Source organism: Bradyrhizobium sp. Unk1 (assembly GCF_059512345.1).
In genome coordinates this window covers 1-198,889 of sequence record NZ_JCAMOP010000016.1, presented here as the reverse complement: position 1 = coordinate 198,889, position 198,889 = coordinate 1, and the positions used below count along the sequence as shown (strand labels likewise).

The window sequence follows — 198,889 nt, the reverse complement described above, 5'->3', positions numbered from 1 at the left end:
CGTCAGCTACCAGATCAATCGACAACTCTCTGGGTGGATCCTTCCTCCACTGGTAATACGCGCCGTCGGGGCGCACCGTAGGGCTTCACATAGGCCGGAGGCATCAATCGCACTGTATGCCCCAACGCCTGCAGTTCGCGGGACCAATAATGGGATGACGCGCAAGCCTCGATCCCCACCAGGCACGGCGGCAACTTCTCAAAGAAGGACAGCACGAAACGGCGCTTGAGCTGGCGGCGGTTCACCACCTGACCGGCTGCATCGACGCCATGCACTTGAAAGACCGACTTCGCGATATCCAGACCAATCGTTGAAATTGCCTGCATAGGCTGCTCCTCCGAATCGTGGGAGCCCCAAACGGCGCCCACTCCTTGGCACTATCGTGCCCGTGGAGGAGCCGTCCACAGCATCAAAAGCGGCCGTCACCGCCGCCTCCAGCCTACGGCGCCTTCGGGGTTTGCGCGACAAGATCGCGCTCGACGAATTGCCGCCTGAGCCCCGAACTTGCCCCGCGGTCATCCGACCTAACTGTCTCAGCGGCCACGGGAGCAGTCTGGTTTTGCCGATCCTCATGGCAGCGCGGTTGCAGGAACGGACAGGAACCAACGGTGATGCCGTTCGTTCTTGGGGCACCGCAGCGCCGTTGTCGCTCCGGTCTGTCGGAGTTCGTCCGTGTTCCTCTCTGGTTGCAGCTGGGTTGGGAGAAAACAGCTGTATCAGCCAGCGCTCCACCCGCTTCATGCTTTTCTGCTCGGAGGCGCCGCGTGCTTCCTGGTCAGCGGCTTCCTCAGTGACGGGCCCTGTTACGCGAGCTACGAAATCCAATGGAAGAACCTCGCCTCCTGGCTCATTATCGGTGGCTTGGTGTTCGCCAGCTTTGCGCTGTTGTGGGCCTTGATCGGCCTGATCGGCCCTGACAGGGGCCTTGGACGAAGCATCCTCTACTGTCTCCTGCTGTCGCGGGCATCGATTGGCTGTGCGGAGTTCCGCCGGAAGCACCATGGCTGAGGTTCAGGCCACTCATCACATCAGGACGAATGTCGTACTGTATACCGCGCTCGCTGCGAACCTCGGCATCGCTGTCGCCAAGTTCGTCGCCGCCACCATCAGTGGCTCGTCGTCCATGCTGTCGGAAGGTATCCATTCGCTAGTCGACAGCGGGAACCAGGTTTTGCTGCTCTACGGACAGGCGCGAGCGAAACGGCCGGCGGATGCCCATCATCCCTTCGGCTATGGGCGCGAACTCTACTTCTGGGCATTCGTCGTCGCGCTTCTGATCTTCGCCGTAGGTGCCGGCTTTTCCATTTACGTAGGTTGGCTTCACATCCTGGACCCCGAGGAGTTGCGCAATCCCACCCTCAACTACATCGTCCTGGCCACCGCCTTCCTGCTCGATGGCACATCTTGGATCGTCGCGGTGCGCGCCTTCAACACAGGTCGGTCCGGCGCGAGCTGGTGGTCGGCCGTCCGCCGTTCAAAGGATCCGGCCGGGTTCATCGTGCTATTCGAGGACAGTGCCGCCCTGCTTGGCCTGATCATCGCCGCCATCGGCATTTGGACCAGTCAGCGGCTCGGCGATCCACGGATCGACGGCGTTGCCTCGATTGCGATCGGCCTCGTCCTTGCCGCCGTCGCCATCCTGCTGGCGCGGGAAGCGAAAGACCTGCTGATCGGCGAGAGCGCCGATCGCAATCTGATAGCGACGATGTGGGACATCCTCGCACGCCGCCGCGAGATCGTCGCCATCAATCACGTTCGCACGATCCACACCGCGCCGGATGCGATCTTCGTCGCGATCAGCGCTGACTTTGACGATGGCCTGATGATGGGCCAGGCAGAAGCGCTAATCGAAACGATAGAGGTCGAACTGAAGCAGGCGCTGCCCGAGATCAGCTCAATTTATATCCGACCTGAGAAGCATGCCGACGCCGTCAGGCAGGAACGCCCGCGGCACACGGGGGACACAGGAGCCGATCAATCTCGAGCGTCCAAAGTGGCTGCTGACGGCAACTAACGCAGCGCGCAACAGATGAGCGGCGCACAAGTCCCTTCTCGACGCGCGGGAGCCACTAACGAGCGTCACTTCGGGTCAGATGTCCGCTGCGGGTCAAAATGCGAAGAACTCAGGGTGAGCAAATCTAGTCCGCTATGCCCGAATAACCGGACCCCCATCAGACTGGGCGTTACTTCGCTGATGGGCCATCAACGGAAATGAACGCACTCATTCGATCACCTCGTCGGCTGTGGCGAGGAGTGTTTTTTCGCGGTCGTGTCGTGCTTGGTGGTGTAGGTGCGTTCGGCGGCGGCAACGCCCTCGCCCGCATTAGCGCTTTCACCTGCCGCCAGCGCCTGTGGGAATCATGGGCCCATAGTAGGCGCCCCAGCGGCCCCACACATCGCGGCTCCCGTACCCACTGAAATTGCTGTTCGGATTGCCATATTTCGGATGCGAGACGACTGACGGCGTAGCATCGCTATGCATGGGATGGGTCCTGACGTTTGACTTGTAACGAACTGCGTGGGCAAATGCACAGGTGCTGGAGAGCGCGAACGCAGAGGCTAGTGCCATTGCCGCAAGCTTCATGGTTGTCTCCTTTGTTGTCTAGATAAGAGACAACCGCACCATCACCAGTAAAACTTTTGTCAGCTGTCGATGTGGCCGAGGGTGCCATAGCGCTTCAAAGCGGAGCTGACCGCGCGGCATTCGGTTGCAAATTGGGGGACGGGCTGCAGACTACTTTAGTGAGGAGTTGGCTGCGTAGCTGGCTTCCAGGCGCGTGCGAGCTTCTGCGCTTCGTTTATCTGAGCCGGGGTCATCCTCCGTTCGGCCATTTCTAGAGTCTTGGCCGCTCTTTGCTCACCCTGCGCCGCCGCTAAACTGAACCACATGTGGGCACGGACATAGTCCTGCGCCACGCCTCGGCCTTCGGCATACATGACCCCAAGAAAGAGCTTGGCGACGGGATGGCCTTGCTCGGCAGCCCTCCGAAACCAGATCATCGCCTCACTATAGTCCTGCGGTACGCCTTTGCCGTTTGCGTATTGGTTCCCGAGTAGAAACTCGGCAATGGCGTCACCTTGGTCCGCAGCCTTCCGAAACCACGCTACTGCTTCGGTATCGTCCTGCGTCACGCCTCGGCCGTAGAGATACACGGTCCCGAGGTTGGATTGGGCAGGGGCGTAGCCTTGCTCTGCAGCTTTCCGAAACCATAATGCTGCGACAGAATCGTCCTGCTGTACGCCCTGGCCGGTCGCATACATTAACCCGAGATTGAACTGGGCAACGGCGTTGCCATCATTGGCCAGTGGACGAATAAGCCGCAGGGCCTTTTGGTAGTCGCCTCTGCTATGCGCCTCGACCGCATCCTCGAACGGGCCAGCGGTCACGGGCGCAGCAAGGTACAGCACTAGAACGATGGCGGTGAGCGTGTGCTTCATAGTCGGCAACTTCGCTCTCATTGGCCACTATGACAACGGAACCGGCGCCAGGAAAGATCATCCACGGCGATATCCCTGCTAAAGCGCCTGTGGCTCTTTGGTCGCAATATTGATCTTTTCTCTGGCAAATTCAATCCTGGCCGAATTCGCATAGCGAGTCCGCCATCTCCAGGCGTAAGATTTCTTACACGCTGAAGTTTATTGGAAGGCGACGCATTTGCCGCCCAATTTGCTAGCTAGGGGGCACAATATGACAGCGAGCATTGCACTGACCGCGAAAAGCGGGCGGCTTATCTTAGCACGTCGACGCAGATTTGGCTTTGCTGCAATTGTTTTGGCGCCCGCGATCATGTTTTTTTCCCATAGTGCGATGGCCGATGAAGGCGGTGTCAGCTTCTGGGTCCCCGGTTTCTTTGGAAGCCTCGCAGCCGCTCCCCAGCAACCGGGTTGGTCACTGGCTAACGTCTATTATCATACCTCATTGTCAGCAGGTGGCGACGTTGCGCGCGCCCGTGAATTCACGCTCAACCGTGTTCCCGCCAACGTTACGGTAAACGCAAATCTGAATTTGCGTCTCAACGCCACTGGCGATCTTGGCTTTGTGATCCCGAGCTATGTATTCGCGACGCCGGTACTCGGCGGCCAGGCGGCGGTGTCTCTCGTGTCAGCCTATGGTGTCGTAAGCACTACTCTGGCAGGCCAGTTGGCGGGGAGCATAACAGGACCGGGCGGCGGTAGCCTCCCATTCATGCGATCTGATAGCCTCAACAGTACGACCTGGGGCTTTGGTGATTTGATTCCACAATTCTCTCTGCGTTGGAACGCGGGCGTCCACAACTACATGACCTACATCACCGGCGATATACCGGTCGGCGCTTACGACTCCAACCGCCTGTCGAATGTAGGTATCGGGCACGGCGCAATCGACGCAGGCGGTGGCTACACTTATTTTAATCCGGCGACCGGCCATGAGTTCTCAGGTGTGCTTGGCTTTACCTATAATTTGAAAAATACTGCAACACAGTATCAGAATGGCGTCGACCTGCACTTCGATTGGGGTGCATCGCAATTCCTGACCAAGCAGGTTCAGGTGGGTCTGGTGGGCTATGCCTACAAAGAAATCGGCTGCGACAGCGGCACAGGCGACCGCGTCGGATGCTTCCAATCGCAGGTGTTCGGCATCGGGCCACAGTTCGGTTACGTGTTTCCGCTCAGTCAAGACCTCCAAGGTTACATCAACGTCAAAGGTTACGGAGAATTTGGTAACTCGGCTCGCCCGGCTGGCTGGAATACCTGGCTGACATTTGTCATCTCACCCGCGGCGGCGCCTCCGCCAACGCCGAGGCGGATGATTACTAAATAGCAGCGGAGCGAACCATCGCTAACTCGATGTCCGAATTGGGTCAAACGCGGCGTTTGAGGCAAGGGTGGCGCCGCGTCAGGTTCGCCGCCGATAGCCGACTTCCGAATTGGCTCGGCGTCGTTCAGCTAAGGGCCGATAGTGTTGCAAAAGTCGAAAGTTGCAGCGCTCCAATTTTTTTGGCGAAAACCTCAAGCGCAAAGAGGTCGATGATGCGCATAGCCTCAGTCGCGCTACCGAAGTCCCCCATGAATTTTACGCAAGTCGACGAGGTCCCTCGGATCATTATATGAAGAACGCGCCAGCGGCCCTTAGAAACATCTCCTGCAAAACGACTTTTGCAACACAATCGGCCAGAAGCAGCTCTTCCAGCGCCTAGCCCAGCGTTCAGTCAGATTCGACGAGATCGCGAACCTCAAAGGGCTTCGGCGCGGGTGTTGCCGCCTTTGCGGCGGTGCCCGGCAAAACCTCAAAGTCCGGCGTGAACCGAACAAGGATGGAGCGAAGGCGATCGAATCCACTCCGATCGCCCTCGAACCGAGCCTTGCCGGACGCGAGCAAATCATCGAATGACGCTTGCCCCATCATCACCTGATTGAGATCGGCGCGATTCACGGTCACCGTCAAGTCCGGGTTCTTCGCCGAGAAGCCCTTGATATTGGTGAGCGTCGCATTGCTGAGTTCGACTCCGTATTGCTCGCCGTTGTCCGGCGTCACAAGATTGAAGGTCAATCGCATCCCCTCTGCCTTCTTCGGATCCATGCTAATGCCAATGAAGTCGAGCCATTGCTCAGTCGACATCGCCCGCACGACGTCCGGGCCGGTGCTTTTCGGCGGGACGCCTCCCGGCAAGCCGTTGCGCAATTCGAACGCACCCTGGAGGAAGCTGTTGCGTACGCTTGTGCTCTCCGCCCGGTAGCCAAGCTGCTCGTAGGCATCGGCGAGCAGCCGTCGCGCCGGCTGGTTCTGCGGTTCGGCAAAGATCAGCTTGTTCAGGATCTCGGTGGCGAGCAGGTACTTGCCTTGCCCCATCAGTTCTTCACCCTTGGCGACGATCTTCTCCGAGCCTCCCATCATCTCCACATAGAGCGGCGCGGAATCCTTCGGCGACAGTGGAATCAGGTTAACCGGATTGCCGTCGTAGTGACCGAGGAAGCGGTTGATCACCGCACGCGCGTTATTCTGCACATCGCCGTGGTAACTGCGAGCAGGCCACTGATCGCGCAGGCTCTTCGGTACCTCGTACACGTTTTGGATCTCGTTGATCGTCACGCCCTGGTTGGCATAGTGGAGCACCTGGTTATTCAGGTTCGCGTAGGTATCGCGTTGCGCGCGGAGCACTTCTTGAATGCGCGCATTACCCCAGCGCGGCCAGCTGTGCGACGCAAACATCACTTCGGCCTCCTGCCCGAACCTGTACAGCGCCTCGTTGATCTCCTTCGACCAGTTCAGCGCGTTGCGCACCTGTGCACCACGCAGCGTGTAGATGTTGTGGATCGTGCCGGTAACAATTTCTGAGGTCCAGAGCGCCTTGAACTGCGGGAAGTAGGTGTTCATCTCGACTGGCGCCTCGGTGTCGGGCGCGTTCTGGAACACCATGTTCACACCGTCGAGCGTTATCTCCTCGATCTCCTTCTTGACCAGTCGGTTCGGCGCGATCAGGCCCGTATTGCCGTTGGCCACATTCTTGCCGATCGCCTGGTCGACATGGCCGAACGGACTGCGCTGCAGCAACGTCGCGTACTGCCATTGCGAGCGGCGCGACATCGCGTTGCCGGCGAGGACATTCTCGGCGATCGCCTCCTGCAAAAAACCATCTGGCGCGATGACCATCACCTTGCCGCTGGCGACATCGGCCTCGTCGGCTACGCCGCGCACCCCACCAAAGTGGTCGACGTGGGAGTGCGAGTATACGACCCCGACGACCGGGCGCTTGCCCAGCTTTTCATTGATGAACTCGAGCGCCGCGCGCGCGGTCTCCTGCGCAGTCAGCGGATCAAAGACGATCCAGCCCGTATCGCCCTTGATGAAGCTAATATTGGCAAGGTCGTAGCCGCGCACCTGGTAAACACGGCCGGGGACAACCTCGTACAGGCCGTAAGCCATGTTCAGGATGGCCTGCCGCTGCAGCGAGGGATGGATGCTCTCGAAGTCCTTGCCGGTAAGGAGCCAGCCGTAGCTCGCCATGTCCCACGCGACGTGACCGGCATCGGCCATGATCTTTGTGTATGGAGGCTCGGCAATGAACCCTCGTTTCGCCTCGTCGAAATCGCGCTTGTCGGCAAACGGAAGCTCGGCCTTCTGGCCGTTGCGCAGCTCGATCGTGAACTTCGACGGCGGCTTTCCGAGCGGGTCAAAGTGCGCGGCCACACTCGCTCCGCCGTCCGAGGGAAGCAATGAAGCGCCCGGGGTTTGGCATTGCGCGCCAACGCCAACTGACAGCAAACCGGCAAACACGATCGGCCCGCGCAACCATTGAACAATTCTTGTCATTTGACCCCGCTGATGCTGAAACGGTGGCGACTACATTCTCAGACGTGCATTCAGCCATGGCGCGGTATTGTTCAGCCACGCGCCGACGCCTTTTCGCTTCCGCAGCATAATCCACGACACCCCCGCCGGAGCCCCTGAGGAAGCGTGCAGCCGATGCTACTCGGTCTCTGTTGATCTACATCAAACGTCCGTGAGTTTTAGCTCCCGAAAGCAGATCCTCAAATGTCATCTTTGGGTCTTGGCTGTGTGAAAACGCCAAGACGCGTGATGGCGATAGAAGAAGTTATTCGTCCAAGACCGTCCTAGCCCTCCAACTCGCAAGCGCACTCAGCTTAAAGAACGAACTGAAGAATGTAATTCTCGCCGCGTTTCGATCTTTCGCGTTTTTACACAGCCAGGGTCAAAATGCGAAGCACTCAGGTTGAGCAAATCTGGTCCGCTCTGGCGCAGTGAGCGGACCTCCATCAGACGCGGCGCAACTTCCATGATGGACCACTTCCGGACTCATGTATCGCAGCAACGAGCTTAATAATTTTCCAATCGCTCGGTCAGCGCGACCGAACCAAAAGGCCTCTCCGTGGCAGGGTCACATTGAGCTGAGGCAAAAGACCTACGTCCGGATCATCACGCGATAGACTTGCGCGACGCCCTCTACTCCGCGTAGCGGTGCGGCGAACTCCTCGACATCGCGTCCTGTGAGCAGTTCGCGAACGCCCGGTGCCGTGTAAAGGGCCTCTGTTAGGCAAATTTCGCTGGCATCCGCGAAAGACTGCACACGCGCCGCAATATTAACGGTCTGACCGAAGTAGTCGAGATTCTCGTTGAGGGTCACGGCGATGGATGGCCCACAATGCGCACCCATCTTCAAGATAATGGCGGGCTGGCCATGCTCCCGGTTGAACTGGCCAATCACTTTGAGGATATAAAGCGCCGCAGCTACACAATCAGCCGGTCGGGAAAATGCGGCCATCACCGCGTCGCCGATGGTTTTCACGATTGATCCTGCATACTGATGCGCCGCCGCATCCAGCAGGGCGAAATGTTCTCGCACCAAAGCGTAGGCATTGAGATCCCCGAGTTGCTCATAGAGAGCGGTCGAGCCTTTCAAATCGGTGAACAGGAAGGTCACCTGGCGTATGCCAAGCGCTTCCGCCTCGTCCACTCGCTCCGAGCGGAAGAGCTTTCGAAACGTCTGGCGCGCGAGCAGCATGCCACCCGAGACGTAAGGATCGAATTCGAGCGTTGGCTTCTCCGGCATCGCCGCAATCTCGGGTGGCCAGTTGATAAGAAGCAAGGAGCCGCGCTTGGAGCCGGTGTTCGTAATCTCCAGGACGGCAGGACCAGGCGGCAACGCCGAAATGGCGGGCATGAAACGCTGGCCGTCATACATGATACGAACAATGGTCGGACTATCAGGAGGCCGTTTGGCAGCCGCAGAGCAGTCCATAACCGGTAGCATGAAGCCCGCCTGTGTCTGTACGTTGACACCTGAAAGGGCCCCGAGTCCAATCTCTGCTTGCAATGTCGTCGTCACGCCGGACGGCAGATATGTCATGCCGCGTACAAGGCCGCGCAGAACATCAATAAACCGTAGCTGCCCGCCGGGTAGCCGTCCGGTATTCGCAAACTTCACTTTCCAGTGCAAATCTTCGATCGAAAGGTTGTCGAGATCGTGCACTGGGAGGCGTCGTACTTGCGGAGAGACCGTAAAAGAAACTTCAATGAAATCGTCAAGGTCGGTGTGGCCATCAATATCGCACAGACCACAAACAAAATGGCTTCGCAAGGACTGCAGCTTGCCGAAGCTTTCCAGCACTAATCCTGAATGGGGACAGAGAATGTCCCAGTGCATATCGAAAAGCCCAGCGCGAGCAGCGTGGAGGAAGAGATCGATCGACTCGGGCTCAGTCACGCTCCGGTCGCGTGCAAACGCTAGCGGGTTGGCGCGATAAACATCAGCCTCATCACCGCTGCGGATCAGCGTTTCGAATTTTGAGATGACGCGCGGGCTCCAAGTGCGGGCCTGCTCGATCTCGGTCATTCTGCTTTCGAGAAGCCGTTCGTCAATAGATGTCATCGCCTGCTCCCCCAAGGATGGCGGAGACGCCAGTCTATCGAAGACCGCCGATGTCGCCTAGCTACTCAAGCGAGCCGTCAGGCAGCACCAGTAGTCTTAAATGTCCACTTTGGGTCTTGGCTGTGTGAAAACGCCAAGGCGCGTGATGGCGATAGAAGAAGTTATTCGTCCAAGACCGTCCTAGCCCTCCAACTCGCAAGCGCACTCAACTTAAAGAAACGAACTGAAGAATGTAATTCTCGCCTCGTTTCGATCTTTCGCGTTTTTACACAGCCAGGGTCACAAGCTGACGAAGCGTCGGACGGCGCCGCAGGTCGTCTACGGGCCAGACTCGGACCTTGGTTGCGAGATGGTGCTGTGATATCCTCTGATTGCAATCCGCTGATAGTCGGAGCTTCCTTGAACAACATGGATCATCTTGTCATGACGGAAAGTGGAATTACTCGCCGTCGCATCCTTCGCAATGCTGCAGTTAGCGGTCTCGTGGCAGCAGCGGCCTACGGCGCGATGGGCGCCGCCCGCGCCCAATCGCCGCGAAAGACCTTCGTCTTTGTCAGCGGAGCTTTTTGCGGCGGCTGGATATGGCGCCGGGTCACTGACCGGCTCGAACAAGACGGGCATAAAGTGTTCGCTCCGTCACTCACGGGTTTAGCCGATCGCTCGCATTTGCTGAGCAAGGACATCAATCTGGACACCCACATCGCCGACGTCGTCAACCTGATCAAATGGGAAAATCTCGAGAACGTCTGTCTCGTCGCGTGGTCCTATGCAGGCTTCGTAGGCTCGGGCGCACTCGAGAGCATTGGCGACAGAGTCTCATCGGTTGTATGGCTCGATGCTTTCATTCCGGCCGACGGACAAAGGGTGGCAGACTTCGCAGCCGAGGGGGTTCGCAAATCCGTACAAGCGGCCGTCGACACGGGCGAGGCAGGCGTTCGTGGATTAACGAAGATATCGACCGCCGCTATCGTTGCCGAACCCGATCGGGCATTCGCTGAATCCAAAGCCACTCCCCATCCGGTCGGTACCTATCTCCAGCAGATCAAGGTTTCCGGGGGGCTCCAGAAGGTGTCGAAGAAGACGTACATCCGCCTTCCTAAATTTCCGCAGCCGGCCTTTGATAAGGCACTGGCAGACTGCAAGAACGACAAGTCCTGGACCACATTCGAACTGCCGGACGTTGGGCACATGGCTATGCTCGATGCACCAGACCGCGTGAGTGAGCTGATACTGCAAGCCGCGTGAGATCGATCCCCCTCAAAGTGAGACGTCACACTGAAACATGCGTTATGCCCGCTGGCCATGAGCCTCTGATGGTGACTATCTTCGCATCGTCTTCTCTACCTCCAACAACAGACGTGCCGACGGCCATTATGATCTTCAGCTACGGGCCACAAGCTGACGATACTATCGTCTCCAATCTCCGCTCCAGCTGTGACCGCGACTTCCGGTTTAACCCAATGAGCAGACATTATTGACGCTCGTCGGCATGTCGCAAACGGGCCGATATTGTTGCAAAAGTCGAAAGTTGCAGCAAATTCTTGGCGAAAACCTGAAGCGCAAAGAGGTCGATGATTCGCATAGCCTCAATCGGGCTACCGAAGTCGCCCGTGGATTTGGCGCAAGGCGATGAGGTCCCTCGAACATTACACGAAGAACGCGCCAGCGGCCCTCAGAATTTTGACATCTCCTGCAAAACGACTTTTGCAACACAATCGGCCACGAGCTGAAGTCGCTGCGCCTGAGAAACGTTGAGGCCGTTCTTACCAGCTGTAGCGGATCATACCGGTGCCGGCGTAGGTCGATGAGTGCGCGGCGAAGTCGCCATCAAACTTGGCGAGCAGAGTGATGCCGTTGGCGAACCGAAGCTCTGCACCGACCGAGGCGAGCGCGCTGTCTTTCGCCGGGACCGCCCCGTTGACGATGAAGCTCGCGCCCGGCAGCGCCTGGAACACCGGCATGAGCGTGGGATCACTCACCCAGTCATGCGCCCACGCAAGCCGTCCACGCAGCGTCAGCGCGGTGTTGGGATCGAGAAGCAGCGCCCGGTCGAAGCGCGCACCAAGCTCGCTCCTGGTATCGGTCGCGTCGCGCGAACCGAACGCGAGGGCAAAACCTCCGGGAACGGTGCCAATTTCGTTGTAGCTCGGCGTGTGGAAGCTCTGCGCCTGCACCGCCGCATAGGGCGCAACTCCGAAATACGGCGTCTCGAATCGATAGCCGCCTTCGAGCCGCCCGCCGTAGCTCTGCGCGTTGAAGTCGGCCGTTAGATGGTCGCCGCCAAAAGCGAAGCGGTCGGTTGACATCCAGTGATTGGTGAAGGCGAAGTCTGCGGCAAGATAGGCCGCGCCCCAGCGGGTCGCTCCATAAACGCCAGCCTGGACGGCGTCGCTTCTGCCGCCGCCAAGCCCTTGCGAGAGGCTCCAATTGGTGCCGCCCCCGGCGATTGCAAAGCCCACCACGGAATTGGGCGCAAGGCGGTAGTCGAAGCCGCCCGCGAAGCCTGCCGTGCGTGCCGACAGATCATGGCTGCCGATCACCACGGGGTCGCCGCTGGTGTGGTTGCCAGCGCCATAACCGCTACCCCACACCGTCCAGCGCGGCTCGTAGATCGGCGCGGGTGCCGGGGGTGCCTTGGTGTACATCGAGGCGTAGGCGAGAGCCGGTCCCGACAGCCGGGGTTCACATTCGGGCCCGACGCCGAGCATCGGTTGGTCATTGCGGCCAACGCCGCAACGGCCATCGACGAAGGGGTCGAGCATCAGGTTGAGAAACTGGCTGCCGAGTTGGAACGCTGCGGTCTGTGCGCCAGTCGCGGGCTCGCCGGAAATCTGATCGAGGGCATTGTTGAGATTGTTACCAGTGAGGCCAAAGAGCGGCACGAAGGCCGGCGGCAGCGCACCGCCGTTGTTGAAGAAGTTGTCGATTGCGCGGCCGACGTTGAGCTGGTTGCCCGTGAAAAACCGCTGATCGGGCGGAGACGGTTGCTCGGATGGCGGCAGCCCCGGCACGGTCGGAATTGTCGGCGGCGGCTCCGTCGGCGGCGTACCGCCACCGGAACCCGGGGGTTCGGGAACGAGGCGCGCGCGCAGGCGCAGGACTGCTGTGTTGTCGAAGTAATCCACTCTCGCTCCGAAGCCGGCCGGCAAACCGCGCGTCTCGAAGGCCTCGAACGTACCCACGAGCCCGCCGTTAGCCGTCAAAATGGGGTAGTTGTTCGTGATATAGGCGCCCGGCGCGAAGACAGCCGCTACCGTGCCGGCGAGCGTGGCGGTACCGCTCACAATGGTATTCGAGGCCGTCGTGGGATTGACCTGCACGATGTAGAACGCGCCCGACTGGAACGCCAGACTGCCGGCGACGTTCAGCGTGCCGATCGTTCCGACCGCACCCGGAGCTAAAAACCCGCCGGAATTGATGGCGGTTGAGCCCACCGTGCCGCTGCCAAGCAGCGCCGCACCGCTGTTTACCGTCGTCAGGATGGATGGCGCGATCGAGCCGTTCACGATCAGCGCGCCGGCGTTCACGGTCGTTGTCCCGGTGTAGGTATTGAGGCCGGACAGCGTCAACGTGCCACTGCCCGTCTTAGCCAGCGAGCCGCCGGCGCCGACGATCAGACCGCCGACGGTGGTCGATAGATTGTTGCTGCCAACTGTCAGTGTTTTGCTGGGAATTACGTAAGTGCCTGCGCCCTCGATCGATCCGGCTGTGATCTGATTGTCGCCGAGCGGCCCCGACGTGAACTCAAAAAGGACGTTCGCCCCAGCATTGGTGATCAATCGAGCGTTGCCGGCGGTGCTGTTGTCCGTAAACTGCGTCACACCATTCGTGGTGATGGTGGCGTTGCCAGCCGTGCTGTTGTTCGTGAAAACTAAATTAAAGTTGTTCGCGATCGTAGCGTCGCCCGCCGAGCTGCTGCCAGCAAAAGTTATGGTGCCGCTGTTGGTGATTGTGGTGTGTGTGCCAGTGCCCGCAGTGCTGGCGTTAGTGAACACCAAATTGCTTAGGGGCGAAGTGGTAATTTGCACGCCGTTCGGAGCAACGAAGATGCCCTCGCCAGTAAATGTCAGGCTGCTAAAGGGAGCAAGACTGAAAGAATAGGTCGGCGCAACATTATCGAAGATAAATGTGCCGACGCTGTTTGCGGCACCCGGACTGAACGCCAGGTTGAAGATCGTGGACCTTCCGAAGAACGCATTGAGGGTCGGCACCGTGGCAGGGTTCCAGTTGCCGGCGGTATTGAAATCTCCCGAGCCGGGATTGAGCCGCCAGTCCGCAACCTGAGCATGAGCCGGAATCGCCGCGAAAAACGTGGCGATTGTCGCCGTATACAGCACACGCATTTCACGGACCCCGGCAAGGGCCCCCGCCCATGACGAATTACATTTCCGTGATAAAACGGTGGAGACGCGGAGCGCCATAAGTGTGGCATACGACCAGCGCAATTGCAGTTTGTGGCTTGGTGTTGCGAGCTTGCCACAATGTAGGCCGGGTTGCTTACCAATTCTAAAAACGACCGGTGTGGGTCATTCGTGACCGGGTCGCGCCAGTAGCGCGTCCGGCCAAGTCCGAGATGCCACCGAAAGCGGAAGTAATCTAACTCGTCTGTGCGCGCCAATGAGTCCGTGCCAACTCGCCAGCTACCGTCTTCGCGAGGGAGCTTTCTTTGTTTGCCACCGCCCTCGAAGATTTGCCTGTGTAACCGGTACCGGTACCATCTCGCTTTCGATCCCGGCTAGCGCCCCCGGGGATCCCCCACCCTCAATCAGCGACAGCTGTCCACCATCTCGGCCTGATCGAGATCGAGCCTAGCCCGCGCCTCATCACCGTATTCCGGTTCTCAACCCGCTGGCGCAGGTCGAGGCCAAGCGATTAATGGAGGTGGCACGCGAGGTGAATCCGCAGTGACCGATACCGGTACTTGGTCGCTTCAATCCCAGCTGAACGCCCCGGGGGTCACCCTCCCCGTCAGCAACTGCTGTCCACCGCAGGGCCGCCAGAGGCGTTGGACAGATGCGTGTGGTGGTCTGCCTATTCATTGATGCGCCTGCGGTTCATACCACGCAGCGCGCTCTCCAGCGCCTCTAATGCGCACGGAAACTCGAGTGTGGGAAATACCGCCATCAAGAAAAGACGTGCAGTAACATCGGACCAGAGCCTACGAGATCACCGGCACTCGTGACCGGGCATCAGTCTGCAAGACTAAGCACTCGCTGATACAGCAAAAATGAATCGCTGCGATTCCGAAAACGCGGATCGTGCAAATTCTAAACGGTGGTATAGCTAAATACATCGATTTTCATAGAGGTATTCCGTGACTCCCGAACGACCGCTTGTGACCTACATGCGTGTTTCCACGTCAAAGCAAGGTCGCTCAGGTCTTGGTCTCGACGCGCAACGTGCGGCGTTGGTCCACTTTGCCCAAGCCGAGCGCTTCCACATCGTTCACGAGTTTGTCGAGGTCGACTCGGGCAAGGGCCACGATGCCCTGGAGCGCCGTCCGCAGCTTAGGGCCGCGCTGGCGCTCGCCAAGAAGCACAAGTGCCACCTCGGTGTCGCCAAGCTGGATCGCCTCAGCCGCGACGTACACTTCATCAGCGGGCTGATGGTGCATCGGGTGCCGTTCCTGGTTGCCGAGCTCGGGGCTGATGTCGACCCGTTTGTCCTGCACCTCTTCGCCGCACTCGCGGAAAAGGAACGCACGTTGATCGGATCGCGCACACGCGCGGCCCTCGCTGCGGCGAAGGTGCGCGGCGTCAAGCTTGGTAATCCGGGCCTTCGGGACGCGCGTGAGCGAGCCGTCCAGCAAATTCGGCGAGCTGCCGATGCCCGCGCGCTCGAGGTGATCCCCCTCATTCAGCAAATTCAGCAGACCGGGGCCACCTCGCTGCGCAAGATCGCCGATCGGCTGAACGCTCAAGGAGTACTGGGACCCCGTGGTGGCACGTGGCACGCGACCAGTGTCAGAAACGTCTTATCTCGCGGGCCCTAAGATTTCTCTGGCCCCGCGGCGCCACGATCCTGGCTCTCGTCAGCCAGTTCATCATCGAAGACAAAGTCAAAGATCACGACATCCGCGTCCCGATCCTCGGGGTGGACGGCATAGTGACGATCGCGCGCCACATCGGGGTCTTCGTGAATGCCTCGACGAATCTGCACGACCTTCCATGGACGCGCGTGGCTCTGGCTCTCGATTCGGTCAACTGCTTGGGACAATCGGTTGATGAAGGATGCGGTGACCATTTTGGTTGTCCATGTTTCGCGTCAGCAAGGCTAGTCGCTGTTGAACGTCGGTCAGCATCTCCGCCTCAAGGCAGGCGCGGATTTCCTTCAAAGCATAGATAAATCGGGTCATTTCGTCGGACGGGATCTTCCCGTTCAATCCAAGCCGATAGAGCCTCGCCATCTCCCCGCGCACCGCACCAAGCGTGTCCAGCGCCATCGCATTGCGCGGGGATAGCACTTCGGCTTTTGGTTTTTCGGTCAATGACATCCGACCTGTTCGTTGGGGTTGAACCCAGCATATAATCCATCGCAATCGTGGATGTTACGGCAACGTTCCGGTCAATTCAGGTAACAGTGAAATAACGATTGCTCCACCGGTCTTAGGGCGTTGATAGGTTTGAATCGTGTTCGACACCCTTTGTATTGTCGCCGTCTGGCTCGTAAGTGCGAGAACCTCGGCACCGTTCAGGATTGGGATTAATCCCATCACGTCAAATCGCGCGGCCGGCGCGATCGGATGGACTCCGAACAGATCAAGCGAAGTCCACCCAAGCAAGTGCGCTGCACCGCCCCAGCGCGTCAGGAAGTTCTCGGCGTCGGAGAGCAAGGCACGCCACTGCTCGTGCGAGAGCCAGTCAGCCGGACCGCGCCGATCGAGCCGTTCCAAAATTGCATGCCATTCGGCAAGGATACTTCCCTCAATTTCCACCGGTCGGTCGATCCGAAAATGGGTGGGGACAGTGGGGACACTGGGGGCACCTTCCGCAACTGTCTTTAAATGTGAAGTTTTGTTGTTCCGTGTCGCTGAAACGTCGTGCCCCCAGTCCAATGCCAGTGGGGACATCGCTGCTTGCCTAGTGGGGACATAGAAATAGCCGTGCGGCCGAGGCTCCTTTGATTTGTCCCGACTGCCACCAGTGTCCCCACTCATTTTGATCAGGCTCACAATCTCGCGGGAGAACGCTTCCAAGTCATGCTTCATTCGCATCCTCCAGAAAGGTTGCGCGAATATGGTAGAGCCGTCGTTTCCCGTTTCCGGGAACACGAACGCTTTCAGCAAGATGCGCGCCTTCGCGTCCGACGAGATAACCTTTCTGCTCTAACATCGTCGCTGTACGCCGCGGGTCTAACCCAGCACAAACTTCTTTCCAGGCGGCTGTCGTGATGTAGTAATCCCACCCCTCGGCCACCAGTTTCCGGAAGCCAGCCACGTCGCGAGTTGGGATAGACTGTCCCACTTCCCAAGCCGGGATGAAGCGTGACATGCCATGGGCGAACAGGAACGACCGTACCTGTTCTATGCCGTCACGAACCTCCGCCGCATCGTGACCACCCCGCGCGAGCAGCCAGTCATTGAAGCATTGACCGGCCGCAGCAACTGCCTCGCCGGGCTGCCACGGCACAATTCCATACTGTTGAGCAAGCTCGCCGCCGACAGCGATCAGAGCAAAACGCTGTGCCACCCGTTCCACCTGACCGTCCGCGCCAGCAGGCACAACCTGTTCAGTAAATGCCTCCATAATTGGAACGATCTGTTTCTTTACCTCATCAATGTCGGGCACGATAGCTTTGAGAAGCTCTCTGGCCGCAACACCATAGTGCTGCCTAGTTGCATCTCGCAGATACCGCGCAAACGCTTCGCCGGACGGAAAGCCGTGAAGGTTTTCGAACATCCCAATTCCGACACCAGGATCGGCGGGGACGTCAACGACCCGCACTTGTTGGCCAGCGGTTAGCCGCCGCCCCCGACCGTCTTCAGCGACCTTATCGGCTAATCCGATCTCACCCGACGACAAGAAGATCGTTCGCCATTTGGCCGCGCGGCGCATTGAGCCGTCGCGCGCACTGCGCATTTTTCCGGAACCGTTCGCCAGCATGTAGGCGACTTCACCTGCGTCCTTGGGCGCAAGCTGCGAAATCTCATCAAGGCAGAGCAGCGTATCGCAATGCAATGCGGCCACACCCTCGATTCCGTTGGCTGTCGCGCGCCATGATCGAATATAGCCATTGGCGTCACCGCCACCCCATACGCTGCCAGCAACATGCAAAGCGGTGCTTTTGCCGATGGAGGATGGCCCTTTAAAATGAACGCCGCCGCCTTCTGCCGAGCAAGGCCCGATCAATGGTCCGGCGAATGCCGCCGAGATCGCCAAGACTAACCGACTATTACCAGTTGCGTACCTCGCGATTTCTTGCTGCCACCTTTCAAGGCGGCCCGACTGCCGAAAGCAGTGTCCGAGGACGGAGGCGTTCTGCAGCAGCAAAGTTTCGCGTTCGCCAGCACCGAAACAGGCCTCGGGCAACACGAACGAGTTGCCGTGCCAGCCGACGTGCGGCGTCGCCTGACATCGGCATGACGATCGAACTTGGAGCAAGAAGCTATTTAGCAAATCTCGGGCCTTTCGATTGGGCGCAATATACAGTCCGCCATCCAACAGTATGCGGCGGGCCTCTGCGCCATCACCAGCTAAGCTGGCGCGCGGCAATGCATATTGATGATCCCGGCCGTCGTGATCCTTCCAATGCAAGAGCACACCCCACGACGTCCCGTCCCCATCACGAGTCTCTGCAACGACATCGAACCTGGACGCGACGAACATAGGGAGCGTCTCAGACCCCTCTTGGGGGTCCGACCAAAACAGCCCTTGGTCGGTCAAACTGTATCCGAGCGGTATTGTGGGGCTAATACCATCGCTTGGCTCGACCGGCGCCACGCAGGCGGATGTGGAACGTAGCTTTTGCTTGCGCTCCTCCTTCTCGGCATCCTTTAGTAAGACGTGGGTCATGCCGCCACCGTGGGTTTCGGAACCAGAATGTGCGGCGGCTGCACACGGAGGAGTTGTTGGAGCTTCCGGCCATGTTCAGGCGATGAGGCGATAAGCGTTCCGACCTGCCGCAACATGGGTGCGGCGCGCTGACGGTCGAGAACTACAACTCCCTGTCTTTTTGCGCGGAACCAATCCAAGGTGTCACGGTGGACTTGGAGTCCGCCGTCCAATTGAGGTGCATTGACGTTGTCCTCGCCCAGCAGAGCAGCGCGGCCAAACCAAGTCGCGGTCTTGCCAGTCGCGGGTTGCCAGGCACAGACATCCTGTGGGTCACCGAAGGCATCCCAACAGACGAACGTCAGAGCGGATTCTGCAGGATAGTCTTTTTTGTATCGGCCGAACTCGAATGTGCCGCGCGGGAGGAAGACGACAGCGTCCAGCCGGACGTAGTCAGACCAGCCGACCCATGTCTGGAAAAGGTTAATCGGGCTGACGTCCCGGTCTCTAAACCAGTCCAGGGTGGCCATGTCTATAAAACGACCCTTCCCCTGCTCAGCAAGGATGCCGAGAGGATCGTCGATATCGAAGTTCTGATACGGGTACGTGGTCATTGGGAACCCATCGGGCGTGCGGGTTGTGGGCCCAGGGCCGAGACGTCGTCGCGCTAAAACGGAAGATCGTCGTCGCAGGAGATCGAGCCGCCGGATTCCCAATCCAAAACAACAAACTGTGGTTCTCGACTTAGAACGCCGGATGGAACAGTGTATTTTTTGGCCGTAAGCCGGACGAGAGGGGATCCGTTGCGCGCACGTCGTGCACACAAGTTGCATAGGGCTCCGAGAGCGGCTTTTCCTTCCGCCGTATCGGCCACGTAGTTAGCCTTAGCTCCAGAGTCATAGTGTTCGAGGCCGACAATGACTACCGACTCGGTGTCGGCACTCAATATTGCCTGTGCCTCAGTAACAACCTGCAAGAATGAGGTCAGGGTTTCAGCAGGCGGCATAGGCTTGTAAGAAAAACAACTCCGCAACGGCCGCCCCTCTCGCACGGCAACGATTCTGTTTCCAGCGCGGGCGATTTGGCCGAACTTGAGATGTTGGAGATCAACAATGAATTTTTCGCCCGTTACCTCGTGATCGCCCAAATAGAAGTCGCCGTCTCGAAAGTGAATCCAGCGCGTTGCGCATTCCATTTCCAGATATTGCGCGATGATCGAGAGTTCTGCGGAGCTATACATCTTGGACCTCGTGCTTTTCAGAGCGGTCGAGGAAAAGAATGCAAAGGTGAACGGGAGGACAACCCCGCTTCTTCTGGCGGCGATCTAGCAATGAGGGCGGGCAATTTCGTTTCCTCGCTGCATGAGCGGGGCGCTCAAAATCGTTCCTGGTCCGCGTTAGGCGATAATTTCCTCGCGCTGACCGCGGGCGGATTTCGCAGGCTTCGCTTTGCCTTCGGGGTGAGCGAGGTTCTCGGCCTTCACCCGGTCGGCCTTGTTGGCGGCTTCGCACTCGGCGGCGGCCTTCGCGGCCTCGGCTGCGCTGGCGAGTTCGCGCTCGCGACGCCACTCAGCGGCGCTTTCAAACGTGACCAGAGTCCGCTTGCCCAGCCGCATCTCGCGCGGACCTTTGCGTTGCTTCTTCAACTTATAATAGAATCCCGCGGAGATCCCGTGTGCATCGCAGAACTCCAAAATGGAGAGCGCCAGGCGCGGCGGCGGGATCGGTTCGTCGACTACCGGCTGGCTTTTTCCAGTTATTTTTTTGCGGCGCATCGATATCACCTCCACTTCGGAGACTCACGTTCAACATGATGGGCCATAATTCGTCAACGCGAATCCTATGTAGGAGATTGGATAAACCATTGATATTACTATCTAATTGTCGTAGTAATTGCGAAGCCCTCCAGCTAACCGCGTGATTTGTCGGAAGGATTTTCGGGCTTATTTGTGTTCAACCGAAAACAAGGTTAGCCGAATTTCCGCCGGCGGGCTCTTGCCATTGGGCCGATTTCGTCCCACGACCGGCAACACCAACGAGCATCACGCGGATCGCGTTGATCTATCGCGAGAATTTCTGCGCGATTTGTCTCCCGTCCGATCGATCAACCCTAGATTGTCGATGCGGGAGCGCATCGGCATCGAGCGCCGCCAATCGCCGGAATTCAATTTGAGAGCCGGAATTCTGGCAGCTCATCGCCCCGCGATCGACACGACGTTGTCAACGGCAGCCGCGGGCTCGGGCAGCAGCCCGGCACGTGCGATGTCGTCGACCGAGTACTCGGTGATGTACCTCGAATAATGCTTTTCGATCATCGCTACGCCGGTGTTGTGCAGCGACGCCACCAGCCTGATCGGTACATTTCGCAGCAGCATGCGGACGATGCTGGAGTGGCGCAGGCAGTACATCGTCACCTCGGCAGGATCGAGCCCGATGGCGGTAACGACCTTATCGACCTGGCGATGATAGTTCTCCCGCGGATTGCTATTCCAGGGACTGCCATTGCTTTGCAACAGCAGCGGAGCATCGACGGCACGCCCCTTAGCCGCCAGCTTCAGCCGTACAGCCAATTGCACCGTAATCGGCACGCTGTAGCGCTCGGCCTTTTTCGCACTGCGATTTCTGCCGCCGCCCTTGGCAGACTTCGGCATCATCAATTTCGGCCGCACCGGACGATCCTGCAGATCCTCGACGCGAAGCCGGACCGCCTGACTGGGGCGCGCGCCAGTGTTCGCCAGCGTGTCGGTCAGCAGTCCGAATTGATGATCGACTCCGTAAGCCGCGGCGACGAATTCGTGCACCTTGTCGTCCGGCAGGATCACGTTTCTCGCCTCCTGCGCGTCAGGCAGATTAGCGAGACCAACTTCCCATGCCTCCCGGTTCTTGACTCGCTGATCATGCTGCGCCGCCAGCCCCAGCGCAGCGCAAACGCAGCGGCACAGCCGATTGATCGTGGCTGGCGCCATCGTGCCTAGCAGGCCGTCGCGCCACTTCTTCAGTTCGGTCGCTGCGAGCAGCGCCACCGGCCTTGACAGCAGCGCAGGCGTGAGATGCAGGCGCGGATGCTGTGCGTTGTAAGGATTGGCTCCGCGGGCCTCCAGATCGCGCCCGTAGTCCTTCAGCGCACCATCAACAGTGATCGGCGCATTGTTCGCGCTGCCGTCATCGCTGCGCGCAAGCTTCTTCGCCGCATCCTGCGCCTCGTGGAACGTCAACACGTTCTTAGCGTCGGCATCCTCGAAGTCGTCGGCCAGCGCGAAGCCCTTGGTCCAGTAAGCGCCATGGCCGTCGCTGACCTTAAGCACCCATGTGCCGTTGGTCTTGTTTCTCCGGTACATCAGCGCGATCCCGCGCGCGAGCGACGGTCCGCTGTAGGGCCTGCGGCGAATCTTCAATCGTAGCCGCGCGCTGCGGCTTTCAAGCGCACTGAAGCTGACCTTGCGTGCCATGTAATTCGTGTCCCCGTTCTCGCGAAGTGTCGCGATCGTGTCTGTAAAGGCCCATGAAGGCCTATGACACCTTATGGGGATATTGCGCGCGTGATCAATGGGATGCGAACTGCACGCGGCTCTACAGAACTTCATGCGCCTGTTTATTTTCCCTGCGCAGTGGTTGGAACGGCTTATGTCGCGCTCTCCCCGGGGAGCGATGCACTATTGCTCCCGTCGCCTCGCGGATGACTGATGTGCGCGCCCGGTCGGGCAGCCCACATCACCGCAAGACTTGACGCACAGACCCCGGACGTCAGGACGACACGATTTGGCCGTACGCGAGCTACACCGGTCGTGCGTGCGACGTCATCGCTCACGGCTCTCCGCCCTGCAATCACCTTCGCACCGATGTGGCCCACGTCCACCGCCGCCCGGCCCGCGTTCGTGACGATCGCGATACGCCCCTCTTCCTTGGGCCGGGTTGCGCGCAATATCCGCCAACTCCGAATTTCGGTAAAGTAGAATATTTTTGCGGGTGCCGATTGACCGATAGTTTTGGGTGTTTTGCCCGACGGGCAACGCAAGGTGTTGTAGCCCAGAGATCTTGTAGCCCGGATGGAGCGAAGCGTAATCCGGGGTTTGCGCCCCCGGACACAGCGGCCCCGGATTTCGCTTCGCTCCATCCGGGCTACGAAGCCGATTTGGCCTACGAAGCAAGCGCAGCAACAAAGAGCGCACACCCCACCACCGACGCAACCGTCCGCACGTGGTTCCAGAACGTCCAGTCCTTCAGATACGCCGCCCACACCGCGCCTGCCTCCGGCGCAGACGGCTGCAACGCGGCGAGCGCGTTGTTCATCGGGACGTTGAACACCATCGTCACCACGAACATGCCGATGACGTAGAGGCCGCCGCCGGCGATCATGCTCACTGCCCCCGGCTCGCTGACGCGCAACGTCCCCATCACCACCAGCGCCGCACCTGCTACCGTCGTGCCGAGAAACAGCGGCATGAACAGCGAGCGCACGATGTCGACATTGATCGCGTTCATCACGGCGATGCCGGCCGCCTGGTCGAGCCGGCCGAGCGCGGCCATGATGAAGGTCGAGAAGGTGAAATAGATTCCGGCCATGAGGCCGCAGCCGATCGCCGAAAACCAGAGCAGTCCGGTCGTGAAACCCTGCCGCATGCCGCAGCTCCCTCAAATACGATAACCTCTCGCATTTGATAAATGCGATAAACTCTCTTATTTATAACGTCAAGCGCGGATGGCGGGAATCGGGATGCCGGAACGGAAAAACAGGACGGACAAGACGACGCACGCGGCCGCGCGACGCACGCCGCTGGTGCCGACGCAGGAGCGAAGCCGGGAACGCTTCGACCGCATCCTGACGGCCGCGGCCGAGATCCTCACCGAGAAAGGCAGCGACGCGTTCCGGATGAGCGACATCGTCGAGCGCACCGGCATCGCCTTCGGCTCGCTCTATCAATATTTTCCGGACAAGAGCACGGTGATCGGGACGCTCGCCGAGCGCTGCAATGTCATCGGCCGCGAATGCGTCCAGCGCGACCTCGCCGAGATGAAGAAGCTATCCGACCTGCATGCTGCGCTGTGCCGCATCACCGACGGCTATGACCAGATGTTCCGCGAGCATCCCGTGATGCATCACATCTGGCAAGCCACGCAGGCCGACCGAAGCCTGCAGAAGATCGACGAGGAGGATGTGGCCTTTCTCGCCGGCCTCCTGCGCGAGGCACTCAAGCGTGTCGCGCCGAAACAGCCCGCGGCCGCCCTCACCTCCTTTTCGCAACTGGCGATGATCCAGATCGCAGCCGCGGTTCGTCACGTCATCGCCTTGCCGCCGGCGGAGGCGCGGCGTACGCTCGACCTGTTCAAGCGAATGCTGCCGAAAGATCTCTCCGCGCTCGGCTGAGGTTCGGCGAAAGCACCCTTGGCGATCGCGATTTGCCCGAACCGCCACTCCGTTGGTATGTTTCGTGCAAGCGACGAAGCCATCCTCCATCTCATGAACGAGACAATGCCCAACCCGATTTTCCCGAGTTCACGACCCGATCGCATTCGCAACCTCCTCGCCGACCTCGTCGGCTTCGATACCGTCAGCGACCGCACCAATCTGCCCTTGATCGCCCATATCGAGAGCTATCTCGCTTTCCTCGGCGTCAAGGGTGAGCGCATCACCGACGAGACCGGGCAGAAGGCCTCGCTCTGGGTCACGATCGGACCGGAGGACCGGCCAGGCCTCGTGCTATCGGGACACACCGACGTCGTGCCAGTCGTGGGCCAGGACTGGAGCCACGACCCGTTCAAGCTGGTCGAGCGCGACGGCAAGCTCTACGGCCGCGGCACCACCGATATGAAGGGTTTTGTCGCGGTGTGCCTCGCCATGGTGCCGGAGATGCTGGAGGCGAAGCTGACGACGCCGATCCATCTCGCCATCTCCTATGACGAGGAGATCGGCTGCGTCGGCGTGCGGCCGATGTTGCGCGAGGTCGCGAAGAAACGGATAAAACCGCTCGGCGCCTTCATCGGCGAGCCGACCGAGATGAAGGTCATCATCGGCCATAAGGGCAAGCACGGCGTGCGCGCGACGTTCAGGGGGCTCGCCCGCCACTCCTCGATCGCGCCCGACGGCGTCAACGCGATCGAATACGCGGCCGAGCTGATCACCGAAATCCGCCGCCGTGCCGTGAAGCTTGCGGCCGCGCGATCAAGCGACAGCCTCTACGACGTTCCGCATTCGACGCTGCTCACCAGCATCGTGCATGGCGGCGCCGCGCTGAACATCGTGCCTGACACCTGCACGGTGGATTTCGAATGTCGCGGCATCGGCATCACCGAGTCCAGGGAGGTGACCGATGCGATCGTCGCCTGGGCCAAGGCCGAGATCGAGCCCGCGATGAAGGCGAGGCACCCGGAGTGCGGCATCGATTTCGAGGAGATCCTCGATTATCCCGCGCTCGACACCGACGCCGATGCCGCGATCGTCACGCTCGCCAAGAGCCTTGCGGGTCGCAACGACCACGCCAAGGTCGCTTTCGGCACCGAGGCGAGCCTTTTCGCCAGCATGGCCGACATCCCCTCGGTCGTGATCGGGCCCGGCGCGATCGCGCAGGCACACACGCCGGATGAGTTCGTGGAGATGGCGGAGCTGGAGAAGTGCGCGGGGTTTGTCGAAAGGCTGATCGCGCATTGCGCGAAGGGGTAAGGCTTCTCCTCGTCGTTGCGAGCGAAGCGAAGCAATCCAGAATCGTTCCGCCGGGGCGGTCTGGATTGCTTCGTCGCAAGAGCTCCTCGCAATGACGGGAGTGCGTGGGAGCAGTGCGTAACCCGCATGAGCGAAGCGACTGGCGGGACCACCTGCCCCGGATATCGCTTCGCTCATCCGGGCTACGGGAGCTCACCGCGCCTCATCGCTCCTGCAAGGCCAGCCGCACACCAACGGCGCAATAGATGGTCCCGACCACTTTGCCCTGCCACTTCACGACGGCTGGATGGCGGCGCAGCAGGGTGCCGAGGCGACCGGCCCCGACGGCGAATACCACGGTGCTGAGCAGGCCAAGCAGCACGAAGACGATGCCGAGGATCGCAAGCTGAAGTGCGATCGAACCGTGCTCCGGCCTCACGAATTGCGGCAGGAAGGCGAGAAAGAACAGCGCGGTCTTGGGATTGAGCACTTCGGTCAATACGGCCTGCCGGAAAGCGCGACCCGCGCCGATCGCGGGCGCGCCGCCGTTCAGCTCGATCGGCGCCTTGTCGAGCATCGCGCGAATGCCGAGATAGATCAGGAACGCTGCACCCGCATATTTGACGATGCTGAACAGCAGCGCAGAGGTCGCGATGATCGCCGAGAGGCCAACGATCGCCATCGAAGTGTGGATCAAGTCACCGGCCGCAATCCCAGCGCCGGTCGCGATGCCGACCTTCGTTCCCGAGCTGACGGCCCGTGCCATGGTGAGCAGCGTCGCGGGGCCCGGAATGAAGACAAAACCGAGCACGATGAGGATATAGGCGATGAGGGTGGCGTGATCGATCATGTGGCGGGCTCTTTTCGCGCTAGGGTCAGTCCAACATCGCTGTCATGCCCCGCGAAGGCGGGGCATCCAGTACGCCGCGGCTTCTCCGTATCATCGCACTGCCTCTGGAATACTGGATTGCCCGCTTTCGCGGGCAATGACGCGGAGTGTGTGCGAGCAGCGAGGACCACAACGAAAAAGGGCGCGGCCATCGGCCGCGCCTTCGTCGTCCCTAAACCGCGCCCGCCTTCTGCGCGTATTCCCATGACGCCTTCGACAGCGGCACGGTGCGCTTGGCTGACTCCAGCGCCTTGGCATTGGCGGCGGTGCCGTCGCGGACGCGGCCGGCGATGCCTTGGGTGATGCCGGCGAGGCGGAACAGGTTGTAGGCAAAATACCAGTTGAGATCGGGCACCGTCATCTTGGTGACGTTGCAATAGATCTGCGCGGCCTCGTCGACGCTCGGGATGTTGAGCGCCTCGAGGTCGGCGCCCTCCAGGCCCGGCATGATCCACTGCATCAGGAGATAGGTGAAGTCGGCCATGGGATCGCCGAGCGTCGACAGCTCCCAATCGAGCACGGCCTGCACGCGTGGTTCCGTCGCGTGGAAAATCATGTTGTCGAGGCGATAGTCGCCGTGGACGATCGAGACGCGCGCCTGCTCCGGCACGGTTTTGGGCAGCCATTCGGCGACCTTCTCGAACTCCGGAATGTGCTGGGTCTCGGACGCCCGATACTGCTTGGTCCAGCGGTCGATCTGACGCGCGAAATAATTGCCGGGCTTGCCGAACTCGCCGAGGCCGATCGCGACGGGATCGAACATGTGGAGTTTTGCCAGCGTTTCGATTTTGCTGGTGAAGATTTTTCGGCGATCTTCCGGCGTCTGGCTCGGCAGCGTCGGATCCCAGAACACCCGGCCGTCCTCCATCGACATGATGTAGAAGGCGGCGCCGATGATGCTGTCGTCCTGGCACAGCGCATAAGCCCGCGCGACCGGAAAACCCTGCTTTCCGAGGGCTGCGATGACGCGATATTCGCGATCGACCGCGTGCGCCGACGGCAGCAATTTGCCGAACGGCTTGCGACGCATCACGTAAGAGCGGTTCGGCGTGTTGAGCCGGTAGGTCGGATTGGACTGGCCGCCCTTGAACTGGAGGACGACCAGCGGGCCTTCATAGCCTTCGACGTTGTCGCGCATCCAGGCCTCGAGCCGCATCTCGTCGAAGCGATGACGCTCCTCGACCGGCTTGGTGCCCGAGAACTCTTCGTCTTTCCTGACGCCGTCAGCCACGATGACGCTCCCTCTTCAGTCCGAACATGATCCTAATCGGTAACCGCTGACGCACTTGCGTCAAGCGGTCACCGAATGCGGATCAGCCCTGTCGTCTTTTTCAAGTCGGGAGCGCCGCAGGGCTCTCCCTCTTAATGCTTGGGAGAGTTGGCATACTTCCGAACTTCGAGCCTGGCAATGGCGCGATTGTGCACCTCGTCCGGACCGTCGGCGAGCCGCAGCGTGCGGATGCCGGCGTAGTCCTTGGCAAGACCCGCTTCGTCCGAAACGCCTGCGCCACCAAAGGCCTGGATCGCCTCGTCGATGATCTTCAGCGCCATGTTGGGTGCTGCAACCTTGATCATGGCGATCTCGGCCTGCGCGGTCTTGTTGCCGACCTTGTCCATCATGTCGGCGGCCTTGAGGCAGAGCAGACGCGTCATCTCGATGTTGGTGCGGGCTTCGCCAATGCGCTGCTCCCACACGCTGTGCTCGACGATCTTCTTGCCGAAGGCGGTGCGCGACATCAGACGCTTCACCATCTTCTCCAGCGCCTCCTCGGCCTTGCCGATGGTGCGCATGCAGTGGTGGATACGGCCGGGACCGAGGCGGCCCTGCGCGATCTCGAAGCCGCGGCCTTCGCCCAGCAGGATGTTCTCCTTGGGCACGCGCACGTTCTCGAGCAGCACCTGGGCGTGGCCGTGCGGCGCATCGTCGAAGCCGAACACCGGCAGCATCTTCTCGACCTTGATGCCTGATGTGTCGAGCGGAACCAGGATCTGCGACTGCTGCTGGTGCTTGGCCGCCTTGAAATCGGTCTTGCCCATCAGGATCGCGATCTTGCAGCGGGGATCGCCGACGCCGGACGACCACCATTTGCGGCCGTTGATGACGTAGTGATCGCCATCCTTCTCGATGCGGGTCTCGATGTTGGTGGCGTCGGACGAAGCGACCGCCGGTTCCGTCATCAGGAACGCCGAGCGGATCTCGCCGTCCATCAGCGGACGCAGCCATTTACGCTTCTGCTCCTTGGAGCCGTAGCGCATGAACACTTCCATGTTGCCGGTGTCGGGCGCCGAGCAATTGAACACTTCCGAAGCCCAGGAGATGTGGCCCATCTGCTCCGACAGCAGCGCGTATTCGAGATTGGTCAATCCCGCGCCACGGAATTCGTCGTCCTCATGCTCGTTCGGCGGCATGAACATGTTCCAGAGGCCTTCGGCCTTCGCCTTCTTCTTGAGGTCCTCCAGAACCGGGATGACCTTCCAGCGCTCGCCGCTGTGATCCTGCTCGTTATAGATCGGCACCGCCGGACGCACGTGCTTGGTCATGAACGACTGCACGCGGTCGAGCCATTCCTTCTGCTTGGGGGACAGATCGAAATCCATGGGACGCTCCTAGGTCTCTCTTTGCAAAGCTGTTTTGCGCCGGACTGTCCTCCCGCCGCACGCTGCCCGCAAGCACGAATGCCTGCGGACGCCTCGGAACCGGTTCGCGTGCTGCGAACGAGTCTCGATTTGCGGATTGACTTTCTCCGGCCTTCAAACGATAGTTTCATACAAGTGTTTGAATTGCAACTCCCTGCCTGAGGGGCATCCATGGCCAGCGATCATACGAGGTCTGCCATTCTCGCCGCCGCCGAACGGCTCTATGCCGATCGCGGCTTTGGCGACGTGACGCTGCGCGACATCGTCGCGGAGGCCAACGTCAACCTCGCGGCGGTGAATTATCATTTCGGCTCGAAGGACGAATTGATCGCAGAGCTGTTCGTCTCGCGCTCGATCGCCACCAACCGCGAACGCCTGCGCGAATTGAAGGCCGCGGAAGAGCAAGGCGGTGGTCGCGCGCCAATCGAGGTGATCTTGCGCGCCCTCGTCGGCCCGACCTTGCGCGGCTGCCTGGGTCCGGAAAACCAGCGCTCCACCGCCGCGCGCTTCATGATCCGCGCCTCGATCGAATCCGTGCCGCCGATCCGCCGCATCAAGAACCGCGAGATCGACCATTTGCGGAAATTCGCCGGCGCCATGCGACGGTCCCTGCCCGACCGCAGCGACGTCGATATCTATTGGGGCCTGAACTTCGCGCTGGCCATGGCGCACCACACCATCCGCGAGAGCGAGCGGTTGACGAAGCTGTCGGAAGGCAAATGCGATCTCGACGACGTCGAGGACGTCGTCGCGCGCGTCGTCAGCGTCGCGACGACGGCGCTGACGGCGGGGCGGACCGAGACGAAGGCGCCGTCACGGGTTGTAGCGCGTTAGCGCTCACATCATCGCGATGCAGTCGATCTCGACGTCGAAGGGGCCGAACCATTCCGGGGTGCAGACGAAGATGCGCGCCGGCGGATCAATCGGGAAATAGCGCGCATAGACCGCGTTGAAGGCGGCGAAGTGTTTTGTCGAGGTGCAGTAGACGTTGCACTTCATGACGTTGTCGAGGGAGGCGCCGGCCGTCTGAAGGCAGAGCTTCATCTGCTCCATGATGAGTTCGCTCTCGCGCTCGATCGGTACTTCCGCGATCTCGCCCGTCTCGGGGTCGAATGGCGGCAGGCCGGCAACGAAGATCATGTTGCCGGCGCGCGTCACCGGCGAGGTCGGCGCCTTCCAGCGGTCGAGGAATGTCGAAATCGGTTCGACGCGGAGCGCTTCGCGTTTCATCGGCGGCCACCTTCGGTTCGAGCGAGACTGGCGCCTTGCTACATCATTCTGCAGCCGGCATGCTTCGCTAAAGCTCGAAGTGTGGCCGTGGGGCCTAAAGCGCGATGCGATCGCGCTTTAGTTTTTTGTTTGAGCATGATCTCCGCGCAAACGCGTTCCGCGTTTGTCGCGAGGGAAAACCGCTGCGCAGTTTTCCGGATCGTGCTCTACACCCGCTGCGGGATCTCCTCGGCCTCTTCCTTGGCGAGCAGCAGCAGCATCTCGATACCCATCTCGCCTTCCTGGGGCGAGCGGATGAACTTGATCTCGTCGGCGCTTTGCCGCAGCGCGGCAATGATGGCGACGGCCTGATTGGCCGTTGCTGCCTCGGTCGCCAGAATTGCCTTCTGGTCCTTAGCCTGAAACCCGATCGTGTAGGACATTCGTTCCCTCCCGGATTTGCGTCGGGAGCATCGCACCAGAGTCGGGCGCAAAGCGGAAGCCTGTGCGAGTACGGACCGGGTTTATCTGGGGATTGCGCGCAAGCCTCGGGCAAGGCCGAGCATGGCGCGCGCATCGGCGGCGCTCGCAACGGTCGCGCCGAGATCCGTCAGGCTCCCTGCCGCATGCGCGACCAGTGGTGCGCAAGCCTATCTTGCCCACGCCGGGAGGATCAGGAAGCGAAGCTAGATGATCCCCTGCTGCTTCAGCTGTTCGATCTTGCCGGCATCATAGCCGAGCGTGCCGCCGAGCACCTCCTGGGTGTGCTCGCCCAGCAGCGGCGGGGCGCGGTAATTCTCGATCGGCGTCTCCGAGAGGGTCAGCGCGTTGCGGATCAGCGCGAGATCGGGCTGGAAGGGATGATCGACCTTCACCCGCATGCCGCGCGACTGGACGTGCGGATCGGAAAACACCTGCTCGAAATTGTTGATCGGCCCCGACGGCACGCCGGCCTCCTCCAGCTTTTCGAGCCAATAGGCCACCGGCTGCTTCAGGAACAAGCCGGCGAAGATCGCCATGATCTCCTTGCCGTGCACGACGCGGTCGTTGTTCTTGATGAAGCGCTTGTCGTTCGCAAGCTCGGGCTCGCCGAGCACGGCGCAGGTGCGCTGGAACTGGCCGTCATTGCCGACCACCAGCATCAGCTCGCCGTCGGTGCAGCGGAACACGCCGGCCGGCATGCCGCCATTGCCCCAGGTGCCGCGGCGCGGCGGCATCTTGCCGTTGACGAGGTAGATCTGGAGCCAGTGCGACAGCGATGCGATGACGGTGTCGAACAGGCAGACGTCGATATGCTGTCCCTGCCCGTCATTGGCGTCGCGATGGTAGAGCGCCGAGAGAATCCCGATCGAGGTGTTCATGCCGGTCATGTAGTCGACGATCGACGGGCCGACCTTCATCGGACCCTCGCCGGGCTCGCCGTCGATATGGCCGGTCACGCTCATCAGGCCGCCCATCGCCTGCAGGATCGCGTCATAGCCGGCGCGCGGCGCGTACGGGCCGGTCTGGCCGAAGCCGGTCACCGAGCAATAGATGATGCCGGGGTTGATCGCCTTGATCGTCTCGTAGTCGAGGCCGTAGCGCTTGAGATCGCCGACCTTGTAGTTCTCCATGAAGACGTCGACATCCTTGGCGAGCGCGCGGATGATCGCCTGCCCCTCGGGTTTGGCGATGTTGACCGTGACCGACTTCTTGTTGCGGTTGGCGCAGAGGTAGAACGAGTTGTTGTTGTTGGCCTTGCCCTCGGGATCGGTCAGGTAAGGCGGGCCGAAGGCGCGCGCGTCGTCGCCCGTGCCCGGCCGCTCGATCTTGATCACCTCCGCGCCGAGATCGCCCAGCATCTGGGCCGACAGGGGCCCGGCCAGCACGCGGGTGAGGTCAAGGATCTTGATGCCTGAGAGCGGCAGAGCCGACATGTCGATTTCCTCCGGGAACTGGATCTTGGCGGGGCGCTCGAAGCGGGCCTGCGCTTCCTGCGGATACACTATTTTCGGGCGCTGAGCACTGCACGCTGGGCATACGGCCATCCCCTGCCCCGCAGCTGAGGCAGCCCGCGGCGGCGAATTTCCGTTCTGCGAATATTTGTCAGGTCGTGGCAACCGCGGCCGCCTGCGGCCGCCGGCGGCCAAGCAGGACCAGGATCAGCACTGTGGCGCAGGAGAAGACAAAGGTGAGACCGAGCGCACCGCGGCTGCCGAACTGGGTGAGCAGGCCGACAAGGAGCGGCGGCGAGATCGCGGATGCCAGATTGAGCGGCAGCGCGATCATCGACATCGCCTTGGCGAACTCGGCCTGGTCGTAGAACACCAGCGGGATCGTCGCCCGCGCCACCGCCATCGCACCGCTGCCGGCGCCATAGAGCAGGATGAAGACCGCAACCGCCCAGGTCGCGCCCTCGCTCGTCATCAGCAGCAGCATTGCCACCGGCAACGCCGTGCCCGCAACGAGCCCGGTCGTGATCCCGTCCCATCGCCCGCCGCCGAGGAAATCCAGCCCGCGGGCGCTGACCTGGATCACGCCCAGCATCGAACCGAATGCGAGCGCCTGCGCGGGCGCCAGCCCTTCCGCCCGCAGCAATTCGATCATGATGGCGCCGATGCCGAAATTGACGAAGGCGTTCATCGTGATCACGCAGACGACGAGACCGAAGGTGCTTCTCGGAATCGCAGGCGGCGTCGCGGCCTTGATCGGGCCACCGCCGTCGTCAGTCGCAATTTTCCGGCGCGGAGCCAGGAACGCGTAGAGCGGAAGGTTGATGAGGAGCATCATCGCCGCGTAGACGAGACAGGTCCCGCGCCAGCCGAAATGCCCGCTCAGGAACGACGTGGTCGGCCAGAAGATGCTGCTGGAGAGGCCCGTCACCAGCATGAGCCCGCCGATGGCATTCTTGGCGCCCCGCCCGGCCACTTCGTTGAGCATGATATAGGCGCCGGTCGAGAGCGTGGCGCTGCCGCCCATGCCGAGAATGACCCAACCGATAAAATAGAGCATCGGCTCGTGGGCAAAGGACATGACGACGAAGCCCGGCAGGGTCACGACCGTGCCCACCATCATCACCTTGCGCGCACCGTGCCGTGCAAACGCCCTGGCGAGCCAGGGCGCGCACAGCCCCATGGTGACGTAAAGGACCGAGCTGCCCGCGAACACCGCCGACAGGCTCATGCCGAGATCGGCCGCAAGGTCGCGGCCGATGACGGCCGGAAGACCGATCGTGCCCCATCCAACGAGCTGGGTGATTGCAAGCACCAGCAGGACCCCAACGAGCCTGCTGTCAGATTTCAAGAACCGCATTCCACTCGTCGCCTGCCCGGCAGGCGCCGATCACGCCTGTGACACCCGTCTTACCCGGAGACTCAGCGCAGCGGAACGCCGGCCGCCGAATGGCAGAAGGCGGCCGGGAGCATGTCAGCAGGAGGCAGTAGCCCCTACCCCGCGAGCCCGAGCAAGGATCGCGCCTCCGCCGCGGTCGCGACGCGCCGGCCGTGGCGTGCGACGGCCTCGCAGGCGACGGTCACGAGCTCTGCATTGCTGGCGGCGAGGCGCGCCTTGTCGATCCTGATATTGTCCTCGAGCCCGGTACGAACCGCGTCGGCGCCGCGCGCAAGCGCCCAGCCCATGACCTCGGCCTGATGCCGTCCGATCCCGGCCGCCGTCCACGTCGCTGTCGGGATCAGCCGCTTCAGCTCTCCGAGGAGGATGTCGAGGACATGCTCGTCGGCCGGCATCGCATTCTTGACGCCCATGACGAATTGCACGTGCGGGCGCGCGTCGATCAGCCCCGCCTCGATCAGGCGACGGGCGCCATGCAGATGCGACAGATCGAAGATCTCGATTTCCGGCCGGATGCCACCCGCCTTCATGCCGGTGGCGAGGGTGTCGACCAGGGCGGCGCTGTTCTCGTAGACGATGGTCGGAAAGTTCACCGACCCTGTCGACAGCGAGGCCATGTCCGGCTTCAGATAAAGCGATGATCCCCGCGCCGACGGATCGCGGCCCCGCCCGCCGGTCGAGAACTGAACGATCATCCCCGGACAATGCTTTTTGATCCCCTCCTGCACCTGCGCGAAACGCGCGGGGTCGGAAGACGGCGTCTCGTCATCGTTTCGAACATGGATATGGGCAAGCGTGGCGCCGGCCTCGAAGGCCTCCTGCGTCGACTCGATCTGCTCGGACGGCAAGATCGGCACCGCGGGATTGTCCTTCTTGCGCGGAACGGAGCCGGTGATGGCGACAGCAACAACAACGGGGTTCATCCTGCAACCTCATGATGATCGCGCTCGCGCGCACAAAATTCGAATCGGCAATCTCGTAACGCATCAAGCCCTGCCGCTGCAAACATCATCGATCGCAGCGGCAGGCTCCTTGCGTGCCCTTCAGGTCGGAATTGCGGCCGCACCGCTCGCCGCCTCCGCACGCTGCCGCTCATAGTCGGCCCGCGGCATCGGAACGGCCTTGGGATTGCCGAGATCGTCGATACTGACCCGATAGGTCTCCCGGGCCGTGACGGCTGCCAGCGCCGCGATGACAGTGATACCGAAGGCGATCGCCCCCACCGTCAAGGGGATATTGTCCGAGCCGGGAGGCGCCACGGTCGCAAACAGGGCCGGAAGCAACGCGGTGATGGTCGTTCCGATGTTCTGCGAGATCGCCATCGCCGACACCCGGGTGCGGGTCGGAAACAGCTCCGGGTAGAAGCTCGGGAAGATGGCGTTGTAGCCCTGGTAGACCACACCCCACATCAGGAGCGACAGCAGGATCGCGAGCGGCACATTCCTGATGCTGATGGCATAGAGATAGCCGAAGGCGAGCAAGCCGGAGAGAAGCGCGCCCACGATGATCGGAGGCCTGCGGCCGACCTTGTCGGAGAGATTGCCGACGAAGGGAATGACGAACACGGCCAGCATGTTTCCAAGCACCGGGATCCACAGATAGACGTCCTTGGCAAAACCGATGCCATAGGCCGGCTGGACCGCGTAGGCCGCACCGAAGATGGTCGCAACAACCGGAATGACGTTCATCAGGGCCATGCAGATGACCCTGAGCATGTCGCGCCAGCTCAGCTTGATGGCCTGGACGATTGGCGCCCGCGGCGTCTCTCCCCGCTCGCCCTCGCGGGCGAACGCAGGGGTCTCGTCGACTTCGCGACGAATGATGTAGCCTGCTACGATGACGAAGAAGCTGAGCAGGAATGGAATCCGCCATCCCCAGCTGTTGAATGCGTCGGTCGGCATATAGGCCGCCAGCGGCAGGAAGACGGCTGCCGCGAGGATCTGTCCGGCCTGCACGCCCTGAAGGGCGAAGCTCGCATAGAAGCCGCGCCGGCCGAACGGCGCATGCTCCAGGATCATCGAGCTCGCGCCGGAGATTTCACCGGCGACGGCAAATCCCTGCACGAGGCGCAGGATGACGAGCAGGATCGGCGCCAGGATGCCGACCTGCTGATAGGTCGGCAGGATACCCACCGCCATCGTCGAGATGCCCATCAGGAACATGCAGACGATGAGAACGGTCTTGCGGCCATGGGTGTCGCCCCAATGTCCGAGGACGAAGGCACCGATCGGCCGGGCCACATATCCCACGCCATAGGTCGCCAGCGATGCGACGATGGCGACGGTGGGATTTTCCGACGGGAAGAAGATTTGCGGGAAGATCAGCGACGCGGCGGTCGCGTAGATGAAGAAGTCATAATATTCGAGAGCCGAACCGATCCAGCCGCTCGCAGCAGCCTTCCTGGACTGACTCATGTGATGGATCGCGGTCATTTCAAAATTCCTCCACTGGGTTTTTTTGACGTCCCGTTGTCGGGCTTCGCTGGAAATTGGGCAGCATTCTCCGGGCGCTCTGCCGACTTCCGCGAGCGCTTGTCACTGCCGATGGGTATCCGATTGGTCGCGACAATAGGCTTTCGCCGGGCTAACACAATTACCCAGTTATGCGATAAACCTAACATGATGTTATTTTCGCGCCGGGCGCTCGCCTCCGCCCGGCAGTCACGCGCGCGGACCTGGTCGACATGCCGTCACGGGAAATCAACCACGCGGATTGAAGGGTCGCGCAAATAGCGCGTGTCGTCGATCGCCCGCGGGCGCAGGCGGCTGAGTGACGAAGTTGGCCGAAGTTAGCTTCCCAGCGCGGTCTCTCCTGGCTCGCGCCCGGGGACGCTGACGTGAACCTCATGTCCCTGGCGAAGCGCCAGCGAGGCCGCGGCCACCGCAGATTCGAACGCGGCTTCCTTGGTCGCGTATTTGCTTTTGACGTCGCCGTCGTGCAGCACGCCCCATTCGTCCTCGACCGGCACGATCGCGTATTGAGCAAGGCCCATGGTGCAACTCCTCGATATCTAGCGTTGCGTGAGCTGCGGATGGGCTGCCGTCACCCGCCACACGGTGTTGCCGCTGTCGTCGGCGACCAGCAGTGCGCCGGTCTTGTCGATGGCGACACCGACGGGACGGCCGCGTGCCTGATTGTCATTGTTGAGGAAGCCGGTGACGACGTCCTGCGCAGGGCCACTCGGCTTGCCGTCCGCAAACGGCACGAACACGACCTTGTAGCCGTTCAACACCTGCCGGTTCCAGCTGCCGTGCTCGCCGAGGAAGGCGCCGCCGCGGTAAGTGGCCGGCAGATTCGTGCTGGTGTTGAAAGCCATCCCGAGCGGCGCGACATGCGAACTCAGCGCGTAGTCCGGCACGATGGCCTTGGCGACGAGGTCGGGCCGCTGCGGCTTGACGCGGGGATCGAGGTGCTGGCCGTAATAGCTGTAGGGCCAGCCGTAGAAGCCGCCGTCCTTCACCGACGTCATGTAATCGGGGACGAGATCGGGACCGAGTTCGTCACGCTCGTTCACCACCGTCCACAACGCGCCGGTCTGCGGCTCGAAGCTCAGGCCGTTCGGATTGCGCAGGCCGCTCGCAAAGATGCGCCAGCGGCCGCTGGCGCGATCGACTTCGAGAATGTTGGCGCGATTGTGCTCGGCCTCCATGCCGTTCTCGGTGATGTTGCTGTTGGAGCCGACGCCGACAAAGAGTTTCGAGCCATCGGGGCTCGCGACCAGGCTCTTGGTCCAGTGATGGTCGATCGGGCCGCCTGGTAGCGGCGTCAGCACGGTGCCCGGCGCGGTGATTTTCGTATCGCCCTCCGTGTAGGGATATTTGACGATCGCGTCGGTGTTGGCGACATAGAGGTCGTTGCCGACCAGCGCGACGCCGAACGGCGAGTTGAGATGGTCGAGGAAGACGCTTTGCGTGTCCGGCACGCCATCGCCGTTGGTGTCGCCCAGCAACGTGATGCGGTTGCTCGGGCCCGTATCGCCGCCGGAGGTCGCCCAGGACTCGACATAGCCCATCACGATCTCCTTGGGTCGCTTGATCGCGGCGCCCTTCGGCGCCTTGGATTCCACGACCAGCACATCGCCGTTGGGGAGGACGTAGAGGAAGCGCGGATGCTGCAGGCCCGTCGCAAAGGCCTTGGCCTGCAACCCCTGCGCAACCGTCGGCGTCTCGTCCTTCTTCCAGCCGACGATGCGCGCGATGTGCATCGGCGGCAGCAGATATTGCTGAATTTCAGGTAGCTTTGGATTGGCGCCGATCTGCGCTTTGGGATCACCGCTGCCGTCATCGCAACCGGCGAGACACAGAAGCGAGGAGCACAGCAATGTGCGGACAAGCAAGGACGTCATCGTGCAACTCCCACGCCGTGGCGGTACACCATCGCCCAGCCGAGCCAGCCGGTGACCGGCAGGATCAGGACGGTGATCACCGAAAGAATGAGCCCGGTCGGCCACACCGAGGTCCACGCATCGCGCGTGTGGATCAGCACATTGACGGTCGCCAGGATCAGCGCCACGGCGTTGCCGATCAGATGCGGCCAGGCCGGAGCCTGCGCCCGCACCAGGCGATTGCCGAGAAAATCAGTCAGGCCGGCGATCGCCGCCAGCACGCCGAAGATGACGCCGACCACCAGGAGCCAGGCGGAGAAATCCGCCCACATGATCTCTGCGCTGACGACATAGGCAATGTCGGTCAGCAATGCCCCGATGAAGCACGCGATCGGTATCGGCACCAGCATCGGATGAATTGGATGACCCGCGATTTGCGCGGTGGAGCGCACGCGCACGGCTTCTTGCACGGTCGGCCTCATGTGGCTTTTCGCCCTGCCCGACCGGCCAACTCTTGCTTGCAGTGAAGGTTCCTACTCTCGCACCGCCACCGGCGAGGCGTGATACGCCGCATAGGCGCGCCTCAAGCCATCGTGAAGCGACGTCGTGGCACGCCAGCCGAGCTTGTCGAGACGGCTGACGTCGAGCAGCTTGCGCGGTGTTCCATCGGGACGCGAGCTATCGAAATTGATCTCGCCGCAGTCACCGACGATGTCGGCCACGACCCGCGTGAACTCGGCGATGGTGTTTCTCATAGCTGGCTCGTATCGCTTTTGTTGGCACTCCTGTGTTGAGTGCAGCACCGTTGCTGTTCCTCCGCTCCCTGTCGATGCCGGAATGGGCGCGCTGGCCCAAATCGAAAAGTGATCACGGTCGCAGCGGCTGCATTGCGCTCGCAGTTTTGGCCGCGCGCACCAACTGAAGGAATTCGGAGCGATAGCCGTAAGGATCGTCGCCGCGCGCGGCCGAGGCGATACGGAGCACGTCGTCATAGCCGAACCGGCCAGTGTGCTTTCCGCCACGTAGAATCTCGCCGAACGCGGCTACACTGGTTGCAAAGCGGGCATCGAGTGGCGCATCCTCGAAGCGGCCATGTTCCGATGCGCGATCGACGGCAGTGCTCACCAGCACGCTTTGATCGGATCGCGGCAGCTTGTAGCGGATCTTGACGAAGGCATATTCGGCTGGCGACGGTGAGTCGCTCGCCGGGGCTTGCGCACCGTATCGAAGATCGTCGACCACGCGAGGCCCGCCGACAGGCACGATGTCGTAGAGCGCCGTCACGGTTTGCCCCGAGCCGACGTCGCCGGCATCGACTTTGTCATTTGAGAAATCGTCGCGATTGAGAAGTCGCGTCTCGTAGCCGATGAGCCGATATTCGGCGACGGTTGCCGGATTGAACTCGACCTGGATCTTCACATCCTTGCCGATCGGAAACAGCGTCGAACTTGCCTCTTCGACCAGCACCTTGCGTGCCTCGTTGATCGTATCAATGTAGGCGGCGACGCCGTTGCCGTTCTGCGCCAGCGTCTGCGCCAGCGCGTCGTTGTAATTGCCGGCACCAACGCCGAGCACGGACAGGAAAATGCCTTTTTCGCGTTGACGCTCGACGAAACCTTTCAATTCATCCTTGTTCGTAATTCCGACATTGAAGTCGCCGTCGGTGGCGAGGATGACACGATTGACGCCGCTGGCGTCAAAGTTCTGCTCTGCAAGCACATAGGCTTGCCTGATGCCTTCGGCACCCGCCGTACTGCCGCCCGCATCGAGCCGATCGATCGTCGCCAGGATTTTCGCTTTCTCGGACACGGAAGTGGGCTCGAGCGCCGTGCCGGCATTTCCGGCATAGGTCACGATCGCGATGCGGTCCTCGGGTTTCAGCTGGGTAACGAGCATGGCGAGCGACTGCTTCACGAGCGGCAACCGGTTCTGCGGCTCCATCGAGCCCGATGTATCGATCAGGAAAACGAGATTCGCGCGCGGTCGGCTCGTCTGTTGCAGCGCATAACCTTTGACGCCAATGCGAATGAGCTTGCGGCCTTCCGCCCAGGGGTTTGGAAACACGGCAACATTGGCCCGGAACGGTTCGCTCGCCGATGCGGGGGCTTCATAGGCATAGGGAAAGTAATTGATCAGCTCCTCGGTCCGAACGGACGCGGCCGGCGGCAGGACATTGCGGTTGAGCTGTGCGCGGACGAACGCATACGACGCCGTATCGACATCGATGGAGAATGTCGAGACGGGTGCATCGCGCGCAACCTTGAAGGCGTTTTCCGGCGCATTCGCAAACTTGTCACGGCCGACAGGCTCGGACGCAGCAGGAGCGTGTTCGCGCTGGTCCCGAAAGACTTCGGCCTGCGCCAGCAGTTGCACAGACGGCGCGCGCGCGTGCATTTGATCGTTCTGGCCTCTAAGAGCGTACATTTCTGAGGGTGCCCCCGGCATGAGACCCTGCACCCGGCCGGGCGCCGCCGTGGAAGATGCCTGAGGAGCGAACCGGCCGGCGATCTGATCTTCCACGTGCGGCTTGGCGGGAGGCGGCGGCGCGGCAACCGAAGGCGCGGCGGCTTCCTGGCTGGGCTTTCCGGCCTGCGTGGCGGTTTGGATTTGCGGTTGCGGCTGGGCCTGGCTTTCGCTTTCCTTCTTGGCTTGCACTGTCGAAGGAGCTTGAGCGACGTCGTTGCTAGCCACCTTTTGTTCGACGGGCGCAGCGACGTCCTGCGATTGCGGCGACCGCATGAGATGGAGATAGGCGCCCGATCCGGCAACAATGCAGGCCAGGCTGGCGGCCAGGAGATAACGCGTACGCTTCATGACAAACCTCTCGCGCGACGGCCGCAAGGACGCGGCGGTTCGCTCGATGAGACGGATGTCGGTCGGCATTCCTTGGCTGTCGTCGGCGTTTTTTTCCTCGGCGCTTTTTTGATCGAAGCGCAGCAGCGCCTCTTGCACAGCCGAGGCACGCGCGTCCGGCGCAGGCGGCGGAGGGTCGGGCAAACGCATGATGTCGTGATCAGTACTCATCGCCAATGTCCTTCGCGAGACCCGCCTGTCGCCTCACCTCGTGCATGCGGCCGGAGATGGTCGACTCGGAGACGCCCAGGGCTGTGGCCGCCTCCGCGTGCGTCATGCCTTCGCCGACCACAAGCACGACCGTCTCGCGCAGCAACGGCGAAAGCCGCGCCAGCTCGCTCGCGAGCCAGCTGCGACGAAACAGATCCCGGCCATCCGGCGGCGCCGCCATTTCGGCAAGAACGGCGAGATGGCCTTTCAGCCGCGTCAACGTCGAATGGCGCCGATGGTGGTCATGGCAGGCGTTGCGCACGATACCGACCAGCCAGGTTGTGAACTTCGCCTCACCCCTGAAAGAAGCGATCCGTTCCACCAGCGCGCAGCAGACATCCTGGCAGATGTCCTGCGCGTCTGTCCGGGAGCCGGTCATGCGCCACGCGACGCGGTGCATGAGGTCGTAGTGACGCCGCAACAAGGCTTCGAATGCGGCACGGTTGCCCTGCGTGGCCAGACTGACGAGGTCGTCATCCGTGGCGCCGCCATCCGGCGGCTCAGTCGCCTCTGCGGTCATAAGCTGAATGGCGCCCCCCATGCCCTTTCCTCAAGGCCGACAGGATTGAGCAAGATAATTGGGACCGTTACCTGGTCCCTCGGCCAGTCCCGTCCAGGACCGCGATCGGATGCGCTTTACCATAGTAGTTCCACCCATAGGCCGGGGCGCCGGGAGGAGATTTTCCGGGCATTCATGAATTGAGACGAACGAGACGCCGGAATCCTTGGGCCAGGTTTGAAAAAATTCCCGGGCGGCGCAACATCATGGCCTTACAGCGCTCTGTCGCGGTAGCAACGCAAGCATCGTGGCGGCGAACACGATCCGGGCGACCATGCCCAGGATTTCAGGCGTTCGGCGTGGCGCGGTCCAATTTGCCTCGCTTCAGCCGGTCGCATACAGCGAAGGCCAGGAGGGGGCGCCAACTGGGATTCTAACTGGTTGCCTTTCGCGGTTCTTATCCAGCGCGGGAATACGAAAGCTATCAAGAGAGTCGCGAAACAGTCGATCGGAAAGCGAGCATCGGAACGCGCAAAGCAGCCGATTTGTCAGAATGAAATCTGACCCCTCTCGCTAAATCTTCGAAAAATTTGGAGCGGGTGAAGGGAATCGAACCCTCGTATTCAGCTTGGAAGGCTGCTGCTCTACCATTGAGCTACACCCGCATCACTGGCTCCCTAACACGACCGGGCGGCAGTCTCAACTGCTCCGGACCGGTCTTTCCCGCCTCGCGGACAGGCTAGTTCCCGCCCCCGGGGCGCCCCTTAACGGCGGCGGGATTTCGTCCTATATTCAGAGTCCCGAAACCAACGAAAGGAGGTGATCCAGTGTCTTATCTCAAGCGCTGTCACCTCGCTGGGATCGCCCGCTAGGCTTTGACGAAAGGCCTGGCATCGGGGCGCTCTCAGCCCTGGACCAGCGAGCAAGAAATCGGGCGCGACGGGGTCTCCCCGCCGCGCCTTTTTCGTGGGTGGCGCCCGCATGGATGAGCTCCGCTCAGGCCGGCGGCTCGCCTGCAAGCACCTCGCGGATCTTCTCCGACAGCTCCGATTTCCGGTACGGCTTCCTGAGCAGCGCCAGGCCGGGATCGAGATGTCCTTCGTGGACGATGGTGTCGTCGGTATAGCCGGAGGTGTAGAGCACGTTCGCCCCCGGCCGGCGGAGCCGGACGGCTTCGGCCAATTCCCGTCCGTTCATGCCGCCGGGCATGATGATGTCCGTGAACAGGAGATCGAATTTGACGCCCTGGTCGACCAGCGCAAGCGCGGCTGCGCCGTCGCTGGCGGCAAGCGTGCGATAGCCGAGGGTGCCGAGCTGGGCGATGACATAGCCCTGCACCAGCGGATCGTCCTCGACCACGAGGATCGTCTCCTGCCCTCGTGCCGCCGCGGGCGGCTGAACCGACGCCGTCTTGGCCGGCGTCTCGCCCTTCGACCGCGGCAGGAACAGCCGCATCACCGTGCCGCGCCCCTCCTCGCTCTCGATGACGACGGTGCCGCCGGTCTGGCGGGCAAAGCCGTAGACCATGCTGAGCCCAAGTCCGGTGCCACGGCCGACGCCCTTGGTGGTGAAGAACGGCTCGAACACGCGCTCGCGGATGTCGGCCGGAATGCCGTGACCAGTGTCGGCCACCGCGATCATCACGAAGGCGCCGCGCATGACATCGCCGTCGCCGGCACCGCTGGCGCCGTCGAGCTCGCGGTTCGCGGTCTCCAGCGTGAGCCGGCCGCCGCCCGGCATCGCGTCACGCGCATTGACGGCGAGATTGACGATCGCCGACGAGAGCTGCGACGGATCTGCCATCGCGGACCAGGCGTCGTCCGCGAGCCGGGTCACGATCTCGATATGCTCGCCGAGGATCGGCTTGAGCAGCTTCGCCGTTTCGACCACGAGTGCGTTGACGTCGATGTCGCGGGGCTCCAGCGGCTGGCGGCGCGCGAAGGTCAGGAGCTGCGAGGTGATCTCGGCGCCGCGCGCCGCCGCATCGTCGATCAGCTGTGCGATCGCGGCGAACTCGGGCTTGTCGGCAAGCCCTTCCTGGATGATCTCGATGGTGCCGGTGATGACCGTGAGCACGTTGTTGAAGTCGTGAGCGACGCCGCCGGTGAGCTGACCGATCGCGTCCATCTTCTGGGATTGGCGCAGCCGCTCCTCGGCCTCGTGCTGCGCCGTGAGGTCGGTGGCCGACCCGCGATAACCCATGAAGCGTCCGTCCGCCGCGAAGATCGGCTGGCCGTTGACGTTGAAATGATGCATGCGGCCGGCCACGTCGCGCCCGCGATATTCGAACTTCCGGAACGGCTCGTGGCGGTCCAGCGCCGCCACGTGCGCCCGCCATTTCTCGGGCTCGGCGTCGCGGTCGGAGGCGGCATCTGTGCGGTGCTTGCCGACCAGCGCCTTGTTGTCCATGCCGAAGGCGCCGGCCCGCTCGGATACGTAGGTGAACCGATGATCCGGTCCGGTCTCCCAGAACCAGTCGGACGCGGTCTCGGCATAGTCGCGGAAACGCTCTTCACTGGCACGCGCGTCCTCTTCGGCGCGCCGGCGAATATTCAGGTCGCGCTCGAGATTTGCGTTGGCCTCGCGCAGCTCGCCATAGGCGCGCTCGAGGTTCGCGCACATCGCGTTGAAGGCGTCGATCACCTTGTCCAGCTCGTCGGGATCGCGGGGCGGCCGGCGCTCGAGGCGCAAAGGCGGCGGCGGCCGCGACAGGCTGTATTGGCCGACGTACTCGGCGATGGCGGCCAGATGCCGCGTCACCAGCAGATGGAACATGTAGATGATGAACAGCGAGACGATAAAGGTCTTCGCTGCCTGGCTTGCCAGGATGATGAGGGCCCGGTTCAGCAATTGCTGATAGACCTCGGCCAGCGTCGCCTCGACATGAAGCACGCCGATCGGGCGTACCGTCCCCTGGACACTGTAATTCAGCGGATAGTCGCGTGTCACGGCTGAGCGGGTGCTCGGCTCGCCGACAGCAACACGGATCGGATTGGGACGATCGGCGATCTCGCGCACCTCGGCGGCGCGGATGTCGGGCAGCCGCAGGATGCCGTCGAGCTGGAGCTTGAGCTGGTTCTGGTCGAGATTCCACAGGCTCTCGCCGAGGCTGCCGGTCGTGCTGCGGCCGATCTCGTCGAGCCGCGTCTCGATGACGCCGACCTCGCGGTCGTAGTCGAGATAGAGCTGAAGGGCGGTCAGCATCAGCGTGACGATCGAGGAGAACAGCAGCACGGCGGCCAGCAGGCGCGGCCCGACGCCGCTGCGCGACCAGTTGAAGATCCGCGACAGCAGCGCTCCGATCATCCCTGGCGCAAATGCAGGGCCGATCCCGCTCAAATCCTGCTTCGCGGCCGCCGGGGCACCGGCGCGGCTGCTGCGCTTGGAGTCCTCGTCGCCTGCGTTGCCCATGCACCACCTCCCCGGAATGGCGGCACCCTGCTCCGGACGGCGGGTCGCAGCCGCGAGCAATTCGACAGTTGAAATTCTCTCATCACGCGACTTGCATGGCGATCCTGCCGGCCCATGGGCGGCTTGGCGGGGTCTGATCTTGCACCCAGCAGCAGGATTCTCGCGCAAACTATCACTTCGCGTACTGGAATGACATTGGTTAAAGTCCGCAGTCACCTGCAAGACGGGCGAGCGGTGCGGCCGCCACACGGGCGCCACGTCGGTGGCTCGCGGCCATCCGAATCCAATGGTAGCCATGCAGGGCAAAGGAGACGCGTCATGTGGCGGATCATCGTCGCCTGCCTGTCATTGCTCGCCGCCGGTCCGTCGCACGCGCAGGAGCTGATCCGGCTGGCGCGGATCGCCGATATCCCCGATCAATATGTCGGCGGCGAGATGCTGCGGGCCGTCTACGCCAAGCTGAATATCAAGCTGGCGTTCGAGGACGTCCCCGGCAAGCGCGCGCTGGCGCTGTCGAGCGCGGGCGAGGTCGATGGCGAGATCCAGCGGATCGGAACGCTCTCCAGCGAGTACCCGACGCTGATTCAGGTCACGCCGGCGATCAACTACATCGAGCCGGCGGTCTTCGCGACGAAACTCCGTTTCGACGTCGCCGGCTGGAATTCGATCAGGGAGTACAGCATCGGAATCGTCCGCGGCGTCGGCTCCTCAGAGGCCGGGACGCGCGGCATGGCCCGCGTCACCGCGACCACCAGCCTCGAGAACATGATCAGGATGCTCGACGCCGACCGTTTCGAGCTGATGGTCACCGACCTCTTCAGCGGGCTCGTCGCGGTGAAGAAACTCAATCTGCAGGCCAGGATTGTTCCGCTCTCGCCACCGCTGGAGCGCATCAACATCTACCACTATTTGCACGAACGCCATCGCGATCTGGTGCCGGAGGTCGGCAAGGTGATCGCGCAGATGGAAGCGAGCGGCGAGCTGGCAACGCTGCGCGAGGCGCTGGTCAAACAGGTCCTGAGCGCGCCGTGACGGCGCCGGGTCAGCTCGCGCGAAGCCGCTCACGCAGGGCAACGGCGCCAATCAGCACGCCGACGCACCAGGCCATGACCGTCCGATGAGGCTCGTCGCCGAGCAGCACCGTGATGATGCTCGTCAGCAGGCACGGCGCGATTGCCTTCGCCGTCCGGCTCATCAGCGCAAGCAGGAACGGCATCGTCGCGATCGATATTTGCAGGACGTCCATGTTGAAAGACGGTGTCGCCGAAGGCTTCAGAAGCCACACACATTGAGCCCGCGCGGGCGTTTTCCGCGGCGGCTCTCGACGATCCGCTCGCCGCCGTTCTCGGCCGAGCTGCCGTAATAGCGGTGGTGGCCGGACTGGTCGTGCAAATCCGCGGCTTCCGATTTTCCCGCCCGACGCGCGTCGCAGATGATCTTTATGGTCGACATGGCCGCCTCCGAAGTGTTCTTGGTGGCCATCAGTCGCCTCGGCTTTGGACAGCGTTCACCTCCGAGGGCGGCAATCGGGTTTCAGGACGGTTTCGTCGCAACTTGCGCGACGCAATATGTTAGGGATTGTCGGTATCGGCGGCGCTCATACATCCTTCCGACTGCGAGCTTGAAAAACAAACGAGGTGACGATGCTTTACGCCATCCTGGCCTACCACGTGGAAGACGAGATTTTGTCCTGGGCGCCGGAGCAGGACGCCGCGGTCGTGGCCAAAGTGATCGAGGTTCAGGCGCCCTTGAGGGCAAGCGGACACCTTGGGCCGGCCGCCCGTCTGGATGAGACCCGAAAGGCACACACCTTGCGCGGCCCCGGCGCGGGCATGGTGCTGGACGGCCCGTTTGCCGAGACCAAGGAGCAGCTTCTCGGCTTCCATCTCGTCGACTACGATACCGATGAGGAAGCGATCGCGGCGGCGCGGAAGCTGCGCGAGGTCAACCCGTCGGCGGTCTACGAAATCCGCCCGGTCAAGCTTTACGTGCCGGCCGACGGGTTCGGCGCGACAAAAGGGTGAGCCGCCGCCTCACGCACCTGGCCCGGTCGGTGCGGCATAGAAGCGCTGGATCAACAGCCCGCCAAAGGCGATGAACCACACGAAGGGCGCGACGTGCGGCGCGAAGGCCGCAACGATCGTGCCCGGAATGAACACCAGCAGCGGAAACATCGAGGCCATGATCTCGTGGCGCCAGCCGCCCAAAATCGTCCACCACAGCCAGGCATTGAGGCCGGCGATCGCAGTCAGATGCAGGCCGTAGAGCACGGCCACCGCGCTGCTCATGCTGTAATTGGTGTAGAGGCCGTTGGTCACCGGCAGCAGCACGATCGACAGCAGGAAGAACAGGTTGAGGATCACCATGCCGCGGCTGCCCACGGGCTGGCGCGCGAGCCGGCGGTGGTGGCTGATCCAGAACACGCCGGCAATGATGAAGCTGAGCGCGAGACCGGCGAGCTTGCCGGAATAGACATGGGCGAGATCGCTCCAGCTCGGGGCACTGGTAAACACCGCGGCCTTGGGCAGGTCGTAGGCGAGCAGCGTCATGGCGACACCAAAGATGGTATTGCTGAGCGACTCCAGCCGCCGCATCTCGAACTGGTCGGGCTTGAGGTCGGTCATGCCGGTTGCGCACTTCTCAGGCTGGAACTTCGGGCCGTGTTGTCCCTAGGTCTTAACATTGGTTCCGTCCAGCCGCATTGCGATTCGCGCCGGGATCGCCGACTCTCACCCTTTCACCGGGGCGATTCGTGGCGACATATCTGGACACGCTCAATGCGGAGCAGCGCCGTGCCGTGGAGCATGGCGTCGCCGATGGCGCGACCGTGGGCGCCCCCCTGCTCGTCATTGCCGGCGCAGGCTCCGGCAAGACCAATACGCTCGCCCATCGCGTCGCGCACCTGATCGTCGCAGGCGCCGATCCACGACGCATCCTCCTGATGACGTTCTCCCGCCGCGCCGCGGCCGAGATGGCCGGCCGGGTCGAGCGCATCGCCCGCAAGGTGCTGGGCGAGAACAATGCCGCGATCATGCGCGACGCCCTCACCTGGGCCGGCACGTTCCATGGCATCGGCGCGCGGCTCCTGCGCGAATATGCCGAGCGGATCGGCGTCGATCCGGCCTTCACCATCCACGACCGCGAGGATTCCGCCGACCTGATGAACCTGGTCCGGCACGAGCGCGGCCTGTCGAGGACCGAGAGTCGCTTTCCGGCCAAGGGCACGTGCCTGTCGATCTACTCGCGCTGCGTCAATGCCGAGATGGAGATCGAAAAAGTGCTCGGCCAGCACTATCCCTGGTGCGCGGGCTGGGCCGCCGAGCTGAAGGGCCTGTTCGCGGCCTATGTCGAGGCCAAGCAGACCCAGCACGTGCTGGATTACGACGACCTCCTGCTCTACTGGTCGCAGATGATGAGCGATGCGCTGATCGCCGACGAGATCGGCGGCCGCTTCGATCACGTGCTGGTCGACGAATATCAGGACACCAACCGCCTGCAATCCTCGATCCTGCTGGCGCTGAAGCCGGATGGACGCGGGCTCACCGTGGTCGGCGACGACGCGCAGTCGATCTATTCGTTCCGCGCCGCCACTGTCCGCAACATCCTAGATTTTCCGCAAAGCTTCTCCCCCCGCGCCGAGATGATCACGCTCGACCGCAACTACCGCTCGACGCAACCCGTGCTGGCGGCGGCGAACGGCGTCATTGGCCTGGCGCGCGAACGCTTCACCAAGAATCTGTGGACCGACCGCACCTCGTCGCAGAAGCCGCAGCTCGTCACCGTCCACGACGAGGCCGACCAGGCGCGCTACATCGTCGAGCAGGTGCTGGCCAACCGCGAGCAAGGCGCGCTGCTCAAGCACCAGGCGGTGCTGTTCCGGACGTCCTCGCATTCCGGGCCGCTGGAGATCGAGCTGACCCGCCGCAACATCCCCTTCGTCAAATTCGGCGGCCTGAAATTTCTCGATGCTGCGCACGTCAAGGACGTGCTGGCGCTGCTGCGCTTTGCCGAAAATCCGCGCGACCGCGTCGCCGGTTTCCGCATCCTGCACCTGTTGCCGGGCATCGGCCCCGCCACCGCGCAGCGCGTGCTCGACCAGATGGCGGAGAGCACCGATCCGCTCACCGCGCTCGGCCAGCTTGCGGTGCCGCCACGCAGCGGCGCCGAGTGGACCGACTTCGTCCGCACGGTCGGAAATCTGCGCTACTCGGAATGGCCAGCCGATCTCGAACGCGTGCGGCTCTGGTATGAGCCGCATCTCGATCGCGTCCACGAGGATTCCGAGACGCGCCGCGCCGATCTCATGCAGCTCGAGCAGATCGCGAGCGGCTATGCCTCGCGCGAAAAATTCCTGACCGAGCTCACGCTCGACCCGCCGGATGCGACCAGCGACAAATCAGGCCCTCCGCTCCGCGACGAGGACTATCTGATCCTCTCCACCGTCCATTCGGCCAAGGGCCAGGAATGGAAGTCGGTGTTCGTGCTCAACGTCGTCGACGGCTGCATGCCGTCGGATCTCGGCGCTGGCACTACGGCCGAGCTCGAGGAGGAGCGCCGGCTGCTCTATGTCGCGATGACGCGCGCCAAGGACGATCTGCACCTCGTCGTGCCGCAGCGCTTCTTCACCCACGGCCAGCAAGCCAAGGGCGACCGCCACGTCTACGCCTCGCGCACCCGCTTCATCCCGGAATCCCTCGTCTATCTGTTCGAGCGCACCGCCTGGCCGAAGGCCGCCGCCGGCGCGGCCCGCACCGCGGCCCAAGGCCCGAAGATCGACATCGGCGCGCGGATGCGCGGGATGTGGCGGTAGTTAGGCGTTCAGCCGGTCGAACTGGACCTTGCCCGCCTTCATCACCATCGGGATGTGCTCACCCTGGCCGAGCAGGCAGGCGACATCGCGCAGCGGGTTGCCGTCGACCACGAGCAGGTCCGCAATAGCGTCGGGCGCAATCCGGCCGAGCTTGCCCTCCATGCCAAGCACTTCGGCACCGATCAATGTCGCGCTGGCGATGACGGCATGCGGCCCGAGAATTTCGGCGCGAATCCGGAATTCCTCGCTCTGGAGGCGTTGAGAGGCTCCAAGCAGGTCGCTGCCAAATCCCATCTTCACCCCGGCGTCGCGATAGATCGCGAGCGAACGCAGACCGGCGTCGCGGACATCGGCGATCTTGGCCACGCTCTCCGGCGGCAGGCCGTATTGGGCGCCCTCATTGGCCAGCGCCTCGTAGGTGACGAGGGTCGGCACCACATAGGCGCCCTTTTCGGCCATCAGGCGCGCGGTCGGAGGATCGACCAGATTGCCATGCTCGATGGTGCGCACGCCGCAGCGAACCGCGCGTTCGATGGCGGCCGCGGTGTAGGCGTGGGCGAGCACGTAGGTCTGGCGCCCGCGCGCCTCCTCGACGATGGCGCGGATCTCGTCCTCGGAATAGCCGAAGGCGCCGACCGGATCGGTCGGTGAAGCGACGCCGCCGGACGCCATGATCTTGATCTGGTCGGCGCCCATCTGGAGCTCCTCGCGTGCCGCCCTACGCACCCCATCGACGCCATCGGCAACGCGCGCCAGCGCGCCGACCCGCACGCAGCAGGGACATGGCGCATCGCTCGCGAGGTAATCCGAGCGTGCCCGCATGTCGCCGTGGCCGCCGGTCTGGCTGAGCGCGCGGCCGGAGACGAACAGCCGCGGGCCGTCGGTCAGGCCGGTCTCGATCGCCTGCTTCAGCGCATGGCCGGCGCCGCCGGCGTCGCGGACGGTGGTAAAGCCACGTCGCAGCATGCCGCGCAGCAGCAGCGTCGAGCGCAGCGTCACCAGCACGTTCGGCATGTGGACCTGCTGCGCCAGGTTGAGCTCCACGGCGATCGCGTGCACATGCAGGTCGATCAGGCCGGGCATCAGCGTCTTGCCCTTGAGATCGATGGTGCGATCGGCGGTGGCCTGGATCGGCCGGTCCGAGACCTCCTTGATCAGGCTGTCTTCGACCAGCACATCATGGCCTGCCAGCAATTCCGCCTGGAGCGGATCGAGCAGCGCGGCGTTCTTGAAGAGGATGCTGGGCATCGCGGAATCCTGTCAGAAGTCGGCCGGCGCAAGCAGCGCCGGCAAGGTGAGCTGGGCAAAGGGAAGGCACGCGGCGACATCGTCCTCGCCGTACCAGCCCGCCTCGTGAAGCAGATTGAGCGAGCCGAGTGTACGGCCGCGCCAGCGCACGGGCATGTTGAGCACGCTCGCGCAGCCGAGCGAGGCGATCAGCTCGTGGTCGGAGAACACCTTGCGCAGATCATCCGGCGTTCGGCCGATATAGGCCTCGCCGCGGTCGAGCACGGCCTCGGTCCACGGGCCCGGCGCGAGGCGCTTGCGTCCGCCGGTCGGATACGGACCGGGAAGATTGGAATAGACTCGCGCGGCTTCGCCGCTGTCGCCGTCGTAGGTCAGGATCGTGAACAGCTTGTGCCCGATCGCCGACTTCACGGCTTCGTCGAGTGCCGCGAACAGCGCATCCGGCTGATCCGCCCTGCCCTGCGCCGCCGCCACGGCGCAGAGCAAGGGATCAGCGGTAACCTTCGTCCGCGTCATGCAACTTCACCCGCCGCGATCTCTTCCAGCGAGCGGCCGCGCGTCGGCACGCCCATCAGCACGACGGTGACTGCCCCGAGCAGCAGGACAGTGGTGGTGACCCCGAATACGCCGGCAAAGCCGAAATTCGGATAGAGATAGCCGACCAGGATCGGCGAGACGATCGCGCCGATGCGACCGATTGCGGAGGCGAGCCCGGCACCCGTGGTCCTGACGGGCGTCGGGAATACTTCGGCGGTATAGGCATAGACGCCCGCATAGGTGCCGTTCATGAACAGGGACAGGAAGATTCCCGCCGCCATGATCTGCTGGTCGCTTTGCGCGAAGGCGAGCCCGAGCGCGCTGGCGCCGCCGAGCACCATGTAGGTCGCGATCGTCGCCTGCCGGCCGATGCGCTCGTTGAAATACGCGGCGCTGAAATAGCCGGGGATCTGCGCGCAATAGATCGCGATCGAATAGGCGAAGCTCTTGGTAATGCTCATCCCATTCTGGACCAGCAGGCCGGGGATCCAGACGAAGAAGGAATAATAGCTGAAGGTGATCGCCAGCCACATGATCCAGGTCATGATGGTGATGCGCGCCTGGCGGCCGGCGAGCAGCGCCGCGAAATTGGCGAGCAGCGTTCCGGTAGCTCCGGCCGGCGCCGTCGCTTCGACGACCGGCTGCGGCAGGACATGGCCCGCGCGTGCAAAGCCTGCCTCGATCCTGTCGAGGACGGCTTCGGCTTCCTTCTCCCGTCCCCGGCTTTCGAGCCAGCGCGGCGATTCCGGCAGCGCCCGGCGCCACCACAGCAGCATGACGACCGGCACCGCTGTGATCACCAGCACGATGCGCCAGCCGTTCTCGTAGGCGGGAACGATGAAGTAGCCGAGCAAGGCTGCGGCGACGAAGCCGAAGGAGAAGAAGCCGGCGAGTGCGCCGGTAAAGCTGCCGCGATAACGCCGCGCGACGAACTCCGCGAGATAGGGCGCGATGATCGCGCTCTCCGCGCCGGTCCCCATGCCCGCGACAACGCGGGCGGCAAAGAAGGACGGCCAGGTATCGACCATCGCACTCACGATCGATGCCGCGCAGTAAAGCGCCAGCGCCGACATCATCACCGCGCGGCGCCCGATCAGGTCACCGAGCGTACCGGCGAACAACGCGCCGAACAGGAAGCCGATATAGGTGCTGCTGCCGAGCACGCCGATCTGGACGCTCGACAGATTCCACGCCGTGCGCAGCACCGGCAGGATGAAGGCCAGCACCGCCGCGTCCATCGCGTCGAATGCGTAGCCGAGCCCGCCCATCAACAGCAGATGCGTGTGGAAACGCGCGAATGGAAGGCGCTCGATGCGCGCCGAGATCATCGACATGAAAGTCCCTCAGTCTAGGCGGCCCGGCGCTCCGCGTGTCCCTTGGGGAACCATAGACAAAGTGAGATTATCGTCATAATTTATAATCATGATCTAATATATCACCATGGTGAATGTTCGTGTCGTTCCGCGCGCTCGACCTCAACCTCCTGAAAGTCTTCGAGGCGCTGATGACCGAAGGCAGCGTTACCCGCGCGGCGAGCGCGCTGACGATGACGCAGCCCGCGGTCAGCAACGCGCTCGCGCGCCTGCGCGACGCGCTCGGCGACCCCCTGTTCGTCCGATCAGGCACCGGGATTCATCCGACCCAGCGCGCCGTGGTGCTGTGGGAGCCGATCGGCGAGGCGCTGGAAAGCGTCCGTGGCGCGCTCGACGAGCAGGTGTTCGATCCCGCCCGCGCGCAGACCGAGTTCAGCCTGTCGATGTCGGACTACGTCGCCTCGCTGGTGATGCCGAACCTCCTCGGTCATCTCGGCAAGGTCGCACCCAAGGCGCGCATCCACACCGTGCCCAACACCATTTTGGAGATCGCCGATCAGCTCGAGGACAACAGGGTCGATTGCGTGCTGAGCGTCTATGTCAACGAGGCGCAACAGCCGGCCGCCATTCGCTCGCGCTCGCTGTGGACCGTCGACTACGCCTGCTTCATGCGGCGCGGCCATCCGCTCGCGGCGATGAAGCGGCTGAGCACGCGCAGCTTCCTCAACGCGGGGCACGTGGACGTGAGCCTCGCCGGCAAGACCTTGCCGTCCTACGATCTTTTCCTCGCCTCGCGCGGGCTGTCGCGCAATCTGGTCGCGACCGTCAATCATTACAGCGCCGCCTACGAGGTCGTGCGCCAGTCCGACCTGATCGCCGTGCTGCCGAGCGATCTGCGCTCGCAATCCCGGCACGCGCCGTTCCTGCACGCCATGCCGCTGCCACTCAAGGCACCGCCGCGCATCGTCAGCCTGTTCTGGCACCAGCGCAACGACACCGTGCCGGCGCAGCGCTGGCTGCGCGAGACCCTGGTCGAGATGTTCGCCAGCTCCGATTGATCCGCCGGTGCGGTGAAAAACCGGAAACCCAGCCTTTCCCGGAGCAGCATTGTCGAAGCGGCCTCCGCGCCCTAGCTGCACAGCAAACAATTTCCCACATGCGGGCGCCGCTCGCGCCCCCCCCTCAGAGACCTGATCGATGACCTCACCGCTTCAATTCGGACTGGATACTTTTGGCGACGTCACCAAGGACGGCACAGGCAAGATGCTCGCGCACGCGCAGGTGATCCGCAATGTCGTCGACGAAGCCGTGCTGGCCGACGAGCTCGGCATCGACTTCATCGGCCTCGGCGAGCATCACCGATCTGATTTTGCGATCTCCTCGCCCGAGACCGTGCTCGCCGCGATCGCGTCGCGCACCAGGCGCATCCATCTCGGCTCGGCCGTGACGGTGCTGAGCTCGGACGATCCGATCCGCGTGTTCCAGCGCTTTGCCACGCTCGATGCGCTCTCCAACGGCCGCGCCGAGGTCATCCTCGGCCGCGGCTCCTTCACCGAATCCTTTCCGCTGTTCGGCTTCGACCTGCGCGCTTACGAGGCGCTGTTCGAGGAGAAGCTCGATCTGTTCACGGCACTCTTGTCGCAGCAGCCGGTGACCTGGGAGGGCAAGCTGCGGCCGCCGCTGAAGGAGCAGCTGGTCTATCCGCCGGTCGAAAATGGCCGGCTTAAGACCTGGATCGGCGTCGGCGGCAGCCCGCAATCGGTGGTGCGCGCCGCACACTACGACCTGCCCCTGATGCTCGCGATCATCGGCGGCGATCCCGCGCGCTTTGCGCCTTACGTCGATCTCTATCACCGCGCCTTCAAGGAGTTCGGCCGCCCGGCACAGCCGATCGGCGTGCACTCGCCTGGCTACATCGCCGAGACGGACGAACAGGCGCGCGAAGAACTGTGGCCCGACTACAAGGCGATGCGCGACCGCATCGGCAAGGAGCGCGGCTGGCCGCCGATGGGCCGCGACGAGTTCGTCAGCGAAGCCGAGCACGGCTCGCTCTATGTCGGCTCGCCGGAAACCGTCGCGCGCAAGATCGCCAAGACCGCAAAGGCGCTCGGCATTTCGCGCTTCCAGCTGAAATATTCGGCGGGGCCTTTGCCGCACGAGAAGCTGATGAAGAGCATCGAGCTTTACGGGCGGAAAGTGGTGCCGATGGTCAGGGAGATGATGGGGTGATGCGATAGTCCGTTTTCGCTTTCGCTCACCAGAATCTCTTCTTCGCGAAGGCGTGGCCCGAACCCGACTTCAAATAGCCTTCGAAGGCTCTCGCCTTCTCGATATCTGAGAAGGCCACATAGGTAACCAGCCTCCAAGGCATGTATTTGGAGGTATGCGGAGACTTGCCCGCGTTATGATCCGCTAGCCGTTTCTTGAGGTTCGCCGTCAGGCCAATATAGCGCTGACCGCCGAAAGCGTCGCTCTCCAGAAGATAGACGTAGTGCATGGAGCCGCCCTCCTTCGCCGAGGCTTCGGAGGGCATCCTGCTTCGCGCAGTGAAGGGCCGCAAATCCTGCGAAGCGCGTCAGCGCGAAGCAGGATGGTGGGGGAGGCAGGACTCGAACCTGCGAAGCCATGAGGCGGCTGATTTACAGTCAGCTCCCTTTGCCACTCGGGACACTCCCCCGCTCGACGGCAGCACAATCGGGCCGGACCTTGCCGGCGACCGAAGACGGCCATGGAACGTGAAGGCCGCGACAGCCCGGATGGGGGCGCGACCGGGCGCGTTTATGGGCGATGCGGTGGGGCAAAGTCAACCGAGGCGAACAGCTAAATCGCCCCCGAAGCCACCCAAATTGCCATATTCCGGGACCCGTGACACAAGCGAGCCCATGAAGGATCGAAAATTCACCCCAAGGGGCCCCCGCGCCGGAGCTAAGCCCTTCAACAGGCCCGGAAAATCAGCCGGTCGGCCGGCCTGGCGCGACCGCGATTCGCAGTCCGACGGACCGGTCATCCTCTACGGCTGGCACACCGTGACCATGGCGCTCGCCAACCCTCAGCGGCAGATCCGCAAGCTGACGCTGACCGAGAACGCCGCAAAGCGGCTTGCGGACGAAAACATCGCGACCCGCGTCACGCCCGAGATCGTCCGGCCCCAGGAGATCGACCGCCTGCTGTCGCCCGACGCCGTGCACCAGGGCCTGCTCGCCGAGGCCGACGCCCTGCCCTCGCCCGACATTGAGACCCTGGAGCAGGAAGGCATGGTGCTGGTGCTCGACCAGATCACCGATCCGCACAACGTCGGCGCCATCCTGCGCTCCGCCGCGGCGTTCGCGGTGAAGGCGATCGTCACCACGGCGCGCCACAGCCCCGAGGCAACCGGCGTGCTGGCCAAGGCCGCCTCCGGTGCTCTCGAGCTGGTGCCAATGGTGACCGTGCAGAACCTCGCCCGAGCGCTGACCGCGTTGAATGAGCGCGGCTTCCAGACCGTTGGACTGGACAGCGAAGGCAGCGAGGACCTCTCGAACGTCACGCTGCGCGAGCCGCTCGCGCTGGTGCTTGGTGCCGAAGGCAAGGGCCTGCGGCAATTGACCCGCGAGACATGCAGCGTCGTGGCGCGGCTCGACATGCCCGGCGAGATCAAGAGCCTCAACGTCTCCAACGCCGCCGTGCTCTCGCTCTACGTCGGCGCGAGCCGTCTCGGGCTGATGAAGCGGTAGCTGCTGACGCAACGGCGTTCTGCTCCCTCGCCCCGTTCTTACGGGGAGAGGGTTGGGGTGAGGGGTCGCCTCCGCAATCACGGTGACAGTTGGACTCGCGGAGAGTCCCCCTCACCCGGATTGCTGCGCAATCCGACCTCTCCCCGCAAGCGGGGCGAGGTGAAGAAAACAAAACGCCCGTCCGCATCACACGGACGGGCGTTTCGTTGGCTCAACCGATCAGAGATCAGTAATAGCGGCGCAGTACGCGATGGCCGCCGTAATAGTACGGCGCCGGTGCGCGGCGATGGGCGTAGCCGTAGCGCTGAGCGTAGCCGTAGTGCGTACGCGGGAGATAGCCGTAGCGCGGGCCATAGCCGTAGCGATACGGACGGTAGTACGGGCGGCGATAGGGATAGGCCGCCGGCGCTTCGACGGCGGCAGCACGGTAGCCATAGCCGTAGCCGTAATTGGCGGGCGCAACGACCGCGTCCTCACGATAGGTCGGATACGGCGCGAAGGCGCCCGGGCCGGTATAGGTCGGGCCCTGGTTGACGTAATAATACTGCGTGGTCGGCTCGGCGAGACGCTCATAGGCGCCGTAGCCGTACCCATAGCCGCCGCAACCGGTGTTGCAGCCGGAGTAAACCGGCGCAACCGGTGCGCACGTGCTGAAGCCGCAAGCCGCGGCGGGCGCGGTGGCGACGAACATCACGGCAGCCGCCGCAACCAGTCCCGAAATCATTTGACGCATTACTCTCTCCTGTTGATTTTCGTATCTTGGATTTTTGATCTTGGATTTTTTCTTGGATTTTGACGTTTCTTAAGTCGGCGGCCTTCCGGGCGCCTCTGCATGCGGCCGCGGCCGAGGACGCCGCGGACGGTCATTGATCTCAGGCGCAAAGATCACCGGCGGCGGATTGACGGGCACGTCCATCTGCGGCGGCAGCGGCGCCGATTCCACACCCCAGCTCTGGTGATAGCTCTCGGCGGGCTTTGGCAATTTGCGGTTGGCGGGCGGCTCGACCTCGAGCCGGCCGTAGCCGGGCCGCAGGCCCATGGTCGGATAATAATGGCCGACATCCTCGGGCTGCCGCTCGGCGATATAGCGCCCGCCATAGATCGTCGGCTGCACCTGGACGTTCTTGCCGAGGCCCCAGACACCCTCGACCACGCTGTAGGACGCGTCGATGTTGTCGATGATGATGGGCACGCCCGGGCGGCCGGGCACGACGATGTCGAAGCCGCCGCCGGCAAACGCCGTCGCGGGCAATCCGATCAGAATGGCGGCGAGCGCGAGAGCGCGCATGGAAGGATCCCGGTTTATCCGACGCTCAACCTATCCGATCGCCACGCGGAGAGGGTTAAGGCCCCCTCACCAATTTCCGGTAAGCCTAACGTGCGAGGGTCGACAGCGGCTCAAATGCCGCAAGCTGCGCTAGCGAAGCGTTAACGGGACGCAAACCCGCCGCACATGGCGGATCGCACGAGGTTGCGTGGCGCAAGCTGCACATCCTGGGCGGGCTCACGTCGATGTGACCCCACGTGCGAGAATCCGCGGAACGACTGTAGGATGGCGCGCTTAGCACAGGTCTCAACAACATGGAGAAAATGCCATGACGAGCCTGAAGCTTCTTGGCCTAGCCGCGATCGTCGCGTCCACGCTGGCAACACCGGCCTTCGCGCAAACGACCCTCGACAATTCGGGCCGCTGCACGGGGCTCTTCCAGGATCCCAATTGCCAGAATCTCGGCCCCGCAAATCCCACCACCGATCGCGCCTATCGGCGCCGGCACATGGCCCGCGGCCAAGTGAATCCGAATGACGGAACTCGATCGGGCTTCTGGCCGGTCGACACTGCAGGCGCAGTTGCTGGCGCGGCCGTCGGGACCGCGGCAGCTGTCGCATCCGCGCCATTCGGCGGCTGGGACAATTCCTACGCCTATGACAATTCCGGCGGATATAACGGCGGCCGCGGCGAAATGGGCTGGTACGGCAATTGGGATACCTACGCGGCCCGCAACGGCATCGTTTGCCGGCCCGGGACCTGGTACAAGGGCGCGGACGGCCTCCAGCACATCTGCCAATAAGGCCTTCTTCCATCGGGTTGAATGGTTTCAGGCCGCCCTACGGGCCGCCTGTTTCATGCCGGCGAAACGCAACCCTCTGGTTCTGGCACTTTCCAACCAAGTCTGATATTGCGGCGCCCACGGGCGGACGGCTCCAGCACATGCCGGTCCCCGCCCAGCTTCATGAGCGTGGCCGGCTTAGCTCAGCGGTAGAGCAGCGGTTTTGTAAACCGAAGGTCGGGGGTTCAATCCCCTCAGCCGGCACCAGCGCTTGAGGCGGAAGCTTCAGCTTGCATTCTTCGGCGCACTGCTTTGCTGGAAGTGCTCCGCACCATTGATTTCGACCCAGGCATGTTTCGACTGCTCGAAAACCGATCTTAGCGGAGCCGGGAAATTCGGGTCCGCCATCGCGCCGACGGCAACGCCAATCATCCCTGGCAGGTTGTCCGCCTTCCAGCAGACTGTCGAACCGCAATTGGTGCAAAAATAGCTGCGGACGTTGCCGCCGCTCGCGGCCTTGCGAACGTATTCGCTTGGGGTCCCCGAGATCGTGACGGCCTCAGCCGCGTAGAAGGCACCGACGCCGAACGGCGCACCGGTTCGGCGCTGGCAGTCCATGCAGTGACAAGCAACGACCGCGCGGGATGGCCCCGCGAGCGACAATGCAACGGCGCCGCAACGGCATCTGGCATCGATCATCGCGCCTCCCTGCCTCGCGCTCAGTCCGTCCCCACCTCGAACGCCAGCAGCACGTTGCCGGCGACGCCGCTCCATTGGCCGTAGCCGGAATTGGTGTAGAGCATGCCGCCGGCGATGACCGGTCCGGGACCATCGATCGCGCCGCCATGGGCGGGGACGCCGTTGACGGCCTTGTAATCCTGCGCGGTGTCGAACTCCCAGATCAGCTTGCCGTCGCTGGCATAGGCACGCAGGAAGCCGCTGACGCTGCCGGAGAACACGACGCCGGGGATCAGGCTCACCGCCGCCGACAGCGCGGGGCTGCATTGAAGACGATCGCCACAGGCGACCGGAGGCACCTCCATCACGACAGTCCCGCTGGCGAGATCGAGCCCGAACAAGCCACCGCCTTGCGTGGAGTCGAGACGTCTGGTGCCGTCACGCAGGAAACGCACATCGGAGTTCGCGACATAGATGCGGTCCTGATCGGCCGCCGAGCCCCATTCGCTGCCGCCCAGCGCACCGCCCTTCCCGATCCGCGTCTGCCACAGGATCTTGCCGCCGTCGTCGGGATCGAGCGCGTGCACGACGCCGGATTTCTGTGCGATGGCAAGAACGCGCCTGCCGTCGCGCAGGGTCACCAGGATCGGAGACTGACCGAAATCGTGGTCGGGTCCGTGATCCTCGGGACAATTGGTCTTGTCCGCACCGTAGCACGCCACGACATAAGCGTCCTTCGGCGTGGCCTGCTGGCTCCAGAGCAGCTTTCCCGTCGCAAGATCGAAGGCGAGAATCGCGTCACTCGTTGCGGATGGCGGATTCGAATAGGAATTGCTGGTCGCGACATAGATCGCGCCGCGCTTCACATCGATCGTCGGCGCCGACCAGATCGCGGCACCGGACGGGCCGAACAGCTGCACGCCCTTCGCGTTCTTGTCGGTCGGATGCGGCACTTCCGGGATCGTATAGGCTTGCCAGACCGGCTTGCCGGTCGCGGCGTCCAACGCCACCACGCTGCCGCGGAAGGTGCAACATTCGTAAGAGGCTTGCGAGCCGGCGGCTTCCTCGAGCGAGGACACCGGCACGTAGAGAACGCCGGAATGCAGCACCGGTGCGCCGGTGATGCGCGCGGCCGGATGCTCCTCCACCTTCGCCTTCCAGATCAACGCCCCCGTTAGCGCGTTCACGGCATAGGCGTTGGCACGCAAATCACCGAAGAAGATCGCGAACTGATCGGAACCGGGAAGCGGTGCGACCGTGATCGCAGCGCGCACCGCCGCATCGATCGCGAACGTCCACAGCGTGCAGCCGGTTCGCGCGTCGAGCGCATGCACCTTGCGGTCGGTGCCGCCGATGAACAGCAGGCCGCCCATGATCGTCGGCGGCGCAAAGGACACCGAGGCGCCGGGAAACGCGTAGGCCCATTTCAGCCGCAGGCGCGGCACCTGCGCCGCGGTCAGGCCCGCCATGTCGGCCGGCTGGAAGCGGCTGTTGTTGAGGTCGACGCCCCACCCGTTCCAGCGCGGGCCGTCGAGCGGTTGCGGAAAGCCGCTGAGTTGCTGCGTGCAGCCGCCCTGCCCGTCAGACGCGCTGCTGATCGCGGCCTTGCCGGTGACGAAAGCAGCAATCGCGCGACGCTCGTCGTCGCTGCGCTCCTTCGCCATCGCGGCCATGCTGCCGGAGGTCAGCGTCCCCAGCACGTGATCGAACGACATCGCCCGCATGGCGCCGCGCGCGGGCGCGCGGCTCTGGGCATCACCGGCATCGTGACATTGCGCGCAGTGGGTTGCGTAGAGCGCGGCGCCGTTCTGCTGCGCCAGTGCGGGCGCGGAGCACCAGATCAACAGAGCGGCTACGACAAAACTCGGCCTCATGGCGTCCTCCGGTATCGTCGTGAAAAGATCGCATCACACAACCTGAAGTGTATCGCCAGTGCGATCGCGGACGCAATGGAGTTCCGCCTGCGTCTGTCACATCGCCGTGGCCATGCGTACACGATCGGGCAATTCATCCAGACGCCATAGGGCGAGGCTCTTGTCGCGCCAGCCGCCACCGCCCTCCTCGCAACGCTCGTTGATCAGCGCGCGCGGCGAGGGCCAGTTGAATGGCGCCTTCGCCATGTTCAGCGCGCGCCAATCGCCATCCTCGCAATCGCGATTTGCATCCCATTCGGGAAATGTTGTCACCAGCAGGAAGCCAGCGCCACTGTCGGCAAAGCGGGCAACGGCGCGGGCGATATTGTCGAAGCTCAAATGAACCAGGCAGTCTCGGCACAGGATGACATCCGCGCGCGGCAGCGCATCGCGCGTGATGTCGGCAACGAGAAACCGGCCGGACAATTCGCCGCCGGCCACACGCCGGCGATTGGTCTCGATCAGCGACGGCACTACGTCGATGCCGGTATAGTCGAGGTCGAACTTGATGCGGCCGATCCAGCCGGCATCGCCGCAGGGCGCATCGAGCAGCGAGCGCGCCCCGAGCCGTCGCAGCAGGGGAGGAAGCTCCTCCCGGATCGCGGCGGTCGCCGGGTCCTCCGAGCCGAGGCCCGAGACGGATGTGGCGGCGCCCCACAGGTTGGTCCGCTCGATCCGCTCGAACCGCGCGGCGAGATCGAGGCCGTCAAAGTTCTCGCGGTCCGCAACGAAGCGCTCATGGGCGAGGACGGGTGCACGATTGGTGATCATCGGGCGAGGCTCACATGAAAATTCCGTCGCGGGCCCACTATACAGCCGCAGCGTCGCCTGCGAAATCGCCAGCCGCTTCCCTCAGGCCGGCTTCTGCCACTCCATGATGTGGAAATAGGGTACGCGGCGATGAACGGCATTCCTCTCGGGATCGCCGCCTGCGGGCTCCGGCTCGACGAACAGACGCAGCTGAAGGCCGTGATCGAGCAACAGCGTCATGTAGGTGCTGAGCGGACGATGCCAGTTCTGGATCCGGATGCCGCACCAGCTCACCCAGATCGGCCGCTCCTCCATGTAGTGGTCGATCGAGAAGCGCGGGATACCCTCGCCGTCCCGCGTCCAGCCGTCGGGCTGGCCCGCGGTGTTGAAGCTGGTCAGGTTGGCGATCAGCAGCGTGCCGCCCGGCCGCAGCGCCGCCACCATCTTCGTGATGGCCGCGCCGAGGTCGGGCATGTCGATCAGGCTGAGATAGCTGACGACCAGGTCGAATTCCGCACTGAGCTCCATCGTCTCGGCGCGGCCGAGCCGATAGTTGCCGGTCGGGTCCAGCTCCCTGGCGCGCGCAAGCAACGCTTCGGTCGGATCGAGGCCGGTGGTGCGGATGCCGACGCACTGCATGATACGGCAGAAGCGCCCCTCCCCGCAGCCGACGTCGAGCGCATTGCGAAAGCCGCGCCCTTCGATCCGCGCCCGCATCGGCGCGTCCAGGACGAAGCGGCGACCGTAGTCGCCGTCTTCCCCCTGCTCGACGATCCAAGCGGCCGCGGACGCGGTCCAGCCGTCGCTGACGTCCTCGTTCATTGGGCGACCTTCGGGAATGGATGTTGGCCACGCGCATCGCGCCTGCGCGGCTACTGACCACGGATTGGATCAGAGTTCAACATCAGGTAGCTTGCGCATCCGATGCGCTCGACCACCAGCAAAGAGAAGGCCAAAATCGTTGCCGGCGCCGTGACGGCCGTCGTCATGACGGCCATGCTCTTGGTGTTCGCGCTCGGCCTTTTGCTTCCGCATTAGGCACGGTGAGCGCGGCGGACGAGTGCCGCCGCGCAAACTTACGCCGCGCGCACGGTCCGCAAGAATTTTCCGACCTCGTCCTTCAGCCGGTTGCTGTCGGTAGCCAGCATCTTGGCGGTCGAAAGCACCTGCGAGGACGCCGAGCCGGTCTCGGCCGCACCGCGCTGCACGTCCGTGATGTTGGTGGAGACCTGCTGGGTGCCGTGAGCGGCCTGCTGCACGTTGCGCGAGATCTCCTGGGTCGCCGCGCCCTGCTCCTCGACCGCCGCGGCAATGGTCGACGACACCTCCGACAGCCGCTCGATCGTCGCGGAGATGTCGCGGATAGCGTTGACGGATTCCTGGGTCGCGGTCTGGATTCCGGAAATCTGCTGGCTGATCTCGCCGGTCGCCTTCGCCGTTTGCTCGGCCAGCGTCTTCACCTCGGAGGCGACGACCGCGAAGCCGCGGCCGGCCTCGCCGGCACGTGCCGCCTCGATCGTGGCGTTCAGCGCCAGCAGGTTGGTCTGGCCGGCAATGGTGTTGATCAGCTCGACGACATCGCCGATCCGCGTCGCCGCGATCGAGAGCTCGCTGACCCGCTCGGTCGTGGTGCGCGCCTGGGTGACGGCCTCGCCCGCCATCCGCGCGGACTCCTGCACCTGCCGGCTGATCTCGTTGACCGAGGACGACAGCTCCTCCGTGGCGGTCGCAACCGACTGCACGTTGCCCGTGGCTTCACCCGAAGCGACAGCGACCACCGAGGTCAGCTCCTGCGCGCGGTGCGCGGTGGTGGCCAGCGTCGAGGACGACGCTTCGAGCTCGGTGGACGCCGAGCCCACCGTCTCGATGATCTCGCCGACCGCACGTTCGAAGCCGTCGGCCAGGTTGACCATGTCACGGCGGCGCTGCTCGGCGGCCTGCTTCTCGGTTTCGAGCTGCGCAGCCTTGAGGTGTTCGACCTCGAGCGCGTTGGTCTTGAACACTTCGACGGTCCTGGCCATGTCGCCGATTTCGTCGCTACGGTCCTTCTCGGGCACCTCGGTCTTGAGATCGTTGCGGGCGAGACCCTCCATGGCGAGCTTGAGGCGGGCGATCGGCCGGGACATCGCATTGAGGCCGATGAAGAGCGCGATCGCGATGCCGACGATCAGGCCACCGGCGCTGACCCCGATCACGGTCCAGCTCGCGGATCTGGCGTCGCGGTTGATGGCCTCCTTACGCTTGCTGACAGCCTGCGCGGTCTCGGTCACGAATTGAGCGATGCGTGCGAAGGCCGCATCCATCACCGGATCGCACTCCTTGTGGGCACGTTCGGCCGCCTTGGCATTCTCTTCCACGCTGCTTGCCTGTGCGCCGGCCTGAAGCACCGGATCACAGCTGGCGAACACAGCTTTCAACTGGTCCCCGATGCTCTTGATCTGGCTCGTACGCGACGGATCGTCCTGCTCCGCCGCCTCCAGGAATTGACGAATTTCGTTGCGGTTCTGGTTTGCCGTCTTGAGGCGGCCGGCATTGCCCGCCTCGGTCGTCTCGGTGAAGGTCGCGTAGAGCGCCGCATGATAGGTCTCGGCGCGGCGCTGGGCGCGCGTGAGGTTGAGAGCCGAGGATTGGGCGGCGGAGAGTTCGGCAAACCCGTCGACGGTCGCCGAAAGTTCGCGCGTGCTGAAGGCGGCGACGGCGACCATCGCGCATCCCATCACCGCCACGATCAGCGCGACCTTCCACACGATTTTCAGATTGTTCAAAAAGCTCATCACAGCCGCCTCAATGCTTCTGCCGACGCATAATCCCAGCAACGGGCATTGGAACCGGCGGACGTTAAAATTTGATGCCAAATCCACCGAGTAGTCTTACGGAAAAATAACTATTCGAGGTGTCGACGTAAGCTTCGCGTAAGCTTCCGCCCGTTTCGAGGGCGCGACCCGGACATGACCGGCCGGAACCGGTCGCCCGCGACAGCCGTTATCGGCCCATGCGGATCAAGGAAGAAAACCGAAACATGTTTCTGCTGGCGACTGTGACGCTGTGCTGTGTCGCTGTGGCCGGCACCGTTGCGCTGTTCGAGCTGGCACCAGGGCCGGCTCCGGCAACGCAGGTCGCCGAACGCGCGGCGATCGACGTTACGGCTCCGACACCGGTCCGGGTGGTCGGGGCGCCGTTCGAGCCCAACATCAACCCGCGCGAGCGATAGCGCTCACGTCGGCGATGCCTCTGCGCCCGCCTCGGGTCGGTCTTGGGCCCGCGCCAATTCCTCCACGAACGCGATCACCTCCGCCCGCTTGTTGGGCGGCAGCGACAAGAACGCACGGACGAGCCTCAGGCCCTGCGCTTCGTCCGACTGGTCTAAATTGACGTCCATTCCCCACTGTCGGGCGGGCGGGAAAAATATGCAATCCCCAGCCGAACACCTTCTTGATTCGGCCGGCCAGCTTTGCTGGAATAGCTCCAGCAGAGGTGGACCATGAAGTGGATCAGGGAGCGCGACGCACTGATCGCGCAGACATTGGCTTTCGTTCAATCGGTAACCGGCAAAAGGGATGACTTCCATCCGCCGGAGACACCGACGGCTGCACCGGACGTGCCGGAGGGGGCCACCGTCACGGTCGAGACCGTGGCGGTCGAGACCTTCACGGTCGAGATCAAGCCGCAGCAAGTCGTCCCGCACGCCCCGCCCGTCATGATCCCGCCAGCACGGACAAGCGGCGACTTCCGCTCCGAGATGCAGGCCCGCATCGCCAGTTTCCGCAAGCATCAGGAGCGATTCGAGCGCGAGCGGGAGGAGTATTGCGCGGCGACCCTGACCAGGCTCCGCGCGGCCATTCGTGACCCCTCTCTCCGCCCGCCAGCCGAAAACTAAGGCCGGCGGTCGATCAGCCACCTACAGCCAGGACCAGACCAACCAGAGATTGGCCGCACAGGCGCTGAGCAATCCCAGCGTCAGTGGCAGCAGCATGTGCCCGCAGCAGGTCTTGAGGTCGGTCGTCATGGCGGAAAACATCCGCTGATTCCGGCAAATGAGTCCCAGGGATTCTTTTTTTTGGGATTCAGGACTCGTTAAAGACTCAGGGCCACCGCTCCGATCACGCCCCCGTGATCGCCCCGGAACCCCTTGCCCCGTGCAGCCGTTAACGCGCTTTCCGGGAGCGGGAAGAATGCCCTACGCCCTGTTCTGCAACGACGCCCAGATCAGCAAGGCCTATCCCAGCGAGGCCGACGTCTGGCAGCTCGCGCAGCAAAGCGGTCTCGTCGTGGATGTCAGCACCGACGACGAGCGCCACGGACCGCGCCGGGTCCTGGACAACGACTACGAGATCAAGCCCTGCCGGGCCGCCCAAGGCGAGGACCCCGCCAGGAACAAGGCCGAGGCCGAGCAGCAGTCGAGGATGGAGCTTGAGCTGAATTCCTGAGGTTCGGCGGCAAGCCCAAGGTATCTGGACCCAGGGGTATCTCAGGAAGTCTCTCAGGGGGTCGCGGTCGCCAGCGAGGCCTGCTCGCCCGCCAGCACCACGCAGGCCTTGCGGCGGTGCAGGCCGCGGATCGCGCCTGTTACCTTCAGCACCTTGCCGGATGGGCAGGATGCGTCCTTGACGAAGGCCACCTCATAGGGTGCCAGCATCAGAGGCTCGGATTTGAGGATTGTCTGTGCAGCGCACGGCAGGGAGATGAAGCACGAGAGCACTACTGCCGACACCAAGATACGCATGACCGTCGTCCCACCAGCCCGGTAATTCTCATATAACGCCTTCCGGAGCGCGAGTTCCGTAGGCGGCAAAAATTATTTTTGCTTTACGCCCGTCCCATGACGCGCGTGAGAACGTGCGCGCCAGCCCGTTTACTTGCAAATGACGCGCCAGATGGTTCACGCAAAGCAAACAACAGCTAGGCAAACAAGGACCCGGCAAACGAAAGGCCGGCGTGAGCCGGCCCTTGTCAGATCGTGGTCGCTGTCGGGCGTCAGTAGCGCGAGGCTGCCGGTCCGCCCCAGCCAAAGCGGTAATTCACACCGACCTTGACGGTATGCTCGTCCTCCCGGCCCCGAACGCCGACGACGTCGGCCGGACCGGAGGTGAAGGTCGTGCTGCCAAAGTTGTAGTACTGGTACTCGGCCTTGGCCGACCAGCTCGGTGCGAACATGTATTCGAGGCCGGCACCGACAGTATAGCCGTCCTTGTTATTGCCGGTGGCGGTGAAGGGCTGCGCCACGCCGGCGACGTTGACGCCGAGGCCGCCATTGCGCCAAGCGTAACCGCCCTTGGCATAGACCAGCGCCGGTCCCCAAGTGTAGCCGATGCGGCCGGTCACCGACCCGAGCTGGTCGGTGTTCGACGTCACCTGCGTCCCCAGCGGGAACGTGACACCGTTGTTGTTGGTCGGCAGCCAAGAATACTGGGCCTCGATACCCACCACCCAATTGGGCGCGAACTGGTAGTCGAAGCCGCCCTGCACGCCGCCCAGGAAGCGGGCGTCGCTCGACTGGAAGCTGCTGTCACCGGCGAACGCACCGCCGACATGGCCGCCGATGTAGAAACCGGTCCAGTTGTAGATGACCTGCGGCGGCGTATAGACGGGCGCCTTGGTATAGGGGCGTTGCTGCATGTCGGCCGCGGCGGCCGGTGCGGCCAGCGCAAGCAGAGCGGCTGCTGCGCCCAGCAAAATCGTCTTCATGATCATCCCCGTTCTTTCAAATTCGACACTCAGGAAACAACGTGGCGTGAATTAGGTTGCTTCGCGGCGATGCCGGAACGTTGATCGTTCGTCACTGTGACGGAGTGGCAACAACGCGATTTTGTTCCGTCACACCTGCCTGCACCGACAGTTTTCGTCGTCTGCGCAAGGCGGGCTGTAACGATCTGTCGCAAGGCAAACCGGCCCCGTTCAAAGCTCGCCAAATTGTGATCCAGCGGCTCCGGCGGCCCCTGTCCTAGCACCTGCCGATGAAGGCGGGCTTTGCGCTACCGCGCCATCTTTTCCAGTTCCGGAAAGGGTGCGTAAACCGCACCGGCGCAGAGTTCGCCGGCGCGATCGACGATGCGGTCGCCCCGCCCGTTGACGAAGACGGCGGCCCGTTCGCGCACGCCCTTGTAGCTGCCGTCGGTCTCGCGTGGCGTGAAGTGCAGGCAGGCGACGTAGAACTGCCGTCCGCCGATCTCGCGCAGCACCGGATCGGCCATGGCGGCCTCGCGCACGCCGACGGGATTGTTGAGGTAAGCGCGCATCAAGGCCAGCGTGTCACTGCGAAAATTGTCGGGAAACGGCTGCGGCCCTCCCGCCTGGGTCCCCTCCATCAGGGATGGGCGATCACCGTCGCTGCCGAAACATGCCGCGAGCGCCAGCGGCAAGACCAGAACCAACGCCAGGATCACCGCACGCTTCGCCAATCGCCCCACAGGCCACGCTCTCCGCTCGATCAGACTCGGAGGATGTTCTAGCTCCAAGGTTGCACGAAGGGAATTCGGTCCTGCTCGCAGGCTGCGCAAATAACGCACCGCCCCGCCGCCGGCGCCTGCGCTTTCGCGCTGACGCCGAGACGACGGGCCGGGCCTGAATTCCGCACGCGGCGGCGGGCAATGCCAGGGATGCCGCCGCGCCGGATCAGTCGTTAGCTGCGCTTGTCGACGGCCGCCGGCTTGGTCACGTCAGGCTGCGCCTTCAGCGACTTCTTGGCCGACAGATGCTTGTGGTGGTGGCGATGCGTGCGCACGGCCTTGTGCTCGTCGGGCGTGACCGCGGCATTGGCGTTCATCGCCTTCGACTTGGTATCCGCCTTGGCGTCCGCCTTGACGTTGGCGGCCTTCGTGTCGGCCTTGACGCCGGCCTCGGGTTTCGCGGCGGTGGTCGACACCTTGGTCTGGCTCTGGTCCGCCTTGATCACCGGCGCGGTCGTGGTGGTCTTGCCGGCTTCAGCGGCGAAGGCCGGGGCTGCGATTACGGAAGCGGCGAGCAAGGCTGCGGAAATGGTCTTCAACATGGTTGGTCTCCTCTTGGAAGGATCTTGAGGCGGCGCCCTCTCGCCTACTCTTCGATCGTAGGTGGGAGCCTAGGCGGCGCGCGCTGAACCCAATCTGAAGCCCGTCGCAGGCTTCTGTTCATCTCGATGACAAGTTTGTCATCTGCGAAGGGGCGAATAGATCGTGCGAAGCGGGAATGTTTTTGCCCGATGGGTGTTCCGGTCTTTGGGCAATCGTGTAGGATCGCCACGTTCCATACGGGAGAAGATAGATGCGCAAACTTTCCATGCTTCTGGTGCCGGGGCTTGTCTCGATGGCGTTGGCCGCCGGACCGATGCTGACCAGCGCCTACGCCGCGGGCAGCGATGAGCCCTCGCCGCCGCCGAAGTCGGACAGCTCGGCCAAGAAGGGGAAGAAGAAGAGCTCCTCCATCAGCGATCCCAAATTCCTCGCGGCCTATCGCACCGCCTACACCACGATCTACGACGGTCACGACTACACGAGCGCGATCGACCAGCTGAAGTCGCTCAAGCGCGACGACGTCGCCGACGTCGCCAATCTGATCGGCTACTCCTATCGCAAGCTCGGCGACTACCAGTCGTCCAAGGCCTATTACGAGCTGGCGCTGAAGGACGATCCGAACCACGTCCGCACCTGGCAGTATTACGGCCTCTGGCAGCTCGAGCAGGGCAACCGCGAACAGGCGCAGTACCACCTGAACAAGATCGCCTCGCTCGCCGGCACCGACAGCTCCGAATATCGCTCGCTTGCCGCGGCGCTCGACAAGCCGACCGGCGCGACGCTCGTCTACTGAGACATCGCGTCTTTGAACTGAGCGAACGGGCACAACCTCGGGGTTGTGCCCGTTCCGCTTTCTCGGTTAGCCTCGCGTACCGATCCCCCTCGCAAATTGGTGCGCAATGGACACGTGGCTGCGATCCGCGATCGACTACATCGGCTCCTGGATCGAATTCCAACAGACGACATTCCAACAGCCCGGCGTCATCGTCGCATTCGCCCATCGCGGCGAGGTCGCGGCCGAACATGCGTTCGGCCTTGCCAATCTCGACACCGGCGAGAAACTCACCCCGCGCCACCGCTTCCGCATCGCCTCGCATTCGAAGAGCTTTACCTCCGCGGGCATCATGAAGCTGCGCGAGCAGCGCAAGCTCCGGCTCGATGACACGATCGGCCAATATGTCGGCGGCCTGCATCCAGGCGTCGCGGAAACGACGATTGCGCAGGTGCTCTCGCACAGCGCGGGGCTGACGCGCGATGGCGCCGATTCCGGGCAGTTCATCGACAACCGCCCCTATCTCAACGCCAGCGAGTTGCTCGCGGAATTGAAGCTGCCGACCGCGATCGAGCCGGGGACACGCTTCAAATACTCCAACCACGGCTTTGGCCTGCTCGGCCTCGTCATCGAAGCCGTGTCGAAGGAGCCCTACTCCGCCTGGATCAAGCGCGAGATCATCGAGCCCGCAGGCCTGCGCGAGACCGAACCGAATGCGCCGCTTCCCAAGGGCGCGCTGTTCGCGCGCGGTCATACGCGAAAGCTGCCGCTGGGCGAGCGATGCGTGATCCCCGGCGATAATCCGGCCCATGCGATGGCATCGGCCGCGGGCTTCGTCGCTACGGCCGCCGACACGGCCCGCTTCTTCGCCCAGCTCGCGCCTAATGCAAGAAAGAGCGTGCTGTCGGTCGCGAGCCGCCGCGAGATGACGCGAAACCATTGGCGTGTCCCGCAGAGTTTCGAGGGCTATTACGGTCTCGGCGTCAACGCCGGCAAGACCGACGGCTGGGACTGGTTCGGCCATGGCGGCGGATTCCAGGGCTACATCTCCCGGACCTGCTCCATCCCCGCTTGCGAGCTCGCGATCAGCATCCTCAGCAACTCGATCGACGGCGCGGCGCCGTTCTGGATGGATGGCGCGATGCAGATCCTGCGTGTCTTCAAGACCCGCGGCGCGCCCGATCGCCGCGTGCGCGACTGGACCGGCCGCTGGTGGACGATCTGGGGCGCGACCGATTTCGTGCCTGTGGGCAACCGTGTGCTGATCGCCAATCCGCAGTTCAACAACCCGTTCATGGATTCCGCCGAGATCGAGGTCACCGGCCGGGACACCGGCAAGCTCGCTTGGGCCGCGGGCTATTCGAGCCATGGCGAGCCGGTGCGCCGCGTCCGCGACAAGCGCGGCAAGGTCAGCGACATCTGGATCGCCGGCGCCAATATCAAGCCGGAGCGCGTCGTCGCGCGCGAAATCGCGCGGCGATATCCGCCGCGCAAGCGGCGGCCTACTCTCGGATAAGAGCCTCGACCTCGCTCCGAAACGCCTGCCGTGAGCCGTCGCGCGAATAGAACATGTGGCCGCCGGGATAGACGACGAACTTGACCCGCTGCGTCGCGAACGCCGGGAGCTGGTCGAGCACCCGCTTCGATCCGAAATAGGGCGTGGCGAGATCGAACAGGCCGTGCGCGACCAGCACGTTCAGCTTTCCGTCGGTGGCGAGGATCTGGCGCAGCTCCGACACCGACTGCGGCGGGTTGATGCCGCGACCGAAATCCCAATTGCCCTCGACGGCGCCGTTGAGGACTTCATAGGAGCCATCCGGCCGCCAGTTGAGCTTGCGCGTGAGAACATCGACCGCCGCACTCGTCAGCGGCGCCTGGAGCGCATCGCCCGAGGGATCGCCGAACCGGGAGCTGCTCGAATCCGGATAGGGATCATAGCCTCGCACCGAGGCGTCGTAGCGCCCCGTCACCTTGCCGTTCTTGCGGTCGAACTCGCGGCGGAATTCGCCGACGTCGAAACGGCCGGCGAGCCGACGGCTCACGGCCTGGTCGATCCCGGTGAGCTCGGCGACCTTGTCGGCAAGGCGATTGGTGGCCTCCTTGTCCGCCTCGCCCTTGACGAGGTCGGCCAGGAACTCGCCCCGCGCGTAAGCCTCGACGTCGGCGAGATCGGCGCGCTTGACCGGCCCCTTGGCTTCGCGCGCCACCGCGACATAGCTCGGCAGCGTCGCGACATATTGCAGGAGGCTGGTGCCGGTGAACTCGCGGAAGTCCAGGAGCGGCGACACCAGGATCAATCCCCTGACGCCGACGCCATGCTGGAGCTGCAACTGGCGAACGACCTTCGGCCCGCGAATGCCGCCATAGCTTTCGCCGGCGACATATTTCGGCGAGGTCAGCCGGTCGTGCTTCTCCAGCCAGCGGCGGATCACAAGCGCGATCGAATTGACGTCGCCGTCGACGGAGTAGAAGGACTTGCGCGCGTCCTCGCCGCTGGCAACGAAGCGACTGTAACCGGTGCTGACGGGATCGATGAAGACGAGATCGGTGAAGTCGAGCCACGTCTCCGCATTCGGCTTCACCTCGGGTGAGGCGGACGGCGACAGGGCTTCGCCATCGAGCGGCAGCCGCCACGGACCCGCAGCGCCGAACTGGAGCCATGCCGAGGACGCGCCGGGACCACCGTTGAACAGGAACGTCACGGGGCGCGTCGCGCGGTCGGCACCATCGAGCTCATAGGACGTATAGGCGATGTCGGCGAGCGGCTCACCCTTGCCGTCGAACACGCGGGCCGAGCCGGCCGTCGCAGTGAAGTCAAGTGCACGGCCCGGCAGATCGAGCGTCTGCTTCGTGGTCGAATCCGACGGAAGGCGATGCGGCTCGGCGGCGGACGATGAACCCTGTGACGCGCCTGGCGTGTTGCCGCCGCGCCCACCCTTCTGTCCCGCCGGGGCCGTCGTCTCGGCGCGCGGCTGCGGCGGATCGTCCGCGCGGGCAAATCCCGCGAGCGCGAAAGTCGACACCGCCAGTACCAGGGCCGCGCGGCGGAGCGCCGGCAAACGCATGACCATGATCGTTCTCCTTGTCCGGCTGCGAGAGCCGGCGAGCATCGAAAGGCTAGCGAGAAATTGCGACGGTTTGGGGGATAACCGGCCCAGTGGCGCCTGAAGAAGCCGCGCGGGCACAAACCGACCCGGATTTGCCCTGAATCGGGACGGACGCTGTTTGCCTTGAAGAGCGGTCCTTCTCGACAATGGAGGCCCAGGTCGTATAGACGAGCCCGGCGGAACTTTCTCCAGCCAGCGGCCCTGCCCGGAAGCCATGACCAAGCCAGCGCGATACAACCGGATCGCCTTTGTCGCAAGCCCAAGCAGCGAGGCGCAAACCGCCTTCGGCCAGCTCACCCGGGACTATGGCAATTGCGCCCCGAAGGACGCCGATGTCGTGGTCGCGCTCGGCGGCGACGGACTGATGCTCCAGACGCTGCACCAGAACATGCACTCGGGCAAACCGATCTACGGCATGCACCGCGGCACCGTCGGCTTCCTGATGAACGAATACTCGACGGTCGACCTTCGCGCCCGTCTCGAGGCGGCGCAGGAATCCGAGATCAACCCGCTCCTGATGCGCGCGACCGACGTCAATGACCGCGTCCACCTGCATCACGCCATCAACGAGGTCGCCCTGTTCCGGCAGACCTACCAGGCCGCGCGCCTCCGGATCCTGATCGACGAGCGCGAGCGCATGCCCGAGTTGATCGCCGACGGCATCATGGTCGCGACGCCCGCCGGCTCAACCGCCTACAATCTGTCCGCGCAGGGACCGATCCTGCCGATCAACGCCGCGCTGCTGGCGCTGACGCCGATCAGCGCCTTCCGCCCGCGCCGCTGGCGCGGCGCGCTCCTGCCCAACACGGCTTACGTCGTGATCGAGGTGCTGGAGGGCGACAAGCGCCCGGTGGCTGCTGTGGCCGACCATGACGAGGTGCGCGACGTCCGCCGCGTCGAGGTCCTGTCCGACAAGACTATCTCGATGCGCATGCTGTTCGACCCCGGCCACAGCCTGGAAGAACGCATCCTGCGCGAGCAGTTCGGCTCCTGAGCGCCGGCGCGGATCACTGGCCGCAAGACTGAATCGATTCCAGGCCGTCCGCCATGGCGGGATCACCGAGCAGATCAAAATCCCTGACGACGGGAACGAAGCTCTTCGTCTCCGATGTCATCAGATAGATCGTGACAGCCAGCGATGCCTGCGGCGCCGCGTTGGCGCGACAGAATTCCTTGGCTGCCACGCCGAGTCCCATCGACCCGCGTTTGCCTTGCTTCCCCTGCTCGACCATCGACGCACGCAGCGCCTCGAAGCGCGCAGCATCGCCCGGCGACAAGCGATAGGCGTAGGTTGAGGAGCCCTGCGGCGGCGCAGGCAGGCCGGCGCGATCTCGCGGGTCGCTCATCTCCATCATGGCGAAGCTCGTCTTGGTCTCGGCCTCGCCGGCTACTTTGGTGACGACGTCGAGCTTGACGCCGCCCGAACGTGGCCGCAGCACGTCGGGCAACTGCACGGCGACGCGCAGCACCGACAGATCCGTCGTCCTGGCATCGATGCGGGCAAGCGGCGGGATCGATGTCAGCGGCACCGAGCTGCAACCGGCAAGCATGAGCGCAGCCGCGCTCGCAAGAACGCGCGCAGGGCGGTTCATCGCAGGCATCTCCAATCTGGACTTGAAGGATTGGCTAAGCCGATTTCCGGCCGGCCCCGCGCGGCTCCAGCGCGTCGTCCGCGCTGTCGGGGACATATTCCAGGATATCGCCGGGCTGGCAGTCGAGCACGGCGCAGATCCGCTCCAGCGTGTCGAAGCGGATGCCGCGCACCTTGCCTGACTTCAGCAGGGAGACGTTCGCCTCCGTGAGCTCGATGCGCGCGGCAAGCTCGCGCGACCTGATCTTGCGCCTGGCGAGCATGACGTCGAGGTTGACGATGATCGGCATGGTCAGATGATCTCGCTGTTCTCGTGCCACATGCGAACGGCATCGGCCATCACGGTTGCGAACGCGACGAGCGCGAGGCCGCTCAGCACCGACAGCACATGCGACTGCTCGATGCCGAACATGACCACGAGCTGGCCGGGCTGGTTGGCGCGCGTCAGGTTGATCGTGGTGAGCATCTGCACCAGCGGCGACATCAGCGCGTTGACGATCAGCGCGAGGCCCATCCGGCGGATGCGCCAGGCGTTGTCGGTCACGAAGACCTCGCCGCGCGCGAAACGGGAGAACAGCATCGAGAGCTGCAACAAGGCGTAGAGGACAGGCGCAAGTCCGATCAGGCTGATCAGGGCGCCGGCGAGGCGCGTGCCGAAATTGAGCGTGAAGGGCCGCGCCCCCAGCGGAGACTGGGTCGCGATCCAGTGCCGGAGCATCTCGTCGCTCGACCAGAGCAGCGGCACCGCAAGCACAGCGCCGGCGACGCACAGGAGCGCGCCGACGGCCACGATCCGTCCGATGCGCCGCAACCGCGGCTCGACCGGCGCAGGAAAAGGAAACGCGACGACGCTCATCGGATTAGCTCCCATTCAATTGCATATTTTTATCGTTTTACAATAAAAAATGGCGGAATTACGATATTTACTTCTTCCCTCGTCGCGTACTCCGCGAAATGCCGGCGGCAACCCTTCCTTAACCCCCGCTGCGATATGGTTAACGAAAGTTGACCGCTCCGGCCCAGGCGTCATGTTCCGCATCGATTTCAACAAGCTGCGCTTCCTCGTCTGCGACGACAATCCGCACATGCGCCGCATCCTGCGGACGCTGCTGCACTCCTTCGGCGCGCGCGAGGTTTACGAGGCCGAAGACGGCGCCACCGCGCTGGAAATGTACAGCCATTACGTGCCCGACATCGTCATCACCGACTGGGCGATGCCGATCTTCGACGGGCTCGAGCTTGCGCAGATGATCCGGCAGCCAGAATCCAAGGGCAATCCCTACGCGCCGATCATCATGCTGACCGGTCATTCCGAGAAGCGCCGCGTCACGGTCGCGCGCGATGCCGGCGTCACCGAATTCCTGGCCAAGCCGATCTCCGCAAAGGGCCTCTACCAGCGCATCCTCAACGTCGTCGCCAATCCCCGGCCCTTCATCAAGACCAAGACCTATTTCGGTCCGGACCGGCGCCGCAACACCAACTCCGCCTATATGGGCCCCGAGCGCCGCGTCGGCGAAAAGCACGAGGTGCTCCAGCAACCCTCGCTGCTCGACAAGGCTCGTTCCTCCATCTAGCGCAACGTCTCACACGATCGGGGCAGACATCATGGCGAAGAACGGCGCAAAGGACATCGAGGTCACGGCCTTCGCCACGCACCAAGTGATCACGCAGCCCAATCCGCTGCGCAAGGTTCTGCGCCGGGTCGAAGAAAAGGATTTGGACGATCCGGTCGCCCGCGCCGAGCAGGCGCTCGCGGGCCTCTCCAGTGAGTTCAAGGACTGGATGACCACCGAGGTCAATCGTCTGTCGGCCGCTTATGTTGCTATCCGCCATGAGGGCTTCACGAAGGAGCGGCGCGACGAGCTGTTCCGCGCCGCGCACGACATCAAGGGCGACGCTGCGACGTTCGGCTATCCGGCGGCGGCGGGAGTTGCGGAGAGCCTGTGCCGCGTCATCGAGCACGCGCCCGATCTCGACAAGGTGCCGGCCGAGCTGTTCACGCACCACATCAACGCCATCCTCGCCATCGTGCATGAAAACACCAAGCTCGACAGCATCAGCGTCTCGGCCGAGCTCAGCCGCCGCCTGCGCAAGGTCGCCGACGACTATCTCGCCGACGTCAACCGCGACCGCCCCGAGCATCTCGAGGTGATTTTGGCACCGAGCATCGCGCCGGCGGAGTAGCGCCCCGGCTCTCTTCTCTCGTCATTGCGAGCGTAGCGACGCAATGACGGAGTGTGGGGGTGCTCTATCGCCACAATCAGCATCGTAGGGTGGGCAAAGCGGAGCGTGCCCACCACCTGTCGCTATCATTGATGGATGGTGGGCACGGCGCTTTGCGCCTTTGCCCACCCTACGGCATCTCGTTATGCCGCAATCAGATCGTCATACACCGGATCAAGCGCGTCATCCGCGGCGAGCTCGTCGCAGAACAGCCTTGCCTCTTCGCGCGCGGATTCCGTGGCAAAGCGGCGGAGCAGGACCATCAGCGGTTCGGTGGCGCCGCGGTCGGTTTCGCAATGGGTGAGCACGCGCTCGACCATGCGCCGGCGCAGCCGCGCCGCGCCGTCGTCGGTATCGACAAAACCTTGCTCGTGGCAGGCATCGAGCGCGACCTGGAACGCCGCAAAGGTCGCCTCGGGAAGTCCGGCGCGGCGGAGCAGCGCGTGCAGGCTGTTGCCGCCACGGTCGTGCAGCAGCGCGCAGACGCGTGCCAGCGGCAGGTCGGCGAGTTCGGCGATTGCCGCATCGAACAGATCGAGATTGCTCGACAGCAGCGCGCGCAGGATCAGGCCCGCGGTGAGCTGGCCCGTGACGCGCAAATGATGCACCAGGCCCTGCATGTCTTCGCCGCGCGTGCGCGCCGCGATGTTGATGGTGGAGCGGTCGCGCGCCTCGATCGTCACGCGCTCGGCACGGTCGGCGCTCAGCCAGTTCCGCGCGACGACGAATTGCGCCAGGGTTTCGGAAAGTTTGGCCACCAGCGCGGCACGCGTGGCCGACGGCAGATCCTCCAGCACCAGCATCGCCTCGCGGATCGCGGCGAGATGGCCGTGACGCTCGACGATGCGATTCCAGGAGAACGGTGCAAGCTCCGCGTGCGGATTTTCGATCAGCTCGAGGGCTGCCGCAGCACAGCCGACTTCGGCGATGGCGGCGCAGACCGACACCGGCAACGCGATGCGGCGGGCGACCGCGCATTGCACCTCGTCATTGCCGGTTGCGACGATGTCGACGAGATCGGCGTCGATCAGCAGCGGCGAATGTTCGAGCACGGGCAGCGCGACGGTCGGCTGGTCCGCCGACAGCGCCCGCACGATCGACGCCGGCGCATCCGTGCTGCGCGCAAAGGCCTCGGCCATCGCCTGCCGCACCAGCGGCGAGGGATCGTCGAGCAGCATCAGGAGCGCGCCTTCGGCCGCGATACGGTCGTCATGGGAAAGGTCTGAGATCAGCCAGGCCCGGGCCAATGCCCGCGTCGCCTCGGCCCGCTCGCCGGCGGGCGCCGTCCTGATCCAATTGATAAACTGCCGAACGATCATGGTGCTTCCGGCTTACGCAACGAAGACGAAGCGGTGACGGCTTGTCACCTGCAACACAAAATAAACCACGACGCTTAACAAAGCGTTCACCATAACCGGCTGGTTTTATTGACGTTTTGTTAAGGGAACAAAGCCGCCCGCCACGCGTCCGGGACACGAGAGCGGGTTATTCGCGCGACGACATCAGCTCGAGAACGTCCCGCTGCGATCGCTGAAGAGATCGAGCGGTTGCGGCGGACGCACGTCGGGCGTCGCCGATGCGATCGAGGCAAGCGAGGCGTTGTTGCCCCACAATTTCTGCACCGTGGTCGAAACCGGCTGCGTGGTATCGCCGGGCTGATAGATCGAGCGGAATGCGGGTGTGATCGGCGTGTTGTCCGCAACCGTTGACGACGACATCGCACTCACCGGCGTCACGCCGCGCGCTTCTGGAAATGTCTGCAGGTAAGCGGCGTTGTCGATGACAGGCGCGGTGGGCTGCACGCCATTGGCACTTGCGACCTGCGTCGTAGATGGCGTGCCGCCATACATCGCCATTGCGCTGCGGGTCGTCTTCGAATTCGCCGCGCTGGCGTAGCGCGCGTCGAGCACCGAATAGACCTCGGAGACGCTGCGTGCGCGGCCGTCCCTGGCGTAGAAGATCGAGCGGTTGGCGGAGGCCGCGTTCGGAAACAGCCGCGCACCGACCCCTTGCGGATTGTCTTCGGCATTGGCGATCAGCTTTGCGGCGCCGCCGACACCCATGAAATGGGCCATGTAGAGTTCGCTGTCAGACGGCCTGCGGCCGAGCAGTCCGGTGAGCTTGAAACTGTTCGACTGCGTCAGCGCTGCCGCCATGGTGGAGGCGGCTTCCGGATCGTCGCGCAGCTTCATGATCGACCGCTTCATGGCGGGATCATCGACCGCGTAGCTGCCCGACGACGTCCTGGTGATGGCGTCGGAATAATTGCCATAGCCGAGCTGGGTGCCCGCCTCCTTCACCGTACCCAGCCAGGTCTGGTCGATGAACTGGTAGAGCCCGTGCGCGGACGACGTGGTGGCTTCCGCCGTCGGATCGAAATCCGATTCCATCTTGGCGGTCGTCAGCATGTACTGGAAGCTGACGCCCGTCCGGTTGGAGACCTGCTTGATCGCGCCGGCGACGCGTGCCCGCGACGGATCGAGACCCGTCGTCTGAGAGGCACTGGAATTGTCGACCGACATGATGGAGTGCCCGCCCCGTGCGGCGTTGAGCGACGCCGGCAATTCGGCGCCTATCGTCTCACCGTGGGACAGGTATGGTTAATGCGGGGTTAATCTGGCCCCTCGCCGTCATTCCGGCCCGCCCCGCGTATAACGACGGGCTATTTCTTGTAGACGGCGTCCGGATCGAACAACCTGTCAGCATCGACAAAGACGAGCTTGGCGCCGCCGCCCTCGGCCTCGACCTTGCGGTAAAAGCAGGACCGGCGGCCGGTGTGGCAGGCCGCGCCAATCTGCTCGACACGGATCCAGACCGCGTCCTGGTCGCAATCGGTGCGGATCTCGACCACGCGCTGGGTCTGACCCGACGTCTCACCTTTTCGCCACAAGGCATTGCGCGAGCGGCTGAAGTACCAGGCCTCGCCGGTCGCAATCGTCTTGCGCAGCGCCTCGTCGTTCATGTGCGCGACCATCAGCACGTCGCCGGTGGCGACGTCGGTCGCGACGACTGTCACGAGGCCGGCAGTGTCGAACCTGGGCAGGAAGGCGAGACCTTCCTCGATCTCATGGGAGTGAGCGGACACGGGCGTCCTCGCTTGGAGCATGACGCGGAAACAGACCTTCGCGAGGTCAGCGCGTCGTGCCTCGCACCAGGGACAGGAAACGGGCTTGCTCCGCCGGATTGTCGCGGAACATGCCGGTGAAGCGGCTGGTGAAGGTCGAGGCACCATGCTTGGCAACGCCGCGCACCGACATGCAGGTATGCTCGGCCTCGATCAGCACGGCAACGCCGCGGGGCTTGAGGATCTCATCGATGGCCGCCGCGATCTGCGCCGTCATGTGCTCCTGGGTCTGGAGCCTGCGGGCGAAGATGTCGGTCAGGCGCGCAAGCTTCGACAGGCCGACGACGCGTTCCACCGGCGTATAGGCGATGTGCGCCTTGCCGTAGAACGGCATCATGTGATGCTCGCACTGCGAGGTGAACTCGATGTCGCGCACCAGCACGAAGTCGTCATAGCCGGCCGTCTCGCCGAAGGTTCGGTCGAGCACCTCGGCCGGGCACTGGTGGTAGCCCTGATAGAGCTCGTCGAAGGCCTCGACCACACGGCGCGGCGTGTCGAGCAAACCTTCGCGCGCGGTGTTCTCGCCAATATAGGCGAGCAGCGTCTTCACCGCCGCTTCCGCCTCTGCGCGCGCGGGGCGCGGCTGGTCGGCGCGGACGGCGGCCGCGAGGAATTCGGCAGGGTCGAGCTCAGCCGGGCGGCTCTCGGGCTGGCGGTCGGAGGGCTTGCCCGGGCGGATGGATTTGATCGTAGCGTCCATGTCTACTCCGTTCGACGGCCTCGCGGCCGGAGTGTCACCGGCAGACGGGGCGGCAAGCCGCCGGACGCCTGAAGAGAACAGTTTTGACGAAAAAAGGCCCTTTGGGTCATCACGCTGGCAGCGCGGATCTGGACCGCTGCCGCCGCACCGCTGGACTGTTTTTCCGCCAGTTCCGCCCCTATATAGGACCCTGGACGGCGCCCGCCAAGGCCGATCCGGTGCGGAAGTGTTGGACTCCATCACATGCTGAACGACATCTATAACAAGCGGATCATCGAACTGGCCGGGAATATTCCACGCCTCGGACGGCTGCCGGACCCCGACGCCACCGCCACCGCCCACTCCAAACTGTGCGGCTCGACCGTGAAGATCGACCTCAAGATGGAGGGCGAAAAGGTCACCGACTTCGCCCATGACGTGAAGGCCTGTGCCCTCGGACAAGCCTCTTCATCCATCATGGCAAGTCGCATCGTCGGCTCGACCGCAAGCGAACTCCGCGAGTTACGCGAAACCGTTCGCAAGATGCTCAAGGAGAACGGCGCGCCTCCTGAAGGCAAATGGGAAGAGATCAAATTCCTCGAGCCGGTCCGCGACTACAAGGCGCGCCACGCCTCGACCCTCCTGACCTTCGATGCCGTGGTCGATGCCATCGGCCAGATCGAGGCGAAAGCCAAGCAGCCGGCCGCGGCGCAGGGCTGATTTGGTCGAGGTCATTCCGGCGCGAACCCGGATTCTCGCGCTGCGACATCTGAATTCCGGCGTCGTCACCTTGCGACGCGCCGGGGATGGCGATCAGGGAAATCTTACTTCTGCGAACCCGCGCTTGGCGCCGCGCCGGTCGGCACCATGGCTTCCGCCGTCTTGGTCGACTTGACGGGTTGCTGTTCCGCTTCCGCGCCGAACCTCGCCTGCGTCTTCGGCGCGAGTTCCGCCACCGCGGGCGCCGCGACGTCCACATGCGGCAGCACGTCGGCCACCAGGTTCGTGGTCACGAGATTGGTGAGCTTCAGCTCGCCAGTATCCAGCTCGTGCAGATCTTCCCACGGCGGCACGCTGAGCGCGAGCGAGAGCAGGTCGCCGGCCCCGCCCATATCGAACGTGTATTTGGCGAGCCGGCCGATGTCGCGCTCCACGATCATCAGGTCCTGCGCGCTGTAGCTCGCCGCCTTGGCATCGTCGGCACGATCGCCCATCCAGATCTGGTGGACCCGGACATGAGCAGCTTCCGGCACGTAGCGCTTCTTGCCGGCCAGCAGCAGGAACACGCACATGGATTCGCAATAGGCTTCGGGCGCAACCGCCGGACGGGCCGACTGCCCGCCGCGGTTCTGAACGCTGATGCCGACGGTGGTCGAAAGTCCGAGATTGCGGAAGCGCCGGCCGAGCGTGATCGCGTCGTTGACGGAACCGCCGCTGGAATCGAGCACCACGGTCGCGCCGCCAAGCTGTCGTCCGCGCGAAAACTCCTCGAAATCCCTCGGCGTATCAGCGGTGATGATGCCGACCGCGCTGACCCAGCCGCGGCAGTTCGGGTCGCAGGCGACCCAGTTGAACTTCATCGGCAGCTTGCGCTCTTCGAGGGCGGCACCGGCATGAGCCGTTGTGCCGGTCGTGGCGACAGCTCCGAAGAGCGTGACGCCAAGTGCGGCGGCCCCAAGCAACAACCAACCGCGTCGATCAAGGGAGTTCAGAAGTCTCAATCTGGTTCCTTCCCCAAGCCCCAAAGGTCCCCCAACAATCCTCGGCAGCGCCCTCTGAGTCCATCATACGGGCGTATGTTTCTACACACGGACGTCATAAAAATGGTATCCGGGGGAATACAGATCGTCCACAGGTACTTGCTGCACTGCTCCCAAAAAGCACGATAAATATGGCGCAGAAACAACAACTTGCAGTTCCCTGCGCCGGAACCGCGCAATACCTCGCTCACGATCGCAGCACAGCGCCCATGAAGCATTCAGCCTGCGAGCACTGTTCCACTCCCATCGAGGGCGCTCTCCGGCTCCCGCGCCGATTCGGCCGCGCACTGATCTGGCTGTACCGCCACACGCTCTCGCCGCTGGTCGGCTACAATTGCCGGCACCTGCCGACCTGCTCCGTCTATGGCGACGAGGCGATCGAACGGTTCGGGCTGTGGGCCGGCGGCTGGATGACGCTCGCGCGACTGCTTCGCTGCAATCCTTTCGGCACCTCGGGCATCGACAACGTCCCCCCCGCCGCACCGCAAGGGGCGCGCTGGTATCTGCCCTGGCGCTATGGCCGCTGGCGCGGCGTCAACGCATCCTGAATATGACCAGGAACGCCGCGGTGCTTTGCGCAACGCTGCCTTGAATGGAACCGGAACTTCCCTCTCGCGTTGTTGTGATGCTCCCACGGGAGGAAACAAGAATGCGCTGGAAAATCAGCCCTCATTTTCACTTCAAGTTTGGGCCAAATCTTGGTCACCGCGGGCGTCATCATGATCCCAGAACCCTCGACATGATTGCCATCATCGCGCTGCTGGTGCTCGTGGTCGGCTCCGGCTGGTATCTGGCGACGAGCCTTGCCACGGCGCCGAGCACCACGGCCTTCATCGTGCCGAGCCAGAGCGTGCACTGGTAGACTGGACGTTAGAGATCGAGCACCGGCCGACCCGCATCGGGTTTGGCGACATACCATCAGATGGCGTTCGCATTCGTACGGGTGGTTGTCATCGCCCGGAGCCCCTGACACCCGCCTCAACAGGCAACCTAACGAAACCAGAAAAAGCGCCCGGGCGGCGGCGGGATCGACTCGGGCGGACGTAGCCGCTTCGGACGCGGCGGCCTTGGCGACGGCTCGGCGGACGAGGTGTTCTCCGCAGCCGGCGCGGTCTCGCTTCCCGGCACCCTCACCGACAGCAGCAAGTTCGATTCATGCGTCCGCCAGCGATAGCCGACGCCGAAATCGATCGGCTGGGCGCGCGTGAACAGTTCGGCGTAGCGCGCCTGGTGGCGGCCGGGGAATTCGTCGATCGGTCCGAGATAGCGGCCGAACGGGAAGAACCGCCACTGTTGCGCATTGTAGTTCGCGAGCGGAATGCCGGAATCGTCCTGGATGATGGTCGCGCTGTTGGCAAGCAGCCAATTGCGAGCGACGGTGAAGTCGCCCTTGTGGAGGAGATAGGACGCGCTCTTGAGCAGGCTGTTGCCGGGGCCGAGCGTCTCGCAGAACTTCAGGAAGCCTGCGGCCCGCGCGCCGGCATTGGAGAGATCGGTCGAGAAATAGTACAGCGTGCGCGCCTCGCCGTCGCTTCCGGCAAAGGTGATGCGGACACCGCGCGTCGCGTTCCGTCCCGGATTGTCGCCTCCCGTATGCACCCCACCCTTGTCGTCTAGCGCAATCATCTCGACATTTCGGATGGTCTTGCCGGAGCGCGCGAGGAAGACATAGAGGATCGGCAAGGTGCCGTTGACCTGGTTGGCGTGCAGGTCGACCTTCATGTGCTTGGTGATGAAGAAGGAGAAGCTCAGAATCGAGCCGAGCGAACGCTCGACATTGTAGAGCGCGGCACCGACCGAGCCGCGCGGCAGCCGTGTCAGGTCAGGCACCGCGCCGACCGGCTCCAGCGCACCGAGCACGTAAGTGCTGGCCTTGGAATAGAACGCGTTGGCGTAGAGGAAGTCGGGGCCGCTGAACAAGTAGAACATGGTCGGCCGGGGCGCGGCCAGATTGACGTCGGCCCAATCGCGGATCTTCGAGAGCTGCCGCTGCTCGAGCTGGGCGAAGGCGCCGTCGAAGAATTTTGCGTGGCGCTGCCAGCCCGGGTCCTTGGTGAGCGCCACCAGCGGCGAGTCCGGCGAAGGCTGCATGCCCGCGAGAAAGCGCGCGGTATCATCGAAGGTGACGTCGGCGGCGCGTGCAGACGAGACGGCCGCGGCCAGCAGGGCAAGAGCGACGGCCGCAATTCTCATGGGTCGAAACATGTCTATTCGCGGTGTGATGAATTGCCAGCGGCGACCGGCCGCCTGCGGAAAACAGCGTAGATCAACAGACCCGAGAGCATGAGGAGCATCCCCGCCAGCGACTGCACCGGCCGCTCGGTGAACAGGTAGTACATCATGAACGCGGTCACGAGCAGGAAAACCAGCGGCGTGAACGGGTATCCCCAGGCGCGATAGGGCCGCGGCAGGTCGGGATCGGTGATGCGCAGCTTGATGACGCCGGCGACCGTGAAGAACGAACAGAACAGCAGCGCGAACTGGATGAAGTCGAGCACCGCCTCGAAGCTGCGCGTAAACAGCAGCAGATTGGCGACGGCAAGCTGAAACAGGATGGCATAGGCCGGCGCGCCGCTCACCGATCGCTTCGAGAACACGCGCAGGGCCGGAATGTCCTCGCCCATCGTCATCATCACGCGCGGGCCGATCCACATCATCGCGCTGATCGAGGAGACCAGGCCGACGCAGATCATCGCACCGACGATCCGGCCGCCGAGGCTGCCGAAGATCGCGCTGCCGGCGACGCTGGCAACATGGAGCTGGCCGGCGAGCGCACTGACCGGCGTGGAATAGAGGAACACCGCATTCAGCGCCACGTACAGAACCAGCACGATCAGCGTACCCGCAAGCAGCGCGCGCGGCAGATCGCGCTGCGGCATGTTCATCTCGCCGATGATGTAGGTCGCGGCATTCCAGCCCGAGAACGAGTACATCACGAAGACGAGCCCGATCGCGAAGGGCGCACTGACGATATACGCGAGATCACCCGGCTGCGGCGTGAAGACAATCGGCTGCGGCGTGCCGATGACGAAGCCGGCGAGCAGGAAGGCGACGATCAGCAGGACCTTGAGGATGGTCGAGATCAGCTGGAAGGTCGAGGAGTGCCTGACGCCGGTCAATTGCACGATCGAGACCAGCCACACCACGCCGATGGCAAGCGGGATCGGCGGCAGATCGGGGACGACCGATTTCGCGTATTCACCGAACGCCATCGCCGCAAGCGCGACGGGCGCTGCGAAGCCAACCGTCGCCGAGACCCAGCCGGCGAGAAAGCCGAAGGCGGGATGATAGGCGCGGCCGAGGAAATTGTACTCGCCGCTCGAGCGCGGAAACATGGCGCCGAGCTCGCTGTAGGAGAACACTCCGCACAGCGCGACGATGCCGCCGATGGTCCAGAGCAACAGGATCGAGAAGCCGGAGGGGATGTCCTTGACCTGGAAGCCGAGGCTGGTGAAGACGCCGACCCCGATCATGTCGGCAACAACGATGGCGGTTGCGACCAGAACGGAGACCCCCGGCCCGCTCCTCGTCAGCCGGCCAGTCCAGGGCGCGGGTCCCGCATCTGATGCCGTCATCGGGGTCCTCAACCTCAGGCGTCACGTCTCGTGAGGAGCATCGTGCAGTCTGGTCCAGTCAATTCAAGCAGGGTTAACAAGGGTTAAATGAGGCGTACGCAATCGGTATTGCGGCACCTCTTGTGCACGATCCTGGGTAATAAGGCCCCGTGAACACCGGAGAATCCCGTTTCGCACCCCCACAATCAGGACACGATTGCATGGTCCTTTTGAGCATTCCGGATGTGGGGAAGTTTCTCCGGACACTTAACGTCGCCTAAACGCCAGTCGGCTCAATTAGCTTGAATATCGCCGCTGGGCTTGTGGACATGACTTGGGGTCATGGGTGGATGGTCGGGGCCGCTCCGAAATTGAGAGCTGACATTCGTGCTGATCGGACGCTGTCCGGCGCGCGCAGTGGCGCGCTCCGGATCGCGCTGATCTCAGCCTTGGTGCCGCTGTCGCTCACGCTGGTTCAATGCGGCAAGGCCTCCAACCCGGCGGCGCTCGCGGCGAACTCGCAGGCCAACGTCGAAATCGTAGCGAAGACCAATCCTCAGGTCGCAAGCAGCGACACATTCGAGGATCGCTTCCCCGCCCCGCAATTCAAGGAGCGCTTCCCGTCGGCGAGCGAGAGTCTTCTGCAGCGGCAGATGTCGGACTTCTCGCCCAAACGCGCCGTCCAGCAGCAGCCTCAGCCGGAGCAGGCGCCGTACAAGGTCGCCTCACTCGCACCGCACGTCCCCTACCATCGTCCGGCACGTGAAGACCTGACGACGCTCGTCAGCTTGAAATCGTCGGCCTTCCCCTATTTCGGCAACAACCCCGCCTCCGACGCACCGTTCCTCAACATCTCCAAGGGCGATCGCCGCGGCCACCGCAGTTATTCCGGGCGCGTCTACTGGCAGGATGAGACCTACAGCGACAGCCGCGTGCTGATGCACGTGCCCGAGCATTTCGACGTGCGCAAGCCGGGCGTGATCGTGGTGTTCTTCCACGGCAACGGCGCAACGCTGGAGCGCGACGTGCGCGACCGCCAACTCGTACCGCAGCAGGTCACCGATTCCGGCGCCAACGCCATCCTGCTGGCGCCGCAGATGGCGGTCGATGCCGCCGATTCCAGCGCCGGCAAGTTCTGGCAGGCGGGCGGCCTCAAGCGCTTCATGGAAGAGTCGGCGACCCATCTGGCCCGGCTCACCGGCGATCCCAACAACGCCCGCGCCTTCGCCAACATGCCGATCGTGATCGTCGGCTACAGCGGCGGCTTCCTGCCGACGGCCTGGAGCCTCGAGGTCGGCGGCATCAGCGACCGCGTCCGCGGCGTCGTCCTGCTCGATGCCGTCTACGGCGAAATGGACAAGTTCGCCTCCTGGATCGAGAGCCACCGCTCCGGCTTCTTCGTCAGCTCCTACACCCGCTACACCGCGCGGCGCGACCGCGAGCTGATGAGCATGCTGCGGCAAAAGGGCATCAGCGTCTCCGAGGACATGGACGGCCCGCTCCGGCCCGGCAGCGTGGTGTTCGTCGAAACCGGCGACGGCATCACACATCGTGATTATGTGACGCGCGCCTGGACCCGGGACCCGCTCAAGGACGTGCTGGTGAAGATGTCGGCGACGCCGGCGCTGGCGCTGACGCGCGTTGCATCAACCAATCCAGCCGCATCGAGCCGCTAACCGATATTGCGCGCGCCGGCATTTGAGCGCGCTGCCCGCAATTGCCGCAGGCTTTGATCAAAATGTGATGTTGATGGCCGACATCCCCGGGACCGACCGGATTGCTTCCGCCGGCAACGATCATAATTTGCCGGCCAAGTTGTTTTGAATTCTTCGGGGACAAGTCGTGCGTCAGGGACTGTACAAGGTCGACTTCCACACGCTTCACGGAACCGGCTGCGGCGTCGTCTATGTGACTGAGGGCAAGATGCGCGGCGGCAATTCCGCTTTCGCGTTCATCGGCACCTACACGGGCGAAGGCGACAGCATCAAGGTCAAGATCTCGACCGAGCGCTACAACGACGATCCGTCGTTCAAGCCGCTGTTCGGGCACGACCGCATCACGCTGACGCTCGCCGGCCGGGAAGACGGCGACACAGCGGAATTCGAAGGCACCGCGCTGCAAGTGCCGGGCGTTGCCTTCAGGGCCGTACTGAGCCGGATCAGCGACTAGCCGTCCGGCTTCCAGATCTCGGCTCTTGATCTTCAGGTCTTGATGGTCAGGTCTTGACGTTCAGGTTTTGGGCAGCTTCGGAATGCTCTCGGCAAAACCGTTGAAGCAGGCCAGACGCTCGTCCTCTTCCTTGAAGAACCGGCAATCGGCGTATCCCTTGGCCTTCGCCGGCTTCGGCTTCGGCGCCGGCGCGATCACCGCATCGTAGCAGTTGAGCCGGTCCTTGGTGCCGTCATCGAGGTCGAGGCAGGCCTGGAGCCGTGCCGCGATCGACTGCGGCTTGCCCTTCGGCGCCGCAGCCGGCTTGGCCGCGGCCTCCTTGGTCCCTTTCGGCTTGACCTGCACCAACTGCTTGTCCCCCACCATCGGTGGCTTGTCGGTTTGTGCAAACGCGGAGGCTGAATAGAGCACCGCGGCAACCGCCAGAATCATCCTCATGTCAGTCAACTCTCTTTGGTCCCCATGCCTCGCCTTCTAGCGCTCCCGCGCGCGGTTTGCCAAGCACCTTGCGCACACGAAAACGCACTTCAGGCCGTGGCGGCGGCGGCCGGCCTGGGCCGGGTCAGGACCACGAGGATCAGCGCCAGGACGACGAAGCCGACCGCGACGAAACCAAGCGGATGCAGCAGTTCGCGGGCGAACAGCAGCCCGCCGATGGCGGAGCCGACAGCCTGGCCGACATAGAGGACGGAGGTGTTGAGCGCGACGGTCGCCGATGCGAGCGGCGGCGCAGCCGCGACCAGCCGCACCTGCTGCATCGAATTGGTCGAGGCAAAGCCGAGGCCCCAGATCGCGACCGCGAGCGCCATCAACACCAGGCTCCCCGCGCCGAGCGCCCAGCCGGTGATGCCTGCAAGCAGCAGGGAGGTGAACAGCAACGACGTCCGATAGGGTCCCCAGGTGTCGACGATGCGGGTCGCGATGACGACGCCGAGGAAACCGCAAACGCCGTAGATGCCGAACACCATGCCGATTGCATCCGGGCTCGCCTCGGTCAGCTTCTTGAGCAGCGGACCCATGAAGGTGAACACCACGAATTGCCCGGACATTTGCAGCATCGTGATCGCAAGCAGCAGCAGGATCGTCCTGCTGCGGCCGACCGCACTCCAGGTCTTCAGGTCAACAGGCGTGCCCTTCAGGCCCGCCGGCAGGCGCAGCAGCAACAACAGGAAGCTGATGCAACCGAGCGCGCCGATCCCGCCATGGGCCGCGCGCCAGCCATAGCGGCTGGCGATGAAAGTGATCAGCGGAAGACCGACGGCCGCAGCTAACGACCAGCCGAGAAAGATGTAGGCGATGGTGCTGCCGCGCCGCTTCACCGGCACGATCAGCGCCGCCGTGCCCGCAGCCTGCGGCGTGTAGAGTGCGCCGACCGCCAGCATCAGCAGGCGAATGATGAGCAGGCTCGTGTAGTCAGGGGCAAATGCCGAGGCGAGATTGCCAAGGGCGAGCACCGCAAGCGTGGTCACAAGCAGCGTCCGCCGCTCGATGCGGCTGGTCAGCCACGCCGTCAGCGGCGAGCCGATGCACAGAATAATCGCGCCGAAGGTGATCAGGAGCCCCGCGGCATGGATGGTGATGCCGAGCCCGGTCGACAATTCCGGCAGCATGCCCGCCGGCGCCAGCACCGAGCAACCGGTGACGAGATTGCCGAGCATCAGGGCGGTCGGCGTGAAACGGCCGGCGACGGGCGGATTTTCCATGCAAGTGCATGTAGAGCAGGCCTGCGACCAGTTAAAGGGCGCGGTGCGAAATAGTTGGAGCATCGCCCAAGCTTTTGCGCGCCACTTTCTTGGAAATGCCGGATTGCACAGGCCGAATCGCCTGATATATCGCTCGTTCCCGCTTACCTGCGCTCGTTCGCAGGAGTGAGCCTCAGGAGAAAAGCATGACCGACCAGCCCAAATCCGAATCCGGCTTTCAATATAGCCTCAGCAATCTGAGACCCGTGACCCCGCCGGAAAAGATCACCCTCACCTTCCCCGACGGCGCCCGGCGCGAATACGCCAAGAGCATCACCGGCCTCGAGATCGCAAAGGGCATTTCGCCGTCGCTGGCCAAGCGCACGGTCGCGATGGCGCTCGACGGTGTGGTCGCCGACCTCGACGATCCCATCGAAGCCGATGCCAAGATCGAGCTGATCAACCGCGACGATCCGCGCGCGCTCGAGCTGATCCGCCACGACTGCGCGCACGTGCTCGCCGAAGCCGTGCAGACGCTGTGGCCAGGCACGCAAGTCACCATCGGTCCCGTGATCGAGAACGGCTTCTACTACGATTTCTTCCGCAACGAGCCGTTCACGCCGGAAGACTTTGCCGCGATCGAGAAGAAGATGCGCGAGATCATCGCGCGCGACAAACCCTTCACCAAGGAAGTCTGGGACCGCGAAAAGACCAAGCAGGTGTTCCGCGACAAGGGCGAGGCGTTCAAGGTCGAGCTGGTCGACGCCATTCCCGGCAACGAGCCGATCAAGATCTACTACCAGGGCGACTGGTTCGATCTCTGCCGCGGCCCGCACATGACCTCGACCGGCAAGGTCGGCAACGCCTTCAAATTGATGAAGGTGGCCGGCGCCTATTGGCGCGGCGACAGCAACAACCCGATGCTGACCCGCATCTACGGCACGGCGTTCGCGAAGCAGGAGGACCTCGACGCTTATCTGAAGCAGATCGAGGAGGCCGAAAAGCGCGACCATCGCAAGCTCGGGCGCGAGCTCGACCTCTTCCACTTCCAGGAAGAAGGTCCGGGCGTCGTGTTCTGGCACGCCAAGGGCTGGACCATCTTCCAGCAGCTGATCGCCTATATGCGCCGGCGCCTCGCCGGCGACTATAGCGAGGTCAATGCGCCGCAGATCCTCGACAAGTCCTTGTGGGAGACCTCGGGCCATTGGGGCTGGTATCGCGAGAACATGTTCGCAGCGCAGTCGGCAGGCGACGAGGCCGAGGACAAGCGCTGGTTTGCGCTGAAACCGATGAACTGCCCCGGCCACGTGCAGATCTTCAAGCACGGCCTGAAGAGCTACCGCGACCTGCCGCTCCGCCTCGCCGAGTTCGGCGTGGTGCATCGCTATGAGCCCTCCGGCGCCATGCATGGCCTGATGCGCGTGCGCGGCTTCACCCAGGACGACGCGCACGTCTTCTGCATGGAAGACCAGCTCGCCGACGAGTGCCTCAAGATCAACGATCTCATTCTGTCGACCTACGCCGACTTCGGCTTCACCGGCGATCTCACGGTGAAGCTCTCGACCCGGCCCGAGAAGCGCGTCGGCACCGATGCGATGTGGGATCACGCCGAGCGCGTGATGGCGACGGTGCTGCGCGAGATCCAGTCGCAGAACAATCACATCAAGACCGAGATCAATCCGGGCGAAGGCGCCTTCTACGGGCCGAAGTTCGAATATGTGCTGCGCGACGCCATCGGCCGCGACTGGCAGTGCGGTACCACGCAGGTCGACTTCAACCTGCCGGAGCGGTTCGGCGCGTTCTATATCGACCATGACAGCGGCAAAAAGGCGCCGGTGATGGTGCACCGCGCGATCTGCGGCTCGATGGAGCGCTTCATCGGCATCCTGATCGAGCACTATGCCGGCAATTTCCCGCTCTGGCTGTCGCCGGTGCAGGTGGTGGTCACCACCATCACCTCGGAGGCCGACGAGTATGCCAAGCAGGTGCTGGAACAGGTCCGGCGCGCGGGGCTTCGGGCCGAGATCGACCTGCGCAACGAAAAGATCAACTACAAGGTCCGCGAGCACTCGCTGGCCAAGATTCCGGCGCTGCTCGTGTGCGGGAAGAAGGAGGCCGAGACGCAGTCGGTCTCGGTCCGCCGGCTCGGCAGCGACGGCCAGAAGGTGATGACGACCGCGGAGGCGATCGCCGCGCTGGTGGACGAGGCGACCCCGCCGGATGTCCGGCGGGCGCGGGCGACCGCTTAGCGGTCGCTCGCCGCGACGCTTTGGGACTCGATCTCGCAACCTGAAGGTGTAGTATCCCATCGCTGCCGTCACGGAGGGATGAGGATGAAAATCGAGTCCGCGCGTGCATTGAAGCTGGAGATTGCCAGCGAGGTCGTGCCCCCAGCGGTGTCTGCCATCAGCGCCGAGGGGGGCTTTTCGGTAACGACCTTTTCGTTGCGCAAGCTGACAAAGGCAGAGCCGCTGGTCGCTCTGGGCGTCGCACCGGGAAAGACCGAGGGGGACGTCAGGCTTGCGGTGAGATTGCAACGCCACTCGTTGCAGCGCTCGACCGCACTGCTCGACAACATCCGCAAGCGCGCCAAGGACGAGGTGGAGGTCCGCTTCGTCGGCCGGATCGCCAAGCACGCCCTGCCGTGGTATCGCCAGCGCCAGCGGCCGCTGCAAACCGGCAGCTCCGTCGGACATTTCAAGATTACAGCGGGGACGATCGGCGCGATCGCCAGGCAACGCAAGACTGGCCACGACGTCATCTTGAGCAACAACCACGTTTTGGCGAACGAGAACGACGCCAAAGCCGGCGATGCTATTCTGCAAGCCGGGGCCCTCGACAAAGGCAAGATGCCGAAGGACGTGGTGGCGAAGCTTACGAAATGGGTGAGCCTGCGACCCAACGGGGCCAATCTGCTCGACGCGGGCATCGCAACTTTGTCCCGGGGGATCGACGCCGATCCCCTTGACTATAGGGGCATCGGCAAGCTCGCGGGTGCGCGTACCGAGCCCCTGTCGCTCGGAATGGCGGTGTCCAAGGTCGGCCGGACCACCGGCGTGACCCACGGCCGGATCAGCGCCATCGAGCTCGACAGCGTCGTGATCCAGTACGACCTCGGAATGCTGTCGTTCGACGATCAGGTGGAGATCGAGTCGACCGGCGCCACGTCGTTCAGCGCGGGCGGCGATTCCGGTTCGCTGATTCTGGATCAGGACAATCGCGGCTGCGCCCTGCTGTTCGCCGGCAGCGAAACCGGCGGCTCGAACGGACGCGGTCTCACCTATGCCAACCCGATCGCAATCGTGCTCAAGAGGCTGGCAATCGACCTGCACGGCGATTAGATTGTGATCATGGACGAGACCAAGATGGCGGCGGCTCGCCGCGCCAAGGCACGCTTCAGCTCGTTGATGCCGAAGGGGCTCAACGTGGTAGGGGTGGGCATCGGCTTGAAGGGAACGGACCCGGCCCTGAAGGTCAATCTTGGAACCGCGCCGGAGGACGACAGTGTGCTGCCGAAGACGATCGAGGGGGTACCTGTCCTTTACGATTATGTCGGCAAGATCACCAAGCGCTAGTCGAACCTCCGCCGCGGGCCGGCAGGCCGTTTCCTTACAATCTGTCAAAACGGCCTTTCAGCTGCTTCGCCGCGCCCCTATTTCGGTGCTAGCGATCGCCAACTCCATCTGACGAAAGAGATCTTCGTGCCCGACGCCATCGAACTCCTGAAGACCCGTCGCTCGGTCAAGCCGCGCGAGATGACCGGGCCCGGCCCCTCCCCCGCCGAGCTCGAAACCATCCTCACCATCGGTGCGCGCGTGCCCGACCACGGCAAGCTCGCGCCCTGGCGCTTCATCATTTTCGAGGGTGACGCGCGCGAGCGGGCCGGCGAGGTCATCGCGAGGGTCTTTGCCCGCAAGAATCCGGACGCGCCGGCGGCGAACGTCGAGACCGAGCGCAAACGCCTCACCGACGCGCCGCTGGTGATCGGTATCGTCAGCTTCACCAAGCCGCATCCGAAGGTCCCGGCGTTCGAGCAGGAATTGTCGGCCGGCGCCAGCGTCATGAACATTGTCACGGCCGCGACCGCGCTCGGCTACGGCGCCTGCTGGCTGACCGGCTGGTTCGCCTTCGATCGCGACGTGCTGGACGGCCTCGGCCTCAAGCCGGACGAAAAGCTCGCCGGCCTCGTCCATATCGGCACGCCGACCAAGCCCAGCGAAGACCGTCCGCGACCGTTCCTTTCGGAAATCGTGACGCGTTTTTAATCGATGTCTTGTTGACGCCTCCAACGTCTTGCGGCTTTGATCCCGGCGAGGGAGGAAGCCCGGATGAAGCGTCGTGAATTTCTGGTCGGGGCCGCGCTGCTGGCCGGCACGATGGGGCGAGGCAGCGCCGCCGACATCCCTGCCCCGTCGGCTGACGGGCTCGACCGCATCACCGCCTATTTTGACAACGAGGTGACGCTTGGCCGCCTGCCGGGCGCGGTGGTCCTGGTGCAGCAGCACGGCAAGCCGGTCTACCTCAAGACCTTCGGCGTGCGCGACACGCGCACCGGCCTCGCCATGACGCCGGATACGATCTTCGCCATTCACTCGATGACCAAGCCGATCACTTGCCTGGGCGCAATGATGCTAATTGACGAGGGCAGGCTCGCGCTCACAGACCCCGTGTCGAAATACGTCCCGCTCTTCGCCGACACCAAGGTGGGCTTGGAGCCGGAGGGCACCTCGAAGGTCGAACTCGAGCCGCCGATCCGTCCTGTCAACATCGAGGATCTGCTGCGGCAAACCTCGGGCATCAGCTACGACTATATCGGCGCCCCATGGGTGATGCAGGTTTACCAGGCCGCCAATATTTTCGAAGGCCCCTTCAACAACAGGCAATTCGCCGACCGCGTCGCCAAGCTGCCGCTCACGCGCCAGCCCGGAACGCTGTGGCGCTACGGCCATTCCACCGACGTGCTCGGCGCCGTGATCGAGATCATCTCGGGCCAGACGCTGTATGAATTCCTCAAGCAGCGCATTCTCGATCCGCTCGGAATGAACAGCACCAAATTCGTATTGAAAACGCCGGAGGAGCGCGCCCGGATGGCGCGGCCGCTGCCGAGCGATCCGGTCCTGCTCGCCGGTGAGCGCGACCGCCTCGCCCATCCCGAATGGGAGTCCGGCGGCGGCGGGCTGCTCTCGACCATCGCCGACTATCAGCGCTTCTCGCAGATGGTGCTCAATGGCGGCGAGTTCGAGGGCAAGCGTTACCTCAGCCCCGCCGTGTTCAAGGCGATGACCACCGATCACGTCGGGCCCGGCTCGGGTGTGGGGCGCGACTATTTCTATTTCCCGGGCGACGGTTTTGGCTATGGCTACGGTATCGGTGTGCGCACCGATCCCGGCAATGCGAAGCCGCCGCCGGCCGGATCGATCGGCGAATTGAAATGGGACTCAGGGAGCGGCACCTATTTCGGCGTCGATCCAAAGCTCGACATGGTCTACCTCTTGATGCAGCAGACCCAGAACGAGCGCAGCCGCATCACGCCCGCTTTCAAGGAACTGGTCTACGGCTGCTATCCCGAAGGGCTACGCCGCCCGTGAGGCGCGCTGGCCGAAATCGGCGAGCAGCTTTGCGATCTCGGCGGCGGGCCGCGCCGCGCTGAACAGAAACCCCTGCACCTCGTTGCAGCCTTCGGCGCGCAGCCAGTCGAGCTGATCCTCGGTCTCGACGCCTTCAGCGGTCGTGGTGATGTTGAGGCTACGGCCGAGTCCGGAGATCGCGCGCACGATCGCGCCGCAATCGGGCCGCTGCGCCAGATCCTTCACAAACGAACGGTCGATCTTGATCTTGTCGAACGGGAAGCTACGGAGATAGCTGAGGCTGGAATAGCCGGTGCCGAAATCATCCATGGAGATGCTGACGCCGAGCTCGCGCAATTGATGCAGGATCGCAAGATTGGCATCGGTCTCCGCCAGGAAGATCGACTCGGTGATCTCGAGCTCGAGTCGTTTCGGCGACAGGCCCGATTGCGCAAGCGCGGAAATCACGACCTGGACCAGGTTGCGGCTGCGGAATTGCGCCGGCGACAAATTGACCGCGACCTTGACGTCGACAGGCCATTTCACCGCCTCGGCGCAGGCCTCGCGCAGCACCCACTCGCCGAGCTGGGTGATGAGGCCGATGTCCTCGGCGACCGGAATGAATTCCGCCGGCGAGATCATGCCCTTGTCGGGATGACGCCAGCGCAACAGCGACTCGAAGCCGGAGATGCGGTCGGACGCGATCGACACCAGCGGCTGGTAGTGCAGCTCGAACTCGCCATTGGCGAAGGCGCGGCGCAGATCGAGCTCCATGTCGCGGCGCTTCTGCGCCTGGAGGTCCATCTCGCGCTCGAAGAAATGATGCACGCCGCCGCCGTCGGATTTCGCCCGGTACAGCGCCATGTCGGCATTGCGCATCAGCTCCTCCGACGTCGTGCCGTCACCGGGCGACAGCGCGATGCCGATGCTGGCGCCGATCACCATCTCCTGGCCGTCGAGGTCGTAGGGCGCCTTCAGCATGTCGATCAGCAAAGTCGCGCAGGCGCTGGCTTCGTTCGGCGAGACGTCGGCCGCCAGGATCACGGCGAACTCGTCGCCGCCAAGCCGGGCCGCGAGATTGCCGCCGCGGACCGCGGTGGTGAGGCGTTCGGCAACTTGCTTCAGCAGGCGATCCCCCACCGGATGCCCGAAGGAATCATTGATGTTCTTGAACAGGTCGAGATCGATATAGAGCACGCCGACCCGTTTTCCGCCGGCCTGGTCGAGCGCCTGCTTCAAGCATTGTTGAAAATGTTCGCGGTTCGGCAGATCGGTGAGCCCGTCATGGTGCGCCATGTGGGCGATCCGCGCCTCGGCCTTGCGCCGCTCCGTGATGTCGACCACCGCGACCAGATAGCCGTCGCGATCGTCGAAGGCGACGCGGCGACCGAAAGTGAGCACCTCGATCTCGCTGCCGTCGGCACACAAATGGCGCCAGTTGCGCGAGGAATGATAGGTGTCGCCGATGCGTTCGAGCGCCTCGGCGTGGCTGTCCCACTCGTCCTCGGGCCAGATCTCGTGCAGCTTCATCCGCAGGAAGGTGGCGCGGCTGTAGCCGTAGTGCTGGACCGCGGCATCGTTGACGCTGAGAAATTCCTTGGTCTGTGCCTCGAACACCCACATCGGCATCGGGTTGTTGTCGAACAGCAGACGAAACGAGGCGTCGCGCCGCTTCAACGCGGTGACGTCCGAGATCGTCAACGAGACCAGATCGGCAAAGGCGGTGGCACTGAGCCGAAGGTAACGTCCGTCGTCTTCGATCTCCAGCTGCTCGCCGCGGCCGCCGGAGACGACCTTGAGCAGGAAGTCCATGATTTCGGGCGAGGCCAATAGCGTATTCCCCTCGCCGATCCGCCGCCACAACAGGCCCGCGCTCGCGGCTTTCAGCAGCGCTCCGGCGCTCTTGTTGTGGTGCACGATCTGGAGATCGAACGGCTTGCCCGCGGCATCGCGCAGCGTCGCCAGAGAAACCACGGCGTCATCGGTCGACGAGAAGATCGCGTCCAAAAGATTGTATTGCGCACCGCGCTCGTTGATATAGGCGCCAACCAGCGTAGCGCCCCAGCGCGAGGCGGTCGGCAGCGCCAGCACATCGTAGGTCCGGACCATGCCGTCGCGCACGCAATGGGCGCTTGCCTGGTGCGGCCGTCCGTTCTCGAGCGCGCTCGCCACAGCTTCCGACAGCGCCGTGGCGCAATCGGGCGAGAGCTCCGCAACGGGGATATCCCAGCGCTCCTCGCCGAGCCATTCCTGCACGTAACGGCCGCTTCGCGACAATTCGAGCGCGCCATCGTTCTTCAGCAGCGCGATGTGGTCGGCGAGCCGTCCGAGGCTCCCAAGCATCACGTCCTCATAGCGCGGCAGCCGTTCGCCCGGCTTCAACGCGGCACGCCATTTGCGTTGAAGCACCGGGATGTCGTCAAACATTTCGGCGGCCGGTTTTCCCGGCATCTTCTTCGCGGCAGTCATTGCAGTCCCCAACGCACTTTCCCTGGGGCATCCAATGCAGCCGCGCTTAATGCCGTGTAAAAAGGACGCAGCCGCGGGTTCCATTCGGCGATTATGACAGTTTTAAGTCAGGTGTTGGTTAGTGCGCGTTAGAGACTATGACGGTTGCCTAAAATGCGATGCGTGCGCGCGAGAGTGAAGTTATGGCGCACAGCCGCGCATTCTCGCGGCGCATTTCGCCCGAGCTTTGTCTGATCGCCTCACCCTCGAATGAAAGAGGGCGCAGGGAAGACCGGGAGCCGGCTGGCACCCGCGGTCCACTGTGCGAAACTGTGGTGAGAAATCTGCACAGCGGCATACAGGTGTAGCCAGGACATCCCGGCCTTCCCTGCGCAGTAGTTGGAACGGCTTATGTCGCGCTCTCCCCGGGGAGCGATGCACTATTGCCCCCGTCGCCTTGCAGATGGCTGATGCGCGCGCCCGGTTGGGCAACACGCACCACCACAAGACTTGGCGCACAGACCCCGGGCGCCAGGACGACACGATTTGGCCGTACGTGGATCACGCCGGTCGTGCGTGCGACGTGCTTCGCTCACGGCTGCCCGCCCTGCGATCACCTTCGCACCAGTGTGGCCCACGTCCACCGCCGCCCGGCCCGCATTCGTGACGATCGCGATACGCCCCTCTTCCTTGGGCCGGGTTGATGCGATGGATACGCCCTTTCCGAATTTCGGTAAAGTGGAATATTTTCAACCTTGCGGATTGACCGACCGCCTGGGTGTTTTGTCCGAAGCCCGGATGGAGCGAAGCGTAATCCGGGGTTCTCGCCCGCAGATGCAGCGGCCCCGGATTGCGCTTCGCTCCATCCGGGCTACGAAGGCACCGCCAACCTTTCAATTACCAGATCGAGCAGCGCGCGCAGGCGCGCCATGCGCCTGAGATCGCGGTGATAGCCGACATAGGTGTCGCGGCCGGGCGGCGTCGCACCGATGTCGAGCGCGACGAGCCGGCGGTCGCGGTCGCCGAGGGGACGCGGCAGCACCGCAAGTCCGCCGCCATTTGCGCAAAGCTCAGCCTGCGCCTGCCGGTTGTTGCTGCGCGAGGCAATCTCCGCATTCGGCAGCGTGCGCTTCAGCCAGACCGCGTCGGGCATGTCGGCGAATTCGGCATTCATGGTGACGACACGGGCGCCGCTTCCGTCGCCGGCATGCGGCAGCTTGCTGCCCTTCTTGCCATACAGCGCATAGGGAATGTGGAGCAGCTTTCTCGAGATCACCTCGGGCTCGCTGAACGGCTTGATGCGGAAGACGAGCTCGGCTTCGCGCCGCGGCAGGCTATAGAGGCGCGCATCGGTCAGGAGCTCGACAGTCACCTTGGGACGACGCTTGCCGAAGGCGGCGATCACCGGCGACAGCATCACCGCGCCGAACCAGTCCGACGACGACAGGCGTAGCAAGCCGTCGAGCTGCGTCTCCGCACCGGTGGCGTGGCGCTGAAGCGCGAGCGCCTCCTCCTCGATCCGCTCGGCGTGGCGCAGCACGGCGGCGCCCTCGTCGGTCAGCACGAAACCATCGGCGGTGCGCTGGAACAGCGTTTGTCCCAGCGCGGTTTCGAGCGCGCGAAGCCGCCGCCCCATCGTCGGCTGGGTCTGGCCGATCTTGCGCGCGGCAGCGCCGAGCGTGCCTTCGCGCGCAATCGCCAGGAAGATGCGCAGGTCACTCCAGTCCATCGGAGTCCCTCATACATAAATGCACGATCATTGTACGCTCTTATTCCTACCCATGCAAAATTTCATGAGCATATTGGAGGCCGACAACGGAGCAAGACGATCATGACGAGACAATCGACGATGCGGGCTGCGATCCTGGAGACCCACAACGCGCCGCTGCGCCTCTCAACCGTCTCCACGCCCGAGGTCGGCCCGCACGAGGTGTTGGTGCGGGTCCGCGCGAGCGGGGTCAATCCGCTCGACACCAAGATCCATGCCGGCGCGGCGGCGCATGCGCGCCATCCGCTGCCCGCCATTCTCGGAATCGATCTCGCCGGCGTGGTCGAGCAGATCGGGCGCAAGGTCGCGCGGTTCAAGCCTGGCGACGAAGTCTATGGCATGACCGGAGGCGTCGGCGGCGTGCCGGGATCGCTCGCTGAATTCGCCGCGGTCGACGCCGACCTGCTGGCGTTCAAGCCCGCTAATCTGAGCATGCGGGAAGCGGCTGCCCTGCCCCTGATCGTCATCACGGCCTGGGAAGGCCTGATCGACCGCGCGGCGTTGAAGGCCGGCCAGAAGGTTTTGATTCATGGCGGTGCGGGCGGCGTCGGCCATGTCGCAATCCAGATCGCGCGCGCCTTCGGAGCAGACGTGTTCGCGACCGGCTCCACGGCACAACGTGCCATCATCGGAGGCTTCGGCGCGACGTTCATCGAACGCGACACCGCGGTTGAGACTTACGTCGCGGCACACACCGGAGGCCGCGGTTTCGACATCGTCTACGACACCGTCGGCGGCAAGGTGCTCGATGCCTCCTTCGAATCCGTGCGCCGTTTTGGCCATGTGGTGAGCGCGCTAGGCTGGGGCGCGCATGCGCTTGCGCCGCTGTCGTTCCGCGCCGCCAGCTATTCCGGTGTGTTCACACTGCTGCCGCTGCTATCCGGCGAAGGCCGCGCGCATCACGGTGAGATCATGGCGGAGGCGACGCGCCTGGTTGAAGCCGGCAAGCTCGCGCCGCTGGTCGATGCAAGCCGCTTCACGCTGGAGAGTGTAGGCGATGCCTACGCTCTGATCCAGGATCACGCCGCCAAGGGCAAGCTGGTCGTCGACATCTGAGGTGGGGCTCGTAGCCCGGACGGAGCGCAGCGCAATCCGGGGTTCTCGGCCAAGACACGCGAAGGTCCCGGATTACGCTTCGCTCCATCCGGGCTATGGCGCTGCGGCGCTTCGCGCAACTAGTCCTCGCTGGCTGCCGCGGAGCGCTTGCGCAAGTAAGCCTGCGACAACAGGAAGAACAGTGCGCGCTCGCCATGATACTTGGCGGACGGCCGGGTGCGCTCGAAGCCATCGGCAAATATCTTGCCGGACTGGCACACCTGCCATCGCCAGCCAAACCGCTTACGCCTGGTGATGATCACTTCAAACATGCCGACGGGCTTGGTCCCCTGCTTCTGCCGGTCTCGCAAGACATGCGCCTGCTCCGGCCTCCCCCGTTAGACGGATGCCCGACATATAACGCAGCAGGACGGAAAGAGAATAAAATTGATTATCGGAAATCCGTATCTTCCACCGGCTATGACGAAGTCGCGACGCTCGCGGAATAAGCCTGTGCTGGCGGTGTTTATCGATTCCTTCAACGCTGCTTGGTAGCCTGACAAAGGTATTCAAGTCGGAACACAAGACGCGTATGCCCGGTAAGCGAACGCTCACCGGGCATTCACGCCGCAGCTCAGCGGCCGACTCGCGCCTGAAGATGCGCAGGATAGCGATCGCCCTGCACGGCTACCTTGGACAGCACCCCTGCAATTGCAGCGAGATCCGCGTCCGACAGCGTCACCGCGGCCGCGCCGAGATTTTCCTCGAGCCGGTGCAGCTTTGTTGTGCCGGGGATCGGCACGATCCACGGCTTCTGCGCGAGCAGCCAGGCCAACGCGATCTGCGCCGGCGTCACCTTCTTCACTGCGGCGATCTCGCCGAGCAGATCGACGAGGGTCTGATTGGATTTGCGTGCGCTGGATGAGAAGCGTGGCACGATGTTGCGGAAGTCGCTCGCATCGAACGTCGTGCTCTCGGTGATCGCGCCGGTCAGAAAGCCCTTGCCGAGCGGGCTGAACGGAACGAAGCCGATGCCGAGCTCTTCCAGCGTCGGCAGTATCTCCTGCTCCGGCTCGCGCCACCACAGCGAATATTCGCTTTGCAATGCGGTCACGGGCTGCACCGCATGGGCGCGGCGAATGGTCTGCGCGCCCGCCTCCGACATGCCGAAATGCAGCACCTTGCCGGCCTGGATCAGGTCCTTGACCGCGCCCGCGGTCTCCTCGACCGGCACGTCGGGATCGACGCGGTGCTGGTAGAACAGATCGATGCGATCGGTCTTCAGCCGCTTCAGCGCAGCCTCCGCCACCGCCTTGACGTTGGCGGGCCGGCTGTCGAGGCCGGCCTCGACCTTGCCGCCCTTGAAGCCGAACTTGGTGGCGATCACGACCTTGTCGCGGAATGGCTGAAGCGCCTCGCCGAGCAGCTCCTCGTTGGCGAACGGGCCGTAGGCCTCGGCGGTGTCGAAGAAGGTCACACCGCGCGCGACGGCGGTCCTGATCAGCGCGATCGCCTGCGACGTCTCGGTCGCCGGGCCATAGCCGTAGCTCAGGCCCATGCAGCCGAGGCCGAGGGCCGAGACCTCGAGGCCGCTCTTGCCCAGTTTTCGCATCTGCATCGTCAGCTCTCCCTAGAGTTCATGTTCAGCGGCGAATTTAGGCCACACGCCGGTCTGCGATTAGATGATAAAATCGGTATGTACTGATGAGATGGATTCATGAATGACCCGCACCAACGTCAATGACCTCCTGGCCTTCCTTGCGGTTGCGCGCGAGCGCAGCTTTACCCGCGCGGCAGCCCAGCTCGGTGTGTCGCAGTCGGCGCTCAGCCACACTGTGCGCGGCCTGGAGGAACGGCTCGGCCTGCGGCTGCTCACCCGCACCACCCGCAGCGTCGCACCAACGGAAGCGGGCGAACGTCTGCTCCGCAATGTCGGGCCGCGCTTTGTGGAGATCGACGCAGAGCTGTCGGCGCTGACTGCGCTCCGCGAGACGCCGGCGGGCACCGTCCGCATCACCACCGGCGAGCACGCCGCACAGACGGTGCTGTGGCCGGCGCTCGCAAAGCTGCTGCCGCGCTACCCCGATCTCAAGGTCGAGCTCGTCGTCGACTACGGCCTGACCGACATCGTCGCCGAGCGCTACGACGCCGGCGTACGCCTCGGCGAGCAGGTCGCCAGGGACATGATCGCGGTGCGGATCGGACCGGAGATGCGCATGGCCGTGGTCGGCGCGCCCGCCTATTTCGCCGCGCGGGGCAAGCCGAAGCTGCCGCAGGATCTCACCGAGCACAATTGCATCAACCTCCGCCTGCCGACCTATGGCGGGATCTATGCCTGGGAGTTCGAGAAGCGCGGCCGCGCGATGAAGGTGCGGGTCGACGGCCAGCTGGTGTTCAACACCGGCCTGCTCAGGATGAATGCCGTGCTGGCGGGGCTTGGTCTCGCCTATATCCCCGACGATCTCGTCAAGCGCGAGATCGCCGACGGCCGGCTGATCCGCGTGCTCGCCGACTGGTGCGCACCGTTTGCGGGCTATCACCTGTATTATCCGAGCCGTCGGCAGCCGACGCCGGCGTTCGCCGTGCTGGTGGAGGCGCTGCGGTATCGGAAGTGAGGGGCGCGGCCCTCCTCCTCGTCATCGCGAGCGCAGCGAAGCAATCCAGAATCTTTCCGCGGAGGGACTCTGGATTGCTTCGCTGCGCTCGCAATGACGATGGGGGAGACCCGACGCTATATCGGCCAGATCAGCGCGCGACGACTTCCACTTCGCCGTCGACGCCGTTGACGACGTTGAAGCCGCGCTCGTAGACCTTGCCCTCGTTCTTGGCGATGGCGCGGTATTCGCCTTCGGAGAGCACGACGCGCGGGAAGGCGCCGATCGATTCCTTGATGACGTCGCCGCCGGGCGTCAGCACCGACCAGGCGGTGTTGGCGAGCGCCTCGCCGCCCCTGTCGCTGACGAGCTTGAGCGTGATCACGGCGGCGCGGTGGGTGATGGTGACGTCGGTGAGCTTGCCGGCCTGGACGCGGATGTCCGAGCGCACCACCGAATTGGCGTCGCCGTAGTTGGAGATGATGTAGTAGGTGCCCTCCGGGATCAGCACGACGTCGCCGGCGGCGACGTTCGGCACCAGCGAGGCGCGCTCGCCAGACTCGAACTGGCTACCCTTGTAGATCGCGAACGAGATCTGGTTCTGCGGAATGCGGCTGGTGCCGACGCGCCCCTCGATGCGCAGGCCGCCGGCCGGCAGCACGAAGGATTCGCGGTCGGTCTCGGCCTTCAGGCTGACGGTGCGCACCGCACTGACGAGACCAAAGGCGACGTGCACGACGTAATTGCCCGGCGGCAACACGATGTTCGGCGTGGCGTTCCGATCCTCGCGGATCAGCTTGAAGGTGCCGTTCTCGTCAGGACGGTCGGCAAACACGCGCCAGACCAGGCCGCTGGTGATCGCGGGCGTGTCCTTGCCGTATTTCGCGGTCAGCGACAGAACGCCCTGGCCGGGCACGGCCGCGTTGAGCGGCGGGGCCGCCGGCACGGTGCTGACCGCGGGCGGCGGCATGCTGGGCGTGTTCGGCTGGAGCAGGGTCGGCGGCAAGCTCGGCGGCGCAGCGCCCGGGCCGGAGGGGGGCGCGAGGCTGACAGCGCCGCCGGGGTCGGGCACCGAGGCGGGCGGCACCGGGGGCGGACGATCGGAGAAAAGCTGCGCCTGGGCAGCATTTTGACCAAGGGTATAGAGGCAGGCAGCAAGGATCAGCGTCGGCAGCAGCAATGTGCTGCGCCGCCATCCGATGATGCCGTCACCCCCGAGAGTCATGCCACCTGCTTTTCACCGAAAACGCGGCAAATTCAAGCCTCCGAATCCCCAGGGAATACGGCCGGATACAGTTCTTTGGAACCCGGTTGACGCCTGCGTGATTAAACGGGAGGCAGCCGGTCCTCGCCACACTCCTGCCCCCTGCTTCCCGAACGGTATAAACCATGCTTTGCCCTCGTTCTGGCGGAGCGGAAGTACGGCGCCTACTCTGGTGTGAGGGCTGGCCCGGGGTAGGAGGGTTTCGGTGCTTGATATCTTGAAGGGTCGGGGCGTGAACGGCTCCAATGGAGAGAAGGTCGGTCTTGGCAGCGTGCGACGGCCGGTCATTGGCCTGGCGCTCGGCGGCGGCGCGGCGCGCGGCTTTGCCCATATCGGCATCCTCAGAACCCTGGCCGCCAATGGCATCGTGCCTGACGTCGTGGTCGGCACCTCGATCGGCGCCGTGGTTGGCGGCCTCTATGCGGCCGGCCGGCTCGATACGCTGCAGGAGTGGGGACGCAGCCTACAGGGGATGCGCAACATCCTCGGCTATCTCGACATCCGACTGAGCGGCTCCGGCCTGATCGGCGGTGAGAAGCTGGCAACCCGGCTCGAGGATGCGGTTGGCCAGACCCTGATCGAGGATCTTCCGATCAAGTTCGCCGCCGTCGCAACCGAGGTCCGTACCGGCCACGAGATCTGGCTGACGCGCGGCCGCGTGGTCGACGCCATGCGCGCCTCCTACGCCCTGCCCGGCATCTTCTCGCCCGTCCTGATCGGTGACCGCTGGCTGGTCGACGGCGCACTGGTGAATCCGGTGCCGGTCTCGGCCGCCCGCGCGCTTGGCGCCGAAATCGTCATCGCCGCAAATCTTTCCAGCGACATCTTCACCCATTCCACGACGATCTATTCGCACGGCGCGGTGCCCGAGACGGTCCCGCCGGCGGCCGAGGCGACCACGGCGAAGCGACGCTTCCCGCGATTGTTCTCGCCCGAGAAAACCATGAAGCGCGAGTTCTTCGGCAGCGCCGGACGGCCCGGCATCTCCTCGGTGATGGTCGACGCCTTCAACATCATGCAGGACCGCATTACCCGCGCGCGCCTCGCCGGCGATCCGCCCGATCTCCTGATCACGCCGCGGGTCGGTCATTTCGGCTGGTTCGACTTCCACCGCGGCGAGGATCTGATCGCGCACGGCACCCGTGCCGCCGAGCGCGCGCTGGAGTCGATCCAGGAGGCGATCGAGGTGCTCGCACCAGCGCCCGCGGGCCACGCGCCCAAAGCGGGCGAGTCCAAGGCAGACGAGTGAGCCAGACGAGTGAGGCCGCTCAGGCCGTCTTGATATAGTCGCGCAGGGCTTCCTGCTCGGCCTCGTATTCCTGGACGCGGCGCTTGACGATGTCGCCGATCGAGATCAGGCCCACCACCTTGCCGCCGTCGACGACGGGCAGATGGCGGAACTTGCCGGTGGTCATCGTCTCCATGAGCTCGGCCACCGTGTCGGTCTCCTTGCAGGTCACGACCTTGCGGGTCATGACCTGGGAGACCGGCTCCTCCAGCGCGCCGGCGCCGCGCTCGCCGATCACGCGCACGATGTCGCGCTCGGACAGGATGCCTTCGAGCCGGCTCTGGTTCATCACCAGCACCGCGCCGATCTTCTTCTCACCGAGCAGCTTGACCGCGGCAGCCAGCTTGGCGTCGGGCTCGACGCTCATGATCTGGTGGCCCTTGGTGTTGAGAATGGAACGTACCGTCATTGTCGGCCTCCCTGAATCGGATCCGTCCGCATTTCGCGGCCGGACTTGTTCGTCGAGTCTTCAACTAACAGTTTAGGCGCCGGTTGCACGCTGAGGCGCTTTGCGAAGCATCGCCGCTAGCGGCTTGTCGCTTCGGAACATTCTTCTCGGGAATGATGGATGAATTCGGGCGGCGCCGCAAGCGCCGCTTCAAATGCGGTTTGAAATGTCCTGTGATGACGCATCCGCAGCATCGTTTCGCACGCGCGGCACGGGATCGAACAGCGCGAACAGCAGAAGGCCCGCGAAGAAGCCGCCGATATGCGCCTGCCAGGCGACGCTCGTGGTTTCGGAATCGACCCCGATCGCGCCGACGCCGAAGATGATGTTGACGCCGAACCAGACGGCGAGGAAGCCGACCACCCGCCCGTCGCGCAGTGCGCGCGACAGCGGCAGTGCCGGAACCCTTGCGGCGGTATCGGCGTCTGATCGGCTGAACGACAGGAAGCTGCCGCGGACAAAGGCAAAGCGGATCGCCGCCGCCATCGCGCCGGACACCGAGGCCGAGGCGCCGATCATCGGCGCCACCGCGTGCTCATGGGTGACGAGATGGGCGAGCGCGCCGGCCGCTGCCGTCACAGCGAGAAACAGGAAGAACCTGATCGCGCCAAAGCGCCGCGCCAGCGCGCTGCCGAACGGCAGCAGCCACAGCACGTTGAAGCCGAGATGGGTCAGATTGGCGTGCAGCAGCGAATAGGTGACGAAGGTCCAGACCTTGGCGCCGGCGCCGCCGGGGATCTGCAGATTGAGCAGCGAGGAATCGTAGCGCTTCGGGATGAAGCCGAAGACGTCGATGGTCCAGTTCTCGAGCTCCGGCGGCAGCAGCACCCGCAGATGAATCACCGCCAAAAGGAGGATATAGGCGGTCAGCGCGACCGGCAGCGTTAGGATCGGCTCGCGCGGAGCTTCCTCGACAACGGCCGGTAGCTCCGGCGGAGAATCTTGCGGGGAATCCAAGGCAGTTTCGCTTTCAGGCGCGATCGGAGCGACAGGCTTAACGACAGGCCTTGGAGATAGTCGCCTTTGCCGGCCTTGCGCAAGTGCACAAAAGGAAAAGGCAGGGCCCTGGGAAAGCCCTGCCTGTCCGTGTCGGTCTTCCGGTACCCAGAGGAATAAGGTGTATCCCCACCCCTCCCCGCGGCCCGTGACCAAACTGTTTGACGCCCGTGTACAGGCCCCGCCGAAAACCTGGATGAAAGCGGCGAGGCTTGCGACCGCGGTCACCATAGCAGGCGGGCGCCGGACGGAAAGCGCATAGTTAATTTAACGTTAACGACGCAAAGACCGCCTCCGGGGGCCCGAAAACGCCTCCACGGCATGGACGCTGCAAATCCCCTCCTGCACAACAATGAAAGGGATCGCGGGTGCACTGAAGCGGGACAGGTTTGTCCCGCGAGCTAGCGCCCCGGGGTAAGCGTTCAGTCATGAAACATCCGTCGAGCCGCGCGTTCTTCGCGTATTGGGACAAGAAGCGCGGCACTGCGCGGGCCCCTGATCGGGCCGATATCGACCCGGCCGCGGTCCGCGGCCTGCTCGGCGATATCTTCGTGCTGTCCTGCGAGCAAAACCTCGGCTTCCCGTTCCGCGTCGCCGGCACGCGCGTCTGCGCGCTCGCGGGGCTCGACCTCAAGGACCAGAGCTTTGCGGCGCTGTTCACCGAGACCAGCCGCAGCGAGATCGAGGAGATCACCACGATCGTCGCCGACGAGACGTTAGGTGCGATTGCCGGCGTCACCGCTGCGCGCGAGGACGGCAGCAAGGCGCATCTCGAGCTGCTGCTGCTGCCCTTCAACGCCCGCCCGCATACACCGGTGAGTGTCACAGGCGTGCTCGCACCGTTCAACGACGAATGCGGCGCGTTGTCCGCATTCGCCCTCACCTCCTGGCGCTATCTGCATCAGCCGGAGAAGCTGCTGCCGCGCGCGATCCGCAAATTGCAGATCGCACGCGGGCTGATGGTGTATGAGGGGCTGAGGTAATTTTCGCTTCGATGTGGGCGAACGACGCGACTTCGATGCAGCCTCTCACCGGATGACACAGCCATGTCCGACATGATCGATTTCGGTACGCTTCAGCTCCGCTTCCTGCACAGCAAGGATGACACCGGCGGCAGCGTCGACATCTTCGAGATGACGTTGCAGCCGAATGCGCGGATGCCGATCCCGCATTATCACGACCGCTGGGACGAAACCATCTACGGGCTGTCCGGCGTATCGACCTGGACGATCGACGGCAAGCAGAACGATCTCGGCCCTGGAGAATCGGTCTTCATCAAGCGCGGCATCGTACACGGCTTCACCAACCGTTCGACGGGCCCGGCGACGTGCCTGTGCATCCTGAGCCCCGGGGTGCTGGGCCCGCAATATTTCACGGAGATGAGCGCACTCCTGTCGGCCGGCGCACCACCCGATCCCGCGAAGATGAAAGAGACGATGCTGCGCTACGGACTGGTGCCGGCGCCGGCGGCGTGAGCCGGGCTCGCGATCCATCATTGGAACCTTACCTGCGCCAGTACGTTTTTCAGTGTGTCGGGCAAGTGTCTGCACGGCAACGCGGCTCGGCCGGAGACGATGCGTTTGCTCACCGCCGAGCCTCCGTCGAGGGACGGTTACCCGTGATGGAGCACGCGACCAGAGTTGGTAATCGCCTGTTAGCTGCTTTACCGCCGGCCGACTTCGCCTTGCTTGCACCGCATCTTCGGAAAGTACCGCTCCAGCACGACGCAGTCCTGATTCGATCGGGCGACCGGATCGAACACCTTTGCTTCCCGTGCAGCGGCGCGATCGCTCTCATCATGGAGTTGCCGAACGGACAGTCGGCCGCGACCGCCGTGATCGGCAACGACGGCGTCGTCGGCCTCATGACGGCGCTCGGCCCCGTACGATCTCCCCTGACAGCGGTTGTCCGCGTGGCCGGGACTGCACTGCAGATCTCGCCCGCGCGATTTCACGCGACACTCGCACGCAGTCCGGCCCTCGCAAGCGCGGTTCAAATCGCCGCCAGGGCGATGATGACGCAATTCCTGCACGTCGCGGCCTGCAATGCGCTGCACTCCGTCGAAGCGCGCCTCGCCCGCTGGCTGCTGCACATTCACGATCGGACGGATGGCGGCGGTGACGTCCTGCCCTTGACGCAAGAGACGTTGTCGGAATTGCTCGGCGTCCGGCGTACCACGGTCACGCACGTCGTCAGCGCACTTCGCGCGTCAAGGGCGATCAAATCCAATCGACGCGGCCAACTCGAGATCGACAGGCACCGGCTCGAGGTCGTCGCATGCGAATGCTACAAGGTGATGAGCCGCAGGATCGATCGGATCGTCTCGCAGGATGCCGTCAGGCTGCTTCACGCCGCGCCCGCGCGGAACGGCTGCCCGCCCCCGGCCTTCCCGTTCGCCAAGACCGATTCATAGACCCAGGCCTCTCTGGCGAACCATTCGTGCGTCGCCGCGCACATCCCGCAATATGTGCGCGAAAAGAACACTGTACTGCATCGAAATCTCTCGCGATCCATCTCGATGCCCGTCGAAATGGCGCGGCCCGTTTCCGGGCATTTGATCATCACCATACCCATCCTGATTTCCTCCAGCTCGGCATCACCTCACGGCAAGGCACCCGCCGCCATCGGCCGGACGGCGTCTCTTCTGACGAAGACGCTCGTCCAGCCGATCCACGCGGCCGGTCGCCTCGATTCAAGCAGCCCTATGCAGAACCCGGTTGAAGCTCTTCTTGATCGGCTCGGCCGTCTCGGTTGCGACCTTCTGGGCGAGGTCCCAAAGCTCCCGGTTTTGGCGAGAAGCCGCTTCAAAGGTCCTGCGGCTGTGGGTGGTGGAGAGGCTCACGACATCCGCAAACGACCTCGCATCCGCAAGCTGGGACAGGAATTCCAGCGCGGAGCTGGTATTGAGGTTGGATATTTCGATGACCTTGGTGCCGTAATCGGCGGCACGCGTGGCATTGGTCGAACAGGCTTCGCGGAGAGCTTCGGTGATCTCCTCGGAAGCCGCCTTCATCCGCTCTAGATTTGCCTTGGCCCGCACGGCGCCTTGCTCGGCGAGATCGCCGAAGATCGCCTGGAAGTTGAAGAGTGGCTTGTCGAAACTGGGCATTGCACCACCATTAGCCGTCCCATTCGGCGCAGTGGCGTTCGTCTCGGCTTTCAGATTGGCATCATTCATGGTCATTCATCCCCTCACGCGAAACCAGATAATGGATTGAAGACTCCCAGAAGCTCCCGGGTGCGGACCGCACCGGGAAACCAGTGCCCCTACTCTCAAATGGAGGGATGCTGCTGCCGATATGCCGCTTTCGCCCCCTGCCGGAACCAACTATGACCAACCAAAATCGGGTCTTCGGTTCGCTTTCGGACTCTCGACTTGAATAAATTCGATTCAAGCGACGACGCGCCGCGGGCGGCGTTTTTGCTTCCTCGAAGTTGTCGCGATTCCGTCCGCCAACTTGAGATCAGTCCGGCAAGCGGTTCGGAGACGCCGGCGCCAGTGGCCTTCCTCGGGGTGCGTGGCGAGGATTCGGCCGTTTCCAGATGGCGCCCTGTCATTGCTTGATTGCGAGTTGATCGGGCCGCTCCGCAGCGCACCGCATTGAACGATACGTCGCATCGCCAATACGGCGCTGCGCTGCGTCCGAGGCAAAAGACCGGTGGCATCTCGTCAATGTCAGACGCCACCTCGCATTCCCGCGGCGGATTGTCAGCTCACGGCATCGCCAGATGCCAGGCGCCGTTCAGAAAGCCGTCGCCGGTGATGTCGCCGGGCTTCTGGTCCTTGGCGAAGGTGTAGAGCGGCTTGCCTTTGTAAGCCCACTGCCTGGAACCGTCGTCGCGGGTGATGACGGTGTAGCCGTCGCCCGCGGCATCGCTCGCCTCCGCCTTCAGCACCGGCCAGTTTGTCGCACACGGTCCGTTGCAGGCCGACTTGCCGTCCGCATCCTTGTCGAAGGTGTAGAGCGTCATGCCCTTGGCGTCGGTGAGCACGTTGCCCTTGTCGGACTTGCCGGTCTTGGTCGGCGGCGCGGCGAAGGCCGCGGGGATGATGGCGAGCGATACGGCGAGCGTGAGCGCGAGGCGGATCGAGGACGTCATGGTATCTCCTGTCATGCAATTGGCTTGCATGGGGTAGGACGCCGCGCAACGCTTCGTATTCCTGGGATCGCGGCAAAGATATTTTTCGCTGCGCGCATCGTCGCGACGGAATAAACTGGAATGGGTGAGACCGACCAACGGACCGACATGAGCAAGCCGCACTGGCGTCCCGCGCGCGCCTCCGACCTGGTCGCGATCAGCGCGATCGCAGCGCGGATCCATCCCGATCTTCCCGAGAGTCCCGAGGTGTTCGCGGAGAAGATGCGGCTCTATCCCGATGGCTGCCGTCTGCTCATCGCCGGCGAAGAGATTGCCGGCTACGGACTCGCGCATCCATGGAAGCAGCACCGCATTCCGCCGCTCAACGGCTTCCTGCAACAATTGCCCGATGATGCGGATTGTCTCTACGTGCATGACGTTGCCGTTCTGCCCGATTTCCGCGGTGGCATCGCGCGCGATTATATTGCCGCGATCGAGAAGCTGGCGCGCGCATCACACATCACAACGCTCGCACTGGTCTCGGTCTACGCCACACGGCCGTTGTGGGAGCGTCTCGGCTTTCGGCCCGTCGCGGCGGATGCGGAAGCGCGCGCAAAGCTCGCCTCCTACGGCGAAGGCGCGACCTACATGCTCCGCGACCTCGCTGCGACATAACGTCCCCTGCCCGACCGCCCCGGCTCACGCGGGCGTGAAGCCGCCCCCTCGAACCGGCTTCGATCAGCGCCCGTCGAAGGTGTGCGCGGGCCGTTTCCGGTCTCGCCGAAACGAGACTGGAAAATTTCCATGAAACTCACATTGTCGAAAGTTGCTTTGATTGCATTCGCTGCGGCGGCCGCGTTCAGCGCGACCAGTGCCAACGCGGCGCAGGTCCGGACCTATGGCTGCGATTCCGCCTTCTTCGAGGGCTGCGGTATCCTGGCCGAGACGCCGACCCCGGGCGGCAGAAGCCGCGTCAACCTCACTCACGACACCTCGCCCATCTACATGAAGCAGACCGACCCCCGCTACAGCTCGGCGATGCGTGATGCCGGTGGTGGTGGTGGTGGTGGCGGCGGCGGAGGTGGTGGCGGCGGTGGCCGCTGAGTTCGCAGCTGGCGTTTCAGATGATGTCGCCGGCGCAATCCGGCGGCAACATTGCCGTCTGCACGGTCAGGCGCAGTTCAGCCCCGATGCTTTTTCTTCGCCTTCTTTTTTCCAGGCGCGCCCTTCAACGGCCACGGCGTGACCGCCGGCTCGGCATGGCCGGGCTTGTTCTTGTGCTTCTTTTTCTTTCCGAACGAAGGGGCATCGTCGAATTTCGGCCTGCGCTCGCCGTGGGCCTTGTCGCGGGGCTTGAATCCAGCCGCATCGCGCGGGCGCTCGTCGCGACGTTCGCGATGATCGCTGTCGCCGCTCTCGCGCCGCGGCGGCTTTGACCGCTCTTCCGAAGGCGCCTGCCGCGGCGGCGCAGCCGTCATCGGTTCGAGGCGGATATTGTCTTCCTTGTCCGGACGCTTGATCTTGGCAGCGAAGGACTCCGCGACCCGCTCGGAAATTTCGAACTCGGTCGTCGTGTCCATGATCTTGATGGCGCCGATGTCGCCCTTGTCGATGCCGCCGCGGCGGCAAATCATCGGCAAGAGCCAGCGTGCTTCCGCATTCTTTCTTCGTCCGATGTTGGCCCGGAACCAGACGCTGCCGTCCGCCATGCCGTGTTTCGACGACGATTTCCCTGATTTGGGTCGAGGCCTTTCGGGGCGATCATCGCCGCGCGAAGTGCGGGCATCGTCGCGCGGTGCGCGGACATTGTCGCGCTCGCGATCGTCGCGCGGCCGGCCAGCTCGCTCGCCGGGATCGATGATGTCTTCGGGCGACGGCAGCCGCGCGCGATAGAGCCGCGCGAGTGCGGCTGCGATATCTTCGGCCGACCGCTCGGCCAGCAGCGCCTGCGCCAGCACCAGATCGTCCGCGGTCGTCTCCTCGGTGAACAACACGTCCTTCATGCGCTCGTGATCGAGCTTGCGGATTTCCTCTGCTTGCGGCGCGGTGCCCCAGACCGCCTCGATCCCCGAGAGATTGAGCAGCAGTTCCGCGCGCCGCCGCCGCGCGGGCGGCACCAAGAGGACGCTTGTCCCCTTGCGACCCGCACGACCGGTGCGGCCCGAGCGATGCTGCATGACCTCGGCATCGTTGGGCAGGTCGGCATGGACGACGAGGTCGAGGCTCGGCAGGTCGATGCCGCGGGCGGCAACGTCGGTTGCCACGCAGACGCGGGCGCGTCCGTCCCGGAGCGACTGGAGTGCCGTGGTACGCTCGTTCTGCGTCAATTCGCCTGATAGCGCGACCACGGAGAAGCTGCGCTCCAGCAGCGCCGCCTGCAAATGCCTGACGTGATCGCGCGTGCTGCAGAACACGAGAGCGCTCGGCGCCTCGTAGAAGCGCAGCACGTTGACGACGGCATGTTCGACATCACCGGGGGCGACCCGGATGGCGCGGTACTCGATGTCGGCATGACCGCCCTCGTCGCCGGCGACCTCGATCCGAAACGCCTGCTGCTGATATTGCTTGGCCAGCGCCACGATGCCGCGCGGAAACGTCGCCGAGAACAGCAAAGTGCGGCGTGTCTCCGGCGTGGTCTTGAGGATGAATTCCATGTCCTCGCGAAAGCCGAGATTGAGCATCTCGTCGGCCTCGTCGAGGACGACCACCTTCAATCCCGAGATGTCGAGACGGCCGCGCCGCAAATGATCGCACAGCCGGCCGGGCGTGCCGACGACGATGTGAGCGCCCGCCGCAAGCTCGCGCTGCTCGCGCCGCGGATCCATGCCGCCGACGCAGGAGACGACCCGCGCGCCCGCATGTTCATACAGCCACGCAAGTTCGCGCTGAACCTGCAAGGCGAGCTCGCGGGTCGGCGCCACGATCAGGGCGAGCGGCGCCCCGGCCTGCTCGAACCGCTCGGTATCGCCAAACAGATCCCTGGCCATGGCGAGGCCATAAGCGAGGGTCTTGCCGGAGCCGGTCTGGGCCGAAACCAGGAGGTCGCGGTCGGCGGCTTCGTCCGCGAGCACGGCGAGCTGGACGGGGGTGGGTGAATCATAGTTCCGCTCGGCCAAAGCGTGGGCGAGCGGCGGGGTCAGGGCCGGAAAAGACACGGGATGGAGAACCTTGGTTAATGTCAGGCGCGGAACGGTGAACCGGCGGACCTGAGTTGCGTGCGCGGCAAACGGCCCGGCCGCACGCTGGATGTGATCAGGGCGCTCTTTACGCCAAGTGCTCTGAAATCACCATGCCTATGATGCATGGCTTGACGGAAAGAACCGCGCCTGAAGGTTGCAGCGGACTTTCGCGGCCACCTCGATTAGCCTTGGCACAATCAGGCGAGGCTCAGGACGAGCTGTATTGGGAGAATAGCGATGCGATTGGCAGTCATTTCCGATATCCACGGCAACCTTGCTGCGTTGGAAGCGGTGCTGGCCGACATCAAGGCGCGCGGCGTCGATCGTACGGTCAACCTCGGCGATTGCGTCACCAGCCCGCTGTGGCCAAAGGAAACTTTCGAGGCTCTCCAGTCTCTGTCGTTGCCGACGGTGCGCGGTAATCATGATCGCTGGATTGAGGAGTTTCCAGACGACAAGCTCTCGCCGGCAGGTCTGTTTGCGTGTAGTGCATTGACCGCGGAGCAGCGCCGCGCACTTCACAGCCTGCCCTCCCAAATACGGCTGGACGACGGGATCCTGGCCTGCCACGGCACACCCGACGACGATACGACGTGCCTGCTCGAAGAAGCGCTCGAGGACGGCCGCTTCGTGCCCGCGCGTCGCGACGTGCTGACCGCGCGCCTTTCGAGCGCGCCAACGGCGCGTGTCGTGCTGTGTGGTCACAGCCACCGCCAGGCGGCTGTTCAGGGCCCGGGCGACCGCCTGGTCCTCAATCCCGGCAGCGTTGGTTGCCCGGTGTTCGCGGACATTCCTTTTGCCGCAAACCTGGAGCACCGCTCGCCTCACGCCCGCTACGCGATCCTCACGAAACGAACAAGAGGCTGGCAAGTCGAACTGCTGGCCCTGGAATACGACTGGGACGCCGCGTCCGCGCAGGCGCTCGCCAACGGCCGCCCGGAATGGGCGGAGGCCATGTTATCAGGACATGTCAAATAGCTGCCCTTGCCACGTCGGTCATTCGATCCCAAATCGTGCCTCACGAGAGAACAACGGGATGAAACATGGCCGACAAGATATCGCTTGCCGACAAACTCGCGACCTTTGGGGATTTCTGGTCGCCGCGCACGGTTACGACCTTCAACGATTGCGACGTGATGGTGGTGAAGGTGAAAGGCGAGTTCACCTGGCACAAGCATGACGACACCGACGATTTCTTTCTCGTCCTGAAAGGCAGTCTGGACATCGAATTGCGGGATCGCACGGTGACGCTCGGCCCGGGCGAACTCTATGTCGTGCCCAAAGGGGTCGAGCATCGCCCGGTGGCACGTGAGGAGGTTCACCTCATGCTCATCGAGCCGACCGGCACGCCGAACACGGGCGACAAGGCCACCGCCGCAGCACGCAAGCTCGCATAGAGGACAACGCTTGGCGCGGGTCTAATCCCTGGAGGTCGCCAGCTTGCTGAAGCGGCCGACCAGCCTCGCCCTTACCCGTGCGACTGTGTCCCTCGCCGCGCGGCTCAGGGCGCGGATGGCGCGCCAGGCGTCGGTTGCCTGCAGCCACGCCTTCACCTCGGAGAACTTGCCGTACGCCCAGGCGAACGCGGGAATCCGCATCAGCTTGTCGCGCGTGAGATGGAACAGGCGCTCGACCAGCACGAGCTTGAGCAGTTCGCCGATGATGAAGGTCACGGCGGCGCTCACGATCTGACCCGTTGCGGCGAGGTAGGCCGCCACCGGCTTGATCGGCTCCAGAATGATCACGGGCACGGAAAACAGGGCGAGCGAGGGATAAGGGGGCAGCGACCTGATCCAGGCGCGCAACCGCTTGAATTCGAAATGCCGGCCGATCCAGCGCGCGATTGGCCTCGCAACGGCCATGAAGACGGCATCCACCAGGAAGTAGATGGCCGCCAGGATGTAAGTAACGGGTTTCAGAATTCGCTTCACGATACCTCTCCCGTGAAGTGAAAGCCGGAACTTGGGCCTAAGTTTCACCTTAACATGGATAGATCGGGAATTCCCGATGGAACTTTTTGGGCGCCTTAGATCTCGGCATAGACCTCCAGCAAATTGCCGTCGGGATCGCGAAAGAACAGCGTCCGATGTCCGAACGACTGGTTCGTCGGCGGTGACAGCAGCGCCACGCCCTGCCGCACCAGTTCATCGGCACATTGATCGACCTCGGTCGCGGACACCTTGAAGGCCAGTTGCAGCGAGGCGCTGCCCGCCGGTGTCGGCGCGTCGGCCGCGGTCCGGCTCGGTCGCGCCAGCGCCAGCGTGTTGCCGCCCAGGCCGTACTCGATCCAGTTCGGCGAGAGCTCGCGCAGCAGGGTTAAGGCAAGAACGTCCTCGTAGAACCGGCGCATCGCCGCCATGTCGCGCACGAAGATGACTGTGTAGTCGATCGCGCGAATGGCGTGGAAGGGGGAGCGCCAGTTTGTTTCGGGTGTCTGTTTGTCTGTCATCTCGTCGTTCATTCCAAACTCTGGCTCGTAGCCCGTATGAAGCGTAGCGGAATACGGGGAGCCACGGGCGAGAACCCGGATTGCGCTGCGCTCCATCCGGGCTACAAGGTTCAAGAATTATCGCAACAAACCACCGCTGTAGCGCAGCTCGTACAGCGGTGCGCCATCATGCCGCGCGATCGTCTCGATGCCGTGGAAGCGATCGAGGGAGCCTTCAACCCCGTTGCGGTAAGTCATGCCTGCCTGCTCGAACAGGCGCGGTCCCCGATAAGGCTCCACGACGCTTACGCCCAACAGCGCCCGGCGCAGGAATTTGTAGATCTCGAGCAGCGTGGACCGATCCGTGATGTCCGCGCGGACGCCGCCGCTGTAGCTCATCGACCAGATGACAACGTCATCCCGTGACACGGTCTCTTGGCCAACGAAAAACCCCATCCCGAAATAGATATCGCGATAGGCATAAGGTGGCGCGCGATGCTCGAGCTGCTTGGAGCCGGCGAGCAGCGGCGCGGCCACGGTCGCGTCATCGTCCAGCCCCGCATAGGTGCGCCGCTTGGCCTCGACCAGGAACGTTGCGAGATCGTCCGGGATCGACGGCATCGCTCACTCCACCAGTTCCGGCCACGGCACGATGGTCGATTTCACCGTCTTCATCGCCATCGCATCCCTCACCGCCTGCGCGACGCCCTCTTCCGTGAACGGATAGATCGTCTGCATCTTCAGCCAGGGATACTTGTCACGGGTGCGGTAGAGCATGTCGACGCCAAGCGGCAGATCGTTGCCGGTAAAACCCCAGGATCCCAGGACGTTGAGGTCTTTGGTGCAGATGCGATGCCAGGAGGTCTCGATCGAACCGGCGTCAGTGAACTGACCCATCTCGACATAAGTGCCGCCGTCGCGCAGCATCTCGATGCCTTCGGGGCCGGCGGTCGGATGTCCCGAGCAATCCATCACGAGATCGGCGCCGAAATGGCCTACGATCTCACGCACGCGCGCGATGCGATCTTGCGGCGATTTGATCTCCTCGATGTTCACCGTCGCCTCCGCGCCGAACTCGCGCGCGAGCTTGAGCCGCGGCTCTTCCGGCGCACCGACGCAGATCACGCGCCCTGCTCCCATCTCCTTGGCGGCCGCGACCGCGAGAATGCCGATCGGACCCGAGCCCTGGATCACCACCGTGTCGCCCCAGGAAAAACCGCTGGCGCGGCTGGCACGGTTGAAGGCGCGGATGCAGGAGGTCAGCGGCTCCGACAGCGCGCCCAGCCGCAGCGACATGTCGTCGGGCAGCTTGTAGATCTTGGTGCCCGGCAGCATGTCGAGATCGACATAGACATATTCGGCCCAGCCGCCCCACATATGCGGCGCCTTGTCGAAGCCGAGATAGCGGCCGTAATAGACCGGCGTCAGGCATTTGTTGGCGGTCTGCGGATAGTGGATGCAGTAATAGCAGTGACCGCAGGGCATCAGCGGCGGGATCATCACTTTTGATCCGACCTTGAGCGGCTTGCTCATGAAGTCCTCGGTGAATTGGTCGCCGCATTCGACGATGATTCCGCCGAGCTCGTGGCCGAGCGTGAACGGCCAAGGCAGCGGCTTCGGCCAATGCCCTTTCAGGATGTGCAGATCAGTCCCGCAGACGCCGCAGGCGCCGACCTTGATCAGCGCAGCTTTCCGGCCGACCTTCGGCCATGGCACGGTGCGGATCACGGGCTCCGAGCCCGGCCCTGCGTGAGTGCAGACGCGGATCTGGTCCATGGCTGTTTCCTCGCTGCCCGTCTGTTATGATTGATGGTGCGGGCGTGAGGCAAAGCGTATGTGAGATGCACGGTCGTGCCAAGCGTGAGTCTCGCAGCCCGCACGGAGCGAAGCGACATGCGGGACCGGCGGCCCCGGATTGCGCTTCGCTCCATCCGGGCGACAAGGACAACGTCGATGCTACGTGACTATCAGCCAGCAGATGCGGAAGCGATCGTGCGCGTCGCTCTCGCGGCGTTCGCGCAATTCGAGCGGCACTATTCCGACTGGCCGTTGTTTGCCATCCATGTCGCGAAGATGCCGGAGCTTGCCAAAACCGGCGAGATCATCGTCGCCGAAGATGGCGGCCAGATCGTCGGCGCCGTCGCCTATGTCGGACCGCAAGCCCCGAAGCCGGCCTTCTTCGATCCGGCCTGGCCGGTCATCCGCATGCTGGTGGTCGATCCGGCCGCACGCGGCAAGGGCATCGGCCGGCAATTGACCGAAGAATGCCTGCGCCGCGCCGAGCGCGACCAGTCTCCGGCCATTGCCCTGCACACGACGCCGATCATGACGGTCGCATTGCCGATGTATCAGCGGATGGGATTTACCAGGGTTCGCGAGGCGCCGGATATTCTGGGCGTGCCCTATGCGGTTTACGTCAAGGCGCTGGGGTAAGATAACGTCGGCGTTGATTCTTTGACAGTCGTTGCGAATGACAAGCTGGACGAGCCGAACCTGCGCGGCAAATGCCATCGACATCCATTATTTACGGACCGGGGACGACAAGCCTGCGCTGATTGCGCTGCATGGTCTGACCGGAAGCGGTGCCTGCTGGACACCGTTGGCGCGTGCGCTCGAAGATCGGTACGACGTGATCATGCCTGATGCGAGAGGACATGGCGCGTCGAGCGCGCCGTCCGGCGGGTATCTGTACCGCGATCTCGCAGGCGACGTCATCGGCCTCATTGACGCGCTCGGGCTGACTGCCCCGATCCTGCTCGGCCATTCCATGGGCGGCATGACCGCCGCCGTGGTTGCGAGCGAGATGGGTACGGGCATTCGCAGCGTTATCCTCGCCGATCCGACTTTCCTGCCACCGGAGCGCCAGCGCGAGGTTTACCGGAGCGACGTCGCCGAGCAGCATCGCCGGCTTCTGGGGCAGGACAAGGATGAGGTACTGGCCGAGGCCCGGCGGCGGCATCCGCACCGCTCATCCGGGCTGCTTGACCTGATCGTTGATGCGAGGCTGCGGACCGAGATCAGTGCCTTCGAGGTTCTCACGCCGCCAAACCCGGATTATCGCGAGCTTGTCAAAGCCATTGCTGTCCCGAGCCTGCTTGTCGTCGGAGACAATGGCGTTGTCTCGGTCGATACGGCGCGCGAGCTGCAGGCGCTCAATCCACACCTTCGCCATGAGGTGATCGCGAACGCGGGCCAGGGCTACCGTATGACCGGCCGGATGAGTTTGCGGCGGCGGTCGGGTCATTTCTGGAGACGGTGGATGCGCCATACACCCAATTGTCTTGAGCACTCGCCGACGAACGTGTAAGGCCGCAACGTCCCACCCAGGTGATCGCTTGAACCCCCTGCCCCAAAATCCCGTGGCCGCGTCCGGATCGTTCGCGGCGATGAAGTCGGTGCCGTACCGGCTCCAGTTCATCGCCTACGTGCTGGCGATGATGGCGGACAATATCGAGCATGTGATCAGCTATTGGGTGGTGTTCCAGAAATTCCATTCGCCGACGCTGGGGGGCTTTGCCGTGCTGTCGCACTGGCTGCCGTTCCTGCTGTTCTCGGTCGCGGTCGGCGGGCTCGCCGACCGGTTCGATCCGCGGCGCATCATCCAATGCGGCATGCTGCTGTTCATCGTGGCCTCGGCCGGATGGGGCTTCTTCTTCATCACCGACACCATCCAGATGTGGCACGCGATGCTGCTGCTGGTGATCCATGGCTGCGCCGGCGTGCTGTGGCAGACGCCGAACCAGCTTCTGCTCTACGACCTCGTCGGTCCCGCGGATCTTCCGAGCGCGGTGCGCCTGAATGCGATGGCACGCTATCTCGGCATCCTGGTCGGCCCCGCCGTCGGCGGCGTCATCATGCTCACGCTGGGCACCTCGCACGGCATCATCTTCAACACGCTGTTCTACCTGCCGATGCTGCTGTGGCTGTTCTGGGCCCCGGTGCGCGACAAGAGCGTCGCGGTGCGGCGCTTCGCCATGCGCGGGCTTGCCGACATCGTGCTGACGATGCGCGCCATCGGCACGCAGCCGGTGCTATCAGCGATGACGTGGCTCGCCGGCCTCACCTCCTTCATGATCGGCAACGCCTATCACGCCCAGATGCCGGGCTTTGCCGGCGATCTCGGCCACGGCGATCCCGGCGTCTCCTACAGCGTTCTGCTCGCGGCAGACGCAGCCGGTGCGCTGCTCGCCGGCATCGCGCTGGAATCGTGGGGGCGGTTGAAGGGCACGCCGCACACCGCGATCACGCTGGCGATGCTGTGGAGCGTGGCGCTGCTCGGCTTCGCCGCGGTGCGGATCTATCCGGTCGCGATCGTGCTGCTGTTCTTTGCCGGCTTCTTCGAGCTGTCCTTCAACACCATGGCGCAGGCGCTGGTACAGTTGAACGCACCGCACGACATCCGCGGTCGCGTCGTCGGGCTCTACAACATGGCCGGGCTCGGGATGCGGGCCTTCAGCGGCATCACCGTCGGGCTATCAGGCGCGGCGATCGGCATTCACTGGTCGCTCGGGCTCTCGGCCGCGGTGCTGCTGGCGCTGCTGTGTCTTCTCTATGGGCGCGCGACGAGGAAGACAGCCGGTTGACTCTCGTCTCTCCCCACCGCACCCTCGAGATGGGCCTGAGGAGATGAGGCGTTGCGCAATCGCTGGGGCATTCTTGCGATCCTGTTCGTCGTGCGCCTCACCATCGCGTTCCAGTTCCAGAGCGTGGCCGCGGTCGCCCCGTTGCTGCAGCAGACCTTTGGCGTCGGGCTCGCCGATATCGGCATCCTGATCGGACTCTATTTCACCCCCGGCATCGTGCTGGCGCTGCCGGGCGGCGCGATCGGCCGGACCCTCGGTGACAAGCCGACGACGATCGCAGCGCTGCTGCTGATGACCGCGGGCAGCCTGGTCATGGCAACCACCGACATCTGGGGCTGGCAGATGGCGGGCCGGCTCGTCTCCGGCGCCGGCGGCGTGCTGCTGACGGTGCAACTCACCAAGATGGGCACCGACTGGTTCGCCGGGAAGGAGATCGCGACCGCGATGGCGATCTTCGTCAACTCCTGGCCGGCCGGCGTCGCGATCTCGCTGCTGGTGCTGCCGGCGATCGGCACGGCCTATGGTGCGGGCGCGGTGTTCCTGACGGCGGGCGCACTCACGGCAATCGGTATTGTGCTGATCACGCTGTATCAGTCGCCGCCGGAAGCCACAGTCAGCGCGGCCGGCCCAGGCCGGCTCGATCCCCTCGCGCTGCTGGCTGTGATCGTCGCGGGCCTGATCTGGGGATTCTTTAATGTCGGCTTCGCCATGATCTTCTCGTTCGGCCCCTCCCTGCTCGCCGAGCGTGGCTGGAGCATTGCGGCGGCAGGCTCCGCGATCAGCCTCGTGATGTGGCTGTCGGTGATCTCGGTGCCAGCTGGCGGCTATCTCGCCGACCGCTTCAAGCGGCCGCTCACGCTCGCGATCGCGGCGGGCCTCATGGTGGCCCTGCTGCTGGCCTGGCTGCCCCGGACCGATGCGGTGATCGCGATCCTCGTCCTGATCGGCCTGATCGGCGGCGTTCCGGCGGGCCCGATCATGAGCCTGGCGGCCCGCGTGCTGTCGCCGGAGACAAGGTCGATCGGCATGGGCGTGTTCTACACCCTGTTTTATGCCGCGATGATGGTCGGTCCGGCCGCGGCGGGCCGGCTCGCCAAATCGGCCGGGAGCGCCGCGGTCGCCTTCGACCTCGGGGCGCTGACGGTGCTGGCCTGCCCGCCCATGATGTGGCTTTTCGAGCGCATTGTGTCTGTCCGTAATCGACGCGCCCAATCCTAACGCGGCGTTAACCCTGTGCACCTTAGGGTCGTCCCGGACTCCGCCAGGCGGGGGGTCGGGTTGTGAAAATGGCGTTGGCGAACAAAAAATTTCTTCCGGCCGCCGAGGAACGTCGGCGTTTCCAGCGGGTGAAGGTTCACCTGCTCGGCCGCTACATGCTGCCTGATCGCCGTGAATTCCCCTGCCAGGTCATCAACATGTCGCCGGGCGGGCTCGCGCTTCTGGCGCCCGGCATCGGCAATGTCGGCGACCGCGTGGTCGCCTATCTCGACCATATCGGCCGGGTCGAGGGCAAGATCACCCGCATCATCGACAACGGTTTCGCGATGACGGTCGGGGCGACGCCCAGGAAGCGCGACAAGCTGGCGGCACAGCTCACCTGGCTTGCCAACCGCGACATCCTCAATCTGCCGGAGGATCGCCGCCACGACCGTATCGTGCCGCGCAACCCGATCGCGGTGCTGACGCTCGAGGACGGCACCAAGATGACCTGCCGCATCATCGACCTCTCGCTGTCCGGTGCCGCCATTGCCGCGGAGAACCGCCCGCCGCTGAAATCGATCGTGCTGCTCGGCCGGGTCCAGGGCCGCGTGGTCCGAAACCTCGAGGACGGCTTCGCGCTGGAGTTCATGCACGAGCAGCCGTTGGAGACTCTCGAAGAGAGCGTTACCGCGCGGTAAAGCGCGACGACGCTAAAACGCCTGTATTTCCAGCCCTGAAGGCGGCCTCCGCGATGCGGACGCCGCCTTTTTCGTGCCCGGCGGCCGTCTCGCGCGGGTTAACGCGAGGGCTGCATGCGCGCGCAAACAACAGTTCCGTCAGCGTTTCCGCGTTAATAGATAAAATTTGAATCAATTGAAGTAATTTCAAGTTTTAGTCGAATTCGATTCAAGTATAGATCGAATTCATCGCGCCTTTTACTTGCATTCGTCTCGACTTGACTTGGCCGACTTAGCGGCAACTCAAAAGCTCCGTGCCAAATGTGGTCCCAACAAGAAACGGGGGCCGCAATGTTGGACTTCAGGGGACAGGGGAAAGGGCTGGCACTGGCTGCCATGCTCTTCGGGATCAGCGCGGCAGCGCAGGCCGGCGAAGGCCGTCTGCTCTACGCGAGCCTCGGCGACACCACGCGTGCGCCGATCGGCTGGGTCGAGTTCTGCGCGGATAATGCCGCTCAGTGCCAGGGCGCGCCGACGCAACCGCGCGACATCGTGATGTCGCAGGCCGCATGGCGCGACCTCGTCAAGGTCAATCGCTGGGTCAACGAGACCGTCAAGCCTTTGACCGACCAGGAGCACTGGGGCGTGATCGAGAAGTGGTCGCTGCCGACCGACGGTTACGGCGACTGTGAAGACTACGTGCTGCTGAAGCGCAAGATGCTGATCGATGCCGGATGGCCGCGCGAGGCCCTGCTCATCACCGTCGTGCGGGACAAGAAGGGCGAAGGACACGCGGTGCTGACGGTGAAGACCGACAAGGGCGAGTTCGTTCTCGACAATCAGAACGAGAACGTCGTTGCCTGGACGGAGACCGGCTACCGCTTCGTCAAGCGCCAGTCACAGAGCGATCCCAATGTCTGGGTCTCGCTCGGCGACACCAAGCCGGCGGTCTCCACCGCCAGCGCCAAGAACTAGCAATCAAGAACTAGCAGTCAGGAAAACGAGTTACGCGGCCCGGTCACATCCCCACCCCTCCCCGTCCCAGACCGGTTCGCGCGCGGCCAGCCATCCCCCAATGGCTGGCCGCAACTTTTTTTGGGGAGAGCAATCAGCCCTGCGACGACCAGGGCACGCGCGCCGCGGTGAAATCGCGCCACGTGCGTTGCAAAGCGGGCTGCACGCCGATCGATGCACGTGCCTGCCAGCCGGCGATCGCCGCGGCCGCGACGGCGCTGTCGGGTTCAGTACCGAGCCCATCGAGCAGCGATGCCGTGACCGCCATATCGTTGAAAGCGCCAAGCTCCTCCTGCAAACCGGCGAGCGTGCGCGAGAATTTTCTCGCCGACTTGCGATCCTCGTACAGCGGCAGCAGGAACTCGCTGAGATAGCGCAGCCGCTTGGTCGCGAGCCGCACCCGGTGCAGCTCTTCGGCGGGAAGCGACTTGAAGCGGCGGCCGCGCTTGAGCACCTTGGCGTATTGCTCCGACAAGATGCGCCGCGCGAAGTCGACGGCGGGTTCGGCGAGCTGACCGAGATCTTCGGCGGCAACGTCGTTGCGCCAGCCCCGCGTCTCGATCCAGTTTCCGAGGCCGATCAGAAACACGGCGCAGCGGCGATCGTCGAGCGCGTCATGCGCCTTGCGGTAGGCGTCCGACTGGCGCTCGGCCGCAGCCCGGCCCAACGCATCGAAGCCGGCGACCAACGGACAGGCATGTGCGATCGTCGGCAAGGTCTCGAGCTGGAACACGTCCCAATCACGGGCGGCGGACAGGTCTTGCGCCAGCCATTTGACCTCCGATCGCAGCGCGTCGAGATTGCTGAGCGCACCGACCGATCGCATCAGGTCGAGCGCCGATCGCAGCCGGCGCAGCGAGACGCGGAGTTGATGCACGCCTTCCGGGTTGCGCCCGTCCTCGGCGGCCGGCAGCGACTGAAGCAGATGGAGGAAGCAGGAGCGCAGGATCGTCGCGAAGGCCTCGTCGAGCGTGACCGACGCATCGAGGCGAAGTTTTCGCGGGCGACGTGCCGGGGGGGGCTTGTCGGCGGCAAGATCAAAGCCGCGCGCCGACTTGGTACGGATGGACGGCTTCGCCGCGCCCTGCTCCGCGAGCCGCAGCGCAACCTCGTAGATCGTGCTGGCGCTGCCGCTCTTCAGCTCAAGCTCGATCTCGCTCACCGGCATCGTGCGATCGCCAGCCGTCAGCTCGCCTTGATCGAAGGCGATTTCGACCGTGCCGGACGGCAAGTCGATCATCCTCGCATGACGACGGATGTCGGCGGTGAAGACGGCTTCGAGCGGCTGCGTCACGAGGTGGCTACGAAGCTTCTCCGGAATGAAGGGCATCGCCAGCGCGAGATCGGGCGCAAGCGACGACACGCTCGCCTCCCACTCGCCACGGCGCAACGGATCGTCCGCGGCGTCCGTCTTCACGGTCTGCACGAAGCGCCCGCCGCCCTGGCGAACGCGGAGGCTCAGGCCATTGCGCCGAAGCAGGCGCTCGGCCGTGTCGTAATAGACCGACTTGAGATGCTTGCGCGTGCCCTTGTTGCGCGCGTGGGCCGTGATGACCGGCGCGGCGTTGAAATGCGCCATGCGATCGGCATCGACGAGAAGCTTGAGTTCGATCTCACCGGCGGGACGCGCAGCAGTGCCGGACTGGGCTGGCTCCGGTGCAGGCGTCGTGTCTTGCGATGGCGTCTGATCAATCACAGCGCCCTTGACGATCGCATGTTCCGCGCCGGGCTCGGCTGCGTCACGTTGCCTGAGGAAGCCGGCGACGACTTGCGTTCTCTTGTCCCTGTCCTTGGAGACAGGATTCCCATCCGGCGCGCTCATGGTTTTGCGAGCCGACGTAGTGTCTGATTTCAACATTTCCGGTGACATGACAGTTTGATGACAGAGAGCAGCATATAGCTCGTCAGGCCCGCAAGGAATAGCAACGTTACGTCGCAACGCATCATCGTCCACATGCGCCATGCTCGAGGCTAAAGATCGGGCAGGACTGTCATAATTCGTCTGGCGTGACGAATTAAATTGCCGCCGCGTACAGTAAGTGATCGAATTGATAGCGAATCTCGTCGTTCTCGAAATCAAGATGAACGCGTCAGCGAGCTTGACTCATGCTAGCAGAAAAATTCTTTCTGGTTTTGGAGACGCTCAGAAGTCACGCCTCCGATGGTGACAGGCCGGAGATTGTGACAAGCCCCGCGCGGCCTCCTGCGCCCCCGGCGATCGCAAACGGCTCCCGACCAGGAAAGCCGGTTCCTGACCAGCGAGACTAGAAGCGATCGAATTTCGCGGGCTCCACCTGCCATGCGCGCGTCAGTGCGCGAGCCCGTTCTTGTAGATCCTGCCGTCCTTCATGATCACCACAAAATTCTTCGCGGGATCTTCGACGAGCTTGATGTCGTCGAGCGGATTGCCGTCGACCAGCAGGAGATCGGCGAGCGCGCCCTCCTCGACCACGCCGAGCTTGCCGGGATAGGGATTGCGCAGGCCCGACAAGCTCAGGAGTTCGGCATTGGTCGACGTCGCCATGGCCAGCGCTTCGGCCGGCGTGTACCAGCGCGTCAGTGCGGCCAGCATCGAGCCCTGCTTGTCCGCCAATGCCTTCGAGAACAGGACGTCAGTGCCGAACGCGGTCTTGATCTTGTACTTCTTCGCCAGCGCGTAGACGCGGTCGGTGCCGGCAACCACCTGCCGCATCTTGTCCTGCTCCGAAGGCCCGAGCCCGGCAGCCATGGACATATCCAGGAACGGCTGGGTGCTGAGCCAGACCCCCTTCTCCGCGATCAGCTTGGCGCTCGCCTCGTCCATGAGATGACCGTGCTCGATGCATCTGACACCGGCTGCGATCGAGCGCTGGATCGCGACCGGCGTATAGGCGTGCGTGGCGACATAGGTGCCCCAGTTGTCAGCGGCTTCGACGGCTGCGCGCAATTCGGGCTCGGTGAAGGTCGAAACGTCGAGCGGACTGAACGGCGATGCGACTCCGCCGCCCGCCGTGAGCTTGACCTGCGAGGCGCCCTGCATGAGCTGCTCGCGCGCGCGCACGCGCACCTCGTCCGGGCTGTCGGCGACCAGGCTGCCGCCGATCAGCTCCATGCGGCTGAGCATGCCGCCGATGGTTCGCGGCAGATCGGTGAGCTGCCGGAAATCGCCATGACCGCCGGTGATGGTGATGATGGCGCCGGACGGATAGATGCGCGGACCGGCGACGAGACCCTCGTCGATGGCCCGCTTGAGGCCGAAACTCGGCCCGCCCATGTCGCGTATGGTGGTGAAGCCGCGCATCAGCGTCGCTGTCGCCTCGCTGGCGGCGAGCAGATTGTTGTAGCCGACATCGCCGAGGGCCGCGGCCGGCGTCGGACGCACCAGCATCGCATGCCAATGCGCATCGATCAGCCCCGGCATCAGCACGCGGCCACCGCCGTCGATCACCTGGCCGGTGGCCGCGATGTCGGTGGTCGAAATCTTCTCGATCGTCTTGTTCCTAATCAGGACGTTGGACGCGGCCGAGAGCGCGGCGTTTTTTCCATCGAATATCCGGACGTTGCGGAACAGGACGGCGGTGTCTTGCTGGGCTTGTGCGGAGGACGGACTGTCGAGGCCTATCCCAATCGAGATAAGCAACGCGGTGGCTCTGAAGAGTCCGGCCGGCGTGGTCAAACCCCACATGTCCAATCTCCACGCAGATCCGGGCGAACGCCAGGCAGCCGACGCCGCGCGATGCAGCCATGGATTGATGCCTGCAAACCGCATCGAGTCAATTTGCAACCACGGGGAGTTTTTGCAAATCAGCCATACGGACGCGAAGAGAAGCGTCCCATCAAGTTGGATAGGCGAATGGGTAAGTGCACCTGTCGCACTCGCGTCGAACTCAAATTAAAACGCACTATCGATTTCGACCCGCCAGCAACGGTAGATTGCAACTTTCTCGCTCGGGAGTACGATCCTGCGCGGTCTATGCGACTTGAGCCGCTGGGCAGGAGGGCTTGCGGTCGTCTGTAGAATTCAAATGACGAGGCGTAACATGGTGGCGCAAACGAGTGACGGACGCATCCTGCTGGCGAAGAAGCTCGGCGGGCTCATCGCAATCATCTTGGGATGCCTGCTGACGGCCGTCGGCGTGACGTTCGAATACAGCGGCATGACTTTCGTCGGCGTGTTGTTGCTGGTCCTCGGAGCCGTCCTGCTGGTGCTCAAGATCATGAGGCGAAATCAGGAACGTCCGTTTTGACAGACGGCAGGCGGTCACACGCCCAGCACGTCGGCGAGCCGCAACTCGTCGGCGGCGGGATCCTTCAAGAACAGCTCGGCCTCGATCTCGTCCAGATGCGACAGCATCTGCACGCGCGCAGCCTGCTTGTCGCGCTTGCGGATCGCGGCGACGATGCCGGCGTGATGATCGGTGCCGCAGGCCGGCGTGTCGTGGCGGCGGTAGAGCAGGATGATGAGCGAGGAGCGCGCGATCAGCTCTTTCAGGAAGCCGAGATAGATGCTGTGCCCGCTCATCTCGGCGACGAGACGATGAAACTCGCCGGAGAGCCGGACCGAGGCGCGCGCGTCACCGCGCAGTTCCGCCTCGCGCTCCTCGGCGAGATGCTGCTGGAGGCGATCGATCCAGACCGGTGACACCGCATCGATCGCGTGATCGACGATGGTCGGCTCGATCAGGCGGCGCGCCTCGAACACTTCACGGGCGTCACCCGGCGTCGGCCGCGCGACGAAGGCGCCGCGGTTCTTCTCGATGTTGACGATGCCTTCATGCGCAAGCTGCTGCAGCGCCGTGCGGACCAGCGTGCGGCTCGCGCCGTAGATCTCGCCGATCTCGTCCTCGCCGAGCTTCGTGCCGGGCAGCAGGCGATGCTCGAGGATCGCGGCGGTCACCCCCTCCCTGATACGGCTGACGCGATCGCTCGCATCTGGCGCGTCGGATTTCGTGCGAGTCTTGGCGGCCATCAGTTCGAAGGGTTGGGTGTGAGGGCTCGATCGGCGACGTTCGGCCTTGAATGTTAGTCGACGAGCTGTATCCAATCACAGGCGAAAGATTATACAATCTGCGCCCGTTTTGTGTGCAGCGAGGCAGATGGGTGCTGGGACAGCCGAAGGCGGCGGATTCGATCTAACGATCTGACTCTGCTGCACAGTTCTGGAATTCAGCCGGCCAAGGGCGGTTGGCACGGACCTTGCGGAGAGACGGGAGCATCGCCCCTCCCCTGGACACGCCATGGCCACTCCCGCCGCTCTCGAACTGGTCGCCGTCACCAAGCGCTACGACACGACACTGGCGGTCGACACCGTCAATTTGAAGATCCCGGCCGGGACCTATTGCTGCCTGCTCGGCCCCTCCGGCTGCGGCAAGACCTCGACCTTGCGCATGATCGCGGGCCATGAGGCTGTCAGCAAAGGCGACATCATTCTCGGTGCGCAGAACGTGACCGACCTCGAGCCGGCCAAGCGCGGCACGGCGATGATGTTCCAGTCCTACGCGCTGTTTCCGCATCTGACCGTGCTCGACAACGTGGCGTTTGCCCTCAAAATGCGCGGCGTCGACCGCGCGACCAGGCATAAGCGCGCCGGCGAATTGCTGGAGCTGGTGGCGATGACACCCTATGCAGGCCGGCTCCCGGCCCAACTCTCCGGCGGCCAGCAGCAGCGCGTGGCGCTGGCTCGCGCTTTGATCACCGAGCCGCAGATCCTGCTGCTCGACGAGCCGCTCTCCGCGCTCGATCCGTTCCTGCGGGTCAGGATGCGCGGCGAGTTGAAGCGCCTTCAGCGCGAGCTCGGCATCAGCTTCATCCAGGTCACCCACGGCCAGGAAGAAGCGATGGCCCTCGCCGACCACATCGTGGTGATGAACCACGGGCGGATCGAGCAGCAGGGCACCGCGCGCGACATCTTCCACCGCCCCCGCACCGAATTCGTGGCGCGCTTCATCGGCGGCCACAACGTCCTCAGCGATGCCGGAAACCTCATCGCCGTGCGCGCCGATCAGCTCGGCATCGCGCCGTTCGCTGAAGGCGCGTTCGGCGCGCCGGCACTGCTGACCCAGACCGAGTACCAGGGCTCCTACATCGCCGTCTCGCTCACGCTCGACGACGGCACCGCCCTGTTCTCCCACCTTCCCGAGGCCGCCTTCGACGTCCACCCGTTCCGTCCGGGCGATCGCGTGCTGGCCACCTGGGATCCCGCCAAGGCGCAACGCCTGCAATAGCGCCGATTGACCACTGGAATGCGCAACAGAGGAGTGACTGATATGACCGAGACCACCAGGACGAAGGGCGTCAGCCGCCGCACGCTGCTCAAGGGCACCGCGGGTCTCGCGGGCCTCGCCGCCGGCTCCGGCGCCATCACCGGCTTTCCCTATGTGAAGTCGGCCGAGACCAAGGTGCTGCGCTATCTCGGCACCGCCGTGAACGAAGGCGACGACATCTCCAAGCAGTGCCTCAAGGACACCGGCATCAAGATCGAATACATCACCGCGACCACCGACGACGTCACCAAGCGCGTGATGACCCAGCCGAACTCCTTCGACGTGCTGGACACCGAATATTTCTCGCTGAAGAAGATCGTGCCGTCGGGCAACATCCTTGCCCTCGATGCCAGGAAGATCAAGGAATTCGACAACATCACGCCGGTCTTCACCAAGGGCGAGACGCCCGGCGGCAAGAAGATCGGCGGCCAGGGCACGGCGCCCTGGAAGGTGCTCTATCTCGAAGGCAAGGACTCCAAGAAGTTCGCGACGTCGGCGACCGAGTTCGTCACGCTGATCCCGACCGTCTACAACGCCGACACGCTCGGCATCCGTCCCGACCTGATCAAGCGGCCGATCAGCTCATGGTCCGAGCTGCTCAACCCCGAATTCAAGGGCAAGGCCTCGATCCTCAACATCCCCTCGATCGGCATCATGGATGCCGCGATGGTCGTGGAAGCCACCGGCAAGTACAAATATGCCGACAAGGGCAACATGACCAAGGAAGAGATCGATCTCACCATGAAAGTGATGACCGAAGCCAAGAAGGCGGGCCAGTTCCGCGCCTTCTGGAAAGATTTCAACGAAAGCGTCAACCTGATGGCCTCGGGCGAAACGGTGATCCAGTCGATGTGGTCGCCGGCGGTGACGAAAGTGCGCTCGATGGGCATCGCCTGCACCTTCCAGCCGCTCAAGGAAGGCTATCGCTCCTGGGCCTCGGGCTTCTGCGTCTCCAAGGGCGTGTCGGGTGCGAAGCTCGAATGGGCCTATGAGTTCGTGAACTGGTTCCTGTCCGGCTATGCCGGTGCCTATCTCAACCGCCAGGGCTACTACTCCGCCGTGCTCTCCACCGCGAAGGCGCACATGGAGCCGTACGAGTGGGCGTACTGGATGGAAGGCAAGCCGGCCGAGAAGGACATCAAGGCGCCCGACGGCTCGCTGCTTGAGAAGGCAGGCTCCGTGCGCGACGGCGGCTCCTACGAGGACCGCATGGGCGGCGTCGCCTGCTGGAACGCCGTGATGGACGAGAACGACTACATGGTCCGCAAGTGGAACGAGTTCATCGCGGCCTAACGTGATGGACACGTCAGAGGACATCCTGCAGCAGGCGTCCCCGGGCTTGATCCCGGGGTCGGGCACGGCGCGCGCCGCGAAAGTGACGCGCCTGTCGCCCTCCTTCATCTCCTGGCTCCAGGCCGGGCCGATGATGCTGGTGTTTCTCGCCTTCTTCCTGATCCCTCTGGTCTTCGTCGTCATCGTCTCGTTCTGGGACTACAACGAATACCAGCTGCTGCCGGCGTTCTCCGGCCGCGGCTATACCGATACGTTCGAGGGCTGCATCGCGCAGCTCCCCGATCTCTGCACCATCGCCAAGACCTATCTGAAGACGCTGAAGCTGTGCTTCCTGGTCTGGGTCATCACGCTCTTCATCGGCTTCTGGGTCGCCTACTTCCTCGCCTTCCACGTCAAGTCCAAGACCTGGCAGATGGGATTGTCGCTGCTCTGCACGATCCCGTTCTGGACCTCCAACGTGATCCGCATGATCGCCTGGATCCCGCTGCTCGGACGCAACGGCCTGGTGAACTCCGGACTGGTCAAGAGCGGATTGATCAACCATCCGCTGGAATGGCTGCTGTTCTCCGAATTCTCCGTGGTGCTGGCGCTGGTCCACCTCTTCACCTTCTTCATGGTGGTGCCGATCTTCAATTCGATGATCCGCATCGACAAGTCGCTGATCGAGGCGGCCTATGACGCCGGCGCCACCGGTTTCCAGACGCTGGTCAACGTCATCATTCCGCTCGCCAAGCCAGGCATCGTGATCGGCTCGATCTTCGTCATCACCATCGTGATGGGCGATTTCATCACCATCGGCGTGATGGGCGGCCAGCAGATCGCGGCTGCCGGGAAGATCATCGAGACGCGGGTCAACGCGCTGCAATTCCCGGCTGCGGCAGCGAACGCCGTGATCCTGCTCATCATCACCTTTCTGATCATCACCATGATGTCGCGCATCGTCGACATCAAGAAGGAGCTCTAGAGCATGAAGGAGGGACGCCCGCGCTCGTTCTACGTGCTCGCGATCTTCTTCGCGGCCTATGTGCTGTTTCTCTACGGCCCGATGATCGCGATCTACGTCCTCTCGTTCCAGGGGCCGCAGGGCGGCCTCACCTTCCCGATGAACGGCGTGTCGACCTTCTGGATCGCAAAACTGTTCCAGGGCACCGGCATCGTCGATCTCGGCGCGGCCTTCCGCCGCTCGCTGCTGCTTGGCGTCATCGTGATGATCGTCACCGTCGTGCTGTCGGTCGCCGCCGGCATGGCCTTCCGCCGCAAGTTCAAAGCGCAGGGCATTCTGTTTTACTCGGCGATCGCGAGCCTGATCGTGCCCTCGATCATCACCTCGCTCGGCATCTCGCTTGAATTCCGCATCATCGACGATTTGATCAAGGCGCACTGGAACGAGAATTTCGAGACCTCGATGGGCCTGCTGACCTCGGGCTTAGGTGCGCACCTGACCTGGACGCTGCCGTTCGGCCTTTTGATCATGTTCGCGATCTTCAACCGCTTTGATCCCAGGCTCGAGGAAGCCGCGCGCGATCTCGGCGCGACGCCGTGGCAGGCCTTCCGTCATGTCGTGCTGCCGATCATCCTGCCCTCCGTCATCGGCATCGGCCTGTTCGGCTTCACGCTGTCCTGGGACGAGCTCGCCCGCTCCAGCCAGGCGATCGGGGCGGTCAATACCTTGCCGCTCGATCTCCAGGGCCTCACCACCACCGTGACGAATCCCGACATCTACGCGCTCGGCACCGTGATCTCGGCGGTGTCGTTCACCGTGATCGCCCTTGCACTCGGCACCATCCACATGCTCAACAAGCGGCAGGCGGCCAAGGGCTCGGATGCCGGCCAAGGGCTTGTCTGATAGAGTGCTTGTCTGACAAGGGACTAGTCTGATCTGATGCGACTGCACGTCGTCAATCCCAACACCACCGCGTCGATGACGGCGAAGATCGCCGCTGCAGCGCGCAGCGTCGCCCTGCCCGACACATTGATCGATGCGCGCCAGCCCGCGATGGGCCCGGTCTCGATCGAGGGCTTTTACGACGAAGCCTTCGCCGTGCCCGGCATGCTCGGCTGCATCCGGGAGGCCGACGGCGCGGATGCGCACATCATCGCCTGCTTCGACGACACCGGCCTCGACGCCGCGCGTGCCGCCGCGAAAGCGCCGGTGATCGGCATCGGGGAAGCCGGCTTCCATATGGCGAGCCTGATCGCGGCGCGCTTTGCCGTGGTGACGACGCTCGGTGTCTCGATCGTGCCGATCGAGCATAATTTGCGGAAATACGGTCTCGCCGAGCGCTGCGCGCGCGTCCGCGCCGCCGAGGTCCCGGTGCTCGCGCTCGAGGAGCGCAATACTGATGCGCTCGGCAAGATCTCCGCGGAGATCACCGCCGCGGTCCGCGACGATCGAGCGGAGGCCATCGTGCTCGGCTGCGCCGGCATGGCTGACCTCGCCGCCGAGCTCGCCGCCACACATGGCCTGCCCGTGGTCGACGGCGTCGCCGCGGCGGTCACGCTGGCAGAATCACTGGTGCGGGTGGGACTAAAGACCTCGCGGCTCGGGCCCTACGCGCCGCCGCGCCCGAAGACCTATTCAGGACCGTTTTCGCCGTTCCAGCCGGAAGGCTGAACACGCAACCACTTCGGGCAGGCGGCCGTCATCGGCAGTCTTCTCGAGCGAAGACTGCCGATCACAACATCGATCCTATTCCGTTTGCTCGACCGCAGCTGGCATCTTGGCGACCGACATCAGGGAGCGAGCGACCTGGTTGAGCAACTGATCCGCATTTTCCTCTTCCGCCAGCGACTTCGACAGCAGGCTGACGATGGCGCTATGACGTAGCTGTTGAGCGAGGTTGCGCGCCGTGCCGTAGCCGGCAATCTCGTAGTGTTCGACCCTCTGCGCCGCGCCGATCAATGCGAGGTCGGCGGCGGCGTCTTCCTTGTCCTCGCCTTCGGCCATGATTTCCTGGCCTTCCTCGACCAGACCCATCATCCCCTTGCACGGCTTGGCCCGGGCGGATTTGCCGAGCAGCTCGAAGCATTCATTGATGCGCTCGATCTGGGTCTCGGTTTCTTCAAGATGCAGCTCGAACAATTCGCGCAATTGATCGAAGCGCGCCGCTTCCGCCATTTTTGGAAGCGCCTTAGTCAATTGTTTCTCGGCGTGCAGGATATCGCGGAGCTCGTTGAGCAGCAGATCGCCGAGGCCTGCCTCGTCAGCCGGTGGCGAGCTTTCGGTCACGATGGCCGTTGCCGGACCGGGTTCTCCGGCCTGAATGGCGGGCGATTCCGTGAAGACCCAGTCGCCGCCCTCGTTCCAGGGCCCGCGGGTGTCGATCTCGCCGTGATCGCCGGCCCCCGTGGAGTCGTTGAAGAACTGATCCACGAGACCCGGCGTCGGCGCGACACGGCCAATACTGAAGGCCGGCTTGCCCATGCTCTCCAGCGCCAGCGAGAAGGCCTTCATATGGGTGATCTCGCGCGTCATCAGGAATTGCAGCGCGTCCTTGGTGCCGGCGTCGTCACAGAAGTTGATCAGCCGCTCGTAGACGATCTTGGCGCGCGCTTCCGCCGCGATGTTGCTGCGCAGGTCGACATCCAGCTCGCCCGTGATCTTCAGGTAGTCGGCGGTCCAGGCGTTGCCCTGGGAATTGAACAGATTGACGCCACCGCCGCCCGCGATTGCGATCAGCGGGTCGGCCTCGGCCGCCTGCCGGTCGAATTTCGAAGGCTTGAGGTGCATTCGCGCCAAGGTGCCGACGATTTCCAGATGACTCAGCTCTTCGGTGCCGATGTCCATCAGAAGGTCCTTGCGATCCGGATCTTCGCAGTTGAGACCCTGAATCGAATATTGCAGGGCGGCTGCGAGTTCGCCGTTCGCGCCACCGAATTGCTCGAGCAGCATATTGCCGAACCGGGGATCCGGCTCGTCGACGCGAACGGTGAACATCAGCTTCTTGACGTGGTGATACATGGATGCCTCGGGCTTGAAGGAAGATGACTTCCGAACGAGCCCGCATTGCGCTTGTTCCTAATGCTGCAGAGTTGGCGTCGCATCGAGTTACCCGAGGCCGCGACGCGCTGCTGCTGACGCGTCGCAAATTGAGAGACGCCGTAGGAACGACTGACCCGCGGCAAGCTTAGCGTGCTGCGACGTGCAAAAGGACGATCAGATGGACAGCGAAGACGCCTTGGCAAAAGTGAAGGACGTGTCAGAAGACGTGCGCGAGACCGCACGCAACATGCGACAGAAACTCGAAGAAGGTCAGCCGTCGGGCCAAGCGCTCGCCTTCCTGCGCGATGTGGCGCGCGAGGCCCCGCTTCCGTCGCTCCTCGTGGCTTTCATGCTCGGCGCCCTGCTGGCTCGGCGCTAGTGCGGCCCGTCACCTCGCGACCCGATACCCCTACCTCTGCTTCGGATGCGCTTATCCCGAAACAAGGAAGCCTTCGGGCTTGGGACAATTACGTTTTTCGGCCCACGGCCTCTTTTTGGTCCCATTTGTTGCTGAATGGTAACACTTTCGGGACGTCCCGGCGACCTCTGGTTGCCGCACTTCGCCACTCACCAAGTTTCAATTTGGGTTTTGTCAGCGATGATCGATCTCGCCCAGGACAGGCCGTCCAACCCCCTCCTTCGCCTTGGCGCCCAGCCGATTGCGCTGACCGCCGCTGCCCTCCTGCTCCTCTTCGCCGGCGTGACCTCGATCGCGATCTGGCGCGCCTATACTGGGGCATTTCCTGAGACCGACCGGGTGGTGGCGTCGCGGCAGCTCCAGGCCCGCACGGCCCAGGCATCCGAGCAACTTGTCGAGAAGACCAAGGGTCTCGAGGCGACCCAGCAGGAATCGATCGACCAGCTCCAGGTCGTTCAGGACCAGCTCCAGACGGTGAAGAAGCTGCTCGCATTCCAGCAGGCCGACACCAAGCGCCTGTCCGAGCAGGTCACGACGCTGAACGAGTCCATCGACGGCCTTCGGCAGTCCTTTGCCAGCGCCCGGGCCGCGGAGGCGGAGACGCCCTCGGTTACCCGCAGGAAACCGTCGCGCCGTGTCCACGCCAGTGCCCGCAAGCGCTCGCGCGGCTAGCCGGGTCAGGGTCTGCGACTTAAATTTTTCCACATGTGAACTGGATCACATTCCCCCGTATGATTCCGCGCCATGCTCCCGGTTACCGGATGGCGTGAGCCGATTTCAATGTCCGGGGCTGGCAAGGTCGTTGACGGTATACTGCGTCAACGGCCTTGTTCTTTGATGGGTTAGCTTGAGCCCCGTTCCGATGGAATCGGAGCGGGGCTCAAGATTTTTGCAGCTGTCAGAACGCTATTCGCAGACATCCACGCTGCGGACACGCCAGCCTGCCGGCGTCATGACGCGCTTCCGCACCACGTAACAGCCGCCGTAGCCGCCGTCGTCGTAGCCGGTACCATAGTAATAGGGATCGCCGTAACCATAGCCGTAGCCGTAATAGCCGCCATAGTAGCCGGCGCCGGCGAGACCTGCCCCGATCGCCACTCCGGGCCAGAAGCCGCCGCCATGCCAGTGACCGCCATGGCCCCAGCCGCCACCATGGCCCCAGCCGCCGCCGCCGTGGCCCCAGCCGCCGCCCCCATGATCGAAACCGCCCCGCGCCTCGGCTGCCTGCGGCGCCGACAAGCCGACTGCCGCGACGGCCAGCGCCGCCATCATCATCTTCCGTAACATCACTCGATCCTCCGCGTGGAGACGTTCCACGCTCAAAGCGGGACCAAGCTAACGTCACCCGCGCCTTCCTGACAGCCTCACTGTCTCACTTCCGCGCGAGCATCAGCAGCCGCGGCAGATGCCCTTCATCTTCTTGTCGAGCAGCTTGTTCTCGGCATTGACGGCGGCATCTGTAGACCCGCCTGTGGCCGCGCCGGTGGTGCCCCCGCGGGAGGCGCCGGATGATTGCGCCGTACCGAGGCTGTTGGTGCCGGGCGGCGACGCCGGGGAGTTGGCGACACCTCCCGCCGATCCGCTGGACCCGGTCGCGCCGCCGGTCGTTTGCGCGAACGACACCGCCGGCATCGCGGCGAGACTGAGGATCACGATCAAGGTCTTGATTGAAGTGTTTGCAGGCGACGTGGCCATCGGGGAATGCTCCTTTGGCTGTCAACGGTCCCGCCCAGGACGCGTTCCGGAACAAATCGCGTCACATCAGCTTGAAAGCGAGGATGGAGGCGCGATCAGCGCAAACAAGGACCCTGCCAAGCGGGCTGCGCGTTCCAGAGCCAGAAAGGCCAAATCACGATGACCGATCGCGATCCTTTTGCAGAGGGCGAACGCGCCGCGCGCGAAAACATCCCGGCCGAAGCCAATCCCTACTCGGACGGCAGCGATGAGCATGCGCTGTGGTCGGCTGGCCACGAGAAGATTGCGGGCGCCATGGAAGCCCGCGAGTCCGAAGGCAGCTAGCCGATCCGCTTCAGGCCTTTCTGGAAGCGCGGGCCGTTGGCCACGTAGAACCTCGCGGCACTCCCCATCTTCTGCACCTGGGCGTCGTCGAGCGTGCGGATCACGCGCGCGGGCGAGCCGATGATCAGGGCGCGTTCGGGAAATTCCTTGCCCTCGGTGATGACCGAGCCCGCACCGACGATGCTGTTGCGGCCGATCTTTGCGCCGTTCATCACGATCGAGCCCATCCCGATCAGCGCGCCCTCCTCGATCGTGCAGCCGTGCAGGATGACGTTGTGGCCGACGGTGCAGTTGTTGCCGATGACCAGGGGAAAGCCGAGGTCGGTGTGGCAGGTCGAGCCATCCTGCACATTGGCGCCCTCGCCGATCTCGATCCATTCATTGTCGCCGCGCAGCACGGCGCCGAACCAGACGCTCGCGCCCGGCTTCAGGCGCACGCGGCCGATCACGGTTGCGGTCTCGGCGATGAAGTAATTCCCGTCGGCGGGAAGATCGGGTGCCTGTCCGTCGAGCTCGTAGATCGCCATGGGGTTCTCCTGTCGCGTCGACCCCAGCCATAGCGAAACGGCGACGCGGAGGCAAAGGGCCGCCGCGCCACGCAGCCCTGTCAGACCAGAACGCCGGCGGCGCGCAGCGTCATCAGGAAGAAGGTGCCGCTCATCATGCTCCAGAAGCCGGCGATGACGGTCGCCATCATCACGAATTCGACGCGGCGGCTTTCCACCCGCATGCCGCGCAACGTGTTGCGCATGATGATGAAGGGCGCCGCGAACACCAGGAACGGAACCGCGGCAAACGTCTTCGGCGCCACGCCGTCCTGCAACAGGCCGAAGCCTGCCGGCCGTTGCGCAAACGCCTGGTATCCGTTCACGAGCGCGCCCGCGAGCGCGAAACCGATGCAGATCGAGAACAGAGAATTGAAGGCTTCAGGTGTCATCGGAACGGTCCGCCCTTACGCAACGCCGGAGCCTTCCTGTGACAAAGAGTGCCGGTTAACGCTACATTATCCTTAAGGGAAGGTTAACGTCGGTGGCCGATCCGCGCAGGGCCCTCCCCCGTCCCGGCGGCCGGGAACGCTGCGCGAATTCGCCGCCGCATGGCATATTCGCCGCTGATTCGTCGGCCACCGGCCGACTTCCCGGTTCGACTTGCGCAAGCTCATGACGATGTTTTCGGCAGCTCCCCTTCGGTCCTCCAGGACGCACCCTCGGGCGCATGTCGTCCCGATCGTGCTCGGCGGCACTGCGGCGCTGGGCGCGGTGGCACTCGTCGCCTATTTGCTGTGGCCGACCTGGGGCTCGGGCGGCGCGAATGCTCCGGACCGGCTGCCGGTGAGTGTCGGCGGCACGCTGTTCAACGTTCCCACGACCGCGATCCGAATGAAGATCCAGCGGCACTCCGGGCCGCAGGAGCGCATTGATCTCGACTTCCTCTACCCTTCGCTTGAGCCGCCGGGCGCGCCGAAACATGTCACCGCCGACACCGTGGAAGAGGCGATGCAACCGATCGACCGTGTCTTCCTGTCGATATCGGCGCATCACGATGCGCTGGCCCCGGAGCAGCGAACAGCCACGATCTATCCGCGCTATCTCGACCAGGCCGCGACCAATGCGGCGGACGGGCTGACGATGCGGATGTTCCGCGCCGACACGCCCTATGGCAGCGAAGACTTCTATTCCGCCGCAAGCCCGGCGCTGACCGCACGCTGCACGCGCGATGCCGCCACGCCCGGCATGTGCCTCTCCGAACGCCGTGTCGGCGGCGCCGATCTCACCTTCCGCTTTCCGCGGAGCTGGCTGTCGCAATGGCGCGATGTCGCGGAAGCACTGGACCGGCTGTCAGCGCAGCTGCGCGGGCCAAAGGGCTGAGCGCGGATTTCTTCCCCGCTGCGGGATCGGCTCGCAGCAAGGGGCTGGAGCCTCCCGGCAAAAAATGTCGAAAACAACCCCATGCACAGTAGCCAAGCGCCTGTCATCACTTCGTATTTTACGAAGCCAACTTGACCCGTCGGGCAAAACAGGGGTATGATGTCAGCATGGGCGATCGACTTGAATGATGCGGCAACCCATCTGCCTCCCGGCGCCCAATTGTTGGGCGCGAATGGCTCGGCTTTGACGAGGGCGGGCAGGCCCTGATCCGCTTCCAGGCTCAGCCCGCGTTCACCAACAGGCATGGTACGGTCCAGGGCGGCTTCCTGGCGGCGATGCTGGACTCCGCCACCGGGATTTGCGCGTTGGCCGCGCTTTCTCCCGACCTGACCGTGGTCACAAGAAGCTTGGACACGCGCTTCCTGAAGCCCGCAGCAGTTGGACCGATCACGGCAAGGGCGCGGGTCATCGAACGGACGGATCGCGATATGGTCGTGCAAGCCGAGCTTGTCGATGCGGACAGCATCGTTGTCGCTGATGCCACGGCGCGGCTGCGCATTCTGCCAAAGAAATAGATACGGGCGCGAGACTATTCCTGATCGACGAGATCGTCCTCGAGGATCGCCATCTGGAACTGGAACGAGCGATCATCATCCTCGTCATCGACGAAGAGCACGCCGATGAACTCCTCGCCGATATAGACCTCGGCGGAATCATCCTTCTTCGGCCGCGGCACGACGCGGATCTTGGGATTGCCGAATACGCGCTTCAGGTACGCGTCGAGCTTCCTTACTTCCTTGACGTCCACGGCAAGTCTCCAATCGAAATCTGGGTTGGCGGGGTTTTAGGACGAGACGCGACGAACCGCCAGCATGAATTGCCAAAGAACTTGGGGACGAGCTGGGCCGGAGAATCCGGCCCTTTTCTCGAGCTCAAAGTCCCATCGCGTTGATCATCTGATCCATGGTGCGCGACGGCTCGGCGCAGCCGGCCTCGCCAACGATCTTGGCGGGCACGCCGGCAACCGTGACGTTGTGCGGCACCGGCTTGACCACGACCGAGCCGGCGGCGATGCGCGCGCAATGACCGATCTCGATGTTGCCGAGGATCTTTGCGCCGGCGCCGATCAGGACGCCGTGACGGATCTTCGGATGGCGGTCCTCGTTCTCCTTGCCGGTGCCGCCGAGCGTGACGCCGTGCAGGATCGAGACGTCATCCTCGATCACCGCGGTCTCACCGCAGACGAAGCCGGTGGCGTGGTCGAGGAAGATGCCGCGGCCGATGCGCGCGGCGGGATTGATGTCGGTCTGGAATACTGCAGACGCGCGGCTCTGGAGATAATACGCAAAGTCCTTGCGGCCCTTCAGCCAGAGCCAGTGCGCGAGGCGATGGGTCTGAATGGCGTGAAAGCCCTTGAAGTAGAGCAAGGGGTCGATGAAGCGGGACGTCGCGGGATCGCGGTCGTAGACGGCGACGAGATCGGCGCGGAAGGCGTTGCCGAGATCGGGAGCCTCGCGTAGCGCCTCGTCATAGGTCTGGCGCACGAGATCACCCGACAGCGCGGAATGATCGAGCCGGTCGGCGAGACGATGGATCACCGAATCTTCCAGGCGACTGTGATGCAGCACCGTCGAGTAGATGAAGGTCGCAAGCTCCGGCTCGCGATGGACGATGTCCTCCGCCTCGCCGCGGATCCGATCCCAGATCGGATCGAGCGTTGCGAGCTTTCCTCCCGGACTGACCTGATGCACTGCCATAGGATCTGCTCTTTCGAATTGGCTCATTTTGCTGGCTCTATAACACAGTCTAGCCGACGAAGTCCCGACGGGCTTGCCTGAGAGTGAACAGTGAGTTGCTCCGCGAAAGCACGCCAACGCCTTGAAACACAACAGTTTCTTCTGACGCCCCCAGGCGGCGAGGTTCGGCTCAAAATGGTCAGGGTTTTGCCAAATTCAAGCCGGGCAGCGTCAAACTATTGGTGAATTCCGCCTCGACGGCTATTGCGGGCATGGTCGGGGAACACGACGGAGCAGATTTGAGCATCACCACCGATCAATTGCGCGCGGGCGCCGCGGGCTCGTATTGGCTGCGGCTGGCGGCGGTGGGACTGCCCCTCCTCTTGATCGCGCCGGCGTTCTGGAACGGCTATCCGCTGTTGCAATGGGATACCGGCGGCTATCTGGCGCGCTGGTACGAAGGCTATCTGGTCCCGAGCCGCTCCACCGTGTTCGGCCTTTATCTGCACTACGGCGAGAATTTCGGCTTCTGGATCAATCTCGCGGTCCAGTCGCTGGCGACGCTATGGCTGTTGCAACTGACGCTGCGCGTACTCGGGTTGATGCAGACGTCTCGCTTCGTCGCGATCAGCCTCTGCCTGATCCTGTCGACCGCGCTGCCCTGGCTCGCGAGCATGCTGCTCACGGACATCTTTGCAGGGCTCTCGATCCTGTCCCTGTTCTTGCTGGTCATCGGCGCGAGCCGGACATCGGGCCTCGAAAAGATCTCGCTGTTCGTCTTCACCGCCTTTGCCGCCGCTACCCACAGCGCCACACTCGGCGTGCTGTTCGGGCTCTGCGCCGCCGGCTGGATGGTGCGGCCGTTCCTGGGGAGCCGCCTGCCGCTCGCCGGATTGGCGCAGGCAAGCCTCACCATCGTCGTCGGCGGCCTGATGCTGGTGTCGGCAAACCACGCGCTGTCGGGCAAATGGGCCTGGACGCCCGGCGGCTATGGCGTCGCTTTCGGACGCATGATGCAGGACGGTATCGTCGCGCGCTTCCTCGACGATCATTGCCCGCGCGAGCGCTACAAGCTCTGTCCCTATCGCGACCAATTGCCGGCAACCGCCGACGAGTTCCTGTGGGGCAAGAGCATGTTCAACACGCTCGGCCGCTTCGAAGGCATGAACGACGAGATGGGCTATATCGTCGTGCAATCGCTCGCCGACTATCCGGCGTGGCAGGCCGGCGCGGCGTTGCGGGCGATGGGCCAGCAATTGCTGCATGTGGCCACCGGCGAAGGCACCAGTGTCTGGATCGGACACACCTACGGCATCATCGAGCGCTACATCCCGGCCCAGGTCGCGCCGATGCGCGCGGCGCGGCAACAGAATCACGGCCTCGATTTCGACCACGTCAACTGGCTGCACGTTCCCGTCGCGCTGGCCTCGATGCTGGCGCTGGTCGGGCTGCTCGCGCATGCGCTCGCGAACCGCCGGCTCGACGATCTGACGCTGCTGGCGGCAACCGTGACGCTGGCGCTGCTCGGCAACGCCTTCATCTGCGGTGTGATCTCGGGCCCGCACGACCGCTACGGCGCACGGATGGTGTGGGTCGCGACCTTCGTGGTGCTGATGGCGCTGGCGCGTCGTTTCGGTGACGACCAGCCTGACGACGAGACCTCAGCCGCGGCGTGACAGGAAGTCGAGCACGCCGGTCTTGTAGACCTTGTCGCCGACCGCGCGCATGTGGTCGCGGTTGGGGATATCGAGCACTTCCGATCCCGGGATGATGGCGCCGAGCGCGCTGGCGGATCCTGCGACGTCGTCGGTGCTGCCGACCGCGATCAGCACGGGCACGTCGATGCGCGCGGCCTCTTCCTTCGTCATGAGGTCGCGGGTGCCGCGCAGGCAGGCGGCGAGCGCACGACGGTCGGAACGGGTCTGATCGGCGAAGGCGCGAAACGTGCGGCCGACCGGATCGGTGACGTCGTCGAGCGAGGGCGCCTCCAGCGCCTTCGCGACGTTCTCGCCGGGTCCGGTGCCCTCGATCAGGCCGCCGATGCCGATGCCGCCGAGGATCGCCGAGCGCAGGCGCTGCGACTCGTTGAGGGAGAGCCAGGCCGTCATCCGCCCGCCCATCGAATAGCCCATCATGTCGGCCTGCGGAATCGCGAGATGATCCATCAGCGCGAGCACGTCGCCGGCCATGGTCGGGATCGAGTACTGCGTGGGCTCGTAGAGCTTTGCGCTTTCGCCATGACCGCGATTGTCGAGCGCGATGACACGGCGGCCGTTCTTGCGCAGTTCCGAGACCCAGGTCGGATAGACCCAGTTCACGTTCTTGCTCGAGGCAAAGCCGTGCACCAGGATGATCGGATCGCCCTCGCCTTCGTCGAGATAGGCAATTTCAACGGCGCCGTTGTGAAAGCTCGGCATCAGCAGTTCCGCGGTCTTGAGGGGGAGAGGCTTGATCTTAGGCCGTGACGGCCGCATTCACCAGTGCAGCTTCGGCGGCGATCTTGGCACGGCGAAGGCGCCGCGCCCGTCTGCGATCACACCAGGCCTGGGTCAGGCGCTCCGTCGTCGCCTTGATCGAGGACAGCAGGCCGAACAGCGTCAGTGCCGCGCCGAACAGCCAGAGCGCCAGATCGAACATGCCGCCGACGAGCAGCAGCGCGCCGCGGCCGAGCAGCTTCATGATCGCGCGGGTCTTGCCGCCCTGCGCTTCCGCCAGCCGGGCCGCGCGCGCGACGTCCTTCGGGCCTTCGGCGATGCGCAGCGTATCCATGGCGCCGCGCGTGCCGGTCTTTTCGGCAACGCGGGTGACGTCCTTGCCGAGCCGGACCAGCGCGCCGGCCTTCTCGGCGCGGAACGCGGCCTTGATCGCGCTCGCGGTCTCGCCGGGGCGGAACACCGAGCCCTTGGCGACGGCGTTCTGGAGCATCGGCGTATCGACCACCTCGCGCGCCGACCGGCCGGCCCATGCGGCAAGTCCCTCGCCGAGCCGCCCGACCTTGCGGGCATCCTTCACCAGCGTCAGTCCAGCGCGAACAGGCGCAGCACCGCCAACGGAGACGTAGGTCACGGCCGTCACGGCAAGGCCCGCGGCCGCAAGCCCCAGCACCAGGCGATCGGTGTCCTCGCCCATGGCAAGGTGCTTGCCCTCGCGCACGACGTCCCTGATGTCGCCGATCACGAAGAGATCGCCGGCGACGGTTCCGGACAGGCTCGCGACATCGTCGGCGTTGCCGGTGACGAGGCCGGTGGCGAACCGTTTGGCGAAATGCCCCGTGGAATTTTCTTCCTTGACCGCATCGCTCACGCGGTTGAGGAGGTCGTCGGGCAGCGCGATGTTGCGTTCACGCGCCAGCGCGACAAAACTGTCGGCGAGATCGGCGTCGCCGGCGGCGAACGCGGCCTCGATATTGTCCTGAACCAGGCGGTCGTTCTGCCGCAGCAGCGCATCGAGCTTGAGCTCGGAGAGCGCCGCCGGATCGTCCTGGGCGGAGAGGAGCGCGCCGGCCTCGCGGGCATGCGGCGCTACCTGCGCGAGCATGAAGCTGCACGCCGCAATACCGGTCAACGCCGTGCTGATTCGCAGCCACTTCATGCCAAGAGTCATACCAAGAGCCTGGACGATCCCCGAGATCATTGCGCCTGATGGTTGTCTTTCGTCGCAATTCCGCTCGTCCACAGACATAGTATGCCAAAATTGCGACACAACGTCCCCGACGAAAGAAGGGCTTCTCTCAGGCCGCAAGATTGTGTCGAATTTGCATGAGCAAATGAGCATGGGGCAATTGCGAACCTTTCGGTTCCGCTGGACTAGCAATCATCTGCACCCACCAGTATGGTCCGCGGCGCCTCAAAGATGCCGCGTCAGTGTTTGATTGTGTCTGCCGCCATTGCCACTCCAGGATGAACTACGATGTCCGACCATGTCGTCCCGCACTTCCATAACGATGCCGGTGTCCCCGTCATCGAGATCGGCTCGCAAGAGTTCATGTGCGTCGGCGCCAACCCTCCGTTCGATCATCCGCACGTCTTCCTGGACCTCGGCAACGACAACGAGATCATCTGCCCCTATTGCTCGACGCTGTACCGTTTCGCCGCCGACCTGAAGGCCGGCGAGGCCCGTCCGCCGGAATGCGTGCTGAAGGACAAGGTGGCCTGACCGCCTCTCACGGTCAGGGGTGGCGCTCTCCCGAACGATTGTCATCGCCGGTGCCGGCATCGGTGGACTGACCGCCGCGCTTGCGCTCGCAGCCCGGGGCTTCCGCATCGTCGTGCTGGAAAAGGCCGAGCGGCTCGAGGAAGTCGGTGCCGGCCTGCAACTCTCCCCCAACGCCAGCCGCGTGCTGGTCGAGCTCGGCCTCACCGAGCGGCTCAAGCGAAGCGCCGTCACGCCTGAGGCACTCTGCGTCATGAGTGCGCGGGCCGGCGGCGAGCTGCTGCGCATGCCGCTCGGCGAAGCCGCTTCCGCGCGGGCCGGCGCGCCCTATTGGGTGGTGCACCGCGCCGACCTGCAATCCGCGCTGGCCGGCGCGGTCTCCGACCATCCCGATATCGACCTGAAGTTAGGTGCGACCTTCGAGGATGTGGCGCCCCACGCCAAGGGGCTGACGGTCGTCCATCGCAGCGGCACGATACGCCGCAGCGATCTGGCCAGCGCACTGATCGGCGCCGACGGCATCTGGTCGACGGTACGCCAGCATCTGTTTCCCGAGGTGCAGCCGCGCTTCTCCGGCCTGATCGCCTGGCGCGGCACGCTCGATGCCACGCAACTGCCGAAGGATTTTACCGCGCGGCGGGTGCAACTCTGGATGGGTCCGAATGCCCATCTCGTCGCTTATCCGATCGCCGGCGGGCGCCAGATCAACGTGGTCGCGGTGCTGCCGGGGACCTGGAACAGGCCCGGCTGGAGCACGCCGGGCGATCCGTTCGAGGTGATGGACGCCTTCGCGGCACCGCGCTGGCCGTCGGCGGCCAGGATGATGCTCACTGCCGTCGACAATTGGCGCAAATGGGCGCTGTTCGGCGTGCCGGACGGCTGCCCCTGGAGCGAAGGACCGGTCGGCCTGCTCGGTGACGCCGTGCATGCGATGCTGCCATTCGCGGCCCAGGGCGCCGGCATGGCGATCGAGGACGCCGCCGTGCTCGCCCGGCATCTGAGCCTCGAGGCTGCCGAGAGCGCGGCCGGCATCGCGGCGGCGCTGAAGCAATATGGCCGCGCGCGGCAGGCACGGGTGCGGCGGGTGCAGCGGACAGCGCGGCAGCAGGGCCGCATCTATCATCTCAGTGGGCCGTTCGCGATCGCGCGCGATGTTGCGATCCGCGCGCTCGGCCCGGAGCGCATGCTGGCGCGGCAGGACTGGATCTACGGCTGGCGCCCCTGAGGCGGACGCAATCGTGTCAGCTCAGCGAACGGCGCTACCGGATTTCGGGGCGGGCTTGATGTCCGGCCGCTGCGGAGCAGAGGCCGCCGGCGTCACACCGGGCGGCGTTTCCCGGCACCTGTTGCGGCGCCATGCCTCCTCGGCAAGTTGCGACTGCCCGCGCACCGCAATGTAGTCGTTGCGATAGGCGAGCTCGGACACGACGGCGCCTCCGGCCCCGGTCTCGGCCTTGTCCATCAGCTTCTGCAAATCGGCGGTGCGGGCGGCAAGCGCCTTGCGCTCACCCTCGAGCTGCTTGCAGTCGTACAATTCGTATTTGCCAGGGTCGGCAAAGGCCGGAGCGACCGTCTCGCTCATGCTGGCGCAGCCGGACAGTGCGCCGCCCGCAAGCAGCACAACGAGCGCGCCGCAGAAGCGCAGCGGAGAGGAAAGCGAAGCAGCCATGCCGGATGAATAGTCCCCGTGGATTGAGAATGCCTAAAGCAACAACAGATGTCCGGATTGAGGCTTTGCCTTGCGCGGCCGGCTCGCTTAAGGAAGAACCGCTCATCCGGCCCACGAAACGCACCAATTCCAGACGGCCGGAGGTGGACTTAACTATTTGATCTCGTTGGATCAAGCGGGCATGGCGGAATTGGTAGACGCAAGGGACTTAAAATCCCTCGGCGCGCAAGCGCTGTGCCGGTTCGACCCCGGCTGCCCGCACCATCGGAGCTGACGGGGCGAGCCTCCGCCCAAAGGCGGGCGGCAGAACGATGCAGTCGCGAACCGGATGGAGCCTGCGCGGGGGCAAGGCGCCGTCCTTTTCCGGCGGACGCGGCGGCATGCGTTATGACTGCGCACCTTCCGTCTCCAGCCGCATCGGCTCGGCGCGAAAGTCGAGCAGCAGGATCCAGAAACTTGTCAGCGCAATGATGAGCAGGATGAAGCTGCCCTCGAATGCCGTCCCCAGAATCGAGATCAGTGCCGGAAAGGCGAGACCGACGGCGAGGAACGCGGCAAGTGACAGGGCCGGAAGATCGACGACGAGGATCGCGGCATAAAGCGCGAGCTCGAAAAAGGCATATTCCTTGAGGCGCGGCGAGCTGAGATAGAGCGCAAACATCGCGAACACCGTGATGCGCATGGCGACGCGGGGATGATCCATCAGCCAGCGATCCAGTCGCGCAAGAAGTGATCCGCCTTCCTGCGGCGGCGGGCTCTTGACGACACGCAGGATGGACAAGGCGAACGGCAGCAGCACGAGCGCGAGTGCTGCGAATGCATAGGTCGCGAACGTCGCCGCCTTGCTGTCACCGAGGCCGGCAAAATCCATGAGGTCGCGCGCCGCCAGCAGCAGCGACGGATTGATCTCGAAGAGATCGACGAGATGCTGGTCAGGGATCTTTCCGCCCATCGCCAGTTGCCAGCTCGCGAACAGCTCGGGGTACATCAGCCGCGATATCAGGATCGGCAATGCGAAGCTGAACGCCGCGACCGCGATCAGCGCGAGCTTGCGGCCGCGCGGCAGCGGCAGGAAATAGAGAGCGGCCAGCACGGGAAAGAACACCAGCTTGAACGACGTCACGAGGCCGAGCAGCGCGGCGCCGGCGAGCCGCCGCGGAAAGTTGCTGTCCTCAGGCGCATCGGATGCGGACAGAGAGAGCAGAAACCTCAGCGCCATCGCGGTCAGCACGCCGCTCAGGATCGCGAAGTTGCCGGACGCCTGCACCCATTCGAAACCGACGAACGCGCCGAGCGCGCAGAGCACCCTCAGCGCAACATCGCGCGCGCTCGGGCGCGTTCGGCCAAGACCGGGCAAGAGGAGCCCGCAAAGCACGGCGAGGACAGGAAAGATGCCCTTGTAGTGATCAACCATGAATCCACCCGCGCAGAAGGGGCGGAAGACGTCCAGCGTCACCGGGAGATAGGGATAAGAGAGCTTGGTGCCCTTCAGGTTCTTGACGAAATAAGGATCGAGCCCGCCGGCATATGCATCGACCGCCGCGCAATTGACGCGGGTGTCCCAGCCATATTTCATGTCGAGCACGGCGTCGTTGGCGAGATTGCCGAGCACCAGCAGTGTGGTCAGTGCGATCAGGCAGGCAAGCCAGAAGTTCCGCCGCGAAGCCGTGTCGGCCGAGGGCTCCAACCATCGTGCTGCACCGGTGACATCGGACACAATCGGATACCTTGTTTGGCCAGGTTTCTCCCGGCGCCAACGCGGCGCCAGCCGTGCCACCATGGACAGGATGGGTTGCGGATTCATCTCCCCTGTGCGTTGCGCTCGCGCTTATGGTGAATCCCTGGTTGCCAGCGCTCCGCCTGGACGGCGGGGAACCGGTTCCCTGTCGCCGCGACCGCCAGATCCGCCGCGCCACCCCTACCGCGACGAGCGGACGGCAAGCCAGGCATCGAGCGCTTCGCGCGTGTCCCGTGCCGCCGCCATGCGTGCGAACTGCTCGCTCTCGATGGCGAGGCCTTCCGAGATCGAGACGTTGAGGCCCCGCGTGGCGGCGGTGATGACCCGCGCGACGGCGAGGCGCGAATGCCGTGTGATGCGGCTTGCGGCCCGCGAGCCACGGCAGGCGCTGTTTGCCGCCGAAGGTCGGCGTGATGCCGATCGCGATCTCGGGCTTGGCGAAGCTCGCGCGCTCGCTCGCGACGACAAGATGCCTCACGCAATCACATTCTATGATTGATACTTTACACAAAATCGCCTTGAGATAATCTGATGATGGGACGGATTGAATCTCGTGGTTGAGTGGGGTTTCGCTGTCGGAGAGAGCCAGCCCCAAAACAACGCGACGGCGTTTTTCCGCAGCCATATAGGGCCGCAAAACTGATTTCTGAATATCAGGATTGATCATGCCTTTAACGGACGACCAAGTCATCGAAGCAATCAAGAAAGCCAATTCGGAAGAGATTGAGAGAAAGGTCTACGACAAGATCAGGGGCGACTTGAGTCCGGATATCTCCCTTAGCAAAGAGCCGCTTGTTAAGCCGGGAATCTTAGAACTTTGGATTGCGAAAGTTACGAGCTGATCGCTCGATTGATTGACCCAGGAGTTCCGCCCGGCCCGCGACCTCACAAACTCGTGTGCGCCGCCGCCCCGCCTGTCAGCCATCCCGAAACATGGGTTGTGCGACGCAGCATAACCGATCAAAAAGCCTCTGATTTTCAGAGGTGAGCTTTGTCCGACGTCAATGCCGACGATTGGGTGTCCTCGGGACACCGGCCTATGGGTTTTCCAGAATTCGTCATCGTGATCGCGTCCATCATGGCGCTGAATCCGCTTGCGATGGACATGATGCTGCCGGCGCTGCCCAACATAGGGGCAGCCTTCGCCATTCCCAACGCCAACCATCTTCAGCTGGTGCTCTCGACCTTCCTGATCGGCTTCGGCGCCGGCCAGTTCGTCATGGGCCCGTTGTCGGACCGCTTCGGCCGCCGCCCGGTGCTGCTCGGCGGCATGGCCGTCTATGCGGTGGCGAGCGTGCTGGCGGTCGCCGCGCCCTCGTTCGAGACGCTGCTGCTGGCGCGCGCGCTGCAAGGGCTCGGCACGTCGGCAACGCGCGTGATCGCGACCTCGATTGTGCGCGACTGTTATGTCGGCCGCCGGATGGCGAGCGTGATGTCGCTCGCCATGATGGTGTTCATCGCGGTACCGGTGATCGCGCCCTCGTTCGGGCAGGCGGTGCTGCTGGTCACGCATTGGCGCGGCATCTTCGTCGTACTGATGCTCTACGGATTGCTCGCGCTCGCATGGAGCGTGCTGCGGCTGCCTGAAACCCTTCCCGAGTCCGAACGCAGGTCGCTGGCGCCCGCAGACGTGCTCTCGGCATTCCGGCAGACCGTGACCAACCGCCAGACCATCGGCTATGCGACGGCCGCCGGCAGCGTGATAGGCGCACTCTTTGCCTATGTCTTCTCGGCGCAGCAGGTCTTCACCGGCATCTATCATCTCGGCCACTATTTCCCGATTGCTTTCGCCGCGATCGCGGCCGGCACCGCGATCGCCGGCTTCCTCAATGCGAAGCTGGTCGGACGGCTCGGCATGCGCGTGATCTCGCACGGCGCGCTGACGCTCTACACCGCGGTTGCGGGCGTGATGCTGCTGACGGAAAGCCTCGGCATGCTGCCGCTTTCCTTGTTCATGGTGCTGTCCGCTCTGATGATGTTCTCGTTCGGCATGATGGTCGCGAACTTCACCGCACTGGCCATGGAGCCGCAGGGCCACATCGCCGGCACCGCCTCCTCGCTCTACGGCTCGATCACGACGCTGATCGGCATCGTCGTCGGCATGGCGATCGGGCAGAGTTTCGACGGCACGCTGCTGCCGTTCTCGGTGGCTTCTTCCTGTCGACGCTGGCGGCGCTTGCGATCGTGCTGGTGGTGGAAAAGGGACGGCTGTTCAAGCCGCATCATCGTCCCATCGCATGAGGAACTTCCCGGCCGGGTCGATGTTGTACTGCAGCAATTCGAAAGGCCGCCTCATGGAACCGGAACATCGCGAAGACAACACCACCCCGGATCGGGCGGAAACGGAACGCCCGACGTCGGGCGCCGACCAAGCTCCGTTCACTCCCCCCTTCGCGAGCGAAGGCCTCGAGCGAATCCGCGACAGCCATTGCTGAGCGCAAAGCCTGGTCCGGCGGGCGCCTGCTGGCGCTGAAGTCCTGCGCGGCGCTCTCGGGCGTCGCGCTGCTCGTTCGCGGTGGCACGATCAGCACGACCACGTCTCGCGTCAGGCCGGGCTTGCCCCATAGCGTCGCCTGCACGGTGAACTGCCGCTTGACGAAATGCCCGGCGCGCGCGGACACCGACTCCATCCACCTGCCGCAATAGTCCTGGCCGCTGAAACAGAGCGCGGCCCAACCACGATCCAATGTCGTCTTTCGCGGCAGGCCCCACATGTACTGAAATTCGAACGGCCGCGCGTAATACTGGTCCGGACTGTAGAACGCGGTCGCAAAGGCCAGCGAATCGTCGCCACTGACGGCGCTGAGGGGTTCCTCGGTCAGCTCGTGCCATTCCCGGGTGAGCTCGTTGGCTACCTGCGCGTAGAAATTCCGGCCCTCTTCGTAGCCGTGATTGTTGCGATAGACGGCGTGAATCGGGGCGGCGACGAAGACAGCGGCGAGCCCAACGATTGCGGTCATGACCGTGACATTGACGGTGTAGAATCTTTCGATCGGGTAGCGCGTGCCGCAAACGATCAGCACAGCGAACAGGAACAGCCCTTGCAGCGCCCATAGCGACGGCAGATCGGTGCCCATCGCCAGCGACGTCAGGACCGGCAGCACGATCGTGCCGATCGCAACATAGAAAAGAAGCCGCAGGCCGGAACTCATCGCGGCGAAGTCGGCCGCAAATTGCTTCAGCCGTGTGCCTGCGATGATCACCCAGATGACGGCCGATACGCTGATGGCCGCAAGGAGTCCGAGCAGGAAGTTCTGCACCTCGCCGAGTGAGCTCACGAAGTTGCCGTTGGCGTGCGCCATCGCGTAGGTGAAGGCCGACGCGCCCGTCGTCGCGAGCCAGTAGATGTGCGGCGACAATACCGCGAGCCCGATCACGACCGATATCCACGGCGAAGCGGACGTGAAATAGGCGCGGCGCGCGGGATGGGCCAGCGCGGCAAATGCAAAGCTTGCCACGAGGAAGACCGAATAATATTTGCCGACCATCGCCAGCGCCGTCGTGCATCCTACGGCGACCGCCCAGGCCGCGCTGCGGGTCTCGAACGCGCGCAGAAAACACCAGGTCGCGAGCGGCCAGAGCGCAAGCAGCACCGCATTGGCGTTGAAGCGCTGGGCGTGGAATTGATAGGCCGGCGTCAGCATCAAGAGCAGCAGCACCAGGATGCGTTTGTCCCCGGTCACGAACTGCCGTGCGATCCGGTCGACGAAAAACAGGGCGAGCCCGGCATTGGCCATCGCCATCAATTGCAACGACCAGTCGGTGAGCGGGAAGACGGCGGTCCACACCGCCGTAACCCAGCCCATCAACGGCGGATGCTTGTGATAGCCCCACGCGAAACGGCGCCCGAGCGTCCAGGCCTCGAGGGTATCGGGGTGCAGGCCGCTGCCGGCATAGGCGACGGCCAGATAGATCGTCCAGAGCGCGACGAAGCACACAATGAGAAGCGGTACGGCCCAGCCCGTCTCGACGCCGTCGAGCCAGCGCAGGAAAGGCCGCCGCCATCGCGCCGGCGCGCGATCGGACCGCTCTGCCATTGCTCGAAATGAAAAATCAATCGCCACGGGACTCGAATGCAGGAAGGAAGTGATGGGCAAACTGCGCACATCTATTTCAAGTCAGAAACAAATAGCAATGATTGGACACTGGAAGAGTTAAAAGCTGACGCCAGGCTGACAAACGAAAACGGCGCCGCTGATGACAGCGACGCCGCGTAACGGTCGGGGAAGGCGCGCTGGCGCGCCCTCGCTTTACTCGGTCTTGTCGATGTTCCAGAACACCGGCGTCGCCGGGCCGTCGAGCACGCCGGTCAGCGACTTCCGCCATGCGCTCGGCGCCAGATATTGGCCGAGCGGCACGTAGATCACCTGGTCGTAGGCTTCCTTCTGGATCTCGGTCGCGATCTTCTTCTGATCGTCGAGCGAGGCGGCGCGGACGAAGTCGTCCTTGAGCTTCTCGATCTTGGCGTTCTCCGCCCAGCCGAACCAGCCCTTCTTGCCCTGCCCGCCGATCGACAGATTGGCGATCGGGTTGGACACGTCGGCGCTGACCCAGTTGGTGAAGAACATGTTCCAGCCGCCCTCCTTCGGAGGCTTCTGGCTGGCGCGCCGGCTGACCACCGTCTGCCAGTCGGTCGCCTGCGCGTCGACCTTGAAGCCGGCCTCGCGGAGCAACTGCACCGCGACCGTCGGCTGCGCCTTCAGCGTCACGACGTCGCCGGGCACCATGACCACGACGGGCGTGCCGTCATAGCCGGACTCGGCGAGCGCCTTCTTGGCTTCCGCCATGCCGTTGCCCTTGACCAGCGATTCCGAGCCGACGTCGGTCGCGAACGGCGTATCGCAGATGAAGAACGCACCGCAGATCTTGTAGTATTTGGGATTGCCGACGAGCGCGTCGAGCACGTCCTTCTGGTTCATCGCCAGAAGTGCGGCACGGCGGATCTTCGGATTGTCGAAGGGCGGATAGAGGAAGTTCATGCGCCCAAGGGTCTGGTAGCCGAACTTGTTCAGCGTCTCGACCTTGAGGTCGGCATTGCCTTCAAGCACGGGCAGCAGATCCCACGGCGGCACTTCCATGAAGTCGATGTCGCCCGATTGCAGCGCGTTCACTGCGGTCTGCGCATCCGGCATGGTGATCCATTCGACGCGATCGACCTTGACCAACTTGCCTCCGGCAGTCCAGCTCGACGCCTCCTTGCGCGGCACGTAGTCGGTATTCTTGACGTACACCGCCTTGACGCCGGGCTGGAATTCGCCCTGCACGAACTTGAACGGGCCCGAGCCGATCTGCTCGGGGATCTGCTTGTCCGGCGGCGTTTCGGCGAGACGCTTCGGCATCATGAAGGCGACGCGCGAGGACGGCTTGCCGATGGATTCGAGCACGAGGCCGTAGGGCTCCTTCAGCTTCAGCGTGATCGTCTTTGGGTCGGTCGCCTCGATGCTCGCAGTAAACTGCATCATCTGCTGGCCCATGCCGTCGACCGCGGCCCAGCGCTTCAGTGAAGCGGCGCAGTCTTCCGCCGTCACCGGCGTACCGTCGTGCCACTTCAGGCCGTCGCGCAGCGTGAAGGTGTAGGTGAGCTTGTCGTCGGAGATCTTCCAGTCCGCCATCTGCGGCTGGATCTTGAAGTTCGAGTCCGTCGCGATCAGCGTGTCGTAGACCATGTAGCCATGGTCACGCGTGATGTAGGCGGTGGTGAAAATCGGATCGATGATGCGCAGATCCGAATGCATCACCGCGGTGATGGTCTTGCTGGCGGCGGCAAGTACCGGCGAGGCCATCGCCGTCGAAAGCGCAACGACCGATAGCGCAAGTGTGGAGGCGAACGCGCGACGCCCCCGGCGCATCAAGCTCAACATAAAAGTTTCTCCTGACGTGAAACTGTTCAAAGGCAGGTTATTGGTTGAGCATTCGGTTCGTTCTTTAGGCGAACTAACCTCATGCGATGCCTTTGTCTTTCGAGACTTGCAGACAGTGCCGAGCGCGTCAATCCGGTTTCGCTGCAGCCCCAAGCGGCGCGCTCACGGGCTCCACAAAGATCGGTTTGGCTCTACAACGCTTTCCGCCAGTCCTGTCCGCGCCAATGCAATGCGCGTTCCATCTTTCGAAGCTTGAGAGACATTAAGATGAATCCAGCCAATCTTCCCTTCGATTCCGAGGCGATGCTCCAGGGCCTGCGCGCCTGGGTGGAATGCGAGAGCCCGACCTGGGATGCGGGTACCGTCAACCGCATGCTGGATATCGCAGCGCGGGATATGGCGATCATGGGTGCGACGATCGAACGCATCGGCGGCCGACAGGGCTTTGGCGGCGTGATCCGCGCGCGCTTCCCGCATCCGAAACAGGGCGAGCCGGGCATCCTGATCGCCGGCCACATGGATACCGTCCACCCGGTCGGCACCATCGAGAAGCTGAAATGGCGGCGCGAGGGCAACAAGTGCTACGGCCCCGGCATCTACGACATGAAGGGCGGCAACTATCTCTCGCTGGAAGCGATCCGGCAGCTGGCACGCGCTTCCTTCACCACGCCGCTGCCGATCACCGTGCTGTTTACGCCCGACGAGGAAGTCGGCACGCCCTCGACGCGAGACATCATCGAGGCGGAAGCCGCGCGCAACAAATATGTGCTGGTGCCCGAACCGGGCCGCGCCGACAACGGCGTCACCACCGGACGTTATGCCATCGCGCGTTTCAATCTGGAAGCGACGGGCCGGCCGAGCCATGCCGGCGCGACATTGTCGGCCGGACGCTCGGCGATCCGCGAGATGGCGCGGCAGATCCTCGCCATCGACGCGATGACGACGGAGGACTGCACCTTCTCGGTCGGCGTCGTACATGGCGGACAATGGGTCAATTGCGTTGCCACGACCGCCACCGGCGAGGCGCTGTCCATGGCCAAGCGCCAGGCCGATCTCGACCGCGGCGTCGAGCGGATGCTGGCGCTGTCGGGCACGACCAATGATGTCACGTTCAAGGTGACGCGCGGCGTGACACGGCCGGTTTGGGAGCCGGATGCCGGCACCATGGCGCTTTATGAGAAGGCGCGCGACATCGCCAAATCGCTCGGCACTGAGCTGCCGCATGCGAGCTCCGGCGGCGGCTCCGACGGCAACTTTACCGGCGCGATGGGCATCCCGACGCTCGACGGCCTCGGCGTGCGCGGCGGCAACGGTCACACGCTGGAAGAATTCATCGAGGTCGACAGCCTGGTCGAGCGCGGCCGCCTGATGGCCGGTTTGCTGGCGACGCTGGAGTAATTGAATCAACTTCGCACTGCACAATGCGTTGGCAGTCGCGGTTGAAATTTAGCCTTGTCTAAAAATGAGGCGCATCGTACTGCTCGATTGTCCACGCGACGATGCGGGAGAGATCGCGACGAGAGTTCAAGCTTTCGTTGCGGCGCCGACGGAGCAACCGCCCCGGAAACTCTCAGGCAAAAGGACCGTATCGTCAGGACGATCTGGAGAGAGATGGCACGATCTTGGGATCGTGACGTCCACCGAAGGGGATAGTCCGGAGCTGACCTCACAGGGTCCGCAACGGATCAAGCTCTCAGGTAACCGTGACAGATGGGGCGCCGCCAACGGCCTTTGGCCGGCGGTTAGCCTATCCTAACTCACGGGAGCCCCGAACTATCATGACCCATATCGCCATCATCGGCGCCGGCATCACCGGCGTAACGACCGCCCATGCCCTGCTCGAACGCGGATACAAGGTGACGGTGCTCGACAAGCACCGCTACGCCGCGATGGAGACCTCCTTCGCCAATGGCGGACAGCTCTCCGCCAGCAATGCCGAGGTGTGGAATAGCACCGCAACGATCCTGAAGGGTCTGCGCTGGATGTTCCGGCGCGATGCGCCGCTGCTGATGAACCCGCGGCCGAACTGGCACAAATATTCGTGGATGAGCGCGTTCGTCGCCAATATCGGCAACTACCGCGCCAACACGGTTCAGACCACACGGCTCGCGATCGAAGCCCGCAAGCATCTGTTCGAGATCGCGGAGCGCGAAGGCATCGACTTCGATCTCGAACGCCGCGGCATCCTGCACATCTGTCACGACAAGAAAGGTTTTGAATCCGGTCTGCAGGTCAACGCGCTGCTGAAGGAAGGCGGGCTCGATCGCCGTCCGGTGACACCGGAGGAGATCCGCGCCATCGAGCCGACGCTGCGCAAGGACTATTATGGCGGCTTCTACACGCCGTCGGATGCGACCGGCGATATCCACAAATTCACGCGCGGACTTGCGGAAGCCTGCAAGCGGCGCGGCGCGACCTTTATCCACGAAGCCAACATCGATTCCATTGCCCAGGCAGGTGGCGGCTTTGTCATCGGCTGGGCTGATCTTTCCGCAACCGACGCTGTCGCGTCCGCGCGCGGCATGCTGAAGGTGGACGGTGTCGTGGTCTGCGCCGGTGTGGCCAGCCGTCACTTCGCCGCCCTCCTCGACGAGCGCGTCAACGTCTATCCGGTGAAGGGCTATTCGATCACCGTGCAGCTCGACACTGCGGCGAGCCGCAATGCGACGCCGACCGTCAGCCTGCTCGACGAAGCCGCCAAGATCGTCACCAGCCGGCTCGGCGCCGATCGCTTCCGCGTCGCAGGCACCGCCGAATTCAACGACTTCAACCGCGACATCCGCGCCGACCGGGTGCAGCCGCTGGTCGACTGGGTGCGCAACAATTTCCCCGCCGTCGAAACGTCCAGGGTCGTGCCCTGGGCCGGGCTGCGGCCGATGATGCCGAACATGATGCCGGTGGTGCGGGCAGGACGGATGCCGGGCGTGTTCTTCAACAGCGGCCACGGCCATCTCGGCTGGACCTTGTCGGCCGCGACCGCGCAGATGATTGCCGGAACCATCGACGGCTGGCGCGGGCTCAACGCACCGCCGGCCGCACCGTCACTCAGGGTTGAGCGCGAGTTCCGCCATGCATCCTGAGTGGTCGATATCGGAGGCTCGGCGGCCTCTTGCGACCGCCCTGCCCTTGGCACACAATTTGCCCCGAAACGTCGGCTTCTCCGGCCGGCTTTCCAGCCCGAGTGACAGGCGTGCATGATAGAAAGAACCGATTCCACGGGGGCCTCCGGGCCCCACAAGTTCCGCAGCCGGAGATAGGTGCATGCTAGGTTATCTCATTCGCCGCGTTCTGGCCGCGGTGCCCGTGATGGGCGTCGTCGCGCTGTTCGTCTTCCTGCTGCTGCGGCTGACGCCGGGCGATCCCGCCGCAATTCTCGCCGGCGATAACGCGACGCCGGAACGGCTGGAACGCATCCGCGACTCGCTCGGCCTCAACGAGCCGCTGATCGTGCAGTTCATCACCTGGATGAATAAGCTGCTGCACGGCGATCTCGGGACGTCGCTGATCTCCAATTTGCCAGTCATGAAGATGATCAGCCAGCGCGTCGAGCCGTCGATCTCGATTGCGCTCTCGACAATCATCCTCGCGGTGATCGTCGCCGTGCCGCTGGGCGTCATCGCGGCGTGGAAGCACGGCACCTGGATCGACCGTTTCGTGATGGGCCTCTCCGTGCTCGGCTTCTCCGTGCCGGTGTTCGTGGTCGGCTATCTGCTGATCGAGGTCTTCGCGATCGACCTGCGCTGGGTGCCGGTGCAGGGCTTCCGCAGCATCTTCAACGGCTTTGGACCGTTCTTCGAGCGCATCATCCTGCCGACCTGCGCGCTCTCCTTCATCTACATCGCGCTGATCGCGCGCATGACGCGCGCGGCGATGCTCGACGTGCTCGGTGAGGACTACGTCCGCACCGCCCGCGCCAAGGGCATCAACGAGGTCGCCGTGATGATGCGCCATGCGCTGCGCAACGCGGCCGTGCCCGTGATCACCGTGATCGGCACCGGCTTTGCGCTGCTGATCTCCGGCGTCGTCGTCACCGAGAGCGTGTTCAACATCCCCGGCATCGGCCGCCTCACGGTGGACGCGGTGCTGGCGCGCGACTATCCGGTCATCCAGGCGATGATCCTGCTGACGTCGCTGATCTATGTCGTCGTCAATCTCCTGATCGACGTCGCCTACACGCTGCTCGATCCCCGGATCCGGTACTAGGGCTAAGGATACCAACAAAAATGTCCGTCGATAGCCTTCCCCAGTCGTCCATTCCGATCACGTCGCCGCTGCGGCCGCGTTTCGGATTCCTCACCTCGACGCCGATCATCGCGGCGGCCACGATCTTGCTCGCGCTGATCGTGCTGGTCTCGATCCTGGCGCCGCTGATCGCGCCGCACGATCCGGTCCAGCTTGCGCCCTCGCAGCGGCTGAAGCCGGCCTCGGCGCAGTTCCTGCTCGGCACCGACGCCTATGGCCGTGACCTCTTGTCGCGCGTCATCTATGGCGGCCGCATCTCGCTCCTGATCGGCATCGGCTCGGCGATCCTGGCGATCGCCATCGGCCTTGCGATTGGCCTCGTCTCAGGCTTCTTCAAGCTGGTCGATGCCGTCCTGATGCGCGTCATGGACGGCCTCATGGCGATGCCGAGCATCCTGCTCGCGATCGCTGTGGTGTCGCTGTCCGGCGCCAGCATCTGGACCGTGCTGGTCGCGATCACCATCCCCGAAATTCCGCGCGTGGCGCGCCTGGTGCGCTCGGTCGTGCTGTCCGCGCGCGAGGAGCCCTATGTGGAAGCCGCGATCTCGGTCGGCTCCAGCCTGCCGAAGATCATGTGGCGCCATCTGATGCCGAACACGATCGCGCCGCTGATCGTCCAGGGCACCTATGTCTGTGCCTCCGCGATCCTGACCGAGGCCATCCTCTCCTTCCTCGGCGCCGGCATCTCGCCGGAGACGCCGACCTGGGGCAACATCATGGCCGAGGGCCGTCAGTATTTTCAGCTCAAGCCGACGCTGATCTTCTGGCCGGGCCTGCTGCTTTCGATTGCCATCCTCAGCATCAATTTGATCGGCGACGCCGCCCGCGACGCACTCGATCCCCGCATGAAGCAGCGGGAGGGCAAGTGATGACGGATCAAGTGATGACCAACCCAGTCCTCGACATCAACAACCTCGTCGTCTCCGTCGGCAAGAAGCCGAAGGGCGCCAACATCATCGACGGCATCTCGATCCAGGTGCACAAGGGCGAGACACTGTGTCTCGTCGGCGAAAGCGGCTCGGGCAAGTCGGTGACCTCGCTCACCACGATGGGCCTGCTGCCGAAGGGCACGCTGGTTCCGACCGGCGGCAGCGTCAAGCTGGTCGGCGAAGAGATTCTCACCGCGACCGATCGCCGGCTGCGCCAGCTCCGCGCCACGCAGATGGCGATGATCTTCCAGGAGCCGATGACCGCGCTCAATCCGGTGGTGCCGGTCGGCCGCCAGATCGACGAAGTGCTGCGCGCCCACACCGATCTCGACGCCAAGGCGCGGAAGAAGCGCATTCTCGACATGATGGAGCAGGTCCGCCTGCCCCAGGTCGAGCGCATCTTCGCCTCCTATCCGCATCGCCTGTCCGGCGGCCAGCGCCAGCGCATCATGATCGCGATGGCGCTGGTGCTGGAGCCGAAGCTGCTGATCGCCGACGAGCCGACCACCGCGCTCGACGTCACCACGCAGAAGCAGATCCTGACGCTGATCCGCGACCTCCAGCGCGATCACGGCACGGCCGTCCTTTTCATCACCCACGACATGGGCGTCGTCGCCGAGATCGCCGACCGCGTCGCTGTGATGCGGCAGGGCCGGCTGGTCGAGACCGGTCCGCTCGAGACCGTGCTGCGCAACCCGACCATGGAGTACACCCGCAACCTGCTTTCAGCGGTGCCGAGCCTGGTGCCGCGCGCGGCGCGGCCCGAGACCAAAGAGCCGGTGGTGCTGGAAGCCAACGAGCTCGGCAAGGTCTATAAGGAGCGTGCCTTCTTCGGCAAAGGCCGCGAGGTCGTCGCCGCCGACAAGGTGACGCTGACGCTGCGCAAGGGCCGCACGCTCGGCATCGTCGGCGAGAGCGGCTCGGGCAAGTCGACGGTCGCGCGGTGCATCGTGCGCCTGATCGATCCGACCTCGGGCGGCGTGCGCCTTGCCGGCCGCGAGATCGCCGACATCTCGCGCCGACTGCTTCAGCCGCACCGGCAGAAGATCCAGATCGTGTTCCAGGATCCCTATCGCTCGCTCAACCCGCGCATTACCGTCGGCGAGAGCATCGCGGAAGGCCCGATCAATTACGGCACCCCGCATGCCGATGCGATGAAGCGGGCGCGCGAGCTGCTCGAGCTCGTCGGCCTGCCTGCGGACGCAGTGACGCGCTATCCGCACCAGTTCTCCGGCGGTCAGCGCCAGCGCATCGCCATTGCGCGTGCGCTCGCGCTCGATCCGGACGTGCTGGTCGCGGACGAAGCGGTCTCCGCGCTCGACGTCTCGGTGCAAGCGCAGGTGCTGGAACTGCTCGACGAGATTCAGAATCGGCTCGGCATCGCCATCCTGTTCATCACCCACGATCTGCGCGTCGCAGCGCAAATCTGCGACGAGGTCGTGGTGATGCAGCACGGCCGTGTGGTCGAACAGGGCCTGGCCGCCGAGGTGCTGACGCATCCGAAGGAAGCCTACACCAGGGCCCTGCTGGAGGCCGCACCGGGCCGCGGCTGGGATTTTGCGAACTTCCGACCGGTATCGGAAGGCGTCGCGGCGACGCTGTAGGTTTGTCCACTCGTCATTGCGAGCGGAGCGAAGCAATCCAGAGTCCCTCTGCGGAGACGGTCTGGATTGCTTCGCTTCGCTTCGCTCGCAATGACGGTGATCGCGGCAAGTATTCCCAAAACAGCTTGAGGCCATGCATAGCGCGAGTGCGTCCCACCTTGCTCTCGCCGCAGGCACAAGGCTAACGTCCCGAACTCTTTATTGACCGGACCAGAATTAATGACACGCATCGCCGTCGGCGGCTTCCTGCACGAGACCAACACGTTCGCCCCGACCAAGGCGACTTTCGCGGATTTCCAGCATGGCGGCGGCTGGCCGGCCATGACGGAAGGCGCCGACGTGCTGAAGGTGATGCGCCGCATCAATGTCGGCCTTGCCGGTTTCGTCGACAGCGCCGAAGCCAACGGCTGGGACCTCATTCCGACGATCGCCTGTGGCGCAAGTCCGTCGGCGCATGTCACCAGGGACGCCTTCGAGCGTATCGTAAAGGTGATGGTCGACGGTATCGCCGCCGCCGGCCCGCTCGATGCGGTCTATCTCGATCTGCATGGCGCGATGGTGACCGAGCATCTCGACGACGGCGAAGGCGAAATCTTGGCGCGCGTGCGCCGCGTCATCGGCAAGGAGGTTCCGCTCGTTGCCAGCCTCGACCTGCACGCCAACGTCACGCCCGAGATGATGGAACACGCGGACGCGCTGATCGCCTACCGCACCTATCCGCACGTCGACATGGCCGAGACCGGCCGCGCCGCCGCAAGGCACCTCGCCCTGCTGCTGAAGACCAAGCAGCGCTTTGCAAAGTCGTTTCGCCAATTGCCGTTCTTGATCGCGATCAGCTGGCAATGCACCAATGACTTTCCCACCAAGGGCATCTACGAAAAACTGGCCGCGCTGGAGAGCGAAGCCGTTCCGACGCTGTCCTTCGCGCCCGGCTTCCCCGCCGCAGACTTCCGCGACTGCGGCCCGAGCGTGTTCGCCTATGGCAAGACGCAGGCCGACGCCGACCGCGCGGCCGATGCGATCGTCAAACTGATCGAAAGCCACGAGGACGATTTCGACGGCAAGATCTGGTCGCCCGACGACGGCGTGCGCCATGCGATGGAACTCGCCAAGGGCGCGAGCAAGCCGATCATCATCGCCGACACCCAGGACAATCCCGGCGCCGGCGGTGATTCCGACACCACCGGCATGCTGCGCGCACTGGTGCGCAACAAGGCGAGCGCGGCGACCGGCGCGATCTACGATCCGGCATCGGCCAAGGCCGCACATGACGCCGGCGTCGGCGCGACCGTGACGCTGTCGCTCGGCGGCAAGTCCGGCATCCCCGGCGACGAGCCCTATCGCGAGACCTTCATCGTCGAAAAACTCTCCGACGGCCGCTTCATCGCGCCCGGCCCGTATTACGGCGGCCGCGAGATGGAGATGGGCCCGTCCGCAGCCTTGCGCATCGGTGATGTCCGCGTCGTGGTCTCATCGCACAAGGCGCAGCTCGCCGATCAGGCGATGTACCGCTATGTCGGCATCGAGCCGACCGAAGAGAAGATTTTGGTCAACAAGAGCTCGGTGCACTTTCGCGCCGATTTCGAGCCGATCGCGGAAAAGCTGATGATCTGCGCCGCGCCCGGCGCGATGCCGGCCGACACTGCCACCCTGCCCTGGACGCGCCTGCGGCCGGGCATCCGCATCAAGCCGAACGGCCCCGTTTTCACGCCCCCATCACGCTAACCGGACAGGACACATGCCCACGATCGACCGCATCGACGGCTATGCCGACGAACTCACTGCTATCAGGCGCGACCTCCACGCCCATCCCGAGATCGGCTTCGAGGAAGTGCGCACCTCCGGCATCGTCGCCGACAAGCTGAAGAGCTGGGGCATCGAGGTGCATCGCGGTCTCGGCGGCACCGGCGTGATCGGCGTCATCAAGGGCAAGGGTTCGAGCGCCAAGCGCATCGGCCTGCGCGCCGACATGGACGCGCTGCCGATGGAAGAGAACACCAACCTGAAATGGAGCTCGAAAATCCCCGGCCGCTTCCACGGCTGCGGCCATGACGGCCACACGACCATGCTGCTCGGCACTGCGCGCTACCTCGCCGAGACCAAAAATTTCGACGGCACCGTGCACCTGATCTTCCAGCCCGCCGAGGAAGGCCTTGGTGGCGCCCGCGCGATGATCAAGGACGGGCTGTTCGAGAAATTCCCCTGCGACGAGCTCTACGGCCTGCACAACGCGCCCGACCTCAATCTCGGCGAGATCGCGATCCTGCCCGGCCCCGCGATGGCCAGTGCCGACTTCTTCGACCTCCGCATCACCGGCTACGGCGCGCATGGCGCGATGCCCGAGCGCTCCAAGGACGCGGTGATCATCGCGACCACGCTGGCGCAGGCGATCCAGACCATCGTCAGCCGCAACGTCGAGCCGCTGCAGGCCGCCGTCATCTCGATCACGCAGATTCACGCCGGTTCCGCCTATAACGTCATCCCCGGCGACGCGCATCTCTGCGGCACCATCCGCACCTTCTCGAAAGAAGTCCGCACCCTGATCGCCGAACGCATCCGCACGATCAGCGCCGGCATCGCGAGCGCCTATCAGTGTGTGATCGACGTCGACATCCGCGACACTTTCGACGTGCTGGTCAACCAGGTCGAGCAGTCCAAGGTGGTCGAGGACGTCGCGCGCACGATCGTCGATCCCGCCAACGTCATCACCCGCACCCAGCCGAAGATGGGCAGCGAGGATTTCGCCGACATGCTGCAAACCATTCCCGGTGCCTATTTCTGGGTCGGCCACGACGGCTCGGTGCCCGTCCACAATCCCGGCTTTGTGCTCGACGACAAGATCCTGCCGATCGGCGCCAGCATGTTCGCCCGGATCATCGAAACGCGCATGCCGGTAGGTTAGCAATGCACAAAAAGAGCGTCGAAGAGGCCGTCACCTCGCTGCACGATCTCTCCGCGGTCGATCTGATCGCGGGCTATCGGGCCAAGCAATTCTCGCCGAGCGAGGTGCTGGAGGACGTGCTTGCGCACGTCGCTGCGTGGGAACCTCACCTCAAGGCGCTCTATGCATTCGATCCCGACAGCGCGCGCGAGGCCGCAAAGGCCTCGACCGCGCGCTGGAGCGGGGGCGAACCCTCCGGCGCGCTCGACGGCGTGCCTGTGACAGTGAAGGACAACATCGCGACCAAGGGCGTGCCCGTCCCGCTCGGCGCTGCGAGCGTGAAGCTCGTGCCGGCCGAGAAGGACGCCCCGCCCGCTGCGCGACTGCGCGAGGCCGGTGCGATCATCTTCGCGAAGACCACCATGCCCGATTACGGCATGCTGTCCTCGGGGCTCTCCAGCTTCCACGCGCTGGCGCGCAATCCCTGGGACCTCTCCAAGAATCCCGGCGGCTCCAGCGCGGGCGCGGGCGCCGCTGCTGCGGCTGGCTACGGCCCCTTGCATCTCGGCACCGATATCGGCGGCTCGGTCCGCCTGCCTGCGGGCTGGTGCGGCCTCGTCGGCCTGAAACCCAGCTTTGGCCGCGTGCCGATCGACCCGACCTATGTCGGCCGTGTTGCCGGTCCCATGACCCGCACGGTCGACGATTGCGCGCTGATGATGAGCGTCATTGCAAAGCCCGATCGGCGCGACGGCATGAGCCTGCCCGCCGAGCCTCTCAACTGGAAGGGGCTGGAGAAGTCGCCGCGCAAGCTCCGCATCGGCCTGATGCTCGATGCCGGCGTTGGTCTGCCGGCAGAGAGGCCGGTCCGCGATGTCGCGGTGAAAGCCGCAAAGGCGTTCGAATCCGCAGGGAGCGTCGTCACCGAGGTCGACGGCATTTTGACCCGCGAGATGCTCGATGGCCTCGACAATTTCTGGCGCGCGCGGATGTGGGATGATCTGTCCAAGCTGACGCCGGCCGAACAGGCAAAGGTGCTGCCCTACATCTTCAAATGGGGCGCATCCGGCGCAAAGCTCTCGGGTGTGGATGTTATCCGCGGATTCAACCAGACCATGGCGATCCGCGCCGCTGCGTCAAAGCTGTTTTGCGAGCTCGACTACGTGATCTCGCCGACCGCGCCGAACGTGAACTACCCTGCGGACTGGGCCGCGCCCACCAACGATCCCATGAGGCCGTTTGAGCACATCGCCTATACCGTGCCGTGGAATATGTCGGAGAACCCTGCCGTCTCCATCAATGGCGGCTTCGACGCCAATGGTTTTCCGATCGGTGTGCAGATCGTCGGCCGCCGCTTCGACGATATCGGCGTGCTCGGCATGGCCAAGGCGTTCGAAGGCCTGCGTAGCGCACAACGGCCCTGGCCGAGCCCGCCGGCACGATAGCAACGCTCGATCATTCCGGGATGCGCCCTTTGGGCGCAAGCCCGGATGACTTGCTTGAGAGAGTATGCCGAGCTTATTGCTTCACCCTCCCCTGGAGGGGGAGGGTCGGCTCACATGGAGCGCAGCGAAATGTGAGACGGGGTGGGGTGACAGTCTCTCCGCGGACACAGTGCGCGTGTGGAGAGATCACCCCACCCCGCTCGCGCTGCGCGCGATCGACCCTCCCCCTCCAGGGGAGGGTCAGAGCCTCGGCCACTCCCGCAGTGAAAAGAACAAAGGAAGGAAACCACCATGGCGTATGAGACCATCAAATACGAGGTCGCCGAGCAGATCCTCACCATCACGCTGAACCGGCCCGACAAGCTCAACGCTTTCAATGCGCAGATGCAGGCCGAGTTGATCGACGCGTTCGACGCCGCCGACAAGGACGACGACGTCCGCGCCATCATCGTCACCGGCGCCGGCCGCGGTTTTTGCGCGGGCGCCGATCTCTCCTCGGGTGCAGATACCTTCGATCGCGATGCGCGGCGCGGCCCGGTCAAGCGCTTCGCGGACGGCAAGGTCGATTACAGCGATCCGCAGGTGCGCGACGGCGGCGGCCAGGTGACCTTGCGCATCTTCAAGTGCCTGAAGCCCGTCATCGCCGCCGTGAACGGCCCTGCCGTCGGCATCGGCGTCACCATGCAACTCGCGATGGACATTCGCATCGCCTCGGATGCAGCGCGCTTCGGCTTCGTGTTCTCCCAGCGTGGCATCGTGCCGGAGGCCGCCTCGAGCTGGTTCCTGCCGCGCATCGTCGGCATCTCGCAGGCGCTGGAATGGTGCTATTCCGGCCGCGTCTTCCCGGCCCAGGAAGCGCTCGCCGGCCGTCTCGTCAGCAAGGTCGTAGCCCCCGATGATCTCCTGCCGACCGCCCGTGCGCTCGCCAAGGAATTCGCCGCCAAGACCGCGCCGGTGTCGGTCGCCCTGATCCGCCAGATGATGTGGCGCATGATGGGTGCCGACGATCCCATGGAAGCCCACAAGGTCGACAGCCGTGGCATCTATACCCGCGGCCGCTCGGACGACGTTAGGGAAGGCGTGGTGTCGTTCCTGGAGAAGCGCCCCGCGCAGTTCAAGAACAAAGTGTCGAGCGATATGCCGGATTATTTTCCGTGGTGGACCGAGCGGGACTACAAATAGCGCTCTCGTAGGGTGGGCAAAGGCGCTCTTGCGCCGTGCCCACGATCTGTTGCGACAACAGCCAGATGGTGGGCACGCTCCGCTTTGCCCACCCTACGGCACCGTCACTCCATCACCAGCGCCACGCGCCCGATCGCCTTGCGGTCGATCAACAGCCGCATCGCCTTGGCATAATCCTGCAGCGGCAGACGGTGCGAGACGTTGGGTCGGAGCTTGCCCTCCTCCGCCCATTGCAGCAGAGCCTTAAGCCGCACGTCGCCGAGCGCCGGATTTTTCCGCACGGCTTCGCCCGCACGAACGCCGAGTACGCTCGCGCCCTTGATCAGCAAAAGATTTGTCTTCGCTGATCCGATGCCACCCGTAAAACCGATCACCAGCAGCCGCGCGCCCCAGGCGATGCAGCGCATCGAGTTCTCGAACACCTCGCCGCCGACGGGATCGAACACGACGTCGGCGCCCCGGCCGTCGGTGATGCGCTTGACGGCATCGCGAAACGGTTCGCGATCGTAGCGCACGAGATGGTCGGCGCCGCGCGATTTCGCAATGGCGAGCTTCTCGTCGCTGGAGGCCGTCGCGATCACGGTCGCGCCCAGCATCTTGCCGATCTCGACGGCGGCAAGCCCGACGCCGCCGCCGGCGCCATGCACCAGCAACACCTCGCCGGGCTCGACCCGGCCGCGATCGATCAGCGCGTGATAGGCGGTGCCGTGACCGGCGAGATAGGTCGCGGCTTCCGCATAGTCGAACGTCGACGGCATCGGCGTGAGCTGCGTCGGCGTCACCACCGCTTCATCGGTGAAGGCGCCATGACGCATCTTCACGATGACCTTGTCGCCGACGGACACGCCGCTCGCCTCTGCGCCCACCTCGGTGACGTCGCCGGCGGCCTCCATGCCGGGCGTGAACGGCAGCTCCGGCTTGAGCTGATATTCGCCGGCCGCCATCAGCACGTCCGGAAAGTTCAATCCGGCGGCGCGGATCGCAACGCGCACCTCACCCGGTTTGACGGCGCGCGACGGAAACTCCTCCAGCCGCAACGTCTCGGGCGCGCCGAGCGCGCGGCAGACGACAGCCCGCACCATCAGGCCGCACTCGCCTTGTTGCGTTCGAGCGCCTCGCGGATCAGCGGCAGGCGGTCGTTGCCGAAGTACATGTCGGTCTTGCCCACGAAGATCGTCGGCGAACCGAAACCGCCGCGCGCGACGACCTCTTCCGTGTTGGCCTTGAGCTGGTCCTTGATTGCCTGCTCGGAGATGCCGGCAAAGAACTTCTGCTCGTCGACACCGACCTTCCTGCAGATCTCGGCGAGCACGACGTCCTGCGAGATGTCCTTGTCGCCGCCCCAATAGGTTTCGAACACGGCAGTGGCGAACGGCACCATGTCTTTCCCCAGCCAGATGCAGCCGCGCATGACCTTCACGCTGTTCACCGGAAACACCGTCGGCGGCATCTTGATCGCAAGGCCGGCCGAGCGCGACCAGTCGGCGAGGTCTTTTTTCATGTAGCGCGCCTTCAGCGGCACCGGCGTCTCGCGCTGCGCGTAGACGCTCGGATTGACCGTGTTGAAGATGCCGCCCACCAGGATCGGCCGCCAGATGATCTCGGCCCCCAGCTCCTTTACCAGCGGCTGGATGTTGTGGAAGGCGAGGTAGGTCCAGGGGCTGGAACAGTCGAAGAAGAATTCAATCATGGCGTTTCCTTTTTATCTTGTTTGTCGTGCTCTATCCCCGTCATTGCGAGCGCAGCGAAGCAATCCAGAGTCTTTCCGCGGAACCAGTCTGGATTGCTTCGTCGCTTCCGCCTTCGCTCTTCGAGCTACGGCGGACAAGTCGCTCCTCGCAATGACGAGGAGGCAGCGGAGTTCTATTTCCTTCCCAGCACTTCCTTGGCACGCTGGCCGAACATGATCTTGCGTGATTCCTCGTCGAACGGCTCCTTCACGAACTTGCCGATCGAAAGCCCCGCCTGCACGGGCGGCCTTGCCCGCACCTCGGCGTACCAGCGTTTCACGTTCGGATAGTCGTCGAGCGTAAAGCCCTGCGCCTTGTGGGTCATGGTCCAGGGGAAGCAGGCGATGTCCGCGATGGAATAGTCGCCGGCGACATAGGCACCGGTCTTGGCCAACTGCCGGTCGAGCACGCCATAGAGCCGCGCAGCCTCGTCGCGGTAGCGCTCAATCGCATAAGGGATCTTCTCGGCAGCATAGAGCGCGAAATGGCCGTGCTGGCCGAGCATTGGCCCGAGGCCCGCCATCTGCCACATCACCCACTGGATGGTGGTGGAGCGGCCGCGCAGATCGCTGGCCAGAAAGCGGCCGGTCTTCTCCGCCAGATAAATCAGGATCGCGCCGGTCTCGAACGCCGAGAACGGTGCGCCGCCGTCGGCAGGTTCGCGATCAACGATCGCGGGAATGCGGTTGTTCGGGGAGATCGCCAGAAACTCGGGGCTGAACTGCTCGCCGGCGCGGATATTGACGGGCTTTACGTTATAGGGGAGCCCGAGTTCCTCCAGCATGATCGAGATTTTCCAGCCGTTCGGCGTCGGCGCGTAATAGAGGTCGATCATGACCTTTCCCTTAGCCTTTCCCTGGCCTTTCCTTTGGCCTTCCCTGTCATCGCCGATGGAATAGAGAGCGACTTTTGTTGTTCTGTACCTTGACGTTAAGACATGGCAGGAAGGGGCGCAACACAACCTGCCGGGAGAGCCGCCATGCTGTTTCCAACCACAATCGCCGGCTCCTTGCCGAAGCCGGAATGGCTCGCCGAGCCGAACATGCTCTGGGCACCCTGGAAGTCGCAAGGCGCGGAGCTTGTCCGCGCCAAGCGCGACGCGACCATGCTTGCCGTCAAGGTCCAGGAGGATGCCGGCATCGATATCGTCACGGAGGGCGAGCAGGCCCGCCAGCATTTCGTGCACGGCTTCCTGGAGAAGATCGACGGCATCGACTTCGCCCACAAGGTCGAGATGGGCATCCGCAAGGACCGCTACAAGGCGATGGTGCCACAGGTGGTCGCGCCGCTTCAGCTCAAGGGGCGTGTTCATGCCGACGAGGCGCGCGTGGCGCGCACGCATACGAAGAAGAAGCTGAAGTTCACCCTGCCCGGCCCGATGACCATCATCGACACGATTGCGGACCGCTACTACGGTGATCGCGTCAAGATGGCCTTTGCCTTCGCCGATCTCCTCAACGAGGAAGCCAAGGCATTGCAGGCCGACGGCGTCGATCTCGTGCAGTTCGACGAGCCCGCCTTCAACGTCTACATGGACGAGGTCAACGACTGGGGCATCAAGGCGCTGGAGCGTGCCGCACAGGGGCTGACCTGCGCCACCGCCGTGCACATCTGCTACGGCTACGGCATCAAGGCCAACACCGACTGGAAGGAAACGCTCGGCGCGCAGTGGCGGCAGTACGAGCAGATCTTTCCGGCGATCGACGCGAGCCCGATCCAGCAGGTCGCGATCGAGTGCCGGAATTCGAAGGTGCCGCTCGATTTACTCGCGCTGCTCAAGACCAAGATCGTGCAGGCCGGCGTGATCGACGTCGCCAGCGACACGGTGGAGACGGCCGAGGACGTCGTGCAGGTGATCGACGCGGTGTCGAAGTTCGTTCCCAAGAGCAACATCATCGCCACCACCAATTGCGGCATGGCGCCGATGCGGCGGGAGATCGCCGAAGCCAAGCTGATGGCGCTCGGCGCCGGTGCCGCGCTGGCGCGTGAGAAGCTGGGGTGATGGTGCTCCGAACGGCGCTCGTCGTCACAGCTCTTGCGGGGATCACATTCGCCGCGCGCGCGGAGGATCGCTCCGTGCTGCTGAATTGCAAGGCCATGGTCGAGCGTGCGTCGAAGGATACGGGTACGGCAACCGAGGCTGAGCTCACCCGCTGCCGCCAGATCATCCGCGAATGGGAGCTGCGCGATGCGCGGACGACAGTGGATGAGCAAGGGCGGCCGCTGAAATAGCCACACGCTCGCTGCGTTCCCTCCCCCTTGCGGGGGACGGTCAGGCGCGGTGCGCGCTGGGGTGCAATGTGACCTCATAGCCGGCGCTCATCGCGCGCAACGTCGATGGCGGGGTCAGCAACTGCGCATCGTCAAGCTCTCGCGCGCCTTCAACATAGCCCGCCGCCGACCACAACAGCGTCCCGCCCTGCATCAGCAGAAAGCTTTCCTCGCCCTGCTGCAGCATCGCGCCATCTGGAAGCTGCTCGAGCGGCACCAGCAGCGCATGAAGCCGCTTCTTGCCGTGATCGAGCCGCTCGTGGTGCAGCACCGTGTCGATATCGTGCATGCGGACGTCACGGACGCGGTTGCCCTTCTCCCACGCAGCCCGGAAGCGATTGGCATCGTCACGACGGCAGTAGAAGCAGGGGCGATGGCCGGCGGCGAGCGCGGTGGCCTCGTCGAGGAAGAACAGCTCGGTCCAGCTATGCGTCGCCATCACCTCGCGGCGGCGGCCGCGGAATTCGCAGGTGCAGGTGAGCCAGGCCGGCGACGACCAGCGCCTCTTCAACAGCGTCCTGGTCGCGGGATCATGGATGATGCCGCGATTGCCGGTGAACAGGCCGCGGTGCGGCGTGGCGATGATGTCGCCGGTCGGCGTGACACGGTTTTGCAGGGGCATGGTGCGGCTCTTCTCCTTCTCCCCGCGTGCGGGGAGAAGGTCGGGATGAGGGGTAGCCTCAGCAAGTTCGGTGAGACTTGGACTCGCGGGGAGTCCCCCTCACCCGCGCCTTCGGCGCGGCCTCTCCCCGCACGCGGGGAGAGGCGAAGAAAAGCTACGCCGCGCCGTCGCGCAGCGGCGGGTGGTAGGACAGCGCGGTGTCCCAGGGGAAGAAGATCCAGGTGTCCTGCGAGACTTCCGTGATGAAGGTGTCGACCAGCGGGCGTCCCTTCGGCTTGGCGTAGACGGTGGCGAAATGCGCATCGGGCAGCATGTCGCGCACCAGCCTGCCGGTCTTGCCGGTGTCGACGAGGTCGTCGACGATCAGAAGCCCCTTGCCGGTGCCGCCGCCGAGCTTCATCGCCGCTTCGGACATGCCCTTGAGGACCTGGAGCTCGCCCTGCTTGTCGTGATCGTAGCTGGCGATGCAGACCGTATCGATGATGCGGACACCGAGCTCGCGCGCCACGATCGCGGCCGGCACCAGCCCGCCGCGGGTGATCGCGATGACGGCGTGGAACGGGCCAACCTCGTTGAGCCGCCAGGTCAGCGCCCGGCAGTCGCGGTGGAACTGGTCCCACGAAACGGGAAAGGCCTTGCCGGCCCGCTCCTGCGCGCTCAGCTCCGGTGCTTCACCAGCCATTGTTGTCTCCTGCCAATCTTCATCCGGCCGCCTTTCTGCTACCGGGTGATGTTCAATCCCGCCAGCATTTCCTTCACCGCTGCCATCGCCGCTGCCAGCTTGTCCGCGTCGCGCGAGCGCACCACCAGATTGGTGTTCGGCTTCTGCTCTTCGTCCATGAACGGATAGCTGCCGATGATGGTGTCGGGATGGGCGGCGGCGATCGCACGCAGCGGGCTGCCGATGTCACCCTCCCGCGCATTGGCGCGGACCGATTCGGAGAGCATGCGCACGCCCGATTTCAGCTTGGGCGAGACGATGTCCATCATCGCCTGCATGATCGAGGGCACGCCGGCCATGACGATGACGTTGCCGAGCTTGAAGCCGGGGGCGAGGATGGTGGCGCTCTGGATCAGCTCGGCGCCGTCGGGGATGCGGGCCATGCGCAGGCGGGCCTCGTTGAGGTCCTGCTCGCTCCAGCGCTCGCGGAAGCGGGCGACGACTTCCGGATGGTGGTCGATGCCGACGCCGAATGCCTTGGCGACGCTGTCGGCGGTGATGTCGTCATGGGTCGGCCCGATGCCGCCGGTGGTGAAGACATAGGTGTAGCGTTTCCGCAGTGCATCCAACGCGGCGATGATGTCGTCCTCGTCGTCTGAGACGACCCGGACTTCCTTCAGGTCGATGCCGATATTGGTCAGGTATTCGGCGATGAAGCCGATATTCTTGTCCTTGGTGCGGCCGGACAGGATTTCATCCCCGATGACCAGAATGCCCGCCGTGACGATGTCGCTCATACCTTAAGTCCCTCACCTGTCGGCCAGACTTTGCCGAGGTAACGCGTTGAAGTCACGCGGTTTTGCTGCCGAAATAAGCAGTCCTCAGCCATTTTTTGAGGCACCCTCCCGGCTGTCCCCGGCAAATGCCACAACTCCATGCTTATCGCGCTGGCCCAGCCCTTGCTACCTCCTCAGAGTCATGCACTCTTGCCGCATGGCCAGGACGTTGCGGTCTTCACCAAGGCCTGGCGACCTGTCGAATGGCGCAACGCCTTGCGGAGACAAGTCGGGATCTATGGCAGTCGCGTTTGATGAAATGAACATTCCCGGTGGGGACCTTCGCCCCGCCTATCAGGAGCTGGCGCGCTGGCTCAAGGAGACCCCTCCCGAGGCGCTCGAATATCGCCGCCAGGAGGCCGAGCTCCTGTTCCGCCGCATCGGCATCACCTTTGCCGTCTATGGCGACTCCGAATCCACCGAGCGCCTGATCCCCTTCGACGTGATCCCGCGAATCATGTCCGGCAAGGAATGGGCGCTGCTGGAGAAGGGCCTGAAGCAGCGCGTGCGCGCGCTCAACATGTTCCTGCGCGACATCTATCATGGCCGCGACATCCTGCGCGCCGAGATCGTGCCCGACGACCTGATCTTCCAGAACCCGGTGTTCCGCCCCGAGATGAACGGCCAGCAGGTGCCGCACGACGTCTACGTGCACATCGCCGGCATCGACATCGTCCGGGTCGATGCCGAGGACTTCATCGTGCTGGAGGACAATGCCCGTACGCCGTCGGGTGTGTCCTACATGCTGGAAAATCGCGAGATCATGATGCGGTTGTTTCCGGACCTGTTCGCCCGCCACAGGGTGGCGCCGGTCGAACGCTATCCGGACGAGCTGCTCTCCGCCCTGCGATCGGTGGCGCCGCAAGGCGCCTCCGGCGAGCCGACGGTCGCCCTGCTCACGCCCGGCGTCTACAACTCGGCCTACTACGAGCACTCCTTCCTTGCCGACAAGCTCGGCATCGAACTGGTCGAAGGCCGCGACCTCATCATCAAGAACAACGAAGTGTTCATGCGGACAACCGAGGGAGTGAAGCGGATCGACGTGATCTATCGCCGCGTCGACGACGATTTCATCGACCCCCTCACCTTCCGCCCCGACTCCGTGCTCGGCGTGCCCGGGCTGATGTCGGCCTATGCGGCCGGCAACATCACGCTCGCCAACGCGGTCGGCACCGGCATCGCCGACGACAAGGCGATCTACTCCTACATGCCGGACATCGTGAAATTCTATCTCGGCGAGGAGCCGATCCTGAAGAACGTGCCGACCTGGCGTTGCCGCGAGCCGAAGGATCTCGCCTACGTGCTCGACAATCTCGGCGAGCTCGTCGTCAAGGAAGTCCACGGCTCCGGCGGCTATGGCATGCTGATCGGCCCCGCCGCGACGAAAGCGACGATCGAGGCCTTCCGCGAAAAGCTCAAGCGCGAGCCGGAAGGTTTTATCGCGCAGCCGACGCTGGCGCTCTCGACCTGCCCGACCTGTACGGCAAGCGGCCTCGCGCCGCGCCACGTCGACCTGCGGCCCTTCGTGCTCACCGGCAGCAAGAGCACCACGATCGTGCCCGGCGGGCTGACACGGGTCGCGCTCAAGGAAGGCTCCCTGGTGGTGAATTCGAGCCAGGGCGGCGGCACCAAAGACACCTGGATCCTGGACGAGTAGTCAGATGCTGTCGCGTACCGCCGAAAACCTCTATTGGCTCGCCCGCTATGTCGAACGGGCCGAATATCTCGCGCGCACCATCGATGCGACGCTGCGCGTCACCGCGCTTCCCGCCGCCTATATCGGCAAGACCAATGAATGGGACTCGGCGCTTCTCACCGCCGGCGTCGCCGCGAGCTTCTATCAGCAATACGAAGTCGCCAACGAGCACAACGTCGTCGACTACCTCTCGTTCTCGGCAAGCAATCCATCATCGATCAGGAACTGCATCGAGGCGGCGCGGCTGAACTCGCGCTCGGTGCGCACCGCGCTGACCAGCGAGATGTGGGACACCATCAACTCGGCCTGGATCGAACTCCAGGAGGTCTGGAGCAAGGGCACCTCCACGCGCGAGGATCTCGCCAAATTCCTGCGCTTCGTGCAGGAGACTTCGCTGCGCTTCGACGGCTCGGCCTACCGGACCATGCTGCGCAACGACGCCTACTGGTTCTCGCGGATGGGCGTGCATCTGGAGCGCGCCGACAACACCGCGCGCATCCTCGACGTGAAGTACCACGTGCTGCTGCCCGAGGAGGAGCATGTCGGCGGCCCGCTCGACTTCTATCAGTGGAGCTCGATCCTGCGCTCGGTCTCGGCGCTGACGGCCTATCACTGGGTCTATCGCGAGACGCTGAAGCCGTGGCTGATTGCGGACCTGCTCATCCTCAACGACACGCTGCCGCGCTCGCTGGCGAGCTGCTACGGCAATCTCGTGCGCAATCTCGACCAGATCGGCGTCGCCTATGGCCGCCAGGGCCCCGCCCAGCGCCATGCCCGCGGCATCCGCAACCGGCTGGAACACAGCAATATGAACGACATCTTCCAGCACGGCGTGCATGAATTCATTCAGGAATTCATCACGGACAATTCCAGGCTGGGCGAAATCATCACGAAGCAGTATTTGATCTGATACTGCCGTCATTCCGGTGCGCCCGCAGGGCGAGCCTGGGGAATGACGACGCCAGAACAACGGTCCACCATGCGCCTGCGAATCCAGCACACCACGACCTATCGCTACGAGCCGCCGGCCACCAGCGTGATCCAGATCCTGCGCATGACGCCCGGCAGCCATGACGGGCAATATGTGGCGGAGTGGCAGATCGACGTCTCGACCGACACCAAGCTCGACACCCATGAGGACGCCTTCGGCAACGTCACCCATGTGCTGTCCTGCGGACCCGTCGGTGACATCAAGATCACCGCCGAGGGCCTGATCGAGACCCACGACACCGGCGGCGTGCTGCGCGGCGCCGACGAGCGTTTTCCGGCCGGCATGTTCTTGCGCGCCACCGACCTCACCGCCGTCAATCCGGCGATGACGGCAGTCGCGCGGCAGTTGCGCAGCGAGGCCGAGAGCGACACGCTCGGCTTCCTGCACACGCTGATGACCCAAATCAGCGATCACATGACCTTCGACGAGGATCCGACCAACAGCGGCACTTCGGCGGCGGAAGCGTTCACCCTCAAGCGCGGCGTCTGCCAGGACTACGCGCATATCTTCATCGCCTGCGCCCGCAGCGGCGGCGTGCCGGCGCGCTTCGTCTCCGGCCATTTCCTGCGCTCGGACGGCACGGTGCACCAGGATGCCGGCCATGCCTGGGCGGAAGCTTACGTCGACGGTCTCGGCTGGGTCGGCTTCGATCCCGCCAACTGCATCTGCACCACCGACGCCCATGTCCGCGTTGCGATCGGGCTCGACTATCTCGGCGCAGCCCCCGTTCGCGGCACCCGCTATGGCGGCGGCGCGGAGACGCTGACGGTGGCCGTGAAGGTCGAGCAGGCCGGCCGCGGCGGGCAATCGCAGTCCCAGTCACAGCGGCAGAGCTAGGCGCGGCGGTATCTCGTCCGAGGCATCTGCGGCGCAATCACGTCGCAGCGTTACAGCTGTAATCGACGACCGCCGCGCTGAAACCGTCCCGTAGCGCCATCTCTTCAACCTCCGTTGTGATCCGTTTCCGCAACAGAGGTTGAGACAGATGCGGCTTCACGAAAAGAACAAGAAGCATTCCGTGCCCCTGCGCGATCCCCACCAAGACATGCTTGCGGGGATCCGGGAGTTGGCTCCCGAGATCAAGGCACACGCCGCCGAGATCGAAGCCGCACGCCGCGTCCCGTCCGACCTCTTGGAACGACTGCGGTCGATCGGGCTCTTCCGGATGTTCGTTGCGCGCAGTCATGGCGGGCTGGAGCTGGATTTTCCGGCCGGACTGGAGGTCATCAAGGCACTGGCCCGTCTCGACGGCTCGATCGGCTGGATCGCGACTGTCGCCGGAGCGAGCAGCCTCTTCGTCGCCGCGTCACCTCCGGAATTGTACCAGCGCATCTATCAGGACGGACCGGATACGGCGATTTGCGGCTCGTCCCAACCGGGTGGAACAGCAGAGCGCGTGGCCGACGGTTATCGCGTCAAAGGCCGCTGGCCGTTCGCCAGCGGTTGCACGCATGCCGACTGGATCGGCGGGTTCTGCATCGTCACCGAGAACGGCAAACCGGTCCCCGGCCCGCAGGGCAAGCCGTTGCTTCGCGTCGTTGCGCTGCCGGCGCGGGACTGGGAGATCGAGGACACCTGGCACGCGGCAGGGCTCAAGGGCACCGGCAGCCATCACGTCACGCTGCGGGAGACGCTGGTTTCCGAAGCCCATTTCTTCGATCTCGATGCCGCCCCGCGCCAGTCGGGTCCGCTCTATCAGGCGTTGCGGCAATGGCTGCCATTGGTGCACGGCGCATTCTCGGTGGGGATGGCCGAAGGCACCGTCGATGACCTGCTCGCGCTGGCCAGCACCGGAAGGCAGCAATTGTACGCGGCCGTGCCGATGCGGGAGTCCGAGATCTTCCAATACGATCTCGGCCGGATTTCCGCCGACCTCGGAGCCGCGCAAGCGTTTCACGAGGTCCAGGCCGCCAGCCACTGGCGTCACGCGCTGGCGGGAACGCTGAACGACGAAGACCTCATGATCGAGGGGGCCCGATCCGCGACCTGGCTCGCCGCGACCTGCGTCGGCATCGCGGATGCCTGCTTTGCGCTGGCCGGCGCCGGCGCTGTCTACGACAGCTCGCCGCTGCAGCGGCGCCTGCGCGACCTTCACGTCGCAGCACAGCACGCGCACGCGCAGCAGCGGCAATATGTCGAAATCGGCAAGCTGGCCTTGCGTCGCTCGGCCGGACATGCCGGCTGAGGGCTCGAGCCGTGCTACACTCGCGGGATCAGACCTGACCCCGCGAGGTATCCCATGGCGACCGTAAAGCTGCTTTCGGACGATGAGCTCTCAGCCGAGGCGCGCGCCGTTTTCGACGATATCCGCAAGGTGCGGAAATCGGACTTCGTCAACAATTTCTGGCGCGCGCTCGCGCATGATCCGAAGACGCTGCGGCGGACCTGGGAGAGCATCAAGGAGGTGATGGCCCCGGGTGCGCTCGATCCCAAGATCAAGGAGATGCTCTATGTCGCGGTCTCGATCGCGCACGGCTGCAGCTACTGCAGCGGTCGCTAACTATGCGCCTCCGTGCGCTTCCACGCATCACACTGCATAATCATCCATAATTCAATGATTTAGCCTCCAATTCGACCCGGTCACCCCCGTGCGCTTCCGTGCGCTTCCATGCCGCCAATCGCATTGTTTTTGGCATATAGGTCGGCTACAACGATCATCGCGACGATCGACGCAACGACCATCGGGGGTTGGAATTGCCAAAAATAGCGAAGGAATTGACGGCCCTAGCCGTGTCCAAACTGAAACACCCCAACCCGGCCAAGCCGGACGTGCCGGGGAGCGGCGGCGATTTCAACACCTATTACGCGGTCGGAGGGGTTGCCGGGCTGATGTTGCAAATCACCCCCAACGGCGGCCGGTCATGGGTGCTCCGCACGACAATGGGCGGCAAGCGCCGCAACATGGGATTGGGGAGCTATCCAGAGATCACTTTGGAAACCGCGCGCAACGAAGCTCGCAAAGCCAAGGCATCTGTTCGCGATGGACGCGACCCCATCGTTGAGAAAAAGAAAAACAAAGCCGCTCTTATCGCCGAACAGAAACGCGAAATGACGTTCGATCAAGCGATGAAGCAATGGTTGCTGAAACGACTGCCAGAACTAGGAAGCCAAAAGAACAAAGATGCGTTGGAATCGATGCTAGACAACTATGCCAAGCCTGAACTTGGACGGTTGCTTGTCAACGATATCGCCGTGCAAGACGTTTTGCGCGTGCTGACACCGGTATGGGACACCAAAACGCGAACAGCAACGCGGCTACGTTCCGAAATCGAAAGAGTGCTAGATTGGGCATTCGTCAACGGTCATCGATCAGGCGACAATCCCGCACGTTGGAAGGGCAATCTTAAAGAGGTGCTGGCGAAGCCGTCCCAAATCAGCGAAGTTGAACACCATCCGGCAGTCGCGATTGATGAAGCGCCAGTATGGTTTGACACGCTACGCAAGCAAAACGGCAATGCTGCAAAAGCGCTGATGTTCATCATGCTCAACGCATCCCGATCGGGCGAAGTGCGCGGAATGAAATGGTCAGAATACGATGCCAAAACTGAGATTTGGACCATTCCAGCCGACCGCATCAAAATGGAGAAAGAGCACCGCATCCTGTTGAGTGAAGAAGCGATTGCGATCCTCGAAAATCAACCGCGACTGGACGGAATTGAATACGTGTTTCCGTCACCGTCAAACGGGATGCTCACCGACATGGCGATCAGCCAATTGATGAAGCGAATGACGAAACCGGACGGCAGTCAGTTTTGCGATCAGCGATCAAAACAGCCCGCTGTTCCGCATGGCCTGCGATCGACGTTCCGCGATTGGGTTGGTGATCGCACTACCTATCCCCGCGAGATGGGCGAAGTAGCTCTTGCGCACAAGGTTGGTAATGAAACCGAACGGGCTTACAGCCGTGGCGACATGCTCGAAAAGCGCCGACACATGATGCAGGATTGGGCCAACTTTCTGCATGGCAATCGCGCTGCATCAGACAACGTCATCGACATGACGACCGCAACGAAGAAACGCGCCGCGCGATAATCACAGCAAACAATTTGTACTTTGGCAGCCCGCTACGTTTCGCGCGTAGCGGGCATATTCTTGCCACTATAGATGCGTCTTGCGGCATGGATGCGCACGGAGCGCAGCAACAGAAAGGACGCCCGATGTTTCCCACCGCCCTGCTCGCCTCCGCTCTACTGCCCTCACCGGTCACCCTGGCTGCATTCGCCAACTCGCGGACGCCACCCGATCCAGAACGCTTTTTGACCGATCATCAACTAGCAACACGATGGGGTTGCAATGCGTCGTCGATATGGAGAGCGGCAAAGAGAGACAAAGACAAAGGCCATCCGCAGCCGGTCCGATTGATGGCGAATATGACGCGGTTTCGGTTGAGCGATGTTGAGGCTTGGGAACGTCGCGTTGATTGATGCGATGATAGATAAGGCCGGACGCGATGAACATCCGGCCTATTTTCTCCGCATAAATCACGATTGTTCGGCTGCTAACGTGTTAGCTGCTGCGATTGCGCCTAGATCAATCAGGCAATTGGCTTGCGTTCGCGCTCCGGTTGCGCCATGGATACCGATGGGATCGGGGGCATAAAATGCGAATACTGTTGGGATTCTTGGCTGCGCTTATTTGCGCGGGTTGTGCAGGATCAATGTCGCAAACGCGAGAGCCTGCTATTTCGGACGCAGCGTTGCGAGAACTGGTTTTGAGTTCAAAAGGAAATCTTTTCAAAGACCCCACATCCATCCGGGATGCTAGCGTTGGGCGTGCCTACGTTTGTAGAGACGGCGATTCTTGCATCTGCATTTCAGCAAACGCACGGAATGGATTTGGTGGCTATACGGGTATTAAAAAGCACGTGGCTGTTTGGAATAATGGTCAATTGCAACATATGCGCGACTGGGATTTCGGCGATCAGTGCGACTACCTTACGCCGTTCGCTGAATTGAACGGCGATTACGTCGCACCGCCTCAATCACCCGCCAAGCCGACAACCAAACAGCCGAAGCCATCCTGATAGGTTGTCGCGCTTTGTTGCGTCTCAATAGTGGATCAACGAGAAGCGGCAGAGCGAACACTGCCGCTTCTTTCCGTGCAAACTAAGTGAAATCGCCGCCAACCTTGTATTCCGCGCTCGCACCATCAGCGTTTTTCAACACGATAAGCGAACCGGCTTGATATTGCGCCGATGTTGCCGAACCGCCTACCCGCTTCGTTGCGCCCGTGTCGGATGCAAGCGTGATGGTGCCCGTTCCCCACTGCACAAATCCAGCGTTGAATCCTTCAATGAGGCTGGCCGGGACGGTAACGGTGACGTTGGTTGCGTCTTCGCAACGGAAAACTTTGCCGTTGTCTTCGTTTTTGAGCCGGAATGATCCGGTGAAAGGTTCGATGTTTCCGACTTGGGTTGCAGCGTCGAAAGTCGACTTATCGATCGCGTAAGTCACGCTTCCGCCCTGTCCAATTGCATCGACTATAAACTGGCGGACGGTAGGAAACGGTCCGAATTTTTTCGATGATCCGAGCGGAATGTTCCACACCCCGTTGCCAGTGAGTGTTTTGACCTCAGGCAGGCGCACGCGGGCCGATGTCCATTGCGACGCCGCAGAAATCTTCAACACGTAGCCCGCTTCCAGCACGACCGATTGCGATTGCTCACCCAAAATTACTTGCTGCATGATCTAATTCCCCTTCTGTGGTTCAAACTCTCAGGTTGCGCTTGCGCGCTCCCTGAATAGTGCTGAGCACCTTGTTGCTAAATTCCGCGCGGTCCCTCGCCTGTGCTTGCCGTAGCTCCGCAATAGCCTTTGGATCAGCACCCGGGGCAATATCGCCGTAGGTAGGCGCATAAGTGATTTGCATGCTGCTGTTGTCGTTGCTCGCCTGTTGGCCGTACATCTGGACGCCAAGCGCGCCCGATGGCCCGCGCTTCAACGGCAAGATGCCCTCTGGCCCTGCCTCGCCCATCAGGCCCGCGCCCGATGCAAATTTGAACAGCGTCGGCGACTTCACGATTTGCCCGGAAAACGCGCTAAGGCTTGGCGAATTGTAGACACCGCCCAAAGCGTTCTTAACGAGGGGCGCACCGCCTAGCGACGTCGGCCCGACCGCACCGGGCACGCCACCATCAGAAAAGCCGAACAAGCTTGAAAGGCCGCCACCGAAGCCGCCCAACGTCGCCTGCAACGCCTTCGCGATCGGCGCGAGGATCAACATTTTGATGATCATCTGTTGAATAGCTTGCAGGATGATCACGCCAACGTTTTTGAAGCCCTGCCCCATCGATGTAACGCCGTTCATCACGTCTTGGATCGGCTGCACAAGGTTGTTGAGCGCACCGGTAACGCCCTGATCGAGCACCTTTGCAAAATTGCTGCTATCCAATTCGAGTTGCTTCAACTGCTGCAACGGTGCTGCTGCAATTGCTGCTGCGTCCGAAGTTGCTTTGATGTTGCGCGCAAGCACTAGCTGCGCAGCCGCCATCTGTTCGGTATTGGTCTTATCGACCAAGCCTTGATCAATCCAATGTTGCAAGGTATCGGACGCTGCCTTTTGCGCCGATTGCAAATTGAAGACGCCAGCCGCCGCCTGTTGTTGCACGCGGTTCATTTCGGCTTGCGCTTGAACACCGAGCAAGATTTTTTTCGCCATGGCGTCGTTGACGCCGACGCCTTGCAAACCCGCTGCGTTCAATTCAAGTTGCTTCTGTTGAACTTGCTGTGTGACTGTTGCAAGATCGCCAAGGATAGCAATGCGCTGTTGCGACAACTGATTAGCAGCGAGCAATTGCGCCTGCGTTTGCTGATCACCATTCACTGCACCGCTTCGCTTTTGCAGACCGGTAGCGAGTTGCGCAACATTCGCCGGTTGCTGGAACGAACCGAACCGCTCTTTGAAGCTGTCGCTAATCTTCTCAATGCCCATTTGCTTGGCGATATCTTCGTGATTGGACGGGAGGAAGATTTTCCAAAAACTGGAATTGCCAAAGCTTGAAGCGCCTTTCGCAACCTTGTCAAAAAGCGTTTCCATGCTGGCCGTAGCAGTGACGACAGCATTGACAAAGTTATTCCTAAAATTGTTGATCGCGCTGTTCCACATGTCATCGAACTTGCGAGCGTTCGCGATCAGCTTTTCATTCGCCTGTTCGTTGAAATTGTCCATACCAGCCGCAGCGTCGCGGACGGCCTGACCACCTTGCGACATGAAACGCACCCATTGCGCGGTTGTCGGCAATCCAGCGGCTTCAAGAATATTGCGCTTTTGAACATTGCTCGCTGTTTGCGCGACGATATCAGCGACATTCGCGAGATAGCCGGTCAAATCTTTCGCGCTCTTGCCGCTGGCGATCATAAGACCGTTCAGCGAACCCATGTTGTGCTGTGCTTCGCTGACCGATTGCGCAAAGCCGGTGATACCGGCCGCGAAATCATCCTTCGAAATCCCCTTGATCGTGGTCGCAGATTGCAATCCGGACGCTTGCCTTAGCGTTAGATCGGTTGCGGTTCGCACATCGTCCAATGCTAGTGCCGACTTGATCGCCGCCGACGCGATTGCACCTAATGTGCCGACTAGCGCAACACCGCCGAGCGCTGCGGTACGTGTTGCGGTAAAAAAACCTCCGATCGCACCGGTCAATTCCTTAAACAGCCCGGCTAGACCACCTTTCGCCGTTGCGATCACCTGACCGATTTGCCCGGCTTGCTGCGCGAAGATTTGGAACACCGGCTGACCGGACGCGAGGCCTTGCGCCACGTCAACAAGCTGATACGACAAATTCTTCGCGTCAGCACTCAAACCGTTTGCGGCTTGTCGCGCTTTGTTCGTCGCATTTACGTTGTCGTTCGCCGCAGCCGCAGCGACTTTGTTAGCGGCAGCAGTTGCGCCCGTCGCACCGCTCGCGGCCATCATCACCTTGGTCGTCGCGCTCGATGCTTTGTTCACGCCGCCCATCGACGCAGCCACGTTATCAGCCGCCTGTTCGGCAGCACGGGCAGCGGGCACAAGCGCGTTAAGACTGGTCTTGGCTCTATCGAGATCGGACGTTTCGGCGCTAAAGCCGATCTGGGCAATATCGACCATGGGTGCAAATTCCTCTCGCGCAGCGCGGCGAAGCGCTCGGAGGGGATCATAACACGGACGGCTCACGGATTGGCGGATACGGCGCGACCGCAAGCCCGCACGCTCTATAATCCACGGGATTTTTCGCAATCTTTGGCTAACACAGGGACAGCCATAACCCGTCGATCGAAAAGGGTTGTGGAAGATTTTCGTCCGCTGCACGGCACCGCATGGTTGCGCACGGAGCGCACTTTTTCGCCGCCTTGCGCACCGCTCACGAAGCACTGATGAGTGTTTGCACTAACAACATCGGAGGCAACAGGCGATGCAGTTCGAACGACATAGCCCTGAGTATTTCCGCGACTGGCGCAACCGCAAACGTGCCGAGCAAGAGGCGCGCAAGAAAGTCGCCCTGGCTGCCATTGACCGGCTTGTGGAGAGCGCGCGGCCGGAAGTAGCCGCCGCAGCGCGAGAGCAAGCCAGCATCGCCCGCAAGGCCTTAGAGGCAGCATGAAAATGAAGAGGCCGCGCGGTGTCGCAAACCGCGCGGCCTAGCCTTCTAGACCAATCCCCGAACTTCCGCTGAAGAAAGAACAGGTGCTATGTTTATAAGCTCGCCCTCCGCTTTGATCAAGCGTTGCCCGTCGCCGATCCGCGTTTTCGACAGCGGGCGATTACCTCAGGTCTCTTTCACCTACTTTGCGCGCAACGACAATCCGCAAGGCACGCGGTATCAAAATGACTGGCCCGCGCTTTGCGCTTGGATTGAGCAAAGCGCTTGGATCACGACGACTAAAGACGAACTGCCGCTGATCAAACTTGCGACGTTTGCGAACAACTATCGCAGCAACGCCAGCATTGAAGCGATCTATGGAATTGAATGCGATTACGATGCAGAATTGATGCAGCCCCAAGAGGCCGTATTCCGATTGACTGCCGCAAACATCATCGCGTTCGTTTACACCAGCCCGTCACACACACCGGAAAAGCCTAGATGGCGTGTAATCGCGCCGACATCACAACCGCGCAGCGCATCCGATCGACACTATTTAGTCGGACGGATCAACGGCATTCTAGGCGGAAGCCTTTCCAGTGAAAGCTTCACAGATAGTCAATCCTATTATGTCGGACGGCTGATCAACGGCCACCCTGTTCAATGCTTTCGCGTGAACGGCACTCGCTATGTTGACACCGTTGAAAGCCTGATCATCGCGCCACCAAAGGCGAACGGATCAGCCGGGCGCAAACCGCTTGGCACAGATCGTGCGCCGGATTTCCAATTGGCAACGATCGCTCTAAACAGCCTCGATGTAAATTGTGACCGCAATGAATGGCGCGATATCAGCTTCGCCTTTCGCCACGCTGTAACCGGCCTCGTTCACGACAATGCCGCCCGCCTAGTTTGGGACGTATGGAATGCAGGCTTCTCCAAACCGAACGAACCGGGCGCAAACGATAAGCAATGGCGATCCGCTGATAACGGGACGAATTTCGGCTGGTCTTACCTCCGACATCAAGCGATCAAGAGCGGCAACCTTACTGACGATCAGCGCGCCCGAATGACGTTTGGCCGCCCATCACCATTACTCACCGCGCCAACCACGCCGGAAACGTCGCAACTCTCAATCTTTGATCAGGCGTACAATGGACCGCTAGCGCTATCCGCAATTTCGACCGCGCTCGCTACCTCCATCAGGGAACACCTACCCATCGCGTTCGATACTTTCAAACAACGCATGGTCAAACGTCGTGCGATGCCATGGGACAACGAACCGACAAAGAATTATCCCGCGCTATGGGGCGATGTTGATGACGCGTATTTGCAAAGCTGGTTCCATCATCTTGCGCTTAAGCCAACGATGGAAGCCGTGCGGAACGCCTCGACCATTGCAGCCCATCGCAACAAATTCAATCCTGTGGTGGAATATCTGAACTCGCTGCAATGGGACGGCGTTTCGCGCATCAACGATTTGTTTGTGACGTACTTCAATGCGACAAACGAGGCATTCGCGCGCATCGTCGGATCAAAGTTTCTGATCAGCATGGTTGCGCGCGCATCCAATCCCGGTTGTAAGGTCGATACGGTTGTTATCCTTGAAGGCGAACAAGGTAAGCTGAAATCGACCGCGCTAAACGTTCTAGCAGGTGACGAATATTTCAGCGATGGATTGCCGGACATCCACCACAAAGACGCCGCCGACCATTTGCAAGGCCTGTGGCTTGTCGAGATCGGCGAAATGGCCGCCGTCAAACGCTCTGACATCGCGGATGTGAACCGTTTTCTCACAACGCGCATCGATAAATTCCGCCCTTCGTATGGGCGGCATACAATCGAAAGCCCGCGCACAAGCGTCTTTGCCGCAACAACCAACGCGGATGTTTATCTGAAAGACCCTACCGGCGCACGGCGGTTTTGGCCCATCGCCGTTGGCAGCACGATAGATTTGGACGGCTTGCGACGTGATCGCGATCAACTGTTCGCGGAAGCGGTCACACGATATCGACAGGGTGAACAATATTGGCTGAACGAAGCCGAATATGAAATCGCCAAACGCGAAACTTCTGAACGTCAAGAAACGCATCCGTGGCACAACATTGTGATTACGTATCTCGACTATAAGAACGTCGTATACGTGAGCGATATTCTTTCCAATCTGAAAATCGCAAGCGACAGGCAAACGAAAAGTAGTCAAATGGAAGTCGCCGCGATCATTCGTTCTACTAAACAATTCAAGAAAGGCGAAGACCACAACGGCAAACGATGTTGGAAACGAATTGGGGCTATGCCCATACAGATGCCCTATTAATGCCCATCGCAAAGCCCGGTGAACAGCCGGGCTTTTTTTTGCTGCGCGCCAAGTTCGGACGGCGCGTCGCTCGCTAGCGATCTATAATTTATGGCTTTATGTAATTTTCATTTCTCCACCACCCCACCACCAAACACCACTCCACCACCGTTTTCTATAGAGTACCCAAAAGCTATAGGTAAAATTATGGAATTACATAATTCCTCTCTGCTCTCCTTACTCTCCTAACCAATAGGTGGTGGAGGTGGTGGAGGTGGTGGAAGGGCCGCAAAATCAGCGCGTTGCTATTCGCCACCCATACCACCACCGCTCGAAGGCGGTGTTGCGCGCAATTACCCGTCCGATCTTCGCGCGGCTACACTATCGATACGGGCTGCTAGCATCCTTCATTCGCTGCCGGTGCTCTTGCTTGTCGCGTTCATAGGCTAAGCTCAACGAACGTTTCAACACGCAATCCTTGCGCTCTTGCTCGGTGCCGCGATCGTACTCGATTGCACACTCGCGCGCCCATACTTCACCGTTGGTTATTGGCACATCCGCGCGTCGCCCGTCGAACATCGGGCCGATAAGAATTGTCAGGCCCATTGTTCCCGCGATCATGCAGATGACGAAAATCAGCATGCCGTTCGATGTAGAGTCGGAATCTTGCGAAGTATGCATTGTTCATAATCCCGATAATGATCGCAATCGATGTACTACGCGACACCTAAGCGAGATTTTCAAGTTGCGATCTAGCTCGCTGGGGCGGCTGCGCTCCCCTTAGCCACGCGCTGAATCATTTCAAACAGATAGCGATGGTCAACGCGATCAATCTACCAACCTAGATTGCGATTATCATTCTGTTGATGCTTGCGGTGGTCAAGCGATGATTTCCGCACGAATACTATCACGATATTCTCGATTACTTTTGTGATGAATATTCAATGGTCAAGTTGTGAATATCGCGAGTAACTACAATTACTTACTACTTGCGCGAATACTCCGAAACACTTAGTCATCAGGCTCCGCGCGACGCGCTTCGAACGTTGGACGCGAACCGGACAACGAAAGGATTTTGAGATGGCTAAGCTACTAATCGGATCGCTACCCTCCACACCGCGCGGCTCTGGCGTTTCGGTAACGAACAGCGAAACTAACGAGACGCGGATTTTCTTCATTCCCGCCAACTTGCCGCCCGGCATTGATCAGGCCGCCGCTGCGCTGTTCGCCGGTATCGGCCTCGCCAATAATGAAGCGCAACGCGCAGGTGCCACTCTGCTGCCTGAGTTGATCGGGCCACACATGGCGAAAGCCGTTCCTGGGTTGCTGCAAAGGCCGTACGCCAGTTTTGTGGATGAGGTGGGCACATCGGCGCGGAGCAACAAGAAATCGATTGCTGACATAGCTGCCGTCCCCGCAGCGACCGTCGCAACTGCCGCCGTCCGGCAACGCGCCGTCCAGTTGTTCGATCAGATAACCTTGGACAGCGAAAAAATTCGGTTCAGTTTGAACGCGACGTTTCCGCAGTTGCAAGGCCTTGTCGAAGTGGATGCCCTATCGATCCTGCCGGACAATGTGCAGTCGGCAATCATGGACCGCTATTTGGAAATGGCTTATGCGGCAAAATACGGCCTCGCCAGCAAATATCCCGCAATCGCCTCGCCAGACATTCCGATCCCGAGCGGCATTGATCAAGACGCTGTTGATGCGGAAGCGAAGAAGTTCGTCAAGGGAGTTCGCGATTATGAAAAGCAGATCGCGAATTGCTCGCAGATCGCACGGGACTGCATCGCTTACGTTGCGGTCGCATGTTCCTGCAATGTTGGGACTGCCTTCGGTTTGTTGACCAACAAGACTTGATCACCATGGCAAACGCGCGCGGCCCTGCAAAGCTTCCTAATTTGGTTTGCCTACAGGCGATCGATGTAATGGACGCCAAACAGGTCCGCGCCGCGTTGAACGCTAGCCGATCCAACGTCTGTTGGTGGCGGAAACACGATCGGTTTCCGCGAGGTTATCGCACTGGCAACAACGTGATGGTTCGCACCGCTGAACTGGCAGGCTGGTGCGCTTCGCGCGGAATTAGAATTGAATGGCTATGACCACACCGCCAAACCTCACCGTTATTCACGGTAAATCAACGGTTGCGAAAGACGAACGGGGCCGCTTCGTATCCGGCCCAGCCAACACCGGAAGGCCGGTTGGTTCTCGCAACAAGCAATCCGCTGAGTTGATGAAAATCGTTCGTGCGATGGGCAATCGCGCTGCGGCCAATCTTTCCGATGCTTTGGACGCTAAAGAGCAATGGGCAACAACCTTGGTGCTTCGTTACTGCTTACCGAGCGCGCGCACGCAGGAAATGCACGGCGCGGACCCGGAAGACATCAAGGAAGCATTTGTTGCGGGCGACATTTCGGCGGATGAAATGAAAGCAATCGCAACCGCAATTGAGAAACTGAAATCAGTTGCGGATATCGACGACTTGCGCAACCGCCTAAGCGAATTGGAACAATTACTCAATGCCGGTAAGTGATCGCGACCGCAACAGGCTTGCTGCACTTATTGCGATCGTGAAGCCTTCTCACAGTCTCTCCGCAAGACTGGACGCGATAACGGATGAACAACGCGGTTCTTACACCAGATGGAAAGCACGTTATGAGCGATGGATTGAGTGGTGCAAAGCGCAGCACGATGACGAAATCGAAGTTGATGCCCGTCCATACGCTTGTTCGCTTCAACGGTATTCACCACCAACACTGCGCCGCGATGTAGAAACCGCACTGTTCAACGAAACTCCAAAGATACTCTTGACCGACACCGAAACCGACGCAGCCCGCAAATGGATAGATCAACTACAATGACCAGCGAAGCGAACACAGCAATGCGCGATCATTGCATCGCTAATGGCATAGTCGATAACTCACCCTTTCGCGATGTGCGCATCTACAAAGTGTTTCATCCACACCCGATGCTCTACGCCTTCGATCGCGACGGCTTGATGCACTTTGCGAGCGCGACGGAATACGATCGCAAGGAAGGCAAGTACGCATCCAACAACAACCGCGTCATTAGAAAGTGCGACGCGCTTCATTTGGACGAACACCAGCGCGAACCGGCGCGTGAAGTCCAATGGTTTGTCAGACCGAATAAAGAACCCGACCTTTCAATTAACGGAGAAACGCTGCTGCGGATCATAAATCAGCGCGTGTTGACCACGCCTGATCATTCGTTTGAAGCGCCGAAAGACTTGCTGTTGTTCTTCGAGAAACACACCAACTCGCTCAACAACGCTGAGCGTGTGTTCAACAGCTATGTTGATCAACTAGCGACGCGCTTTCCGGAGAAGTGCCGCGAACTGCGCAAATAGATCGGCCAATCGGGACGGGCCGTCCAAATCGTTCCGAACAACAGAAGGTAACTTTCCCCATGGCAACGAAACTGCTCACCCACAATGCTCATCGCGAAGCCGGTAAATCGCACCTCGAATACTTCCGCGAATTGCTTGAGCGTGATGGCGATAAAGCAACCGTCTCTCTCCACGCGGACCATCTGAAATCGCTGCTCGCGTTTGCATCTCCCGACAAACGCTAATCGAATGCACCGGCCGTTAGTCGCTTTCCGGCCGGTTCATGCACCCCCGCTTGCAAGCCGGACGTACGTTTGCAAGCGGGGGTTTGTATTTCTGAGAGAACACCGCAATGACCGGACGTAACGAAGGAACGCTTGCATTCTTCAACCGCGTTCAAGAGCGATGCGCGAAAATCGCTTCGCTACCACCATCGCAACACGACGCGGAAATTCTAAAAATCAGCAGAGATACCGGGCTAACACCGATAACAATCGCACCGATCGTTGAACGCTACGCCCATCAGCGCGTTCCAGACTATCCATCGCTGGCGAAGCAATTCTGTGAACGAATGGGACGCGAAAAGGTCCGCGCCATGCTGGCAACCAACCACGGCATGCGCGACCTAAAGCACAACGTCCAAACGGTGCTTACCGACGAACGATTGAGCATCACAGGCCCGCGCGTCGCGCTTTTTATCGACGCAATCCGGGCGAAGGCGAGCGATTAAACGGCCTCTGGTTTTTTGGCATATAGATCGGCAGCCAGACTCAGTTATTGAACCAATACCCCTGTTTTTATAGCGTTTGTGGAAGCAGCTACTGCATCCATTCGCACACCGCGGGCGCACGGGCCAAGGGCATGACCGAGGCCGAATACGGCGAGATGCTCGCCATCGTCGGCATGGCCGCGGAGACCAACCGGCTGGTCACGGCGCTCGGCGTCCCCGTCGATGCGGCGTTTCTCGTCGATGCTGCGGACTGAGCGGCAGAGATAGCCGTTTCGCCGGAGAATGCCGGCCTCCCCCGGGGAATCGGGGGTTTCATGCCTCCCCGAAATTGGCTAGTAATTCCGCGCAAACGCGTTCGGGGACTGGAAATGACCTATTGTTGCGGAATCCTGGTTCGGGACGGTCTGGTGATGATCGCCGACACCCGCACCAATGCCGGGCTCGACAATGTCTCGACCTTCCGCAAGCTCCACATCTTCTCGAAACCCGGCGACCGCATCATGGCGATCGCCAGCGCCGGTAACCTCGCCATCAGCCAGTCGGTGCTGTCGACGCTGACCGAAGGCCTGGAGGACCCCACCACGGGCGAGGTCGAGACGCTGATGAACGCACCGACCATGTTCCAGGCCGCCCAGCGCATCGGCCGGGCGATCCGGGCGGTGCACGCGACCGAAGGACCGGCGCTGCGATCCGAAGACGTTTCCTTCGACGTCTCCTTCCTGTTCGGCGGCCAGATCAAGGGCGCGCGCATGCGCCTGTTCATGGTCTACACCGCCGGCAATTTCATCGAGTGCACCACGGACACGCCCTACCTGCAGATCGGCGAGCACAAATACGGCAAGCCGGTGCTCGACCGCGCCATGCATTACGACGTCGAGCTCTACGAGGCGCTCAAGACCGGCCTGATCTCGATGGACTCGACCATGCGCTCCAATCTCGGCGTCGGTCTTCCGATCGACGTGCTGGTGGTGCGCGCGGATGCCTGCGATGCCGATCTCAACCACCGCATCGAGGCGGGCGAGCCCTATTTCCACGACCTCCGCTCGCGCTGGTCGGCGGCCTTGCGCGCGGCGCATCAGAACATTCCGCGGCCGCCCTACAAGAACGAAAAAGAACCAAAAACCTGACAGCCAACTTGAAGAGAGAAAAGGCAGGAAACGATGAGTGAAGCAAACAAGATCGCAGTGGTGACGGGCGCCGGCACCGGTGTCGGGCGCGCGGCGTCGCTGGCGCTGATGAACATCGGCTTCACCGTGGTGCTGGTCGGGCGCCGGCTCGACATGCTCGAGGAGACCGCGAAGCTCGGCCCTGCAGGCAAGAGCCTGTGCGTCACCGCCGACATGACCAAGCCGGACTCCATTGCCGCGCTGTTCGACAAGGTGAAGGCGACCTACGGCCGGCTCGACGTGCTGTTCAACAATGCCGGCATGGGCGCGCCGGCGGTGAACTTCGAGGATCTCAGCCTCGAGCAGTGGCAGGCGGTGGTGAACACCAACCTCACCGGCCCGTTCCTGTGCACCCAGCACGCCTTCCGCATCATGAAGGACCAGAGCCCGCGCGGCGGCCGCATCATCAACAACGGCTCGATCTCGGCGCACGCGCCGCGTCCGTTCTCGGCGGCCTATACCTCGACCAAGCACGCCATCACGGGCCTCACCAAGGCCTCCAACCTCGACGGCCGCATGTACGACATCGCGGTCGGCCAGGTCGACATCGGCAATGCCGCGACGCCCATGACCGATCGCATGGTCAACGGCCCCGGCGTGCTGCAGCCCGACGGCACCACCAAGCACGAGCCGCGCATGGACGCCAAGGCGGTCGGCGACGCCGTCGCCTACATGGCCGGCCTGCCGCTCGATGCCAACGTGCTGACCATGACCGTCATGGCCACCAAGATGCCGTTCGTCGGACGGGGCTGAAGACCTCTCCCTCTCCTCGCTTGCGGGGAGAGGGCCTGACTCAAAAAACTGAAAAACAACCCCATGCACAGTAGGCGTCAAGGCGCCGCGAAGTCTCCCCGCAAGCGGGGTGAGACGGAATAAGTCCTGGCCCGGCCTCGACAATCGTCCTTACACGCGCGCAGAGGCGGGAAAGGGCGAGAAAGCATGTCACAATCCCGAACTAAGGTATGAGCCATCTGGGGTAGAGCCACAATCCCGGCCATTGCCCGGCGGCTCCGCAAATCGTTCGGAACGGTACAAATGGGTTTGGACATATATCATCTTCACATCGACGATGACGTCACTGATTTTCCTGTCATCATCGACGTCGAGCAGGCTCAACTTCAAAAGATCGTTCAATTCAGTCGCAAGAAAACAAATCAGTATATCGACTTTGAGCGGCTTCTTTCCGATCACGGATTCTCCGCGCAAGATTACTATCAAGCCCTTCATCAACGGGAGCTGTCGGGGATCGGAAAATTCTCCGACAGCTTTTATTTCTGCCCCACGGGCGAATCGGATCCGATGAACCCGACCCAGACGGGTCTATACTTTACCGACAAGAGAAGCTTTTTCGCGCCGAAGCCGCAACTGCCGCCAAATGTCTTGAAGAGATTGAAGGCCTTCAAGATCAAGCAGTATCCGATGGTCGATCGATTGGAGGATGTCGTCTACACCAAACAGATCGGGTATCAAAGAAACGCCGTCGCTGACGCCTTTTTCAATGAATTCCTCCCGGACGGGATGTTCGTTGAAAAATCGTACGCGCAGAGAATATTCGAATTAACGATCGCTGAGGCACAGCAGGATTTCCGAACCAGCTTTCTCGACAACTGGGACGACCAACGCAGTCTCGTCGTGGTCTCCTGGTGAGAGACCACGCCTCCACGGCAAGATTCTGGATTGCTTCGCTGCGCTCGCAATGACGGGAGGGAGAGAGCGGAGCCCCTACTCCAAGCTCTCCACCTGCCGCAGGCTCGGAAACAGCTTCATCCACAGCAGCGCCACCGCGACCGTGCAGACGCCGCCGAGCACGGCCGCAGGCATCGCGCCGAGCAGCGCGGCTGCTACTCCGCTCTCGAACTGGCCGAGCTGGTTGGAGGCGTTGATGAAGAGAAAGTTCACCGCGCCGACGCGGCCGCGCATCTCGTCGGGGGTTGAGAGCTGCACCAGCGAGAAGCGGATCACGACGCTGATCGTGTCTGCCGCGCCGAGAATGGCCAGCGACAGCACCGACAGCCACATCCACGACGACAGCGCGAACACGACCGTGGCGACGCCGAACACGATCACGGCCTGGAACATGCGCAGGCCCACATGCCGCGAGATGGCGTGACGCGCCAGCACCATGGTCATCAGCAGCGCGCCGACCGCGGGCGCGGCGCGCAAGATCCCGAGCCCCATCGGGCCGGTCTGGAGGATGTCGCGGGCATAGATCGGCAACAGCGCGGTGACGCCGCCGAACAGCACCGCGAACAGATCGAGCGAGATGGTGCCGAGGATCGCCGGGTTACTGCGGATGAAGCGGACGCCGGCGAAGATATTGTCGGCGTCCGTCCCCTCCTTGGAGACCGCCTGCGGGCGCGGCCGGATGAAGCCGGTCAAAATCATCCCGAGAATCCAGAACAGCAGCATCACGGCATAGGCGAGGTGCGGCGCGACCGCGTAGGCAAAGCCGCCGAGCGCCGGACCCGTGATGGTCGCGACCTGCCCCGCGCCGCTCGCGACTGCAGTTGCGCGCTGGAGCGATCCCTGCGGCGCGATCAGCGGCAAGAGAGCCGCGGTGGTCGGGCTCTCGAAGGCGCCGGCAATGCCGAGCACGAAGGTCGCGATGAATATCTGCACCTCGCTGACCAGGCCGAGATAGGTGATGATTGCGAGATAGAGCGCGGTCGCGGCTTCCACGAGCTGGCAGAGCTGAACCACGCGCTTGCGCTCGAAACGGTCGGCGGCATGGCCGGCGACGAACACCAGAAGCGCGGTGGGCAGGAACTGCACGAGGCCGACCATGCCGAGGTCGAAGGCCGAGCCGGTGAGATCATAAATCTGCCAGCCGATCGCGACCGCCGCGATCTGGCTGGAAAAGCGCGACAGGCTGCGCGAGAGCAGGAAGAACAGGAAGGCGCGGTGGGCGAGAAGTGCGCGGGCGGTGACCGGCGGATTCGAGGATATCGGCTGCTCTGTCATCGCCTCTTGGGTCACGCTTGGACCGTCCGCCCCCTGATTTCGACCTGCCCCGCGTGGCTGACGCAGGCCTGCTTGTCAACAGCGAGCGGCTTCGGCGGCCTTCCGGCATTGCGTTTGCAACGCACGCGCGGCCATAATCATTGAGGGTTTGGGGACATCATGCTTCGGCTGCAATCGGCACTCGGCGTTTTCGCATTGCTATTGATCGCTTGGGTGCTGAGCGAGAATCGCCGCGCGGCCTCGGCTCGCCAAGCAGCGATCGGGCTTGTCGCAACCTTCGTCACCGCGGTCGTGCTCCTAAAGGTGCCCGTCGTCGCGCGCGCCTTCGGCGCCATCAACGACGCGGTCGGCGCGATCTCCGCGGCCTCGCGCGCCGGCTCCTCCTTCGTGTTCGGCTATGTCGGGGGCGGTCCCCTGCCCTTCGATCTGAAGGTGCCGGGCGCCGATTTCATCCTGGCGTTCCAGGCGCTGCCGATCGTGCTGGTCATGAGCGTGCTGACGACGCTCTTGTTCTACTGGCGCGTGCTGCCGCCAATCGTGCGCGGCATGGCCTGGCTGCTGGAGCGGACGCTGGGCGTCGGTGGCGCGGTCGGGCTCTCGACCGCGGCCAACATCTTCCTCGGCATGGTCGAGGCACCGCTGTTCGTGCGGCCGTATCTGGCGCAGATGACGCGCAGCGAATTGTTCCTGGTGATGACCGGCGGCATGGCCGGCATCGCCGGCACGGTGCTGGTGCTCTACGCGACGCTGCTGGCGCCGCTCATTCCCGATGCCGCCGCCCATTTCGTGATCGCCTCCGTGCTGGGTGCGCCGGCCGCGATCCTCGTCAGCCTGATCATGGTGCCGGAGACTTCAGACAAGCGCACCGGCGGCGCGCTGGAGGATCCTGACATGGATGTCTCCGGCCCGATGGATGCAATCGTGAAGGGGACGAGCGCGGGGATCGAACTGCTGATCAACATCGTCGCCATGCTGCTGGTGCTGGTGGCGCTGGTCTATCTCGTCAATGCCATCCTCGGCCTGCTGCCTAATATCGGCGGCGGCGCGATCTCGCTGCAACGGCTGCTCGGCCTCGTGATGGCGCCGGTGTGCTGGCTGATGGGATTGCCCTGGGACCAGGCGGTGACCGCCGGCAGCCTGATGGGCACCAAGACCGTGCTCAACGAACTGATCGCCTATGTCGACTTCTCGAAACTGCCGCCCGATACGCTCGATCCGCGCTCGCGCCTGATCATGCTCTACGCAATGTGCGGCTTCGCCAATTTCGCCAGCCTCGGCATCATGATCGGCGGCTTAGGGGTGATGGCGCCGGAGCGGCGCGAGGAGATCAACGCGCTCGGGCTGAAATCGATCGTGTCGGGAACGCTGACGACGTGCCTGATGGGCGCTGTGGTGGGGGTGTTGAGCTGAGTGGCCGTAGCCCGGATGGAGCGCAGCGCAATCCGGGACAGTATCTCCGTCGCAGACAGTCGCCCCGGATTTCGCTTCGCTCCATCCGGGCTACAGGAGAGCCGTCATTGCGGGCAATGACGGCGGAAAGAGCGAGGCTACGCCTTCAACTCCACCGTCCTGAACTCCGCCGGCAGGATCACCTCCAGCAGCTCCACGTCATCCGAATAATCCAGGATCATGTGCTTGATCTTCGGCGGCTGGGTCCAGGCGCTGCCTTCCTTCATCAAGGTCTCGCCCTGACCGTCCATGTAGGTCTTCACCCAGCCCTTGAGCACGTAGACCATCTGGAATTCGACGTCGTGGAAGTGCAGCTTCGACACCTCGTTCGGATCGCAGGGTCCTTGCAGGCGGATCACGTGGGCTTGCGCGAGGCCGTGACTGGCTTCGGCGATGCCGAGGTCGCGGTACTTGGCGTAGGCGCGCAGGCCATCGGCCTTGAAGTCTTCCTCGCGGTGATGGCTGATGGCGATGCGCTGCTTGGGACGCGCGGGCTTTTTCGGAGCGGCCTTCGCCGGTGTCGTGCGCGCCTTTGCCTTCACCGCCTTGCGCGCCGAGGATCGTGCCACGGCCTTGGCTCCGCTCCGCTTCTTCACCGCGGCCTGGGCCGCGCTGCGCGATTTTGTTTTCTTGGCCATGGGCCGCCTCCCTGTTGTTATGGGCGGAGGCTAGCACAGAACGAGATATCGTAGGGTGGGCAAAGCGAAAGCGTGCCCACCATTGCCAGATGCAATCGTGGAGAGATGGTAGGCACGGCGCGAGCGCGCCTTTGCCCACTCTACGATGCCGGCGCGCTGTTCAATGCAGCCGGAACACGCCATCCACGGCGCGCAGCTCGGCCGGCTTGATCAGCTTGGAATGCGCGACGGTCACCGAATGGAGCGGACCGTCGAGCTTCTCCTGCCAGAACGCCAGGAAATCCTTCAGCGCCGGAAATTTCGGAAACATGTCGTAGTTCTGCCAGACGTAGGTCTGGAGAAGCGAGGGATGATCGGGCATCCGATAGAGAATTTGCGCCGTCGTCAGCCCGTAACCCAAAAGCTGTTTCCGGAAATCTTCGGAAACGCCCCCACTCCGCAAGCCCATGCCAACCTCCTTTGCAGGAGCGCATTCAAGGGGCGGCTTGGTCGGTGTGCGCCTTACGAGCCACCCGGTACTGATGCGCTCACATGAGAGAAATGTGACGCAAACTGACAATCCATCTCAAGCCCAAAAGTTTAACAAGCTGTTGAAATTCAATGCTTTAGCAGCAGAGACGGCTCCGTGCTAATACGGTCACCGGGCGGGTTAACGATGGTAAAGAGATTCTGGCACCCGGGCCTTCAGAGTGCCGAATTTTCTGCTAGAAGCCCTTGCCCCCGCAAAATTCCTGTCCTATTTCAGCCTCGCCTGTGCTAGCACTCGCTGGCACAGACTGCTAACGCCAAAAAATTCCCATACCGTGCAACTACTTAGGAGGACTGCATGAAATTCCGTCCGCTTCACGACCGCGTCGTGGTCAAGCGTATCGACGCAGAAGAGAAGACCGCCGGCGGCATCATCATTCCCGACACTGCCAAGGAAAAGCCCTCGCAGGGCGAAGTCGTCGCCGTCGGCCCCGGTGGCCGCGACGAAGCTGGCAAGCTGATCCCGATCGACCTGAAGGTCGGCGACCGCGTGCTGTTCGGCAAGTGGTCCGGCACTGAAGTCAAGATCGACAACGTCGACCTGCTGATCATGAAGGAAAGCGACATCATGGGCGTCCTCGACGTCCCCGCTTCCAAGAAGAAGGCGGCCTAAGAGCCCCCTCTCCCCACCAGCTAAACACCTAAGGAAAAATCCAGATGTCAGCTAAAGAAGTCAAATTCGGCGTCGATGCACGCGACAAGATGCTGCGTGGCGTCGACATCCTCGCCAACGCCGTCAAGGTGACGCTCGGCCCCAAGGGCCGCAACGTCGTCCTCGACAAGTCGTTCGGCGCTCCCCGCATCACCAAGGACGGCGTCACCGTCGCCAAGGAGATCGAGCTCGACGACAAGTTCGAGAACATGGGCGCACAGATGGTGCGCGAAGTCGCTTCGAAGTCCGCGGACGCGGCCGGCGACGGCACCACCACCGCAACCGTGCTCGCGGCTGCGATCGTTCGTGAAGGCGCAAAGTCGGTTGCCGCCGGCATGAACCCGATGGACCTGAAGCGTGGTATCGACCTGGCCGTGGAAGCCGTGGTCGCCGACCTCGTCAAGAACTCCAAGAAGGTCACCTCGAACGACGAGATCGCCCAGGTCGGCACCATCTCGGCCAACGGCGATGCGGAGATCGGCAAGTTCCTCTCCGACGCCATGAAGAAGGTAGGCAACGAGGGTGTCATCACCGTCGAGGAAGCCAAGTCGCTCGAGACCGAGCTCGACGTCGTCGAGGGCATGCAGTTCGACCGCGGCTACATCTCGCCCTACTTCGTCACCAACGCCGACAAGATGCGCGTTGAGATGGACGACGCCTACATCCTCATCAACGAGAAGAAGCTCTCCTCGCTGAACGAGCTGCTGCCGCTGCTCGAGGCCGTAGTGCAGACCGGCAAGCCGCTGGTCATCGTCGCCGAGGACGTCGAAGGCGAAGCGCTCGCGACGCTGGTCGTGAACCGTCTGCGCGGTGGTCTGAAGGTCGCGGCCGTCAAGGCGCCGGGCTTCGGCGATCGCCGCAAGGCCATGCTGCAGGACATCGCGATCCTGACCGGCGGCCAGGCGATCTCGGAAGA

The 198,889-nt window shown here is 63.3% G+C and carries 198 protein-coding genes, 4 tRNA genes, 6 pseudogenes and 2 riboswitches; of the genes and pseudogenes, 101 read left to right on the top strand and 107 right to left on the bottom strand.

Annotated features, from left to right (window positions below; all coding sequences use genetic code 11):
* Positions 1-77: 77 nt before the first annotated feature.
* A pseudogene (locus AC5ZFO_RS22315) lies at positions 78-326 on the bottom strand (IS110 family transposase); the annotation flags it as partial.
* Between the two features lie 346 nt (positions 327-672).
* Between AC5ZFO_RS22315 and AC5ZFO_RS22310 the strand changes: the two are divergent.
* Both AC5ZFO_RS22310 and AC5ZFO_RS22305 read left to right on the top strand, forming a co-directional pair.
* Complete coding sequence (locus tag AC5ZFO_RS22310; RefSeq protein ID WP_496122547.1) at positions 673-1,008, top strand: hypothetical protein; 336 nt, start codon at positions 673-675, stop codon at positions 1,006-1,008.
* Positions 1,001-2,014, top strand: a complete 1,014-nt coding sequence (locus tag AC5ZFO_RS22305) for a cation diffusion facilitator family transporter (RefSeq protein ID WP_496122546.1) — start codon at positions 1,001-1,003, stop codon at positions 2,012-2,014. The genes AC5ZFO_RS22310 and AC5ZFO_RS22305 overlap by 8 nt, the downstream gene beginning before the upstream one ends.
* Before the next feature lie 725 nt (positions 2,015-2,739).
* Here the strand turns inward: AC5ZFO_RS22305 and AC5ZFO_RS22300 are convergent.
* Positions 2,740-3,438, bottom strand: a complete 699-nt coding sequence (locus AC5ZFO_RS22300) for a tetratricopeptide repeat protein (protein ID WP_496122545.1) — start codon at positions 3,436-3,438, stop codon at positions 2,740-2,742.
* Between the two features lie 349 nt (positions 3,439-3,787).
* On the opposite strand from AC5ZFO_RS22300, the gene AC5ZFO_RS22295 reads away from it, so the two are divergent.
* Positions 3,788-4,801 carry a SphA family protein gene (locus AC5ZFO_RS22295; RefSeq protein ID WP_306664713.1) on the top strand — a complete coding sequence of 338 codons (1,014 nt, stop codon included), beginning with the start codon at positions 3,788-3,790 and terminating at the stop codon, positions 4,799-4,801.
* A gap of 384 nt (positions 4,802-5,185) precedes the next feature.
* Here the strand turns inward: AC5ZFO_RS22295 and AC5ZFO_RS22290 are convergent, their stop codons facing one another.
* Positions 5,186-7,291 carry an alkyl/aryl-sulfatase gene (locus AC5ZFO_RS22290; RefSeq protein WP_496122544.1) on the bottom strand — a complete coding sequence of 702 codons (2,106 nt, stop codon included), beginning with the start codon at positions 7,289-7,291 and terminating at the stop codon, positions 5,186-5,188.
* Positions 7,292-7,901: 610 nt separating this feature from the next.
* A complete protein-coding gene (locus AC5ZFO_RS22285; RefSeq protein ID WP_496122543.1) occupies positions 7,902-9,368 on the bottom strand; it encodes an adenylate/guanylate cyclase domain-containing protein in 1,467 nt (488 codons plus the stop codon).
* 408 nt (positions 9,369-9,776) lie between these two features.
* On the opposite strand from AC5ZFO_RS22285, the gene AC5ZFO_RS22280 reads away from it, so the two are divergent.
* Positions 9,777-10,613: an alpha/beta fold hydrolase gene (locus AC5ZFO_RS22280; protein ID WP_496122549.1), complete on the top strand. Its 837-nt coding sequence runs from the start codon at positions 9,777-9,779 to the stop codon at positions 10,611-10,613.
* A 518-nt stretch (positions 10,614-11,131) separates the two neighbouring features.
* Here the strand turns inward: AC5ZFO_RS22280 and AC5ZFO_RS22275 are convergent.
* Positions 11,132-13,711 (bottom strand): autotransporter outer membrane beta-barrel domain-containing protein, encoded by a 2,580-nt coding sequence (locus AC5ZFO_RS22275; protein WP_496122542.1) that lies wholly within the window; start codon positions 13,709-13,711, stop codon positions 11,132-11,134.
* Positions 13,712-14,712: 1,001 nt separating this feature from the next.
* Between AC5ZFO_RS22275 and AC5ZFO_RS22270 the strand changes: the two genes are divergently transcribed.
* Complete coding sequence (locus AC5ZFO_RS22270) at positions 14,713-15,360, top strand: recombinase family protein (RefSeq protein WP_496122541.1); 648 nt, start codon at positions 14,713-14,715, stop codon at positions 15,358-15,360.
* Here AC5ZFO_RS22270 and AC5ZFO_RS22265 read toward each other — a convergent pair.
* The 9 genes from AC5ZFO_RS22265 to AC5ZFO_RS22225 all read right to left on the bottom strand — a co-directional run bounded on the left by AC5ZFO_RS22265 (position 15,357) and on the right by AC5ZFO_RS22225 (position 22,977).
* Positions 15,357-15,611 carry a hypothetical protein gene (locus AC5ZFO_RS22265; RefSeq protein ID WP_496122540.1) on the bottom strand — a complete coding sequence of 85 codons (255 nt, stop codon included), beginning with the start codon at positions 15,609-15,611 and terminating at the stop codon, positions 15,357-15,359. The genes AC5ZFO_RS22270 and AC5ZFO_RS22265 overlap by 4 nt on opposite strands.
* Positions 15,568-15,861 (bottom strand): hypothetical protein, encoded by a 294-nt coding sequence (locus AC5ZFO_RS22260; protein WP_496122539.1) that lies wholly within the window; start codon positions 15,859-15,861, stop codon positions 15,568-15,570. The genes AC5ZFO_RS22265 and AC5ZFO_RS22260 overlap by 44 nt, the downstream gene beginning before the upstream one ends.
* A 54-nt stretch (positions 15,862-15,915) precedes the next feature.
* Positions 15,916-16,575, bottom strand: coding sequence for a hypothetical protein (locus tag AC5ZFO_RS22255; RefSeq protein WP_496122538.1), 660 nt, complete (start codon positions 16,573-16,575; stop codon positions 15,916-15,918).
* Positions 16,565-18,379 carry a DUF927 domain-containing protein gene (locus tag AC5ZFO_RS22250; protein WP_496122537.1) on the bottom strand — a complete coding sequence of 605 codons (1,815 nt, stop codon included), beginning with the start codon at positions 18,377-18,379 and terminating at the stop codon, positions 16,565-16,567. Before AC5ZFO_RS22250 ends, AC5ZFO_RS22255 begins: the two co-directional genes overlap by 11 nt.
* Positions 18,376-18,972: a hypothetical protein gene (locus AC5ZFO_RS22245; RefSeq protein WP_496122536.1), complete on the bottom strand. Its 597-nt coding sequence runs from the start codon at positions 18,970-18,972 to the stop codon at positions 18,376-18,378. Before AC5ZFO_RS22245 ends, AC5ZFO_RS22250 begins: the two co-directional genes overlap by 4 nt.
* A gap of 53 nt (positions 18,973-19,025) precedes the next feature.
* Positions 19,026-19,598: a hypothetical protein gene (locus tag AC5ZFO_RS22240; RefSeq protein ID WP_496122535.1), complete on the bottom strand. Its 573-nt coding sequence runs from the start codon at positions 19,596-19,598 to the stop codon at positions 19,026-19,028.
* A gap of 156 nt (positions 19,599-19,754) precedes the next feature.
* Positions 19,755-20,132, bottom strand: a complete 378-nt coding sequence (locus AC5ZFO_RS22235) for a hypothetical protein (RefSeq protein WP_496122534.1) — start codon at positions 20,130-20,132, stop codon at positions 19,755-19,757.
* Between the two features lie 417 nt (positions 20,133-20,549).
* On the bottom strand, positions 20,550-21,806 hold the full coding sequence (locus AC5ZFO_RS22230; RefSeq protein ID WP_496122533.1) for a site-specific integrase: 1,257 nt from the start codon (positions 21,804-21,806) through the stop codon (positions 20,550-20,552).
* 688 nt (positions 21,807-22,494) lie between these two features.
* On the bottom strand, positions 22,495-22,977 hold the full coding sequence (locus AC5ZFO_RS22225) for an anthrone oxygenase family protein (RefSeq protein ID WP_282521075.1): 483 nt from the start codon (positions 22,975-22,977) through the stop codon (positions 22,495-22,497).
* A 94-nt stretch (positions 22,978-23,071) separates the two neighbouring features.
* On the opposite strand from AC5ZFO_RS22225, the gene AC5ZFO_RS22220 reads away from it, so the two are divergent.
* Together AC5ZFO_RS22220 and argE are read left to right on the top strand one after the other, a co-directional pair.
* Positions 23,072-23,722 carry a TetR/AcrR family transcriptional regulator gene (locus tag AC5ZFO_RS22220; RefSeq protein ID WP_282521076.1) on the top strand — a complete coding sequence of 217 codons (651 nt, stop codon included), beginning with the start codon at positions 23,072-23,074 and terminating at the stop codon, positions 23,720-23,722.
* 105 nt (positions 23,723-23,827) lie between these two features.
* Positions 23,828-25,015, top strand: a complete 1,188-nt coding sequence (gene argE, locus AC5ZFO_RS22215; RefSeq protein WP_282521077.1) for an acetylornithine deacetylase — start codon at positions 23,828-23,830, stop codon at positions 25,013-25,015.
* A gap of 202 nt (positions 25,016-25,217) precedes the next feature.
* Here the strand turns inward: argE and AC5ZFO_RS22210 are convergent, their stop codons facing one another.
* From AC5ZFO_RS22210 to AC5ZFO_RS22200, 3 genes are all read right to left on the bottom strand, one after another.
* Positions 25,218-25,844, bottom strand: a complete 627-nt coding sequence (locus AC5ZFO_RS22210) for a LysE family translocator (protein ID WP_282521078.1) — start codon at positions 25,842-25,844, stop codon at positions 25,218-25,220.
* A gap of 211 nt (positions 25,845-26,055) precedes the next feature.
* Positions 26,056-27,114 carry a phosphotransferase family protein gene (locus tag AC5ZFO_RS22205; RefSeq protein WP_282521079.1) on the bottom strand — a complete coding sequence of 353 codons (1,059 nt, stop codon included), beginning with the start codon at positions 27,112-27,114 and terminating at the stop codon, positions 26,056-26,058.
* Positions 27,115-27,245: 131 nt separating this feature from the next.
* Entirely contained in the window at positions 27,246-28,481 is a 1,236-nt protein-coding gene (locus tag AC5ZFO_RS22200; protein WP_282521080.1) for an acyl-CoA dehydrogenase family protein, read from the bottom strand.
* Positions 28,482-28,691: 210 nt separating this feature from the next.
* On the opposite strand from AC5ZFO_RS22200, the gene AC5ZFO_RS22195 reads away from it, so the two are divergent.
* Positions 28,692-29,354, top strand: a complete 663-nt coding sequence (locus AC5ZFO_RS22195; protein ID WP_282521081.1) for a TetR/AcrR family transcriptional regulator — start codon at positions 28,692-28,694, stop codon at positions 29,352-29,354.
* Positions 29,355-29,357: 3 nt separating this feature from the next.
* Here the strand turns inward: AC5ZFO_RS22195 and AC5ZFO_RS22190 are convergent, their stop codons facing one another.
* From AC5ZFO_RS22190 to AC5ZFO_RS22125, 14 genes and pseudogenes are all read right to left on the bottom strand, one after another.
* On the bottom strand, positions 29,358-29,750 hold the full coding sequence (locus AC5ZFO_RS22190; RefSeq protein ID WP_496122532.1) for a RidA family protein: 393 nt from the start codon (positions 29,748-29,750) through the stop codon (positions 29,358-29,360).
* 206 nt (positions 29,751-29,956) lie between these two features.
* Positions 29,957-30,172 (bottom strand): hypothetical protein, encoded by a 216-nt coding sequence (locus tag AC5ZFO_RS22185; RefSeq protein ID WP_282521082.1) that lies wholly within the window; start codon positions 30,170-30,172, stop codon positions 29,957-29,959.
* Between the two features lie 243 nt (positions 30,173-30,415).
* Positions 30,416-31,645, bottom strand: coding sequence for a CaiB/BaiF CoA transferase family protein (locus AC5ZFO_RS22180; RefSeq protein WP_282521083.1), 1,230 nt, complete (start codon positions 31,643-31,645; stop codon positions 30,416-30,418).
* Positions 31,646-31,814: 169 nt separating this feature from the next.
* Positions 31,815-33,020 carry an MFS transporter gene (locus tag AC5ZFO_RS22175; protein ID WP_282521084.1) on the bottom strand — a complete coding sequence of 402 codons (1,206 nt, stop codon included), beginning with the start codon at positions 33,018-33,020 and terminating at the stop codon, positions 31,815-31,817.
* 134 nt (positions 33,021-33,154) lie between these two features.
* Positions 33,155-33,982, bottom strand: coding sequence for a 3-oxoadipate:acetyl-CoA acetyltransferase (locus AC5ZFO_RS22170; RefSeq protein ID WP_282521085.1), 828 nt, complete (start codon positions 33,980-33,982; stop codon positions 33,155-33,157).
* Between the two features lie 120 nt (positions 33,983-34,102).
* Positions 34,103-35,491, bottom strand: coding sequence for an MFS transporter (locus AC5ZFO_RS22165; protein WP_282521086.1), 1,389 nt, complete (start codon positions 35,489-35,491; stop codon positions 34,103-34,105).
* Positions 35,492-35,847: 356 nt separating this feature from the next.
* Complete coding sequence (locus tag AC5ZFO_RS22160; protein WP_282521087.1) at positions 35,848-36,051, bottom strand: hypothetical protein; 204 nt, start codon at positions 36,049-36,051, stop codon at positions 35,848-35,850.
* 18 nt (positions 36,052-36,069) lie between these two features.
* On the bottom strand, positions 36,070-37,404 hold the full coding sequence (locus AC5ZFO_RS22155) for a PQQ-dependent sugar dehydrogenase (RefSeq protein ID WP_496122531.1): 1,335 nt from the start codon (positions 37,402-37,404) through the stop codon (positions 36,070-36,072).
* Positions 37,401-37,865 carry a DUF2231 domain-containing protein gene (locus AC5ZFO_RS22150; protein WP_282521089.1) on the bottom strand — a complete coding sequence of 155 codons (465 nt, stop codon included), beginning with the start codon at positions 37,863-37,865 and terminating at the stop codon, positions 37,401-37,403. Before AC5ZFO_RS22150 ends, AC5ZFO_RS22155 begins: the two co-directional genes overlap by 4 nt.
* A 51-nt stretch (positions 37,866-37,916) precedes the next feature.
* Positions 37,917-38,129 (bottom strand): annotated as a pseudogene (locus AC5ZFO_RS22145) (GDP-L-fucose synthase); the annotation flags it as partial.
* Between the two features lie 121 nt (positions 38,130-38,250).
* Entirely contained in the window at positions 38,251-40,407 is a 2,157-nt protein-coding gene (locus AC5ZFO_RS22140; protein WP_282521090.1) for a vWA domain-containing protein, read from the bottom strand.
* Entirely contained in the window at positions 40,397-40,987 is a 591-nt protein-coding gene (locus AC5ZFO_RS22135) for an RNA polymerase sigma factor (protein WP_282521091.1), read from the bottom strand. The genes AC5ZFO_RS22140 and AC5ZFO_RS22135 overlap by 11 nt, the downstream gene beginning before the upstream one ends.
* 549 nt (positions 40,988-41,536) lie before the next feature.
* Positions 41,537-41,610: transfer RNA gene (locus AC5ZFO_RS22130), tRNA-Gly, on the bottom strand.
* 331 nt (positions 41,611-41,941) lie between these two features.
* The gene (locus AC5ZFO_RS22125; protein ID WP_282521092.1) at positions 41,942-44,356 is read right to left on the bottom strand and encodes an ATP-binding protein; all 2,415 of its coding nucleotides are present in this window, start codon (positions 44,354-44,356) and stop codon (positions 41,942-41,944) included.
* Positions 44,357-44,674: 318 nt separating this feature from the next.
* Between AC5ZFO_RS22125 and AC5ZFO_RS22120 the strand changes: the two genes are divergently transcribed.
* Positions 44,675-45,388, top strand: a complete 714-nt coding sequence (locus AC5ZFO_RS22120; protein WP_282521093.1) for a substrate-binding periplasmic protein — start codon at positions 44,675-44,677, stop codon at positions 45,386-45,388.
* Between the two features lie 10 nt (positions 45,389-45,398).
* Here the strand turns inward: AC5ZFO_RS22120 and AC5ZFO_RS22115 are convergent, their stop codons facing one another.
* Both AC5ZFO_RS22115 and AC5ZFO_RS22110 read right to left on the bottom strand, forming a co-directional pair.
* A complete protein-coding gene (locus tag AC5ZFO_RS22115) occupies positions 45,399-45,602 on the bottom strand; it encodes a hypothetical protein (RefSeq protein ID WP_282521094.1) in 204 nt (67 codons plus the stop codon).
* 26 nt (positions 45,603-45,628) lie between these two features.
* A complete protein-coding gene (locus AC5ZFO_RS22110) occupies positions 45,629-45,838 on the bottom strand; it encodes a hypothetical protein (RefSeq protein WP_282521095.1) in 210 nt (69 codons plus the stop codon).
* Between the two features lie 161 nt (positions 45,839-45,999).
* Here AC5ZFO_RS22110 and AC5ZFO_RS22105 point away from each other — a divergent pair, with 161 nt between their 5' ends.
* A complete protein-coding gene (locus tag AC5ZFO_RS22105) occupies positions 46,000-46,380 on the top strand; it encodes a YciI family protein (RefSeq protein WP_282521096.1) in 381 nt (126 codons plus the stop codon).
* 9 nt (positions 46,381-46,389) lie between these two features.
* Here the strand turns inward: AC5ZFO_RS22105 and AC5ZFO_RS22100 are convergent, their stop codons facing one another.
* On the bottom strand, positions 46,390-46,980 hold the full coding sequence (locus AC5ZFO_RS22100; RefSeq protein ID WP_282521097.1) for a TMEM175 family protein: 591 nt from the start codon (positions 46,978-46,980) through the stop codon (positions 46,390-46,392).
* Positions 46,981-47,108: 128 nt separating this feature from the next.
* Between AC5ZFO_RS22100 and AC5ZFO_RS22095 the strand changes: the two genes are divergently transcribed.
* Complete coding sequence (locus tag AC5ZFO_RS22095) at positions 47,109-49,166, top strand: ATP-dependent helicase (protein WP_282521098.1); 2,058 nt, start codon at positions 47,109-47,111, stop codon at positions 49,164-49,166.
* Here AC5ZFO_RS22095 and AC5ZFO_RS22090 read toward each other — a convergent pair whose 3' ends face one another.
* Genes AC5ZFO_RS22090 through AC5ZFO_RS22080 form a run of 3 tightly spaced genes read right to left on the bottom strand, consistent with a single transcriptional unit; the run spans position 49,167 to position 52,285 of the window.
* A complete protein-coding gene (locus AC5ZFO_RS22090) occupies positions 49,167-50,414 on the bottom strand; it encodes a metal-dependent hydrolase family protein (RefSeq protein WP_282521099.1) in 1,248 nt (415 codons plus the stop codon). It abuts the gene before it with no gap.
* Positions 50,415-50,426: 12 nt separating this feature from the next.
* The gene (locus tag AC5ZFO_RS22085; RefSeq protein WP_282521100.1) at positions 50,427-50,930 is read right to left on the bottom strand and encodes a GAF domain-containing protein; all 504 of its coding nucleotides are present in this window, start codon (positions 50,928-50,930) and stop codon (positions 50,427-50,429) included.
* Positions 50,927-52,285, bottom strand: coding sequence for an MFS transporter (locus AC5ZFO_RS22080; RefSeq protein ID WP_282521101.1), 1,359 nt, complete (start codon positions 52,283-52,285; stop codon positions 50,927-50,929). Before AC5ZFO_RS22080 ends, AC5ZFO_RS22085 begins: the two co-directional genes overlap by 4 nt.
* A gap of 113 nt (positions 52,286-52,398) precedes the next feature.
* On the opposite strand from AC5ZFO_RS22080, the gene AC5ZFO_RS22075 reads away from it, so the two are divergent.
* On the top strand, positions 52,399-53,322 hold the full coding sequence (locus AC5ZFO_RS22075; protein ID WP_496122530.1) for a LysR family transcriptional regulator: 924 nt from the start codon (positions 52,399-52,401) through the stop codon (positions 53,320-53,322).
* A 139-nt stretch (positions 53,323-53,461) separates the two neighbouring features.
* Positions 53,462-54,493: an LLM class flavin-dependent oxidoreductase gene (locus AC5ZFO_RS22070; RefSeq protein WP_282521103.1), complete on the top strand. Its 1,032-nt coding sequence runs from the start codon at positions 53,462-53,464 to the stop codon at positions 54,491-54,493.
* Positions 54,494-54,518: 25 nt separating this feature from the next.
* Here AC5ZFO_RS22070 and AC5ZFO_RS22065 read toward each other — a convergent pair whose 3' ends face one another.
* A complete protein-coding gene (locus AC5ZFO_RS22065) occupies positions 54,519-54,761 on the bottom strand; it encodes a GIY-YIG nuclease family protein (protein ID WP_282521104.1) in 243 nt (80 codons plus the stop codon).
* Positions 54,762-54,855: 94 nt separating this feature from the next.
* Positions 54,856-54,941 (bottom strand) — tRNA-Tyr (locus AC5ZFO_RS22060).
* Between the two features lie 205 nt (positions 54,942-55,146).
* On the opposite strand from AC5ZFO_RS22060, the gene rlmB reads away from it, so the two are divergent.
* A complete protein-coding gene (rlmB, locus tag AC5ZFO_RS22055; protein ID WP_496122529.1) occupies positions 55,147-55,977 on the top strand; it encodes a 23S rRNA (guanosine(2251)-2'-O)-methyltransferase RlmB in 831 nt (276 codons plus the stop codon).
* A 226-nt stretch (positions 55,978-56,203) separates the two neighbouring features.
* On the opposite strand, the gene AC5ZFO_RS22050 is transcribed toward rlmB, so the two are convergent.
* Both AC5ZFO_RS22050 and AC5ZFO_RS22045 read right to left on the bottom strand, forming a co-directional pair.
* Complete coding sequence (locus AC5ZFO_RS22050; protein ID WP_282521106.1) at positions 56,204-56,710, bottom strand: hypothetical protein; 507 nt, start codon at positions 56,708-56,710, stop codon at positions 56,204-56,206.
* 69 nt (positions 56,711-56,779) lie between these two features.
* On the bottom strand, positions 56,780-57,265 hold the full coding sequence (locus tag AC5ZFO_RS22045; RefSeq protein WP_282521107.1) for a hypothetical protein: 486 nt from the start codon (positions 57,263-57,265) through the stop codon (positions 56,780-56,782).
* 307 nt (positions 57,266-57,572) lie between these two features.
* Between AC5ZFO_RS22045 and AC5ZFO_RS22040 the strand changes: the two genes are divergently transcribed.
* Positions 57,573-58,046, top strand: coding sequence for a hypothetical protein (locus tag AC5ZFO_RS22040; RefSeq protein ID WP_282521108.1), 474 nt, complete (start codon positions 57,573-57,575; stop codon positions 58,044-58,046).
* A gap of 171 nt (positions 58,047-58,217) precedes the next feature.
* A tRNA-Thr gene (locus tag AC5ZFO_RS22035) sits at positions 58,218-58,292 on the top strand.
* Between the two features lie 18 nt (positions 58,293-58,310).
* Here AC5ZFO_RS22035 and AC5ZFO_RS22030 read toward each other — a convergent pair.
* The 5 genes from AC5ZFO_RS22030 to AC5ZFO_RS22010 form a co-directional block, all read right to left on the bottom strand.
* Positions 58,311-58,724, bottom strand: a complete 414-nt coding sequence (locus AC5ZFO_RS22030) for a GFA family protein (protein ID WP_282521109.1) — start codon at positions 58,722-58,724, stop codon at positions 58,311-58,313.
* A 20-nt stretch (positions 58,725-58,744) separates the two neighbouring features.
* Positions 58,745-60,577, bottom strand: coding sequence for an outer membrane protein assembly factor BamB family protein (locus AC5ZFO_RS22025; protein ID WP_282521110.1), 1,833 nt, complete (start codon positions 60,575-60,577; stop codon positions 58,745-58,747).
* Between the two features lie 96 nt (positions 60,578-60,673).
* Positions 60,674-61,387, bottom strand: coding sequence for a class I SAM-dependent methyltransferase (locus AC5ZFO_RS22020; RefSeq protein ID WP_282521111.1), 714 nt, complete (start codon positions 61,385-61,387; stop codon positions 60,674-60,676).
* 81 nt (positions 61,388-61,468) lie between these two features.
* Positions 61,469-62,188, bottom strand: a complete 720-nt coding sequence (locus tag AC5ZFO_RS22015) for a class I SAM-dependent methyltransferase (protein ID WP_282521112.1) — start codon at positions 62,186-62,188, stop codon at positions 61,469-61,471.
* Between the two features lie 254 nt (positions 62,189-62,442).
* Positions 62,443-64,140: a methyl-accepting chemotaxis protein gene (locus AC5ZFO_RS22010; RefSeq protein ID WP_282521113.1), complete on the bottom strand. Its 1,698-nt coding sequence runs from the start codon at positions 64,138-64,140 to the stop codon at positions 62,443-62,445.
* A gap of 245 nt (positions 64,141-64,385) precedes the next feature.
* Here AC5ZFO_RS22010 and AC5ZFO_RS22005 point away from each other — a divergent pair, with 245 nt between their 5' ends.
* The 3 genes from AC5ZFO_RS22005 to AC5ZFO_RS21995 all read left to right on the top strand — a co-directional run bounded on the left by AC5ZFO_RS22005 (position 64,386) and on the right by AC5ZFO_RS21995 (position 65,793).
* Positions 64,386-64,577 carry a hypothetical protein gene (locus AC5ZFO_RS22005; protein ID WP_028154790.1) on the top strand — a complete coding sequence of 64 codons (192 nt, stop codon included), beginning with the start codon at positions 64,386-64,388 and terminating at the stop codon, positions 64,575-64,577.
* A gap of 270 nt (positions 64,578-64,847) precedes the next feature.
* Complete coding sequence (locus AC5ZFO_RS22000) at positions 64,848-65,243, top strand: hypothetical protein (RefSeq protein WP_282521115.1); 396 nt, start codon at positions 64,848-64,850, stop codon at positions 65,241-65,243.
* Between the two features lie 295 nt (positions 65,244-65,538).
* Positions 65,539-65,793 carry a hypothetical protein gene (locus tag AC5ZFO_RS21995; protein WP_282521116.1) on the top strand — a complete coding sequence of 85 codons (255 nt, stop codon included), beginning with the start codon at positions 65,539-65,541 and terminating at the stop codon, positions 65,791-65,793.
* Between the two features lie 53 nt (positions 65,794-65,846).
* On the opposite strand, the gene AC5ZFO_RS21990 is transcribed toward AC5ZFO_RS21995, so the two are convergent.
* The 4 genes from AC5ZFO_RS21990 to AC5ZFO_RS21975 all read right to left on the bottom strand — a co-directional run bounded on the left by AC5ZFO_RS21990 (position 65,847) and on the right by AC5ZFO_RS21975 (position 68,354).
* Complete coding sequence (locus AC5ZFO_RS21990; RefSeq protein ID WP_247437036.1) at positions 65,847-66,089, bottom strand: DUF6719 family protein; 243 nt, start codon at positions 66,087-66,089, stop codon at positions 65,847-65,849.
* A gap of 251 nt (positions 66,090-66,340) precedes the next feature.
* Positions 66,341-67,051: an outer membrane protein gene (locus AC5ZFO_RS21985; RefSeq protein ID WP_282521117.1), complete on the bottom strand. Its 711-nt coding sequence runs from the start codon at positions 67,049-67,051 to the stop codon at positions 66,341-66,343.
* Between the two features lie 287 nt (positions 67,052-67,338).
* Entirely contained in the window at positions 67,339-67,773 is a 435-nt protein-coding gene (locus tag AC5ZFO_RS21980; protein ID WP_282521118.1) for a hypothetical protein, read from the bottom strand.
* Positions 67,774-67,985: 212 nt separating this feature from the next.
* Positions 67,986-68,354, bottom strand: coding sequence for a His-rich protein BRANT (locus AC5ZFO_RS21975; protein ID WP_282521119.1), 369 nt, complete (start codon positions 68,352-68,354; stop codon positions 67,986-67,988).
* Positions 68,355-68,605: 251 nt separating this feature from the next.
* Here AC5ZFO_RS21975 and AC5ZFO_RS21970 point away from each other — a divergent pair, with 251 nt between their 5' ends.
* Together AC5ZFO_RS21970 and AC5ZFO_RS21965 are read left to right on the top strand one after the other, a co-directional pair.
* Positions 68,606-69,148, top strand: a complete 543-nt coding sequence (locus AC5ZFO_RS21970; RefSeq protein WP_282521120.1) for a tetratricopeptide repeat protein — start codon at positions 68,606-68,608, stop codon at positions 69,146-69,148.
* A 106-nt stretch (positions 69,149-69,254) separates the two neighbouring features.
* The gene (locus AC5ZFO_RS21965; protein WP_282521121.1) at positions 69,255-70,643 is read left to right on the top strand and encodes a serine hydrolase domain-containing protein; all 1,389 of its coding nucleotides are present in this window, start codon (positions 69,255-69,257) and stop codon (positions 70,641-70,643) included.
* Here AC5ZFO_RS21965 and AC5ZFO_RS21960 read toward each other — a convergent pair.
* Positions 70,630-72,198, bottom strand: coding sequence for a S10 family peptidase (locus AC5ZFO_RS21960; RefSeq protein ID WP_282521122.1), 1,569 nt, complete (start codon positions 72,196-72,198; stop codon positions 70,630-70,632). The genes AC5ZFO_RS21965 and AC5ZFO_RS21960 overlap by 14 nt on opposite strands.
* A 250-nt stretch (positions 72,199-72,448) precedes the next feature.
* On the opposite strand from AC5ZFO_RS21960, the gene AC5ZFO_RS21955 reads away from it, so the two are divergent.
* Entirely contained in the window at positions 72,449-73,228 is a 780-nt protein-coding gene (locus AC5ZFO_RS21955; protein WP_282521123.1) for an NAD kinase, read from the top strand.
* A 13-nt stretch (positions 73,229-73,241) separates the two neighbouring features.
* On the opposite strand, the gene AC5ZFO_RS21950 is transcribed toward AC5ZFO_RS21955, so the two are convergent.
* From AC5ZFO_RS21950 to AC5ZFO_RS21940, 3 genes are read right to left on the bottom strand one after another with little or no spacing between them, the layout of a single operon-like run.
* Positions 73,242-73,826: a hypothetical protein gene (locus AC5ZFO_RS21950; protein ID WP_282521124.1), complete on the bottom strand. Its 585-nt coding sequence runs from the start codon at positions 73,824-73,826 to the stop codon at positions 73,242-73,244.
* A 34-nt stretch (positions 73,827-73,860) separates the two neighbouring features.
* Positions 73,861-74,115 carry a helix-turn-helix domain-containing protein gene (locus AC5ZFO_RS21945; protein ID WP_049807677.1) on the bottom strand — a complete coding sequence of 85 codons (255 nt, stop codon included), beginning with the start codon at positions 74,113-74,115 and terminating at the stop codon, positions 73,861-73,863.
* A 2-nt stretch (positions 74,116-74,117) separates the two neighbouring features.
* A complete protein-coding gene (locus tag AC5ZFO_RS21940; RefSeq protein WP_282521125.1) occupies positions 74,118-74,681 on the bottom strand; it encodes a DUF2975 domain-containing protein in 564 nt (187 codons plus the stop codon).
* A gap of 172 nt (positions 74,682-74,853) precedes the next feature.
* On the opposite strand from AC5ZFO_RS21940, the gene AC5ZFO_RS21935 reads away from it, so the two are divergent.
* Both AC5ZFO_RS21935 and AC5ZFO_RS21930 read left to right on the top strand, forming a co-directional pair.
* Positions 74,854-75,399: a response regulator gene (locus AC5ZFO_RS21935; RefSeq protein ID WP_008549760.1), complete on the top strand. Its 546-nt coding sequence runs from the start codon at positions 74,854-74,856 to the stop codon at positions 75,397-75,399.
* A gap of 31 nt (positions 75,400-75,430) precedes the next feature.
* Entirely contained in the window at positions 75,431-76,009 is a 579-nt protein-coding gene (locus AC5ZFO_RS21930; RefSeq protein WP_282521126.1) for an Hpt domain-containing protein, read from the top strand.
* Positions 76,010-76,191: 182 nt separating this feature from the next.
* Here AC5ZFO_RS21930 and AC5ZFO_RS21925 read toward each other — a convergent pair whose 3' ends face one another.
* From AC5ZFO_RS21925 to folE, 4 genes are all read right to left on the bottom strand, one after another.
* A complete protein-coding gene (locus AC5ZFO_RS21925; RefSeq protein ID WP_282521127.1) occupies positions 76,192-77,367 on the bottom strand; it encodes a DUF2336 domain-containing protein in 1,176 nt (391 codons plus the stop codon).
* A gap of 183 nt (positions 77,368-77,550) precedes the next feature.
* Positions 77,551-78,570, bottom strand: coding sequence for a lytic transglycosylase domain-containing protein (locus AC5ZFO_RS21920; RefSeq protein WP_282521128.1), 1,020 nt, complete (start codon positions 78,568-78,570; stop codon positions 77,551-77,553).
* Positions 78,571-78,710: 140 nt separating this feature from the next.
* Complete coding sequence (hisI, locus tag AC5ZFO_RS21915) at positions 78,711-79,133, bottom strand: phosphoribosyl-AMP cyclohydrolase (RefSeq protein ID WP_282521129.1); 423 nt, start codon at positions 79,131-79,133, stop codon at positions 78,711-78,713.
* 46 nt (positions 79,134-79,179) lie between these two features.
* Complete coding sequence (folE, locus tag AC5ZFO_RS21910; protein ID WP_063982517.1) at positions 79,180-79,872, bottom strand: GTP cyclohydrolase I FolE; 693 nt, start codon at positions 79,870-79,872, stop codon at positions 79,180-79,182.
* A gap of 243 nt (positions 79,873-80,115) precedes the next feature.
* On the opposite strand from folE, the gene AC5ZFO_RS21905 reads away from it, so the two are divergent.
* Entirely contained in the window at positions 80,116-80,571 is a 456-nt protein-coding gene (locus AC5ZFO_RS21905; protein WP_496122528.1) for an iron-sulfur cluster assembly scaffold protein, read from the top strand.
* Positions 80,572-80,675: 104 nt separating this feature from the next.
* Here the strand turns inward: AC5ZFO_RS21905 and AC5ZFO_RS21900 are convergent, their stop codons facing one another.
* Positions 80,676-81,572 carry a COG3904 family protein gene (locus AC5ZFO_RS21900; RefSeq protein WP_282521132.1) on the bottom strand — a complete coding sequence of 299 codons (897 nt, stop codon included), beginning with the start codon at positions 81,570-81,572 and terminating at the stop codon, positions 80,676-80,678.
* A 248-nt stretch (positions 81,573-81,820) separates the two neighbouring features.
* Here AC5ZFO_RS21900 and yidD point away from each other — a divergent pair, with 248 nt between their 5' ends.
* Entirely contained in the window at positions 81,821-82,159 is a 339-nt protein-coding gene (yidD, locus tag AC5ZFO_RS21895; RefSeq protein ID WP_282521133.1) for a membrane protein insertion efficiency factor YidD, read from the top strand.
* A gap of 101 nt (positions 82,160-82,260) precedes the next feature.
* The gene (locus tag AC5ZFO_RS21890) at positions 82,261-82,473 is read left to right on the top strand and encodes a hypothetical protein (protein ID WP_282521134.1); all 213 of its coding nucleotides are present in this window, start codon (positions 82,261-82,263) and stop codon (positions 82,471-82,473) included.
* A gap of 128 nt (positions 82,474-82,601) precedes the next feature.
* Here AC5ZFO_RS21890 and AC5ZFO_RS21885 read toward each other — a convergent pair whose 3' ends face one another.
* The gene (locus AC5ZFO_RS21885; RefSeq protein ID WP_282521135.1) at positions 82,602-83,816 is read right to left on the bottom strand and encodes a hypothetical protein; all 1,215 of its coding nucleotides are present in this window, start codon (positions 83,814-83,816) and stop codon (positions 82,602-82,604) included.
* A 2-nt stretch (positions 83,817-83,818) separates the two neighbouring features.
* A complete protein-coding gene (locus AC5ZFO_RS21880) occupies positions 83,819-85,186 on the bottom strand; it encodes an APC family permease (RefSeq protein WP_496122527.1) in 1,368 nt (455 codons plus the stop codon).
* 329 nt (positions 85,187-85,515) lie between these two features.
* Between AC5ZFO_RS21880 and AC5ZFO_RS21875 the strand changes: the two genes are divergently transcribed.
* From AC5ZFO_RS21875 to AC5ZFO_RS21865, 3 genes are read left to right on the top strand one after another with little or no spacing between them, the layout of a single operon-like run.
* Entirely contained in the window at positions 85,516-86,841 is a 1,326-nt protein-coding gene (locus tag AC5ZFO_RS21875) for an alpha/beta hydrolase (protein WP_496122526.1), read from the top strand.
* A gap of 22 nt (positions 86,842-86,863) precedes the next feature.
* On the top strand, positions 86,864-86,989 hold the full coding sequence (locus tag AC5ZFO_RS21870; protein ID WP_282521138.1) for a hypothetical protein: 126 nt from the start codon (positions 86,864-86,866) through the stop codon (positions 86,987-86,989).
* Positions 86,990-87,007: 18 nt separating this feature from the next.
* Positions 87,008-87,334 (top strand): hypothetical protein, encoded by a 327-nt coding sequence (locus AC5ZFO_RS21865; protein WP_496122525.1) that lies wholly within the window; start codon positions 87,008-87,010, stop codon positions 87,332-87,334.
* A gap of 60 nt (positions 87,335-87,394) precedes the next feature.
* Here AC5ZFO_RS21865 and AC5ZFO_RS21860 read toward each other — a convergent pair whose 3' ends face one another.
* Together AC5ZFO_RS21860 and AC5ZFO_RS21855 are read right to left on the bottom strand one after the other, a co-directional pair.
* Positions 87,395-87,772 (bottom strand): hypothetical protein, encoded by a 378-nt coding sequence (locus tag AC5ZFO_RS21860; protein WP_282521140.1) that lies wholly within the window; start codon positions 87,770-87,772, stop codon positions 87,395-87,397.
* Between the two features lie 89 nt (positions 87,773-87,861).
* Positions 87,862-89,037 carry an MFS transporter gene (locus tag AC5ZFO_RS21855; RefSeq protein ID WP_496122524.1) on the bottom strand — a complete coding sequence of 392 codons (1,176 nt, stop codon included), beginning with the start codon at positions 89,035-89,037 and terminating at the stop codon, positions 87,862-87,864.
* A gap of 185 nt (positions 89,038-89,222) precedes the next feature.
* Here AC5ZFO_RS21855 and thrS point away from each other — a divergent pair, with 185 nt between their 5' ends.
* From thrS to AC5ZFO_RS21830, 5 genes are all read left to right on the top strand, one after another.
* Complete coding sequence (gene thrS, locus AC5ZFO_RS21850; protein WP_282521142.1) at positions 89,223-91,265, top strand: threonine--tRNA ligase; 2,043 nt, start codon at positions 89,223-89,225, stop codon at positions 91,263-91,265.
* 84 nt (positions 91,266-91,349) lie between these two features.
* Entirely contained in the window at positions 91,350-92,357 is a 1,008-nt protein-coding gene (locus AC5ZFO_RS21845; protein ID WP_496122523.1) for a hypothetical protein, read from the top strand.
* A gap of 9 nt (positions 92,358-92,366) precedes the next feature.
* Positions 92,367-92,591, top strand: a complete 225-nt coding sequence (locus tag AC5ZFO_RS21840; protein ID WP_282521144.1) for a hypothetical protein — start codon at positions 92,367-92,369, stop codon at positions 92,589-92,591.
* A 126-nt stretch (positions 92,592-92,717) separates the two neighbouring features.
* Positions 92,718-93,281 (top strand): nitroreductase family protein, encoded by a 564-nt coding sequence (locus tag AC5ZFO_RS21835; protein ID WP_282521145.1) that lies wholly within the window; start codon positions 92,718-92,720, stop codon positions 93,279-93,281.
* Between the two features lie 63 nt (positions 93,282-93,344).
* Positions 93,345-94,604, top strand: coding sequence for a serine hydrolase domain-containing protein (locus AC5ZFO_RS21830; protein WP_282521146.1), 1,260 nt, complete (start codon positions 93,345-93,347; stop codon positions 94,602-94,604).
* Here AC5ZFO_RS21830 and AC5ZFO_RS21825 read toward each other — a convergent pair.
* Positions 94,590-97,052, bottom strand: a complete 2,463-nt coding sequence (locus tag AC5ZFO_RS21825; protein ID WP_282521147.1) for a putative bifunctional diguanylate cyclase/phosphodiesterase — start codon at positions 97,050-97,052, stop codon at positions 94,590-94,592. The genes AC5ZFO_RS21830 and AC5ZFO_RS21825 overlap by 15 nt on opposite strands.
* A gap of 850 nt (positions 97,053-97,902) precedes the next feature.
* Positions 97,903-98,760, bottom strand: coding sequence for a LysR family transcriptional regulator (locus tag AC5ZFO_RS21820; RefSeq protein WP_496122522.1), 858 nt, complete (start codon positions 98,758-98,760; stop codon positions 97,903-97,905).
* Between the two features lie 102 nt (positions 98,761-98,862).
* Between AC5ZFO_RS21820 and AC5ZFO_RS21815 the strand changes: the two genes are divergently transcribed.
* Positions 98,863-99,855, top strand: coding sequence for a zinc-dependent alcohol dehydrogenase family protein (locus AC5ZFO_RS21815; RefSeq protein ID WP_282521149.1), 993 nt, complete (start codon positions 98,863-98,865; stop codon positions 99,853-99,855).
* Between the two features lie 119 nt (positions 99,856-99,974).
* On the opposite strand, the gene AC5ZFO_RS21810 is transcribed toward AC5ZFO_RS21815, so the two are convergent.
* A complete protein-coding gene (locus tag AC5ZFO_RS21810; RefSeq protein ID WP_282521150.1) occupies positions 99,975-100,205 on the bottom strand; it encodes a hypothetical protein in 231 nt (76 codons plus the stop codon).
* Positions 100,206-100,468: 263 nt separating this feature from the next.
* Positions 100,469-101,452 carry an aldo/keto reductase gene (locus AC5ZFO_RS21805; RefSeq protein WP_282521151.1) on the bottom strand — a complete coding sequence of 328 codons (984 nt, stop codon included), beginning with the start codon at positions 101,450-101,452 and terminating at the stop codon, positions 100,469-100,471.
* A gap of 103 nt (positions 101,453-101,555) precedes the next feature.
* On the opposite strand from AC5ZFO_RS21805, the gene AC5ZFO_RS21800 reads away from it, so the two are divergent.
* Positions 101,556-102,449: a LysR family transcriptional regulator gene (locus tag AC5ZFO_RS21800; RefSeq protein WP_282521152.1), complete on the top strand. Its 894-nt coding sequence runs from the start codon at positions 101,556-101,558 to the stop codon at positions 102,447-102,449.
* A 130-nt stretch (positions 102,450-102,579) separates the two neighbouring features.
* On the opposite strand, the gene AC5ZFO_RS21795 is transcribed toward AC5ZFO_RS21800, so the two are convergent.
* Positions 102,580-103,653: an RgsD C-terminal domain-containing protein gene (locus AC5ZFO_RS21795; protein ID WP_282521153.1), complete on the bottom strand. Its 1,074-nt coding sequence runs from the start codon at positions 103,651-103,653 to the stop codon at positions 102,580-102,582.
* Between the two features lie 244 nt (positions 103,654-103,897).
* On the opposite strand from AC5ZFO_RS21795, the gene AC5ZFO_RS21790 reads away from it, so the two are divergent.
* Positions 103,898-104,941, top strand: a complete 1,044-nt coding sequence (locus AC5ZFO_RS21790; protein ID WP_282521154.1) for a patatin-like phospholipase family protein — start codon at positions 103,898-103,900, stop codon at positions 104,939-104,941.
* Positions 104,942-104,960: 19 nt separating this feature from the next.
* Here AC5ZFO_RS21790 and AC5ZFO_RS21785 read toward each other — a convergent pair whose 3' ends face one another.
* The gene (locus AC5ZFO_RS21785; RefSeq protein ID WP_028150258.1) at positions 104,961-105,389 is read right to left on the bottom strand and encodes a CBS domain-containing protein; all 429 of its coding nucleotides are present in this window, start codon (positions 105,387-105,389) and stop codon (positions 104,961-104,963) included.
* A gap of 189 nt (positions 105,390-105,578) precedes the next feature.
* Positions 105,579-106,385: a rhomboid family intramembrane serine protease gene (locus AC5ZFO_RS21780; protein WP_071912648.1), complete on the bottom strand. Its 807-nt coding sequence runs from the start codon at positions 106,383-106,385 to the stop codon at positions 105,579-105,581.
* Positions 106,386-106,852: 467 nt separating this feature from the next.
* Between AC5ZFO_RS21780 and AC5ZFO_RS21775 the strand changes: the two genes are divergently transcribed.
* The 3 genes from AC5ZFO_RS21775 to AC5ZFO_RS21765 all read left to right on the top strand — a co-directional run bounded on the left by AC5ZFO_RS21775 (position 106,853) and on the right by AC5ZFO_RS21765 (position 108,837).
* Complete coding sequence (locus tag AC5ZFO_RS21775; RefSeq protein ID WP_282521155.1) at positions 106,853-107,407, top strand: PAS domain-containing protein; 555 nt, start codon at positions 106,853-106,855, stop codon at positions 107,405-107,407.
* Between the two features lie 63 nt (positions 107,408-107,470).
* Entirely contained in the window at positions 107,471-107,899 is a 429-nt protein-coding gene (locus tag AC5ZFO_RS21770) for a cupin domain-containing protein (RefSeq protein ID WP_282521156.1), read from the top strand.
* Between the two features lie 143 nt (positions 107,900-108,042).
* Entirely contained in the window at positions 108,043-108,837 is a 795-nt protein-coding gene (locus AC5ZFO_RS21765; RefSeq protein ID WP_496122521.1) for a Crp/Fnr family transcriptional regulator, read from the top strand.
* Positions 108,838-109,116: 279 nt separating this feature from the next.
* On the opposite strand, the gene AC5ZFO_RS21760 is transcribed toward AC5ZFO_RS21765, so the two are convergent.
* Together AC5ZFO_RS21760 and AC5ZFO_RS21755 are read right to left on the bottom strand one after the other, a co-directional pair.
* Positions 109,117-109,608 carry a phasin gene (locus AC5ZFO_RS21760; RefSeq protein ID WP_282521158.1) on the bottom strand — a complete coding sequence of 164 codons (492 nt, stop codon included), beginning with the start codon at positions 109,606-109,608 and terminating at the stop codon, positions 109,117-109,119.
* 530 nt (positions 109,609-110,138) lie between these two features.
* A complete protein-coding gene (locus AC5ZFO_RS21755; RefSeq protein ID WP_282521159.1) occupies positions 110,139-110,525 on the bottom strand; it encodes a COG4315 family predicted lipoprotein in 387 nt (128 codons plus the stop codon).
* Positions 110,526-110,672: 147 nt separating this feature from the next.
* Between AC5ZFO_RS21755 and AC5ZFO_RS21750 the strand changes: the two genes are divergently transcribed.
* The gene (locus AC5ZFO_RS21750; protein ID WP_282521226.1) at positions 110,673-111,179 is read left to right on the top strand and encodes a GNAT family N-acetyltransferase; all 507 of its coding nucleotides are present in this window, start codon (positions 110,673-110,675) and stop codon (positions 111,177-111,179) included.
* Between the two features lie 129 nt (positions 111,180-111,308).
* Complete coding sequence (locus tag AC5ZFO_RS21745) at positions 111,309-111,608, top strand: hypothetical protein (protein WP_496122520.1); 300 nt, start codon at positions 111,309-111,311, stop codon at positions 111,606-111,608.
* A gap of 77 nt (positions 111,609-111,685) precedes the next feature.
* On the opposite strand, the gene AC5ZFO_RS21740 is transcribed toward AC5ZFO_RS21745, so the two are convergent.
* On the bottom strand, positions 111,686-113,659 hold the full coding sequence (locus tag AC5ZFO_RS21740; RefSeq protein WP_282521161.1) for a DEAD/DEAH box helicase: 1,974 nt from the start codon (positions 113,657-113,659) through the stop codon (positions 111,686-111,688).
* Between the two features lie 261 nt (positions 113,660-113,920).
* On the opposite strand from AC5ZFO_RS21740, the gene AC5ZFO_RS21735 reads away from it, so the two are divergent.
* Both AC5ZFO_RS21735 and AC5ZFO_RS21730 read left to right on the top strand, forming a co-directional pair.
* Entirely contained in the window at positions 113,921-114,661 is a 741-nt protein-coding gene (locus tag AC5ZFO_RS21735) for a metallophosphoesterase family protein (RefSeq protein WP_496122519.1), read from the top strand.
* Between the two features lie 65 nt (positions 114,662-114,726).
* Positions 114,727-115,080: a cupin domain-containing protein gene (locus AC5ZFO_RS21730; RefSeq protein WP_028154229.1), complete on the top strand. Its 354-nt coding sequence runs from the start codon at positions 114,727-114,729 to the stop codon at positions 115,078-115,080.
* 21 nt (positions 115,081-115,101) lie between these two features.
* On the opposite strand, the gene AC5ZFO_RS21725 is transcribed toward AC5ZFO_RS21730, so the two are convergent.
* The 4 genes from AC5ZFO_RS21725 to AC5ZFO_RS21710 all read right to left on the bottom strand — a co-directional run bounded on the left by AC5ZFO_RS21725 (position 115,102) and on the right by AC5ZFO_RS21710 (position 117,887).
* The gene (locus AC5ZFO_RS21725) at positions 115,102-115,614 is read right to left on the bottom strand and encodes a hypothetical protein (RefSeq protein WP_282521163.1); all 513 of its coding nucleotides are present in this window, start codon (positions 115,612-115,614) and stop codon (positions 115,102-115,104) included.
* A gap of 95 nt (positions 115,615-115,709) precedes the next feature.
* Positions 115,710-116,144 carry a VOC family protein gene (locus tag AC5ZFO_RS21720; RefSeq protein WP_282521164.1) on the bottom strand — a complete coding sequence of 145 codons (435 nt, stop codon included), beginning with the start codon at positions 116,142-116,144 and terminating at the stop codon, positions 115,710-115,712.
* 105 nt (positions 116,145-116,249) lie between these two features.
* Positions 116,250-116,732: a DUF5680 domain-containing protein gene (locus AC5ZFO_RS21715; RefSeq protein WP_282521165.1), complete on the bottom strand. Its 483-nt coding sequence runs from the start codon at positions 116,730-116,732 to the stop codon at positions 116,250-116,252.
* 3 nt (positions 116,733-116,735) lie between these two features.
* Positions 116,736-117,887 carry a zinc-binding dehydrogenase gene (locus AC5ZFO_RS21710; protein WP_282521166.1) on the bottom strand — a complete coding sequence of 384 codons (1,152 nt, stop codon included), beginning with the start codon at positions 117,885-117,887 and terminating at the stop codon, positions 116,736-116,738.
* Between the two features lie 177 nt (positions 117,888-118,064).
* Here AC5ZFO_RS21710 and AC5ZFO_RS21705 point away from each other — a divergent pair, with 177 nt between their 5' ends.
* From AC5ZFO_RS21705 to AC5ZFO_RS21685, 5 genes are all read left to right on the top strand, one after another.
* Positions 118,065-118,544 carry a GNAT family N-acetyltransferase gene (locus AC5ZFO_RS21705; RefSeq protein ID WP_282521167.1) on the top strand — a complete coding sequence of 160 codons (480 nt, stop codon included), beginning with the start codon at positions 118,065-118,067 and terminating at the stop codon, positions 118,542-118,544.
* 37 nt (positions 118,545-118,581) lie between these two features.
* Complete coding sequence (locus AC5ZFO_RS21700) at positions 118,582-119,418, top strand: alpha/beta fold hydrolase (RefSeq protein ID WP_496122518.1); 837 nt, start codon at positions 118,582-118,584, stop codon at positions 119,416-119,418.
* Positions 119,419-119,446: 28 nt separating this feature from the next.
* Entirely contained in the window at positions 119,447-120,694 is a 1,248-nt protein-coding gene (locus AC5ZFO_RS21695; RefSeq protein ID WP_282521169.1) for an MFS transporter, read from the top strand.
* A gap of 51 nt (positions 120,695-120,745) precedes the next feature.
* Positions 120,746-121,912, top strand: a complete 1,167-nt coding sequence (locus tag AC5ZFO_RS21690; protein ID WP_282521170.1) for an MFS transporter — start codon at positions 120,746-120,748, stop codon at positions 121,910-121,912.
* Between the two features lie 68 nt (positions 121,913-121,980).
* Positions 121,981-122,592, top strand: a complete 612-nt coding sequence (locus AC5ZFO_RS21685; protein WP_282521171.1) for a PilZ domain-containing protein — start codon at positions 121,981-121,983, stop codon at positions 122,590-122,592.
* Here AC5ZFO_RS21685 and AC5ZFO_RS21680 read toward each other — a convergent pair.
* Positions 122,579-122,782: a hypothetical protein gene (locus tag AC5ZFO_RS21680; RefSeq protein ID WP_282521172.1), complete on the bottom strand. Its 204-nt coding sequence runs from the start codon at positions 122,780-122,782 to the stop codon at positions 122,579-122,581. The two genes, AC5ZFO_RS21685 and AC5ZFO_RS21680, sit on opposite strands and share 14 nt — an antisense overlap.
* 140 nt (positions 122,783-122,922) lie before the next feature.
* Here AC5ZFO_RS21680 and AC5ZFO_RS21675 point away from each other — a divergent pair, with 140 nt between their 5' ends.
* Positions 122,923-123,546, top strand: coding sequence for a transglutaminase-like cysteine peptidase (locus tag AC5ZFO_RS21675; protein WP_028154093.1), 624 nt, complete (start codon positions 122,923-122,925; stop codon positions 123,544-123,546).
* Positions 123,547-123,679: 133 nt separating this feature from the next.
* On the opposite strand, the gene AC5ZFO_RS21670 is transcribed toward AC5ZFO_RS21675, so the two are convergent.
* Positions 123,680-125,443: a CYTH and CHAD domain-containing protein gene (locus tag AC5ZFO_RS21670; protein WP_496122517.1), complete on the bottom strand. Its 1,764-nt coding sequence runs from the start codon at positions 125,441-125,443 to the stop codon at positions 123,680-123,682.
* 450 nt (positions 125,444-125,893) lie between these two features.
* Entirely contained in the window at positions 125,894-127,249 is a 1,356-nt protein-coding gene (locus AC5ZFO_RS21665; protein ID WP_282521174.1) for a metal-dependent hydrolase family protein, read from the bottom strand.
* Positions 127,250-127,604: 355 nt separating this feature from the next.
* Between AC5ZFO_RS21665 and AC5ZFO_RS21660 the strand changes: the two genes are divergently transcribed.
* Positions 127,605-127,811, top strand: coding sequence for a hypothetical protein (locus AC5ZFO_RS21660; protein ID WP_063982481.1), 207 nt, complete (start codon positions 127,605-127,607; stop codon positions 127,809-127,811).
* A gap of 14 nt (positions 127,812-127,825) precedes the next feature.
* Here the strand turns inward: AC5ZFO_RS21660 and AC5ZFO_RS21655 are convergent, their stop codons facing one another.
* Complete coding sequence (locus AC5ZFO_RS21655) at positions 127,826-128,533, bottom strand: GntR family transcriptional regulator (RefSeq protein ID WP_282521175.1); 708 nt, start codon at positions 128,531-128,533, stop codon at positions 127,826-127,828.
* A 268-nt stretch (positions 128,534-128,801) separates the two neighbouring features.
* Here AC5ZFO_RS21655 and AC5ZFO_RS21650 point away from each other — a divergent pair, with 268 nt between their 5' ends.
* Genes AC5ZFO_RS21650 through AC5ZFO_RS21630 form a run of 5 tightly spaced genes read left to right on the top strand, consistent with a single transcriptional unit; the run spans position 128,802 to position 133,734 of the window.
* Positions 128,802-129,788 (top strand): ABC transporter ATP-binding protein, encoded by a 987-nt coding sequence (locus AC5ZFO_RS21650; RefSeq protein WP_282521176.1) that lies wholly within the window; start codon positions 128,802-128,804, stop codon positions 129,786-129,788.
* 42 nt (positions 129,789-129,830) lie between these two features.
* Complete coding sequence (locus AC5ZFO_RS21645) at positions 129,831-131,120, top strand: ABC transporter substrate-binding protein (RefSeq protein ID WP_282521177.1); 1,290 nt, start codon at positions 129,831-129,833, stop codon at positions 131,118-131,120.
* 4 nt (positions 131,121-131,124) lie between these two features.
* Complete coding sequence (locus AC5ZFO_RS21640) at positions 131,125-132,084, top strand: ABC transporter permease (RefSeq protein ID WP_282521178.1); 960 nt, start codon at positions 131,125-131,127, stop codon at positions 132,082-132,084.
* A 3-nt stretch (positions 132,085-132,087) separates the two neighbouring features.
* Positions 132,088-132,966: an ABC transporter permease gene (locus AC5ZFO_RS21635; protein ID WP_282521179.1), complete on the top strand. Its 879-nt coding sequence runs from the start codon at positions 132,088-132,090 to the stop codon at positions 132,964-132,966.
* A gap of 36 nt (positions 132,967-133,002) precedes the next feature.
* Positions 133,003-133,734, top strand: a complete 732-nt coding sequence (locus tag AC5ZFO_RS21630; RefSeq protein WP_496122516.1) for an aspartate/glutamate racemase family protein — start codon at positions 133,003-133,005, stop codon at positions 133,732-133,734.
* A gap of 75 nt (positions 133,735-133,809) precedes the next feature.
* On the opposite strand, the gene AC5ZFO_RS21625 is transcribed toward AC5ZFO_RS21630, so the two are convergent.
* The gene (locus AC5ZFO_RS21625) at positions 133,810-135,081 is read right to left on the bottom strand and encodes a DUF892 family protein (protein ID WP_496122515.1); all 1,272 of its coding nucleotides are present in this window, start codon (positions 135,079-135,081) and stop codon (positions 133,810-133,812) included.
* 199 nt (positions 135,082-135,280) lie between these two features.
* Here AC5ZFO_RS21625 and AC5ZFO_RS21620 point away from each other — a divergent pair, with 199 nt between their 5' ends.
* Together AC5ZFO_RS21620 and AC5ZFO_RS21615 are read left to right on the top strand one after the other, a co-directional pair.
* Positions 135,281-135,481: a hypothetical protein gene (locus AC5ZFO_RS21620; protein ID WP_282521182.1), complete on the top strand. Its 201-nt coding sequence runs from the start codon at positions 135,281-135,283 to the stop codon at positions 135,479-135,481.
* A 219-nt stretch (positions 135,482-135,700) separates the two neighbouring features.
* Positions 135,701-136,192 carry a hypothetical protein gene (locus AC5ZFO_RS21615; protein ID WP_282521183.1) on the top strand — a complete coding sequence of 164 codons (492 nt, stop codon included), beginning with the start codon at positions 135,701-135,703 and terminating at the stop codon, positions 136,190-136,192.
* Between the two features lie 234 nt (positions 136,193-136,426).
* Here the strand turns inward: AC5ZFO_RS21615 and AC5ZFO_RS21610 are convergent, their stop codons facing one another.
* On the bottom strand, positions 136,427-136,807 hold the full coding sequence (locus AC5ZFO_RS21610; RefSeq protein WP_282521184.1) for a hypothetical protein: 381 nt from the start codon (positions 136,805-136,807) through the stop codon (positions 136,427-136,429).
* A 102-nt stretch (positions 136,808-136,909) separates the two neighbouring features.
* Entirely contained in the window at positions 136,910-137,215 is a 306-nt protein-coding gene (locus AC5ZFO_RS21605) for a hypothetical protein (protein ID WP_282521185.1), read from the bottom strand.
* 159 nt (positions 137,216-137,374) lie between these two features.
* On the opposite strand from AC5ZFO_RS21605, the gene AC5ZFO_RS21600 reads away from it, so the two are divergent.
* Positions 137,375-137,539, top strand: a complete 165-nt coding sequence (locus tag AC5ZFO_RS21600) for a hypothetical protein (RefSeq protein ID WP_014494288.1) — start codon at positions 137,375-137,377, stop codon at positions 137,537-137,539.
* Here the strand turns inward: AC5ZFO_RS21600 and AC5ZFO_RS21595 are convergent.
* Both AC5ZFO_RS21595 and AC5ZFO_RS21590 read right to left on the bottom strand, forming a co-directional pair.
* A complete protein-coding gene (locus AC5ZFO_RS21595; RefSeq protein ID WP_282521186.1) occupies positions 137,536-138,066 on the bottom strand; it encodes a gamma carbonic anhydrase family protein in 531 nt (176 codons plus the stop codon). The genes AC5ZFO_RS21600 and AC5ZFO_RS21595 overlap by 4 nt on opposite strands.
* 80 nt (positions 138,067-138,146) lie before the next feature.
* Entirely contained in the window at positions 138,147-138,476 is a 330-nt protein-coding gene (locus AC5ZFO_RS21590) for a DUF6949 family protein (RefSeq protein WP_014494286.1), read from the bottom strand.
* A 223-nt stretch (positions 138,477-138,699) separates the two neighbouring features.
* Between AC5ZFO_RS21590 and AC5ZFO_RS21585 the strand changes: the two genes are divergently transcribed.
* Together AC5ZFO_RS21585 and AC5ZFO_RS21580 are read left to right on the top strand one after the other, a co-directional pair.
* A complete protein-coding gene (locus AC5ZFO_RS21585; protein ID WP_212453635.1) occupies positions 138,700-139,407 on the top strand; it encodes a hypothetical protein in 708 nt (235 codons plus the stop codon).
* A gap of 218 nt (positions 139,408-139,625) precedes the next feature.
* The gene (locus tag AC5ZFO_RS21580) at positions 139,626-139,982 is read left to right on the top strand and encodes a PaaI family thioesterase (RefSeq protein ID WP_496122548.1); all 357 of its coding nucleotides are present in this window, start codon (positions 139,626-139,628) and stop codon (positions 139,980-139,982) included.
* A 14-nt stretch (positions 139,983-139,996) separates the two neighbouring features.
* On the opposite strand, the gene AC5ZFO_RS21575 is transcribed toward AC5ZFO_RS21580, so the two are convergent.
* Both AC5ZFO_RS21575 and cysE read right to left on the bottom strand, forming a co-directional pair.
* Positions 139,997-140,215, bottom strand: a complete 219-nt coding sequence (locus AC5ZFO_RS21575; RefSeq protein ID WP_007602550.1) for a DUF3126 family protein — start codon at positions 140,213-140,215, stop codon at positions 139,997-139,999.
* A gap of 124 nt (positions 140,216-140,339) precedes the next feature.
* Complete coding sequence (gene cysE, locus AC5ZFO_RS21570; RefSeq protein ID WP_282521187.1) at positions 140,340-141,164, bottom strand: serine O-acetyltransferase; 825 nt, start codon at positions 141,162-141,164, stop codon at positions 140,340-140,342.
* Positions 141,165-141,442: 278 nt separating this feature from the next.
* On the opposite strand from cysE, the gene AC5ZFO_RS21565 reads away from it, so the two are divergent.
* Complete coding sequence (locus tag AC5ZFO_RS21565; protein WP_282521188.1) at positions 141,443-142,819, top strand: hypothetical protein; 1,377 nt, start codon at positions 141,443-141,445, stop codon at positions 142,817-142,819.
* Here the strand turns inward: AC5ZFO_RS21565 and AC5ZFO_RS21560 are convergent.
* Positions 142,805-143,560: an alpha/beta fold hydrolase gene (locus AC5ZFO_RS21560; RefSeq protein ID WP_282521189.1), complete on the bottom strand. Its 756-nt coding sequence runs from the start codon at positions 143,558-143,560 to the stop codon at positions 142,805-142,807. The two genes, AC5ZFO_RS21565 and AC5ZFO_RS21560, sit on opposite strands and share 15 nt — an antisense overlap.
* 37 nt (positions 143,561-143,597) lie before the next feature.
* Complete coding sequence (locus AC5ZFO_RS21555; protein WP_282521190.1) at positions 143,598-144,734, bottom strand: hypothetical protein; 1,137 nt, start codon at positions 144,732-144,734, stop codon at positions 143,598-143,600.
* A 318-nt stretch (positions 144,735-145,052) separates the two neighbouring features.
* On the opposite strand from AC5ZFO_RS21555, the gene AC5ZFO_RS21550 reads away from it, so the two are divergent.
* Positions 145,053-145,298 carry a zinc-finger domain-containing protein gene (locus tag AC5ZFO_RS21550; RefSeq protein ID WP_007602543.1) on the top strand — a complete coding sequence of 82 codons (246 nt, stop codon included), beginning with the start codon at positions 145,053-145,055 and terminating at the stop codon, positions 145,296-145,298.
* 19 nt (positions 145,299-145,317) lie between these two features.
* Complete coding sequence (locus AC5ZFO_RS21545) at positions 145,318-146,520, top strand: FAD-dependent monooxygenase (protein WP_496122514.1); 1,203 nt, start codon at positions 145,318-145,320, stop codon at positions 146,518-146,520.
* A gap of 21 nt (positions 146,521-146,541) precedes the next feature.
* Here AC5ZFO_RS21545 and AC5ZFO_RS21540 read toward each other — a convergent pair whose 3' ends face one another.
* Positions 146,542-146,964 carry a twin-arginine translocation pathway signal gene (locus AC5ZFO_RS21540; protein ID WP_282521192.1) on the bottom strand — a complete coding sequence of 141 codons (423 nt, stop codon included), beginning with the start codon at positions 146,962-146,964 and terminating at the stop codon, positions 146,542-146,544.
* 175 nt (positions 146,965-147,139) lie between these two features.
* On the opposite strand from AC5ZFO_RS21540, the gene AC5ZFO_RS21535 reads away from it, so the two are divergent.
* A tRNA-Leu gene (locus AC5ZFO_RS21535) sits at positions 147,140-147,228 on the top strand.
* Positions 147,229-147,349: 121 nt separating this feature from the next.
* Here the strand turns inward: AC5ZFO_RS21535 and AC5ZFO_RS21530 are convergent.
* Both AC5ZFO_RS21530 and AC5ZFO_RS21525 read right to left on the bottom strand, forming a co-directional pair.
* Entirely contained in the window at positions 147,350-148,681 is a 1,332-nt protein-coding gene (locus AC5ZFO_RS21530) for a hypothetical protein (RefSeq protein WP_282521193.1), read from the bottom strand.
* A 201-nt stretch (positions 148,682-148,882) separates the two neighbouring features.
* Positions 148,883-149,174 (bottom strand): annotated as a pseudogene (locus AC5ZFO_RS21525) (Clp protease/crotonase-like domain-containing protein); the annotation flags it as partial.
* A gap of 193 nt (positions 149,175-149,367) precedes the next feature.
* On the opposite strand from AC5ZFO_RS21525, the gene AC5ZFO_RS21520 reads away from it, so the two are divergent.
* Together AC5ZFO_RS21520 and AC5ZFO_RS21515 are read left to right on the top strand one after the other, a co-directional pair.
* Complete coding sequence (locus tag AC5ZFO_RS21520) at positions 149,368-149,544, top strand: hypothetical protein (protein WP_282521194.1); 177 nt, start codon at positions 149,368-149,370, stop codon at positions 149,542-149,544.
* A 149-nt stretch (positions 149,545-149,693) separates the two neighbouring features.
* Positions 149,694-150,943: pseudogene (locus AC5ZFO_RS21515) on the top strand (multidrug effflux MFS transporter).
* Here the strand turns inward: AC5ZFO_RS21515 and AC5ZFO_RS21510 are convergent.
* Both AC5ZFO_RS21510 and AC5ZFO_RS21505 read right to left on the bottom strand, forming a co-directional pair.
* On the bottom strand, positions 150,925-152,739 hold the full coding sequence (locus tag AC5ZFO_RS21510; RefSeq protein WP_496122513.1) for a glycosyltransferase family 39 protein: 1,815 nt from the start codon (positions 152,737-152,739) through the stop codon (positions 150,925-150,927). The pseudogene AC5ZFO_RS21515 and the gene AC5ZFO_RS21510 sit on opposite strands and share 19 nt — an antisense overlap.
* A 213-nt stretch (positions 152,740-152,952) precedes the next feature.
* Positions 152,953-154,563 (bottom strand): ABC transporter substrate-binding protein, encoded by a 1,611-nt coding sequence (locus AC5ZFO_RS21505; RefSeq protein ID WP_282521197.1) that lies wholly within the window; start codon positions 154,561-154,563, stop codon positions 152,953-152,955.
* Positions 154,564-154,830: 267 nt separating this feature from the next.
* Between AC5ZFO_RS21505 and AC5ZFO_RS21500 the strand changes: the two genes are divergently transcribed.
* The 9 genes from AC5ZFO_RS21500 to AC5ZFO_RS21460 all read left to right on the top strand — a co-directional run bounded on the left by AC5ZFO_RS21500 (position 154,831) and on the right by AC5ZFO_RS21460 (position 166,846).
* Complete coding sequence (locus tag AC5ZFO_RS21500) at positions 154,831-155,961, top strand: M20/M25/M40 family metallo-hydrolase (protein WP_282521198.1); 1,131 nt, start codon at positions 154,831-154,833, stop codon at positions 155,959-155,961.
* 94 nt (positions 155,962-156,055) lie between these two features.
* Positions 156,056-156,159: riboswitch (glycine riboswitch) on the top strand.
* A 3-nt stretch (positions 156,160-156,162) separates the two neighbouring features.
* Positions 156,163-156,275, top strand: a riboswitch (glycine riboswitch).
* Between the two features lie 66 nt (positions 156,276-156,341).
* Positions 156,342-157,643 carry a D-amino acid dehydrogenase gene (locus tag AC5ZFO_RS21495; protein WP_496122512.1) on the top strand — a complete coding sequence of 434 codons (1,302 nt, stop codon included), beginning with the start codon at positions 156,342-156,344 and terminating at the stop codon, positions 157,641-157,643.
* Between the two features lie 181 nt (positions 157,644-157,824).
* Positions 157,825-158,766 (top strand): ABC transporter permease, encoded by a 942-nt coding sequence (locus AC5ZFO_RS21490; protein ID WP_282521200.1) that lies wholly within the window; start codon positions 157,825-157,827, stop codon positions 158,764-158,766.
* A 20-nt stretch (positions 158,767-158,786) separates the two neighbouring features.
* Entirely contained in the window at positions 158,787-159,674 is an 888-nt protein-coding gene (locus AC5ZFO_RS21485) for an ABC transporter permease (protein WP_014494266.1), read from the top strand.
* Positions 159,675-159,688: 14 nt separating this feature from the next.
* A complete protein-coding gene (locus tag AC5ZFO_RS21480) occupies positions 159,689-161,338 on the top strand; it encodes an ABC transporter ATP-binding protein (protein WP_282521201.1) in 1,650 nt (549 codons plus the stop codon).
* Positions 161,339-161,557: 219 nt separating this feature from the next.
* Positions 161,558-163,063: a M81 family metallopeptidase gene (locus AC5ZFO_RS21475; protein ID WP_282521202.1), complete on the top strand. Its 1,506-nt coding sequence runs from the start codon at positions 161,558-161,560 to the stop codon at positions 163,061-163,063.
* A gap of 13 nt (positions 163,064-163,076) precedes the next feature.
* Positions 163,077-164,240 carry a M20 aminoacylase family protein gene (locus AC5ZFO_RS21470; RefSeq protein WP_282521203.1) on the top strand — a complete coding sequence of 388 codons (1,164 nt, stop codon included), beginning with the start codon at positions 163,077-163,079 and terminating at the stop codon, positions 164,238-164,240.
* Positions 164,241-164,242: 2 nt separating this feature from the next.
* Positions 164,243-165,664, top strand: a complete 1,422-nt coding sequence (locus tag AC5ZFO_RS21465; RefSeq protein WP_282521204.1) for an amidase — start codon at positions 164,243-164,245, stop codon at positions 165,662-165,664.
* Between the two features lie 291 nt (positions 165,665-165,955).
* Positions 165,956-166,846: a crotonase/enoyl-CoA hydratase family protein gene (locus tag AC5ZFO_RS21460; RefSeq protein ID WP_282521205.1), complete on the top strand. Its 891-nt coding sequence runs from the start codon at positions 165,956-165,958 to the stop codon at positions 166,844-166,846.
* 104 nt (positions 166,847-166,950) lie between these two features.
* Here the strand turns inward: AC5ZFO_RS21460 and AC5ZFO_RS21455 are convergent, their stop codons facing one another.
* The 3 genes from AC5ZFO_RS21455 to AC5ZFO_RS21445 all read right to left on the bottom strand — a co-directional run bounded on the left by AC5ZFO_RS21455 (position 166,951) and on the right by AC5ZFO_RS21445 (position 169,411).
* Entirely contained in the window at positions 166,951-167,928 is a 978-nt protein-coding gene (locus AC5ZFO_RS21455; RefSeq protein ID WP_282521206.1) for an NADPH:quinone oxidoreductase family protein, read from the bottom strand.
* Positions 167,928-168,536, bottom strand: coding sequence for a 2-hydroxychromene-2-carboxylate isomerase (locus AC5ZFO_RS21450; RefSeq protein WP_282521207.1), 609 nt, complete (start codon positions 168,534-168,536; stop codon positions 167,928-167,930). Before AC5ZFO_RS21450 ends, AC5ZFO_RS21455 begins: the two co-directional genes overlap by 1 nt.
* 173 nt (positions 168,537-168,709) lie before the next feature.
* Positions 168,710-169,411 carry a glutathione S-transferase N-terminal domain-containing protein gene (locus AC5ZFO_RS21445; RefSeq protein WP_282521208.1) on the bottom strand — a complete coding sequence of 234 codons (702 nt, stop codon included), beginning with the start codon at positions 169,409-169,411 and terminating at the stop codon, positions 168,710-168,712.
* Positions 169,412-169,555: 144 nt separating this feature from the next.
* Here AC5ZFO_RS21445 and AC5ZFO_RS21440 point away from each other — a divergent pair, with 144 nt between their 5' ends.
* Both AC5ZFO_RS21440 and AC5ZFO_RS21435 read left to right on the top strand, forming a co-directional pair.
* Complete coding sequence (locus AC5ZFO_RS21440) at positions 169,556-170,578, top strand: methionine synthase (protein ID WP_282521209.1); 1,023 nt, start codon at positions 169,556-169,558, stop codon at positions 170,576-170,578.
* Positions 170,578-170,808 carry a hypothetical protein gene (locus tag AC5ZFO_RS21435; protein WP_282521210.1) on the top strand — a complete coding sequence of 77 codons (231 nt, stop codon included), beginning with the start codon at positions 170,578-170,580 and terminating at the stop codon, positions 170,806-170,808. The genes AC5ZFO_RS21440 and AC5ZFO_RS21435 overlap by 1 nt, the downstream gene beginning before the upstream one ends.
* A 40-nt stretch (positions 170,809-170,848) precedes the next feature.
* Here the strand turns inward: AC5ZFO_RS21435 and AC5ZFO_RS21430 are convergent, their stop codons facing one another.
* From AC5ZFO_RS21430 to AC5ZFO_RS21420, 3 genes are all read right to left on the bottom strand, one after another.
* Positions 170,849-171,469 (bottom strand): hypothetical protein, encoded by a 621-nt coding sequence (locus tag AC5ZFO_RS21430; protein ID WP_282521211.1) that lies wholly within the window; start codon positions 171,467-171,469, stop codon positions 170,849-170,851.
* 154 nt (positions 171,470-171,623) lie between these two features.
* Positions 171,624-172,151: a xanthine phosphoribosyltransferase gene (gene gpt / locus AC5ZFO_RS21425; RefSeq protein WP_028150009.1), complete on the bottom strand. Its 528-nt coding sequence runs from the start codon at positions 172,149-172,151 to the stop codon at positions 171,624-171,626.
* A gap of 38 nt (positions 172,152-172,189) precedes the next feature.
* Positions 172,190-172,927, bottom strand: coding sequence for a competence/damage-inducible protein A (locus tag AC5ZFO_RS21420; RefSeq protein WP_282521212.1), 738 nt, complete (start codon positions 172,925-172,927; stop codon positions 172,190-172,192).
* Between the two features lie 277 nt (positions 172,928-173,204).
* On the opposite strand from AC5ZFO_RS21420, the gene AC5ZFO_RS21415 reads away from it, so the two are divergent.
* The 7 genes and pseudogenes from AC5ZFO_RS21415 (at position 173,205) to AC5ZFO_RS21385 (ending at position 180,676) form a co-directional block, all read left to right on the top strand.
* On the top strand, positions 173,205-174,623 hold the full coding sequence (locus AC5ZFO_RS21415) for a circularly permuted type 2 ATP-grasp protein (RefSeq protein WP_282521213.1): 1,419 nt from the start codon (positions 173,205-173,207) through the stop codon (positions 174,621-174,623).
* A 4-nt stretch (positions 174,624-174,627) separates the two neighbouring features.
* Positions 174,628-175,572, top strand: a complete 945-nt coding sequence (locus AC5ZFO_RS21410) for an alpha-E domain-containing protein (RefSeq protein ID WP_028150006.1) — start codon at positions 174,628-174,630, stop codon at positions 175,570-175,572.
* A 69-nt stretch (positions 175,573-175,641) separates the two neighbouring features.
* Positions 175,642-176,490 (top strand): transglutaminase family protein, encoded by an 849-nt coding sequence (locus AC5ZFO_RS21405; protein ID WP_282521228.1) that lies wholly within the window; start codon positions 175,642-175,644, stop codon positions 176,488-176,490.
* Between the two features lie 148 nt (positions 176,491-176,638).
* Positions 176,639-177,838, top strand: coding sequence for a flavin-dependent monooxygenase (locus AC5ZFO_RS21400; RefSeq protein WP_282521214.1), 1,200 nt, complete (start codon positions 176,639-176,641; stop codon positions 177,836-177,838).
* Positions 177,839-177,892: 54 nt separating this feature from the next.
* A pseudogene (locus AC5ZFO_RS21395) lies at positions 177,893-178,141 on the top strand (carboxymuconolactone decarboxylase family protein); the annotation flags it as partial.
* A gap of 242 nt (positions 178,142-178,383) precedes the next feature.
* Positions 178,384-179,685: a tyrosine-type recombinase/integrase gene (locus AC5ZFO_RS21390; protein ID WP_496122511.1), complete on the top strand. Its 1,302-nt coding sequence runs from the start codon at positions 178,384-178,386 to the stop codon at positions 179,683-179,685.
* Between the two features lie 568 nt (positions 179,686-180,253).
* Complete coding sequence (locus AC5ZFO_RS21385; protein ID WP_496122510.1) at positions 180,254-180,676, top strand: hypothetical protein; 423 nt, start codon at positions 180,254-180,256, stop codon at positions 180,674-180,676.
* 82 nt (positions 180,677-180,758) lie between these two features.
* On the opposite strand, the gene AC5ZFO_RS21380 is transcribed toward AC5ZFO_RS21385, so the two are convergent.
* Both AC5ZFO_RS21380 and AC5ZFO_RS21375 read right to left on the bottom strand, forming a co-directional pair.
* Positions 180,759-181,337: a hypothetical protein gene (locus AC5ZFO_RS21380; protein ID WP_496122509.1), complete on the bottom strand. Its 579-nt coding sequence runs from the start codon at positions 181,335-181,337 to the stop codon at positions 180,759-180,761.
* A gap of 22 nt (positions 181,338-181,359) precedes the next feature.
* Positions 181,360-183,738: a phage tail length tape measure family protein gene (locus AC5ZFO_RS21375; RefSeq protein ID WP_496122508.1), complete on the bottom strand. Its 2,379-nt coding sequence runs from the start codon at positions 183,736-183,738 to the stop codon at positions 181,360-181,362.
* A 304-nt stretch (positions 183,739-184,042) separates the two neighbouring features.
* Between AC5ZFO_RS21375 and AC5ZFO_RS21370 the strand changes: the two genes are divergently transcribed.
* Both AC5ZFO_RS21370 and AC5ZFO_RS21365 read left to right on the top strand, forming a co-directional pair.
* Positions 184,043-184,231, top strand: a complete 189-nt coding sequence (locus AC5ZFO_RS21370) for a hypothetical protein (RefSeq protein ID WP_496122507.1) — start codon at positions 184,043-184,045, stop codon at positions 184,229-184,231.
* 88 nt (positions 184,232-184,319) lie between these two features.
* Positions 184,320-186,524: a VapE domain-containing protein gene (locus AC5ZFO_RS21365; RefSeq protein ID WP_496122506.1), complete on the top strand. Its 2,205-nt coding sequence runs from the start codon at positions 184,320-184,322 to the stop codon at positions 186,522-186,524.
* 360 nt (positions 186,525-186,884) lie between these two features.
* Here the strand turns inward: AC5ZFO_RS21365 and AC5ZFO_RS21360 are convergent, their stop codons facing one another.
* Positions 186,885-187,184: a hypothetical protein gene (locus AC5ZFO_RS21360; RefSeq protein WP_496122505.1), complete on the bottom strand. Its 300-nt coding sequence runs from the start codon at positions 187,182-187,184 to the stop codon at positions 186,885-186,887.
* Between the two features lie 399 nt (positions 187,185-187,583).
* Here AC5ZFO_RS21360 and AC5ZFO_RS21355 point away from each other — a divergent pair, with 399 nt between their 5' ends.
* The 10 genes and pseudogenes from AC5ZFO_RS21355 (at position 187,584) to AC5ZFO_RS21310 (ending at position 193,392) form a co-directional block, all read left to right on the top strand.
* A complete protein-coding gene (locus tag AC5ZFO_RS21355; RefSeq protein WP_496122504.1) occupies positions 187,584-188,363 on the top strand; it encodes a hypothetical protein in 780 nt (259 codons plus the stop codon).
* A 232-nt stretch (positions 188,364-188,595) separates the two neighbouring features.
* Positions 188,596-189,036: a hypothetical protein gene (locus AC5ZFO_RS21350; protein WP_496122503.1), complete on the top strand. Its 441-nt coding sequence runs from the start codon at positions 188,596-188,598 to the stop codon at positions 189,034-189,036.
* Positions 189,023-189,364 carry a hypothetical protein gene (locus AC5ZFO_RS21345; protein WP_496122502.1) on the top strand — a complete coding sequence of 114 codons (342 nt, stop codon included), beginning with the start codon at positions 189,023-189,025 and terminating at the stop codon, positions 189,362-189,364. The genes AC5ZFO_RS21350 and AC5ZFO_RS21345 overlap by 14 nt, the downstream gene beginning before the upstream one ends.
* The gene (locus tag AC5ZFO_RS21340) at positions 189,361-189,870 is read left to right on the top strand and encodes a hypothetical protein (RefSeq protein ID WP_496122501.1); all 510 of its coding nucleotides are present in this window, start codon (positions 189,361-189,363) and stop codon (positions 189,868-189,870) included. The genes AC5ZFO_RS21345 and AC5ZFO_RS21340 overlap by 4 nt, the downstream gene beginning before the upstream one ends.
* A 59-nt stretch (positions 189,871-189,929) precedes the next feature.
* Positions 189,930-190,094: a hypothetical protein gene (locus AC5ZFO_RS21335; RefSeq protein ID WP_496122500.1), complete on the top strand. Its 165-nt coding sequence runs from the start codon at positions 189,930-189,932 to the stop codon at positions 190,092-190,094.
* Between the two features lie 107 nt (positions 190,095-190,201).
* Positions 190,202-190,579 (top strand): hypothetical protein, encoded by a 378-nt coding sequence (locus AC5ZFO_RS21330; RefSeq protein ID WP_496122499.1) that lies wholly within the window; start codon positions 190,202-190,204, stop codon positions 190,577-190,579.
* Positions 190,580-190,659: 80 nt separating this feature from the next.
* Positions 190,660-190,833 (top strand): annotated as a pseudogene (locus AC5ZFO_RS21325) (carboxymuconolactone decarboxylase family protein); the annotation flags it as partial.
* A 114-nt stretch (positions 190,834-190,947) separates the two neighbouring features.
* On the top strand, positions 190,948-191,706 hold the full coding sequence (locus tag AC5ZFO_RS21320; RefSeq protein WP_028150003.1) for a proteasome-type protease: 759 nt from the start codon (positions 190,948-190,950) through the stop codon (positions 191,704-191,706).
* A gap of 33 nt (positions 191,707-191,739) precedes the next feature.
* A complete protein-coding gene (locus tag AC5ZFO_RS21315; protein WP_028150002.1) occupies positions 191,740-192,498 on the top strand; it encodes an SDR family oxidoreductase in 759 nt (252 codons plus the stop codon).
* Positions 192,499-192,780: 282 nt separating this feature from the next.
* Positions 192,781-193,392 (top strand): hypothetical protein, encoded by a 612-nt coding sequence (locus tag AC5ZFO_RS21310; RefSeq protein WP_282521215.1) that lies wholly within the window; start codon positions 192,781-192,783, stop codon positions 193,390-193,392.
* Between the two features lie 75 nt (positions 193,393-193,467).
* Here the strand turns inward: AC5ZFO_RS21310 and AC5ZFO_RS21305 are convergent, their stop codons facing one another.
* Complete coding sequence (locus AC5ZFO_RS21305) at positions 193,468-194,706, bottom strand: MFS transporter (protein ID WP_282521216.1); 1,239 nt, start codon at positions 194,704-194,706, stop codon at positions 193,468-193,470.
* 159 nt (positions 194,707-194,865) lie between these two features.
* Here AC5ZFO_RS21305 and AC5ZFO_RS21300 point away from each other — a divergent pair, with 159 nt between their 5' ends.
* On the top strand, positions 194,866-196,116 hold the full coding sequence (locus AC5ZFO_RS21300; RefSeq protein ID WP_282521217.1) for a NupC/NupG family nucleoside CNT transporter: 1,251 nt from the start codon (positions 194,866-194,868) through the stop codon (positions 196,114-196,116).
* 137 nt (positions 196,117-196,253) lie between these two features.
* Here AC5ZFO_RS21300 and AC5ZFO_RS21295 read toward each other — a convergent pair whose 3' ends face one another.
* Together AC5ZFO_RS21295 and AC5ZFO_RS21290 are read right to left on the bottom strand one after the other, a co-directional pair.
* Entirely contained in the window at positions 196,254-196,793 is a 540-nt protein-coding gene (locus AC5ZFO_RS21295; protein ID WP_071912540.1) for a cupin domain-containing protein, read from the bottom strand.
* Between the two features lie 160 nt (positions 196,794-196,953).
* Positions 196,954-197,241, bottom strand: a complete 288-nt coding sequence (locus AC5ZFO_RS21290) for an usg protein (RefSeq protein ID WP_014494242.1) — start codon at positions 197,239-197,241, stop codon at positions 196,954-196,956.
* A gap of 378 nt (positions 197,242-197,619) precedes the next feature.
* Between AC5ZFO_RS21290 and AC5ZFO_RS21285 the strand changes: the two genes are divergently transcribed.
* Together AC5ZFO_RS21285 and groEL are read left to right on the top strand one after the other, a co-directional pair.
* On the top strand, positions 197,620-197,934 hold the full coding sequence (locus AC5ZFO_RS21285) for a co-chaperone GroES (RefSeq protein ID WP_008139213.1): 315 nt from the start codon (positions 197,620-197,622) through the stop codon (positions 197,932-197,934).
* Positions 197,935-197,978: 44 nt separating this feature from the next.
* Positions 197,979-198,889, top strand: a 911-nt coding sequence (gene groEL / locus AC5ZFO_RS21280) for a chaperonin GroEL (protein ID WP_496122498.1), incomplete at its 3' end; no start/stop codon positions are given.

Bases quoted from the DNA above. Each gene is read 5' to 3' on its own strand.
- AC5ZFO_RS22305 (WP_496122546.1), top strand. From the start codon at position 1,001: ATGGCTGAGGTTCAGGCCACTCATCACATCAGGACGAATGTCGTACTG.
- AC5ZFO_RS22300 (WP_496122545.1), bottom strand. From the start codon at position 3,438: ATGAAGCACACGCTCACCGCCATCGTTCTAGTGCTGTACCTTGCTGCG.
- AC5ZFO_RS22295 (WP_306664713.1), top strand. From the start codon at position 3,788: ATGTTTTTTTCCCATAGTGCGATGGCCGATGAAGGCGGTGTCAGCTTC.
- AC5ZFO_RS22290 (WP_496122544.1), bottom strand. From the start codon at position 7,291: ATGACAAGAATTGTTCAATGGTTGCGCGGGCCGATCGTGTTTGCCGGT.
- AC5ZFO_RS22285 (WP_496122543.1), bottom strand. From the start codon at position 9,368: ATGACATCTATTGACGAACGGCTTCTCGAAAGCAGAATGACCGAGATC.
- AC5ZFO_RS22280 (WP_496122549.1), top strand. From the start codon at position 9,777: ATGGATCATCTTGTCATGACGGAAAGTGGAATTACTCGCCGTCGCATC.
- AC5ZFO_RS22275 (WP_496122542.1), bottom strand. From the start codon at position 13,711: ATGCGTGTGCTGTATACGGCGACAATCGCCACGTTTTTCGCGGCGATT.
- AC5ZFO_RS22270 (WP_496122541.1), top strand. From the start codon at position 14,713: ATGCGTGTTTCCACGTCAAAGCAAGGTCGCTCAGGTCTTGGTCTCGAC.
- AC5ZFO_RS22265 (WP_496122540.1), bottom strand. From the start codon at position 15,611: ATGGTCACCGCATCCTTCATCAACCGATTGTCCCAAGCAGTTGACCGA.
- AC5ZFO_RS22260 (WP_496122539.1), bottom strand. From the start codon at position 15,861: ATGTCATTGACCGAAAAACCAAAAGCCGAAGTGCTATCCCCGCGCAAT.
- AC5ZFO_RS22255 (WP_496122538.1), bottom strand. From the start codon at position 16,575: ATGAAGCATGACTTGGAAGCGTTCTCCCGCGAGATTGTGAGCCTGATC.
- AC5ZFO_RS22250 (WP_496122537.1), bottom strand. From the start codon at position 18,379: ATGACCCACGTCTTACTAAAGGATGCCGAGAAGGAGGAGCGCAAGCAA.
- AC5ZFO_RS22245 (WP_496122536.1), bottom strand. From the start codon at position 18,972: ATGACCACGTACCCGTATCAGAACTTCGATATCGACGATCCTCTCGGC.
- AC5ZFO_RS22240 (WP_496122535.1), bottom strand. From the start codon at position 19,598: ATGTATAGCTCCGCAGAACTCTCGATCATCGCGCAATATCTGGAAATG.
- AC5ZFO_RS22235 (WP_496122534.1), bottom strand. From the start codon at position 20,132: ATGCGCCGCAAAAAAATAACTGGAAAAAGCCAGCCGGTAGTCGACGAA.
- AC5ZFO_RS22230 (WP_496122533.1), bottom strand. From the start codon at position 21,806: ATGGCACGCAAGGTCAGCTTCAGTGCGCTTGAAAGCCGCAGCGCGCGG.
- AC5ZFO_RS22225 (WP_282521075.1), bottom strand. From the start codon at position 22,977: ATGCGGCAGGGTTTCACGACCGGACTGCTCTGGTTTTCGGCGATCGGC.
- AC5ZFO_RS22220 (WP_282521076.1), top strand. From the start codon at position 23,072: ATGCCGGAACGGAAAAACAGGACGGACAAGACGACGCACGCGGCCGCG.
- argE (WP_282521077.1), top strand. From the start codon at position 23,828: ATGCCCAACCCGATTTTCCCGAGTTCACGACCCGATCGCATTCGCAAC.
- AC5ZFO_RS22210 (WP_282521078.1), bottom strand. From the start codon at position 25,844: ATGATCGATCACGCCACCCTCATCGCCTATATCCTCATCGTGCTCGGT.
- AC5ZFO_RS22200 (WP_282521080.1), bottom strand. From the start codon at position 28,481: ATGGATTTCGATCTGTCCCCCAAGCAGAAGGAATGGCTCGACCGCGTG.
- AC5ZFO_RS22195 (WP_282521081.1), top strand. From the start codon at position 28,692: ATGGCCAGCGATCATACGAGGTCTGCCATTCTCGCCGCCGCCGAACGG.
- AC5ZFO_RS22190 (WP_496122532.1), bottom strand. From the start codon at position 29,750: ATGAAACGCGAAGCGCTCCGCGTCGAACCGATTTCGACATTCCTCGAC.
- AC5ZFO_RS22185 (WP_282521082.1), bottom strand. From the start codon at position 30,172: ATGTCCTACACGATCGGGTTTCAGGCTAAGGACCAGAAGGCAATTCTG.
- AC5ZFO_RS22180 (WP_282521083.1), bottom strand. From the start codon at position 31,645: ATGTCGGCTCTGCCGCTCTCAGGCATCAAGATCCTTGACCTCACCCGC.
- AC5ZFO_RS22175 (WP_282521084.1), bottom strand. From the start codon at position 33,020: ATGCGGTTCTTGAAATCTGACAGCAGGCTCGTTGGGGTCCTGCTGGTG.
- AC5ZFO_RS22170 (WP_282521085.1), bottom strand. From the start codon at position 33,982: ATGAACCCCGTTGTTGTTGCTGTCGCCATCACCGGCTCCGTTCCGCGC.
- AC5ZFO_RS22165 (WP_282521086.1), bottom strand. From the start codon at position 35,491: ATGACCGCGATCCATCACATGAGTCAGTCCAGGAAGGCTGCTGCGAGC.
- AC5ZFO_RS22160 (WP_282521087.1), bottom strand. From the start codon at position 36,051: ATGGGCCTTGCTCAATACGCGATCGTGCCGGTCGAGGACGAATGGGGC.
- AC5ZFO_RS22155 (WP_496122531.1), bottom strand. From the start codon at position 37,404: ATGACGTCCTTGCTTGTCCGCACATTGCTGTGCTCCTCGCTTCTGTGT.
- AC5ZFO_RS22150 (WP_282521089.1), bottom strand. From the start codon at position 37,865: ATGAGGCCGACCGTGCAAGAAGCCGTGCGCGTGCGCTCCACCGCGCAA.
- AC5ZFO_RS22140 (WP_282521090.1), bottom strand. From the start codon at position 40,407: ATGAGTACTGATCACGACATCATGCGTTTGCCCGACCCTCCGCCGCCT.
- AC5ZFO_RS22135 (WP_282521091.1), bottom strand. From the start codon at position 40,987: ATGGGGGGCGCCATTCAGCTTATGACCGCAGAGGCGACTGAGCCGCCG.
- AC5ZFO_RS22125 (WP_282521092.1), bottom strand. From the start codon at position 44,356: ATGGGCAACGCAGGCGACGAGGACTCCAAGCGCAGCAGCCGCGCCGGT.
- AC5ZFO_RS22120 (WP_282521093.1), top strand. From the start codon at position 44,675: ATGTGGCGGATCATCGTCGCCTGCCTGTCATTGCTCGCCGCCGGTCCG.
- AC5ZFO_RS22115 (WP_282521094.1), bottom strand. From the start codon at position 45,602: ATGGACGTCCTGCAAATATCGATCGCGACGATGCCGTTCCTGCTTGCG.
- AC5ZFO_RS22110 (WP_282521095.1), bottom strand. From the start codon at position 45,838: ATGGCCACCAAGAACACTTCGGAGGCGGCCATGTCGACCATAAAGATC.
- AC5ZFO_RS22105 (WP_282521096.1), top strand. From the start codon at position 46,000: ATGCTTTACGCCATCCTGGCCTACCACGTGGAAGACGAGATTTTGTCC.
- AC5ZFO_RS22100 (WP_282521097.1), bottom strand. From the start codon at position 46,980: ATGACCGACCTCAAGCCCGACCAGTTCGAGATGCGGCGGCTGGAGTCG.
- AC5ZFO_RS22090 (WP_282521099.1), bottom strand. From the start codon at position 50,414: ATGCCCAGCATCCTCTTCAAGAACGCCGCGCTGCTCGATCCGCTCCAG.
- AC5ZFO_RS22085 (WP_282521100.1), bottom strand. From the start codon at position 50,930: ATGACGCGGACGAAGGTTACCGCTGATCCCTTGCTCTGCGCCGTGGCG.
- AC5ZFO_RS22080 (WP_282521101.1), bottom strand. From the start codon at position 52,285: ATGTCGATGATCTCGGCGCGCATCGAGCGCCTTCCATTCGCGCGTTTC.
- AC5ZFO_RS22075 (WP_496122530.1), top strand. From the start codon at position 52,399: ATGTTCGTGTCGTTCCGCGCGCTCGACCTCAACCTCCTGAAAGTCTTC.
- AC5ZFO_RS22070 (WP_282521103.1), top strand. From the start codon at position 53,462: ATGACCTCACCGCTTCAATTCGGACTGGATACTTTTGGCGACGTCACC.
- AC5ZFO_RS22065 (WP_282521104.1), bottom strand. From the start codon at position 54,761: ATGCACTACGTCTATCTTCTGGAGAGCGACGCTTTCGGCGGTCAGCGC.
- rlmB (WP_496122529.1), top strand. From the start codon at position 55,147: ATGAAGGATCGAAAATTCACCCCAAGGGGCCCCCGCGCCGGAGCTAAG.
- AC5ZFO_RS22050 (WP_282521106.1), bottom strand. From the start codon at position 56,710: ATGCGTCAAATGATTTCGGGACTGGTTGCGGCGGCTGCCGTGATGTTC.
- AC5ZFO_RS22045 (WP_282521107.1), bottom strand. From the start codon at position 57,265: ATGCGCGCTCTCGCGCTCGCCGCCATTCTGATCGGATTGCCCGCGACG.
- AC5ZFO_RS22040 (WP_282521108.1), top strand. From the start codon at position 57,573: ATGACGAGCCTGAAGCTTCTTGGCCTAGCCGCGATCGTCGCGTCCACG.
- AC5ZFO_RS22030 (WP_282521109.1), bottom strand. From the start codon at position 58,724: ATGATCGATGCCAGATGCCGTTGCGGCGCCGTTGCATTGTCGCTCGCG.
- AC5ZFO_RS22025 (WP_282521110.1), bottom strand. From the start codon at position 60,577: ATGAGGCCGAGTTTTGTCGTAGCCGCTCTGTTGATCTGGTGCTCCGCG.
- AC5ZFO_RS22020 (WP_282521111.1), bottom strand. From the start codon at position 61,387: ATGATCACCAATCGTGCACCCGTCCTCGCCCATGAGCGCTTCGTTGCG.
- AC5ZFO_RS22015 (WP_282521112.1), bottom strand. From the start codon at position 62,188: ATGAACGAGGACGTCAGCGACGGCTGGACCGCGTCCGCGGCCGCTTGG.
- AC5ZFO_RS22010 (WP_282521113.1), bottom strand. From the start codon at position 64,140: ATGAGCTTTTTGAACAATCTGAAAATCGTGTGGAAGGTCGCGCTGATC.
- AC5ZFO_RS22005 (WP_028154790.1), top strand. From the start codon at position 64,386: ATGTTTCTGCTGGCGACTGTGACGCTGTGCTGTGTCGCTGTGGCCGGC.
- AC5ZFO_RS22000 (WP_282521115.1), top strand. From the start codon at position 64,848: ATGAAGTGGATCAGGGAGCGCGACGCACTGATCGCGCAGACATTGGCT.
- AC5ZFO_RS21995 (WP_282521116.1), top strand. From the start codon at position 65,539: ATGCCCTACGCCCTGTTCTGCAACGACGCCCAGATCAGCAAGGCCTAT.
- AC5ZFO_RS21990 (WP_247437036.1), bottom strand. From the start codon at position 66,089: ATGCGTATCTTGGTGTCGGCAGTAGTGCTCTCGTGCTTCATCTCCCTG.
- AC5ZFO_RS21985 (WP_282521117.1), bottom strand. From the start codon at position 67,051: ATGAAGACGATTTTGCTGGGCGCAGCAGCCGCTCTGCTTGCGCTGGCC.
- AC5ZFO_RS21975 (WP_282521119.1), bottom strand. From the start codon at position 68,354: ATGTTGAAGACCATTTCCGCAGCCTTGCTCGCCGCTTCCGTAATCGCA.
- AC5ZFO_RS21970 (WP_282521120.1), top strand. From the start codon at position 68,606: ATGCGCAAACTTTCCATGCTTCTGGTGCCGGGGCTTGTCTCGATGGCG.
- AC5ZFO_RS21965 (WP_282521121.1), top strand. From the start codon at position 69,255: ATGGACACGTGGCTGCGATCCGCGATCGACTACATCGGCTCCTGGATC.
- AC5ZFO_RS21960 (WP_282521122.1), bottom strand. From the start codon at position 72,198: ATGGTCATGCGTTTGCCGGCGCTCCGCCGCGCGGCCCTGGTACTGGCG.
- AC5ZFO_RS21955 (WP_282521123.1), top strand. From the start codon at position 72,449: ATGACCAAGCCAGCGCGATACAACCGGATCGCCTTTGTCGCAAGCCCA.
- AC5ZFO_RS21950 (WP_282521124.1), bottom strand. From the start codon at position 73,826: ATGAACCGCCCTGCGCGCGTTCTTGCGAGCGCGGCTGCGCTCATGCTT.
- AC5ZFO_RS21945 (WP_049807677.1), bottom strand. From the start codon at position 74,115: ATGCCGATCATCGTCAACCTCGACGTCATGCTCGCCAGGCGCAAGATC.
- AC5ZFO_RS21940 (WP_282521125.1), bottom strand. From the start codon at position 74,681: ATGAGCGTCGTCGCGTTTCCTTTTCCTGCGCCGGTCGAGCCGCGGTTG.
- AC5ZFO_RS21935 (WP_008549760.1), top strand. From the start codon at position 74,854: ATGTTCCGCATCGATTTCAACAAGCTGCGCTTCCTCGTCTGCGACGAC.
- AC5ZFO_RS21930 (WP_282521126.1), top strand. From the start codon at position 75,431: ATGGCGAAGAACGGCGCAAAGGACATCGAGGTCACGGCCTTCGCCACG.
- AC5ZFO_RS21925 (WP_282521127.1), bottom strand. From the start codon at position 77,367: ATGATCGTTCGGCAGTTTATCAATTGGATCAGGACGGCGCCCGCCGGC.
- AC5ZFO_RS21920 (WP_282521128.1), bottom strand. From the start codon at position 78,570: ATGTCGGTCGACAATTCCAGTGCCTCTCAGACGACGGGTCTCGATCCG.
- folE (WP_063982517.1), bottom strand. From the start codon at position 79,872: ATGGACGCTACGATCAAATCCATCCGCCCGGGCAAGCCCTCCGACCGC.
- AC5ZFO_RS21905 (WP_496122528.1), top strand. From the start codon at position 80,116: ATGCTGAACGACATCTATAACAAGCGGATCATCGAACTGGCCGGGAAT.
- yidD (WP_282521133.1), top strand. From the start codon at position 81,821: ATGAAGCATTCAGCCTGCGAGCACTGTTCCACTCCCATCGAGGGCGCT.
- AC5ZFO_RS21890 (WP_282521134.1), top strand. From the start codon at position 82,261: ATGCGCTGGAAAATCAGCCCTCATTTTCACTTCAAGTTTGGGCCAAAT.
- AC5ZFO_RS21885 (WP_282521135.1), bottom strand. From the start codon at position 83,816: ATGTTTCGACCCATGAGAATTGCGGCCGTCGCTCTTGCCCTGCTGGCC.
- AC5ZFO_RS21880 (WP_496122527.1), bottom strand. From the start codon at position 85,186: ATGACGGCATCAGATGCGGGACCCGCGCCCTGGACTGGCCGGCTGACG.
- AC5ZFO_RS21875 (WP_496122526.1), top strand. From the start codon at position 85,516: ATGGTCGGGGCCGCTCCGAAATTGAGAGCTGACATTCGTGCTGATCGG.
- AC5ZFO_RS21860 (WP_282521140.1), bottom strand. From the start codon at position 87,772: ATGAGGATGATTCTGGCGGTTGCCGCGGTGCTCTATTCAGCCTCCGCG.
- AC5ZFO_RS21855 (WP_496122524.1), bottom strand. From the start codon at position 89,037: ATGGAAAATCCGCCCGTCGCCGGCCGTTTCACGCCGACCGCCCTGATG.
- thrS (WP_282521142.1), top strand. From the start codon at position 89,223: ATGACCGACCAGCCCAAATCCGAATCCGGCTTTCAATATAGCCTCAGC.
- AC5ZFO_RS21845 (WP_496122523.1), top strand. From the start codon at position 91,350: ATGAAAATCGAGTCCGCGCGTGCATTGAAGCTGGAGATTGCCAGCGAG.
- AC5ZFO_RS21840 (WP_282521144.1), top strand. From the start codon at position 92,367: ATGGACGAGACCAAGATGGCGGCGGCTCGCCGCGCCAAGGCACGCTTC.
- AC5ZFO_RS21830 (WP_282521146.1), top strand. From the start codon at position 93,345: ATGAAGCGTCGTGAATTTCTGGTCGGGGCCGCGCTGCTGGCCGGCACG.
- AC5ZFO_RS21825 (WP_282521147.1), bottom strand. From the start codon at position 97,052: ATGACTGCCGCGAAGAAGATGCCGGGAAAACCGGCCGCCGAAATGTTT.
- AC5ZFO_RS21820 (WP_496122522.1), bottom strand. From the start codon at position 98,760: ATGGACTGGAGTGACCTGCGCATCTTCCTGGCGATTGCGCGCGAAGGC.
- AC5ZFO_RS21815 (WP_282521149.1), top strand. From the start codon at position 98,863: ATGACGAGACAATCGACGATGCGGGCTGCGATCCTGGAGACCCACAAC.
- AC5ZFO_RS21805 (WP_282521151.1), bottom strand. From the start codon at position 101,452: ATGCAGATGCGAAAACTGGGCAAGAGCGGCCTCGAGGTCTCGGCCCTC.
- AC5ZFO_RS21800 (WP_282521152.1), top strand. From the start codon at position 101,556: ATGACCCGCACCAACGTCAATGACCTCCTGGCCTTCCTTGCGGTTGCG.
- AC5ZFO_RS21795 (WP_282521153.1), bottom strand. From the start codon at position 103,653: ATGACTCTCGGGGGTGACGGCATCATCGGATGGCGGCGCAGCACATTG.
- AC5ZFO_RS21785 (WP_028150258.1), bottom strand. From the start codon at position 105,389: ATGACGGTACGTTCCATTCTCAACACCAAGGGCCACCAGATCATGAGC.
- AC5ZFO_RS21775 (WP_282521155.1), top strand. From the start codon at position 106,853: ATGAAACATCCGTCGAGCCGCGCGTTCTTCGCGTATTGGGACAAGAAG.
- AC5ZFO_RS21770 (WP_282521156.1), top strand. From the start codon at position 107,471: ATGTCCGACATGATCGATTTCGGTACGCTTCAGCTCCGCTTCCTGCAC.
- AC5ZFO_RS21760 (WP_282521158.1), bottom strand. From the start codon at position 109,608: ATGACCATGAATGATGCCAATCTGAAAGCCGAGACGAACGCCACTGCG.
- AC5ZFO_RS21755 (WP_282521159.1), bottom strand. From the start codon at position 110,525: ATGACGTCCTCGATCCGCCTCGCGCTCACGCTCGCCGTATCGCTCGCC.
- AC5ZFO_RS21750 (WP_282521226.1), top strand. From the start codon at position 110,673: ATGAGCAAGCCGCACTGGCGTCCCGCGCGCGCCTCCGACCTGGTCGCG.
- AC5ZFO_RS21745 (WP_496122520.1), top strand. From the start codon at position 111,309: ATGAAACTCACATTGTCGAAAGTTGCTTTGATTGCATTCGCTGCGGCG.
- AC5ZFO_RS21735 (WP_496122519.1), top strand. From the start codon at position 113,921: ATGCGATTGGCAGTCATTTCCGATATCCACGGCAACCTTGCTGCGTTG.
- AC5ZFO_RS21730 (WP_028154229.1), top strand. From the start codon at position 114,727: ATGGCCGACAAGATATCGCTTGCCGACAAACTCGCGACCTTTGGGGAT.
- AC5ZFO_RS21720 (WP_282521164.1), bottom strand. From the start codon at position 116,144: ATGAACGACGAGATGACAGACAAACAGACACCCGAAACAAACTGGCGC.
- AC5ZFO_RS21715 (WP_282521165.1), bottom strand. From the start codon at position 116,732: ATGCCGTCGATCCCGGACGATCTCGCAACGTTCCTGGTCGAGGCCAAG.
- AC5ZFO_RS21710 (WP_282521166.1), bottom strand. From the start codon at position 117,887: ATGGACCAGATCCGCGTCTGCACTCACGCAGGGCCGGGCTCGGAGCCC.
- AC5ZFO_RS21705 (WP_282521167.1), top strand. From the start codon at position 118,065: ATGCTACGTGACTATCAGCCAGCAGATGCGGAAGCGATCGTGCGCGTC.
- AC5ZFO_RS21700 (WP_496122518.1), top strand. From the start codon at position 118,582: ATGACAAGCTGGACGAGCCGAACCTGCGCGGCAAATGCCATCGACATC.
- AC5ZFO_RS21685 (WP_282521171.1), top strand. From the start codon at position 121,981: ATGGCGTTGGCGAACAAAAAATTTCTTCCGGCCGCCGAGGAACGTCGG.
- AC5ZFO_RS21675 (WP_028154093.1), top strand. From the start codon at position 122,923: ATGTTGGACTTCAGGGGACAGGGGAAAGGGCTGGCACTGGCTGCCATG.
- AC5ZFO_RS21670 (WP_496122517.1), bottom strand. From the start codon at position 125,443: ATGTTGAAATCAGACACTACGTCGGCTCGCAAAACCATGAGCGCGCCG.
- AC5ZFO_RS21665 (WP_282521174.1), bottom strand. From the start codon at position 127,249: ATGTGGGGTTTGACCACGCCGGCCGGACTCTTCAGAGCCACCGCGTTG.
- AC5ZFO_RS21660 (WP_063982481.1), top strand. From the start codon at position 127,605: ATGGTGGCGCAAACGAGTGACGGACGCATCCTGCTGGCGAAGAAGCTC.
- AC5ZFO_RS21655 (WP_282521175.1), bottom strand. From the start codon at position 128,533: ATGGCCGCCAAGACTCGCACGAAATCCGACGCGCCAGATGCGAGCGAT.
- AC5ZFO_RS21650 (WP_282521176.1), top strand. From the start codon at position 128,802: ATGGCCACTCCCGCCGCTCTCGAACTGGTCGCCGTCACCAAGCGCTAC.
- AC5ZFO_RS21645 (WP_282521177.1), top strand. From the start codon at position 129,831: ATGACCGAGACCACCAGGACGAAGGGCGTCAGCCGCCGCACGCTGCTC.
- AC5ZFO_RS21640 (WP_282521178.1), top strand. From the start codon at position 131,125: ATGGACACGTCAGAGGACATCCTGCAGCAGGCGTCCCCGGGCTTGATC.
- AC5ZFO_RS21635 (WP_282521179.1), top strand. From the start codon at position 132,088: ATGAAGGAGGGACGCCCGCGCTCGTTCTACGTGCTCGCGATCTTCTTC.
- AC5ZFO_RS21630 (WP_496122516.1), top strand. From the start codon at position 133,003: ATGCGACTGCACGTCGTCAATCCCAACACCACCGCGTCGATGACGGCG.
- AC5ZFO_RS21625 (WP_496122515.1), bottom strand. From the start codon at position 135,081: ATGTATCACCACGTCAAGAAGCTGATGTTCACCGTTCGCGTCGACGAG.
- AC5ZFO_RS21620 (WP_282521182.1), top strand. From the start codon at position 135,281: ATGGACAGCGAAGACGCCTTGGCAAAAGTGAAGGACGTGTCAGAAGAC.
- AC5ZFO_RS21615 (WP_282521183.1), top strand. From the start codon at position 135,701: ATGATCGATCTCGCCCAGGACAGGCCGTCCAACCCCCTCCTTCGCCTT.
- AC5ZFO_RS21610 (WP_282521184.1), bottom strand. From the start codon at position 136,807: ATGTTACGGAAGATGATGATGGCGGCGCTGGCCGTCGCGGCAGTCGGC.
- AC5ZFO_RS21605 (WP_282521185.1), bottom strand. From the start codon at position 137,215: ATGGCCACGTCGCCTGCAAACACTTCAATCAAGACCTTGATCGTGATC.
- AC5ZFO_RS21600 (WP_014494288.1), top strand. From the start codon at position 137,375: ATGACCGATCGCGATCCTTTTGCAGAGGGCGAACGCGCCGCGCGCGAA.
- AC5ZFO_RS21595 (WP_282521186.1), bottom strand. From the start codon at position 138,066: ATGGCGATCTACGAGCTCGACGGACAGGCACCCGATCTTCCCGCCGAC.
- AC5ZFO_RS21590 (WP_014494286.1), bottom strand. From the start codon at position 138,476: ATGACACCTGAAGCCTTCAATTCTCTGTTCTCGATCTGCATCGGTTTC.
- AC5ZFO_RS21585 (WP_212453635.1), top strand. From the start codon at position 138,700: ATGACGATGTTTTCGGCAGCTCCCCTTCGGTCCTCCAGGACGCACCCT.
- cysE (WP_282521187.1), bottom strand. From the start codon at position 141,164: ATGGCAGTGCATCAGGTCAGTCCGGGAGGAAAGCTCGCAACGCTCGAT.
- AC5ZFO_RS21560 (WP_282521189.1), bottom strand. From the start codon at position 143,560: ATGCCGAGCTTTCACAACGGCGCCGTTGAAATTGCCTATCTCGACGAA.
- AC5ZFO_RS21555 (WP_282521190.1), bottom strand. From the start codon at position 144,734: ATGAAGTGGCTGCGAATCAGCACGGCGTTGACCGGTATTGCGGCGTGC.
- AC5ZFO_RS21550 (WP_007602543.1), top strand. From the start codon at position 145,053: ATGTCCGACCATGTCGTCCCGCACTTCCATAACGATGCCGGTGTCCCC.
- AC5ZFO_RS21540 (WP_282521192.1), bottom strand. From the start codon at position 146,964: ATGGCTGCTTCGCTTTCCTCTCCGCTGCGCTTCTGCGGCGCGCTCGTT.
- AC5ZFO_RS21520 (WP_282521194.1), top strand. From the start codon at position 149,368: ATGCCTTTAACGGACGACCAAGTCATCGAAGCAATCAAGAAAGCCAAT.
- AC5ZFO_RS21510 (WP_496122513.1), bottom strand. From the start codon at position 152,739: ATGGCAGAGCGGTCCGATCGCGCGCCGGCGCGATGGCGGCGGCCTTTC.
- AC5ZFO_RS21505 (WP_282521197.1), bottom strand. From the start codon at position 154,563: ATGTTGAGCTTGATGCGCCGGGGGCGTCGCGCGTTCGCCTCCACACTT.
- AC5ZFO_RS21500 (WP_282521198.1), top strand. From the start codon at position 154,831: ATGAATCCAGCCAATCTTCCCTTCGATTCCGAGGCGATGCTCCAGGGC.
- AC5ZFO_RS21495 (WP_496122512.1), top strand. From the start codon at position 156,342: ATGACCCATATCGCCATCATCGGCGCCGGCATCACCGGCGTAACGACC.
- AC5ZFO_RS21490 (WP_282521200.1), top strand. From the start codon at position 157,825: ATGCTAGGTTATCTCATTCGCCGCGTTCTGGCCGCGGTGCCCGTGATG.
- AC5ZFO_RS21485 (WP_014494266.1), top strand. From the start codon at position 158,787: ATGTCCGTCGATAGCCTTCCCCAGTCGTCCATTCCGATCACGTCGCCG.
- AC5ZFO_RS21480 (WP_282521201.1), top strand. From the start codon at position 159,689: ATGACCAACCCAGTCCTCGACATCAACAACCTCGTCGTCTCCGTCGGC.
- AC5ZFO_RS21475 (WP_282521202.1), top strand. From the start codon at position 161,558: ATGACACGCATCGCCGTCGGCGGCTTCCTGCACGAGACCAACACGTTC.
- AC5ZFO_RS21470 (WP_282521203.1), top strand. From the start codon at position 163,077: ATGCCCACGATCGACCGCATCGACGGCTATGCCGACGAACTCACTGCT.
- AC5ZFO_RS21465 (WP_282521204.1), top strand. From the start codon at position 164,243: ATGCACAAAAAGAGCGTCGAAGAGGCCGTCACCTCGCTGCACGATCTC.
- AC5ZFO_RS21460 (WP_282521205.1), top strand. From the start codon at position 165,956: ATGGCGTATGAGACCATCAAATACGAGGTCGCCGAGCAGATCCTCACC.
- AC5ZFO_RS21455 (WP_282521206.1), bottom strand. From the start codon at position 167,928: ATGGTGCGGGCTGTCGTCTGCCGCGCGCTCGGCGCGCCCGAGACGTTG.
- AC5ZFO_RS21450 (WP_282521207.1), bottom strand. From the start codon at position 168,536: ATGATTGAATTCTTCTTCGACTGTTCCAGCCCCTGGACCTACCTCGCC.
- AC5ZFO_RS21445 (WP_282521208.1), bottom strand. From the start codon at position 169,411: ATGATCGACCTCTATTACGCGCCGACGCCGAACGGCTGGAAAATCTCG.
- AC5ZFO_RS21440 (WP_282521209.1), top strand. From the start codon at position 169,556: ATGCTGTTTCCAACCACAATCGCCGGCTCCTTGCCGAAGCCGGAATGG.
- AC5ZFO_RS21435 (WP_282521210.1), top strand. From the start codon at position 170,578: ATGGTGCTCCGAACGGCGCTCGTCGTCACAGCTCTTGCGGGGATCACA.
- AC5ZFO_RS21430 (WP_282521211.1), bottom strand. From the start codon at position 171,469: ATGCCCCTGCAAAACCGTGTCACGCCGACCGGCGACATCATCGCCACG.
- gpt (WP_028150009.1), bottom strand. From the start codon at position 172,151: ATGGCTGGTGAAGCACCGGAGCTGAGCGCGCAGGAGCGGGCCGGCAAG.
- AC5ZFO_RS21420 (WP_282521212.1), bottom strand. From the start codon at position 172,927: ATGAGCGACATCGTCACGGCGGGCATTCTGGTCATCGGGGATGAAATC.
- AC5ZFO_RS21415 (WP_282521213.1), top strand. From the start codon at position 173,205: ATGGCAGTCGCGTTTGATGAAATGAACATTCCCGGTGGGGACCTTCGC.
- AC5ZFO_RS21410 (WP_028150006.1), top strand. From the start codon at position 174,628: ATGCTGTCGCGTACCGCCGAAAACCTCTATTGGCTCGCCCGCTATGTC.
- AC5ZFO_RS21405 (WP_282521228.1), top strand. From the start codon at position 175,642: ATGCGCCTGCGAATCCAGCACACCACGACCTATCGCTACGAGCCGCCG.
- AC5ZFO_RS21400 (WP_282521214.1), top strand. From the start codon at position 176,639: ATGCGGCTTCACGAAAAGAACAAGAAGCATTCCGTGCCCCTGCGCGAT.
- AC5ZFO_RS21385 (WP_496122510.1), top strand. From the start codon at position 180,254: ATGCGAATACTGTTGGGATTCTTGGCTGCGCTTATTTGCGCGGGTTGT.
- AC5ZFO_RS21380 (WP_496122509.1), bottom strand. From the start codon at position 181,337: ATGCAGCAAGTAATTTTGGGTGAGCAATCGCAATCGGTCGTGCTGGAA.
- AC5ZFO_RS21375 (WP_496122508.1), bottom strand. From the start codon at position 183,738: ATGGTCGATATTGCCCAGATCGGCTTTAGCGCCGAAACGTCCGATCTC.
- AC5ZFO_RS21370 (WP_496122507.1), top strand. From the start codon at position 184,043: ATGCAGTTCGAACGACATAGCCCTGAGTATTTCCGCGACTGGCGCAAC.
- AC5ZFO_RS21365 (WP_496122506.1), top strand. From the start codon at position 184,320: ATGTTTATAAGCTCGCCCTCCGCTTTGATCAAGCGTTGCCCGTCGCCG.
- AC5ZFO_RS21360 (WP_496122505.1), bottom strand. From the start codon at position 187,184: ATGCATACTTCGCAAGATTCCGACTCTACATCGAACGGCATGCTGATT.
- AC5ZFO_RS21355 (WP_496122504.1), top strand. From the start codon at position 187,584: ATGGCTAAGCTACTAATCGGATCGCTACCCTCCACACCGCGCGGCTCT.
- AC5ZFO_RS21350 (WP_496122503.1), top strand. From the start codon at position 188,596: ATGGCTATGACCACACCGCCAAACCTCACCGTTATTCACGGTAAATCA.
- AC5ZFO_RS21345 (WP_496122502.1), top strand. From the start codon at position 189,023: ATGCCGGTAAGTGATCGCGACCGCAACAGGCTTGCTGCACTTATTGCG.
- AC5ZFO_RS21340 (WP_496122501.1), top strand. From the start codon at position 189,361: ATGACCAGCGAAGCGAACACAGCAATGCGCGATCATTGCATCGCTAAT.
- AC5ZFO_RS21335 (WP_496122500.1), top strand. From the start codon at position 189,930: ATGGCAACGAAACTGCTCACCCACAATGCTCATCGCGAAGCCGGTAAA.
- AC5ZFO_RS21330 (WP_496122499.1), top strand. From the start codon at position 190,202: ATGACCGGACGTAACGAAGGAACGCTTGCATTCTTCAACCGCGTTCAA.
- AC5ZFO_RS21320 (WP_028150003.1), top strand. From the start codon at position 190,948: ATGACCTATTGTTGCGGAATCCTGGTTCGGGACGGTCTGGTGATGATC.
- AC5ZFO_RS21315 (WP_028150002.1), top strand. From the start codon at position 191,740: ATGAGTGAAGCAAACAAGATCGCAGTGGTGACGGGCGCCGGCACCGGT.
- AC5ZFO_RS21310 (WP_282521215.1), top strand. From the start codon at position 192,781: ATGGGTTTGGACATATATCATCTTCACATCGACGATGACGTCACTGAT.
- AC5ZFO_RS21305 (WP_282521216.1), bottom strand. From the start codon at position 194,706: ATGACAGAGCAGCCGATATCCTCGAATCCGCCGGTCACCGCCCGCGCA.
- AC5ZFO_RS21300 (WP_282521217.1), top strand. From the start codon at position 194,866: ATGCTTCGGCTGCAATCGGCACTCGGCGTTTTCGCATTGCTATTGATC.
- AC5ZFO_RS21295 (WP_071912540.1), bottom strand. From the start codon at position 196,793: ATGGCCAAGAAAACAAAATCGCGCAGCGCGGCCCAGGCCGCGGTGAAG.
- AC5ZFO_RS21290 (WP_014494242.1), bottom strand. From the start codon at position 197,241: ATGGGCTTGCGGAGTGGGGGCGTTTCCGAAGATTTCCGGAAACAGCTT.
- AC5ZFO_RS21285 (WP_008139213.1), top strand. From the start codon at position 197,620: ATGAAATTCCGTCCGCTTCACGACCGCGTCGTGGTCAAGCGTATCGAC.